This is a genomic window from Pseudomonas sp. LBUM1663, from assembly GCF_059695905.1.
The window spans coordinates 3,832,890-4,060,712 of record NZ_CP166792.1; the positions used below are offsets into that span (position 1 = coordinate 3,832,890).

Below are 227,823 nucleotides of genomic sequence, written 5' to 3' on the forward strand. Positions count from 1 at the left end.
CGTAATTTTATAGACATGGGGTAGCCCTCTCGGTACGTCGCTTTTATGAACACGTTATCGGCTGCGCCAGCCAGTCTTTGAAGCCTGACGCCGGACTTTCGGTGTTTTACGACATGCGGTAGGTGCCACTGGAACTCAGTGTGATTGCGTGCCGCCGCTTTCTGATCGCTGCAGCCATCGCCAAACCTTGCGCCGGGCCGCTAAGGTAGCGCGACGTCAATCAGGGAACCGATGAACATGGATGAGCTTCACCAAGGCAGCTGCCTCTGCGGCGCCGTTGAATATCACGTATCCACCGAACTGAAAGCCGTCACCCACTGCCATTGCAAAAAATGCCAGAAGAGCCATGGAGCGGCATTCGCGACGTATGCGAGCGCGCCCAGGTCGGCGGTTTCTGTCTTTGCCGGAGCAACGGCGCTCAAGGTCTACGAATCGTCCAAAGGTGTTACGCGCCAGTTCTGCTTCCACTGCGGCTCTTCGCTGTTCTGGTCTGATTCGAAGGGGAAATTTTCGGAGTGGGTTTCGATAGCGATCGGTACGCTGGATACGCCTTTTACGGCGATGAAGCAGAAACACTCCTGTATTGAGTCCAAAGCGTGCTGGTACGAAGCCGATTCGCAGCAGGATTAGCGCTTGCGCGCCAGGCGTTGCTGCCAATTGCCGCCAGTGGCGCGCCGGCATTGTTCTTCAGAATCGAACTGCACATGGGACGAGACCGATCTGACGTGTACATCCGCTTCGCTTAATGCTGTAGCCGTCAGTTCGACCATGCGCTCGCCCTGCCCGCTCGCCAGCGCCTGATCCTTGTTGGCCTGGGTGTCGAAAACCCAGACAACCCTCAAGCTGGATGGAAACACGTCGTAATCGACTTCGTGGGTCAGCCATTCAAAGCCGACGATGTGCGCTTTGGCCGTTTCACACGCCTCAGTCAGGGTGGCAATCAGGCGACGCTCGATGTGTGCCTGATCGCGTTTGCTTAAACCCATGGGGAATCCTTTGATGGTAGCGATGTTTTAACCGGTCTTAATTGTGCACGTCTTCGGGCACTTGATGCTCCCTGCAATTCAACCGATTCAGACGGACTCCAGGGGTTCCTGATTCAGCCGTCCGTCACGCCGCTGGACGCCAATGCACAGTTTCGGCGAGTAGTGCTCCAGGGGTCGGCGTGCACGTTTTGCTCATGCGGGTAGGCCCGATTAAATCAGGCACTCCCGCTTATCAAGTGTTCCGTGATAATCCTCACCCGCGATGGCGCGCAGGTACGCTTGATCGGCCTCAACCCTGAGGTCGCGCCATTCCTGCCAGCTCACGATTCCCAGGCGATCCATCTCGTCAGACTGACGAATCAGTTCCTCGTGATACGCATCGGGACACTCCATGCGCAGCTTCAAGTCCTCAAGGACAAGATGCCAGGTGTTGAGCGAACGCAGCTTTTGCTCTTGCGTTGGAGTCAGCAGATTGGCAAACGAGTGCATGGCAGTGCCCCCCGAGAGTTCTTTCAGAATGGATCAATCCATCGTGAATCCGGTTCAGGCACACCGACCAAAGGCAGGTTTTTCAAGGCTGCGCCGCCAATGACGAGGCGCCGTCCGATGCTGACTTACTTCGCGTCAAGCAACTCAAGCGTTTGCGCGGTACTCCACAGAGCATTGGCGATGTAGCGACAGTTGATCAGCGCGGCCTCGTAGCTATCCCCTTCGGGCGTCGTCGGGCTGGCCGTGGCGTCCCGAATCACGAAAACCGCGTGAACTTTTATTGCGTCCTCTTGCGCCTTAAGTTTTATATTCCATCCCTGATGCTGATGCATCGGGGTGCGGTTTCGGCACCTCCCATGGAAGATGTTCTCGCACGACCCATCAATCGAATGGAATCCATCACAATGAGTTTCACCGCTATACAGAAAGTATCCGCTAAAGCCTGGATCGCGCTTGTGGCCTTGATTACGGCGTCAAGCGGCATTGCAACGATCTACGCCACGCTTCACGAAACCAACCCCAACAATCCCCGCTTCATCGGTCGCTGGACGACCGATTACACCTACCCGACCACCAACGGCACGTTCGAATTCAAGGGGATGACAGAGTACTTCCGCAACGGGCGGTACAACGTCAATGGCGTTGTCTTTGTGGACGGAACCGTTGAAACCAAACCTTACCGGCTTGAGTACAGCGTAAATGGAGCCGGCAGCTGGACGGCCGATTCCAGCCTGCTTTCGTTCACATTGGCTGACATGAAATCGATCCCCAAGTCTTACGTAATCAACGGCACAGCCATTTCCCCCTCGCTGGTTGCCAAGTTTGCCGGGCCTTCCATGCCTACCTTTAGCGACGGCTTAGCGTCCGGCGCTTCCGACGAACTCAAAATCCTGATGATCAAGGACAATGAGATAACGCTTGAGGGTAAAGACCCTGCAGGGAATGCCTTCACCCTACAGACGTACAGACAAAACTAGGTTCCAGGTGGGTTCTGGTCTGAAAGATTCTGTGTCTGTGCTGCCGTATTCGCGGGCAAGCCACGCTCCCACAGGGGGATTTTGTCGATCACTCCTCATGTGAACGACGCAAATCCTGTGGGAGCGTGGCTTGCCCGCGAAGAGGCCCGAACAAACAACCCACACCCCAATGACTCGACAGTGACAGCCCCGGGCAAAATGTCTTACAGCCCGCCTCAATCCCTCTAGTTCAGCAGTCTCAGACACGCAGTCAAACTCCGCACATCGACATGACCGCACACTACAAATACCCGTTTACAATTTAGCCAATCATAAAACCCGATCGTGTACTACCGAGTGTTAGGTTGTGCGCCTTATCGGTCCATGAGATGCCAACGTAGTCATGCGCATCAAACCTCCCAGTTTTCCTGCCCTCTGTGCTTACCTTCTACTGTCCTGCCTGTTTGCGACCGCGTGGATCATCAATCCTGCCAATACGCACTCTTCCTTTGCCCTGATCAGTCCTGTGATGGCAGTGGCCGGCAAAGTGGCCAAGCCCATCTATACCAGCCGTTTCGCCTCCTCCGGGCTGGTGGATTTCGTGCATTCCTCGGCGGTCACCGCACTGCCCGACGGCAGTCTGATGACGGTCTGGTTTGCTGGCTCCCGCGAAGGCGCAGCCGATGTGCAGGTGCGCTCCGCCCGGTTCGACTCGAAAACCGGCGAATGGGGTGCTGAACAGGTATTGGCCACTCGGGACTCGACCCAGCAGGGCACTCGTAAATACATCCGCAAGCTGGGCAACCCGGTGGTGGCCCTCGCGCCGGATAATCGCGTGTGGCTGTTTTATGTCTCCGTGTCCATGGGTGGCTGGGCCGGAAGCGCGGTCAATGTGATGGTTTCCGACGACTTCGGTGAACATTGGTCCGCTCCGCGCCAACTGATCACTTCGCCCTTTCTCAACATCAGCACCCTGGTCCGGTCGGCACCGGTGTTTCATGCCGACGGTTCCATCGGCCTGCCGGTCTATCACGAGTTCCTGGGCAAGTTTGCCGAGTACCTCTACCTGAGCGCAGACGGCGATGTGATCGACAAATTCCGCATCAGCCACGGCATGAATTCATTGCAACCCACGGTGGTGCCGCTGGACGGCCAGCGCGGCATCGCCTTGCTGCGTTATGCCGGCAACACCCACCACCGTGTTCTGGCGACACGCACTGACGACGCCGGGCAAACCTGGAGCGAGCCTTATCCGCTCGACCCCTCGAATCCGAATTCCTCGCTCGCCGCCGTCGCGACACCCGAACATGGGTTGCTGGTGGCGCTCAACGACCTGAGTGAGGGGCGCTTCAAGCTGAGCCTTTATGGGACCGACGCCAAAATGGACGATTGGCGCTCGTTGCGCGACCTGGACAAATCACCCGATCCACTGGGCGCGCCGTTTTCTCCCGAAGCCTACAAGGAGATCATCGGCAGAGAGTTTCGCGGCTCCAGCGGCGCGCATCGCCAAGCACTGGAAGCGGAGTTCCTGGATAACCTCGATAACCGTGTCTGTAAAAACCAGGGGTGTGAATTCGAGTACGAATACCCGTATTTCATCCGCAGTCCCGACGGCATGTATCACTTGGTTTATTCCTGGAACAACACCTTCATCAAGCACGTTACCTTTAACGATGCATGGCTTAGCGAGCGTCTCAAATGATCAGCCTGTGGCAAGCCCATGTCAGCTTCGCAATGATCATCTTTCTGGTGCTGCCTTCGTTCGGTTTGCCCAGGACCCGGCGGATCGCACTGCTGGCCGCGTTGCTGGCCGTCAGCTTCATCTCGCTGGAAGGGTTGTCGTTGGCCGCGTATTTGCGCAGCTACATTGATGACCTTGCGATCACCACCCTGGTGTTCATGGCGTGGGGCTGCTTGCGTCGGCTGGACATGTTGCCACCGGCACGGGGCAAAACCGGCGTATTGATCCTCTTCGCCGCGATGGCCGTGGTGCTGTACCCGGCCACTCTGGGCATGAGTGATGTGGACCCCTATCGGATCGGCTACAGCCCGCGCCCCATGTTGATTTTCTTCGCAGTGCTCACGCTGGGCCTGTTTTACCTGCGCAATGGCCTGGCCGTCTTGATGCTGGCCAGCGCAACCCTGGCCTTCATTGCAGGGATCAAACCTTCGCAAAACTATTGGGATTACCTGGTTGATCCACTGCTGGGTCTGTACTGCTGCGGGGCACTGCTGATGCTTGCCCTGCGCTGGACGTATCGCTGCTCAAGCAAGCGGCGTGGTGCGGTGGCCGACGAATGCAAATCCGTTTGAGATTTAACGACTTTTCAACAGGGGAACAGGGATGGGTTGGCTGCACTCGAGACGTTTACATTACTGGCTAGGCGCTACAGCGATTGCGTTTGTGCTGTTCGCACTGCTGAGGGTGGTGTTCTTCTTCGGCTTTTCCGGGTTCGAACCCAACGCCCTGATCGACACAAAGGGCGTCTGGAAAACCCTGAGCATCGGCTTCAATTTCGATCTGCGCCTGGCCATTCTGACGATGTTGCCGTTGGCGTTGCTGGCCTGGATGCCTCGCTGGAACCTGCTCGGCAGCCGTCTGCTGCGCCGCATCGCACGCGTTTACCTGGTCGCAGCCCTGAGCGTGCTGCTGCTGATTTACATCATCGACTTTGGCCATTACGCCTACCTGGGCGTGAGGATCAACGCCACCGTGCTGCGCTTCATCGAGGATGCGCAGATCTCCCGCGACATGGTTTGGCAGACTTACCCGGTGATCTGGATTTCACTGGGTTGGCTGGCGACGGTCGCGCTGGTGACACTGGCCCTGGTGCGTCTGGAGCGCGTCACGCTGGACCGCCCTCGCAAGGTCATTCGCAAGCTCTCCGCGACGTGGGGCGGTGCGTTGATGGTCGTCTTGGTGCTGCTGGGCATCTTGGGTCGTGTCGAAAACATGAACCTTGAAAACCCCGTTCCGTTGCGCTGGAGCGATGCGTTCTTCTCGGGTAATAACCAGATCGCCGCGCTGGGCCTGAACCCGGTGCTGTTTCTCTACGATACGGGCAAAGTCGGACAGTCGCGTTATGACGAGGCGCAAGTGCGCGAACATTACGCGGTCATGGCCAACTACCTGGGCGTCGACAAGCCCGACCCGCAGACCCTTGATTTCGTGCGGCACCAGGCGCCCCAACCGTACAAGATACCGGGCTCGCGTCCCCCGAACGTGATGTTCATCATGCTTGAATCGCTAGGCACCAGTGCCGTCGGGGCCTACGGCAACCCGATCAATCCGACGCCCAATCTCGATAGGCTGGCCACTCAGAGCTGGTTCTTCGAGCACTTCTACGTGCCAGTGACGGGGACCGCGAAAACCGTCTGGGCCAGCATCAGCGGGGTGCCTGATGTCACGCGACAGGAAACCGCGACGCGTAATCCGCTGATCACCCAGCAAAACACGCTGATCAATGCCTTCACCGGTTACGAGAAGATCTACACCATTGGCGGCAACTCTGGCTGGGCCAACATGAATGCCCTGATCCGGCAGAGCATCGACGGTGTGCGTTTGTTCGAAGAGCGGGACTGGAAATCGCCGGTGGTGGATGTCTGGGGCATTTCCGATCTGGACCTTTTCAAGGAAACCGACCAGATCCTGCAAGCACTGCCCAAGGACAAACCGTTCTTTGCCTATGTGCAGACGGCCGGCAATCACCGCCCGTTCACGATCCCCAAGAGCAATGACGGCTTCGAGGTCAAGCACCCTACCCTGGCCGAAGTACAGGCTGCCGGATCGCGCAGTGTCGAGCAGTACAACGCCGTGCGCCTGCTGGACTTCAACCTCGGCCGCTTGATGGAAATCGCCAAGGCCGGCGGCTGGTACGAAAACACCATTTTCGTGATGTTTGGCGACCACAACACCCGTATCGCGCAGATCCCGTTCCTGGCACCGGCCTACGAGCAACTGGGCCTGGAAAGCAACGCGGTGCCGATGATCATCCACGCGCCAAGCTTGATCGGAACGCGCCAGGTCAAGGAAGCGGTTGGTCTGGTGGACCTGCTGCCCACCGTGGCGGGGATGGCCGGCCTTGAGTTTCGCAACAGCGGCATGGGCCGTGATATCCAGCAGCCCGCGCCCGAGGGTGAACGCGTGGTGCCGCTGGTATTGCGTGAGGGCACGTTCCCGCTGATTGCCGGCGTGACTCAACACTACATGGTGCAGATGGAGCACGACGGCAGCTCGCCGACCCTTCACGACCTGGCCTCGATGACGCCACGGGACAACGTTGCCGAGAAAAACCCTGAAGAGTTCAAACGCCTGTCGGCGCTGACCCGCGCCATGCATGAAACCTCAAGGCTGATGCTGTATCAGAACGTGCGCAAGTAACCGCTCAGGCCTGCAAACCCGCGTCTAAGCTCCAGATAGACGCGGGTCCTCCCCGCGACATCCGTAAAAGACTCTGCCTATTACCTCCCAATACTCCACCTATTAGCTGACTTCCCAAGTGGGGTCTAACCTGTATCCAGCGCTGGCGGAACAAGCTGGCCGGTTTAGTGCTGATAAGGAGACAGGAATGAGTCCGACGCTTGACTAGGCCACCCGTGGGCCACCGCCGCTGTCCAATTCCCGTGTGGTCCAGACAATCAGTTGATCCAACTGTTGGTCCTGCAGCCTATGTCATTGAGTTCGCTCGTTGCTATCTAACGCCCACCCCGGGCCGATAGCCGGATGAAACACGACCAAAGGTAGCTCACACATGGCAAATGAATCGAAATGCCCGTTCAATCACGCCGCTGGCGGTGGCACGACGAACCGCGATTGGTGGCCGAACCAACTGAATCTGAAGATCCTGCACCAGCACTCGTCCCTGTCCGACCCTACGGACGAGGGCTTCAACTACGCCGAAGAATTCAAGACCCTGGACTTTGAGGCGGTCAAGCGCGACCTGACGGCGCTGATGACCGATTCCCAAGACTGGTGGCCGGCGGACTTCGGTCACTATGGGCCGCTGTTCATTCGCATGGCCTGGCACGCCGCAGGCACGTACCGCACGGGCGACGGTCGTGGCGGCGCCGGCTCCGGCCAGCAACGCTTTGCACCCCTCAACAGCTGGCCGGATAACGTCAGCCTCGACAAGGCGCGCCGGCTGCTCTGGCCGATCAAGCAAAAGTACGGTCGTAAAATTTCCTGGGCAGACCTGATCGTCCTCACCGGCAACGTCGCGCTGGAGTCCATGGGCTTCAAGACCTTTGGTTTTTCCGGTGGCCGTGCGGACGTCTGGGAACCGGACGAGGACGTCTACTGGGGCTCGGAAAACAAATGGCTCGGCGGCGACACCCGCTACGGCAAAGAAAACGCTCCCGTGGAAGCTCCCGGTGACGGTCCACTCGTCGCCGAACCCGGTAAAAATGAGGAGAGCCGCACTGAAGACGGCCGCAATCTCGAAAACCCGCTGGCCGCCGTGCAAATGGGCCTGATCTACGTCAACCCCGAAGGCCCGGAAGGCGAGCCAGACCCGGTCAGATCCGCCTTAGACATCCGTGAGACCTTCGGTCGCATGGCAATGAACGACGAAGAGACCGTGGCGTTGATTGCCGGCGGCCACGCCTTTGGCAAAACCCACGGCGCAGGACCTGCCGACAACGTCGGCGCCGAACCCGAAGCGGCGGGCCTCGAAGCCCAGGGCTTTGGCTGGAAGAACAGCTTCGGCACCGGCAAAGGCCCGGATACCATCACCAGCGGCCTGGAAGTGACCTGGACCACCACGCCCACCCGGTGGAGCAACAACTACCTGGAAAACCTGTTCGGCTTCGACTGGGAACTGAGCAAAAGCCCGGCCGGTGCGCACCAGTGGGTTGCGAAAAACGGCGCGGGCGCCGGTACCATCCCGGATGCTTTCGACCCGTCCAAACGGCGTAATCCCACCATGCTGACTTCGGACCTGGCCCTGCGATTCGACCCAATCTACGAACCGATCTCGCGGCGTTTCCTGGCCAATCCGGATCAGTTGGCCGACGCCTTCGCCCGTGCCTGGTTCAAACTGATCCACCGTGACATGGGGCCCCTCTCCCGCTACCTCGGCCCGGAAATGCCCGGCGAAGAACTGCTGTGGCAAGACCCGATCCCGGAGGTCGACCATGCTTTGGTCAACGACAGCGACGTCGCAGCGCTCAAAAGCAAAGTGCTCGCCTCGGGCCTGAGCGTCTCGCAGCTGGTATCGACGGCGTGGGCAGCGGCTTCCACCTTCCGCGGCTCTGACAAACGGGGCGGCGCCAACGGTGGTCGCCTGCGTCTGGCGCCGCAGAAATCCTGGCAAGCCAACCAGCCTGAGCAACTGGCGAGTGTGCTGGCGAAACTCGAGAGCATACAGAGCGAGTTCAACAACAGCGGCAAGAAAATCTCGCTGGCCGACCTGATCGTGCTGGCCGGTGATGCAGGTGTCGAACAGGCGGCGAAAAATGCCGGCCACAGCGTCACGGTGCCGTTCACACCAGGGCGGATGGACGCCTCGCAAGAGCAGACGGATATCGAGTCTTTCGGCTTCCTCGAACCCATCGCCGATGGCTTCCGTAACTACCTCAAATCCCGCTACAGCGTGTCGGCCGAGCATCTGTTGATCGACAAGGCGCAACAGCTGACATTGACCGCGCCAGAAATGACCGCGCTCGTGGGTGGCCTTCGCGTATTGAACACCAACGTCGGGCAATCAAAACACGGCGTGTTCACCCAGCAGCCAGAGGCATTGACCAACGACTTCTTCAAGCACCTGCTGGACATGGGGGTGGAATGGAAACCGACCTCGCAGACCAATGAGGAGTTTGAAGCACGCGATCGCAAAACCGGTGAAGTGAAGTGGACCGGCACGCGAGTTGATCTGGTCTTTGGCTCTCATGCGCAATTGAGGGCGCTGGCTGAGGTTTACGCGAGCAGTGACGCGAAGGAGAAATTTGTGAAGGACTTCGTGGCGGCGTGGACCAAGGTGATGAACCTGGATCGGTTCGATGTGAAGTGATGAAAACGTTAGGTCTATGAGGCCTGGAATGGGCCACCTCGATCCGGTGATACGGATTGGGAGTGGCCCATAGGTTCAGGACGCCCTTTGCTTCAGGCGACACCCCACCGGATCAAAGTCCTCCTTCAATCGAACCCCTCCCACCCTGAAAGGTCTGCTGCTTAGTACTTCTCTGGAATCAGCCCCCATGTCTGCGCACCAAAGCCTTGTTGTACTCGCTCGGGGCGGATATGCCGCTCGGGGCGTTCTTTACCTGATCATTGGCATCTTCGCGCTGCTGGCGGCTCAAGATTCGACAAAACCGAAGGACAGTCACCGGAGTCTGGAGGCCGTGTTAAGCCAGCCTTTCGGTTATGTTTTAGTCGGATTAGTGGTGGCGGGCCTGCTCGCCTTCGCCTGCTGGCGAGTGTTGCAAGCCCTGCGCGACGTTGATCATCACGGTAACAATATGAAGGGTCTGGTCATTCGGGCAGGACTGTTGGCAGGAGGTTTGGTCAACGGCGCGCTGGCGTTTTTTGCATTGGGTTTGCTCATCAGCGGCATCAGAAGCTCGGGCGATTCCGGCGGTGGGCAGACCAAGGATCTACTGGCGCATCTGTTGTCCTGGGAGCACTCGAATGTCTTGGTGTACCTCATCGCACTCGTCCCTCTTGGTGTAGGTATTGCCCACATCATCAAGGGCTGGAAGTCGTCGTTCGAGAAATATTTTGAAGCGGACGAAGACGTCATGCGCTACGTCCGTCCGGTCTCTCGGTTCGGTCTGATTGCCCGTGGCGTCGTCTTTATCGAGATCGCCCTGTTGCTGATCATCAGTGGCTCCCGCTATAAAGCCATGGACCCACCCGGCATGAAGGAGGCCCTCGATGCGCTGCAGAATCTACCGGCCGGCGGCGTCATCTTGATGGTGATGGCCCTGGGGTTGATCGCCTTTTCGGTGTACAGCTTGTCCGAAGCCGCCTGGCGCAAGATCAACATGGATGTACCTGGCGTACCGGGCGCCTAGCGGTATGAATGGCCGACCGGTTTTTGCAACCCCCACACAGCTGACTTCAACCAAGGACTGATGATGACCTTTCTTATTTTTCTTTTAGCCTGCGGTGCTGCGGCCAGTACTGGCCTACTTTTCAAACCGGGCCAGTGGTACGAATCACTCGTCAAACCGAGCTTTACGCCACCCAACTGGCTGTTTCCGGTCGCTTGGTCGATTATCTATCTTCTGCTCGCCTGGGCCGGTTACCGGTTGTCCCTGATACCTGGAAGCCAGATGGTGCTGGCGTTATGGGCGGCGCAGATTGCCCTGAATACGCTGTGGACACCGGTGTTCTTCGGCGCGCACCGCATTTTCGCCAGCATGGTGATCCTGACGCTGCTCTGGCTGGTGGTCGCAGCCATGGTGGTGATGGCGATACGGCTAGATGTGATCACAGGCTTGATCCTGTTCCCCTACCTTGTGTGGCTTTGTGTGGCGGCGGCGTTGAATTTTTCCATCTTGCGCAATAACCGCGGATGACGAACTCCGAGTGGGCAACTCAACGGCTGTCGATTCACGACTCGCCGTCGACAAGTCTCACCCGGTGGCAGTCTGAGGGTCCCAGTTTTTGCCCGGTGGATGAACGAACATCCATCGGCATCAGGGTCTGGCCGGAGGCGTTGTCCAACAGCACAGAACGCGTCTCCTGCGGCTCGAACAGGAAACGTTCGCCCCACTGCCTCATGCTGACCACCACCGGAAAGACCTCCCGTCCTTTGTCCGTCAGGACGTACTCCTTGTAGGCGCTTCCATCTGATGCCGGTCGAACGTCGAAGACCCCGACTTCAACCAACGCTTTCAGTCGAGAGGCCAGAATATTTTTGGCCACGCCCAGGCTCTTCTGAAATTCGCTGAAACGGCGAATGTCGTCAAAGGCGTCGCGAAGGATCATGAGCGACCAGCGATCCCCAATCACCTCAAGTGTTCTTGCTACCGGGCATTCGCTGCGTTGCGGTGAAGTGCCTTCGACCATCGTATTTACCTTTTGGATAACGGTTGCAAAGTCTGTCGATCAAGCTGGTTGCAATTTGAAACTTGATTCAGCAATAATCAAATCAGGTTTTTAATTGCAACCAGCTTAACGCCATGGAGGCGTTCATGACAGCAGATGCCGACGCAATAGCCAAACGTAACACCGGGCAGCCTTCGGGATTGCCGCCTGCGCAAACCGGAGAAAGCAGTAGGACGGACCCTTCTTCGGGGCTTTCTCCGTCACTCACGTTATTGTTTTCTGTCACCTGCGCGCTGGCCGTCGCCAATGTTTACTTTGCCCAACCTTTGCTCGCCTCGATGGCCGACAGCCTGGGTGTCACTTCAGGATTGATTGGAGTCGTGGTGACGGCTACTCAGGCCGGATACGCGCTGGGGTTGTTGTTCATCGTACCGCTGGGCGACAGGGTCAACCGTAAACGGCTGATTTTGACTCAAGTAATGCTGTCTGCCATAGCGTTGGCGGCCGTCGGCGCCTCGCAGCAATGGCTGGTGCTGCTGGGCGCCATGATTGTGATGGGCTTACTCGCCGTGGTGGTTCAGGTGCTTGTCGCCTATGCCGCCGCGCTCGCAACGCCCTCACAACGCGGGCAGGCCGTGGGGACCCTAACGAGCGGAGTTGTCCTGGGCATTCTGCTGGCGCGGTTTATCTCTGGGCTGATCGCAGATCTGGCGGGCTGGCGCGCCGTCTATTTCGTGTCCTCAGGATTGATGCTGACCCTCGCGGCGGTCCTGTGGAAAGTGGTGCCCGCCACGGCGTTGCCACGTAATCAAGACACCTACCCCGCGCTGATCCGGTCGCTCTTCAAGCTGTTCATGACCGAACCGGTTTTGCGGATCAGGGGCCTGTTGGCCTTGTTGATCTTTGCCGCTTTTTCCGTGCTGTGGACCTCCATGGTGCTGCCGCTGAGCGCTCCGCCACTGTCGCTTTCACACACGGCCATCGGCCTGTTTGGCTTGGCAGGCGTCGCCGGTGCCCTGGCTGCCAGAAGAGCCGGCCAGTGGGCCGATCGAGGTTTGGGACAACGGGTGACCGGCCTTTCGCTGGGGCTCCTGACGCTTTCCTGGTTGCCCATCAGTTTTGCCGAGACGTCCCTGATCGCGCTGGTCTGCGGTGTGATCTTGCTCGACTTCGCGGTGCAAGCCGTACACGTCACCAACCAGAGCCTTGTTTTTGCCGCACGACCCGACGCCCAGAGTCGCATGGTCGGCGCCTACATGTGCTTCTACTCGGTCGGCAGTGCGCTGGGGGCGGTCGCCGCGACCCAGGTTTATGCGCGCTGGGGCTGGACGGCTGTGAGCCTGCTGGGCACATTAATCAGCGCTGCGGCTTTGGCGCTTTGGGTTTTTACGAGTCATCTATCACCGACCAATCAAGGACGATCAACATGAAAGCCATACACCTGCTACTCGCCATCTCGATTACGGCCATTTGGGGTGTGAATTTTTCAGTGATCAAACTGGGCCTCACCACCATTGACCCGCTGATTCTTGCCGGCATTCGCTTCACGCTTTGCGCACTTCCAGCGATCTTTTTCATTCCGAGACCTGATGTGCAGTGGCGCTACATCATTGGTTACGGCCTGGTCTTCGGCATAGGACTCTGGGGCGTTGTCAACCTTGGCATCAAGTCGGGCCTCTCCGCAGGCATCGCTTCGCTGGTGCTTCAGTTCAGCGCGTTTTTCACGATCCTGCTGGGCTCATGGATATTCAAGGAAACCATTTCCCGCTACCAACTGGCGGGCATGGGCATCGCCTTCTGTGGCTTGTTGAGCATCATCTCGATTGTTGACGGGACAGTGACGACGGCCGGGCTGATCCTGGTGCTGCTGGGCGCGGTGGCCTGGAGTGCGGCCAACGTCATCAACAAAAAAGCCAGGACCACTCAGGTCTTTGCTTTCCTGGTGTGGTCCAGTGCGTTTTCGCCCATCCCTCTTTTCGCGCTTGATTACGCGGTCAACGGCTCGACGGGTTACAGCGCATTGGCGAATCAACTCGACTACCGTGCCGTCCTGTCGATCCTGTTCCAGGTCTACCCCAACACCCTGTTCGGCTACTGGGTGTGGAATTCACTCCTGAAACGATACCCAGTGTCCACCGTCGCGCCGTTATCGTTATTGGTGCCGGTATTCGGACTGCTGGGTTCAGTCATGATTTTCAATGAGCCCCTGTCATTCAACAAAATCGTTGCAGTCGTTCTCATCGTATCGGGGCTTGCCGTCGGCTTATACGGAAAGCGTTTCCTCAGCGCCGTGCTCAGGCGAGCAGACCGATGCCCGTCGTGAGAGTTAGCCAAGCGCCCGTCGACGGAAATCGACCGTACTCGTCGCTGTACCTGGCATCAACCGGGTTGATTCACGACCGTAATCTGTGTCAGTCCCACCCGCCCAGCCTGTTCCAGAATCTGCGCCGGCGTCGCGTCCGCGGTGGGCATGATCAGGCTGTTTTCACCGTCGCCATAGTGCAGCTGGAGCAAGTGCATCGCTGCCTCATGGACGGGCAACCGAGGCTGCTCCAGTTCGAACAGGTATGTGCGGGACTCGCCGTTGAACAGGTAATTCAGGGTCCATTCATGCATGGTGGGATCCTCTTATGGAAAAAGAACAGCTGATTATCCTGATCCGTTGGTCTGCTCGTGGTTCAACTATTCGTCCACGAAACAGCCACACGAAAATTCTTCAAATGCTGAGGCAGCGGTCGTTACCATGGACACGGGTTCAACAGGAGGAATGCAATGGAGCTGAAGTTCAGTCACGTCGATGTACTGGTCAACAACCTCGAAGAAGCCTGTGCTTACTACGCACAGATACTGCAAGCCAGGATCTCTAAAACCCTTGTCTGGGAACGCGGTGGTCTGCACGTGCGCTACGCGATTGCGTTGATCGGTGCGGAGCGATTCATGCTGGTACAACCGCTGGCGGGGAACCTGAAGGCGCTCCTCGACTCCGCGGGCGAAGGCATGATTTACCGCCACTGCTACTCCACACCGGACATCGAGAAGGCCTATGACGAATTGATAGCCGTAGGTGTTCAGCCAGAAGACGAGAATGGAAAACCACTCGCCCGCGCGAACCTGCAATCTCCGTCCGGGACCCGCATCATCTGGCTGCCCAAGCGCTTCGGGCACTTCTCCATCGAGATATTGGAAGACAAGGCGTTGGAGGCCTTTATCGAAGATGCGTTTGCCTGAATGGGGACGTCATTGATGACGTTTGCCACCTGCCGACATATGCGTGGACGCAACGTCCCGGGTGGGGCCTCGATTGTCCCATCCGAGTTGACAGTCAAACCGTTTTCACCCTCTTTTTCCCTTACCTGTAGATCATTAATCTGAGCCCATGTTGAACGAAGCCACTTACCCCTCCCGAGAAAGGATTTCATCATGAGCAAAGCCACTTACAACCGCCTGAACAAAGACGACGCCGTAGTCCTGATGATCGACCACCAGACCGGTCTGATCTCGCTGGTGCAGGACTTCTCGCCGAACGAGTTCAAAAACAATGTGCTGGCCCTGGCTGACGTCGCCAAATTCTTCGAACTGCCGACCATCCTGACCACCAGTTTCGAACAAGGCCCCAATGGTCCGCTGGTCCCGGAGCTCAAGGAAATGTTTCCGGATGCGCCTTACATTGCTCGTCCTGGCCAGATCAACGCCTGGGACAACGAAGACTTCGTCAAGGCGATCAAGGCGACCGGTCGTAAACAGCTGATCATTGCCGGTGTCGTGACCGACGTGTGCGTGACCTTCCCGACGCTGTCGGCCCTGGCTGAAGGGTTTGAAGTGTTCGTGGTCACGGATTCTTCCGGCACCTTCAACACCACCGTGCAACAGGCGGCGTGGAACCGCATGACGCAAGCCGGTGCGCAAATGATGAACTGGTTCTCGGTCGCCTGCGAGTTGCAGGGCGACTGGCGCAACGACATCGAAGGCTTGGGCAACTTGCTGTCCCAGCGCATTCCGAACTATCGCAACCTGATGAACAGCTACTCGGCATTAGCAGCCCGTCAGGCGTAAACCTGACGCGCAAAACCCAAGGCCCGCTTTTGCGGGCTTTGGCAATCTTCTGATTTTCCATATCCGAAAATCGTGTAGGAAACCACCCCCTGTGGCGAGGGGGTTAACCCCGTTGGGCGGCGAAGCCGCCCCCAACCCCGCCAAAATTTTAAACATGCCCACATCCCGTAGCAGTTGGCGAAGCCTGCGTTCGGCTGCGCAGCAGCCGCAAATCCGGCACGCAAGGTTCAACTGACATTAAACACGTTCTGATTCCCCGACTGTTATTCAGTCGAATACAGGATCCGCCTTCAACCACAAAGCAACGATTTTGGTCCTACACACCCGTTTGCAGGCACCAAAATCGACGCCTATATTCGACCCGTCGCTGACCAAAGTTAGCGATTGGGTTTCGCAGCCCTACAGAATAGAATCAGCCGGCACCGTCATAAGACACCCAGGCGAGCTTCGCCTGCGTCGCAGTTTATGGCGGCTGTGCGTGGGAGACTCTCGAGTCTGCCGGGTTTGATTCTTCCTGGTCTGCGAACCCGCGCACAGTTGCCACCCACTTTGTTTCGCAGCAAAGAAGGTGGCAGTTCATTCCTTTTATAAAGAATCTTATCCAATGCCAACGAACAATCCGCCCCGCCGTTTCACCCCCATGTCCCAACTCGCCACCGACTACCCCGTCCTGCTCATCGACTACGACGCCCCGCTGCGCGAACTCCACAACTGCCTCAGCGAACGCCTCAACGCCGTCCTCAAATACCTCAACCTCATGGCCTGCACCAGCCTCCCCGACTACGCCGAACACGACATCAACACCGTCACCAACATCGCCCGGATCATGGTCCAGGATGTGAGCGATGTGTTTCGGGTGATTGAGCAGCGTGGGTTTGATGCACCCAAGAGTCAGTGATCAACGTTGAGTCGTAAAAAAACCCGCACTGAGTTGCGGGTTTTTTGTGTTGTTCAGGCCTGTCGAGTTGGCGAGAGGATTGTCTTCTCTATCAGCGCGGCGATGTCCTTCGCACCAAAACACCGGAATTTAACGCTGCCAGCGCCGGTATCCAGACGGATGATCTTCGTCATGAACCCGCCTTCAATAGTGACCTTTCGGATGAAGGCCAGTGGGAGTTCAATATCCAGCGTCCCGTCCTGAACGAGGCGGTTCATGGCATTGGCACTCAAACGAACCATCGATTGGGTCAGCTCCATCTTTCCGCCAACCCAAAGTCCTCCGTATGCTTCCTTGAAGGCCTCCAGCACATCGCCCAACGCGTCCACATTGCCAGCCTCAGCCATGGAATATAAATCGTCCACGTTGTCGTAATTCACCTCGGCATCGGCGACCAGAAAATTCACCGACTTCGATTTCAAAACCTGTCCAGTCACCTTGCCTCTCCATAATTTAAGTAGCAGCCCTGAAATCCAGAGGCCTGTTTTGCCCGGGGCGCGCTGCACGAACACCCTATCGTCGCTACAAGCGGCGTCCTGTTTGGCAATCTGCGCCAATGTTAATATGCCATCACTCTTTCAATGAAGTACACCTGCATGGATGCCACGTCCCGCCCTTCCAGCTTTTTTTCACTGCTGACCGTTGCCGTGATCCTCTCTGGATGCCAAGCAACAAAACCCGCTCAAATCACAACACCTGAGGCCCAGCCGGGTTTTGCGGTTTTCAACAGTGTGCTGTTCGCGACACCCGAACCGAACTCGATCGTTCGCGAGGGCGATCGGATCACCTATGTAGTGACTTCGTCCCCAAGTCCGGAGCTCCACTACCTGGCACGTTTCGACGCCAACTGCAGCCAGCCGGATGCGCAAATGATTTACCGCAGCAAAGAGGGAATGTCGCGATTCTCCGTCAACCCGCGGGGGCGTTCGATGGAATCCTGGCAATTACCTGCTGAACAAAAGAGCCAGTACCTGCAAAGTGCGCAGTTCAAGCAGGTGTGTGCCCAGACAACACCTCCTCTATGGCGCGTGTTCTCGGCACCCGAGCATCAGGATTGGCAGATGATCGACCGCAGCAGCCTGAAAGTAGAAGGTGATAAGGTGACTTTCTGGACGACGCGCGTACTTCCCGGCGAGATGTTGGTGCCCGGCGAAAACGTCTTGTATGGGCAGGTACGACAGCGGTGGATGGCCAACTGCGCCCTGCAAGAGCTGACCGCGTTAAGCCGTTTCTACCTTGATACTCACAGTCGTGTGCTCGTTGGAGACATGCAGACAGACCCTAAAGCCATCGGCTTGCAAAGCCTCGGAGTCGATGAGCGTCAGCTGGTTCAGATAGCCTGTGGCAAACCGCAATCGCTGGACCAATACAAACAATTTGAAGGGCGTGAGCAGTCGCCTTTCGAACTACCGGCCCCCCTCGTTGCCGCCCCGGTGTTGAAAGCCATCGAGGCATTGAATATGCCCAAACCGGAGAAAAGCATTCAGCACCTGCGCCGGGTGTTCAATGACAACTCCGAGCCAAGACAGTATTCAGATCAAGCTGTGCGGCTCAACGGGCGTGACTCGAAATACCTTTCAAGCGAGGCAGGCAATCAACTGACGGAGCGTTTTAAAGAGCGAGGAAGTCAGTGGGTCAAAGCCACTTTCCGAGGCCTGATTGACCTGGCTGAAAGTGAATTCAGCACGCCTGCGGGTGAGATAACGATCGAGAATAAGGCGCTGACGAACCTCCGCTTCGAGGGCGATTGGGTGAACATGCCGGTCGGCGCACTCCTTCGATACACGGCGCAGGATATGCAACTTCGATATACCAACGGCGGGAAAGGTCCCAGAGCCTTGGTGCCGGTCGACAACAGATACAGCTGTGAGGTGCAGTCGCAGAAACCCGCCAGCACGTATCACCCGAGTTTGACCGGGACTGCCAAGGTAATCAGCTGCATACAAGATGCCTACCAATACAGCACCGACATTTACGTCTACCTCGAAACGTATGGAATGTTTGTGCCGTTCCAATACGTCACGAAGAACGTGCTGGGCGAATGGACGATTGAGGTGGTGGAATCTTGAATGGCCCGGTCTTTTTGCATTTTTTGCAGCGCCACCCTTGCTCGTGCGAAATTGCGCTCCACTTGACCGCCCGCTTGCATTCGACTTGACCAATCATTTGCATTGGTTCTGACCACCGAGTGCATCGGATTTGACCAGCACGCTTTGTAATCATGACCGGCAGAGAACGGCCATTTTCTGACTGTCAAGAAGGGGCAGCTGTCGACCCAAAGCAGACCCTCAGGAAAAGTTGCAACAGGCGAATTCGATCCGATGGTTACAAAGCAGGCTGTCGCAGGTAAGTCGCGGATCATCTCGTGCGAGTTGACCCGCGTGCTTTTTCCTAGTCTTTGGTGCCGACCTTGTTCTGAACAGCTTCCTTGCCCGCGACATTCAACTGCGTTGGTTCGAGCTTGACGGTGAGTTTGTGCAGTGAGCCGGTGAATGCAAACGGTACCTGGTAATCCTTGTCATCGACGGGAGTGCCGGTGTCGGAGCCGACATCGAAACTTTCATCCACACCGAAGACGAATGGAACGCTGTGGGGGATCGTCTGACTAGCCAGTGGCTTGCCATCCACCGACAGCACGCCGGTGCCGCCTTTACCGAATCCCGGCCCGGCATACTTGAAATCAAAGCTGATGCTGTGCTTTCCGGGAGTGAGCGCCTCGGTCCCTTCCCAGCGGAATCGCGCAACACCTTCAAGGTTGTAGTTGAAGATCGGCTTGCCTTTCAGGAGGTAGAGCGCGTACCCCCCAAAGCGGCCACCGTCGGTCACTAAGACACCGTCGCCGCCGTTTTCAGGAACAGTGATGTCAGCCGTAATGACGTAGGACTTGTTCAACACGTTGGGCTCGTTGCCTGGAAGAATGCCGGTTACTGGCGAAAGGTAATTGAACTCGGTGCGTCCGGCCACGATGCTCGGCCTCTGTGCAATGACGCGCGTAAATGCGGAGGCGTCGAGCGGCAGCACCTGATATTTGTTTGCCTCTACCCAGAACAGGTCCTGTAGTTCCTTGAGTTTTGTAGGGTTGGCGGCGGCGATATCGTCATTCTGCGTCCAGTCCTTGGTGATGTCGTACAGCTCCCATTTGACGCCATTGACGATGTCCTTGGGTGGCTGAGAGGTAATGTCCCAAGGTGCGCGGTAGGGCGTCGTCGATGCCATCCAGCCTTCATGATAAAGCGCGCGCATTCCAAACATCTCGAAATACTGCGTGGTGCGTGTAGAAGGTTTTTCGGCATTCTGCTTGTCGAAAAGGTAAGCCAAGCTCGTGCCTTCGATAGGTTTTTGCGCAATGCCATCTACCTGGAGCGGTGCATCAATGCCGGTGGCTTCAAGAATCGTCGGCTCAACGTCAATGACATGGTGGAACTGGTTACGGATGCCGCCGGCATCCTTGATCCGGTTCGGCCAGGAGATGGCCATGCCTTGGCGGGTGCCGCCAAAATGCGATGCAATTTGCTTGGTCCACTTGAAGGGGGTGTCCATGGCCCAGGTCCAGCCCACGGCCATGTGCGGATAGGTCTGGTCCGATCCCCAAGCATCCAGATGCTTCATCTGTTCGGCGACCGGCACGTCGATTCCGTTGAACGTGGTCATCTCGTTTGGTGTGCCGTTAGGGGTGCCTTCTGCACTACCGCCGTTGTCACCACTGATGTAGAAAATCAGCGTGTTATCGAGCTTGCCCATGTCATCAATCGCCTGGATCACCCGACCGATTTCATGATCGGTGTACGCGAGATAGGCCGCATAGACTTCCATCTGATGGGCATAGAGTTTTTTCTCTTCCGCCGAAAGTTCGTCCCATTTTTTCAATGAATCCGGCCATGGTGTGAGCTTGGCAGTCGGCGGAATGACGCCCAGGCGTTTCTGATTGGCGAAGATCTGTTCGCGCGCAGCGTTCCAGCCCATGTCGAACTTGCCCTTGAACTTGTCGACCCATTCGGGCGTCGGGTGATGCGGCGCGTGGGTACCGCCGGGCGCGTAGTAAAGAAAGAACGGTTTCTTTGGATCGAGTGCATTCAATTCATTGACATAGCCAACGGCGTCATCCGCCATCGCGGTGATCAGGTTCCACCCCGGTTTTCCAACGTAAGGATGAATGGGCGTGGTGTTGCGCATCAGATTGCCCGGTTGCCACTGGCTGGTTTCGCCGCCCATGAAGCCGTAGAAATAATCAAAACCCATACCAATAGGCCACTGATCAAACGGACCGGCCTGACTGATCTGGAATGACGGCGTGTTGTGGTTTTTACCGAACCACGACGTTGCATAGCCGTTGTCCTTGAGGATTTTGCCAATGGTCACTTTGTCCTTGGTGATGACACTGTTGTAACCGGGATACCCCGTCGAAATTTCCGTGATAACGCCGAAACCTACAGAATGGTGGTTGCGTCCGGTAATCAAGGCGGCACGTGTGGGCGAGCAAAGTGCCGTCGAATTGAATTGCGTGAAGCGCAATCCGGCTGCCGCGACACGATCCATGCTCGGCGTCGGGATAAGACCGCCGAACGTACTGGGCGCACCGAAGCCGACGTCGTCAGTGATGATCAACAAGACATTCGGCGCGTCTTTGGGAGGTACGACGGTCGGGGACCAGTAGGGCGTCGAGGTCGGGGCGTCGAGGTTGATGACGCCGCCAAACGCCGGGGGAGGGTTGGGTAGGTATCTGCCGTCGATGGTCGTGGTCGCACTGGGTGAACCGGGCGTGCCGTTGACTTGCTGTGGCGCCGCATTGGCGGAGAGCGTAAGCATGGCAAAGACCAGCCCTGCACCAAGCCTGTTGTTCAGTCGTAATGATTGAGTCCAGTTCGCAGTGGCCATGGCCAGCTCCTTTAAACCCCCGAAACCCCAAGCTCGGAGTGTAGAACCGTTTTGTTCTCTCGCCAGTCCATCCCATGGGCAACGAGGCTGGCCGTTGACTTTGGAGGCGTGGTGTCTATACCTGATCTTGATATGCAGCAGGTTCAGCACGGGCCGCAGACTGATACGAGGAGGAGCGCACATGCTTATCAGGAAACGGCGTTTGGGTATTGCCATCGTCTGCGCCGGGATCGTGTTGGCTTGCCTGGCGTTTGCGGGTTATCAGCACATTCGCGGCCCCGTGCCGTTGACGCTGGGTGATGGAAAGAATGGCCCCCTGAATATGGTCTGGCTTCCTGCCGGCGAATTTTTGATGGGGAGCGACCATAAACAGGCTCGCCCAAACGAGGGGCCGGCGCACAAGGTTCGACTCGACGGGTATTGGATCGACCGCCATGACGTCACTAATGCCGATTTCGCCCGTTTCATTTCTGAAACACATTACGTCACCACCGCCGAACGCAAACCCAGATGGGAAGATCTGAAAGTCCAACTGCCGCCAGGGACTCCAGAGCCGGATGAAAGTGACTTGGTGCCTGGCGCATTGGTTTTTGTCGGCACAGACAGGCCGATCCCACTTAATGATTTCAGCCAGTGGTGGGCATTTATCCCGGGAGCCGACTGGCGTCACCCGTTGGGGCCAAACAGTACAATCGAGGGCAAGGAAACTCATCCTGTTGTTCAGGTTTCACGTGAAGATGTGCTGGCGTACGCCGCATGGGCACACAAGCGCCTGCTCACCGAGGCCGAATGGGAGTACGCCGCAAGAGGCGGGCTGGAACAAGCGAATTATGCATGGGGGAATGACTTCTCACCCGGTGGAGAAAAGATGGCTAACACCTGGGATGAAATACAGCCGTTTCCCGTGACCGGAACCAGTAACAAATTCAAAATTGGCACCAAGCCGGTTGGCAGTTACCGACCTAACGCCTATGGACTCTACGACATGTCCGGGAATGTTTGGCAATGGGTCGCCGATTGGTATCGTGCCGACGCGTTTAGAGTAGGGCTCAAACGTCAACCGGCGGGCGAAGCAGCGGTAAACCCGGTGGGGCCTTCCGACAGCTATGACCCCGAACTTGGGGTGACGGCCAATGCTCCGCAGCGTGTCATCCGAGGTGGATCTTTCCTTTGTAGCGACAGCTACTGCACGAGTTTTCGAACCAGTGCCAGGCAGGGCGCAGACCCTATGAATTCCATGTCGCATCTCGGCTTTCGCTTGGCGATGAGTAATGACCAATGGGAAAAGAACCGTTGAATACAAAATACAAACGGGCCGTTCGTGAAAACACGTATGACCGCTATTGGCCGTTCTCTGCCGGTCATGGCCACACAGCGGGAGGGTCAAATCCGGTGCAAATGATTGGTCAGGTCGAATGCAAATGGGTGGGCAAGTCAGTGCGAGTACCCAGCTCGAGGCGGGCTATAAAGAAAGCAATAAAAAGCCCGGCTCCAGGGCCGGGCTTGTCTAGCAGCGTGGGTTGAAGAGCAACTAACCCCCACCCGAGTTTCCTCCGCTACTGCTACCACTCGCCTGCCCCTGTTCACCTGTCTTCGATCCGGCAGGCGTCGGGCCGTTATCGGTTGTCCCGCCATCGGCCCCTTTAGGAAGTGAACCTGCGTCGGGGTCTGCGTTGGTGCTTTTGGGTGCGGGGTCGCGGCTTTGACTCGTGCCATCAGTAGAGGTGGTCCCGGGTGTTGAGTCAGCTGCGATCGCATACAGCGAACTGCCAGACATCATGACTGCGAGCGTCAGCACCGCCATTTTGTGATTAATCATGTTGGTTCCTCCTGAGCGTGGGTAACACGACATTGGAAGGATTTGCCGCGAGAACGTGCCGGGCAGTGGACGAGCGGTTGACGTCTGTGCAGAAGTCGCGGCGGCAACCCCTGCCCGCCCTCCCCGATCAAGGCTAAAGCCTCTTCACCATTGGCACACACGCTAACTGAAGCCCAGCAGGTGAATGGTAAATAGCAGGTTCGTCACCCACGAAACCGCAGCGCCGATAAAAATCAGCCGCGTTTAACGTGGCGTCCAGATTAACTTCATTCACGCCCAACTCCCGCGCCAGGCATTCCAGATGATCGAGCATCTTTAAGCCGATGCCCTCTCCCATGAAACCGGGTAACACAAAGATCGCGCCGATTTCGCTGTTCTCCAGATCAAGCATCCCTGTCGCCACCGGCTCACCCTGAATACAGCCCAGGTAAAAGTGCTTTTCCATCAGGTCGCCGTACCCGTCCTTGGCCGCGCCTGCCGTCCAGGCAAGCATCTGTTCTGTGGTATAGGCGCCGATGCATTGGTGCCGTATCGCTTGAAGGCGGATATCGAATGCGGTTTGGGCATCGCTTGGCTGGGCGCGTCTGATCTCGAGCATTTCATTCTCCTTGAGCCATCGGTGGACGGAGAACTAAAAAGCCCCGTCCATCTCTGGCGGGGCTTTGGGCAACTACGTCAAATTCTGTGAACGCGTGACCTCACAGCCCGCCAGCGGCGGTCATGGAAGTGCACATCATGTTCATGCGGGGGATGTAGGTCATGGGTCGATAGTGTTTTGGATGATCGGGCTTGTCAAATTTGAGGAAAATAAATGCGTCCCCTTTTACCTGACGATCTTAAAAAAGGTGACAGATCTAGTTATTCAAATAGATCTGTCACCTTTCTTATTGCTTGGGATTTGACGAAAGACCCGGACTTTATCGGTGCACATATCCTATTTTTCTGCCCTGGAACTTTTCTACAAGTTGATGTCGATATGATGGCACCCCCATGATATCAAATGGGTGGAGTAACCAGCGTCAGGCTGATCCCTGAAAAATCAAGGAAGTGTGCAATGAAAATAATCCTCGCCGTGCTGTTGATGTTCAGCAGTTACGTTTACGCCAGTTGCGAAAACATCAGCAACGATGACCAGCGTAACTATTGCAAAGCGCGTGAGGGCCGGGGCGGTTGTCAGAATATTAAGAACGACGACCAGCGCAACGCTTGCAAAGCGGAAACGGAAGGTACGGGTGATTGTGGAAACATTCACGATGATGACCAGCGCAACTATTGCAAAGCCAAGCAAGGCTCCGGCGGTTGCCAAAACATCAAGAACGACGACATGCGCAATGCCTGCAAAGCGCAAACAGAAGGTACGAGTGACTGTGGAAACATTCGCGATGATGACCAGCGCAATTACTGCAAGGCCCAGCAAGGCTCCGGAGGTTGCCAGAACATCAAGGATGACGGTCTGCGCAATCAGTGCAAATCCATGGCGCCTTAGCTGAACGGCACAGCGACAGCCTCGTGATAAAGGTGACAGGTCTTTTATTTAAATAGATCTGTCACCTTTTTCCATTTCTAAGTCGTGAGCCCGTGCTCATGAATCCTGAGCCAAGGCCAGCGAGCCTGATAACTCTTCGCCTTCTGTTCAAATAAATCGGGTTGAGGAGTATTCGGGTTGATACGAAGAATCCCCTGTTCCGTGTCAGCCAGACCGTTGGGTGCATAGACATCACCCGTCTCAATATCCAGCCCAATACACGTGCCGGCGATCAGGTAACGATCAATGCCGTCGCTGGTCGACTGAAGCCGAGGATAAGATCCGCCAAACCTCTGGCTGTACCAAAGATGGACGCGAGCCTGGTTCCTGATTTCGACGCTAACTCCGAGATCCTGAAAGAGGCGCTGAGCCGAGTTAATGGCCTCATCCTCAGCCTCCCACGACAAATCCTCATCGAAATAGAAAACGTCGTAGTCCTTGATCCCCCACGCTGGCGGCAGGTTCGACTGATGATTCCAGACGGCCTGAAAAAGGCAGCCCGCCGTGAGCATGCATTGGTTCAAACCCAGTGAAGGCAAGCGCTAGGTGATTTCCGCGTTTACTGGATTGGTCATCGCGATGCTGACCAATGCTTCGGCAGTCAATGTCATTTTCGCTCCTTGAAAGGTGATCGCATCCTTGGCGATCAATACGTTAAACAGCGCCATTTCTAATGACAGAGCATCAGTCCAGCAGCGCAACCTTCTTCAGCAGCTCGTATAGCCCAGCAGGCACCAACGGCGTTTCGCCAGTAATACTGTCGAGCGCCAGCCACTTCGCAACAAAGGCAGCGCCATCGCTTTCTTGAGCGTTCAAGTGGGGCAGCTCATAGACGTTGGCATCCACGAATTTCGCATCGTAGACCTGCACGATTTCGTGCCCAGGCGTGCCGGCATAGGTGAAGATGTTTTCGAGCGTGCCGAGCAGGCGAACATCGGTGATGGATAAACCGAGTTCTTCATCGACTTCACGTAGTACGGCTTGGGCGCTGGTTTCGCCGAACTCTATTCCGCCACCGATTGGGCGCAAGAAGGGCTTTCCAGTAACGGGATCGAGTGCTTCGTTGACCAGTATCTTGCCATCGTGATGGAAGATGCAGAGTGCGAGGGCGCGGATGTGGTGTGTCGTCATGAAGTGAAGTCCATTTACTTTGCTTAAACCCTGTAGCAGGTGCTTCCGTTCGGTGTGGCTGTTGGCCGCGGACGCAGCCTTCGGCAGCTGCTACAGGGTGTCCGTATTGATATCAGAAGTTAGCCGGGGTGTTGGCGCTGATGATTTCCGCTTCATCCTGGCCAATATTGCGAAACTTGTGAGGCAGCGTCGTCGGGAAGTAGTAGCCGTCGCCAGCGTTGAGCACACTAATCTGCCCATCCACGGTCAACTCAACCGTCCCCCGCGTAACCAGCCCGCACTCCTCGCCTTCCGAGTGCACAATCGGCTCTTCCCCCGAACTCGCGCCCGGCGCGTATTGCTCGCGCAAAAGGCGCATCTGCCGACTCGGCACCGACGCGCCAATCAACAGCAACCGCAGGCCATGACGGCCGAGATCCGGTTGTTCGTTGGCGCGGAATACGTATTGGTGCTCACGCGGCGGCTGGTCGAAGGTGAAGAAGTCCGCCAAAGACATGGGAATGCCTTCGAGCAGTTTTTTCAGGGAGCTGACGGAGGGACTGACGCGATTCTGTTCGATCAGGGAGATGGTGGCATTGGTGACGCCGCTACGCCGGGCCAGCTCGCGCTGGGACAGTTTGTAGCTTTCGCGTACTAGTTTGAGTCGTGAGCCCGTGTCCATGACAGCCTTATGCGAGAAATACTTAAGGGTTATGGGGGTGGATGGCGGGCGACTTTTGGCCGCGAAAGTACCGCTTCCCTGTCCCGGAAATGTGAAAGGCGGGTATTAAATCACGTTTGGTGGTGTTGCTCAGCAGGTTCGATGAATGGGTGGGTGAAAAGGTTGTTGGGGGCTGATGGCAGCCTGTTCACAGATGGAAACTGTGGGTGTGAGTGGTCTTGCGATGGGGGTATGGCAGTCAACATCGATGGTGGCTGGCAAGCCCGCTCCCACAGTTTGAACTGCGGTGTTGGCTGAGTTTGTTTGCACCGCTAGTCCCTGTGAGAGCCGCGATGGCGGTGTGTCAGGCGACATCAATGTTGGATGTGCCGCCGTCATCGCGAGCAGGCTCGCTCCCACAGGTTTCTGCGCGGGGCTTAGATCCCGAACCGATCGCGCAGCGCGTAATACGCGGCGCCCATGGCGGTGAGTGGCGCCTGGAAGGTGCGGCCGCCGAGCATGGGCATGTGCGGGAGCGAGGCGAACGCGTCGAAACGTTCGGCGTCGCCGCGGATCATTTCCGAGATCAGTTTGCCGGCCAGGTGCGAGCAGGTGACGCCGTGGCCGCTGTAGCCTTGCATGTAGTAAGCGTTTTTCTCGATGCGGCCGAATTGCGGCATGCGCGACATGGTCAGCAGGAAGTTGCCGGTCCAGCGGTAGTCGATCTTCACGTCCTTGAGTTGCGGGAAGGTCTTGAGGATTTTCGGCTTGATCAGTTGCTCGATGTCGTCCGGTTCGCGGGCGCCGTAGACCACGCCGCCACCGTACAGCAGGCGGTTGTCGGCGGTGAGGCGGTAGTAGTCGAGCAAGTAGTTGCAGTCTTCGACGCAGTAGTTGTTTTTGATCAGGCTGCGCGCAACCTTTTCCGACAACGGTTCAGTGACGACGATTTGCGAGCCGCACGGCATGCTTTTACGTGTGACCCGGTTGTCGAGGTCTTGCGGCAGATAGGCGTTGCCAGCGATCAGCAGGTACTTGGCGCGCACGACGCCTTTGGCGGTGCGCACGGTGATCGGTTCGCCGTAGGTGATTTCCACCGCTGCCGATTGCTCGTAGATTTTACCGCCGAGGCCGATGATGGCCGAGGCTTCGCCGAGGGCCAGGTTCAGCGGGTGGATGTGGCCGCCCTGCATGTCGAGCAGGCCGCCGACGTAGTTGTCGCAACCGACTTCGCGCTTGATGTCCGCCGCGTCGAGCATTTTAAGGTTTTTGTTGCCGTAGCGTTCCCAGCTGCTTTTCTGCTCGGCCAGGCCTTTGAGCTGCTTTTTGTTCAGCGCGGCGAAGATGCCGCCCGGCTTGTAGTCGCACTGGATGTCGTAGTGCTGTATGCGCTGGCGGATGATGTCGGCGCCTTCGAAGATCATGCTGCCGAGGACTTCAGCGGTCTTGTCGCCGTAACGTTCTTCGATGACATCGACATCGCGGCTGTAGGAGTTGACCAGTTGGCCGCCGTTGCGACCGCTGGCGCCGAAACCGACTTTGGCGGCTTCTAGCACAGTCACGCTGTAGCCCGCTTCGCAGAGGAAAAGGGCCGAGGACAAACCGGTGTAACCGGCGCCAATGATGCAGACGTCGCAGTCCACGGCTTGTTCCAGGATGGGGAAGTCACCGGTAAAGTTGCGGGTGGCGGCGTAGTAGCTGTTTACATGTGTTGTTTGTTTCATAGATTTCTCCGATGGCCACCGGCAGCGTGCCGGCGACCGTCGCTTTTTTATAGGTATTAGAGCTTGATCCAGGTCGCTTTGAGTTCGGTGTATTTGTCGAACGCGTGCAGCGATTTGTCCCGACCGTTACCCGACTGCTTGTACCCGCCGAACGGCGCGGTCATGTCGCCGCCATCGTACTGGTTGACCCAGACACTGCCGGCGCGCAAGCCACGGGCGAAGGTGTGGGCCTTGCTCAGGTTGCTGGTCCACACACCGGCGGCCAGGCCGAAGATGCTGTCGTTGGCGATGGCCAGGGCTTCTTCCGCGGTGTCGAAGGTAATCAGCGACAAAACCGGCCCGAAGATTTCTTCCCGGGCGATGGTCATGGCGTTGGTCACGCCGTCGAAAATTGCCGGCTCCACGTACAGGCCGCCGGTGGCTTCGAGGGTACGGCTGCCGCCCGCGATCAGTTGCGCGCCCTGGTCTTTGCCGACCTGGATGTAACGCAATACGTTGTCCAGTTGACGCTGATCGACGACCGCGCCGACGGTGGTTTCCGGGTCAAGCGCGTGGCCTGGTTTCCAGGCTTGCAGCGCTTCCACCAGCAGCGGAATGAACTGCTCGCGGATCGAACGTTCCACCAGCAAACGCGAACCGGCGGTGCAGACTTCGCCCTGGTTGAAGGCAATCGCGCCGGCCGCCGCTTGTGCTGCCGCGCGCAAATCCGGCGCGTCGGCGAACACCACGTTTGGACTTTTCCCGCCTGCTTCGAGCCAGACGCGTTTCATGTTGCTTTGCCCGGCGTAGATCAGCAATTGCTTGGCAATCGCGGTCGAGCCGGTGAAAGCCAGCACATCGACGTCCATGTGCAACGCCAACGCCTTGCCGACGGTGTGACCGTAACCTGGCAGGACGTTGAACACGCCTTTGGGGATGCCCGCGTCCAGCGCCAATTGCGCGATGCGGATGGCGGTCAGTGGCGACTTTTCCGAAGGCTTGAGGATGAACGAGTTGCCGGCCGCGAGTGCCGGGGCGAACTTCCAACTGGCCATGATCAACGGGAAGTTCCACGGCACGATGGCGGCGACCACGCCCGCAGGTTCGCGGGTGATGAGGCCGAGTTGGTCGTGCGGCGTGGCGGCGACTTCATCGTAAATCTTGTCGATAGCCTCGGCGCTCCAGCGGATCGCGTTGGCGGTCGCCGGGATGTCGATGTTCATCGAATCGTTGATTGGTTTGCCCATGTCGAGGGTTTCGAGCAGGGCGAGCTCTTCCTGGTTGGCCAGGATCAGGTCGGCGAAGCGGATCAGGATGCGCTTGCGCTCGGCCGGGGCAAGGTTGGCCCAGATACCGGACTCGAAGGTGCGGCGCGCGACGGCAACGGCGGCATTGGCGTCGGCTTCGTCGGTGCTGGCGACATTAGCCAGGAAGCGACCGTCGACCGGGCTCATGCATTCAAAGCTGTCGCCGCTGAGTGCCGGACAGTACTGGCCGTCGATGAATGCGCGGCCTTCGATAGTGAGGGACTGGAAGCGTTGTTCCCAGTCGCTGCGAGTGTTTGTCATGGTTGTGACTCGACGCAGAGGAATAGTTGATCGTGTTAACTGCTGGCATGAGCGATGAGCAACCTGTGGCGAGGGAGCTTGCTCCCGCTGGGTCGCGAAGCGACCCCTCTTTCTACCTAAAAAGAAGGGGACTGCTGCGCAGTCCAGCGGGAGCAAGCTCCCTCGCCACAGGTTTAGTGTCAGCCCGTTAAACGGTATGCAGATACCAGTTGTACTCAAGGTCCGAGATGGAATTCTCGAACTCGGCCAGCTCGCTTTCCTTGCACGCCACGAATACGTCGATGTACAGCGGGTCGATGTATTTGGCCATGACTTCGCTGTCGTCCAGTTCGCGTAATGCATCGCGCAGGTTGTTCGGCAGGCTCTGCTCGTTCTGCTCGTAGCTGTTGCCTTCCACCGGGGCGCCCGGTTCGATCTGGTTGGTCAGGCCGTGGTGAATACCGGCCAAAACCGACGCCATCAACAGATACGGGTTGGCATCGGCGCCCGCCACGCGGTGTTCGATGCGCACCGAGTCCGGGGAACCGGTCGGCACTCGCACGGCAACGGTACGGTTGTCGATGCCCCAGCTAGGCGAGTTCGGCACGTAGAACTGCGCGCCGAAACGGCGGTACGAGTTGACGTTCGGGCACAGGAAGGCCATCTGCGCCGGCAGGGTCTCGAGCACACCGCCGATCGCGTGTCGCAGCGCGGCGTTCTGCTCGGGATCCTCGCTGGCAAAGATGTTGTTGCCTTCTTTGTCGAGAATCGAAATGTGCACGTGCAAACCGTTGCCCGCCTGGCCCGGATACGGCTTGGCCATAAACGTGGTGTCCATCTCGTGGTCGTAGGCGATGTTTTTCACCAAACGCTTGAGCAACACGGCGTAGTCGCAGGCCTTTATAGGGTCGTTGACGTGATGCAGGTTCACTTCGAACTGCGCCGGGGCGCTTTCCTTGACGATGGCGTCAGCAGGAATGCCCTGCTCTTTCGCGCCTTCGAGGATGTCTTGCAGGCAGTCGACGTATTCGTCGAGGTCGTCGATCAGGTACACCTGGGTCGACACCGGACGCTTGCCCGAGACCGGCGAACGCGGCGACTGCGGACGACCGTTCACGTTGTCCTGGTCGATCAGGTAGAACTCGAGTTCGAACGCGGCGCAGATAGTCAGGCCAAGTTCGTCGAACTTGCGCACCACATTGGCCAGCACTTCACGCGGGTCAGCGAAGAACGCCTCGCCTTCCAGTTCGTGCATGGTCATCAGCAATTGCGCCGTTGGGCGCTTCTGCCACGGCTCGATGCTCAGGGTGCCTGGGATGGGGAAGCAGATTCGGTCAGAGTCGCCGATGTCCAGACCCAGGCCGGTGCTTTCCACCGTGGAGCCGTTGATGTCCAGGGCAAACAGAGACGCCGGGAGGTTGATGCCTTTTTCGTAAACCTTATGAAGACTGGTGCGCTCGATGCGCTTGCCGCGCACCACACCGTTCATATCCGCAATCAGAAGGTCGACGTACAAAACCTCAGGATATTTCTTAAGGAATGCGTTTGCTTCGTTGAGTTGAACGGTACGCAGAGGGACCGACATTTTGCACCTATTTAGCTGTTAAATATTATGTTCACTACCTTGTTGCGAGCCCAGTCAATCCGAAAGGCAAAGTGAAGTCAATAGCGAACACTTGGCCTTTCAACCTTTATTTTCGGGCCTTTTTGGGGGGCGAGAGTGCCAGATCAGTCTTGAGCACCGCGTAAATCCTGAGGATCGGACGATCGGCGTTTAGAATTTTTTACATGAGAGTTGTTAATTAAAATCAACAAGGCTAAGCTCCGGAAAAGCTCGTTCAAGTGTGAAACTTCGAGGTGATAAAAATGGCATTCAAGCCATTGATCGGCGTTACAGCGTGCGTCAAACAGATTGGCCTGCACCCCTACCACATCAGCGGCGACAAGTACTTGCGTGCTGTCAGCGTCGCGGCTTTGGGGCTGCCTGTGGTCATACCATCCCTAGGCGAATTGACTGAAATCGAGGATGTGCTCGCGCATCTCGACGGTCTGCTGCTGACCGGCTCTCCCTCGAATGTGGAACCCTTCCACTATCAAGGCCCGGCCAGTGCCCCCGGCACGGATCACGATCCGGCGCGGGACGCCACTACCCTTCCTTTATTGCGAGCAGCCATTGCGGCGGGCGTGCCGGTGCTCGGCATCTGCCGAGGCTTTCAGGAAATGAACGTGGCGTTCGGCGGCAGCCTGCACCAGAAGGTGCACGAACTGCCGGGCATGCTCGATCACCGCGAAGCGGACAGCCCCGAGCTGGCGGTGCAATACGCCCCGGCGCATGCGGTGACGGTGCAACCGGGTGGCGTGTTCGAAGCGCTGGAGTTGCCGACCGAGTTCAGGGTCAATTCGATTCACAGCCAGGGCATCGACCGCCTCGCACCAGGCCTGCGCGCCGAAGCGATTGCGCCGGACGGTTTGATCGAGGCGATTTCGGTGGAACACAGCCAGGCGTTTGCCGTCGGTGTGCAATGGCACCCGGAATGGCAGGTCCTGTCGAATCCGCCCTACTTGAGCATTTTCCAGGCGTTCGGTGATGCGTGCCGGCGACGGGCCGCGTTGCGTAAAACCCGCTGACTTAAAACAACCCTTTACTGCCCCCGCGAGTCAGGCGGGCGTGCCTTAGCGCGTCCGTGACTTGCGACAACACACTGCGATAACAACAAGTACGACCCAGGCAGCCAGGATGGCGGCGCCGAATAAGCCCGGGCCGGGCGATGCCAGTGAAGCAAACGCAATACCCCCTGTGGGAGCTAGCCTGCTAGCGATGAGGGCGGCCCAGTCACATTGATGTCGACTGACACACCGCCATCGCTAGCGGGCTAGCTCCCACAGGTGACCACTGCTGGATTCACTGGCATCGCCCGCTCCGGGCTAGCAATCCACTCTTAAGTCAGGCCGCGTTGGCCCGACGACTGAAACCTGTTGGGAGTTTCACATGGCAAACGCCTCCAGCATCTACAGGAAGGCTCTTGAAGGTCACCAGGCACCGAAAAAGGTGCTGGTGAAAGTCGACCGCGTCACCAAGAAATTCGACGAAACCACCGCGGTGGATGATGTCTCGCTTGAGATCCATCAAGGCGAAATCTTCGCCCTGCTCGGCGGTTCCGGCTCCGGAAAATCGACCCTGCTGCGCATGCTCGCAGGCTTCGAGCGCCCGACCGATGGCCGGATTTTCCTCGACGGTGTCGACATCACCGACATGCCGCCGTATGAACGGCCGATCAACATGATGTTCCAGTCATACGCCTTGTTCCCGCACATGACAGTGGCGCAGAACATTGCCTTCGGCTTGAAGCAGGACCGTTTGCCCGCCAGCGAAATCGACGCCCGCGTTGAAGAGATGCTGCGTCTGGTGCACATGACCCAGTACGCCAAACGCAAACCCCATCAATTGTCCGGTGGTCAGCGTCAGCGCGTGGCCCTCGCCCGCTCCCTGGCCAAACGTCCGAAGCTGTTGCTGCTCGACGAACCGATGGGCGCACTGGATAAAAAGCTGCGTTCGCAGATGCAACTGGAGCTGGTTGAAATCATCGAGCGGGTCGGCGTGACCTGCGTGATGGTGACCCACGACCAGGAAGAGGCCATGACCATGGCTGAGCGCATCGCGATCATGCACCTGGGCTGGATCGCGCAGATCGGCAGCCCGGTCGACATTTATGAAGCACCGGTCAGCCGCATGGTCTGCGAGTTCATCGGCAACGTGAACGCCTTCGAAGGCACGGTGGTGGAAGACCTTGAGGGTCACGCGATCATTCACAGCCCGGACCTGGAACAGAAGATTTACGTCGGTCACGGCGTCAGCACCTCGGTGCAGGACAAGTCGATCACCTACGCGATCCGCCCGGAAAAAATGCTGGTGAGCACCCTCAAGCCGGACACTCGCTACAACTGGTCCCAAGGCAAGGTGCATGACATCGCCTACCTCGGCGGTCACTCGGTGTTCTACGTGGAGTTGCCTGGCGGCAAAGTGGTGCAATCGTTCATGGCCAACGCCGAACGCCGTGGCGCGCGGCCGACCTGGGACGACAAAGTCTACGTGTGGTGGGAAGACGACAGTGGCGTGGTACTGCGCTCATGAAAACACTCAATCAGCAGTTCATGCGGCTGATGCCGAGTGGTCGAAAGCTCGTCATCGGGATTCCGTTCCTATGGCTGTTCCTGTTCTTCATGCTGCCATTCTTCCTGGTGATGAAGATCAGCTTCTCGGAAGCGGCGCTGGCCATTCCTCCTTACTCCGAGATCTACACCTTCGCCGAGCAGAAATTCCAGCTGCTGCTGAACATCGGCAACTACTCGCTGCTGACTCAGGATGAGCTGTACATCTCGGCCTACTTCGGTTCGTTGAAGGTCGCGTTTTTAAGTACGTTGATGTGCCTGGTGATCGGTTTTCCGATGGCCTACGCCATCACCAAGGCCAGCAAGGAAACGCAAAACGTTTTGCTGTTGCTGATCATGATGCCGACCTGGACCGCGATCCTGATCCGCGTCTACGCGTGGATGGGCATCCTCAGCAACAACGGTTTGCTCAACGGGTTTTTGATGTGGACCGGGCTGACGGATCACCCCATCGAGATCCTCAACACCAACACGGCTGTTTATATCGGTGTGGTTTACGCCTACTTGCCGTTCATGGTGCTGCCGCTGTACGCCAACCTGGTCAAGCACGATCAAAGCCTGTTGGAAGCGGCGTCGGATCTGGGTTCGAGCAACTTCAACAACTTCTGGAAAATCACCGTGCCGCTGGCCAAGAACGGGATCATCGCAGGCTGCATGCTGGTGTTCATTCCGGTGGTCGGTGAGTTCGTGATTCCGGAGCTGCTGGGCGGCCCTGAGACACTGATGATCGGTCGCGTGCTGTGGCAAGAGTTCTTCAATAACCGCGACTGGCCCGTGGCATCTGCCCTGGCGGTAGTGATGCTGTTGATCCTGATTGTGCCGATTCTGCTGTTCAACCGCAGTCAGGCCAAAGAGATGGAGGCACGGGGATGAAACGCTTCGGATTTTCAAAGTTCATGCTGATTTTCGGCCTGTCGTTTATCTACCTGCCGATGTTGATTCTGGTGATCTACTCGTTCAACGCTTCCAAACTGGTGACGGTCTGGGGCGGCTGGTCGTTCAAGTGGTACGCCGGTCTGCTCGACAACACGCAACTGATGGGCTCGGTGGTGCGCTCGCTGGAAATCGCCTGCTACACGGCGATTGCGGCGGTGGCGCTGGGGACGTTGGCGGCATTCGTGCTGACTCGCGTCACGCGCTTTAAGGGTCGCACCTTGTTTGGCGGTCTGGTGACTGCGCCGCTGGTGATGCCGGAAGTCATCACCGGTCTGTCGCTGTTGCTGCTGTTCGTGGCGATGGCGCAGTTGATCGGCTGGCCGATGGAACGCGGCATTGTCACGATCTGGATCGCCCACACCACGTTCTGTGCGGCGTATGTCGCGGTGGTGGTCTCGGCGCGTTTGCGTGAGCTGGATTTGTCCATCGAAGAAGCGGCGATGGACCTTGGGGCGAAGCCGTTCAAGGTGTTTTTCCTGATCACCATTCCGATGATCGCGCCGTCTCTGGCGGCCGGCGGCATGATGTCGTTTGCCCTGTCGCTGGATGACCTGGTGTTGGCGAGTTTTGTCTCGGGGCCGGGGTCGACGACGTTGCCGATGGAAGTGTTCTCGGCCGTGCGTCTGGGGGTGAAGCCTGAGATCAACGCCGTGGCGAGTCTGATTCTGTTGGCCGTGTCGATCGTGACCTTCATGGTCTGGTACTTCAGCCGCCGCGCCGAAGCCACCCGCAAACGTGCGATCCAGGAAGCGATGGACCAGACCGCGAGCGAATCGTGGCAGCAACCTGAAAAGCGAATGGTGGAAGCGACGGCGTAGTGCCGTTGCTGATGAGGTAAGTGAACCTCATCCTGTGGCGAGCGAGCTTGCTCGCGCTGGGTTGCGAAGCGACCCCGAGATTTCTGGCAACCCTGCCAATTTTGTGAGTGCTGCGCACTCAAGCGGGAGCAAGCTCCCTCGCCACAGGATTTTTGTTTACTCAACAGGTTTTGTGTTTGCTGCACAGGGTTTTGTCTTCACTGCATTTCTGCTGTGTGATTTTGAATGAAAAAGAATGGAGTTGTACCGATGAAAATGTTTGGCAGGACTCTGCTGACACTGTCCTTATTGGGCGCGATTGCCACCGTTGCCCAGGCCAATGACAAGGTTCTGCGCGTCTACAACTGGTCGGATTACATCGCCCCGGACACGGTCAAGAAGTTCGAAGACGAGACCGGCATCCGCGTGACCTACGATGTGTTCGACAGCAATGAAACCCTTGAGGCACGGCTGCTCGCCGGCAAGTCCGGCTACGACATCGTGGTGCCGTCCAACAGTTTCCTGGCCAAGCAGATCAAGGCCGGTGTCTATCAGGAACTGGACAAGTCGAAGCTGTCGAACTGGAAAAACCTCAACCCGGTGCTGCTGAAAAACGCCTCCGCGAGCGACCCGGATAATGGCCACGCCTTCCCGTACATGTGGGGCTCGATCGGCATCGGCTTCAACCCGGCCAAGGTCAAGGAAGTGCTCGGCGCCAATGCACCGACCAACTCCTGGGACTTACTGTTCAAACCGGAAAACGCGGAAAAACTGAAAGCCTGCGGCATCAGCTTCCTCGACTCGCCTACCGAGATGCTCCCGGCAGCCCTGCACTACCTGGGGTACCCGGTGAATTCCCAGGACAAGGCTCAGATCGCCGAAGCCGAAGCGCTGTTCATGAAAATTCGGCCGTCGGTGGCGTATTTCCATTCGTCGAAATACATCTCCGACCTGGCCAACGGCAACATCTGCGTCGCGGTCGGTTACTCCGGGGACGTGCTGCAAGCCAAGGCGCGCGCTCAGGAAGCGGGCGACAAAGTAAAGATCGATTACAGCATTCCCAAAGAAGGGGCCGGCAGCTTCTACGACATGGTCGCGATCCCCAAGGACGCGGCGAACGTGGAGAACGCCTACCTGTTCATGAACTTCCTCATGCGCCCGGACATCATCGCCGAGATCACCAACAACATCGGTTACAGCAACGCCAATGCGGCGGCCACGCCGCTGGTGGATGAGGCGATCCGGGATGATCCGGGGTCGTATCCGCCGCAAGCGGTGATGGCGACGCTTTATGCGATTCCGGATATGCCGATCGGCGTTCAGCGGGTAATGACCCGGGGCTGGACGCGGGTGAAGCTCGGGAAATAATTGCGCCCGCGCCCGTAGGAGCGAGGCTTGCCCGCGAAAGCGATGTTTCAGTCACCAACAATGTTGAATGTGACGGCCTCTTCGCGGGCAAGCCTCGCTCCTACAGGGACACAGCATTGACCCAAAATATGGGGTGATCTCTCGATTTCCGTTCACGCAGCGCCTTACCACCGCTGCACGCTCCCTGCAGCAGAACGGCCTCACCTGGCTTCCTCGGTTAAGGTGAATTTAGGCGCCCTCCTCGGGCGCCTTTTTTTATGCGGGGCCCAGCGGCCATTCGGCCAGCGCCCGATACCGTCCTTTGTGGGATTCAAACAAGACAAAGCGATCAGCACGCAGAAAGAATTCAGGCGGCGTCGCGGACTCAGGCACCGGCATTCGATAATCACGCATCAACGTCAAGTGCGGCCGAAACGCCTTCGACGCCTCCTCAAACCCGAACGGTAACATTGCCTGTTCCAGCGCATACACCAGACGCAACAACTCCGGCGGCGCCTGCTCCGGCGCCAGCACCAACACCCCTGACTTGCGCCAGACCTCCATTCGATCCAGCGCCAGCCTCAGCGGAGCACCTGGCACGTGAACCTTCGCGGCCGCCGTGCAGATCTCGCCAATCTGCGCCACGCCGACAGCCCCCAAAAACAACAACGTCAGGTGAAAGTTTTCCGCCGGCACAGAACGCCCACTGCGCAGCTCAAGGGCGCTGCGCCATTGGGCAATGGCCTTGCGTTGCTCCGGCGGGCAATTGAACGCGAAAAACAGCCGCTTGAACGGTTCACGGGATTCTTCAGTCATGCCTGGCAGCTCCTGACATGCACGTTATAGTTGAACCAACCGAATCAAAGGGAGGGGGCCATGCGACAGATCATCAGCAAAGAGCCATGGTGGGCAATGCCGCCGAAACCAGGGCAGGATGAGTCCGAGCTGGAATGGGGCTGGCTGGTTCACTATAGCGAAGGTGAGCCGCGCTTCGAGTTCGTCAGGGAGCGGCCGACGGACAGTGAGATCCGCAACCGCAAAAGTTGCAGGATCACCCCGTCGCCGGAGTGATCCTTTCGTCGGGATCAGGCCTTCACGATCACTTCAAAACCACCAAAGACCAGGCGCTGACCATCGAAGGGCATCGGATTGACGTCCGGCTGCATCCGGGGATCGTGCATGAGTGTGTCCATGCCCGCGGTACGGGTGGCCTTGTCTGGCCAGATGATCCAGCTGAACACCACGGTTTCGCCCTCCTTGAGTTTCACTGCCATGGGAAACGAGGTCACCTTGCCGTCCGGCACATCGTCGCCCCAGCATTCAGTGACGCTGAGCGCGCCGCATTCCTTGAAAATGACCGCGGCGGTTTCGGCGTGTTTCTTGAGTTTTTCGCGGTTGGCGGTGGGCACGGCAGCGAGGAAGCCATCAACGTAGGACATGGTGTTTCTCCTTCGGTTATGGAGCGGTCTGCTGGTTAGTCGATTCTGTCGGGCTCCAATCGACAGCGCCGCCGCCCGAACTGACCGACGGTACGTCAGCGCTCCCCGCCAGGTCGCCCTCGATCTGCGCCGCCATGTACAGCGTTCCCGCCATGACGCCGGTGGTCGGGTTCTGCACCAGTTTCATCCAGGCCTTGTCGAACGTATTGCCCAGGCTGCTGCGAATCAGCGCCTCGCTGTCCGGCCGGTCGGCGGCCTGAATCATCGCGCGGATCCCCGCGACCCCCACCGTTATCAAGCCCCCGGCGAGTTTGCCGGCCGCCGCCGCTACGGCACTGGCAGCGCCTCGAGGGGCCATTTCGGCTTCCATCCGTTGGCTAGCGCGCTTGGCCACGGGCGCCATCGCCGTGTCGGTCGACCCGACGCCCTTGTCGCCACCTGCCTTGTGGATCTTCTCGATCAACGCCGCGTAGGCCGGCAACGTATTCAGCGGTTGGGTGTGCACGACCTGATACAGCGACGCATCGCGCGCAGGCGGCGGCCCCAGTGCTATCGCGGGGATTTTCTGGATGCGGCCATTGAGCTGGGCCATCGGCACGCCGTGGCGTTGAGAGATTCGCTGCAGTTCTTCCTGAACAATGTCCACGTAGAAGGCGGTTGCCAGGCCGAGGATTGCGTCGGGATCGATCTCTACCGCGACCGGCGCCAGCACGCGCTCCTGGTATTGCTCCAGCAGGTAGGCCGCCAGGCGCTTGGCCGAGGCATCCTGCTCGCCCTTGGCGCTGAGGGTGTACCAGCTGACTTTCATGGACAGCCATTCCTGGGTCCAGTAACTGCTGAACCAGGGAATGAAGTTCTCTTCGGTCAGTTGGTAGACTCGCGTTCGCCAGTAATCCATGGCGCCGCGGGCGTAGATTTTGGTCTGCTCGGTGGCGGACTGCGACGCGGCGACAATCTCCTGGTCCACCTGGCGCCAGGTGCTCTCGGAGACCACCACGATCGGCGCCACCACCGGGGCACGCACAGGCGTGGCGCATCCCGCCAACACCACCATCACGGCGACGATCAGCGAACGCAGGTTCAAGATCGCGGTTCCTACAGTGCTCCCCGAACGGTATGTCCGGTGTTCAAAGGCCTGTTTATTTGAGTATAGGTGGCGGTAATTGTTCGCTTGGGGTTGGTAGCGACTTTAAGGGCCTCATCGCGGGCAAGCCCGCTCCCACAGGGATTAGCGTTGTTTCAACATCTGTGTTTCACCAAAGAACACTGTGGGAGCGGGCTTGCCCGCGATGAGGCCCTCCAGAACACCAAAAAATCCGCTATCAACGGCGTCGATAATCACCATCGCGACGATTGCCTTCCGCTAAAAAAACGCCAGGCGCAGGATCGACCCATCCCAAGGCAAAAGCCCACACCGGAGGGGAAAATCATGTTGATCCATCTGCTGACCTGCCTGGCCCTGACGGCCATTACGCTGACTGTCTTTTCTTACATTGTCCTCGCCGAGGAGCGCAGATCATGATCCACGCCATCAGCCTTTCAGTAAGCTTCCCGGTGTTCGGCAACAACTTCTATTCGCAGCCATTCGTCTCTCGCAAAGAGCTGTCACTGGTGTTCGACAAAAACTTCGAGGCATTGCTGATACCAGCCGCCGCGAACCACTTCAACAATGAAGTGGTCGGGCTCAACGATCAGTTCCGGTTCCTCAATGACGTGTTGGTTGAACACCTGCTGGAGATCGAATTGGCCCAGAGCGCACCCCGGTCTTCGCGTCAGTTCACGTTTTAGGATGAGGCGGGCCGACGAACGGCCCTCACCTTCCCGCTATTGCCCCCTCCACAGAAAAACCGGTCCGCGCCATCGGATTCAAGCCCTGACACACCGACACCGGCTGGCAGCGTGACACTTTGCAGCACCTCCCCGGTGTTCGGATCTACTCGCCGCAATTCACTTTCCTCTTCTTCCCAGGTGCCGTGCCACAGCGCGCCTTCAACCCAGGTCACCCCGGTGACGAAACGGTTGGACTCGATCGTGCGAAGAATCTTGCCGGTATCAGGGTCGATCTGATGGATCTTGCGTTCGCGATATTGGCCCACCCAAAGCGTGCCTTCAGCCCAGGCGAGCCCTGAGTCGCCACCGCCGCCGGGCGCCGGAATGGTCGCGAGCACACGGCCATTCGAAGGATCGATCTTCTGAATGCGATCCTCGGCGATCTGGAACAGGTGCCGGCCGTCAAAGGCTGTTCCCGCATGCGCGGCGACATCGATGGAACGAAGTGCCTTACCGCTTGCCGGGTCGAGGGCGTTGAGTTTTTCTCCGGAGGCGAACCAGACATGCTCACCGTCATAAGAAACACCATGCACGGTGTCGACGCCCGGAAAGGGTCCGTATTCGCGGATGATCTCGGCAGATGATTGCTTCATGGTTGCATCCTCTTCATTGGGTGGTGGGATGGATCCTAGTCACCCGGCACCCAAGCTGTGAGTAACAAAGTCGTCGCGAATCCCGGTAGCGGCGGCGTCATCCAGCACCGGGCGCGCCCGCGACCAAACGACTGCACTTTGCCGGCGGTTGCCAGCGAATCGAGAGCCCGTTGCACCGTGCGCTGACTGGCCTTCAGCGCCAGGGCGAGCGCCGAACTCGACCACGATTCGCCGTCGGCCAAGAAGGCGAGCAGCGCCGCCTGCGGCTCTTCGACAGGCCACGCCAGCACCACAACGTGGTCAGCGATCTGTGGTTGCAGCGCAAACCCACGCTTCGTCGCACTGACACCGGCCAGAGGCTTCAGCGCTGTGCGAAGCCGACCGATTTCGACGCGCAGCCTTGCGCGATGGGATTCATCGGTGAGCTTCAAGCGAAAGGCCTGGGTGATCAGAGTTTCCCTCGACACGTCTGCGGGCCAGGCTTCGGCCAACGCCCGCACGAGGGCGAACAACACCGGGCGTTTGGCCAGGGACACCGACATCCCCGCGCCGCGCACGCCGTATCGGCACGCGTCCACTACCAGGGACGGTGAACTCAGCAGCGCTTCCACCTCATCCAGCCGCAGGGGGTGCTCTTCACCCCGTGCAATCAGTCGCGCAGCGGGCGTGTCGAGGACTTGAACGGCGTGTTCAACCTCAGCAGTGAGCGCCGGGATACCGGCGTCTGACGCGGCGCGTTCGGCCCTTTCGAGCGCGGACCGCGCCTTTCTTGTCTCGAGTCGCCGCAGGGCGATCCCTGCCACCACCAGCTCATGAACGGCGCGCAATGCCGGCGGCAGCCGCGCAGGATCAAGCTCGGCGAGCAGCGCTTCGACCTCATCGAGAGACCCGATCAACAACAAACGTCGAACCTGCAAATACCGCGCGTGAGCTGCATTCGCGCCATCGCCATGCGTCTGCAAGGTCACTCGCGCCGCTTCGAGCGCCTTTACCGGCCAGCCGAGATCCCGTGAAGCCAGGGCGATTTCGGCCTCGGCCACCACGCACCGCGCACGGGCCACAGGCGCTTTCGCACCGAAGGCGCGTGCCGCGCTGCGCACCAATGCCTTGGCCCGGACCAGATCACCCAACTGCGCCATGGCGATGCCGCGAAGCGCCAGCGCAGGTGCATCGTCGCGCAAGGCAACCCGGTTCAGCGCACCGAGGGGATCACCCGCCGCGAGTGCGTGCGCGGCGGCGGTGATCAGTGAGTCCATTTGGATTGCGCCACAGGTGTCACTCCCACGGACGGTGCCCGTAGATGAGTCTATCTCACGCCCACAGGGATTGTGTTCAACCGGCCGGAGGGTCACCGCGGGCGTTTTGCCTCTTGCACCCACTCACGCGGGCTGCTGCCGGTTTTGCGCCGGAACGCCCGGGCCAGCGCCGAAGGGCTTTCGTAGCCGACTTCATCGGCGATCAGCGCGATGGACTTGCCTTCACGCAAGCGTTTTTGCGCCAGGCTGATCCGCCAGCTGACCAGATAGTCGACCGGCGTCTGCCCCACCACCGAGCGAAAGTAGTCGGCGAAACTGGCCCGGGACATGTTGGCCGCCGCCGACAGTTCGGCCACGGTCCAGGCCTTGCCGGGCGAGTCGTGCATCAGGCTCAAGGGTCTCGCCAGACGTGGGTCGGCGAGACCGGCCATCATCCCGGGCGTCTGGTCACGACTGGTCAGGATGTGCCGCAACAACTGAATCACCAGCAGTTCGAACAGCCGATCCATCATCGCTTCGCGACCACAAATGCCGCCGAACGCCTCGCTGAACAGCCAGTCCAGCGTGCCGGCCATGGTCGGGATGCTGTCGAGTTTGAGCACCAGGTATTCAGGCAGCGCGGCCGCCAGAGCGTTGCCCGCCCCACCGTCGAACTCCAGAGATGCGCACACCAACTGAGTGCCTGACGCTTCGCTGGCGAACAACCGATGACGATAAGGACGCGGGAAGAAAATCAACGTCGGTTCATTGAGTTGCAGGACTCGCTCATCAGCCAGTTTGAGCGTCAGTTCGCCGGCCTGAAGCAAATGCAGGTGCCCAGTGGCCTGTTCGCCATCAAAGGCCGTGACGCCGCAAAAATCGCCACTGTGGAAGGTGCCGGCACTGACACCGAAATGCGTGAGCAAGGTGGACAAGCGATCCATGGAACGACTCCCCGCGAACAAATCTGGACGATCTGTCGCATATCCTCGACGATTTGCACCCTCAAGGCCAGCATTCATCCCTAGCATGGACCCCGTACCCAGCGCATACCGCGCCTGAATCGACGGAGCATCACCATGAGCCGCATCGCCCCCCTGAGCCTTGAACACGCCACCGACACCACTCGCCCGCTGCTGGAAGGCGTGCAGAAAAAAATCGGCTTCTTGCCCAACGTCTTCAAGACGCTGGCCCATGCCCCCGCCGTGCTGTCGGCCTATCTGCAACAGTCGGTGGCCTTGGGCAAAACATCCCTGAGCGCCCCTGAAAAAGAAGCCATCTTCCTGGCCACCTCGCAGGTCAATGGTTGCGACTATTGCCTGGCGGCGCACACCCTGTTTGCCGGCAAGGCCGGGCTGTCCGCACAAGACATCGTCAGTGCTCGACACGGTCAACTCAATGCGTTTGCCACGCTGGCCCAGCAAATCACCGAAAGTCGCGGCCACCTGAGCAACGAACAGATTGCAGCCGCCCGTGCAGCCGGCATCAGCGACGCCAAGATCATCGAGGTGGTCGCCCACATTGCATCGCAGACGCTGACCAACTACCTCAACAACCTGGCCCTGACCGACATCGACTTCCCTGCCATCGATGCTTGAGGCGGATGTCTGACCCGAGGAGTACACCCCATGAACACTGTGACGCTTTACACCACCGACACCTGCCCTTATTGCCGCAATGCCAAGGCGCTGCTGGCCAGCAAAGGCATCGCCATCCAGGAGATCAATGTTCAATCGGCCCCCGGAAAATTCCAGGAAATGCTCACCCGCAGCGGTCGTCGCAGCGTGCCGCAGATATTCATCGGTGACACCCATGTCGGAGGTTTCGACGACCTGGCCAAACTGGACCGTCAAGGTGCCCTGTTGTCGATGCTGGCCTGAAGCTGTAATCCAAACCCCCTTCCCTTTACCCGGCAAGACTTCTATCAGCCCATAGAAGTCTTGCCTCGTCGTTTTGCCACTATTCAATTAAGGTCCAGGACAAGAAAGACTTCATCGCCGATCGAAACGGGCAAGAGCGCTTTCAAAACTCTGGAAATGCAGAACCAGACCATCACCGTCTCGGGTGATGTAGCGCTGGTTCGCCATCATTTTTCGGCACAGGCGATCAAGGGTACCGAGCTGGTCCCGACTGAAATCGAAAACTTCCAGATCTGGCAAAAGAAGTCCGGCAAGTGGTTGCTGGTAGGCCGGCAAGCCTTCCGCACCTGAATAAAAAAATCCCGCCCAAGGTGACTTGAGTGGGATTTTTTCACGCAGGCAGTCTTATTGAGACGCCCGCTTCTCAGGCAACAACCGGAATCATCGGATCCGCAGCCGCCAGCGCTGTAGCGCGGTCAGCGGCCGGCGGGTAAATCCACACCGTGTTGATCTGGGTCTTGAGCGACTTGCCTTCCTGCTTGACCAGTTTGACCTGGCGATCCCAGCCCTCGGTGTAAACCGCGCCCCACGCACCCAGATCCAGACAGGTGACGTACTTGGGCTGACTGTACGCCTTCGGGTCCACACCCAAAATTTGCGCAGCGACGTTGTTGCCGGCATGACGCCCCAGCGAGATCGCGTGTTGGCAGGTCATCAGGGCGTAGTTGCCGATGTCATCCGTGGCGGCGTAAGCCACATCGCCGGTGGCGAAAATGTCGTCCTGGCCAATGACTTTCAGATGCGCGTCGACGTGCAGGCGACCGAGGTGATCGCGTTCGGCCGGGATCTGCTCGGTCAGCGAGCTGGCCCGCACACCGGTGGTCCAGACCACGGTCTTGGCGTCGATGCGTTGGCCATCGGCCAGGGTCACACCGTTTTCATCGACGGCAACGACCGACGACTTCAAGCGCCATTTCACGCCCAGCTCAGTGCTGGCTTCGGCGATCGACTGGCTGATTTCGCTGCCCATGGACGCCCCAACTTTTTCACCGCGATCGACGATGATCACTTCAATGTCAGCGTCCTCGCCGAGGATGGCCCGCAGACGCGCCGGCATTTCAGTCGCCGTTTCAATCCCGGTAAAGCCGCCGCCGGCGACCACGACGGTGTTGCGCGCTTTGCTTTGCGGCAGGTTTGCCAGGGATTTCAGATGGTTTTCCAGGCGTACCGCTTGTTCGATCTGATCCACGTCAAAGGCGTGTTGGGCCACGCCCGGAGTGTTCGGCAGCGCGAGACCGCTGCCGGTAGCCAGAACGAGTTTGTCGTAGCTGCACACCTGTCTGGCACCCGACGCATCGGTGTAGCCGACGCTTTTTTGCTGCACGTCGATGGTTTCTGCGGCGCCTTTGATGAAGTTCACACCGACGGCATCGAACAGATCGCCGAGGGGTGCCGCCAGTTGATGAGCATTCGGCTCGTAGAAGCGCGGACGCACCCGCAGCTCGGCCTGAGGCGCCAGTACCGTGACTTCTACGTGGTTGTGATCATGGATGTCCAACAGGCGCGTGGCGCTCAATGCCGTCCACATGCCACCGAAACCTGCGCCGATGACCAGAATGTGCTGTTTCATTGTTTTAACTCCGAAGAAGACCAAAGACCGAACTCGTTGCCGAGCTGACAACGGCGACTATAGTGATCCGAGTTACAAGGCGCAATGACCTTCTATCGATGGTTATCATCACAAATACAGCTACCTCGATAATCCAGACGCAAGCTTCTACCTATAAGCGGCACGGTACAGTTAGACGATCAATACCATCCCGATGCTTCGTTGCGCCCCTGATCATCGGCTGGTAACATTGGCGACTCATTCAGTCGGAGATAACCATGTCTCTCTACAGCGCAGGCGTTGAGTACGGCATTCACTGCCTGCTTTTTCTGGTGGGCGATTACGGCGACAGCCGTGAGGCAAGCGTGCGCGACCTCGCTGAGCTGCAAGGCGTGCCGCTGGACTACCTGGCGAAAATCTTCACCAAGCTGGCCAAGGCAAAACTGGTGGTCGCGACCGAGGGCGTGCGCGGCGGGTTCAAGCTGGCGCGGCCGGCGGACGAAATCAGCGTGCTGGACATCGTCAACGCCATCGATGGCCAGAAGCTGATCTTCGATTGCCGTGATATCCGTGGGCGTTGCGCGCTGTTTGAGGGTTCCCCGCCGACGTGGGCAGTGGAAGGTCATTGCTCGGTTCACGCCGTCATGATGACCGCGCAGCAACGCATGGAAGACGCCCTCGCCCAGCAGACCATTCTCGACCTTGCCCGCAGGGTCGGACGTAAAGCCCCGGCCGAGTTCGGCGCCCAGGTGGACAACTGGATCAATGATCGTCGGGAAAAGAAAACCGTGACCGGCACTCAGCCCGATGGCGAACAGATCATCCCGGTGACCGATATTTCCGACTGACGATTCGCCTGGGGCGCTCTATGATTAAAGCCCATGACGACCTCTGCTCCGATTCGCTCACCCTGCCCGCCCGGCGCCTGCATCTGCGGGCGAGACCCGTTGCTGGAAACACCGGGCGCGGACGTGCGCATCCTGTTTCTGACCCGACAGGAAGAAAAGCGTCTGCTCGATCGTCTGGAAAATTTGCAAAGCCTGGCTGACCTCGAACGCTTGCAAAACCGCATGTACGCACAACTGGGCATCCGCGTGGACATCATCCCCAGCTTCAACGAAGTACGTACCATGCGCGGCATCGGCATCACCCTCGGCGAGTTGCCGGGCTTGTGCCGCAAGACCCGCCAGTCGATCCCGGCCGCGATTCGCCGCAGCCTGGAGAAACGCCCGGAGATCGCCTTCGAGATCCTCAACGCTAATGACCTGTTGCGCGACGCCTGAGGTCCGAACCGATGAACCCCCTTCTCGAATTCCCCGTTACCGACGAAATACTGACGTCCTACGCACTGGCGATCGGTAGCGATTTGTCGGGTTATCGCAATCACATTTACCGGGTGTTGAACTTCTACCGCGCGATCAGCGGCATTGAAGGCCTGCCATCCGAAGCCGTGCAGATCGCCGGGGCGTTTCACGACCTGGGTATCTGGACCGATCAAACCATTGATTACCTGGAGCCCTCGGTGCGCCTGGCCAGCGACTACCTCGCCAAGCGGCAACGCTCGCACTTGAACGGCGAAGTGACGGCGCTGATCCTGGAACACCACAAAGTGCGGCCCTACGGTGCCGACCATGCGCTCAGCGTCGAGCCCTTCCGGCGCGCCGATATCATTGATGTGTCGCTCGGCCTGCTGACGTTCGGCCTGCCACGGGCCTACATCAAAACGGTGAAGGCGGCGCTGCCCAATCATGGCTTTCACGGGATGCTGCTCCGGCAAACCGCACGGCAGTTCCTGCGTTCCCCGCTCAAGCCGCTGCCAATGTTTCGCTGGTGATGGAGTCGACGGGCAGGGATTGGTGCGAAAAGATCAGTTGAATCCGGCCATCGCCGACCACGCTGTAAAGCCCATGAGACAAGTGCATACGGCGGCAATTTTTTACTGGAAATTTACCAGTTCATACCTACGCTCTTGCGGGGAATACGCATTTTAGAAAGGTCGAGGGGGTCGGTCTTCGTTATTTACGTCAGTAGGCAGGAGCGTCACATGAACCAGACAAAATTTTCCCGTTTGTTAGCTGCTTCAATGGTGTTGTCTGCAATGGTTCTACCCGGCATCACCCAAGCGGCCGACAAACCCGCCCCGAACATCGTGGTCATCATGGGCGACGACATTGGCTGGTCCAATATCGGCGTCTACAACCAGGGCATGATGGCCGGCCGGACCCCCAACCTCGACCAGCTCGCCGCTGAAGGCATGCGGTTTACCGACTATTACGCCGAGGCCAGTTGCACCGCCGGGCGTGCCAATTTCATCACCGGTGAACTGCCGATCCGTACCGGCATGACCACGGTCGGCCAGGCCGGCTCACCTATCGGTATTCCCGCCGAAGCGGTCACCATTGCCACCGCGCTCAAGGCCATGGGCTATTCCACCGGCCAGTTTGGCAAAAACCATTTGGGCGACTTGAACGAATTTCTACCTACCGTGCACGGGTTCGACGAGTTCTTCGGTTACCTCTATCACCTCGACGCCATGGAAGACCCGGCACACCCCAATTATCCGCAAGAACTTCTGGCCACCGTCGGCCCGCGCAACATGGTCCACAGCTGGGCGACCGCCACCGACGATACGACGGTGATGCCGCGCTGGGGCAAGGTCGGCAAACAGAAAATCGAAGACGCCGGCACGCTCTATCCCGAGCGGATGAAAACCGTCGACGACGAAATCCGCGACAAGGCTTTCACCTTCATCGACAAGGCCAAGACCGATAACAAACCGTTCTTCCTGTGGCTGAACCCGACCCGCATGCACATCGTCACGCACCTGTCCGACAAGTACGAAGCGATGCGCAATTCGCAGAATGGCTGGTCGGAGCAGGAAGCCGGCATGGCGCAGCTCGATGACATCGTCGGCGACGTCATGGCCAAGCTGAAAAAAGACGGCATGGATGACAACACCATCGTGATTTTCACCACCGACAACGGCGCGGAAAACTTCACTTGGCCGGATGGCGGCACCACACCGTTTGCCATGGGCAAAGGCACCGTAATGGAAGGTGGTTTCCGGGTGCCGGCGATCGTTCGCTGGCCTGGCAATGTACCGGCCAACACCGTGGCCAACGGCATCATGTCCGGCATGGACTGGTTCCCGACCCTGGTCGCGGCGGCCGGTAACCCCAACATTACCCAGGAACTGCTCAAAGGCAAACAACTGGGCGACCGCACCTACAAGGTGCACCTGGACGGCTATGACCAGACGCCGATGATCACCGGCAAAGGTCCGTCGACTCGTAATGAAATCTTCTACTTTGGTGAGAGTGCGCTGGGCGCGGTGCGAATCGGCGACTACAAGTATCGCTTTATCGACCAGCCAGGCGGGTGGATGGGCGCCAAATTGGCGGTCGACGTACCGATCCTGACCAATCTTCGCCTTGATCCGTTCGAGCGTATGGGCTGGCCGGAAAACCAGGCGGCTCAAGGTTCCCAGCAGTACTTCGACTGGTTCAAGTTCCAGTTCTGGCGCTTCGTGTTCGTTCAGCAACAGGTCGCCAAACTGGCTGAAACAGCGATTGAATTCCCACCGATGCAAAAAGGCGCGAGCTTCAACCTCGACTCTGTCAAAGCCAAGATTGCAGCGGCTCGGGCGGAAATGGCCAAGTAGGCCGTGGATAGACGGGTGGCCGACAGCGGCCACCCGCGTTCGTGAAGGACATTTTCCGAGGTAGCGCCATGCAGCTAAAAACAGCCACCCTGCCCGCCCTCACCCTGTTTGCGCTGTGCTGCCAACAGGCCCAGGCCGGCGGCATCATGCTCTATGAAATCGGCACCGATAACGTGGGGCTTGCCAACGCCGGTGCCGCCGCCCGGGCCCAAGGCCCCTCAACAATTGCCAGCAACCCGGCGGGCATGAGCTATCTGCCAGGTACGCAAATTACCGGCGGATTGCAGGTGCTCTACGGCGACCTGAGCTTTGATCGCGACTCAAACACCAACGGAACGGGCAGCGGCAGTGGCAACGCCCTCGACCCGATTCCCGGCGGCAGCTTTTTCATCAGCCATCAACTCGATGACCACTGGAGCGTCGGATTCGGCAATTACGGCGACTTCGGCTTGGCCGCCAACTACGACAACGAATGGTCCGGGCGCTACTTCGCGCAAAACGCCAGCCTCGCCGGTTTGTCTTTTGTGCCCAGCGTGGCGTATCGCTTCGATGAGCAATGGTCGGTCGGCGTCGGCGTGAAAGCCATGTACGGCATGCTGCAAGCGCAAACCGCGATCGACCGTTCACCCTTTGGCTTCACCGACCGCAGCGACGGCCAGTTCAAGTACAAAGACAACGATTGGGGTTTTGGTGCGAATGTGGGGGTGATCTACGCCCCGCAACCCGGCACCCGCATTGGCCTGGCCTACACCAGCAAGGTTGATCTGGACTTCGAAGACCGGCTGGATGTGAAAGGCGACGGCCGTCTGCTGGAGCGTGTCAACAACACCAATACCCAACTCGACATGACCGTGCCGCAAACCGCGACCCTGAGCCTGTTCCAGCAACTTGACCCGCGATGGGCCTTGCTCGCCTCCGTCAACTGGCAGGACTGGTCCGAGTTCGGCGATATTGCGGTGCAAGTCGACACCAACGCAGTCGGGGCCCAATCGACCACGGTCAACGCTCATTTCAAAGACACCTGGCAACTGGCCCTGGGCGCGCAGTACCAGGCCACCCCGCAGCTGTTGTGGAATTTCGGCGTGGCTTACGACAGCAGCGCTGTTTCCGACGGCAACCGCACATTTACCGTGCCCATGGGCGAATCCTGGCGCATTGCGACCGGAGCCACCTATGCTCTGAACAAGGGCACCGACATTAACGTCAGCTGGGCCATGGTCTGGCTTGGCGACATGCCGGTTGACCAGACCAAGTCCACGTCGGGCACTCGAACTTCCGGTCAGTTCGACAATGCCTGGATTCAAGCGTTGACCGGAAATATGACCTGGCGTTTTTGATGCCCTGCAATCGAAAAAAAACGACTAAATCCATGGAGTGAACACCACAATGAATCTGTCCCGGAAATTATTCATCGGCGTTGCATTGACCAGCCTGCTACTCGGCGGCTGCACCTCGAAAGTCACCGAAAAGGACCAGTACTCAGGCTTCCTGTCCAACTACAACAACTTGCAGCAAGTCACCACCACCAGCGGCGAAACCGCGATGCGCTGGGTGAGCCCGTCGTGGAATCCGAATGCGTATGACACGGTGGCGTTCAAAACGCTGGAGCTCTACCCGGCGCCCAAGCCGACCGAGCGGGTCAATCAGCAAACCCTGGATGAACTGCAGAGCTACATGACCAGCAAGGTCAAAGGCGTTCTGGGCCAGAAATACCAAGTGATATCGAACGAAAAATCAGCGCCTAAGGGTTCAAAAACACTGGTCATGCGCGCGGCGATCACCGGGGTGAATGCCGAAAACGAAGGCATGAAGTGGTACGAAGTGGTTCCGGTCGCCGCCGTGGTGGGTGGTGTTTCCGCTGCCACTGGCCACCGTGATCAGGACACCACACTGTTCATCGAGGCCGAGTTTATTGACGCCAGCAACAACCAGACCGTGGCCAAGGTTGTGCGCAAAGTCTTCGGCAGCACACTGTCGAATGCCAGCCAGAAAATCACCACCAAAGACTTCAAAGTGGCGATCGACAAACTGACCAGCGATTTGCAGGCGTTTGTCCGGTAGCGGCACCCTGTAGCAGCTGCCGAGCAGCGCGAGGCTGCGTTCGGCGACGAAGTCGTCGTAATACCTGCGCATGCGGCCATCCTGATGCACCGCGCGGGCTGATTTCACGACGACTGCGTCGCCGAACGCAGCCTCGCGCTGCTCGGCAGCTGCTACAAGGCTGTGTCGGGGCCTATTTTTTCATCCCGACCCGCCGACGCATGTCGGCGGTGATGGATTGCCGGGTTTTCTTCAAGTCCGCCCAGGGTTCATCACCGACTTCCGCCAGCCGTTCCTTCACGTTGTGGATGTTCCACTGATTGCCGCCCTTGAGCTCCGCCACCTCGTCCCGAAAAATCGGCACTGACACCGGCAGCCCTTCGCGGGTGCGGGCGGCGTAGGCGCAGATGGTGGTGGCGCCCAGTCCATTGCGCAGGTAATCGATGAAGATCCGCCCGACGCGATTTTTCGGTCCCGACACCGCCGAAAAGCGCTCCGGCAGCAACTTCGCCATGTGGCTGACAATCGCGTGGCTGAAGTCTTTCACCTCCTCCCAACCGAGCTTGCGAGTCAGCGGCACCACCAAGTGAATTCCCTTGCCACCACTGGTCTTGAGGAAGGCCTTGAGCCCCAGTTCATCGAGCACCGACAGCGTCAGCTGGGTCGCCTCGACCATGCTTTTCCACGGCAGCGCCGGGTCCGGGTCGAGGTCAAGGACGAAGCGGTCAGGCTTGTCGAGATTCTCCGTGGTGGCGTTCCAGGTGTGCAGTTCCACGGTGCTCATCTGCACGGCGCCAATCAGCGCTTCGGCGTTGTTGATGATCATCACCGGTTGGCCGGTGACGTCCTTGTCCAGTGTGGTAATGCCCGGAATGGCCAGGCGCTCGGCGTTTTTCTGGAAGAACAACTCGCCGGCGATACCGTCCGGGGCGCGCACCAGCGCCACGGGCCGATCCTTGAGCTCGGGCAGAATCCATTCGGCGACGCTGGCGTAATATTCCGCCAGCTGCACTTTGGTGGTGCCGCTGCTCGCATCGATCACCCGGTCCGGATGGGTGATGCGCACCTTGCCGTCGCCGAGGCCGATTTGCGAGGGCGCGGGCGCTGCCTTGGCGGGTTTCTTTTTCGTCGTGGTGGCCGGTTTGTCAGCCGCGGCTTTCTTGCTGGTCTGGGCTTTCACGGCTTTCGGACGCTCCTCGGTGATGTCTTCGGCGGGCTTGTCATCTCGCAAGCCATGGAACACCGCGTGGCGCACCGACCCGTCCTTGGTCATCTCGGCGAACGCGACTTCGGCGAGCAAAACGGCTTTGAGCCAATGCACACCCTTGGCGTCAAAACCGGTGGGCGGATTGACCACCGCCGGTTTTTTCACCTGCAAGGGTTTGAGCTGTTCGTAAATGTGCTTGAGCGTGGTCTCGTTGAAACCGGTGCCGACCTTGCCGGCGTAGCGCAATTCGCCGCTGTCGCGGTCATGCAGGCCCAACAGCAACGCGCCGAAGGCATTGCGCGCGCCTTTGGGATCGGTGAAACCGACCACGACGAATTCCTGCCGATGCTTGCACTTGAGCTTGATCCAGTCACTGCTGCGCCGTGACACATAAGGCGACCCCAGGCGCTTGCCGATCAACCCTTCCATCTGCATTTGGCAGGCACTGTTGAGCAATGCTTCCGGTTCTTCGCCGAACGCATCGGAGAAGCGCAGCAGCGGGTCTTGATTGGGTTTGAGCACCGTCGCCAGCGCGACCCGCCGCTCCTCGACCGGCACCTCGCGCAGGTCCACGCCATTGAGATAAGGCATGTCGAACAGGTAGTAAAGGATGTTGCCGCTGCGATTGGATTCGAAGGCATTTTGCAGCGCCTGAAAGTCCGGCACGCCCTGCTCGTTGGCCACCACCATCTCACCGTCGAGCCAGGCAGATTCGAGGCCCAGCGCCGCCAATGCCTCGGCCTGCTTGGGCAGTTTGTGGGTCCAGTCGTGGCCGTTGCGGGTGAAGAGTTTCACCTCGTCGTGGTCGATACGCGCCATGATCCGGTAGCCGTCGAACTTGATCTCATAGCTCCACTCGCCCTGCGGGGCTTTTTCCACCAGCGTCGCCAATTCCGGTTTGAGCTGGTCGGGCAGCTTGGCCTTGTGGGCACCGGTGAGTTGCGCCGACTGCTCTTTCGGCGCGACCTTGCGCGCCGGCTTCTTCACCGGTTTGGGCTTAGCGGCGGATTTCGCCTTTTTGGGGAGTAAGGTGCGGTCACTGAGCACGCTGTCGGGCTCGGCGGCGACCACGTCGTAATCACTTTCGGGTTTCGCCGCGCTGTCCTGATGCTTGATCAGAAACCACTGCTCCTGCTTGCCCGGCATGTGCGTGCGCACCAGGTTCCACAAGCCGCCGAGTTTCTCGCCTTGCAGCTCGAATTTGAGCTTGCCCTTGGCATAGGCCTTGGCCGGATCTTCCTGGGGTATCCACACGCCCCGGTCCCAGACAATCACGTCACCGGCGCCGTAATGCCCTTCGGGAATGCTGCCCTCAAACGTCGCGTAATCGATCGGATGGTCTTCAACGTGGACGGCCAGGCGCTTGACCTTGGGGTCCAGCGAAGGGCCTTTCGGCACTGCCCAGCTTTTCAGTGCGCCATCGAGTTCCAGACGAAAGTCATAGTGCAACCGCGAGGCATCGTGCTTCTGGATACAGAACTGCAAGGCATGGTCTTTCGCGGTTTTTTTGGCCGATCGTTTCGCAGCGGGTTCAGAGGTCGCCGAGAAATCGCGCATGCGGTTGTAATCGTCCAGATTCTTGTTCATGGCGCACCTGCTGGCTCAACGCGTCCCCCAATTCCGGGGCCGATGCGCGTGACGATCAAGGCCACGACCGCAATCCGCTCCACCCGTTGATAGCCCGGTGTCAGCAACTCTTCACCGAACACATCCGGGTCGAGTTCGCGATAGGTCCAGCCGAACATCGGCGACTCGAGGCGCGGGGTCAGTGCCTCGAGAAACGGATCCTGGCCATCGATCATTGCCACCCCGGTGTAGAGCACCAAAGAGCCACCGGGCGCCAGTCGAAGCAACGCCTGCTCGACAATGCGCAACGATAACTGCGCACCCAGCGCGCCGCCGCCATGCCGGTAAGCCCGCTCGGTGGGGTCGGCCATGTAGGGCGGATTGGCGACGATCAGGTCGAACTGGCCGTCGACGTCCTGCAGCACATCGCTGGCCTCGACCGTGACGTTAGCGACTTCGGCCAGTGCCGCGTTGACCGCCGTCAAACGCAGCGCCGCAGGATTGATATCGATGGCCAGCACTTCGGCTTCACGGCGTGCGCGGGCAATCACAATCGCCCCGACACCCGCGCCGCAACCAATGTCGACGGCACGCCGGATAGGCGCGAAGGTTTGTTGAAGATGGGCATGGATCAGCTGCGCGAACCGGTAGCTGTCCGGTCCGAAAAACACCGCGTCAGCCGCGTCGGTGGGGAACCCAGAGTGCACGAACAGCAAATTATCGAGGCTGGACCAGCGCACACGGCTTTTGAGTCGGCCGTTGCCTTCTTGCAGCACGCCCGCCTCCTGCAACTGCCGTTGCTCCTCCATTGATAGCAGGCCCGGTTCGAACGAGCGCGACCAGCCGAACACATCGCGCAAGGTCCGGGCGTTTTGTCCGAAGGCGCGGTCATTGACCCGCTGGTGCGTGAGCGGCGTCGGGGTGATGAACCGGTAACCATCGGCCTGCAAACGGCGCCCCAGCTGCACCAGCGCAAGATCGGCAGCGCCTAGTTGCTCTTCCTGATTCATGCCGTGCTCCTATCGCAAACTGGATTTGAGTTCGATGAACCGTCGCGTGGCCATCAGGCCGGCCGGATGGGAATGCCGATGGGCCGACAGCCACGGGATCAGCACCGGCATCTGCTCGTATGCGCCAAGCCCGTCCAACGCGGTTTGCAGGCTCTGGATATCCGGGTCGTTGTCGGACACGGACGCTGGGGTCGCGACACTCGTGCCCCGGCGAACCGCCGTGGCTGAGCGCTCAGGCGTCCAGTCGCCGGCAATCCAGTCATGCAGCAACTGTTTTTCATAAGGGCTGAACACGCCGAACATGGCGGCGCCGTCACCCTCGATCAACTGCCAGAAACGGCTGGCTTGCGGGTCCTGATGACGCTTGATCCAGCCCTTGTTTTCCATAGCGGCGAGAAACCCTGGCAACTGCTCCGGCGCCGACAGCCATTGGTTGACAGTCTTGCCTTCAAAACGGCAGTAGTCGGAATGCATGTGCTGGCCGAACGAGCGCTTGCGCTCAAGCATGTTGAGCAACTCGGTGTCGAGGTCGAACGATTCGATGATCGCGCGACTGCCCTGCCCCAGGTCGTTGAGCCGGTAACCCAGCGCGACCCGGCGCAGAAAGTCTTCGCGATCGCCTTCCACCGGCAGCAGTTGCAACACCGACTGCACGGCTTTTTGCGCGTGGCCGGTGCTGGCGTTGTCGATGGTCACGTGCAGGGTGAAGTAATACGGATCGATGCCCAACTCGCTGAGTTCATAGGCGCTGATCAGCAGGTGCAAGGGCAGCTGTTCGTAGCCGAGGTTGTAGCCGATGACCTCCGGCAAAAACTCGTCGGCGGATTCGCCCAGTGCCAGTTGTATCGCGCCTTGCAGGTAATGCTCGTCGGCGATCACCCCGGTGTCTTGCAGGCCATGTTCGGCAAGCAGTTTGCGGTAAATCACCACATGATTCTGCGCCGGGTTGCCATCGCCAAGCTCTTCCAGATAGGTGCAGATCAGCCCTTCGAAACGCGGGTCGCGCCATTGACGCAACAGGCCGTACAACCAGGCGCCGTCGACCAGTTTGGTCGGAGCCACGGCTTGCAGGAAAAACAGCGCGTGGGCCTTGTTGCTAAAGAATTGTCGCGGCCCGCCTTGCTTGCGTTGTTGCAGGTAATCGGCGTATTGGCGGGCGACGTCGACGCTGTGTTGTTCGACGAACGATTGCAGTGCCGACAGTTCCGTCGGCATCTCTTGAGGCAAATGGGTGGCGTGTTCCAGCTGCGCCTCGAGAAAGGTACGGGCGAGTGCGCGCCGTTGCTCGGGGTCGTCGCCCAGCAGCAGGTGTTCATAGGTTTGTTTCAGGCTACCGGCGGCCGGGATCGGGTGTTCGTGGGCGGGCCGCGATTCAAGTCGTGTCAGGGCAGTCATGGGCGCATCTCTCGGTCTGAGGCCAGTGGCAGGACGCTGAATCAACACGTCTCTATATCAGCAGAGCGATTTGCGTGGAAAAAAATTCAATCGGCGTTGAAATCGCCCTGACGGACGGGCCTGTGGAGCGCGGCCCGGCGGATACACGAGGCCTATAATCAGCGGGTGCGGGGTCATCTTCGGAGAGCAATCATGCGAACGGTGCACGTCATCGAGCACTCGCCGGTGCCGGTAAATGTCGTGGGCGAGGCGATCACCATCCTCGCGGGCGGCGACCTCAGTAAGCCCTTTGAAATGCATATTCAGGATGGTGTGCAAGGTGGTGGGCCGCCGCTGCACTTTCATCCGTGGGACGAGGCGTTTTATGTGGTCGACGGCCAGGTCGAAGTGACTGTGGAGGGTAAGTCCACCACCGTCTCGGCCGGGGGTTACGTGCATATCCCCGGGGGTTCTATCCATGCCTACAAGAACATCAGCCCTACCGCGAAGATGATTGGTGTGGTGTCGGATCCGCGGGGTGGCCAGTTCTTTGCGGCGGTGGATCAGCTTCGGGTGCCCGAGGATTTGCCGCGGATACTGGAAATTGCTGAAGCGCACGGGGTTATCTTCCTGGTGCCCAAACCCCCGCCTACCTTGTAGCAGTTGTCGAGCTTGCGAGGCTGCGTTCGAGCCGGGGTCGCGCTCGACCGTAGTCCTCGCAAATCCGGTGTACGGGTACTTCTGAAAGAACCGGCTGCCTGATTTTACGACTGCTTCGCAGCCGGACGCAGCCTCGCGCAGCTCGGCAGCTGCTACAAAGACGGTGTTCGGCGTTACGTCGCTAAGCCACGCCCCCCTTGGCCTGCTGCTCCAGATGTACTTGCAGCTCAGGATCAATCTTCAGAGCCGCCGCCAGCTCATCCAGATAGGTGCGCTCGGCATCCTGCTGATCGTCCACCAGCATCACGCTGGCCAGGTACATTTCCGCCGCCATGCCGGGATCCGTCGCCGATTGCGCCACATCGGCGGCATCCAGCGGCCGGGCAACTTCGTCATCCAACCATTGTTGCAGTTGCGGGTCATCGGTATGGCGGCCAATTTCGGTGCTGATCATCTGCTTCTCCGACTCATCGATCCGGCCATCGGCCTTGGCCGCCGCAATCAACGCGCGCAAGATCGCATGACTGTGGTCCTCCACTTCCGGGCCCGATAACAGGTCGACCGTGCGCGGCGCCTGTTGCGGCGCAGCGGCCTGACTGCGTTGCCACGCCTGATACGCCTGGAATGCCATCATCCCGAGCGACGCCAGGGCCGCATAGTTGGTGCCGCCACCCGAGCGGGTCCGGGTTGAGCCGCCCAAGGGTGAGCCGCCGCCGAGCAGGCCACCGAGCAGACCACCCAATCCGCCACCACCCGCGCTTGAGCCGGCGCCACCGCCCAACAGGCCGCCCAGCAATCCGCCAAGGCCGCCGCCGATGCCTCCCTGAGCGGATCCGCCACCCTGATGCGCCCCGGAGCCCTGGCCGGCCCGCAGCAGTTGTTCGAGCAAATCGCTGGTGTTCATGACGACGTCCTCATCGATTGGAGTGACCCGGTCAGGCAACAATAGTCCTCGCCGGCAAATGCGCCATTACCGTTTAGCCTGTGGCGAGGGAGCTTGCTCCCGCTTGAGTGCGTAGCACTCACGAAAACCGGTATTGCTGTCACATTTTTTGGGGCCGCTACGCAGCCCAGCTGGAGCAAGCTCCCTCGCCACAAAAACGGGTGTGCCTGACGTGCCGGTTTTAAGTGAACAGCCTTGCGGATTAATCCGAAGTATTTTTTGCCGGCCCAGCTAAGATTTACAGACGGTGAACCTTATTCCCGGATTTCCGGTCGATACCTGCAACCGAACCGGTTTGCCGCCGCCCTTGATAACGAGGGTGATGACTGGCTTGCTTCACTTTCTGGAGAACGCCCCCGTGATATCCACCCTACACATCGCCAGGCTCAAAGCATGGGGCGCCCATGGTTTTACCGCCACCGGCGTGGTCACTGCCTTCCTCGCCACCCTCGCCTTGCTGGAAAACCAGGCCACCAATTGCTTGCTGTGGCTGGGCGTGGCCCTGATCGTTGATGGCCTGGACGGTGCCCTGGCGCGCAAGGTCAATGTGCAGTCGGTGCTGCCGAGTTTCGATGGATCGATACTCGATCTGGTGATCGACTACCTGACGTATGTGTTCATCCCCGCGCTGTTCATCTATCGCTACATCCCGTTGCCGGACTACACGCTGCTGCTGACCGTGTCGCTGATTCTGGTCTCGTCGCTGTTTTGTTTCTGCAACGTCAACATGAAAAGCAAAGACAACTACTTCCAGGGCTTCCCCGCCGCCTGGAACGTCGTGGCCCTGTGCCTGTACATCATCGCCCCATCGCCGTGGATTACCTTCCTGACCGTCATCGGCCTGGCCTTGCTGACAGTGACGCGGATGAAGTTCCTGCACCCGTTCCGAGTGCGCAAGTTCATGCCGATCAACATTGCCGTGACCGCCATCTGGCTGCTGTGCAGCTTGTCGCTGGTGGTCAACCATCCGGTCATCAACCCGATGGTCATGGGGCTTTGGTTGCTGATGTCGGCTTACTTCCTGGGGATCTGCATCTGGCGCACCGCCATGGAGTGGTTCGACGGATCGCGCCAAAAGTAACGTGACGTGGCCATTCATATCGTTCGACTCGGCTCGCCCCGCCCGCCTGATGAAGGGCTGCGGATCGGCACGGTACGCCGCCCCCCTCGCGGGGTACCAAAGGCCGAGTTCGCCCATCGGGACTTTTACGATGTGTGGCAGCCACTGCTGTCGCCGAGTGCGGAACTGGTGGCCGAAGCCAAAGCGGCCTCCGATGACAAAGCCTGGGAGGCCTTTCGGCGCAAGTTCAAGGCCGAAATGAACCATCCCGCGCCCAGTCAATTGCTGGATCTGCTGGCTGCCCTCTCCCATCAAACCTCGCTGGCGGTCGGGTGTTATTGCGAAGAAGAAGCGCATTGCCATCGTTCGGTATTGCGGGAACTGCTGGCAGCACGCGGCGCACAGATTGCCTAGATCCCTGTGGGAGCTACCCTGCTAGCGATGACTGCTTTCCAGCCGATGTAGATGTCGACTGACACTCAGCCATCGCGAGCAGGCTCGCTCCCACAGGTGAATTGGATGTTCAAAGGACTGAGGTAGCACTATGAAACCGCAAGTACGGCCCGCCACCGCAGCTGACGCGTCCGCCATCAGCCAGGTCATCATCCAGTCGCTGCGCCAGTCCAACGCCCTGGATTACTCCCCCGACATCATCGGGCAGGTGGAAAAAAGCTTTTCCACCGAGTCCATTCGCATGTTGCTGACTCAACGCCAGGTCTTCGTCGCAACGATCGACAGTCGTGTGGTGGCCACGGCCAGCCTTGATCGCGATGTTGTACGCAGTGTCTTTGTCGACCACGCCCAACAAGGGCGCGGCCTCGGGAGGCAATTGATGGCAACGATTGAGTCCATCGCCACCGAAGCGAAAATCGAAATATTGCGCGTCCCCTCCTCCATCACCGCTGAAGCCTTCTACTTCAAGCTGGGCTTTCGAAAAGTCCGCGACGAATTCCACGGTGCCGAGCGCACAATCATCATGGAACGACGACTGACCTCCCTCTGACTGCCACGCCCACCCAACCTGCGCCGCACTGACGGACGGGAGGTCGATCATGGTCAATACTTAGGGGATTGAACGACGCGGGAGGTTCGTCATGTCTGGTCAATCACGCTTCATGCTGGTCGCCTCGCCACTGATGGAACACAGCCCCGCCTTCGACAGGGCCGCGGCGCTGGCCAAGGCCGAAGACGCGGCGTTGCACATCGTGGCTTTCGATTACCTGGAAGGCCTGGCCACCGCCAGCCTGGTCAACGAAAAGGCCCTGGAACAGATGCGTCTGGGCTATGTCGACCGACACCGCCAATGGCTCGAGGAGCAGGCCCGCCCTTTGCGCAAGATCGGCGTCCACGTCACCACCGAGGTGGCGTGGGTCGAACGCCCGCAGGAAGAAATCCTGATTCACCTCAAAGAGCAGCCGATGGACGTGCTGATCAAGGCACTGGAGCACGAATCGCTGCTGTCGCGACTGATGTTTACCCCGCTCGACGTGCATTTGCTGCGTGAATGCCCGGTGCCGCTGCATTTTGTCAGCCATGCGGTTCACGCCCTGCCACGCAAGGTCGTCGCGGCGGTCGATCCTTTCCATCGCGATGATCACTACAAAACCTTCAATGACCGGATCCTGCACGAAGCGTCGAAACTGGCGAGTGCCTGTAATGCTGAGCTGGACGTGGTGTACGCCTACGACCTTTCCTCCATCAGCGCAGACGAATTCGGCTTCGACAACGGCTCGGCGTTTTTCAGTTCCGGCAAGGCCAAGACCCTGTTCGACTGCCAGGAAGACGCCTTCAACGAATTGGCCGAGCGCAACGGCATCGCGCCCGAGCAGCGGCACATGATCATGGGCAACCCGGCCAAGGTCCTGAGCCGCTATGCCGATGCCTATGACGTCGACGTGATTGTCATGGGTCGGGTCGGCCATCGCGGTCTGGGCCGGTTGATCGGCAGCACGGTGGAGCACCTGCTGTACAAAATGCCCTGCAGCGTGTGGGTGGTGTACACCGAGCGGGTGGATGAGTAACCGTCTCAAAAACACCACAACTCCTGTGGGAGCGGGCTTGCCCGCGATAGCGGACTATCAGTCGACATTTGGATCGGCAGCTAGCCAGCCATCGCGGGCAAGCCCGCTCCCACAGGATTTTGTGTTGTCTGGTTAACGTCGGGTGATGACGACCTCCAGGTATTCACTCGGCACCACCACCGATTTCTCTCCCGCCCTGTTCATCCGGTTGATCAGCTCAGTCAGGTCGCTTTCAAAGGCCTTCGCGCCGTCGGGAGGCAGCGCTGCGAAGGCCTTGTGAAGCGGGCCGTACCAGTTGCGGAAAATATCGATGAAATGGGCCGCCGAGCGATAGCGGAAGTTGAAGGTCCGCCGCGTCACCTGCACCTGGAAATCGCGCTCATCGAAGTGCGTGTGCAACCAGGCTTCGGTTCCCCAGTTTGAAGGCGGTTGCGCGCCTGCCGGTGGCGGCAGGTGCTTGGCCAGGGTCTTGAACATCTGGCCGACAAAACCTTCAGGCGTCCAGTTGGCCAGGCCGATGCGACCGCCGGGGCGGCAGACCCGCGCCAGTTCTGAAGCCGCTTTGGCCTGGTCCGGCGTGAACATCACACCGAAGGTCGAGAGCACGGCATCGAAGCTGGCGTCCTCGAACGGCAGCGCCTCGGCGTCGGCGACCTGGAAGGTCACCTCCAGACGCTCGGCCCGGGCACGATCTTCGCCACGTTCAAGCAGTGCGGCCACGTAGTCGGTCGATGTGACATTACAGCCACGGCGTGCGGCGGCGAGCGTCGCATTGCCGTTGCCGGCGGCCACGTCCAGCACAAGCTCGTCGCAGAGCAAGTCACAGGCTTCGGCCAGTTGCTCGCCGACGATCTGCAGGGTGGTGCCGATCACGGCGTAGTCGCCGCTGGCCCAAGAAGCCATCTGACGGTTTTTCAGGGCAGTGAGATCAAGGGGGGTACTCATTAAATCTGCTCCGTAAGGATTGGAACGCAGGCCCGGCTTACTCCGCCGTGGTCGGATCAATGATGTTCGTGACCTGGGAAATGCGGTTGGCCGGGAAACCGCTCTGCCTGGCGTGCTCCTGAATCAGCGCTTCGCTCGGCGAGATGTACACGCAGTACAGCTTGTCGCCCGTGACATAACTCTGCAGCCACTGCACCTCCGGCAAATCGCGCAACGCCCGGCAGGACTTTTGCGAAGCCGCTTTCAAATCCCTTTCTGACAGTGTTCCAGCACCCGGGATCTCGCGTTCTATGACGAACTTTGGCATGGCAACCTCTCATTGTTGTTATTGATGACAGGGTCGGCAGTGGCCCTGTAGGCAAACTATCGCTCCGGCGCGGGCCGGCGTCCTGCCCGATCGTCGGGCAACACTGCCCGATCGTCCGGAGAATTCACGTTACGCGGCAACGCGCTCACAATCAGAAAGCCCTCAGCCGCACGGGAAGCCACCATGGACGCCCTGTCCCAAACCCTGCGCGTCGTCCGCCTGGTCGGTGCGATCTTCATCAATGCCAGGTTCACGGCGCCTTGGTGCTATCAGTCGCCCAGCGCCGACACGGCGGCCCCCTTTCTGGAGCCCGGTGCCGAGAGGGTGGTGATCTTTCACTTGATTACCGAAGGCGAGTGCTATGTCGAGATGGGAAACGATTCGCCGCTGCGGCTGACCGCCGGCGATGTGGTGGTATTCCCTCAGGGCGACGCCCATCGCATGAGCTCGCAACCGGGGCTGACGCCGGTCACGGGCAAGCGACTGGACGTAGTGCTGGCGCGCCGTCCCCGGCAACTGAGTTACGGCGGTGGCGGCGCGGTCACACGTCTGGTGTGCGGTTATCTGGCCTGCGATACGCGGTTGGCGGGCATGTTGCTGACGGGGTTGCCGGCGGTGGTCCGGGTCAATGTGCGCGGCTCGAATGCCGGAATCTGGCTGGAATCTTCAGTCCGTTACGCGCTGGCCGAAGCACGCTCGCCCAGGCCCGGCGGCGAAGGTGTGTTGGCGAAACTGGCCGAGGTGTTGTTCATCGAAGTGCTGCGCCTGTACATGAACGAGCACGCTGAAGGCCGGACCGGTTGGCTGGCCGGCGTGGGCGACCGGATTGTCGGTGCTGCCCTGAATGCGCTGCACAAAAAACCCTGTCACGCCTGGACCCTGGATGAACTGGCGCGGACGGCCGGCACCTCAAGGTCGGTGTTGGCAGAACGCTTTGCGCAGTTGGTGGGGAGTTCGCCGATGCAGTACCTGACGCAGTGGCGGATGCTGCTGGCGGCGAACCTGTTACGCAGCAGTAACCGTTCGTTGATGTGGATTGCCGAAGAGGTGGGTTACCAGACCGACACGGCCTTCAGCCGTGCCTTTCGTCGAGAGTACGGCGCGCCACCGGCGGCGTGGCGGCGCAATCAGGAGAAAAAGCCAATGGCCCACGGCGCGCAGCCTGTGAGCCATTGATGTCGAGGGTTACGCGGAAGGTGCCTTGGCCTCTTCCAGCAGTTGCTGAATCATCTTTTCCTGAGTTTCGTAAGCGCCTTCACCGAAGTGGGTGTAACGCACCTGGCCCTTGGCGTCGATCAGGTAGTGAGCGGGCCAGTACTGGTTGTCGAAGGCGCGCCAGATCGCGTAGTTGTTGTCGATGGCCACCGGGTAGGTAATGCCGAGCTTTTTCACCTGGTCCTTAACGTTGTCGATGATGCGCTCGTAACCGTATTCAGGGGTGTGGACGCCGACGACCACCAGGCCATCCTTCTCGTATTTCTTCGCCCAGTCCTTCACATACGGCAGGGTGTGCTGGCAGTTGATGCAGTCGTAGGTCCAGAAGTCCACCAGCACCACTTTGCCTTTGAGCGAATCATTGCTCAGCGCCGGCGAGTTCAGCCATTGCACGGCACCGGACAGCGACGGCATGGCGCCTTGGGCGTTGTCCATGGAGTCGGCCTTGACCTTGCTGACGAAGTAGTCGACGACTTTCGGCACGCTTTCCAGCACACCTTTCTCGAGGCTGCTGACGCCTTCGGACGAGGTGCCGGCCAGCAGTGTCCGGTCGGCACCGGTGGAAATCACCGCCACGGTGGCCAGCACGGCAACACCGGCACCACGACGCAGCCAACCGGTGACCGGGATCGACGCTTTCAAGCGATTGACCAGGCCGCGACCGGCGAAGATCAAGGTGCCCAGGGACAGCGCGCTGCCCAAGCCGTAGGCCAGTAGCAACAGGCTGGTCTGTGCGTTCGCGCCCTGGAGCATGGCGCCGGTGAGAATCACCCCGAGGATCGGTCCGGCACACGGTGCCCAGAGCAGCCCGGTGGCGACGCCGATCATGACCGAACCCAGCGGGCCGGACATCTTCCGGGTGTCGGGATCGAGGCGATTGCCGAGCGCCACGAATGGACGGGCCAGCCAGTCACCGACACGGGCGGAAATCAGCGACAGGGCAAACAGCGCCATCACGATCAGGGCGACGTGGCGACCGGTGTTGTTGGCTTGCACCACCCATTCGCTGCTGACCACGGCCAGGCTGGAAATCAGGGCAAAGGTCAGGACCATGCCGCCAAGGGTGAGCAGGATGGATGAACGCGTGCGTTTGACACCGGCGAACAGGAACGGCACGACCGGGAGGATGCAGGGGCTGAGGACGGTCAATATGCCGCCCAGGAAAGCGATGAGAAACATGGGATCACCTTGAAAATAGAGAGGGACGACACACCACCCATCCCCCTGTGGGAGCGAGCCTGCTCGCGATAGCGGAGTGTCAGTCGACATCAGTGTTATCTGACACACCGCCATCGCGAGCAGGCTCGCTCCCACACTGGAATTGTGGTGTTCACAAAACAGTGTTCGGGCTTCAGGCCGTCTGGCTTTCCAGCTGCTGACCCTGCGGCGTGCGGCCGGAACCATCCTCAGCCAGGAAGGCATGACCGCCCTGCTCCGCCACAGGCGTCAGCTGGAAGCAGGTCGCGCTGCCACAGCTTTTCTGTTCAACAGCGGCGTTGGCATGGGCAGCCGCGCCGGCTACGGAGAAAGCAACAGCGGTCAAAAAGCGGGTCACGTTGTTCATGGTGTTCTTCCTGTTTCAAAGAGGGTTGGCAATCGATCAGCGAAGGACTCAGTTGTCCGCGTTGCAGCTGTCGGCAAATTTGCGGTAATCCAGCACCTGGGTTTTGTGCTGGGAGTCCAGGTAGGTCAGCTGGGCATTCACAACCCCGCAGGAAGGCGTGGCGTCTTCTTTCAACGACACCACTTTCTTGATGTCCAGGTGGGTGCCGTAGGTGTAGGTTTTAGCGCTGACATCGGCGGCTTCGGCACGGGCCGACAAGGTGCAGATGTTCAGGGCGGCAAACAGGCAAGCGGCGTAGATTGTTTTGGTGTTCATGGCGGTTTCCTCAAGGCTTCAATGGGTAGGTCGTTCAATTGAGCCGAGGCGGTGTGGGTTGCCTCGATGGAACCCATTAGAAGCTCGCGAGGTATCTCGTCTGTGTCGAAAACAGCCGCGTGTAAATCGGTACGTATCAAAGCCGGCCCCTGATACAGAGCGATACAAAACCCTTGGAAAATCGTATTTTTGCCTTCGCGTGTATCCGCCGCTACGCCAGATACACTGCAATACAAAGGGCTGCGGGCGAGCGGGCCAAGGCTCGATAGACTGCGCAACATCCCCCATTGATAGAGGCTTGGCCCCATGGAACACGTCGATCACATTCTCATCGTGGACGATGACCGCGAGATCCGGGAACTGGTAGGCAACTACCTCAAGAAGAACGGCCTGCGCACCACGGTCGTCGCGGATGGACGCCAGATGCGCAGCTTCCTTGAGTCCACGCCGGTGGACCTGATCGTGCTCGACATCATGATGCCGGGCGACGACGGCCTGATGCTTTGCCGCGAATTGCGCGCCGGCAAACACAAGGCCACGCCGGTGCTGATGCTCACTGCCCGCAACGACGAAACCGACCGCATCATCGGCCTGGAAATGGGCGCCGACGATTACCTGGTCAAGCCGTTCGCCGCCCGTGAACTGCTCGCGCGAATCAACGCCGTGCTGCGCCGCACGCGGATGCTGCCGCCAAACCTGGTGGTCACCGAAAGCGGTCGCCTGCTGGCGTTCGGGCGCTGGCGCCTGGACACCTCCGCCCGGCACTTGCTGGATGAAGACGGCACCATGGTCGCGCTCAGCGGCGCGGAATACCGATTGCTGCGGGTGTTCCTCGATCACCCTCAGCGGGTGCTCAATCGCGACCAACTGCTCAACCTCACCCAGGGTCGCGACGCCGACCTGTTTGACCGCTCCATCGATTTGCTGGTCAGCCGCTTGCGCCAGCGTTTGCTGGACGATGCCCGGGAACCGGCCTACATCAAAACAGTGCGCAGTGAGGGCTATGTGTTTTCCCTGGCGGTTGAAGTACTCGGTACGCCGTCATGAACCTCACCCTTCGTTGGCCCCGTACCCTGGCCTCGCGACTCTCGCTGATCTTTCTGATTGGCCTGATCCTCGCCCAGGCACTGTCCTTCGGCGCGCAGTATTACGAGCGTTACGAAAGCGCAAAAAACACCATGCTCGGTAACCTGGAAACCGACGTCTCGACCTCCATCGCCATCCTCGACCGCTTACCGGCCGAAGAACGCATGAGTTGGCTGCAACAACTGAACCGCCGCAACTACCGTTATTTGCTCGACGAAGGTTCACCGGGCGTGGCCATGAGCGATACACCCATCGCGGTGACTTCGATCAAGGACGCCATCGGCAAGGATTACCCGATGACCGTGACGGACATTCCCGGCGAGCAGAAACATTTTCAGGTGCACCTGAAACTGGCGGACGGCAGCCCGGTGACCATCGACGTCAGGCCATCGATGGTGCCGTTGTCACCGTGGTTGCCCATCGTTCTGCTGGGCCAGTTGGCACTGATGATTCTCTGCACCTGGCTGGCCGTGAGAATCGCCATCCGCCCCCTCACCCGCCTTGCCGAGGCGGTGGACAACCTTGATCCCAACACCCACGCGGTGCTCCTGGACGAAAAAGGCCCGACAGAAGTCGCCCATGCCGCCATCGCCTTCAATTCGATGCAGGCACGCATCGCCGCGTACTTGAAGGAGCGCATGCAACTGCTGGCGGCGATTTCCCATGACCTGCAAACCCCGATCACCCGCATGAAACTGCGCGCCGAATTCATGGACGACTGCAGCGAGAAAGACAAACTGTGGAGCGACCTCAGTGAGATGGAACATCTGGTGCGCGAAGGCGTGGCCTATGCCCGCAGCGTTCACGGCGCCACGGAAGAGAGCCGCCGCACCGACCTTGATTCATTCCTCGACAGCCTGGTGTTTGACTATCAGGACGTGGGCAAGGACGTGCAACTGGGTGGCAAAAGTGCCGCGGTGATTGACACCCGACCGCATGCCCTGCGGCGGGTGCTGGTGAACCTGACGGATAACGCACTGAAGTTCGCCGGGGCCGCTGAATTGTGTGTGGAAGCGAAAAACGGCCTGCTCTCGGTGAAGGTCATGGATCGCGGACCGGGCATTGCCGAAGAGGAACTGGCCCACGTGATGGAACCGTTTTATCGGGTAGAGAACTCGCGCAACCGCAGCACCGGCGGAACCGGTCTGGGCTTGGCGATAGCACAGCAATTGGCGCTGGCGATCGGCGGATCGTTGACGTTGAGCAATCGCGAAGGCGGCGGGTTGTGTGCGGAGTTGAAATTGCCGGTTCGACCTGCCAGTCAGTAAACAGACACAAAGGCGCAGGAAAGCCTTTATATTGTCGGGCACCGTCGCGCAACGCGCCGCGGTGGCGCACCCGATAGCAACCGACACTTATATGGATATTGGCAAATGGATGACAACCGAAGGCCCATCAAGACGCGCTCTGCGGGCTGGGCGAAACACATCACCGACCTTCTGGTGAAACGACACATCTCCCCCAATCAGATCTCCGTCGCCAGCATCGCCTTCGCGCTCGCCGGGGCGGTGGCACTGAATCTCGATAACGGGCTCATCGGCTCGATCCTCTGCGCCGTCGGCATTCAATTGCGCCTGCTGTGCAACCTCTTCGACGGCATGGTGGCGATCGAGGGCGGCAAGAAATCCGACATCGGCAGCCTCTACAACGAATTCCCCGACCGCATTGCCGACAGCCTGCTGATCGTCGCGCTGGGGTATGCCATCGGGTATGCCGATCTTGGCTGGTTTGCGGCGCTGGCCGCGGCACTGACGGCGTATGTCAGGGTGTTTGGTGGCTCGATTGGCCTGAAGCAGAGTTTCATGGGCCCCATGGCCAAGCAGCACCGAATGGCCGTAATGACCGCCGCACTGGTGTTGAATGCGGTCGAAGCCACCGTTTATGGCACTCACTACGTGCTGTTGATCGCGTTGGTCATCATCGCGGCCGGATCCGCCGCGACCTGCGTCACGCGAACCCTGGCCATCTCGCGCCAGCTCAAGGGGAATCACCATGTGGATCAGTAACGCGCTGATTTCTGTCCTTCGATTCCTCATCGGTGTTACGGCCCGGTGGGAAAGCCCGCCGGACCTGACGCGCCAGCGCATCTATTTCGCCAATCACTCCAGCCACATGGACACCCTGGCAATCATCGCGGCGCTGCCAGCGGAAGCCCGAGTGAACGTGAAACCGGTCGCGGCCGCTGACTACTGGGGCAAAAACCGGTTTCTGTCGTACATCTCGCAGAAAGGCCTGAATGCGGTGCTGATCGAGCGTAACCCGGCGCCCGGCGTCAACGTGCTGGAGCCGATTTTCGACGTGGTGCGCGCTGGCCATTCGATCATCATCTTTCCCGAAGGCACCCGCGGCAGCCAGGCGTTGCCCGGTCCGTTCAAATCGGGGCTGTACCGCTTGGCCGAGGCGTTCCCCGAGGTTGACCTGGTGCCGATCTACCTGGAAAACCTGCATCGCTCGATGCCAAAAGGCAAACACGTTCCGCTGCCCATCATCTGCACGATCCGTATCGGCGACCCGCTGCAACGGATCAGTGGCGAGGAAAAACAGGTGTTTCTGGATCGGGCGCGTGAAGCGATTGTGAGGTTGTCGGAATGAATCTTGATGAAAAGTTTTTGTGGTTCTTCGGCGCCATCGCCGGCCTGTTGGCCGTTGCTTCGATCATCGGCCGGATACTGGCCAGGCGTGCGACAACGGAAGGCTCGATCTCGACCATCGAAAACCTTAACCAGCGCGTGAATGCCTGGTGGGGCATGGTCATCATCTTCTTCGTGTCCTACCTGCTGGGTGGCAATGCGACGGTCATTTTGTTCGGCTTCATTTCGCTGTTCGCGCTCCGGGAGTTCATTACCCTGACGCCGACCCGGCTGGGCGACCATAACGCGCTGTTTTCGGCGTTTTTCATTCTGATTCCGTTGCAATACGTACTGATCGGCACGCACTGGTATTCGTTGTTCACGCTGTTGATCCCGGTGTACGCCTTCCTGCTGTTGCCGGCGATTGCGGTGCTGAGCCAGGACACGGACGCGTTTCTGGAGCGTGCGGCCAAGATCCAGTGGGGCGTAATGATTTGCGTCTACTGCATCAGCCACGCGCCGGCCCTGTTGCTGCTGGACCTGGAAGGGTTCAAGGGCCAGAACGCGCTGTTGCTGTTCTACCTGGTGTTTGTCGTGCAGTTGAGTGACGTGTTGCAGTACGTGTTCGGCAAACTCTTCGGCAAGCACAAGGTTGCGCCGCTGGTGAGCCCGTCGAAAACCGTGGAAGGACTGGTCGGTGGCGGCCTGTCGGCAACGCTGATTGGCGGGTGCATGTTCTGGATGACCCCGTTCAGTTTCTGGCAGTCGCTGCTGATGTCGCTGGTGATCGTGGTGATGGGTTTTCTGGGTGGGCTGGTCATGTCCGCCATTAAACGCAGCCTGAGCGCCAAGGATTGGGGGACGATGATCAAAGGTCATGGCGGCATGCTGGATCGGATGGATTCGATCTGTTTCGCGGCGCCGATCTTCTTTCACCTGACGCGATACTTCTTTTCCGCCCCATAAACAGTGCGTAACCCTGTGGGAGCGAGCCTGCTCGCGATAGCGGAGTGTCAGTCGACATCACTGTCATCTGACACTCCGCTATCGCGAGCAGGCTCACTCCCACAGGGTCAAGTGGTGGTTGGGATATTGGGGTGGGTCAGGCTTTTATGCCAAGCACCCCTTCCCCGTGCATCTGCCGCAACAATGCCGCCCCGCTCTCCATGAACGCTGGCGAGCCGGCAGCCCCCGCCTCCACCGCCAGCCCTTGCAGTTGGGCCTGCCCGTCCAGCTCGGGAAATTCCTCGATCCGCTGCAACAACCACCACGCCAGCGGGCTCAACTCGGAGAACTTCACGCTCCAGTCTTCGGCCCGACGCACCAACAATAACGTGGGTTGAGGTGCTTCACTGTCCGGCTGATGATCCGGCCCCACCAGTTGCACCGGCCAGGCATAAGCCAACGGCCACGCCAGCGGCGACACCTGCAACGGTCGCTCCAGAATCAACGCCACATCACTCGGCGCCAACGGCTCGGCTTCGGACTGTTGCAACGCCATTTCAACCCACTCGTAATGCGCCAACTCCACCATGAACGGCGGCCACACACCCTCGCTCAATGCCTGCGGGCCGGAGGCCAGGAACTCGACAAACTCGTTGGCGATTTCGCCAAATTTGGGCGTATGCGCGCGGTAGTCCCGCAGGAAAATCCGTACCAGCGAACGCCAGCGCTCATCACCGAGAATCTTGATCAGCACCGGAAAGGTCCCGCTGAGCAACAACGACAGGTTGGAAAAAATCAGGTCGCGGTAAACCTGTGCCCGCGCCACATCCATCCCGGCCGGAGGCGCGCAATGATCGGGATCTCGCAGGTACAGGCCCAGTGTGGATTGCTGTTGATGCAGCGAGTGCTTATCCACGGTTCACCCCCTCAGCCTGCAAGTGGCGAATGGTCTGCAATTCGGCCACCAGTTCAGAGAACGCCGGGAAGTTGAAATCCCGCTCCAGCAATGTCGGTTGCGCGCCAAACCGCGCGTAGGCCTGGGCCAGCAACGACCAGACCACCGGTTTCACCGACGCGCCATGGGTGTCGATTTTCAACGTATCGGACTCATCGAAGTGCCCGGCCACGTGCATCGCCACCACCCGCCCCGAATCGATGCCCGCCAGAAAGGTCTGCGGATCGAAGCCGTGATTGATCGAGTTGACGTAGACATTGTTGACGTCCAGCAGCAGGTCGCAATCGGCTTCACGCAGTACCGCGTTGGTGAACGTCACTTCGTCCATGTCCTGCTGCGGCGCGGCATAGTAAGACACGTTCTCCACCGCCAGACGCCGGCCGAGAATGTCCTGGGCCTGGCGAATTCGCGCGGACACGTGGTGCACCGCTTCTTCGGTAAACGGCAACGGCAACAGGTCGTAAAGATGACCGTCATCGCTGCAATAACTCAGGTGCTCGCTGTACAGCGGCACGTTGTAGTGATCGAGGAACACCCGGACTTCCTGCAAAAAACCGACGTCCAGCGGTGCCGGCCCACCCAGCGACAGGGACAGGCCGTGACAGGACAATGGAAAACGCTCGGCCAGGGCCCGCAACGCATGACCATGGGCGCCCCCGATGCCGATCCAGTTTTCCGGCGCGACTTCCAGGAAATCGAAATCGCCGGTTCGGGCGGCCTGGAGGTCCTTCATTAAACCGCGACGCAAGCCAAGCCCGACGGTCGCTTTAACTGAGGTGATGGGGGTCTGCATGGTGTCGGTCTCAAGGTTGCCAGTACGGAATCACAGTTAACCGAAGCGATGTATCGGCCCTGTGTTCCGGTCCGGCAGAAAATCGCAGCGCTTGTATCGCCGGCGGGTCTGTACACACTTGGGTACAGACCCTTGTCAGGCGTTACGCCAGGTCGTATTTCTCGCGCACCAGGTGGCCGATGCCGATGCGATCGAGCACGTTCATCGGGCACAGGAAGGTCACGCGAACGGTGCCCGGCAAACGGCTGATGTCGATCGAGCCGGTGATGGTCGCGCGGTTGAGCACTTCGTCATACGGCAAACCGGTGACCGAAGCGGCGCGTTTCAAGCCGTTCTCGACGGCGACGTTGAGGTTCTCGCCGCTGCCGATAAAGGTGATCGGCCCGCTCTGCTCTATTTCGTGCTGGCCCCAGCGCTCGCCCAGTTCGCGGACTTTTTGCCGTTGTTCGGCATTCATGGGCCGGGCCATCGGCGGCAGATCGTCGAGGTTTTGCAGGAGGATCGGCCCTTCCAACGTCAGGTTTTTCACCACTTGCACCACCACTTCGGTTTCCCCGGAGCAATCGGTGGCGTGCCCGGCGATTTCGCCGTTGCCCTGCTGGGCGTGCATGTCGCCCATGTACACACCGGCCCCCGGCACTTTCACCGGGCAGATCAACACGCAGCCTTCACGGATCGAGTTAGTGTCCATGTGACCGTCGGTCTTGGCCGCGTGCAGTTCTTCGCGGGTCATGCCGAAACGGTGCGGTGCGTTGATCAGGTATTGGCCGAAGTCGGCGCAGTTGTGCGAGTCGGGCAAGTCACGGGACGGTGTGGTGCCGATGTTGCCGAGAAACGGGCGCATATGCGCGGCCACGCCGGGGATGTCGGCACGGGCCAGGGACAGGATCGAATGCTGGGCGGCGAATTCCGGCAGCGCCGACATTTCAGAGGCATTGCCGGCCAGTCGGTTGGCGACGTCCTGATTGACGGTCAGGCTGACTTGGTTCTGCGCATCAAACACGATCACGTAGCCATGGCTGAAGCGAAACGCGCTGACCTCGGCGCCGCAGTTGTTACAGCGAATCGACTCCTCGCCAATGCCTTCGACATGGCTGGCCGGGTGGTCGGTGCCGCACTTGGAGCAGAATTTGGCGACGAACGGGTCGCCGTTGTAGCGCCCCTCAACGAAGCTCATGACCCCGGACGATGTCGCCAACGAGGTGACGTGCATGCTCTTGATCTTGATTGCCACCGCATCGCCGACTTCCGCCCCGGCAATGGACACCGGTTGCGTCACTTCGTGGCCGCCCTCGAAGGCGGGCGTGATCATCGGGCCCCAGCAACCCGGCGGTGTGCCGGTGATCAGGGTGCCGCCGTCGGCCAGAGGGCCGAGCATCGGCTGGCTGGGGCCAATGAGGCCGTTGGTGTACTGATCGACGCGCAGGTGGTTGACGGGAGCGGATTTCAGGTCGGTTTCAGGCAGGAGCGTGGTCATTATTGTTCCCTTCACGGAGTCACGAGCAAAGACGGCCGCCTGTTGTGACGACCCTGAAAAGTGCCTCGACAGCCCCGGGTTTCGGGCGCTGGGTAGCCTTTACAGTTCATCGCAGGTTTGTATCTGGTCTGTGTTCGGTGGGCGCCGCGAATGAAGTGGAATGTATCGGGACGGCGGTTGGATACAGTGCGATACACACCGCCAATCCCCCTGTGGGAGCGGGCTATGTGGGCTTTCGTCGCTTCAGGCCGCCGCGCACGGGGCTCGGGCTAAACTTACTGCACGCAGGACGGGCTTATCGTCCTGTTCATTCCCACGACCACCGCCCAGAGGTGTACGCCTCGATAAACAAGGCCTCTGGACCGTGATCCTGCTGAAGGAGCACACGTGATGGACGAGGCCCGACTCAATGATTTCATGGGCAAACTGGTGAGCGACATGGGCGGCGCGGCGATGCTCGCCAACGTCATCCTCGGCGAAGAGCTCGGCCTGTACCGGGCCATGGCCGACAGTCAGCCGATCACCCCTGAAGCACTCGCCGACAAGACCGGCTGCAATCCCCGCCTGCTGCGCGAATGGCTCAGCGCCCACGCCGCCTCCGGTTACATGGAACACGAGGGCGGCCAGTTCCGACTGCCCGAAGAGCAAGCCCTGGCGCTGGCGATCGAAGACTCGCCGGTCTATATCGCCGGCGGTGTCGGGGTGGTCGCGTCGTTTTTCCATGACAAGGACAAACTGGTCAACGCCATGCGCGGCAACGGCGCCCTGGCTTGGGGCGACCACCATCCGTGCATGTTCAGCGGCACGGAGCGATTCTTCCGGCCCGGATACAAGGCGCACCTGATCGCCGAGTGGCTGCCGGCCCTCGACGGCGTGGTCGACAAACTGCAGGCGGGTGCCAAAGTCGCGGACATCGGCTGCGGACACGGTGCCTCCACGGTGATCATGGCCCAGGCGTTCCCGGACTCGCGGTTCGTCGGCTTCGACTACCACGCACCGTCCGTCACCGTTGCCACCCAACGCGCTGAAGAAGGCGGCGTTTCCGGGCGCGCACGGTTCTTTCAAGGCACCGCGAAAAGCTTCCCCGGCGACGACTATGACCTGGTCTGCTATTTCGACTGCCTGCACGACATGGGTGACCCGGTGGGCGCGGCAAAACACGCGTATGACGCATTGAAACCGGACGGCACGGTGCTGCTGGTGGAACCGTTCGCCAACGACTCGCTCGACGACAACGTCACCCCGGTTGGGCGGTTGTTCTACGCTGCGTCGACTTTTATTTGCACACCGAACTCGCTCTCCCAGGAAGTCGGTCTGGGGCTCGGCGCCCAGGCGGGTGAGGCGCGGCTGCGCAAGGTGTTTACCGAGGCGGGATTCAAGACTTTCCGGCGGGCCACGGAAACGCCGTTCAACCTGATTCTGGAGGCGCGCAAATAAGTGTCGGATCAGCACCCGGACAGACCGTCTGCCCGGGTGATTGGCAAGTGCTACCCTGCAAACACTCAAGGCCCTCTGGAGTGTTGAAGATGCTTGACCGTCCCACCCACGAACAACTCGACCGACTCCAGCGACTAATGGCCGAGCAGCCGTTCATAGTCCTGACCGGCGCCGGCATCAGCACCCCGTCGGGCATTCCGGACTACCGCGACAACCAGGGCGTGCGGCGTGGTCGGCAACCGATGATGTACCAGGAGTTCCTGTCGGCCCCGGAATCACGGCGCCGCTATTGGGCACGGGCGATGCTAGGCTGGCCGCGCGTGCGCCAGGCTCAGCCAAACGTGGCCCACGAAGCCCTGGCCAGTTTGCAAAGCAGCCGGCAGATCAGCGGGCTGATCACCCAGAACGTCGATACCTTGCACGATCAGGCCGGCAGCCATGATGTGATCGAACTCCACGGCAGCCTGCACAGGGTGCTGTGCCTGGACTGCGGACAGCGCAGCGAGCGGGATTCGATCCAGCAACTGATGGAAGCGCAGAATCCCTACCTGGCCGGGGTCGATGCGGTGCAGGCACCGGATGGCGACACGCTGCTGGATCCAGCGTTCGAGGCGCGGTTCCAGGTGCCGCACTGCCCGCATTGCGCGGGTGAGCGGATGAAACCGGACGTGGTTTTTTTTGGCGAGAACGTCGCGCAGGTGACGGCGGCCAAGGCCATGGCGGCGGTGGAACAGGCGGCGGGTTTGTTGGTGGTGGGCTCTTCGTTGATGGCGTACTCGGCGTTTCGCTTGTGCCGGGTGGTGGCGGATCAGGGCAAACCGCTGATTGCGATCAATTTGGGCAAGACCCGGGCGGATGACCTCCTCGACCTGAAGATTGAAGCCTCATGCGAAAAGCTGTTGCCCTTATTGGTTCAGCGCCTATCTTCCTGAATCACCGCAACTCCCTGTGGGAGCCAGCCTGCTGGCGATTTGGTCGGCACATCCAGCATTCATGGTGACTGACACACCGCAATCGCCAGCAGGCTGGCTCCCACATGAGGTGGACGGTGATCAGGGCATGGACACTTGTTGGCCCAGGTTCTCGGCTTTGAGGATATCGAACAACGCCTGCGCTGCGGCCGACAGTTCAACCCCCGGCTTGGTCAGCACTCCAATCGCCCGCTCCACCACCGGGTCGCGCAAGGTAATGCACCGTGCGCCCAACTCGCGCATCTGCCCGGCGCACAATGCCGGCACGGCGCTGACACCCAATCCGCTGGCGACCATTCGTCCGACTGTCGCCAACTGATGGCTTTCAAACTCCACCGGCAACTTCATCCCCCGGGCCTGCAAGTGTTCCTCCAGCATCACCCGCACCGTCGACGGACGCTGCAAGGTAATGAACGGTTCCTTGAGCAAGGTCTGCCAATCAATGTCGTGCCGTTGCGCCAAGGGCGAATCATCCGGCACCACGGCAACGAAACGGTCCATATACAACGGCGTGAATTCCAGCGATGAACTCTGTGTGGGCTCAAACGCCACGCCCAGCTCCACCTGCCGGTCGCGCACCATTTCCAGCACTTGCTCGTTGATCACGTCGTTAACCGTGACGTTGACCTTGGGATACCGGGCGCGAAAGGTCTTGAGGATCGGCGGCAGCAGATTGCCAGCAAACGACGGCATCGCCGCCAGGGTCACGCGTCCGCGCTGGAGGGTGAAGCGCTGGCGCAATTCATCCTCGGCGTTGTCCCAATCCGCAATCAGTCGGCGAGCCAGGGGCACCAGCGATTCGCCTTCCGCCGTCAACGCCACATTGCGCGTGTTGCGGGTGAACAGCCGCCCGCCCAGCCCCTCCTCCAAGGCCTTGATGGTCAGGCTCAAGGCCGATTGCGACAGGTGCAACCGCTCGCACGCCACGGCAAAGCTCAGGCTCTGGGCCACGGCCAGGAATGCGCGGATCTGCTTGACTGTCACGGGCGACGGCTCCAACGTAATACGGACGAGTGATTGGTGAGTTTTATCTATCAATCAACCTTAAAAATCAACTTAACAAATAAATCCTTCAGCGAGACACTCCTTCCCCATACGGCTAGCCAGCCGCCCACAAAGAATAAAAGAGGTGCATATGGCAGGTTTCGACAAGCGCGTGAGTTCCTATGAGGAAGCTCTGGCAGGTCTTGAAGACGGCATGACCGTGATCGCCGGCGGCTTCGGCCTGTGCGGGATCCCGGAAAACCTGATCGCCGAGATCAAGCGCAAAGGCACCCGCGACCTCACCGTCGTTTCCAACAACTGCGGCGTCGACGGTTTCGGCCTCGGTGTGCTGCTGGAAGACCGGCAGATTCGCAAAGTGGTGGCCTCCTACGTTGGTGAGAACAAACTGTTCGAAGACCAACTGCTCAAAGGCGAAATCGAAGTCGTCCTGACCCCCCAAGGCACCCTCGCCGAAAAAATGCGTGCAGGCGGTGCAGGCATCCCGGCGTTCTTCACCGCCACCGGCGTCGGCACGCCGGTTGCCGACGGCAAGGAAGTGCGCGAATTCCATGGCCGCAAGTACCTGATGGAAGAATCCATCACCGGTGACTTCGCCATCGTCAAAGGCTGGAAAGCCGACCACTTCGGCAACGTGATCTATCGCCACACCGCCCAGAACTTCAACCCGCTGGCCGCCACTGCCGGCAAGATCACCGTGGTCGAAGTCGAAGAAATCGTCGAACCCGGCGAGCTGGACCCGTCGCAGATCCACACCCCTGGCATCTACGTCGACCGGGTCATTTGTGGCACGTTCGAGAAACGCATCGAACAGCGCACCGTGCGTAAGTGATCCCCAGCCCCCGGACCTGAAGGAAAAATAACAATGGCACTTTCCCGCGAACAAATGGCTCAACGCGTCGCCCGCGAAATGCAGGACGGCTTTTACGTGAACCTGGGCATCGGCATTCCGACCCTGGTCGCCAACTACATTCCTGAAGGCATGGAAGTCATGCTGCAGTCGGAAAACGGCCTGCTCGGCATGGGTCCCTTTCCTACTGAAGAAACCATCGATGCCGACATGATCAACGCCGGCAAACAAACGGTGACCGCGCGTATCGGCGCGTCGATCTTTTCCTCGGCCGAGTCCTTCGCGATGATTCGCGGTGGTCATGTCGACCTGACCGTGCTGGGCGCCTTTGAAGTCGACGTGCAAGGCAACATCGCCTCGTGGATGATCCCCGGCAAACTGGTCAAGGGCATGGGCGGCGCCATGGACCTGGTGGCCGGTGCCGACAACATCATCGTCATCATGACCCACGCGTCCAAGGACGGTGAGTCCAAGCTCCTGTCCCAATGCAGCCTGCCGCTGACCGGCGCCGGGTGCATCAAGCGTGTGCTGACCGACCTGGCTTACCTTGAAATCGAAAACGGCGCGTTCATTCTCAAAGAACGTGCGCCGGGCGTCAGCGTCGAAGAGATTGTCGCCAAGACCGCCGGTAAACTGATCGTGCCGGATCACGTTCCGGAAATGCAGTTCGCTGCCCAGTGAGGAATCATTCCATGCAAGAAGTCGTCATTGTCGCCGCCACCCGCACTGCCATCGGCAGTTTCCAGGGTGCCTTGGCGAATGTTTCCGCCGTTGACCTCGGCGCTGCGGTAATTCGCCAGTTGCTGGCGCAAACCGGCCTCGACGTTGCTGAAGTCGATGAAGTGATCATGGGCCAGGTATTGACCGCCGGCGCCGGGCAGAACCCTGCGCGCCAGTCCGCGATCAAGGCCGGCCTGCCGTTTACCGTGCCGGCGCTGACCCTGAACAAGGTCTGCGGCTCGGGCCTGAAAGCGCTGCACCTGGCCACTCAGGCGATTCGCTGCGGCGACGCCGACGTGATCATTGCCGGCGGCCAGGAAAACATGAGCCTGTCCAACTACGTCATGCCCGGTGCCCGCACCGGTCTGCGCATGGGGCACGCGCAAATCGTCGACACCATGATCAGCGACGGTCTGTGGGATGCGTTCAACGATTACCACATGGGCATCACCGCCGAGAACCTGGCGGACAAGTACAGCCTGACCCGCGAACAACAGGACGCCTTCGCCGCGGCTTCGCAGCAGAAAGCCACGGCCGCCATCGAAGCCGGGCGTTTTGTCGATGAGATCACGCCGATCCTGATCCCGCAGCGCAAGGGCGATCCGCTGTCCTTCGCCACCGATGAACAGCCACGGGCCGGCACCACCGCTGAAGCGCTGGGCAAACTGAAACCGGCCTTCAAGAAGGACGGTTCGGTGACGGCCGGCAACGCCTCGTCCCTGAACGACGGTGCCGCCGCCGTGATCCTGATGAGCGCCGACAAAGCCAAAGCCCTGGGTCTTCCAGTGCTGGCGAAAATCGCCGCTTACGCCAACGCGGGCGTTGACCCGGCAATCATGGGCATCGGCCCGGTCTCGGCCACTCGTCGCTGCCTGGACAAGGCCGGCTGGTCCATCGACCAACTGGACCTGATCGAAGCCAACGAAGCCTTCGCCGCGCAATCCCTGGCGGTGGCCAAGGATCTGGAATGGGACTTGAACAAGGTCAACGTCAACGGCGGCGCCATCGCCCTCGGTCACCCAATCGGTGCGTCGGGCTGCCGGGTGCTGGTGACCTTGCTGCACGAAATGATCAAGCGTGACGCCAAGAAAGGCCTCGCCACCTTGTGCATCGGTGGTGGTCAGGGTGTAGCGCTGGCGATCGAGCGGGCGTAAAGCGTTCAACAGACTGCGCGGGGACCCACGAAGAACCGCGCGGTCTGGTAACACCCCGGTGTTCCTGCGTTGCAGGCTTTTGTGGCGAGGGAGCTTGCTCCCGCTGGGTTGCGAAGCAGCCCCAAAATCCCGGCAATGGTCGAAGATTTTGCGAGCGCTTCGCACTCGAGCGGGAGCAAGCTCCCTCACCACAGTCAGTGTCTGTATGGGCTGACAGTCATCAGAAGCACCGGGTTCTTTTTTGCCCCAGCCGTCAGGCAAATTTCACCAGGTTCAGGGTGGGCAACGGGCCGCCCGGAAACTGCGCCAACTTCGCTCCCACACTCAATTCCCCAAGATCAATCCCGAAGAAACCTAACTTCTCGATCAGCGCGGACACTTGAGCTTTCGCCTCGGCGTCATCACCCGAAACAAACAGCACCCGCTGCCCGCCCTCCGCTGCCGGATCGCTTTCCAGCAACCGCGCCGCCAAATGGTTAAACGCCTTCACCACCCGGGCCCCGGGTACCCACTCGGCAAACACTTCGCTGGACGTAAGCCCATGCAAATCCACGGCTTTGAAGGACGGTGCCTCAATCGAGTTGTTGGCGTCGATGACGATCCGCCCATCAAAATCTGGCAGGCCCGCCAGCGCCGTCGGTAATTTCGACCAGTTGACGGCTACCAGCACCACCGGCTGGGTGGCCGCTTCTTCACGGGTTCCGGCGCGAGCCGTTGGCCCGAGTTCTTCCACCAATGAAGCCAGGGTTTCTGGCCCACGGCTGTTGGCGATAACGATCTCAATGCCTTTGCGTGAAAGCGCCTGGGCAAAGGCTGAGCCAATGGCGCCGGCGCCGATGATTCCAATTTTGATCATGAGGGTTCACTCCGAGGGGGTTGTCGTTGGCGTGAATACTGCGCTTGCCATTAGGACTTGATTAGACGGTAATGCCTTGAATCATCTTCAAGCATTGCTATCAGGTGTCAGCCATGGAAACCCTTGCCAACCTTGAGTCGTTTGTCCGCAGCGCCGAGACCGGCAGCTTTTCTGCGGCGGCACGTTTACTCGCGCTGACACCCGCAGCGGTCAGTCGCAATGTGGCGATCCTCGAACGAAACATCGGTGTGCGGCTGTTCCAGCGCTCGACCCGCAAACTGTCGCTGACCGAGGCTGGCGAGCGTTTTGTGGCGAGCATCGGCGGCAACCTGGAGGCGTTGCAATCGGCGATCAACGCGGTGAGCAGTGATCAGGGCGAACCGGCCGGTGTGCTCAAGGTCAGCCTGGCACCGACGTTTGGCATCGATCATGTGCTGCCGCTGCTGCCGGCATTCCTCAAGCGATACCCGCTGATCAAACCGGAATGGCATTTCGAAAACCGTCAGGTGGACCTGATTGCTGAGGGGTACGACGCGGCCATCGGCGGTGCTTTCGAACTGACGCCCGGGGTCATCTCCCGAACATTGGCGGCGGCGCACATCGTGGCGGTGGCCTCACCCGGTTACCTCGCGCAACACAGCCTGCCCGCCAACCCGACCGACCTGCCCCGATTGAACGGCATCGTGATGCGCGGCAGCCGCACAGGACGAATCCGGCAGTGGGTCATGCAGGATGGTGCGGGCAATGAGGCGCAGGCGATTTTGACCGAGAACATCGTGCTCAATGACCCGTCGGCCATGCGTGAAGCGGCGATCCTTGGGCTGGGCGTGTCGCTGCTGGTATTGCCGGACGTGGCCGCGAATATCCAGCGCGGCGAACTGGTGCGCCTGTTGCCCGATTGGCATGCCGATGCGGGGCCGATTTCGTTGTACTACCCGAGCCGGACGTTGATGCCGGTCAAGACCCGGGTGTTTATTGATTTTGTGGTGGATGCGTTTCAACGGTAAACCGCGTCATCGTTCTTCGCGAGCAAGTCGAATCGTCGCACCGCCGCTCCCACAGGGTTTTGTGTTCACCGCAGATCCACTGTGGGAGCGAGCCTGCTCGCGATGAGGCCAGCCCAGTCACCCGAGAAACTGAAAGATCAACCAGCTATTCGCCCCACTGATCACCGCAAACAACCCCCACGCCAACACCCGCGTCGGCCATCGATTCACAAACGGCCCCATGAGTTTGTGATCGTTGGTCATGCGAATCAGCGGGTACAACGCAAACGGCAACTGCAGACTCAATACCACCTGACTCAACACCAGCAACTTGCCGATCGCGTTATCGCCCATCAGCCAGACGCCGATGAACGCTGGGATCAACGCCAGCCCCCGGGTAATCAGCCGCCGTTGCCAGCAGGGAATCCGCAGGTTCAGATAACCCTCCATGATCACCTGCCCCGCGATGGTCCCGGTAAACGTCGAACTCTGCCCCGACGCCAGCAAGGCCACCCCGAACAACACACTGGCCAAGGCGCCGCCCACCAGCGGGTCGAGCAAGTGATAGGCGTCCTGGATGTCCACCACATCGGTATGCCCGCTCTTGTGAAACGCCGCCGCGGCGAGGATCAAGATCGCCGCATTGACCATCAGCGCCAACGCCAGGGAGCCAATGGTATCGATCCGCGCCAGTTTGACCGCGTCCTGCTTGCTGGCCAGGTCCTTGCCGATCATTCGGGTTTGTACGATCGAGGTGTGCAGGTACAAGTTATGCGGCATCACCGTGGCCCCGAGAATGCCGATGGCCAGGTACAGCGGCGCGGCATCGCCAATGGCTGACAGGGACGGCGTGAAACCACGGGCCACGTCCGGCCAGTACGGCTTGATCAGCAGCAATTCGACGAAGAAGCACACGCCGATGGTGCTCACTAGCACCAGCATGATCGCTTCCAGCCGGCGGAAACCACGGTTTTGCAGGGCCAGCACCAGCAGCGTGTCAAAAGCGGTCAGTGCGATGCCGACAGTCAGCGAACAGCCCAGCAGCAAGTGGAAGGCCAGCGCACAGCCGAGCACTTCAGCCAGATCGGTGGCGATGATCGAGATTTCCGCCAGCACCCATTGGGTCCGCGCGGTCCGCGTGCTGTAGCGCTCCCGGGACAGCTGCGCCAGATCGCGGCCAGTGGCGATGCCCAGGCGCGAGCACAAACACTGCACCACCATCCCCGCCAGACTGGCCAGCAGCACCACGAACAACAGGCTGTAACCAAAACGCGAACCGGCCTCGATGGCGGTCGCCCAGTTGCCCGGGTCCATGTAGCCGATGGACACCAGCAAGCCAGGACCGGCAAAACGCAGCATGCGTTTGAAGAATGAGGCGCGAGGATCAACGGCAACGCTGCCCGCCACTTCCGGCGGGCAAAACGGCGCCGTGGCGACTTTTGGCAAACTGAATTTCACGCAAACATCCGTCGACAGGTGGAAAAGCGCAGCTTAGACGTTTCAGCCCATGCGCCCAAGGGGCAGATGCTCGGGTATCAGGCGCCGTGGCGGCGGAAGAACAACGTCACCTGGCCCAACTCAACACCGAACTTGGTCATGGCTGAGCGATTGGCCATGGTGTTTTCGTCCAGCAAGTACATCCAGTCGTCGAAATGCACCTGGTAGACCTTGTCGTCCACCGGCAGGCTGAGTTCATAGCGCCAGTGCAGCGCGTTGCCGGCCACCTCGCCGTGGGATTCGCCGACCACATCGCCGGCCGTACCGCGCCAACGGCCAGGGCCGTCCGGGTACAACGTCCAGACGCGGGTCTGCTTCGTGCCATCGCTGTAGGTAAAGGCTTCATGCATGATCAGGTTCTGGCCGTCCATTCGGCTGTTGATCAGTACATGAAAGCGCTTGATCACCTCGCCCGAGCGCTTCTGGAACATCCCCCAGCCATCCACTCGCCCGACGAAGAATCCGGGTAGATCGAGCTTGGGGTTTTGCTCGCTGTAGCGCTGCACATCGACGCTGCAACCAGCCAGGCAGACGCACAACACCAGCAGCAGATTTTTCAACATGTCCTGCACCTCAAGGCTTGGCGCTGCCCAGCAACTGCTGGCGCAACTCGGGATTACGTGTACGTGGGTCGAGCCAGATATCGAAAAAGGCCCGGGCGAATTGCGGGTCTTTCACTTCGTGTTGCGGCTGCTGGCCGACAAAGAACCGCGCGCCCTGCCCCGGCAAATAAACGCCGGTAATGCGGGTGCCGGCTTTTACATCGACGAACGACTGTTGCATCTGCACCTTCCAGCGCTCGAGTTGCTCCGCGCTGACCGAGGCACCGGACAAACGCTTGATTTCATCGACACTGGCCTGCACCAGATCATCGCGGGAAATGCTGCGCTGATAGATCAGCTCCAAGGCAAACGGCTGGTCCGGCGCCAAGGGCCGGGCCGCACTCCAGAGCCGAGCGTTGTAGACATCGAACCCGAACACCCGAAACTCGCCGGTGCCGATGATCTGCGCACCCGGCAATACCTCCTGCCAATTGGCGAAGGCCTGGGTGCCTAACAATCCCAGCAACAACACACCGTGGCGCAGGCGTAATCGAGGTCTGTTCATCGTGTTCTTATCACCGTGGGCATCTGCTAAAAACTTATACGCAAAGATCAGCTTTGTACAATTATTTGAGCGGCGCGCTTTGTATACAAAATATCCTCATTCCTAGAGCAATCCACCGTCCGCAGTGCTAACGTTGGCGCCTCACTCAGGTCGGAGACGTATGCGTGTTGATGCTCAAACTGCTGGTGATTCCAAGTTTTCTCTTGTTGATTTCACTGGCTGGCAAACGCTGGGGTCCCAGCGTGGCCGGTTGGCTGTCGGGATTGCCAGTGGTGGTCGGGCCGATTCTGTTCTTCCTTGCCATCGAACAAGGCCAGGTGTTCGCCGCTCAATCAGCGACGGCGGCGTTGTCGGCGATGTTCGCGATGATTGCCTTCTGCGTGACCTACGCCCAGGTCGCTCAACGGGCGGGATGGCCATGGGCGTTGATGATTTCACTGCTGGTCTGGGCCGCCGTGGCCGTGGTGCTCTCGCTGATTCCACCCTCGCTGGTGATCTCGGTGATCGCGGCCGCCACCGCGCTGCTGGCGGCGCCGTACCTGTTTCCCAGCGTGCAACCCATCATTACAGGCCCGGCGCCGAAGTCCGACAGACTGCTGCTGCGCATGATCGCCGGCGCCCTGCTCACCCTCGCCGTGACATTACTCGCCAGCACCGTCGGCGAAGGCTGGAGCGGTTTGCTCGCGGTGTTCCCGGTGCTCGGCAGCGTGATGGCGGTGTTTTCCCAGCAAACCCGTGGCCCGGCGTTTACGGCTGCATTGCTGCGGGCGACGGCAACCGGCATGTATTCGTTCGCGGCGTTTTGCCTGGTGTTGGCGCTGGCGTTGCCCGACATGGGCATGAACGCCTTTGCCCTCGGTGTTGCGGTGTCCGTGGGAATGTTGGGCATCACCAGGCGCTTGCTGGCGCGACCGGTCAACCCGACGACCGAGACTGGACGATCAGCGATCAAACGCTAAGCTCCTTCACATCCCGAGGGCCAGGATGTCGCCCGCTACGTGCTGAAGGAACAGACATGAGTCTCGCATCGTCGCTCGTCCGTACGCCCCATTCAGCCACCGCCATTGGCGTGATCGCGATATTTCTCTGGTCCTGCCTCGCGCTGTTGACCACCCTTACCGAAGGCATTCCGCCGTTTGAACTGCTGACGCTGAGCTTCGGTATAGCGTTTGCGGCGAGCCTGGTCATTCTCGGTCGTCGCGGGCTCGCCGGTTTCAGTAGCTGGCGACAGCCCTGGGCGGTCTGGGTGACCGGGTTCGTGGGCATTTTCGTTTATCACGCGCTGTATTTTTTCGCGCTCAAAGTCGCCCCGGCGGCTGAAGCCAGCTTGATCAACTACCTGTGGCCGCTGTTGCTGGTGCTGCTCTCGGCGTTCTCGGCCGGGGAAAAGCTGCACAAACGGCAGATGCTCGGCGCGCTCCTGGGGCTGGCCGGAACCGCGTTCATCATGCAACAACATGGCCCTGAGACTGGCGCATCGATGCCCATTGCCGGTTATCTCGCGGCCTTCGGCTGTGCGGTGATCTGGGCCGGGTACTCGGTGGTCAACCGACGGTTCAACGACGTACCCAGCAGCATCATCGGCGGGATCTGCGGCATGTCGGCCGTGTCCGGCCTGATCTGTCACCTGGCGTTTGAAACCACGGTACAGCCTGATGTTGGCCAATGGGGCGCGATTGTGGTGCTTGGCCTCGGGCCGGTGGGAATGGCGTTTTTGGCCTGGGACCACGCCACCAAACACGGCAGTCTGGCGACGCTGGGGGCGCTTTCCTACCTGGCGCCGTTGATTTCGACGTTATTACTGATCGCCGTGGGACGTAGCCATGCCGGTCCGATCCTGATCGTCCCCGCCGTGTTGATTATCGCCGGGGCGGTGATTGCCACGTCGCGTGCAAGCGATAAAGTCCCCGCAACACGTTCGATCATTCCGAACGAGTAGAGCAACAACCTCGTACGTCAATCGAACAGGTTTGCCTCACCATCAGCCTCAGTTCCCAACCACTGACTGAGGCCTACACCATGAAGTTCTTTTTCCACCCTTCGCCGAACCCGATGAAAGTTGCCCTGCTGCTTGAAGAACTGCAAACGCCCTATGAATTGATTGGCGTTGACACCTTCAAGGGCGAGCAACACTTGCCAGCCTTTCTGGCGATCAACCCGAACGCCAAGGTGCCGGCCCTGATCGACGGTGACGCCACCGTGTTCGACTCCCAGGCCATCCTGCTGCATGTGGCGCAACAGCATCAGCGCTTCCTGCCGACCTCCGTCGCCGGCCAAGCCGAGTTGCTGTCCTGGCTGATGTTCATCGCCACCGGCCTGTCGCCGTTCTCGGGTCAAGCCGTGCATTTCCTGCACCACGCGCCGGACGACCTGCCCTACGCGAAAAACCGCTACCTCAAGGAAGTCGAACGTCACTACCGCGTGCTCGACCAGCGTCTGGCCGATCATCAATACCTGGCCGGCGACACTTACAGCATCGCCGACATGGCACTGTGGGGCTGGGCCAGTTACGCGCATTACATCCTCGGTGAGAACGGTCTGGCGGCTTACCCGAACGTCAAGCGTCTGTTCGATGAAATCAGCGCCCGCCCTGCCGCCCAGCGTGCGCAAGGGTTGAAAGAGAAGCTGGTGCTCAAGGCCGAGTTCGACGAAGAAACCCGTCGTAACCTGTTTCCGCAGAATCAGGCGTAAGAATGTTTGGAGGTGAATATTTGTGGCGAGGGAGCTTGCTCCCGTCCAGCTGCGAAGCAGTCGCCATTCCTGCCAGTGCGGTTTATCTGAATAAGCGCAGGGGCCGCTTCGCAGCCCAGCGGGAGCAAGCGCCCTCGCCACAGGGGAGCTTCCAACCGTTATTGCGCGCTGGAATGCAGTGCAGCCTCCATGGGATGATTGCGACGAATGCGCGATCATCCCTGGAGTTTCCGAATGTCATTGTTGAGTAAAAAAGCCGTTGTCCTGTTACTGACGGCGGCCGCCAGCCTGGGGGCGTTGAATGCCTATGCCGCCAAGGCCACTGCCAGCGATAAAGCGCCTGCACAAGAAGTCTCGATGCTCGGCGGCAAGTTCAAGTTCACCCTGCCCAAGGGCTTCATCGCCAACCCGCTTCCGGCCGGCGACGCAGCTACCGGGACTGCCGGGGCAACGGGCACCATGTACACCAACCAGACCACCAAAACCGTCGTAATCGCCGCTGAAAACACCATTCCCGGTGGCGCCAACGTCAAGGATAACGACGGTCCGTTCCTCGACTCCGCGGCGGCCGACTTCGCCACCGAACAAGCCAAGGCGCTGCCGGACTTCACCAAACTCAGCGAAAAAAGCCTGACCCAGAAAGGCACCGGCCTCGGGTTGCGGCAGATCGACAGCACCGCCACCCAGGGCGGCGGCAAAACCCTCGACACCACCGTGATGGCCGCGTCCAACACGCGCATGGCGATCGTTCAGGTGATTTCGCGCCTCAGCGACAATGGCGGCCACGAAACGCTGGTCAAACAGATCGTCAGCGGCAAATAAGACTCAAGGGTTGAGGCGCTGCAACCAGGCGCTCAAGTCCTGCATTTCGGTGGCACTGATGCTGTGACCGACGCCGGGGTAGGCATGAAACTCAGGCTTGAGTGACAAGCTCTGCAACAGGCTGTCGGCCTCAGTGCCGTCGATGTACGGCAAGCGTTTGTCTACCGTGCCATGACCGATGAAGATCGCCAGCTTCTGGCGTGTTTCATCCGGTTTGAGTTCGGATTTCAGCACCGGCAGAATCCGCCCGCTCAGTGCCGCAATCCCGCCCACCGCCTCGGGATGACGCAACGCCACCTCGTAGGACATGATCGCGCCCTGGCTGAAACCCACCAGGAACACCTTGTCGGGTTCGGTGTGATATTTCTTCGCCGCCTGCGCAATGAAATCCAGCAACACCTGGCCGCTGGCCTTCAGATCATCGGTCTCACCGTTGTAGGCAGCGTTGCCCTTCTCGCGAAACCACTTGTAACTGCCTTCCTCCATCACCATCGGTGCCCGCACTGACAGGAAGGTGTATTGCGCCGGCAATTCATCCTTGATGCCGAACAGGTCCTGCTCGTTACTGCCATAACCGTGGAGGAAAATCACCAGGGGCTGGTGGCGGGATTCGGGATTGGCCTGCTCCAGGTACTTGAGCGGCAGATCGGTGTGCAGCGGGGTTTGAGCGTGGACAGTGGCGCTGGCCAGCAGCGTCAGCAGAGCGAGAAACTTCAACATAAGCCTTCCTTCACAAGTGCAGGATTCGGGGGAGAGCCTAACACTGTGAAGCTTGCCGGGGACATTCGGTGCTGCTGATGCAGTCATCGCGGGCAAGCCCGCTCCCACAGGTTTTGTGAATACCGCAAATACTGTGGGAGCGGGCTTGCCCGCGATGAGGCCCGAAAGAACAGCGACAATCCTCAGTCGTTAACCAGTTTCCCGACCCGAATCGGTTGACGCCCCGCCACCTTCGCCTGCCACGTCCCCGGCTGCGTATACCGCCCGCGATCAATCGCAAACAAAACGCCGCTGGTCCCGGCGCGCACGGTGGTCATGCGGTCGCTCAGTGGATCAACCACCTCAAACAACGCATCGCCCTTCTCCACCCACTCACCCGAATCACGCAGAAAACTCACCACTCCGTGATGCGGCGCGAACAGGTACTCGGTGCCCTCGAACGGCATGCCTTCACAGCACTCGCTCGGTGCCGCAGGCCAGGTACCGGTGATGAAACCCTGCTCGGCGAGGAACCCGAGAATCGCCTCGCAATTGGCCTGGGCCTGATCGACTCGCGTATCGCCCATGCTGCCCAATTCCAGTGTCGTCGCCAGGTTGGCCGGCGGAATCGCCGCCTCGGGGAAGGCCCGCGCCAGCCGCAACCACGGCGACGAACAGGACTCATCAAATGAACTGCCGCCGGAGTCTTCACAGAGCAACGCCACCCCGGCCTTCAAACGCGCGGCCAAGGATTGCCACTGCGGCCAGTGTTGCGGCAAGGCGTACAAATGAATGGCCGCGTCGAAATCACAATGCAGATCCAACGTGATGTCGGCGTCGCAAGCGTGGCGAAGCAACAGGCGGTGCATGGCTTCCAGTTGCGAGGCCGGTGCCGGCAAGTCGTCGAGGACTTGACCCATGGTTTGGCGAATCAACGCAATATTGGCTGCCGCGTCGCTGCCCAAACGATCACCAATCAACGCGGCCACCGGGGCGCTGAGTTCGACGAAGGCCCGGTTGAAGTTCTTGCCGCTGCCCAGCTCGAAGCGGCCCATGTGGCTGCCTTGCAGGTGCTGGTCAAGGCCGATCGGATTGGCCACCGGCACCAGCTCGATCACGCCCTGCAACTGGCCCTGGGTTTCGAGTTCGGCCAAGCGTTTCTTCAGCTCCCAGGCCGTGCGCATGCCGGGTAACTCGTCAGCGTGCAGACTGGCCTGGATGTAGACCTTGCGGGTGCCGGCGCCATAACGAAACACGCTGAGGGTGCGCTCGGTGCCCAGGTGGCTCCAGGGCAGAGGATGGTCGATGCGTTGCATGGAAACTCCTGAATGTCTGAGCGGCGAAAATCACCTGTGGGAGCGAGCCTGCTCGCGATGGCGGTGTGTCAGACAGCAAATTTCCACTGAAAAATCGCTATCGCGAGCAGGCTCACTCCTACAAGGGATCTCATTTCAACAGAGAGCGCGCATAAAAAAAGTGGCAACCGCGTCAACGGTTGCCACTTTTTTGCACGGCGTGATTACTGGCCGTAAACGTCAAAGTCGAAGTACTTGTCTTGCACTTGCTTGTACTTGCCGTTGGCGCGGATTTCGGTGATGGCGGTGTTGAATTTGTCTGCCAGCTCTTTATCACCCTTGCGCACAGCAATACCTGCGCCGCCGCCGAAGTACTTGGCGTCTTCGTAGGTCGGGCCGACGAAAGCGAAACCTTTACCGGCGTCGGTTTTCAGGAAACCGTCGTCCAGGTTGACCGAGTCGGCCAGCAGCGCGTCAACGCGGCCAGAGACCATGTCCAGGTTGGCTTCCTGCTGGGAGCCGTAGCGAACCAGCTCGATACCGGCCGGCACCAGCACTTCAGTGGCGAAGCGGTCGTGGGTACTGGCGCGCAGCACACCGACTTTCTTGCCCTTGAGTTCGGTCAGCGGGTCCTTGATGTCGGTACCTGCCTTCATCACGAAACGGGCCGGGGTGTGATAGTACTTGATGGTGAAATCGACGTTCTTCTTGCGATCGTCAGTGATGGTCATGGACGACAGGATCGCGTCGATTTTCTTCACTTTCAGTGCCGGGATCAGGCCATCGAATTCTTGCTCGACCCAGGTGCACTTCACTTTCATCTGCTCGCACAGCGCGTCGCCGATATCGACGTCGAAACCGGTGAGTTTGCCGTCAGGGGTTTTCATCGAGAATGGCGGGTAACCGGCTTCGATACCGATGCGGATCGGCTTGGCGTCATCGGCCACAGCCGTCAGGGACAACATCGACAGTGCCAGGGCACCAAACATCACTAGCTTCTTCATTTATAACTCCTGTGTGCGGAGGCTTTTATTGGCAGCTTTCGAATGACTTTCGGTCGGTGACGATCGAAGTGGCCGGCAGTCTAGAGCGGCTTCAAACGGGCAAATTGTGTTTAAGCGACAAATACTTATAGAAAAGTGGCCACCCCATTCAAAGCCCTTGAAGCGTGCGCCAAGTCGGTGCAAGGACTGTAGGACAAGCGCTTTTTTCAGACAAAACCTACACGCGAAAACTACAGAGAATACCAATGCCAACGTTGAATCTGATCCAGCACCACCCCGCCGAAGGTCCTGGCGCCATTGCCGATTGGGCCAGGTCCCGAGGCTTGACGCTGGACGTCTTTCGCGCCGACCTCGGCCAGTTACCGCCGGTGAGCGCGACGCCCGTGATCGTGTTGGGCGGGCCTTATGAATCCAACGCCGGGCCGGCGTGGCTGGAAACAGAACGGCAGTGGTTGGCGGCAAGCCTGGATCAGGGCGCGGCGGTGTTTGCGATTTGTCTGGGGGCGCAGTTGCTGGCGCTGAGTCTGGGTGGGAACGTGCGGCGGATGGATCGAACCGAAACCGGCTGGACCACCGTGACGTTTGTCGATGGCCGGACGCTGATAGTGCTGGAGTGGCACGAAGACGCAATCGACTTGCCGCCTGATGCGCAAGTGCTGGCCAGCAGTGATCAATGTGAACAGCAGATGTATCGCGTGGGGCCGACGCGGGTGGGCTTGCAGTTTCATCCGGAGTGGAATGCGGAGTCGGTGGCGATGCTCAATGCGCACTTTGGAGAGGAGTCGCCATTGCCCCGGGGGGAACAGGACAGCGCCGCCCATGCAGCCGTGTTCGAGTGGTTGCAGGCGACGCTGGATGAGTGGTGGGCAGCGTCCTAAAGCAGTCGCTGAACTTAAGGATTGATGGGCTTCTGTGGCGAGGGGGGCTCTGTGGTAAAGGAGCTTTTGTGGCGAGGGAGCTTGCTCCCGCTGGAGTGCGAAGCGCTCCCAAAATCTTCGACAGTTGCCGAGATTTTGGGGCTGCTGCGCAACCCAACGGGAGCAAGCTCCCTCGCTACAGAAGCCCCCTCGCCACAATGGTTCAGCGGTGTCTGTATTTCAGCATTCGCAACCGATGGCGGTGGTGGCAGGCTGTCGCACTGCAACACTCAACTCAAGCCCCTCATCCAGCCACCCGGTCACGCCGCCGATCATCTCCTTGACCGGGTAACCCAGCGCTGCCAGTTTCACCGCCGCCTTGTGCACACCGTTACAGTGCGGCCCGGCGCAATAGACCACAAACAGCGTGGAGGTCGGGTAACCCGCCAGGCCCTCGGCGGTGAGCAGGCGTCCCGGAATGTTGATCGCGCCGGGAACATGGCCGCGCTCGAACGCCAACGGTCCGCGCACGTCCACCAAGACAAAGTCCACATCGCCGGCCTGTTGGCTGCTGTACACATCGGAACAATCGGTTTCATAGGTCAGACGGTTGCTGAAGTGCATCAGGGCAATGGCCGAAGGGGCTGCGGGAATGGCGCGGACCAGGCTGGTCATGGGCTGTACTCCAAGTCTTGGTGGGTGTGAGAAGACTTTATCCGCCCGACGCTTGCCGCTACAGTGGCGCACAAGACACTCACCGGGAACTTTCCGCCAAATGCAACCGAACCCTGGATTGGTCGCGATTCTGGCCTACGACGGCCTCTGTACTTTCGAATTCGGCATCGCCGTGGAGATCTTCGGTCTGGCGCGGCCGGAGTTCGATTTCCCTTGGTATGAGCATCGTATCGTCGCCGTGGATCAAGGCCCGATGCGCGCCATGGGCGGCATTCAGGTGCTGGCCGATGGCGGCATGGAATTGCTCGAAGAGGCCCGCACGATCATCATCCCCGGTTGGCGCGACCGCAGCGCGCCGGTGCCGGAACCCTTGCTCGCCGCCCTGCGCCAGGCGCATGCGCGGGGTGCGCGGTTGCTGTCGATCTGCTCTGGCGTGTTTGTGCTGGCGGCGACCGGTCTGCTGGACGGTCACGGCGCCACCACGCATTGGCGCTACGCCGCTGAGCTGGCCGAATGTTTTCCGAACATTCTGGTGGACCCGGATGTGCTCTATGTCGATTCCGGTCAACTGATCACCTCGGCCGGCAGTGCGGCGGGGATCGATGCATGCCTGCACTTGGTGGCGCGGGATTTCGGCACGCAGGTGGCCAACTCGGTGGCGCGGCGCCTGGTGATGTCGCCGCAACGCACTGGCGGGCAGGCGCAGTTTATTCCTACGCCCGTCAGCCCGACGCCGCGCAGCGATTTGTCCCGTGTCATGCAGTGGGCGCGGGAACGCTTGCACGAACCGCTGGAGGTTCGCGAACTGGCGAGCGAGGCGGCCATGAGTGAACGGACGTTCCTGCGTCGGTTTACTGAAGCCACGGGCATGCCGCCCAAGGCGTGGTTGCAGCATGAGCGGCTGGCGCGGGCACGGGAGTTGCTGGAGAGCACCGGGCAAAACACCGAGCAGATTGCCGAGCAGTGTGGGTATCGCTCGGTGGAGAGCTTTCGGGTGGCGTTTCGGGGGGTGGTCGGGGTGCCGCCGTCGGTGTATCGGGAGCGGTTTGGGCGTGGGGTCAAAGCAATAATCTGAGGTGAGTTTTAGGGCCCCATCGCGAGCAGGCTCGCTCCCACAGGGATTGTGTAAACACTGAAGATCCAATGTGGGAGCGAGCCTGCTCGCGATGGGTCCGCTCGAACACCGGTACCTTTATGGCTTACGCAACAAATAGGTATCCATAATCCACCCATTCGCCACCCGCGCCGCCTTGCGCACGCGTTCAATCTCCGGCGCCACGTCCTTGAGCTTGCCGCTGATCAAAATCTCATCCGGCGTCCCCAGATAAGCCCCCCAATAAATCTCCGTCTCCTGATCCGCCACCTGATGGTAGGAATATTCGGCATCGAGCATCACCACCAGGCTGTCGGCATCGCTCACCTGCCCCGCCGCCAGCCGTCGGCCAGTGGTGATTTCAATCGAGCGGCCAATGCGATTCAGCGGCACCTTGTGCTGCGCCGCCAACGCCTGAACGCTGGTGATACCGGGGATCACCTCATACTCGAACGCACAGCGGCCCGAGGCCAGGATCGCCTGCAAAATCCGCAGGGTGCTGTCGTACAACGCCGGATCGCCCCACACCAGAAAACCGCCGCACTGGTCGTCGGGCAGTTCCTCTTTGATCAGCCGCTCGAAGGTCTGCTGCTTGGCGAGGTTCAGCGCTTCGACACTGGTCTTGTAGTCCACCTCCCCACGCTCGCGCTCCGGGCTGTGGGCTTCGACGAAGCGGTAGTCGTGACCAGTGATGTAGCGCTCGCAAATCTCACGGCGCAGGTCGATCAATTTGTCTTTGCTCTGGCCCTTGTCCATCAGGAAAAACACGTCGACGAGGTTCAGTGCCTTCACGGCCTGCATCGTGATGTAGTCGGGGTTGCCGGCGCCGATGCCGATGACCAGCAGCTTTTTCATCAGATTTCTCCTTCAAGCAAACGCAGGCGCCAGCGGCCGGTGAACCGCAACTCGACGGCCGACAACGGTTCGACGTCGATCAGGTTGAATGCCTTGGCCTGCAACACCTGCGTCAGTGCCGCACGAATGACAAAGGGATGGGTGATGGCAAGGAAATGCCCCGGTGTTGCCTCAAGGGACTGGAGCCACTGCGCCACGCGCTCAGCGAGTTGCGCGACCGACTCACCACCATGGGGCGCCGAGTTCGGGTCATCGAGCCAGGTTTGCAGTGCCTCGGGGTCGGACTTTTGCAAGTCATTGATCCGCACCCCGCTCCACCGTCCGAAGTCGCAATCCCTCAGAGCCGAGACGATTTCAACGTCATTGCCAAACAACTCGGCCGTCTGCTGCGTGCGCAGCTCCGGCCCACAGAGCACCCGTGGTGCCCCATCGAACTGGCCGCTGCGCGAACCTTTCGCCAATTGGCCATAAAATTCCAACGGCTCGTTTGTAGGAAAACGCGACATTTTTTGTGCGACGGTTCGAGCGTGGCACATCAGGGTCAAACGGGTTGCCTGCACGGTTTATCACCCTGTCGATGAAATGGAAAAAGGCTCGATGCCGCCGATAATGACGCAATTGTGCCGCAAGACGCTTGATCCAGGGCGTTTCGTTTGCATCAGCACCGACAGGACGCGGGCTCATTCGAGCCTTGAGTTTCGGCAATTGCTGACACCCGTCTGGGCGATGGACTACAACGCCAGTCGACTTCCGTGTAGCCCTCAGCGCACGGGCTTTTCGCCCCATTTTGGGGCCTTGAAAAACCACGGAAAGTTTCGCTAGACATGTAGCATGCGCTACATAAATACTGTTTTAGCGATTTATGAAACAAAACCGACATACCCATCCAGCAGGAGCCCGGATGCCCTCTCTCAGAGACCTGATCACCGATCCCGGCCTGGACCTTACGCCGGCGGAACGCAAAGTCATCCGTGCCTTACTGGACCAGTACCCGCGTAACGGGCTGGGGCCGATGTCACGTTTGGCCGAACATGCCGGTGTCAGCGACCCCACCATTGTGCGGCTGGTGAAAAAACTGGGTTTCAGCGGTTACGCTGATTTCCAGGATGCCTTGCTCAGCGACATGGACCACCGCCTCCGGTCCCCCAGCGCCCTGTTGCAGCTTCGTTCTCATGTTCAGAAAGGCGACGCCTGGAGTCATTACCTGGCAAACACCCATCGGGCGCTGGTGGAAACCCATGCGCTGACCCAGCCCGAAGATGTGCGAATTCTGGTGGAATGGCTGCTCGACACCCGCCATCAGGTTCACTGCTTTGGCGGGCGCTTCAGCAGTTTCCTCGCCAGTTATCTGCTCAACCATTTGCGCCTGCTGCGCCCGGGCTGTTTCGCCCTGGAAGACAACGCGCAACTGCCGGACCGGCTGTTCGACGTGCAGCGTCAGGACGTGGTGCTGGTGTTCGACTATCGCCGCTACCAGTCACAAGCCCTGCGCGTGGCCAATGCGGCGAAAAGTCGATACGCCCGGGTGGTGTTGTTCACGGACATCTATGCTTCACCGCTGCGGGAAATGGCCGACCTGATTATCAGTGCGCCAGTGGAATCGGTGTCGGCCTTCGACACCCTGGTTCCGGCGCTGGCCCAAGTCGAGGCGCTGATTGCCTGCCTGACCCTGCGCAGCCCAGAGCTGGCCGATCGCCTGGAAGGCATCGATGCACTGCGAGCCGACTTCGACACCCATTTGCTGGAGGATAAATAAGGATGTTCACGCTCCCCCATCACTCGCCCCGGGACTTGCCGTTCATTGCCGACCACACCGCGCTGTTGCTGGTGGACATGCAACGGGCCTGGCTCGAACCGCAGTTCGACCCGCACCTCAACGGACCGGACGGCGAATACTTCCTGACCCGCACCCACATGCAGGTGGTGCCCAATCAACGCCGATTGCTCAGTGCCTTTCGCAGCGCGCGGCAAAACGTGCTGCACACGATCATCGAAAGCCTGACTGCCGATGGCCGCGACCGCTCGCTGGACCACAAGCTGTCGGACATGCATTTACCCAAGGGCAGCCCCCCGGCGAGGATCATCGACGACCTGACGCCGACAGAAAACGAAATCGTCTTGCCCAAGACCTCTTCCGGAGTCTTCAACTCCACCAACATTGATTACGTGCTGCGCAACCTTGAAACGCGGCACCTGATCATCGCCGGCATCGTCACTGACCAGTGCGTGGACATGGCGGTACGTGATGCCGCCGACCGTGGCTACCTGGTGACGCTGGTGGAGGATGCCTGTGCGACCTACACGCCCCAGCGTCATCAAGCCTGCCTGAACGCGATCAAGGGTTACTGCTGGATCACCGACACCCAGACTGTGCTCGGCCGGTTGCAGGAGATGCAACCATGAGCGAACGCCTGTCGCCGCTGCCCATGACGACCATCGTCACCACCGACCTGATCGGCGTGACGCGTGGTCGCTCGTTTCCGACGGACGAACTTGAACACTACCTGGCGACAGGCTGCGGCTGGGTGCCGGCCAACAGCGCCCTGACCCCGCAAGACATCATCGCCTCCACCAACCCGTGGGGCGCGTATGGCGATTTGCGGCTTATTCCCGACCCGAGCAGCCGGGTGACGGTCAGCAATGGCCCGGATGCCACGGCCCCGGCGCTGGATTTCATCCACAGCGACATTCACGAAACCGATGGCCGCCCGTGGGGCGCCTGCCCACGCACGTTATTGCGCAATGAAGTGGAGCGGTATCGCGCCGAGTTGGGCTTGCAGGTCAACGCCGCGTTCGAACATGAATTCAACCTGAACAGCGGCGCGGCCGATCAACTGGCGTTTTCCCTTGAAGCCCAGCGTCAGGGCGCCGAGTTCGGTGGCTGGCTGCTGAGCGCCCTGCGCGCCGGTGGCGTCGAACCGGAAATGTTCCTGCCCGAATACGGCAAGCATCAATACGAAATCACCTGCCGCCCCGCCCTCGGTGTGGCCGCAGCGGACCGTGCGGTGAACGTGCGTGAAATCACCCGCGAAATCGCCCGGCAGATGGACCTGGACGTGAGCTTTGCGCCGAAGACGTCCGAGCATGCCGTGTGCAACGGCGTCCATCTGCATGTCAGCCTGCTGGACCTGGACGGCCAACCGCTGATGTACGACGCCGGCACGATCAATGGCCTGTCGACCCTCGGCCAGCACTGGGCCGCCGGCATCCTGCATTACTTGCCGGCGCTGTGCGCGTTTACCGCACCGACACCGGTGTCCTACGAGCGCTTGCAGCCGCATCACTGGAGCGCGTCCTACGCGTGCCTCGGCCAACGCAACCGCGAAGCAGCGCTGCGGATCTGCCCGACGGTGAGCCTGGGCGGCAAATCGGTGGCGGCGCAATACAACCTGGAATTTCGCGCCATGGACGCCACGGCGTCGCCGCACCTGGCCATGGCCGCACTGCTGATCGCCGGTCGCCTGGGCATCGAGCAACGCCTGGCCTTGAACGCGATCACTAATGAAATCCCCGACTCCCTGAACGAAGAACAACGCCAGGCCCGTGGCATCGTCGCCCTGCCCGCGTCCCTTGCCCAGGCGCTCGAGTGCCTGCGCAACAGCGAGGCGCTGATCGAAGCCCTGCCGAGCGCGTTGATGGACACCTGGTTCGCCCTTAAAACCGAGGAGTTGACGCTGACGGAACAGCTGTCGCCCGCCGAACGCTGTGAGCACTATGCACGCCTGTACTGAATCCGCTGAACTCGGTCTTTTTACCGAGCCCGCGTACACCCTGAGTCGCGAAGACTCAGCGCACCCGTTGATTCTGGTGTGCGAACACGCCAGCCGTTTTATTCCACCCGGTTTGAATGACCTGGGTTTGAGTCACGACGCGGCTCGCGAGCATATCGCCTGGGACATTGGCGCGCTGGCGCTGGCTGAAGATTTGTCCCAGGCACTGGGGGCGACGTTGCTGGCGGCCAATTACTCACGGCTATTGATTGACCTCAACCGCCCGCGCCATGCCCCGGACAGCATTCCGTCGCAGAGCGAGATTTATCCGATACCGGGCAATCGGGATCTGGACGAGGCCACGCGCGAATACCGCCGCGAATGCCTGTTCAAACCGTTTCATGCCCGGCTGCAAACCTTGATCGACCAACGTATTGCCCAAGGGCGGCTGGTCCGGGTGGTCGGCATTCACAGCTTCACCCCGGTTTACCACGGCCAACCGCGCGCGTTGGAAATCGGCGTGCTGTTTGGCGAAGCCAAGGGCTACGCCCAACGATTGATTGACGGGTTGAGCCAGCACCCCTTGAAGGTCGCCGGTAATGAGCCGTACAAAATCAACCCGCTGGGCGACATGACTGTGCCGGTCCACGGCGATGCACGAGGACTGGAATCGGTGTTGATCGAGGTGCGCAACGATTTGCTGCGCACCTCTGAAAACGTCAGTCGTTGGGCAGGTTATCTGGCTCCGCTGTTGTAAAAAATCGCGTCAAACCCGCAGCGTGCAGCTGCTTTCATCCCAAGGAGTAGGGCTTCATGGAAATAGAAGAATTCGGCTACAAGCAAGAGTTAAAACGTAGCCTGTCGCTGACAGACCTGGTGGTGTACGGGATGATCTTCATGATCCCCATTGCCCCGTTTGGTGTGTACGGCTACGTCAACGCCGAAGCGCCCGGGATGGTGCCGCTGGCCTACATCATCGGCATGGTGGCGATGCTGTTCACCGCCCTGAGTTACGGCAGCATGGCGCGGGCCTTTCCGATTGCGGGCTCGGTGTATTCCTACGCGCAACGCGGCCTCAACCCGCACGTCGGGTTTATCGCCGGCTGGCTGATGCTGCTCGATTACCTGCTGATTCCGCCGCTGCTCTACGTGTACGCGGCCATGGCGCTGAATCACCTTTACCCGGATATTCCCAAGGTCGGTTTCATCCTGGCGTTTCTGGTCAGCGCAACCTTCGTCAATCTGCGGGGCATCACCTTCACCGCCCGCATGAACATTGTCTTTCTGCTGGCGCAACTGGTGGTGCTGGGAATCTTCCTGTTCTACGCCTGGAATGCACTGCACAGCGGCGGTGGCAACGGTCAACTGACCCTGGCGCCGTTGTACAACCCGCAAACCTTCAATTTCGCCCTGCTGATGCAAGCCGTGTCGATTGCGGTGCTGTCCTTCCTCGGTTTCGATGCGATCTCCACCCTCGCTGAAGAAATCAAGGGGGACCCGGGCCGCAGCGTCGGCAAAGCAGCGCTGATTACGCTGCTGGTGATGGGCGTGATCTTCGTCGCGCAAACCTGGATTGCCACTGACTTGGCGGCCGGCATGGGCTTCACCTCCGCCGACACCGCGTTCTATGAAATCGCCGAAATCGCTGCCGGCAGCTGGCTGGCAACCCTGACCGGCGTGGCTACCGCCCTGGCCTGGGGCGTAGCGGTCGCCATCACCTCGCAAGCGGCGGTGTCGCGCCTGCTGTTCGGCATGGCCCGGGACGGCAAATTGCCGAAAGTGCTGGCGAAGGTTCACCCGAAACACAACACCCCTTACCTGAGCATCTACCTGGTGGCCGTGCTATCGCTGGTGATCTGCTACGTGTTTATCAACTCGGTAGACACCCTCACCTCACTGGTGAACTTCGGCGCGTTGAGCGGTTTCATGTTGCTGCACCTGACGGTCATCAATTACTACTGGCGTCGGCAGAAGTCCGGCCAAGTGATCCGTCACCTGGTCTGCCCGGCGATTGGCTTCATCATCGTCGCGGCCATCATGTACAACATGGGTGTCGATGCACAAAAACTCGGTCTGATCTGGATTGCCCTGGGCCTGGTGTATCTGTTTTTCCTCAACAAGCTGGGCGCCAGCACGGCGTTGCCCGACCCGAGCAACGGCTGACAAGAAAAAGAGCGGCGTCTGACAAGAAATCAGGCGACCGCCGATTTAATGCGTGGAAACCGACAGTGATAGTCAGGTTCGGCACACATCGCCGAACCCTTTGATACAGGAGTACATCCATGCTGGTCTTACGCCCAGTCGAGTTAACCGACCTGCCCCAGTTACAGCAACTGGCGCGCGACAGCCTGGTCGGTGTCACGTCCTTGCCGGACGACACTGAACGCCTGCACCTGAGGATTCTCGACTCCTGCGCCTCGTTCGACAAAGACGTGGAGGCTCATGGCCCGGAGAACTATTTCTTCGTGCTGGAGGATCTCGCGGCCCGGCGTCTGGTGGGGTGCTCGGAAATCCTTGCCACCGCCGGCTTCAACGAACCGTTCTACAGTTTGCGCAACCGCCACTTCACCAGCGCCTCCCGGGAGCTGAACATCGAGCACGGCGTACCGGCGTTGTCGTTGTGTCAGGACCTCAGCGGCCACACGTTGCTACGGGGCTTTCACATCGACACGACGCTGGTGCGCACTCCGTTTTCGGAGTTGCTGTCCCGGGCGCGCCTGTTGTTCATTGCCGCCCATTCGCAGCGTTTTGCGCAAGCGGTGATCACCGAGATCGTCGGTTTCAGCAGCGATGAAGCGCAATCACCGTTCTGGGATGCGCTGGGCAAGCATTTCTTCGACCTGCCCTACGCCGAGGCCGAGCGGCTCTGCGGCCTGGAGAGCCGGACCTTCCTCGCCGAACTGATGCCGCACTACCCGATCTACGTGCCGATGCTGCCCCAGGCTGCACAGGATTGCATCGGCCGGATCCACCCCGACGGCCAGGAGGCCTTCGATATTCTTGAGCGCGAGGGATTTGAGACCAACAGCTACATCGACCTGTTCGACGGTGGGCCGACGCTGTACGCGCGCACCTCGAACATTCTCTCCATCGCCCAAAGCCAGACCGGTACGGCGCAACGGGCTTCGCTGATCGATGCGTGCGGCCGTTACCTTGTGAGCAATGATGCGCTGAAGGACTATCGCGCGATCGTCGCCGAGCTGAATGTCCAGGCCGGCCAACCGGTGGGGTTGAGCGCCGAGATGTGCGCCGCCCTGAACGTCACCGATGGCAGCCCGATCCGGCTGATTGCCCTGTGAGCATCACCCGGCCCCGTGCCCAACGACAGCGCCCGAACTGGCGCGAAGAAGGAGCTGCATCATGATTGTCCGCCCGGTTCGCGTCACCGACCTGCCCGCCTTGATGGACCTGGTGCAACAGGCCGGCCCCGGCTTCACCACCCTGCCGGCCAACGAAGAGCGTCTGGTGCACCGGGTGCGCTGGGCCCAACGGACCTTTGCCGAACAGGTCGAGCGTGCGGATGCCGATTACCTGTTCGTGCTGGAAGATGACGATCAGCAGGTGGTCGGCATCAGTGCCTTGGCCGGCGCCGTTGGCCTGCGTGAGCCCTGGTACAACTATCGGGTCGGGCTGACGGTCAGTTCGTCGCCCGACCTGGGGATTCAGCGGCAGATTCCGACGCTGTTCCTGAACAACGAAATGACCGGCCAATCGGAAATCTGCTCGCTGTTTCTGCACCCCGATCAACGCCATGGCAGTAACGGTCGGTTGCTGTCCCTGGGACGCCTGCTGTTCGTGGCCGAGTTCCCGCACCTGTTCGGCGACAAGCTCATTGCCGAACTGCGCGGCAGCGCCGACGAACACGGCTGCTCACCGTTCTGGGACAGCCTGGGGCGGCACTTTTTCAAGATGGATTTCAGCCACGCCGATCACCTGTCGGGGTTGGGCAGCAAACCGTTCATCGCCGAACTGATGCCGCGCCAGCCGCTCTACACCTGCCTGCTCACCGAACAGGCCCAAGCGGTCATCGGCAAGGCACACCCGAACACCGAACCGGCGCTGAAGATCCTCAGCGCCGAAGGATTTGTGCATCAGGGTTACATCGACATCTTCGACGCTGGCCCGGTGATCGAGGCACCGGTCTCGAAAATCCGCACCGTGCGCGACAGCCAACCACTGGTATTGGCCATCGGCACGCCTGACGAACAGGCCCCGGTGTGGCTGATCCACAACCGCCGCCTGGAAAACTGCCGCATCACCACCGCCCAGGCCCGGTTGGTGGGCAACAGCCTGATCGTCGACCGACTCACGGCCAAACGCCTGCAACTGCAACCGGGTAACTCCGTGCGAGCAGTGCCGCTGCCCAATCGGCAACAGCAGGCGGTGGCAGCGTGATCAGATCCTGAATCCTCCCCCACCCTTGTGGTGAGTGGGGTTTACCTGTGGCGAGGGGGCTTGCCCCCGTTGGGCTGCGAAGCGGCCCCAAAACCTGCCACCCTATTTTTCCAGACACACCGCGCCCATCGTTTTACGACTGCTGCGCAGCCGAACGGGGGCAAGCCCCCTCGCCACAGGAACAGCGTCATCCTCTCAGTGCTAAATTCGTCATCATCTTCCCCTCCTCCACGTGATAGCCTTTTGTTCCTTCGGCGTTGACACCTTTGCTCAAGCCTTTCCATTCCTTTGTATTGGTGGAACTCATATGTCCAGGCTTTCTCATCAAGATTTGCGCCGTAACTTCCGCGAGCTGTTTGCTTCCAACACCTGCTATCACACGGCGTCGGTCTTCGACCCGATGTCGGCCCGCATTGCTGCTGACCTGGGGTTTGAAGTGGGTATCCTCGGTGGTTCTGTTGCCTCGTTGCAGGTGCTGGGCGCCCCCGACTTTGCCTTAATCACCCTCAGCGAGTTCGCCGAACAGGCCACGCGCATCGGCCGAGTGGCCCAATTGCCGGTCATCGCCGACGCCGACCACGGCTATGGCAACGCGCTCAACGTGATGCGCACCATCGTCGAACTGGAACGCGCCGGCATCGCCGCCCTGACCATCGAAGACACCCTGCTGCCGGCGCAATTCGGCCGCAAATCCACCGACCTGATCGGCGTGGCGGAAGGCGTCGGCAAGATCCGCGCGGCCCTGGAAGCCCGGGTCGACTCGGAAATGGCGATCATTGCGCGTACCAACGCCGGGATCCTGCCGGTTCAGGAAGTCATCAGCCGCACCTGTCATTACCAGCAGGCCGGTGCAGACGGGATCTGCATGGTCGGCGTGCGGGACTTCGATCACCTCGAACAGATTGCCGAACACCTGAGCGTGCCACTGATGTTGGTCACCTACGGCAACCCGGCGCTGCGCGACGACAAACGCCTGGCCGAACTGGGCGTGCGGGTGACCATTGATGGTCATGGCGCATACTTCGCGGCGATCAAGGCGACATATGACAGCTTGCGTGAGCAACGACAGATCTTTACCCAGGCGTCGGATTTGAGCGCTACCGAGCTGACTCATACGTATACGCAGCCTGAGGAATATATCCGTTGGGCGGAAGAGTTCATGAGTGTGAAGGAATAGCGCAGCAGCATGTTGCGCTGTAGGACATCGGTTTTACTAACACCAAAAATCCCTGTGGCGATCCGACAAGCTCCCTCGCCACAGGGAACAATTTTCAGCGCTTCGCCAACTCCATAATCATCCGCGACAACAGGTAAATCCGCGGTGCCACGCTTTCTACTTCTGCGTACTCTTCAGGTGTATGAATATTGCCGCCAACAATCCCGAACCCATCCAGCGTCGGCGTACCCACACCGGCCGAGAGACTGGCATCCGCCGCCCCGCCGCTGCCTTCTTCCGTCAACTTGCGCCCGATTTCACCGTAAATCCCCTGGGCCATGGCCATCAGCCGATCCGATTCCGCCGTCTGCGGCATCGGTGGCAAACCGCGCTGTAGCGTGGTGGTGACTTCGGTATCAGGAATCAGCTTGTCCCTGGAGACCCGCGCCAGGTCTTTTTCGATCCGGTCAAACTCTTCCGGCACCGCCGCCCGCACGTCAGCCTTGGCCGTAGCCTGGTCCGGAATCACGTTGGTGCGGTCGCCCGACTTGATCACGGTGAAGTTGATGGTGGTTTTCTTCTCGGCATCACCCAGTTTGCCGAGTTGCAGAATCTGGTGCGCCGCCTCCATCGCCGCGTTGCGTCCCAACTCCGGCGCGACACCGGCGTGGGCGGCTTTGCCTTTGACTTCCACCACCGCCGTCGCACTGCCTTTGCGCCACACCACCAGGCCATCCGCCGGGCGGCCCGGTTCGAGGTTGAGGGTCACGTCGTGGGCCTTGGCGGTTTTCTTGATCAGGTCGGTGGCGATGTCCGAGCCGGTTTCTTCGCTGGCGTCGAGCAGGAAGGTGATTTGCGCGTAGTCCTTGAAGTCGAGGTTTTTCAGGACTTTCAGTGCGTAGATCCCGGCGACGATGCCGCCCTTGTCGTCCATCACGCCCGGCCCGTAGGCGCGGCCATCCTTGATATGGAACGGGCGCTCGGCGGCCGAACCTTCCTTGAACACGGTGTCCATGTGCGCCATCAGCAGGATTTTCGCCTTGCCGGTGCCTTTGAGGGTCGCGATCACGTGGCTGCTTTTGTCTGGTGTGTTGGGCAGCAGTTCGATGGTGGCGCCGAGTTTTTTCAGCTCGTCGATGGCGATGTCGCGCACTTGCGTCAGGCCGGGCTCATAGCCGGAACCGGAGTCGATGTTTACCAGCCGCTCCAACAGTTTCAGGGCTTCACCCTTGTACTGCTCGGAATCGGCGAGGACTTGTTTGTGGGGTTCGGCGAAGGCTGCAGGGGCGAATGCGCCGAGGGCGAGGGTCAGGCCAAGGCTGGTGGCCAGCAGGGAACGAGGGAGATTGAGCGTCATGAATCGATCCTTGTTTCGTGTCGGGGGTCAAAAACACCCTACCTGACTACGGCGCAAGGCTCTATGCCCAATGCGACACCAAACGACCTGACACACCACCCCTTGTGGGAACGGGCCCTTGTGGCGAGGGGATTTATCCCCGTTGGGCTGCGAAGCGGCCCCAGATCTACCATCGCGTTTTTTCAGGCACACCGCATTCAACGTTTTACGACTGCTTCGCAGCCGAACGGGGGCAAGCCCCCTCGCCACAAGGGCCCGCTCCCACAGGGGGATGTGTGTTGGCTTTCAGACCGGGTCGAGCAGTTCATGATGGGGTTTGCCGTCTATGCGGTAGATCACGCGGTTGCGGCCGGTGGTCTTGGCTTCGTAGAGTGCCTGGTCGGCATCGTTGAGCCACAGGGTGGCGTCGGTGTGTGACGGGTCGAATGCCGCCAAGCCAATGCTCAAGCTGACTTTCAGCGCCGGGTTCTGCTCATAGCCCAGGGTTGCGAAGCGATCACGCAAGGCGTCCATGGCAGCCGCTGCGCTGTGGAGGGGCAAGTCCGGGAGGAGCACGCAGAACTCGTCACCGCCATAACGCCCCGCCACATCGGTCGCGCGCAGGTTCTGCTTGAGCATTTTGCTCAGTTGCCGCAGCACGATGTCCCCGGCGACGTGGCCGTAGGTGTCATTGATTGTCTTGAAATGATCGATGTCGATCAGTGCAATCGCCCCGCCCCGCTGCTGGCGTTGGCAACGCTGGAATTCAACTTCGAGTTGGTCCTTCCAGGCGCCATGGTTCAGCAGGCCGGTGAGGCTGTCGGTACGGCTCAGGGCCAGCAATTCGCGTTTTTGGCGGCCCAGGGTGGTGGCCTGTTGAAAACAGATCCAGCCCAGCGCCAGTGGATACAGGATCAGCAGGGGCAGACAGGCGTACAGCTGCAACGGGCTGGTTGGCGCAACGAAGGCCGGCGTGAACACCAGCAGGCCGACACCCACCCCGAGAATCTGCGCAACCGTGCCCACCAGCAGGAACCGCAAACCACCGATCGCCACGTTGTTCATGGCCAACATGGACAGCGTCGCCGCGCTCGGCAGCGGATTGAACTGCATGGCGGCGACCCAGAATCCACCGAGAAAGGCATCGACCAAGATGTTTCGATGCTCGGCGTGAAAGGGCACCTTCGCCCGCCGCGCCCATTGATAGGCAACATGCGGCCAGAGCACGCCATTGAACAGCATCAGCCCCCAGACCCACGGCGCCGGGTTGAGTGGATACATCGCCGCGCCTACGCACAACAGGCCCAGGGCCAAACCCAGGGTTCGCGATGTATAGAGCCTTCTGGCCAGTGACAGCCCTTTTCCTCCCGTTTTTCCCATAAGGGCCTCTGCGTCACACAACGGAACCCGACAAAACACGGGGCGCGGGTGTGGTGGGAGTCTATCAGGGCAACGTTAAATAGCCATCACCGGCGGGCAGCCTGAAGCCTATGCAGTCTGTGGGAGCGTGGCTTGCCCGCGAAGAACGATGACGCGGTGTGCCTGATGTACTGCGGCGCTCCATTCGCGAGCAAGCCCGCTCCCACAAGTGGTGTATGCAGTGTTTGGGCTATACATGAAGGGAGCATCAGATAATCGATAAAAAAGGAGGCCCATGCAGACCTTTCAAGTGTTGATCATCGGCAGCGGTTTTGGCGGTCAGTGCGCGGCGATCAATTTGCTCAAGGCTGGCATCGACGATTTTCGCCTGCTGGAACGACGGGACTTTTTTGGCGGCACCTGGTGCCAGAACACCTACCCCGGCGCCGCCGTCGATGTGCCCTCGCCGCTTTATTCACTGTCCTTCGCGCCTTACCGCTGGACGCAAATGTTCGCCGATCAAGCTGAACTGCACCACTACACCCAGTATGTGGTGGAGCACTTCGGCCTGCGGGACAAAGTCGAACTGCAAGCCAATGTCGAGCGTATCGAATGGGACGCCGACGGCCAGCGCTGGGCGGTGCACACCGTTACCAAGGGCACGTTTTACGCGCAGTTCCTGATCAACGCGACGGGACCGCTGAGTCAACCGGTGGTGCCTCATTTCGAAGGCCAGGAACGCTTCCATGGCAAGACGTTCCACACCAACAACTGGGATCACACCTTCGACTACCGGCACAAACGCGTCGCCATCGTCGGCAGCGGCGCCAGTGCGGCGCAGGTCATTCCGACCATTGCCCCCGATGTCGAGCACTTGCACGTGCTCCAACGCACGCCGCACTGGGTATTGCCCCGCGCCGACCGCACCTTCGGACCTTTCCAGCGTTGGCTGCTGGGCCTCAAACCGGCGTACAAACTGCTGCGCTGGATGCTCTACTGGCAGTTCGAAACTCGGGTGATTGCCTTCAAATACTCGAAACCGGCGATCCGCATGGTCCAGCAACATGCCCTGCGCTTCCTCAAACGCCAAGTGCCCGACCCCGAATTGCGCCGCAAACTGACACCGGACTTCACCATCGGCTGCAAGCGAGTGATTGTCTCAAGCACCCTCTATCCGGCGCTCGGCCGCTGCAACGTGACGCTGCACAGCCGCGAACAAGGCATCGCGTCCATCGACGAGACCGGCATCGTCACCCTGGACGGTCAGCACATCGACCTGGACCTGATCGTCTGGTCCACGGGGTACGACGCCACCGACGGGGTGATTTCCTACCCGGTCACCGGAAAAAACGGTACCCGGCTCAAAGACGTCTGGGCCCAGTACCCACGGGCCTATCTGGGCACCAGCCTGCCGGACTTTCCCAACCTGTTTATCGTCACCGGGCCCAACACCGGCATCGGCCACACCTCGGCGCTGTTCATCATCGAGTCACAGATGAATTACATCCTCGACTGCATCCGCACGCTCAAAGAACGCGGCTTGCGCAGCATCGAAGTACGCCCCGAGGCAGAACGTACCTACACTGAGATGATCCACCGTGAAATGGAGCGCACCGTCTGGAAGTCCGGGGGCTGCCACAGCTGGTATCAAAGCAAGAGCGGTCATGTGATCGCCATGTTCCCGGGGTTCAGTTTCAGCTACTACCGGTTGACCCGGGCACTGAAACCCGCCGACCACATTTTGTCCTGATCACGTAAAAGGAAGATGCCTGATGCTTGTGTTGGTTGTCCTTATCGCGGTTTTTGTGGCCTGGAGCTGGCTGAGTTACCCGGCCATCGGCTATTGGCTCTATGACCTGAATATGGCCCTGGAAGCCAAGCTGTATCGGCTGCACAAAATCGTCGTACCGATCACGGAAATGACCGTCTCGACCTGGCAAGGCGGGCCCTATGAAGCGTCCAGCAGTGTGTTGATGCTGCACGGCTACAGTGCCGACAAGAACATCTGGCTGCGCTTCGCCCGACACTTTGTCGGCAACTATCGGGTGATCATCCCCGACATCGCCGGCCATGGCGAAACCGGGTTCAAGGCCGGTGGCGGCTACGACATCCCGCTGCAGGCCAAGCGGATGATCCAGCTGCTGGACGTTTGCGGAGTCGAAAAAGTCCATGTGATCGGCAATTCGATGGGAGGCTATATGGCGGCGTGGCTGGCGGCGACTTACCCGGACCGGATTGCCTCCGTCGCCCTGATCGACCCGGCCGGCGTCACCGCCCCCGAGGCCAGTGACCTGGAGCGACACCTGGCCAAGGGGCACAACCCATTTTTGATTCACTCACGGGAAGAATTCCGGCACTTCTACGCCATGACCATGGCGGAGCCGCCGTGGGTGCCGGGCGTGGTGCTGGACGCCATCGCCCAGCGTTATGAACAGAGTCGCGATGAGCTGGAAGAAATCTTCAACGACTTTCGCGCCAGCCCGCCGATGGAGCCCAAACTCCCCGACATCAAGTGCCCGGCGCTGCTGCTGTGGGGGCACAAGGATCGCTTGATCGATGTCAGCAGCGTGGCCGTCTGGAGTAAAGGCATTGCTGATTTGCGCGTGGACATCTGGGACCACATCGGCCATATGCCGATGGTCGAACAGCCGGCCAATACGGCGCGGTTGTATCGGGAGTTCCTCGGATCGCTGCGCTCGGAAAGCCGTTCGCACCTGTAATCCCCCGCTTCAGGCAGCTGCCCTGTGGCGAGGGGGCTTGCCCCCGTTCGGCTGCGAAGCAGTCGCAAAACCTGAACGCACGGTCTATCTGATGCACCGCGTTGTTTGAATTCACGACTGCTTCGCAGCCGAACGAGGCAAGCCCCCTCGCCACAAGGTGGCATCTACAGGCCGGGTGTGCGTCAGTCCTTGGCAGAATGAAGTCCGTAAGATTCTTCGTTTGTCGGCGTTGCAGAAGGCTGCGATCTTTTCCCACATCCTTCACGTCCCCGCGCCAGGAATTTTTTTCATGAGCCACCCAAGCTTCGTCAGCCCTGACCTGATCCGCCAACGCTTTTCCAAAGCGATGTCCGACATGTACCGCGAAGAAGTGCCGCTGTACGGCGCGCTGATGGAGCTGGTGGAGCAGACCAACCGTCACGTGCTGGACAGCGATCCGCAGGTGGCCCGCCAGCTGAACAGCACCGGCGAAATCGAGCGGCTGGACCTGGAGCGTCACGGCGCAATCCGCGTCGGCACCGCTGACGAACTGGCCACCCTCGCCCGATTGTTCGCAGTGATGGGCATGCAACCCGTGGGCTATTACGACCTGACCCCGGCCGGCGTGCCGGTGCACTCCACCGCGTTCCGCGCCGTGCATGAAACCGCCTTGCAAGTCAGCCCGTTCCGGGTGTTCACCTCCCTGCTGCGCCTGGAACTGATCGAAGACCTGGAACTGCGAGCCTTCGCTCAATCGGTGCTGGATAAACGCCAGATCTTCACCCCGGCCGCCCTCGTACTGATCAAGCGCGCCGAAACCGCGGGCGGTCTGACCGAACAAGAGGCCCAGGACTTCGTCGAACAGGCGCTGGAAACCTTTCGCTGGCACCACAGCGCCACGGTCACCGCCCAGCAGTACCAGAAACTCAGCGCACAGCATCGCCTGATCGCCGACGTGGTCGCGTTCAAAGGCCCGCACATCAATCACCTGACGCCGCGCACCCTGGACATCGACATCGTTCAGGCGCAAATGCCCGCCCACGGCATCACGCCCAAAGCCGTCATCGAAGGCCCGCCCCGCCGCCAGTGCCCGATCCTGCTGCGTCAGACCAGTTTCAAGGCGCTCGACGAGCCGATTGCCTTCACCGACCAAGCCGGGACGCGCGGTAGCCACAGCGCACGCTTTGGCGAAATCGAACAACGCGGCGCTGCGCTCACCCCGAAAGGCCGGGCACTTTACGACCGCCTGCTTAACGCAGCCCGTGATGAGCTGAAGGACTTCCCCAACGAAGCCAATGCCGCACGTTACAACGCGCTGATGGCACAGCACTTTGCAGAATTCCCTGACACGTATGAAGGCATGCGCCAACAGGAACTGGCGTACTTCCGCTATTTCGTCACGGAAAAAGGTCTGGCAGCGGACGAGCTGAAATCCTCGACCCTGGACGACTTGCTCAGCGGCGGGTACTTGCGGGTCGAACCGTTGGTTTATGAGGATTTTCTGCCGGTCAGCGCGGCGGGGATTTTCCAGTCGAACTTGGGGGATGCGGCACAGGTGAATTATGGCGTGCATTCGAACCAGCAGGCGTTTGAACAGGCGCTGGGGCGGCCGACCATTGATGAATTGAGGTTGTACGCCGAGACTCAGCGGCGCTCGATCGAACAATGTTTTGAGACTTCGAGATTGTCGCGTCTGATTTGACTCAACGAACTGCCAGCCGATTGCAATGTGTGGCGAGGGAGCTTGCTTCCGCTTGAGTGCGCAGCACTCACAAAATCTCCGTCATACGTAGAATTTTTGGGGCCGCTTCGCAGCCCAGCGCGAGCAAGCTCGCTCGCCACATAGAATCTTCAATCCGCTGAGATTCCGTGTTTAGCGGAGTTTTGCCAACAACGCCTCAGCGGCAGCCTCGGACGACGCCGGGTTTTGCCCAGTGATCAGCAATCCGTCCGTCAGCACATAACTCTCCCAATCCGCGCCCTTGGAGTACTCACCGCCCTTCTCCTTCAGCATGTCCTCCACCAGAAACGGCACGACCTTCGTCAGTTGCACCGCCTCTTCCTCAGTGTTGGTGAATCCCGTCACCCGCTTGCCTTTGACCAATGGCTGGCCATCCGCACCCTTGACGTGACGCAGCACACCCGGTGCGTGGCAAACGGCCGCGACCGGTTTATCCGCCTCGATGAACGCTTCGATCAGCGCGATCGAGTTCTTGTCTTCGGCCAGGTCCCACAACGGACCATGACCGCCCGGGTAGAAAACCGCATCGTAATCTTGAGCCCTCGCGCTGCTCAGCAGCGCGGTAGACGCCAATGCGGACTGGGCTGCGGAATCTTTGCGAAAGCGATCAGTGGCCGCAGTTTGCGCGTCTGGCTCGTCGCTTTTCGGGTCCAACGGCGGCTGGCCACCCTTGGGCGAAACCAGGGTCAGTTGAGCGCCGGCATCCTTAAAGGCGAAGTACGGTGCGGCGAATTCTTCCAGCCAGAAGCCGGTTTTCTTACCCGTGTTACCCAATTGATCGTGGGACGTTAAAACCATCAGGATTTTCATGTCGTTCTCACTCCACTTCCAGGTTGTTCGGACGCTCGACGGCGCTGTTTTTATGGACCACTCAGCCCATCGATTCGTTGCAACGGCTTCCTGGTACTTTCACGTGATGGCGCAAAGCCTTGCTGTGCAAGAAGTTGCGCACTGCTCGCGCCAAACGCGCTTGAAGGATCGCTGATCGCCCGGCCTGCCAGGCTCTCCAGCCAAGTGCGCAAGTTCTTGCGCAGTGCTGCGCAAGAACTTGCGCACATTCACACGGCACCTCTTACAAAAATCTTCACAGCTCTTTAAAAAAAGCCTCAACACCTTGATTTGTATGGCCTTAACCGTTTCTGGCACGGACCTTGATAACAGTCAGGCACCCACCGGGCGATACCGCCTCCCGGGCACCTCACTTTATTCAGCAAGGAGCACATCCATGGCTACTCCAGCGTACATGTCCGTCACTGGCGAAAAACAAGGTCTGATCACTGCCGGCGCGTTCACCGCCGACTCGGTTGGCAACACTTATCAAGAAGGTCACGAAGACCAGGTCATGGTTCAGGCTTTCAGCCACGACGTGATCATCCCGCGTGACCCACAGTCCGGCCAGCCAACCGGTCAGCGCGTTCACAAGCCAGTCGTGATCACCAAGGTCTACGACAAGGCTTCGCCACTGCTGCAAGCTGCTCTGACCTCCGGCGAGCGCATGAGCGAAATCGTTATCCAGTGGTACCGCACTTCGGCTCAAGGTACCCAAGAGCACTACTACACCACCAAACTGGAAGACGCGATCATCGTCGCCATCAACAACAAAATGCACAACTGCCAGGATCCGTCGAACTCGCACTTCACCCACCTGGAAGAAGTACAGTTCACTTACCGCAAAATCACCTGGACCCACGAAGTATCCGGTACTTCGGGTTCCGATGACTGGCGTCAGCCGGTCGCCTAAGTCAGGCCGACCGTCACAAGCATCGGCCAGCTCTGCTGGTCGATGTTGTTTCCGCCCTTCCAGAATTTCGCGTCCGTTGACCCGGTTTCCGGGTGTCAGCGCATGCCGCAGCACTGCACGAGGAACAAGGGATGTTCGCGCCGGCCAATCAAACTCACTTTGCCCTGACCATCGAAGGTCTTTCCAGCGACTTTCAGGTCTTTTCCCTGCAAGGTCGGGAAGCCATCAGCCAGCCTTTTGTGTTTGAGGTGGAGCTGGTCAGTGAACAGCCGTCCCTGGACCTCGAGACCCTGCTGCACAAACCGGCCTTTTTGCAGCTCTCGCCTGACGGCAGCGGCATCCATGGCCAGATCTATCGCGCCGCCCAAGGTGATTCCGGCAAACGCCTGACCCGCTATGCGGTGACCCTGCGCCCGCAACTGTCCTACCTCGCGCACCGCATCAACCAACGCATCTTCCAGAACCTCAGCGTGCCGAAAATCATCGGCATGGTCCTCGAAGAGCACGGCATCCAAAGCAATGCCTATGAATTCAAAGTCGGGGCGATCTATCCCGAGCGCATTTACTGCGTTCAGTACGATGAATCGGACCTGCAGTTCATCCAGCGCCTGTGCGAGGAAGAAGGTATCCACTACCACTTCCAGCACAGCGCCACGGCCCACAAGCTGGTGTTCGGCGATGACCAGACGGTGTTCCCGAAACTCGCCCCCGTGGCCTACCAGCAAGACTCCGGCATGGTCGCCAACAACCCGGTGATCAAGCGCTTCGACCTGCGCCTGGAAACCCGTACCAGCCGCACCACCCGCCGCGACTACGACTTCGAAAAACCGCGCATTACCCTCGAAAGCGAAAATCGCGGCGACGCCCTGCCTGACCTCGAAGACTACGACTACCCCGGTCGTTTCATCGACCGCGAGCGCGGCAAACACCTGGCCAAGCGCAACCTGGAACGTCACCGCAGCGACTTTCAACTGGCCGAAGGCAAAAGCGATCAGCCGTTGCTGGTCAGCGGCCATTTCCTGGCCCTGACCCAACACCCGAAAGCCAAATGGAACGACCTGTGGCTGCTGTCCGAAGTCCTGCACGAAGGCAAACAGCCGCAGGTGCTGGAAGAGTCGGTAACCAGCGACACCACTAGCCTCAAGGGCGATTTCCACCAGGGTTACCGCAACCGCTTCCAGGCCACCCCGTGGGACGTGCCAAACCGCCCGCCGCTGACGCAAAAGAAGCCGCGCATCCTCGGCAGCCAAAGCGCCGTGGTCACAGGACCCAAGGGTGAAGAGATCCACTGCGACCAGTACGGCCGCGTCAAAGTGCAATTCCACTGGGACCGCGAAGGCCAGGCCGACGACAAGACCAGCTGCTGGCTGCGCGTCTCCTCCGCCTGGGCCGGCGCCCACTACGGCGGCATCGCCATCCCGCGGATCGGCATGGAAGTGCTCGTCACCTTCCTCGAAGGCGACCCCGACCAACCGCTGATCAGCGGCTGCCTGTACCACAAGGAAAACGTCGTCCCGTACCCGCTGCCGGCGAACAAAACCCGCAGCACCTTCAAAACCCTGAGCTCCAAGGGCGGTGGCGGCTTCAACGAACTGCGCATCGAAGACAAGAAAGGCCAGGAACAAATCTTCCTGCACGCCCAGCGCGACTGGGACGAAAACGTCGAACACGACCAGAAAATCCGCGTCGGCAACGAACGCCACGACACCGTCGAGCAAAACAGCTACAGCGAATTCAAGGCCGAAGAACACCACACCGTCTACGCCGACCGCAAAGTCGAGGCCCGCGCCAACGACCACCTGACCGTGGGCGTGAACCAGCACATCAAGATTGGCACCGGGCAGTTCATTGATGCCGGCCAGGAGATTCACCTGAGCAGCGGCATGAAAGTCGTGTTGGAAGCGGGCAGTGAACTGACCCTGATCGGGGGTGGCAGCTTCATCAAGATCGATGCCAGCGGTGTGACCCTGAGCGGGCCGGTGATCAACATGAACTCCGGCGGCGGGCCGGGAAGCGGGACGGGTGCTTCGCCGTTGTTGCCAGGGGTGTTGAAGCAGGCGGATGCGGATAAGGCTGGGCAACTATTGATCCCTGCGCAACGGCAAGCATTGATGCAGAAGAAGCCAATCTGCGCGATCTGCGAGAAGGCCAAACTGGAGGCGCAAAATGCTTAAGTCCGATTGGCCCCTGGAAAATGGGCTGCCTCAAGGATTGCCGTGGAATAGCACGGTCGGTTTGCTGCTGGATGGCGTCAGCGTCGAAAAACTGCCCCAGCACCTTTATCAATGGTCGGACGATCCGGTGTTCGAGCCTCTCTATCTCGGTACCCAATGGACTGCATTGGGCGACGTTTCGCCGTGTCTGGTTCAGATAAAAGCGCAGAACAATCCCATCCTCGCAAAATTTCTGGCTGAGCCTCGCCAGGAATGGGGCTACCTGGTGTTCAGCGATCAACCCTGGGCACAAATGGTCGAGCACTTCCGCTGGCTGACCAGCGTCATGCTCCCTCAGGGTGAAGAAGTCCTGCTGCGCGTCGCCGACCCTGCCGTAACCCACGCATTGCTCAGCCACGCCGAGAGCATCAAGGACCCTACCCTGTTCGGCCCTTGCTCGCAGATCGTCGCCGCCGACGCGGCGCTGGGCTGCTGGCACATCAACCAGCGACCGGGCAAAGCCTCCCAGCCCAACCACAGCAAACGCTACCGCTTGAGCGACGAGCAACTCAGCCAACTGGACGAAGTGAATTTCCGAAGCATCGTCCTGCGCCTCGACCAACACATGCACGAATACTTTCCGACCTATCAGGCACAATCGACGCCGTTGCAGCGCTGGGAACATCTGCACGCAATGGCATCGACCTCGTATGATCGCGGCTTCAACACCGAACTCGACATCACACTTTATGCCAACATTCACGGATTTCTCGGTGAGCGAGCGCTGGAGGAACATCCCGACCTGGATGCAATACTCAAGACCCCATCGGAACAAACGCCCGCTCAGCGACTCGAACGGGTTGCTGATATTGCCCAGGAACGGGCTGAAACCCCGCTGAGGAGCCAAGGATGACAACGCCAACATTGACCGGCAAAAGCCCGAACAACGTTGCAAAAAGCCGGGACGACGGCAAGTGTGCCATGGGCGGCTGCTCGCTGATGAAGGCTAAAATCCAGCTCATCCCACTGCGTTACGGTCTAGTCGAACGACTAGACCCATCCAGCGCACTGGCGATGCCGTACAAAACCACTTCTCGCCCACTAGGCATTCGCTTGATGCGCGACGGTTGGCTCTACGTCATCGTCGACAAGAAGCCTGAAGCCGTCATGCACGAATACCGAATCCAGAACGGCATCGTGACCCAACTGCTGTGGGAAAAAGGCGAAATCACCGCCAACAAACGCGAAAGCAACGTGGGCGAAGCCGTGCTGGTCTTCCCGCGTTTGAGCAAGCTCTATGTCAACTACTCCGAGGTGCAATGGACCGCCGCCAAATGCGCGCAGGTCATCAAGCACAAGTCTGAACGTGAGTACTTCATGCAAAAGGTCGATCTCACCAATGCAGACCCTGAGAAAGGCGCAGCTAATCTACTGACTCCAAGTCAGGCGGAAAGGTGGATTGCGGAGATTGCAGAACAGCCGAGTAAAGGTCCAGCGCCGACGGGCGCCAAACCCGAAGAAAGCAAAGACTATCTCTGGGAGCAAGCATCGCACTTCAAAAAGACTCAGCTGGGTGCGCTGAAAAAACAGGTCAAGGCAGAAAACGAGCGTGACCATCTGTATATGGTCATACAGGATGACATCGGTGTGCTGCGCGACCTCGCCGAACATCAGGATTTGGTAACTGGATGGATCAGTGACTGGAGTGATGCGGAGGCAAACCAAAAGAAGTATGTATTTGGTTGCTACATCGAATCCTTGTACACAGTCACCGGCGATACCATCCTGAATGCTGCGCAAGGCGATCCACGCTTTGCCAAACTCAAGGACGAAACAAGCGAAGAGCAACGGCAAGCCATCGTCGATTACGTCAACGTTAAAAATCAAACTCAGTATTCAGGCGCTGGTACGCATCGTGGGGCTATTGCAGCTTCAAAGTCGCGGATGCGTACGAGTCTTGGACCTTTGCATTCCAAGTACGAAGACCTGATCGAGACTATCGAAGAAAATGCGGATGACGCGCTCGAGGGCGCGAAAATGGGACAACAGGGCATCAACGATCTGATTGATCGGCCCGCTATGGAAGCCTTTCTGAAACAGCAACGCGCCCAACTCAGTCGTTGGAACAAACGGCTGGACCTGATCAGTGACGATCGCGCAAATCTGATCAGTGAAGAACGCTTCCAACGCTCAGCCTGGTATTTCGATCCCAAATTTGGCGATCAACTCGACACAACTCTCGCTACTGAATATGCCTGTATGAGAGACATTTGCCGGACAGACAAAGCGACTGAAAAGCTTGCCGATCTGATCGAGAAACAGCCGGGTTTTACCGTACCAACCTTCTTCACATTGAGCTTGACTGATCAGAAGGACATGCACGCAAAGGTCACATCGTTCATCAAGTCCCTGCGCGATACCTATATGGCCAAGGACGACTATCAGGGTGCGCAGGCACTCAGCGGAAAATTTGGCAATTTGCTCACGCAGAATCTCGCAGCAGCAATGCAATTGAGTGAAAACGGCATTGTGCTCGGTCAGTTGCGCGACACGGCGTATGAGCCGGCAAAGCAATTGCGCCTGGCAGGAGCGCTGGATGAGGCAATGCAAGCGCTACGCAGTGGCCAGCCGCTAGATCCAGCAAAAGTATTGCGCCGAATTCCTGGCTCGGCCTGGATAGATGTTCTGCGAGCCTTCGGTAAGGGAGGTATTACGTTGGAGTTTGCCTCTGCGAATCAAATTGCCACGTTCAAAGCTGATATAGCCAAACTGACAGATCTGCGCCAGCAAATGACCTCGCTGAAAAATCAGATTCGGCAAACCCTGGCTGATGAACGTAAAGGAAGGTCACCAAAAGGCGGTTACAAAACCTTGGTATCTCGCCGCAAAGCCATTCAACAGACTGTCGCTCCCCTTGAAGGGCGGATAGCTCAGGCCATGAGTCCCGTTGGTGACGGACCGGGCAAGGCGGCCTTCAAGATCAAAGGGCTTAACAATGCTCAGGTGCTTGAGTTTGAGCGGATGGCCGATGACTATCGGCTCAAGCGTCCGTATAAAGGTTTGACTGGAGAAGTTTTCAAATCAGTGGGTGGCGATGTGTTTGCTTCGGCTGCATTTGTCATGCAAACGATAAACTTCTACCAAGTTTTTATCGAAGCACGTTCTAAAGCCGTGTGGGATACCGCAGATACTCTATCTTTCTTTAACGCCCTATTTTCTACGGTAGGAGGCGGTTTGGCTGCTGCACAGGGTATTGCCATTACAAGTCTTTCTGTCGCTATCAAAAATTACACAAGCGCCGCCGGCAAAATCAAATTGGCCGCCAAATTAGGGAAAATCACCGGAGCATTGAGCCCATTTGCCTACATATTCAGCGCAGTTGCCGCAGGAACAGGTATGTATGGTGAAAAAGGATCGGCTGCCAAATGGACAGAGGCGTTACGTTCAGGGAATGGTGCCAAGTTGACAGGCGCCAGCATGACATTAGCTGGTGACTCTGGACAACTTGCGCTCAATGGTTGGGCCTTCGCCAGGAGTGGCCAATCAATTTATGAGGCGTTTACCACTGTAAATCAAGCACGTGCGCTGGTTTGGGTCAAAGCGGGTGGTCAACTGTTGAGCATTGCTGTCAAAGCCAACTTGATTGGCCTGGTGCTTACTGGTCTGCAATTGGGCGGAGAGTGGCTGTACAACCGAAACAACAAAACAGCTTTGGATACTTGGTTGCAAAAAGGCCCTTGGGGTAAGCAGAGCGCCAACCGCAGTCTGATTGAGGAGCGCCTACTGCTTGCCGACATAACGGCAGCACCGCAGGTAGCGTTGCAGACGATAAACAACAAGCCTATGGCGGTACTGCGCATACCGGGAATTACGGCTCGTGAACTAAATGATGTAGAGTTTGGCGTGAGCGCTTACTGGCTGACAAACCACCAACGTAATGATTGGGAGGCATGGAGCGAGCCGCTGCTTTATCAATTCAACTTGCTCAGTGCTCCGGATGAACCGCTTAGATTAGGCATGGACATTTTCCAACACGAAGCCAATGCCCAACATGGTTTGGCTATCGCCCTACGCTATCACCCCGTTGCTGGCGATAAATCCTTCCGAGAGAAACGCTTCGAAACTACGACGTTGAACGCTCAAAATGGCAAACTATTTTCGGCTGTCTCTGTTTTGAAGTCGCGCACAACCGATGCCCCATGGCTATTGGTCAACAGCGACTTCCTGTAGCTGCCCGACTCACCACTTTCCGGTTGAATAACATGCCATCCAAATCAATGAATAACGATGAATTTAATCTCAAGCACCAGCGCCCCGTCGCTGGTGAATCTCGACGTTTTATTACTGGCGAAGCAGTGTTTTTCTCGCCACTCCCCGTCCCTACCGGCCAAATCCCAATGGATTTGGGGGGAAGTTTCCTTGATGTCAACGACACTTACCTGGACGTAGGTAGCAGTAACGTCAATAAGGCATTCCAAACCAGGGTTATGATCGCAAGCAGCATGCTCATACTGATTGTGGGTTTAATAATCGGCCCCTTCATCGCCGGGCTAATGAGTTTCGGTGATCCCTATGGCAGATCATTTACACATATTTTCATAGAGTTTTTCCCTACCGGCGCTGCAATCGGCGCTTGGGGAGCAGCAGGAGCCACAGTTCTGGGGCTCTACGTTGTCATCAGCACTACCCTAGCCAAAGTCCATACCCGTCCGATACGCTTCAATAGACAACGCCGCGAAGTCTGTTTTTTTGCTAATGGTTCTGACGAGCCGGTCATCCAACCTTGGGAAGAAATGGTGTCCTGGCTTTCTGTCAGTACTGGTGTGACTGGGGTCGGCGTCATGAGTACTTATACTTTTGGCATGGCATTTGACGACCCTAAAACAGATACCGTCCATTTTGTGAACCAGGGAGTAATGACTCCAGTTCATGGTTTGGGTAAATGGGAGGCGATACGTGTTTACATGGAAAGAGGGCCACAACACTGTCCCGGTAAAGCACCGTACGAAGGCCGGCATACGTTTGATAAAGAGCGCGGAGATATGATTGAGGAGTACCAACATAACGAGCGCTCCGCGTTAGGTGTTGGCTGGTGGTATTTCACTCATGTAATCACCTTATGGCGCTTTCCGTATTGGGTTGCTGAATGGGATCATCGTTTCAGTATGAAATCTCTGCCGGACTCCATTGCTGAGTGGTCAAAGTCTATACCGACTGAGCAATGGGCCAAGCCGAGCCATGCATTGAAAGAGCAAAGTGCCATGATCGAAAAGGCTTTTGCTCAGGGACAAGATTTCATGACGTACTTCAAAGCGAATCTAAATGAAATCAAGACAGAAGAATCGATAAATAATTGAATGGTATCGATGAGTCGCGTCCTTGATGCTTAAATATAATCGACTACCTCATGCCGGACATGCATTTTATGGTTATCCGGCATGACACCTACTTCTCCACAGTACGACAAGTTCGATATTCGACAGCAGCGCCCCATCGCTGGTGAATCTCGACGCTTTACTAATGGCGATGCGGTGTTTTTCTCGCCACTACCCGTTCCGACCGGACAAATCCCAATGGATCTCGGCGGAAGTTTTGTTGAAGTCAACGACACCTATCTGGACTTGGGTAGCAGCAATCTCACCAAGTCTTTCCAAGCACGATTGGCGGTGTCACTCCCTACAGTCGTAGTTATTGTTTGTCTATTTGTTCTCCCAACTTTGATGGGCTTCGCTGCATTCATAAATCCCTTCGGCAGAAGCTTTTTGTTTTACTTCAATGATTTTTTTGAGTTCGGAATATCACTAGCGCTCTGGTGTGGAGGGGGAGCAGCGCTGATCGGCCTGTACGCGATTATCAGCACCACAAGAAACAAAGCCCGCGCCCGCCCCATCCGATTTAACCGTCAACGCCGAGAAGTCTGTTTCTTCCCGAATGGCTCCGACGACCCCGTGATCCAGCCTTGGGAAGACACCGTTGCATGGATCTCTGTCAGCACCGGATTCACTGGAGCAGGCGTAATCAATAGCTACACCTTTGGAATGGCCATAGATGATCCCAAGGCCGATACGGCGCACTTTCTCACACAGGAGGTCATGACTCCTGTTCATGGACTAGGCAAATGGGAAGCCATACGTGCTTACATGGAAAAAGGACCGGAGTTCTGTCCTGGTAAAGCACCCTACGAGGGTCGCCACACCTTCGATAAAGAACGACAAGACATGCACGAGGAATACCAGCACAACGAACGTTGCGCATTAGGAGTTGGTTGGTGGTACCTGACACACCTGATCACCTGGTGGCGTTTTCCGTACTGGGTAGCAGAATGGGACCGTCGTTTCAGCATGAAATCTCTACCTGAATCCATTGCTCAGTGGTCCAAACCGTTACCCTCTGAACAATGGGCCAAACCAAGCGCCGCTCTGAAAGAGCAAAGTATGAAGATCGAAAAAGCCTTCGCGCAAGGGCAAGACTTCATGACGTACTTTAAGGCCAACCTAAACGAAGCCAAGGCAGAAGAATCAAAAAATTATTGAATGGAGTTGATTGGCCGTGTCCACGCATGAATACAGTCGACTACTCCGCGCCGGGGAATTTGGATTCAGGTCCGGCGTAAAGTAAGCGTCGACGACGGCCACTGCCCTCTGCCCTAAAAATATGACCTGCAAGACCGCCTGATCACCGAACACCAGGGCTGGGGCACTACGCGTTACGAGTACGACAAACTCGGCCAACTGAGCCACTGCCGCCTCCCCGACGGCAGCAAACTCGACTACCGCCACCAATCCGGCGGTCGCCTGAGCAGCATCGACCTCAACGGCTCGCGCCTGACCACTCACCAGTTCAGCGCCGGCCGCGAGCAGCAACGTCAACAAGGCCTGCTGCTCAGCCAATACCAGTACGACGAACAAGGCCGACTGCAAGCCCACACGGTGGGTCAGCAAGATCGCAACCTGTTCCAGCGGCGCTACGCCTACGATGCCAATGGCAACCTTGCGGGCATCAACGACAGCCGCAAAGGCAATCGCAGCTACCACTACGACCCGCTCGACCGACTGATCAACGTCCGCGGCACCACCCCGGAAAGTTTTGCCCACGACCCGGCGGGTAACCTCCTGGGCCAGGGCGACCAGCCAACCGCAAACCTGGCCAACGTCAAAGTCAACCGCCTGCTCATGCAGGGCGACCGCCACTACTATTACGACGCCTACGGCAACCTGGCGCGCGAACGTCGAGGAACCGGACAGAGACTTGTCACCGAGTACCGTTACGACTGCCAGCACCGCCTGATCGGCGTCAGCCTCCCCGGCGGTAGCCATGCAACCTACAAATACGACGCCTTTGGCCGCCGTATCGCCAAGATCGTCGATGGCCACACCACCGAATTTCTGTGGCAAGGCGAACGTCTCATCGCCGAAAGCGCCAACAACCGCTATCGCAGCTACATCTATGAACCGGGCACCTTTCGCCCATTGGCCATGCTCGATGGCGAAGGCCCGCTCAAAGCCGAACCGTTCTATTACCAACTCGACCACCTCGGCACCCCGCAGGAACTCACCGACTACAGCGGCCAGATCATGTGGTCAGCCAAGTACCGAGCCTATGGCAACCTCGCCGCGCTGGACGTTGCCGAAATCGACAATCCGTTGCGCTTCCAGGGCCAGCATTTCGATGCGGAAACGGGTTTACATTACAACAGGCATCGCTACTACAATCCGGGGACTGGACGGTTTCTGACGCAGGATCCGATCAAGCTTGCAGGTGGGTTGAACAACTACCAGTACGTGCCTAACCCTACGGGGTGGGTGGATCCGTTGGGATTGGATACGTGTCCAGGAGGAGATGGGTGCAAACCTCCAAATCCGATGGAAGATCCTGTAGCCAAAGCTAGTGTGGAAGAGCTAACAAAAGCACCTGATGTTGCGCAGTCTAAACCAGACTTCTATGTAGGTCCTTCAGGACCGGACTCCACGATGCCTTCTACAGGATATCGATACATCAGGTACAAAAACGATGATGGAAGCATCAATAAGTGGGGGCAGGATGCAATCGAAACGAAGACACAAGGCGTAACGTATTTCGGATTCGAAAAGCACGAAACGGGTAAAGGCGCGCGCGATGCATTTCAAGTCAAGGGCCCGGAGCACGGACCGGATGAAAACGGGCCTGGCTCTTGAAGTGATGCCAGGATAAGAGCAGAATTTGACACGTTACAGCTTTATGTTGATGGAAAACCCAAAGCCAGAGTTCCATATTGGAAAGGCGACACTGACAAAAGTAAGTTAGAGCCATTGGCCGAAGCTTATAAAAAATATGGTGACGGATGAGCTCAGCAGCTCCATTTAGACGGTCAGAAGGTAAACTTCGACCAAGTCGACATACTTCCGGAGAAGTAATGAGAATTTTTTATGTAATCGCCAAAAAAGACATGGAGCCAACTCTACCCCATAGTTCTGAATGGCCAAAAATAATAGGCTACTCATATAAAGATAACTACTTTTACCTGGCCGAAGGCAAAGGCCATGGATTCGCCGCAAACGATATGCCTGAAACCAAAGCTAAAAGACCGGAGTGGCTTGAATTATTTATAGCCCTAGACATGCTATGGTTCATAGACCTAATTGACAATACGAACTTCATTGATGAGCACGACTTCATCGACAGGATAACAAAACTAATCGGCCAACCGGAAACTATAGAGTTTTAAACCATAAAGTAGATAGATTTTTTTACGCGCCGGCACCGAGACCGCGTGAGCCCAGGTGGTGGCAGTGTTCGGTGCAGCGAAGACGCGCTGCGCTTATCTGTTCGCCAACCGCCGCGCCGACCGGAGGAAAGTACTGGTGCATGACGGTGTAGGGATTTGGCTGACTGCATAACGCTTACATCAAGGGAAGTTTCAACGGCCAAGCATTCGGCATGGCCCAGAAATCGAAAGGCCCATTTATCCGCGTCGACTGTATTAAGTTCATGATTGCCGCAGCGAGTGGGTCAAGGTTGGACGCACTTAGCGCGCGATCAAGGCCGCTTCATCGAGCACGTTCTGCAAGAAGAGCGTCTTCGCAGCGCTGCCGGATACCGTACGCTCAGTGGCGGCCAACAGCACGTCGACTCCCAGTCGAAGGGTCTCCGAGGCAACGCGAAGCTGTCGGCGCGAGGCTTCATTATCCAGGGCAGGGGGCAGCCTCACGGCCTCGAAGTCTGTCAGAACCACCATCTGTCGAACTGCTTTCGGCCAAAAGCAATGGGATGGACTCCTCCTCACTTCGGCATCTTAAGTGCCAGACTGAAAGTGCGAATCACAGTCAACGGTGAGAAGGAGTCCACACATGAAGCTTATGCGAATTGGGGTCGACCTGGCCAAGAACGTGTTTCAGATCCATGGCGTGGATTGTCATGAGCTACCCGTCTGGCGGCAGCGTTTATCGCGCGATCGCTGGCTGCAAACGGTGCTGGAAAAGATCGAACCCGGATGTGAGATCGGCATGGAAAGTTGCGGTGGTGCGCACCATTGGGCGCGGCAACTACAAGCACGCGGATTTCGGGTGAAGCTGATCGCGCCGCAGTTCGTTAAACCGTACGTCAAGAGCAACAAGAACGACGCCAACGATGCCGAGGCGATCTGCGAAGCCATGAGCCGCCCCAGCATGCGCTTCGTCGCCGTCAAGACCATCGAACAACAGGATATCCAGGCGACGCATCGCATTCGGGCCGGCTTAATCGAACAGCGGACGGCCAAAGCCAATCAGATTCGTGGGTTGATCGCCGAGTACGGCCTCGTTGCGCCGAAGGAATTACTGATGCTGCGTCGCGCAATACCTTGCTGGCTAGAAGATGCAGATAACGGTTTGACGGCACGCTTTCGTCGTCTGCTGAATGGCTTGTGGGATGACCTGTACGCACTTGATGAGCGCGTAAGCGAACTCGATGGCGAGATATCTGCGATCGCGGCAAGTGAGCCAACGGCGGTCCGTTTGCAACAGCTGCGTGGCGTCGGCCCGATGATTGCCACCGCGCTGGTTGCTGCCATCGGTGATGCCAGTCAGTTTGCCAACGGCCGACAATTGGCGGCCTCACTAGGGCTGACGCCAAAGCAACACAGCTCTGGCGGCAAGGATCGACTGCTTGGCATTAGCAAACGTGGGGATGCTTATCTGCGAACGCTGATGATCCATGGTGCGCGGTCGGCACTGCGCACCGCCAAATCCAAAGACGATCGACTCAGCCAGTGGGTCGTCCGTTTAGCCGAGCGCTCACATCCCAATGTGGCCGCTATTGCTTTGGCGAACAAAACTGCACGCATGGCTTGGGCAATGCTGCGCAACGGTACTGATTACCAACCGGATCGGGCAGCGGCCTGACCCATTCATCCCAGGAGAAGCACCCACACCACGATTGCGAAGCAACCTGAACGATGGCAAACCGGTCGAACCGGCGTCGGCAAAACCCTTGAATGTCCAAGTGCGAAAAGCACGAAAAAGCGATCGGGAGCCGGCGCGCGAATAGCCCATCATGGCCCTGCATCGAAACGATGCCGTATTTAGAGGCCGAATATACGTGTGCAGTCGGCACGGGCGCCAAAGCAACGGGGCTTGCAATGAGGGGGAGTCCATATACGGTCAGTCGGCGGATGAAATTTGGCTTGTACCAACCCACGATGTTGTATGTAATTCCACGCCAATTCAGTGCATAAAGTGGTTCGCAGGAATGGACACCAGCTCCCTCACATTTCAACAGTTGTTTCGTCCGGGAAGCGCCTCAAATGGCTGCACCGTGGCCGAACGACTCTCCATCGATTTTCAGATAAACGAACGTTCGTTGCTCAATGCTCTCGTTATGGCAGCTGGTAATCATTCCGATTTCATAGGCTGTTTCGTCAAGGGCTTCCCGGAGCAAAACAAACAATCTAATTCTCGTCTGCTATTACGCGAGCCAGCTGAAACAGAAAGCGGTCGGATACTCCTTTACATCTGCCCCGAGTGCGGCGACATCGGGTGTGGCGCCTACGCAGTATCTGTTCGCCAAAACGATGACTGTTTCACGTGGGATTCCTTTGCTTACGAGAACGGCTATGAAGAGCCTCAAATTATAGATGGCGTTGGCCCCTTCACATTTGAAAAGCATGCCTATGAGGCAGCTATCAACGATGCGGCTGCGTTCTAGAAGGTAATTCAACCTGCGCTGCTAAAGCGGGCCGATTGTGTCCGTCGACCGCCGCTTTTGGTCGATTTCGGTCAGTCGTGATAGGCAGAAATCGGCCAGGAGCAGTCATTCAACCTCTAAGAAACCATAGGGCGATACATAGCGACCGTCAGCTTACGACTGTGTCCGACACACAGGCAGCCTAATCGAGGACTAAGCTAATGCCTGGTGACGCGCGGTCCATCCAAATCAGCGGCGGCACACGAACATGGTTTTCTCTTTATTGATGGCGTTGGTATTAGCGTTCCTGATTGGCTGGGTTTCGCAGCGCATGGGCATGTGCCTTGTCAAAGCGAGCGAACAATTGCTGGCGGGGCGCCCGACGTTGTTTGTGGCACTGACATCGTGTGGATTGTTCGGGTTGCTGCTGGCCCCGCTCTATCGTTTCTCCGAGGTCAGCCTGCCGCTGTACTCGCCGGGTATTTCCTATCGTTTACTGGTTTCGGGAGGCTTGTTGTTCGGGGTGGCATCGGTGCTGAACAACGGTTGCAGCGTAGGTACGCTGACCAGGTTTGCCTGTGGCAATTTCAATAAACTGTTCACAATGATCGGCTGGGTCCTGGGGATCGTGCTCTGGTATTACATACGCATGATGCCCGAACAGAAGACCATTCTGATGCCGGAAATTTCCAGCCGCCATTACTGGCTGTTGATCGGTGTAGTGGCGCTGGTACTGATTTTTTTAGTCTGCATACACGGTAATAAACACCTGGTTTTCTCCAGCATGCTGCTGGGTGCGTTGACGAGTGCGCTCTATACGTTCGAGCCGTTATGGACACCGAGTGTGTTCTTTTACAATGTTTCGCAGTTGTTCTGGCAAGCCGATATGTCAATCAGCGCCCGGCGTATTGCTGTGTTTGTCATGTTGCTGGCAGGCATGCTGAGTTTTACCGTGTACAGGAAAATGTTCCGTTTCGAGGCCTTTACCCCATCAAAGGCTGGCGTTCATTTGTTGGCGGGTATTTTGATGGGGATTGGGGCTCGATGATGCTCGGCGGTAACGACTCGCAAATACTGTTGGTGTTTCCAACACTGAGCGTTGCTTCAAGCATTCCAATGGTGTCGATTGCCACAGGTATTCTGGTGTCATTGTGGTGCAAAAAACGCTTTACGAATTGAACACCCTCAAGATGGTTCCGCTTTCGACACAATAAAATAGACAGTGATGACAGACAGAAATCGGCTAAAAACGGACGTTCCACCTACGCCTGTTTCCAGTCAAAAGCCGCGTACCGGCTGTGTCTAAGAAGTAAGTTGCGATTCAATGGGATGGACTCCTACTCACCTCAACATTTTGAATATCAGGCAGAAGGGGCGAACCACAGTCACAGTGAGAAGGAGTCCACACATGAAACTAATTTGCGTTGTGGGCGACTTGGCTAAAAACGCGTTTCAGAACCAATCCACTGCACGGATTACCCTATCGCAGTCGTTGGCTAGATAGTCCCGGTTAAATCCACTGCTTGTAGATGTGATTTCCAGACTGGCAGTTAACTGGATGCCTCTGCAACCAACCAGACCTCCCGGAGCTGCTTGGAGTTTGAGGTCGCGTCGGGCTTCCTCGCAGGTATCGTACTGGTCTGACGTTAGGACCTTGTCAAGAGTCGGCGTGTGCTTACCTTCCCAGTTAAGTGACACGAGGCGAACCTTGGCGGCGGCTGCCTCCAGCGCTTCCCATGCAGCAATCTCGGCATCTACCCAAGCTTTCCAGGGCATGACCTGCGTACGTCCCTCTGCGAAATTGCATCCTACTTGACCACCCATGCCCCAGCTACTTACCACCTATTTGCATTCGACCTGACCAGTCATTTTCATTGGATTTGGCCAGGGTAGCTGTACTGATCTCAAACTTGCGACGATAGTCAGTGGTGGAGTCGATGGATAACTAGCGATTTTCAACCCCACTACCATTGAAGCCAGCGCGGTCCGAGCAGCGCACCGATAACGGTTGGTATCAACATGCCAAGCAAGTACCAGACGCCCCAGAACGGGACTTCCATTTCAGGGCAATGCAGGCAATAGGCAATGGTAGCCATCGCCCCTGAAAGCAGCCCGCCGCAGGCGCCGGCCAGTCCCAGGCGAGTGGGTGCCAACCCGCGCAGAGCCCAAAAGACAGCAATGAACCCCGGAATCGAAAGCAAGGTGATGTTCAGCGTACACACGCGCCAGGTTTTACCGAAGATCATCGAAGCACGCACGTCCGGGGCTGCTGTCATCAGGACATAGAGGGCGCCGGCCCACACCGCTGCAACCGCAGCAATGACCAGCAGTTGTCCGGCGCCTGGCGTAAGTCCGGGCCTCGCCAAGCGCACAACCTGGCTCAACGCGCCGACCATCAGGCACAGGGGCAAGGCAATCTTTGCCCAGAAAATCGGAGTTGCCGCCACTTCGGCCAGATCCGGACGTACGCCAAACATGACCATCACCAGCAAGAAGGCCGTTATCAGACCGACCAGCACCGCGACACCGAAACGCTTTGCGAGCGCATGCTGGTCCACCGGTGTAATACCGGTCGCCAGCATGGAAATAAGATCGTCAGTTTTCATCGTGTACCTCTAATCCTGTCGGCCAACGCCTTAAGCCCGCGATGGATGCCAATCTTTACCGCTGACTCCGAAAGCCCGGTCATTTGCGCGGACTCGGCGACCGACAAGCCTTCAAGCTTCACCTGCTGAATCGGCAAACGCTGCCGGTCAGGCAGTTGCTCAAGTAACTTGCCGAGGTCGCGATGGGCCTGCTCCGGCTCCAGATGAGGCTCGGCAAACAGCTCCGCCACATCGTCGAGCGAGTCATTGAGCACTTCATTGCGCGACCTACCACGAAAAAAATCCGTGAGTTTGTAGCGGGTGATGGCAAACACCCAGGCCGTCAGCGGTTGGTCCGCACGGTACGTTTGTCGACCGTTATGGACGGCCAGCAAAACCTCTTGCAGCAAATCCTCGACTTCACCCGGTTGCCGCTGAAGTCGGGTTCGAACGAAGCCGCGTATATGACCACTCAGCTCCTTGAGGAAAGTGCCATAAGCCCGCTCGTCTCCACCCAGGCCCGCGAGGAACAAGGTCTGAAGATGAATTTCCCGGCCGCGCAATGCGTCGTTATGTGTAGTTCGTTCCATCGTCCACTCTGGTTACACGAGGATGAAATATTCTGTACTTGCATAACGCCAGCGCCGATAACTGGCGATGGATCATGCTTGCCGCCAAAGGCATATGGCAACAAGTAGATTCATTTTGCGGTTCTAAAAAAATATTTTTTGCGATGGCTGTAACCGGATATGAAAACTCAGCGAACTACCTTTCGGATCTGAAGCACAGCGTACTCCTGCACTGATGCGACGACCCACCCTCATTCTCCCGGAGAATAACCATGAACAATCTGAAGCTTGCTGCCATCGCCGTTGCCTTTTCCTCCTTTGCTGCCGGCGCCATTGCCGCCGAGACCCCAGCTGCCGCAGGCGCCATGGAAAAATGCTACGGCGTCGCCATGGCCGGTCACAACGATTGCAAGGCCGGTGCAGGTACCACGTGCGCAGGTACGGCAAAAATGGATTACCAGCCTAATGCCTGGAAAAACGTTCCCGCTGGCACTTGCACCACCATCAAGACACCAAAAGGCACCGGCACCCTCACACCAATGTAACGTCAACGCCACGGGGCACGTACTTATCATGAACAAGGCATTCCAGATCGGGGCCGGACTTGGCCTCAAACCGAACCATTACCTAGAGGCCCACGACTGCACGGTCGAAGGTCTCTGGTTCGAAGTTCATCCGGAAAACTACATGGTTGGTGGCGGCCCCCGTCTGGCATGGCTGGAGGCCATTGGCGAGCGGCACCCATTGTCGTTGCACGGGGTGTCACTTTCGCTGGCGGCTGATTGCCCGCCGGACCCGGAGCACTTGAAACGCCTGAAACAGCTCGCTGATCGCGTTCAACCGGCACTGATTTCCGAGCACCTGGCCTGGTCAGCCTGGCGCCACCAATACCACCCCGACCTGTTGCCTTTTCCCCGAACAAATGAAGCGTTACAGCGTATAGCAAGCAATATCCAGCGCACACAAGACGCCCTCGGACGTCGCATTGCCATCGAAAACCCGACCCATTATTTGCACCTGGACGGGCATGACTACAGCGAACTGGAATTTCTCACCGAATTGAGCACGGTGACTGGCTGCGGCTTGTTGCTGGACGTCAACAACGTGCACATCAGTGCGCACAACCTGGGTTTTAACGCCGCCGATTATCTGGACGCCTTTGCGGCCGACGCCATCATGGAGATTCATCTGGCGGGGTTCACCAAGGATCCGGGTGAATCCTCGTTACTGATCGACAGCCATGATGCCCCTGTCGCCGAAGATGTCTGGTCACTGTACCAGCGGCTAATCGAGCGGATCGGCCAGCGTCCGACACTGATCGAACGCGACGACCATATCCCCGCTTTCGACGTTTTAATGGCCGAGCGCAACCGAGCGCAGACGTTATTGAACCTTGGGCAAAACTTGCAATTGAAGGTGGCGATATGAAGCCCTCACTCGCAAGCTTTCAGGATGCCTTCGTGAGTGCGTTGTTTGGCACTGAATCATCCACGATGGATTCGCTGACCCAACAACCAGGCTTTGCGGTCTATCGCAATACCGTCCTCAAGGGCACGACGGACGCGTTGCTCGCTAATTTTCCTACAATAGAACAGCTGGTCGGCACCGACTGGCTCAAAAGCGCTGCCACCATACACGCCCGGCTTTCACCGCCAACGGATGCCCGATTGCTGAACTACGGAGCGGACTTCCCCGACTTTCTCGACCGCTTCGAACACGCGCAAGACATGCCGTATCTGGGCGACGTCGCCCGTCTGGACCTGCTCTGGACACAGGTTCATTGCGCCGCTGATGAGCCTGGCCTTGGGCTGAACGACTTGGCGCAGATTCCCGCTACGGAATTGGGCAACTTGCGGCTTAAACCACGGGACACCGCCCGTTGGGTCTGGTTGCCGGATTGTCCCGCCTACACGATCTGGTGCGTCAATCGTGAACAACGGGAAATGCCTGAAAAACTCGAATGGCAAGGTGAAGGTGCACTACTGACACGCAAGTCCGGCCGCGTGCATTGGCAGGCTGCGAGTGCCGCAGACTGCGCCTTTCTCGACGCCTGCGCGGCCCACCTGCCCCTAGATGTCGCCGCCGACTGGGCCATTGATGTCGAGTCTGACCTGAACCTGGAAAACCTCATTATTCGCCTGGTGAGTGCTGACGCGTTTGTAACGGCGGAACTCCTGACAACCAGTTACTGAAGCCATCAACGGAGCACAGCATGGATACCATTAACACCCGCTCACCTGCCGCCGACAATTCCCTGCGTGGCCTCTGGAACCGCGTTGCAACCCGATTGGGCAATCTGATCAGCGATTCGTTTCTGGTGTTGGTGGCACGCATTGCCATCGCTGCCATTTTCTTCATGTCAGGGCGCACCAAAGTCAGCGACGTTCTGACGATTACGCCGAGTACCTACGAACTGTTCCGTACGGAATACGCCTTGCCTCTGATCTCTCCAGAACTGGCGGCACACCTTTCGACCTACAGCGAGCACCTATTTCCACTGCTGCTGGTGCTCGGGCTGTTCACCCGTCTATCCGCCTTGGCATTGTTGGTTATGACCTTTGTCATTGAGGTTTTCGTTTACCCCGATGCCTGGCCGACGCACCTATCCTGGGCGGGATTGCTGCTAATCATCATCGCACGCGGCGCAGGAGCACTTTCGCTGGATCGCAGACTGGGTATCCGGTGATCCATTCACATATGAAGAAACTCTTGGGCAGGAGTATGCGGTTAGTTGACGGCACCCCGACGGCACACATCCAGCGTGAATCGTTGGCTGCAACGTTCAGACAGCGGTCGATACGCCGCACCATTTGATCGTTGTGCATGAGGTGACCAACGTCGGTTCCGACCGCGATCAACTCAGCTCGATGGCCAAGCAGGCCCGCGAGGCGACACAAGTAGCCTGATAGAGAGCTACGCTAATGCCTAGTAAGGCCCGGTCCATCCAAATCAGCGGTGGCGCACGAACATGGTTTTCTCTTTACTGATGGCGTTGGTATTAGCGTTCCTGATTGGCTGGGTTTCGCAGCGCATGGGTATGTGTCTTGTCAAAGCGAGCGAACAATTGCTGGCGGGGCGCCCGACGTTGTTTGTGGCACTGACATCGTGTGGATTGTTCGGGTTGATGCTGGCCCCGCTCTATCGTTTCTCCGAGGTCAGCCTGCCGTTGTACTCGCCTGGTATTTCCTATCCTTTACTGGTTTCGGGAGGCTTGTTGTTCGGGGTGGCATCGGTGCTAAACAACGGTTGCAGCGTAGGCACGCTGACCAAGTTTGCCTGTGGCAATTTCAATAAACTGTTCACAATGATCGGCTGGGTCCTGGGCATCGTGCTCTGGTATTACATGCGCATGATGCCCGAACAGAAGACCATTCTGATGCCGGAAATTTCCAGCCGCCATTACTGGCTGTTGATCGGTGTAGTGGCGCTGGTGCTGATTTTTTTAGTCTGCATACACGGTAATAAACACCTGGTACTCTCCAGTATGCTGCTGGGTGCGTTGACGAGTACGCTCTATACGTTCGAGCCGTTATGGACACCCAGTGTGTTCTTTTACAATGTTTCGCAGATGTTCTGGCAAGCCGATATGGCAATCAGCACCCGGCGTATTGCGGTGTTTGTTATGTTGCTGGCAGGCATGCTGAGTTTTACCCTGTACAGGAAAACGTTCCGTTTCGAGGCCTTTACCCCATCAAAGGCTGGCGTTCATTTGTTGGCGGGTATTTTGATGGGGATCGGGGCTTCGATGATGCTCGGCGGTAACGACTCGCAAATACTGTTGGTGTTTCCAACACTGGGCGTTACTTCAAGCATTCCACTGGTGTCGATTGCCACAGGCATTCTGGTGTCATTGTGGTGCAAAAAACGCGGTACGAGTTGAACTCGTCAAAACCAGCCAGTTGAAGCTGCCTTCTGGAATTTTGGCATTTCATTAATCCACAAGCCGCAGAATTTAACTTACTGTAAGACGCCGCGTAGATCACCCAATTTCATACCAATAGCACATGCTGGACTGACGGCCAACGCCTACCAGCGCCGTTGGCTGGCAATTGCCTGGATTTGTTTCACTGGTTCGATCCGGGCTGTGTGAAAACATAGCGAGCAGAGGCAGAACAAGGTAAAAACAGGCAAGAAAAGGCCGGGGTCGCGCCCTACTTTACAAGTTGTAAATGAGCATTCCAAGCCTGTTTTTAACGCAATAATGCCGAGCGCAGTAGTTTTCACACAGTCGACACCCGGACAGGACGCGTAAGAATTTTTTGCCGCAGATCGGCTAGTCCAGTCGATTGAAAGTGCCTAGGCACTTGTCGACACTTCATCCCACGCAAAAGTCAGAAGCCATTTCAAAGATACTGGCTCGTGATTAGGATGAAGAAAAAAAGTCCCCTAGTGCAGGCATTGGGGCTATGGCTGATTTCTTCCATTAGCTGTCCTTCACGAAGGGCAGCTTTGGGCCCAGGCTGTGTGAAAACGCCAGTGATTGTCTAACCTTCTGATCGTCGAGATCGTAGCGGGGGCGATCATGAAGCGATTTATTGAAGGTGAGGCTCGGACGCAAGTCACCTTGCTGCCGGAGTGCCTGGACGATTACGTGACCCAAGAAAATCCAGTCCGTGTGGTCGACGTTTTCGTCGATGAACTCGACCTGGGCGCACTTGGTTTTGAGGGCGTCGATCCTGCCGCAACGGGTCGTCCAGCCTATCACCCAGCGGTGTTGCTGAAGATCTATATCTACGGCTATCTCAATCGGATTCAGTCCAGCCGCCGACTTGAACGTGAGGCCGAGCGCAACGTCGAGTTGATGTGGCTAACGGGGCGTTTGGCTCCGGACTTCAAAACCATTGCCGACTTTCGCAAAGACAACGGCAAAGCCATTCGCAGCGTATGCCGCCAGTTCGTAGTTCTTTGTCGCAACCTCAATCTCTTCTCCCAATCGATCATCGCCATCGACGGCAGCAAATTCAAAGCCGTCAATAATCGCGACCGCAACTTCACTCAGGGGAAGGTGAAGGCACGCATGCAGCAGATCGAGCAGAGCATTGATCGATATCTGGCGGCGATGGATTCGGCGGATCGGGCAACGCCCGAAGTGGCCGAGGCCAAAGCAGAGCGGCTTAAAGAAAAGATAGAAACACTGAAAAAGCAGATGCAGAAACTCAAGGACATCGAGGCGCAGCTCCACGAAAGTCCAGACCAGCAGATCTCCCTCACCGATCCAGATGCACGCTCAATGGCTACGAGCGGCCGAGGCACCGGAACGGTTGGCTACAACGTACAAACAGCGGTCGACGACAAACACCATCTGATCGTTGCCCATGAGGTGACCAACGTTGGTAATGATCGTGGGCAACTGAGCAATATGGCGAACCAGGCGCGTGAAGAAATCAAGGCTGAATCGCTAACGGTGGTGGCCGACCGAGGCTATTACAAAGGTCTGGAAATCCTTGCTTGCGAGCAAGCCGGCATCACTACCTTCGTACCGAAACCCCTCACATCGGGCAGCAAAGCCGAAGGCCGATTTGGTAAGCAGGACTTCATCTACCTTGCTGCATCGGACGAGTATCGATGCCCTGCGGGACAGTTACTGACCCGACGGCATTCTTCGGTGGAAGACGGCATGCTACTGCACTGTTATTGGTTCTCGGGCTGCCAGTCCTGCGCAATGCACAAGCAATGTACGACGGGTAAGGAGCGCCGGGTAAAGCGCTGGGAACATGAAGCCGTAATCGATGCGATGCAGGTACGGCTGGAAAATGATCCAACGATGATGAGGCGTCGCCGACAGACCGTTGAACATCCTTTTGGAACGCTCAAATATTGGATGGGAGCCACCCACTTCCTGACCAAAACCCTACCAAGGGTAAGCACCGAAATGAGCCTTCATGTGCTCGCCTACAACCTCAAACGAATGATGAGCATTTTCGGTATCGCAGGACTACTTGAGGCGATCAGGGCGTGAATCCAGCCGTTTGATCGTCCGTGAGTGGCTGTTTGGGCCGCTGACGCGGCCCAAACAGCATTTACGAACGCCTATGTAGCTGACGAGGGCAATCGCGCTTCAGTCTGCTGGTTTCGCAGGCAACGCCCGTAGCTCTCAACTTTCGACGTATTCAGTGCGTTTTCACACGGCCTGGGTCGGCTGCTGCCCTTCATAACTGGTCGTTATCGACTGAACGTATGAGGTAGCAACCTTTAAGCCCCACCCTCCCCCAACTCAGCAGCCACCTGCGAGTATTGCTACGTCCAGTAATCGACCTGATGCCAGCCGCTCGACAGAAGTCGCACTTCAATCCCGAGCAATCTTGTCATTTGCCAAGGCTTAGGGCAGGGTCGATACCACTGACATCTCTGCCAAAGGAGTCACCCCATGTCCAAGCTATATCCCAGTGTCGATCCCGAGGGGCTGGTCGAGTACTCAGTGGTCTACACCGACCGCTCGCTCAACCACATGTCGCAGTCGTTTCAAGGTGTGATGAAGAACATTTCAACGACCCTGAAACAGGTCTACAACGCCCAGGCTGTCGGGGTCGTCCCGGGCAGCGGCACATTCGGCATGGAAGCGGTGGCGCGACAGTTTGCCACCGACCAGCAATGCCTGGTGATCCGCAACGGCTGGTTCAGTTATCGCTGGAGCCAGATCCTTGAGATGGGCAACATCCCGGCGGCCACCACGGTGCTGAAAGCCCGACCGGTCGACACGGGCCGCCAGGCTGCCTACACCCCACCCCCTCTGGACGAAGTGCTGGCAGCCATTGAGGCGCAGAAACCGCAGATTGTCTTCGCCCCCCACGTTGAAACCTCATCAGGGATTATCCTGCCCGACGAGTACCTGCGGGCCGTCGGCGACGCCGTGCACGCGGTGGGTGGCCTGTTCGTGCTGGACTGCATCGCCTCAGGCACGCTTTGGGTTGATATGCAGAAATGCGCAGTCGACCTGCTGATCAGCGCACCGCAGAAAGGCTGGAGCGCCTCCCCTTGCTGCGCCCTGGTGATGTTCAGTTCTTTGGCCCTCGAGCGCATCGAGCAGACGCAAAGCAGCAGCTTCGCCTGCGACCTGAAAAAGTGGCTTCAGATCATGCAGGCCTACGAACAGGGCGGACATGCCTACCATGCGACCATGCCCAGCGATTCCCTCGCGCGATTTAACGAAGTGATGAAAGAGACGCAAGCCTACGGTTTCGACAAGGTCCGCAGCGAACAACAGGCGCTGGGCGATCGGGTACGCGCAATGTTGACCGGCAAAGGCATCAAAAGCGTGGCCGCAGCTGGCTTTCAGGCCCCTGGTGTAGTGGTGAGCTACACCGATGATGCCGACATCAAGAGCGGTAAGAAATTTGCCAGCCACGGCCTACAGATCGCCGCCGGAGTGCCATTGCAATGCGACGAGCCGGCCGACTTCCAGACCTTCCGCATCGGACTGTTCGGACTCGAAAAGCTGCACAATATCGAGCGCACGGTCAGCACCCTCGAGCAGGCACTGGACGAGGTGATGGTTAACTAAGCCCTCATCGTGCCCGCAGCACATGCCGGACTTGTGAATTCCAGGAAGGCATCCTGCCCTGGACACTGCCGGCCCATGGCGCTGATCTTCGACGAATATGACGCTGGTCGCCCGGGCGTCACGCTAGAACCATAAGGGAAATCCGCCGCATACCACCAATGTGAGTGACGGGTTCTGGCCGGAGGGGGTGGTTAGTCGTTTGATAGCCATCGAAGGTAAACCGGCCTGAGGATGCTAGGGCGTAAAGCCCTAGCGGACAGCAGATTTCACTTTTTCTTTTTCGCCGGCTTTTCTGCCTTGTCTGATTTCTTAGCCTTGTCTGGCTTGCTATCAGCTTTTTTTGCAGATTTCTTTGGTTCGGCATCTTTTTTCTTGTCTTTCTTTTCGGAAGATTTCGAAAGAGCCGAGGCCGCAGCTGATTGCTTTGCCTTCGATGACTTTTTGTCTTTCAAATCCTTGCTGGCGTTCGAAGCATCACCTTTGCTTTTCTTCTCGTCTTTAGCCACGTTGACCACCTCTCGGAAAATGCCGGTATTGGCACATTGCCTGTGCGATTCATCCACAAGCTAATCATTAGGCGAGCGCGTCCAAAGGCGGTTCAAATTTTTTGATGCGTTGAGACAGGCGTTGGATGAAGCACCGAGATATGAGCCCAGATGCATCCACCCCTCGAAAACCACTCCCCACAAAAAAGCCCACTGACCGTCTCCGATCAGTGGGCTTCCCAAGCAAGCTTCTACTTACAAAGCCATATCCGTCGAAGCATTAGCCTTCGAAGCCTTTGCCTTATCAGCATCAGCCGGAGCAGCAGCCGGAGCTACCACCTGACCAATTGCCGGCGGCGGAGTCAGTTGCAGCACCTTGGCGGTGTACGCCCACTCCTGCGCAACCTTCTCAGGACTGCCATTCAACTGAGTGCCATAGCTCGGCACGATCTGATGCAGCTTCTCCTGCCAGGCTGGCGAAGCCACCTTGTCCTTGAACACTTTCTGCAGCACGGTCAGCATGATCGGCGCAGCCGTCGATGCGCCCGGCGATGCGCCCAGCAGGCCGGCGATCGAGCCGTCAGCGGAGGCAACGATTTCAGTACCCAGCTTCAACACGCCACCGGCTGCTTCATCACGCTTGATGATTTGCACGCGTTGGCCGGCTTGCCAAAGGCGCCAGTCTTCAGCTTTGGCGTTCGGGAAGTATTCTTTCAGGGCGTCGAGGCGGTCTTCGTCAGACAGCATCAGCTGGCCGGCGAGGTACTCGACCAGCGGGTATTCCTTGATGCCGACTTTGGTCATTGGCCACACGTTGTGCGTGGTGGTGGTGGTCAGCAGGTCCAGGTACGAGCCTTCCTTCAGGAACTTGGTGCTGAAGGTCGCGAATGGGCCAAACAGGATGACGCGCTTGCCGTCCAGGACACGGGTGTCCAGGTGCGGAACCGACATTGGCGGTGCGCCAACGGAGGCTTTGCCGTAGGCCTTGGCCAGGTGTTGCTCGGCGATGGTCGGGTTCTCGGTGACGAGGAACGAGCCGCCTACCGGGAAGCCTGCGTATTCCTTGGCTTCAGGAATGCCGGACTTCTGCAGCAGGTGCAGTGCACCGCCGCCCGCGCCGATGAACACGAACTTGGCGTCGGTTTCGGATTGGGTGCCGTCTTTCAGGTTTTTGTAGCTGACGCGCCAGGTGCCGTCGTCGTTCTTGGTGATGTCTTGCACTTCGCTAGACAGTTTCAAGTCGAACTTCGGTGTGGTTTGCAGGTGCGCAACGAACTGGCGGGTGATTTCGCCGAAGTTGACGTCGGTGCCGATCGGGCTCCAGGTGGCCGCGATTTTCTGGTTCGGGTCACGCCCTTCCATCATCAGCGGAACCCACTTCTTGATCACAGCCGGGTCTTCGGAGTACTGCATGCCGGCGAACAGCGGGCTCGCTTGCAGGGCTTCGTAGCGCTTCTTCAGGAACTTGATGTTGTCATCGCCCCACACAAAGCTCATGTGCGGCGTGGAGTTGATGAACGAACGCGGGTTTTTCAGCACGCCTTGCTGAACCTGCCAGGCCCAGAACTGACGGGAGATCTGGAACGCTTCGTTGATTTCAACGGCTTTCGGGATCGAGACATTGCCCTTGTCGTCTTCCGGGGTGTAGTTCAACTCGGCCAGGGCGGAGTGACCGGTACCAGCGTTGTTCCAGCCGTTGGAGCTTTCCAGGGCGACGCCGTCGAGGCGCTCGATCATTTCCATCGAAGTGCCAGGTTCCAGCTCGTTGAGCCAGACACCCAGGGTCGCGCTCATGATGCCGCCGCCGATCAGCAGTACATCGACTTTCTTTGCCTCTTCCGCGTGAACGGACGTGATCCCCATCGACAAAGCCAGCCCCAGCAGGGCCGTGTTCATTTTCTTAAACATCTGTAGCACCTATGATAAAACGCCATCCGCCCTTCTATCCTCATTCACGGAGCCCCGGGTTCACGACATTCAGGCAGGACGTCGTGGGTGCTCGTGCACAAGAATCGAAGGGTGGGCACACAAGGCCGACGTGTCTCCATCGACCTCAGTTATATGTCCCTACTGAACTGACTTTTTATCATTATTGGCTTCAGCTACTTGAGCGACATTGATCCTGTCGGCACGTCTCAAGGACATGCAAACTGAAAAGGTCAAACCAAGTTGGCGCGCAGAATATCATGGCTCGACGACCGCGCGCTCTCAAAAGGACTTATGAGTCTAGTCCAGACGAGGCTCGTTCGCCGCGTCCCGGCCCAAACGATTCAGCACAAACACCTTGGCGTTGTGGGTCATTTGGTCCAGATGCCGGTCGCGCTGCTTTTCGGCATCGACCATCGCGCGCTTTCCGTGTTTTTGCAGCAAGTAGGTATGTATCTGCCGGACCTCTAGAGAACTGTAGATAAATGTGACGTCCAACAATCCCATCAAGCCTTCGCTGCTGTGGTCGCGGGTGTTCATCAGCACCTGCGTGCCGCGCACGCCCAGCACCTGGAACCCCATCGATTCGAACAACGGCACCTTGGCCACGGTGCAGGTCAGTTCGGCGTGGGGGTAGCGACTGATCATGTCTTGCAACATGGACCGCGCGACGCCGCGGCGACGATGACCCGCGTCGACGGCCATGTAGGCGACGCCGCACGCTTCGGGATCGTCCTTGACCGGCAGGTACAGCAGAAAACCGATGACCTTTTCAGGGTCTTTTTCGTCGGTGGCGACGATCAACTCGACCGCAATGCCCTTGGACCCACCGAGGGCTTCCAGATACAGATGCACTTCGTAGCCGACCGCGTACTGATACACGTTGTACAGCGGGTTGCTCGGCGCGATGCCGACCATGCTGATGTCGGTCAGGTTGTCGACGACCATCTGCAGGATCTGGCTGTTGATGTGCTCCGGGCACGGGGTTTCAAAGTGGCTGAGTTGGGGCATTGCGTGATTGACTCCGAGGTTTAAGGCGCGCCCGTGACGTGAAGCGTTGGCACAGGGCGCGCCTATGATAACTGCTGTTGCAGCCTTTCCCTCGACTGACTCACCGAACCTCTTCAACTTCACCGGGGCGCCAGGCTTTGGTGAAGAACGGTTCGAGCGGCCCGTACAACCGCAAAAGCATGAACCAGCCTTTGCCCGGCAGCGTCTGAATCCAGTTGCCACGTTTCACGCCTTCCGGTTGTTGAGGACCGAAGTAAACGGTGGTTGAGCCATCCGTGTCGGCCTCGGCGGCGGGCGACGGATAGCTCTGGCTGCCGGCGCGTGGGTAACGTTGTGGCGTATCCAGCATCGATCGGGTCTGGTTGTCGTACACGGTGAACGACCAAAAATTGGCTTCGGGAATACCTTTGGGCAGCGTCACTTTGTAGGTCTTGGCCCCGTCGAAATACGCCTTCTTCGAATCCAGCATGGCGAACAGGTATTGCGAGCCGATACCGGGCAGACGCATCGCCATGGCTGGCGTGATGCCGGTAACGCCATAGAAAAACGCCGAGCGCGCATCCAGGGTGCGATAACCCGTCGCCGGGAAAGGCTTGGCGCCTTCGGAGGTGATGATCGGGATGGGCGTTTCAAACTCACTGCCACTGATGAACAGGAAGTTGGACCAGGATGAACCGGGGTAGTAATACCAGTCAGGATCACGCGGATTCATCAGCAAGCTGCGCGCGGTGGCATTCGCCGCCGCCAGCGCTTCGGTCATGATTTTCTTCATGCGTGCATCCGGCGCGAACGGCTTGCCCTTGACGATGCCGACGGCGGCCAGCGAGCCCATCAGTTCGGCGTCGAGCGTGGTCGCAGGCTCTTGCTGCACGAGTTCATTAAGGAGCTCATAGGCACTGAAGTCGTTTGGTGGAATGGTGTTCATCACCTTGCCGCTACCTTCGTGGAACACCGTGGGCGGCGGTTCGGCCACCTTGGCCAGCGCGACCTGGCCACTGAGGAATTGCGCCACGCTGGTGCCGTAGCCCCCTGCCTCGTAGGGATAGATTTTGGTGGTTTTCTTGATCAACTCGACGACCGGTTTCGGGTCGCTCTTATCCATGAAAGCACGGCCCAGGATCAGCACTTTGGTGGTCGGCGCACGCGTCACGAAATAGCCGCCTTCGGGGACCGGCCCGTCGTAGCCAGGCGGCAGCACCAGGTATTTTCCACCCTGCCCCCGGTCCGGCCCCGGCGCGCCGAAGTCGATCATCCAGCGCCACCAATAGTCGTCCAGCGTGCCCAGCGAATTGGGCGGTGTTTCCAGCACCATCGGCCCTTTGCTCACGTCGATGAAACCGAGGAAATAAATGGTATCGGCATTGGCCGTCAGGAACAGCGACTTGGCATCCATCAACTCTGAAAAGATCAGGATCTCGTTGTCCTTGACGCCGGCCTCCAGGAAGCCTTTACGGATCGCCACCACGTTGACCCCCTGGAAGGTGTTGGTGATGGCATTGAAAGCATGGATGTAATCGAGGTTGTCGTAGACCTTGTTCAGGGTGTCCGTGCTCGGCATGCCGTCCTTGAATTCCAGCGTGCCGAAACGGGTGTCGACGTTTGCGGGCGTGCTGATCGAGGCGGGAACAGGCGAGTTGTCGAGCGCAGTTGCTGCGCTTGGGAGCGCCAGCGCAATACAGACGGCGGGGGCGGTTAGTAGCCGAATGAATGGTTTCACAGTGTCATCTCCATCAGGAATGGATTGAACGCTTGCCCTCTCGACATTGGAAAACGGCCCGATTGACTCCCACTGTTCGCGGCAGCAGATCAAGCATAGCCATGCTTGGCTGGAACAATTGCCGTTCGGCGGAGAACGGCCTTGTTGAACAGAGATTTTATTCGTCAGAAATGGCTGCATCGCCACCGATTGATCGCCACGCCGCTTGCGCCAGCAGTTCTCTGTAAGTCTTCGGACTGCCCGCCACCCTCCCCGACAACCATGCCCGGCAGTAACTGTCCGCCTGGCCGATGATCAGCGACGGCAGCAATTCGGCAGGAAACGCTCGCAATTCATCGCGTCGGCCGGGCTCTGCCAGCCATTGGCCGAGTTTCTGGTTACGGGTTTTGTTTCGAGTGGCCAGTTCGTCCTTGAACGGCCCTTTGGTGACGGCAAATCGCGCGTGGTACTGGAACCGTGCCCACTCGGGCTGGCTGTCGACCCAATCGACGTAGCTGTGGACCAGCGCGCGCACGCCCTCTTCGGTCGTCTGGGCCTCAGCGAGGTAGCTGTCGCGAAGCAGTGCCTGGTCGTCCAGCGCCGTAAAGAACAGCGCGGCCACCAGGCCTTCCTTGTTGCCGAAGTGATGGTAGATCGCGCCGACGCTGGTATCGCATTCGGCGCGGATCATTTCGATGGTCGTGGCTTCGAGCCCTTGTTCGTTGAATAGGGCCAAGGCTTTTCTGAAGATGTCGCGCTTGAGTTCGGCTCTTCTGCCGGGGTAGCTGCGCTCGAGTAGATCTGACGTTTCCATGCGGGACACAGGCCAAAAAAATCCATGACAAGGCAGACGGCTGCCGGTGAGAAAGCTGAGCTATGTTGACAGATTTCCTCGCGACAGAATACTGTTCCGTCACAGAACATTATTCTGTTAAAGAACATCATTCTGTAAACCACCCCCCTCAGCGAGGCTTCAAAATGAGTCAGTTTCTCAGCATGCTCAACAGCGCCGGTCCGGAAGCGTTCAGCAAAATGGCCTGCCAGGTGGCACCCTACTTCAGCACCATAAAGCCGCTGATTTCCGAGTTGCGCCCCGGTCACGCCACGGTGCAGGTGCCATTCAGCACGGAGATCACCAACCACTTGGGCTCGGTTCATGCGATTGCGATGTGCAACGCAGCCGAACTGGCGGCCGGGACGATGACCGACGTGTCCATTCCGGCCGGTGCGCGCTGGATTCCGAAAGGGATGACGGTTGAGTATCTGGCCAAGGCCAAGAGCGATGTGACGGCGGTGGCCGATGGCGAGGCGGTGGATTGGCAGACGGAAGGCGACAAGATCGTACCGGTGGATGTTCATGATGCTGAAGGCAAGAAGGTGTTCACGGCGCGGATCACCATGAACGTAAAACTCGCCTAAACACCGCCCCCCTGCAGCAGCTGGCGAAGCCTGCTGCTACAGGGATTGGCGTTACCAGTCGTAGCTCATTTCAACCGACGCCACCCGCTCCTGGCCGTAGTAGCAACCGAACGAATAATTGCAGTCCGACACATACTCGCGATCAAACACGTTTTGCACGTTCAAGCGGGTTTGCAAGCCGCGCAAGCTTGCGTCGAGTTTGCCCATGTCATAACTGATCGTGGTGTCGTAGACGACGTAGGACGGCACGTCGAAGGAGTTGGACGAATCACCCGGTTTACGCCCGATGTACCGCGCACCCGCGCCGAAGGTCAGTCCATTGAGCGCCGCTTGCGTGAAGTGATAATCCACCCACAACGAGGCGGATACCGGCGACTGCGCTTCGTTACGGTTGCCCTGATCGCCATAGGTGCTCTTGGTGTAGAACGAGTCGATGTAGGTCGCCGCCGCCAGTACGTCGACGTTGTCGATGCTGGACTTCAGCTCCAGTTCAACGCCGCGCGAACGCACTTCGCCGGCCTGGGCCTGATACTGCGGATACTCGTCGTCGCCGGTCAGCACGTTTTTCTGCTTGATCTGATACACCGACGCGGTGATCAGCGTCTTCTCGAACGGCTGGTACTTCACGCCCACTTCATATTGCTCGCCCTCGGTCGGCTCGAAGGCATTGCCGCCACGTTCAGGCGCGGCGGTGCCGATGGTCGGCAGGAAGGACTCGGAGTAGCTGATATACGGCGCCAGGCCGAATTCGGTGACGTAGGTCAGGCCCACGCGGCCGGTGAATTTGTTGTCGCGTTGCGAACTGACGGTGCGGGCGAGAATGTCCTTGTTATCGATTTCCGCCCAGTCCTGGCGCCCACCGATGGTCAGGATCCACTGGTCCAGTTTGATCTGGTCCTGCACGTACACACCCGTCTGGCGCAGGGTGTTGTCCCATTGGGTGTCAAGCACCGGCGTCACGCTGCTGGTGTCGTAGTTGTTCTTGCCGTAGAGGTCGACCGGCAACACGTTGTTCGCGTTCAAGCCATCGTACTTGCGGTTGAAGTGGCGATAGTCAACGCCCACCAACGTGGTGTGCTCAAGGGCTCCGGTGTTGAATGTGTACTCCAGGTTGTTATCGATGGTGTAAGCGATGTTGTGCTGGCGCCAATCGAGTTTGGTGCGGTTGGCGCGGGTGTAATCGGTCACGCCGGCAGCATCGGTAACGAAGCTGCGCAAGTAGAAGCCCTTGTAACGGTCGCGCACATCGGTGTAGCGCGCAGTCGAGCGGTACTTCAGATCGTCAGTGAAGTCGTGGGTGAAGTCGTAGCCGAAGACGTACTGGTTACGTTTGTAGTCGTTGTAGTGCGAGTCGCCGGAGAAAAAGTCGCGGTTGATTTTCTCACCGTTGGGGCCGCGATTCAGCGAGCCGATCCGCGGCAGCGACTGATAGTCGACCTGGCCGTCATCACGCTGGATCTGCGCCAACAGCGTCAGCGACGTGTCGTCGGTCGGTGTCCAGGTCAGGCTTGGCGCCAGCAGCATGCGTTCACTGTGGGTGTGCGCGACCTGATCGTTGCCTTTGTTCGTGACACCGACGAGGCGATAGGTGAAGGCGTTCTGATCGTCAATCGGGCCACTGGTGTCGAATGCGCCGTTGACCCGGTTGTAGCTGCCCGCACCCAGTTTGACCTGGCTGCGCTGTTCCGTGGTCGGACGTTTGGAGACCATGTTGATCAGGCCTCCCGGCTGGTTCTGGCCATAGAGGACCGACGACGGGCCTTTGAGCACTTCGATGCGTTCCAGGGTGTACGGATCGATTTGCGGTGCGCCGCCCAGGCTTCCGGCATACGGAATGTAGGCACCGTCCAGGTACAACGGCGTCGGCGCGAAACCACGGCTGGTGATTTCGTCGGCAATCGAGTTGCGGTCGGTGAAACCGCCGGTATTCAGGCCGGGCGTGTAGCGCAGCGCCTGGGTCAGGTTGCGTGCGCCCTGCACTTCTACTTGATGCGCGGTCACCACGTTGATGGCCTGCGGAATTTCCAGGATCGGTGTGTCGGTTTTGGTGCCCGTGGCGCTGCGGGTGGCGACAAAACCGTCCACGGGCCCGTAGGCCGACTCGATGACTTCACCCGAAATGCTGGTCGCCCCCAGTTGCAAGGCCGAGCCGGAATCCACCACCGGCAACAGAGAATAGCTGCCATTGTCCAGGCGCACAGCCTGCAATTTTCTGCCGGCCAGCAGTTGCCGCAATCCCGCATCAACCGTGTAGCGGCCGTGCAATCCTGCCGATGTCTGGCCACCTGCATGGGCCGGATCAAACGAAACCGTCACCCCCGCGGTGGAAGCAAACTGGGTCAATGCCGACCCCAGCGAACCCGCAGGAATATCGAACTCGGTTTCGATGTGGGTCTGCGCCCAAGCGGGCTGCGCAACGACCGTCATCCCCAACGGGACGACGAGCGCCATGCCAAGCAACGCCGCGTGGACAGCGCGGTTCAAGGGTTTGATGGAAGATTTTCGGTTAAGGGGATTGCGAGGGGTCATGCAGTTTCCTTTCGCCCGGCGGCAGTGAATGGCGGCGACTCTTTGCGCCTCTACCTACAAGGTCGAATGAGAAACAGAATCAACAACCCCTCTCGGCAAATTCTTTTCGCAGGCCCCATCACACCGGCTCGACACTGGCCCAATACCGACTGAAACGGCGTATGCGCACCGGCAATGTCGAGGTCAGGTTGTCCAGAATCGTGTCGGTGCTGCCAAGATGGAAAGCGCCGGAGATGCGCAGCGCAGCGACCGCCGGATCGCACCCCAGGTGGCCGGGACGGTAGCGCTGCAGTTCCATGACGAAATCGGCCAGGCGCCAGTCATTGACCACCAGCATGTCGCGGGTCCAGGCATCCGCTTGAGGGTTGGCCCACTGCAAAGGGTCAACGCTGTCGCTGCGAAAACTCAGCTGTTGCCCGGCCTCTACCCGCACGGCAGCGCCGGCCAAATGCGCGGAGCGCACTTCAACCGCATGCTCTTGCACGCTGACCTGCGTTTGCCCCGCTTCGCTGCGCACGATAAAACGCGTGCCCAAGGCGCGAATGCTGCCTTCGGCCGTGTGCACAATGAAGGGCCGCGCCAGTGGGTCACGCGCCGTTTCAATCTGGATTTCACCGCTGAGCAAGCGAATTTCCCGCAGCTGGTCGCTGTAGCGGATGTCCACGGCGGTGGCCGTGTTGAGTTGCAGCTGACTGCCGTCGTTCAGGCGCACGCGGCGGCGCTCGCCGGTGCCGGTACGCTGGTCCGCTATCAACGTCGGCAGCGGCGTGGTGTTCCAGGCCAATGCGCCCGCCCCGCCCGCCGCCAGCAGAATCGACAACACCTTGAGCACGTCGCGCCGTTTGGCGCGGGCGCTGGTCAATGTCGGCCGCGCAATGTCGGGACTGACCTGACCCAGTTTGTCCTGCAAACGCGCGAGACGGTCCCAGGCTTGCTGATGGCGAGGATCGCGTTCCAGCCAATGCCGATGCGCCTCACGAACGGCCTCGTCCGGCACCTCACTGCGCAAGTCGACATACCAGCGTGCCGCTGCCTCAAGGGTGGCATGGTCCAGTGATTGGGCACGTGCCACCGCTTCAGTCCTCAACCAGCAACAGGCAGTGAGTCAGGGCGCGTACCGCATGCTTCTTCACCGTGTTCACCGAAACGTTCAGGCGCCGGCCGATCTCCACATAGCTCAGGCCGTCGAGCTGCGCCATCAGGAAAATCTCACGGGTTCGGCTACCCAGGCCATCGAGCAAGCGGTCGATTTCCATCAGGGTTTCGATAATCAGCGTGCGGGCTTCAGGCGAGAACGCCACCGGCTCGGGGATCAGGGCCAGGGTTTCCAGATAGGCTTGCTCCAGCGCCCGACGGCGGAACATGTCGATCATCAAGCTGCGCGCGACCGTACTCAGATAAGCGCGAGGCTCGCGCAATTCAGGTGTCTTGCGCTGGGTCAGGATCCGGATGAACGTGTCCTGGGCCAGGTCTGCAGCATTGTCGATGCAGCCGAGTCGTTTGCGCAGCCAGCCGCAGAGCCAACTGTGATGGTCCTCGTAAAGCGTATGCACGGCGTGTTGCAGCGAGAGATCAACAGACGACATGGAGAAGGCCCAATGCGGAGAGTTATTTGATAATGACTCTCATTTTCTTCGATGACAGTTGGTTTTGGCAAGGCCGCGCGGGTGTCAGGGTGGTTGGCAAGTGGGGGCAGCACCCTCCTCGACAGTGAGGAAAATCCCCCAACCCCCACCAATCCGATCACCTACTACCACTTCAACCCTATGTTTTTTAAGCACTTCAAATCGGTATCCGGCTGTAGCACGACTTTTGCATCAACCCCTTGGCAAATGCCGCCACGCCCGGCATGCCCCAAGAGAACCACCATGAAAAACTCAACACCTGAATACAAGTCGCTCGGCTTCTTCAGGGGGGCGGGCATCACTTCCGTGATGCTGATGACGTTCAGCCTGACCCCGGTCCGCGCCGCACCCATCGATGATGTCAGCCCACCGCCACCAACGGATCCCTCGGCGTATACCAATCCTCCCGCCGATCCGGCCGCCGCGCTGGAGGCACTGAAGACCTTGCCGGAAGCCAATCAGGGCGCACTGGCCCTGCCCAATGGCGCGTTCGGCGACCGGGACACGCCGCGGGCCGACAACGTGCTGCCACCCAGCGTGCAGACGTCGTTCAACTTCCCCACCAACGGCAAACCCAGCCCCTTGTTCGGGGCCGAACCGTTTACCCAGCAATTGCTGCTGTTCGAAGAGTTCGGCCCGGAAAAACTCGACCCGACCACCCCCCCACAACTCCTGACGTTCCCGGTGCCCACCACTGGCCCGGCGCCGCAGCAGGATCCGAACAACGTAGCCCGCAGCGGCCCGTCGAGTGCCGCGATTGAAGCCTTCATGCGCCAGCCGGGGTTGTTTCCTTACCCGTCGCAGTTTTCCAATGTGCTGGACCGCAACCCGTGGAAGGCGCAGATCGAAGCCTTCCTCAATCGCCACCCGGTCGGCTCACCCGCCGAGGGCCGGCCGCCGGGAAAAGGCTGGTCGCATCAGCGCTGGAACGAGTTTTATCCTCAGGTTCAATACAAGACCGTGCAGATGGGCGTGCGGACCAACCAGGGCCTGCGTGACAGAAAACAACTGCACAACTACGCCAATGGTGAATTCGCGCCCGGCGGGCTCTATTACCAGACCTCCGACATCCCTGAAACGGCGGGCACGACCAAAGGCATCGACGCGCGTTTTCATTCCAAAATGCCGATACAGAATCACAACTCGCTGTGGACCTTTGACGGCTCCGTGCCGCCGAAACTGCTGATGGTGCGCTACGGTCAACCGTTGCTGATGCGTCACTACAACGCCCTGCCAATCGACCCGTCGGCCAACGCCGGTTTTGGCCTGCACACCATCAGCACCCACGAACACAACGGTCACTCCCCCGCCGAAAGCGACGGCTATGCCAACGCGTTCTTCTTTCCGGGGCAGTACTATGATTATCGCTGGCCGATGCAGCTGGCCGGCTACGACACCATCAACACCACCGCGCAGGATCCGCGCGCTGCGTTCCCCTGCTCAGCGGGCGAAACGCTGTACGTCAACGATGCCAACCCGGGCCTGAAGACCTGTGAAAACGGCAGCATCAAGATCCGTGGCGACTGGCGCGAAACCATGAGTACCCACTGGTTCCACGACCACATGCTCGATTTCACCGCGCAGAACGTCTACAAGGGCAACGCGGTGATGATGAATTACTACAGCGCGCTGGATCGCGGCAACGAAGCCATCGAGGATGGCGTCAACCTGCGCCTGCCCAGTGGATCGGCGCTGCCGTGGGGCAACCGCGACTATGACGTCAACCTGGTGGTCGCCGACAAAGCCTGGGACGCAAACGGCCAGTTGTGGTTCAACCCGTTCAACACCGACGGCTTTCTCGGGGACCAGATCCTGGTCAACTGGCAGTACCAGCCGCGCTTGAAAGTCCGGGCGCGCAGCTACCGTTTCCGCATCCTCAACGGCTCGGTATCTCGCTACTTCAAACTGGCGCTGGTCCGTGAAATCAGCGGCAATGGCGGCGAGTTTCCGGGGCCGGCGGGATCGGGGGTTTCCTACAATCGGGTGCCGTTCCACATGATCGGCAACGACGGCAACATCATGGAGCACGCCGTGCCCTTCGACGGCAGCATGGACCTGGATGCCGACGGTGACCGGCAGGACCACAATGCAATCCTGCCCACCCAGGGCATCGCCGAACGCTACGACATCATTGTCAACTTTGCGAAAAACGGCATCAAAACCGGTGACAAGCTGTACTTCGTCAACTTGCTGGAACACAAGACCGGCAAGGGGCCAGAGAAAAACGAGCTGTCCCTGGCCGACGTGCTGTCCGAGAAGTACAAAGCCGTCATCAAACAAACCAGCAAGGGCCCGCAATGGGATAAGGGCGATCCGACCGTTGGCAAGTTCCTGCAACTGCTCGTGCAACCCTACTCCGGCCAGGACCAGAGCATGGACCCGGTGGCCTATGAGCCTGCCAAGCCGGGCAAACCCGCCGGGAAAATCATGATCCCGCTGACCATCAATCGCGACAGCCCGACTGACCAGGCCAAACTCAAACTGGCGCGGCATCGCGAGTTCATTTTCGGTCGATCCGACGGCACTGATGAAGCGCCCTGGACGGTCAAGACTGATGGCGGTTTTGGCTACAACATGGACCCTCGCCGACTCAGTGCCGCGCCACAACTGGCCAATGGTCCGACCGACGCGGGATTCTCCGGGGACGGTACGCTTGAAGTGTGGAAAATCAAGAATGGCGGCAACGGCTGGAATCACCCGGTGCATGTGCACTTCGAAGAAGGAGTCATCCTCAGTCGCGACGGCAAGGCGCCACCGGAATGGGAAAAAGGTGCACGCAAGGATGTCTATCGCATTGGCGAAGGCATCGACAGTTCGGTGGAAGTCGAAATGGCGATCCACTTCCGCGAGTTCGCCGGCACGTACATGGAGCACTGCCACAACACTCAGCATGAGGACTCTTCGATGCTGTTGCGCTGGGATATCGAGCATCCGGGCCAGTTCCAGCTGATGCCAACGCCCCTGCCGGGCTGGGACGGCGTCACCTACGTCAACTCCGCCGCACTGCCCACCTTCCGCACCGGCGATCAAAACGATGATGATCACGAAGGCCCGAACAAAAAACCGGTGGCCAACCCTGACGTCGCCACCAGCAACAACGGCCTGCCGCTGACCATCAACGTGTTGGCCAACGACACCGACCCCGACGGCAACCTGCCGCTCAAAGTGGTGGGTCTGAGCCAGCCGGATTCCGGCCAGGGCTCCGTCAGCACCGACGGCGTGCGAGTGATCTACGCGCCACCGACCACCGTCGCCGAGCCGTTCACCGCGACCTTCACGTATAACGCCAGTGACGCCAAGGATGCCGTCTCGGAGAACCCGGCAACGGTGTCCGTGTCGGTCGCCGCAACCGCTACGGTCAACGAAGACTTGCTGGTGACCAGCGCCTCCGTCACCGCCCGCAGCAACAACCGCTACACCTGGGACATAGCCGGCACGACCTCGCGGGGAACGGGTAACACCCTGACCGTCACCGCGACCACCACCGGCGGTCCACTTAACCTGGGGGCCGCGATCCTCACCCCGACCGGCACGGGTGCTCGCTGGAGGGTGTCCGTCACCACCACCGGTAATGGACCGACGCCGAGCCCGACCGTCATCGTAAATTCGACGTTCGGGAAGACGGTGACGGCGCCGATAGCGGCGCATTGAAGTGACATCGGTTGGCGCTCGGTCCATGCAAGGTGGACCGGGCGTCAGACGGTTACAGCAGTTCGGTGCATCGGTTGGTGGATGGGGCCATGGACGGGCAGCGGGTAATCGCCATTTGAGCCGACTCGACTAAAGTTGTCCCTCCGCTCGCCGACTCCTTCCTGTGAACCCACAGACGAAGGACCGTGAGATGTATTACCCCCGCGAGGCTGAAAAAGATCACCTGTTCAACCGCGTGATCCTGCTCACCGTGGCCTGCTGCGTGGTGCTGATCCTCGCCGGCATGGCCCGGCACGAGGGCATTGCCTACGCCGCCATCCGCTTGAGCCCCGTCGAGACAACCGGCACGGTGACGCAGCTGGACGACATCCTGATGAACAGCGACGGTAAAGTGATCCATTACCGCTACACCGATCACAACGGCCAGGCGCACGACGATCAATACGTTGACGAGCGCTATGCACAGAAAACCGCGTATGAAACCGGCGGCAGCATTGACCTGCTTTACTCGCGCTGGCTACCGGGGCAAAACAGCATTGCCCGAGAGCTGAACGGCAATCGTCCGGGGTTTTACATCATGCTGGGTGGGATGTTGCTGGCGTTGTTGTTCCTGGGGATATCGGCCAAGACGCTGGGGCGGATTTATGCGATGAAGGAAGAAGACCGGTTTTATTGAGTCATGCTGTTCACTTAAGACAATCTTCAGTCGAGCAAGAACCTGTGGCGAGGGGGTTTAGCGAAACGTCGCACCGCCCCGCTCGGCTATGAAGCAGTCGTAAATTCGGACAACCCGGTCTGTCTGAATGGACGCTGGGGGCCGCTTCGCAGCCCAGCGGGAGCAAGCTCCCTCGCCACAGGTTGTTCAGCGCTCGTTGTATCGCGTGAATGCTTTCAAGCAGGGCCGAAAAACCTTTCCACATCCCTACTCCGAAACAGCCACCTGATTACGCCCACGCGCCTTGGCGCGATACAGCGCCTTATCCGCGTTATTCAGCAAACTTTGAAAATCGTTGTCGCCGATATCCATCGCTGCCACACCGAGACTGGCCGATATGCGGTGAACCGGCCCGGTCATCAATCCACCAATAGACTGGATAAGCTGCTCGGCGATGTTAAGGGCAACTTCAATGGAGGTGTCCGGGAGCAGGATCGCGAACTCTTCACCGCCGAGCCTGCCGAAGACATCGGTGTCGCGGAAGGACCGATTGATGATCACGCCCATCTGCCGCAACACCTGATCCCCGACCTGATGACCGTAAGTGTCATTGATGTGCTTGAAGTGATCCATATCCAGCATCACCGCGCACAACGGTAACCGGTTGTGTTTGCAGTCATGGAACAATTGCTGGGCATGCTCGAAAAAAGCACGGCGATTTTTCAGGCCGGTGAGTTCATCGGTCTGTGCGGCGTAAGTGGCAATGCGATGGGCGCGTTCCATTTCGCGGGTTAGCAGGAAGGCGGTTTCCAGGGCTTCGGACAGTTTGCGTGTCGCGCTGGCCACGAATGAGGCGAACACAATCACGGCCAGCGCAATGCCGACCTGGATCGCTGACGGTTGAAACAGCAACCAGAGCGTACACGGCAACAACACAAGGCCAATGGACGCCAGCGTCATGTATCGATAAGCCGAATAACACGACACCGCACTGACCGACATGCCGACGGCAAAGAGCATGACCAACACCTGGGCCAAAAGGTCGTTTGCCGGCATGACCGCCAATGCGCCCGCCCCCCAGATACCGGCGGACAACATCAGCGTGAACCCGTATTTCTTCTCCCAGCGTTGCGGGGTGCGCTCGCTGTCCGGGCAGCGAAACCAGGTCACGAACATCAGGATGCGCAGCAACGACGATGCTGTCAGCAGCCCAATCCAGGTAAAAATGACGGCGTGATCAAAACGCTCCCAGCACAGCCCGCACAGCATGATCGCGGCCAGAAAACTGCCGAAAATCGCAGGGAATGACTGGTGGAATAGCTGATGCAATCGATCACTGCGCACCTGCGCTGCGATGAAAGAATCCTGGTCGTGCCGAAATCCTGGGCCACCCATTTGATCCGCCTGATCATGATGCTGCGACAAAAAAAGCGATTGTGGCACCCTGCCACCCAGGCAAACAAACAATTACAACTCGTGGGTACCCGCACATTCACGGTAATGCGCCCTTAAAGCCTCAGTGACAATCGTCAGAAAAGTAATAGCACAAAGTGAGCCACCCCCACGCCCTGTAGTCATCAAGCCAAATGACATTGCGCTGTCATCGTGCAACGCGTTCGTCCTGCTACGCTTTTTAAGCCTCCAATGAAATCGGGCGATTATCACCCACACGGATCCACTTGACTGTTGAGGTTGCGCAATGTGAGAGCCCAATTTATCAGCGCCGTCATTACCCTGACCATGATCGGAGTGACGACGTATGGGTTTATGGAATGGAACGCTGGCGAGAGCGCGCGCCGGGATGCGGTGTGCAAGACAGCTCAACAACACCAGGAAACGGTGGAAATTCGAGCGCGAGCGATGGCTGCCGGGCTGTCTGTCGATGCTTACGCCGAGGCCGAGAAGGCGGAAGTCGGCAAATTGGTAAACTCCCTGGATACCGCGAAAAATGATGCCGAGGTTGAAGCCGTCATAGACGCACACGCTGCCGAGTTGCAGGCGCAGGGCGCCGCCACCGACGCGGAGTTGAAAAACCAGGGGAGCCAACAATTCCTCGAACAGAAGTTCAAGGAACAGCGGATAACCACGGACATCAAGCAGGAAATTGAGCGCGCCGAGAAGGCGGTGGCGGATGCCTGTAGTTAAAGCGGGTCGCTTGCAACAGGTTCGATGATCGGCTCTATCCCCTTGGACTCGCGGGGTTACCGCTGCGGCGCAACCATCCGAAACCGGATATTGATGTCGTCGGAAACGACGGTATCGCCCCATTCACCCTCGCCGACCTTGAAGTCGCTACGCTTGAGCGTTAACTGGCCATCGAAGATCCCGATGGCGTTCTCCTCTTTCAGGAGGACCGGAACGGCCACCTCGCGGGTAATGCCCCTGAGCGTGAGTTTGCCGGTGATCGAATAGCGGTTGTCACCCAGTGCTTTCACGCCGGTCGATTCAAACCTCGCCTCGGGATACTTCTGCGTGTCGAACCAGGCGGGCTTTTGCAGTTCGGTGTTGGCGTCATCGCTGCCCGCATTAATGCTGTCGAGCTGGATGATCAGCGCGGCACGGCCTGCGGTTGGGTTCGTCGTGTCGAAGTGGAGCGTGGCTGTGTACTGGCCAAACGTGCCATACACCCGCGAGCTGAACTGGTTATAGGTAAAAGAGAGCGTACTGGCGGCTTGATTCACTTGCGTGTATTTGGCCGCTTCGGCACAGGGAAAAAAGCCGAAAGCAAACGCTGCAGCCAGTATGCAAAGCGACGGGAATCTAGAATTCATGGGACGCTCCGGTCGTGGCACTCGCTGGCCAGACAGGTGGACTAAAGCAAAAAACCACCGTTTATTCCACTTGGCATCGAGACTTCCGACCACCTGTCGGCAACGTGCACCCGCGCCCGATACGGCCACCCGGGCAGGTGTTTAATGACTTAAGCACTTACCGCATCGGGAGACAGGACATGAAAATCGTCGTCATCGGTGGCACCGGGCTGATCGGCAGCAAGCTCTGCCAGAACCTGCAGGATCTGGGGCATGAAGCCCTGGCGGCGTCGCCGAGCACCGGCGTCAATGTCATTAGCGGCGAGGGGCTGACGGAGGCGTTGAAAGGTGCGGACGTGGTGGTCGACGTCTCGAACTCACCCTCGTTTGAGGACCACGCAGCGTTGCATTTCTTCGAAACCGCCGGGCACAACCTGATCGCGGCGGAGAAGATCGACGGCGTCAAACACCATGTTGCGCTGTCGGTGGTCGGCACCGAACGGATGCTCGACAGCGGTTACTTCCGGGCGAAAATGGCCCAGGAAAAACTCGTCAAGAAATCCGGTATTCCTTACACCATTGTGCGGGCCACGCAGTTCTTCGAGTTTATCCATGCCATTGCCCACTCCGGGCGCGAGGAAGGCGACACCCTCCACTTGACGTCCGCCGCACTGCAGCCGGTGGCCTCGGCCGATGTAGCGGCGGCCCTGACAGACATCGCGCTGAAAGCGCCAATCAATCGGACCGTCGAGGTGGCCGGCCCAGAAAAACTCCCCCTGATCGAGTTCGCGAGCGACTACTTGAAGCACACCCAAGACCCGCGCCAGGCCGTCGCGGACGACACGGTTCCTTACTTCGGTGCGCCGATCAATGACCAGTCGCTGACACCGGGCGCCAATCCCATCGTCGGCGCAACCCGGTTTCAAGACTGGCTCGAGACCCACTAGACGACCAAGCCTGGTCGTAGGGTGAGGCGGTGCTCATTGCGCTAGACCAGCGCCTCGACCAGCTGCATCGGCGTCATCTTCGTCACCATCATCATCACGATCACAAACATCCCCGCAAAACCCGCCACGCCCATCCAGAACCATTTGGTGTAGACCGAGCGAAATTCCCCGCCCAGCCCCTCACCCGTCTCCTGCGCGCGCAACGCCATCCCGTGCAGCCGCTTCTGCAGCACCAACACCGGCAGCCACAACGACCCCACGCACAGGAAAATGATCAACGAGGTCAGAATCCATTCCGTGCTCATGGGCAGCCCGGACACTTTCATCAGCAGATAACCGGTGACGATCTGAATGAAGCCTGCCGGGGTGGTAATCCAGGTGTCGAAACGCACCACCATTCTGGCCACGTGTGCGATCACTTGCGGGTTGCCCGTGCGACTGGCCGCGATCAGATAGAGGTAGGAGCCCATGCCAAACCCGAACAGGAAAATCGCGGCAATGACGTGCAGGTACTTCAGGCACAGATAGAGCATGTTCAGCCCTGCTCGTCAGAAAAGCGCACGGACAGGTGCAGATTGGCCGGATCGTTGATCGCGGCCATGTACTCGTCGACGCTGATCTCGCCCACGCAAGGACGGGCGCCGGGGGCCGGCGCGTAACCCGCGATCCGTTTTGCCACCAACGCCACGGCCGCGCAGCTCGGGATTTCAGGGCCCTTGTCGTTGTGCGCCGTCAATTGCACGGTCATGGACAGCGGTTGCCCATCAACGCCCTGCCCTTCGACATCGATGTACATCGCACTCAAGCCATCACCAAATCGCTCAAACCACGTCCCCCAGCGGTGCAGCCTTGCCGCCCACGCCGCAGAGTCTCGCACCAACCCGATTCTCAGCGCCTCGGCGAGCACGTAGTTGGCCACGCCACCGAGCTTCAGGCCCGAGCCTGCCTTGAAACTCAAGGTATGGGCGCCGTAGCGGGCCGCGAAAATATCCATGTCCGGCACATCGACATTGGACAGGACACGGGTCCCCATCTGAGGCATCTTGCGCAGAGTCAGGTCCTGCCAGCCCAACACCTCGTGCACCTGGCCATTCTTGAGCTGCTTGATGGGTTTGCCCGCGTAGGCCAGCACGCCTTCGACGGTCGAGAGGCCGGGCATCTTCGCCGAGGAAGAAATGCCATGCTCGATCGAGTCGATGCGTTTGAAGCGATAACGATAGTGGTCGATGAGCGCCGACGACAGCGTCGGCACCGAACTGCACCCACTGAGAATGGCCACGCCGGCCTGCTTTGCGCTCGCGTCGAGCACATCAATGCTATTGACGAAGGTGCGGCAGTCAGCCAGATCGCAATAGTTCACGCCCGCGTCGATGCAACTTTGCGCGACGGCATAGGATTGCCCCTGAAACGGGCCGCCGGTGTGCACGACCCACTGGATGCCCATTGCGCTCAGCGTGGAACCGAACGCGCTGCCCATGGCATCACCGCACCAACTTTCACAGACACGGCCGGACAGGGTTTTCAGCTCATCGACCTTGCGCTGCAACTTGTGTGAATCGCGGCCCGAGATCACCAGCTCCACGCCAGGCATCGCGACCAAATGCCTGCAAACGATGCTACCGAAATTTCCGTAGCCACCGACCACCATCACCCTGAGTACCATTCAACGCTTTCCTTAACCATTGGATCATGTCGCCAACCCGCCCGGGACCGGGCGCGGCAAAGCTTTACTGATATCTAACGGACAGGCAAGCAGCGAAGCACTGCAGGTCATTAGCGAACATCAATACACCGTGCCCGCTTAAGTTACGCACTAAGGTGACGACAAAAAAAAGCGACCTTCCGAGTACAGGCCTGTATGGCCTCTGCACTCAGTAGGTCGCTTCTGTCAGTCTTAAAAACTTAGGCGCTGAACGGGCCTAGCATTGGCTCGCAACGGTCCGCGCAGAGATAACGGTGTAGTCCTGTTGTCTGACTCGCTGAGTCAACACCAGCATGGTCAGGAAACCCAGTGCAATCAGCACCGGATACGCCATCAACAGTTCGGAAAGCGAGTACTTCCAGGCCAACGGGCGACCGACGCCCAGCATCGCCGCGTACATCCACGACACCGCCGACAGCGAGCCGCAAAACAGCGCCAGCATCCGTGCGCTGAATCCGAGATCGAGCAAGGAGCCGGCCTTTTGCAAAGCGGGCAATACCAGGCGATGCAACAACATGCCGTTGTAGGTCAGCAACATGACAATAATAACTTTGGCTTGAAGTTTTGGGTTCATGAAGTAGTTCATACCTTTATCCAGGTAATCAATACCCATGACGGCAATACCGGTTACCCACAACGCGATCAGCGCAACCACCACCGACTTCTGCAGACTTTCCATGTGAGCATGATCATGCCCAGTGGAAGTTTTCCGTTTCAATAAATCTTTAACCATCGCAATATCACTGGTCAACACCAGACCAATCGCCACACAACACGACACTAAATGAACGTAAATAACGCCCAGCCGCAAAAATTCCATACACTCTTTGTTTTCCAACAGGCTCATAATTGTATTTATCGCCACGGTAAGTTCTCCACCTTATTCGACAGTACAGATCATTTCTTCAACAGGGCACTTCGCTATTCAAACCCTGTGCGATCTTACTTTTTATAAGATATGCCAAATCATAGACCTGACACTGCTTAGCCCATTGAATTGCCTGGCAAATCAATGATCGGCTTAATGATTACCTCCTGAATTTCAGGTAAAAAAATCCCCATTTGCATTCATTGCACATGAGGTTGTTTTTCCACTTCTTTTCTGCGACTGCGGCAGCAGGTCATGGTGACATGCTGAAGTATCAGAGGGCGCCGAGGCAGGAATGTTCATTTTTTGAGCAGACCACCGACAAACGGTTACTTCAGTGAAAGCAACTCATCACGATTGTTAATCGGCAACTTCCCGGCAAGCCGCATGATAACTGGCCCGCTTAAATTAGAGGAGCGTCAGATTATTCTATTGGATCCATTAGTTGTTGCGCTACTTACGAAAAGTGCAAGAGAGAGCCGCTCTCATTTACTACCCTCACCGTTGAAACAGTCGGACTTTTTCACGTAAGCGAATTTACGACAACGACCAGGCCGACGTCAGTCTTCAATCGCCGACGCGAGCGGTAACCCGATGCATACTTCGAAACCCTCTTGTCGACCGGTTGCAGGAGAGACCAATTTCATACTCGCATTGACCCCCTGCGCAATGGTTTTGGCAATCGCCAGGCCCAGTCCTGAACCGCTCATTTCACTGTGACCTCGCACAAAACGCTCGGTCAGGTGCTGCAACACCGAGTCCGGCACCGCCGGGCCGCCATTGACTACCCGCAGTTGTGCCTGTTCGGTGAGGCTGACTTCGATCGATTGATCGATTGCGCCGTACTTCCGCGCATTCTCGATCAGGTTGCGCAACAAGATGCCAAAGGCGTCCGGGTCGATGCTCGAGTACACGCTGGCCTGGGCTGGCAGATGCAACTCAATGCGCTGGCCGCTACGTTGGTTCCACTCGTCGACCCCATGAGCCAGCAACGGAATCAGGTCCTGAGGCGTTTCGGACAACAGCCCACCGCCCTCGGCCTTGGCCAGTTGCATGAGCTTTTCCGAAAGCCGCGCCAGTTCGCGCAAGGCGTTTTCGATTTTCGCCGCCCGCACCCGCAACGGGCCTTCGGGCGCTTCGTGACGCAAACGCTGGATCTGCGCCAGGGTCGCGGCCAGTGGCGTGCGCAGTTCATGGGCGCTGTTGGCGGTAAAGCTGCGCTCGGCCTCCAGGGCCTTGCGCAAGCGTTCCAGCAGGTGGTTGACCGCCTCGGCCAACGGATCGATTTCTGCCGGCAGGCGGGCCACCTTGATCGGCGACAAGTCACCCACGCCACGCGCCTCGACCGCCCGACGATACGCCAACACACTGCGCAGGCTGATCCGCACGAACAACCAGGTGCCCAACAGGCTGACGGGAATCAGCGCCAACAGCGGCAACAACAAGGCAAACAAAGCCTCCCGCGCGGCTTCACGGCGATGACCCAGCGGCTCGGCGATCTCAATGAACAGCGTCTCGCGCAATGCACTGGCGCCATACAAGCGGTACTTTTCAGAAGTGGAAAATCCCTCAGTCGGCCGCTTACTGAAGATCTTCGGGTTGGCGTCGTGGGACTGCATCAGGATCTTGCCGCTGGCATCGCGCACCAGGTATGTCAGGTATTCGTTGTGCATTTTCAACGTCGCGACGTGCTGCGCTTCACGGGGTTCCTCCCGGTTGCTGATTTCCAGCACGGCCAGCGGCAAGATCCGTTGCGCGGTCTCTTCCAGCGCACTGTCGAACGCTTCGTTCAACTCATGTTGCACCACCAGCCAGGCGCCGACAGTCGCGCCCAGCCACAGTAAGGTCATGCCCAGGGTCAGCCCCAGGCCGAGGCGTTTTTGCAGGCTCGAAGAAGACTTCATGCGGCCGCCAACCGGTAGCCCATGCCGCGCACGGTTTCAATCAGATCGCGCCCCAGTTTTTTACGCAGACGGCTGATGTACACCTCGATGGTATTGCTCTCGATTTCGGCACCGAATGCATACAGCCGTTCTTCCAGCTGCGACTTGGACAACAATGCGCTGGGGCGCTGCACGAACGCTTCGAACAGCGCCCATTCGCGGGCCGTCAGGTCCACGGTGGTGCCGGCCCGCTGCACCGTGCGGGCGCTCATGTCGACCTGCAAATCACCGAGCTTGATCTGCGGGTTGGGATTGCCGCTATAACGCCGGGCCACCGCCGCCACACGGGCCGAAAGCTCGAACAGGTCGAACGGTTTGACCAGGTAATCGTCGGCCCCGGCATTGAGGCCGGCAATGCGATCGGAAATCTGATCCTGGGCCGTCAAGATAATCACCGGGGTCACATCCCCCGCCGAGCGTTGCTGACGCAAAAAATCCAGGCCGCGACCGTCCGGCAGCATCAAGTCCAGCAGGATCAGGTCGTAAGGCGTGGTGCGCACGCTGTTGCGCGCGTGGTCCAGGCGCTGCACCCAATCGACGGCGTGGCCGTCATCGGCGATCTGTTCGCGCACCGCTTCCCCCAAGCCTGGGGCGTCCTCGACCAATAAAACCCGCATCGGGCACCTCCTGTGGTGGTTGTCGTGCCGCACCTTAATCGCCTTACCTGACGTAAATCTGAAGATTCAGCTGGTTGTCAGGAATGCACCTTAGGGTATGCCACAGACGCCGACCTCGGCAGGAGACAGATCATGAAAACAGGTTTTATTGCCCATGCCGCCCTGTTGAGCCTTCTGCTCAGCGGTTACGCCCTGGCGGACGACGACTGCAGCGACCCGGTGAGCGACTGGCAGCCGCGCGACACCTTGCGTCAGCAAGTCGAGCGGCAATACGGCTGGAGCGTGAAACGCATCAAGGTCGACGACGGTTGTTACGAGCTCAAGGGGTTGGACCGCAAAGGCAATGCCATCGAAGCCAGCTACTCACCGGCCTCGCTGCGCCTGCGCACCCTCGAGATCCATTTCCGCGACGACGGCGATGCCAGGGATTACCTCGGTAGCCCGCTCACCGAATGATGCCTCCCTGTCGATGAGTTTTCCCTGCGTTTCAGGTTGCTGTCAGCAAGCTGGTCCAGGCTCTCGACCTAACGATCAAAAGGACACCCTCATGAAAAAGATCATCGCAGCTACCTGCCTCGCCGGCGCCATTGCCCTGCCGGGGTTGGCCCAGGCCCGTGAAGTGACCCTGACCACTCAGCTCAAGGACTACAGCGGCAATGATGCCTACCTGGCGATCTACGTGACCGACGCCAACGGCCAGTACCAGAAAACCCTGTGGGTGGCCGGCAAGAAGGCCAAGTACTACAAGCACCTGGGCGACTGGGCCCGTGGCAGCGGGATGAACCGGAGCGAGTTTGACGGCGTTAGCGGCGCCAGTGTCGGCAGCGGGCGCACGCTCAAGGTCAGCGTTGAGCTGGCAGACACCCTGATCGATGCCGGGTATCAGATCCGCATCGACAGCGCCGTCGAGGACAAACGCGATGCTCGCGCCGATGTCAGCGTGCCGTTGACGTCCAAGGGCGCCGGCAAGCCGGCAACCGGCAGCACCTATGTCGAGTCCTTTACTTACGATTTGTAGCACCTGCCCTTTCTGGAGGCTGAACATGCTTCGCCAGTCCCATTCCCTGCCCGGCCTGATCGCGGCCCTGTTGGTCATGCTGTTGGCCATCAGTGGTGCGATCCTGTCGGTCGACCCGGCGCTGGAACGCTTGCACAACACCGCCACCGCGGCCGGGCAACTCAACGTCGGCCAACTGGCCGGACGTGTGGCCAATCACTTCCCGGGCGTGGAGCAGATCCAGCGCACGGCGTCCGGGACGGTCATCGTCTACTACAACCAGAACGGGCAGACCGGGGCTGAAACGGTCGATCCACTGACCGGCGAAGGCCTGGCGCCTTATGCACCCTCCGCGTTTACGCGTTGGGTGAAAGAGCTGCACCGCTCGATGTTCCTTGGCACCCCAGGCCATGGAGTGTCGGGTGTCGGCGCGCTGTTCATGCTGATGTTGTCGGTGTCCGGTGCGCTATTGCTGGCCCGGCGCCTGGGTGGCTGGCGCAACCTGCTGCGGCCACTGCGGGGCACCTTCAGCCAGCGCTGGCATGCTGAAATCGGGCGGCTGGCGTTGCTCGGGCTGCTGCTGTCGGCATTGAGCGGGCTCTACCTGTCCGCCACAACGTTCGGTTTTATCGCCGACGGCAGTCAGAGTGAACCCGCCTTCCCCACCCACGTCAGTACCGGTCCTGCCTTGCCGGTGGCGAACCTGCAAGCCTTGCAGGCCACCGACCTGAATGACCTGCGCGAGCTGGTCTACCCCAGCCGCAATAATGCGCAAGACGTGTTTTCCCTGCGCACGGCCCAGGGCGACAGCTACGTGGATCAGGCCAGCGGCGCCTTGTTGTCCTACCAGGCCCACGACTCGATGCACAACCTCTACGAATTGATCTATCAGCTGCACACCGGTGAAGGCCTCTGGTGGCTGGGCCTGCCGCTGGGGCTCTGCGCCCTCTGCGTTCCGTTGATGAGCGTCACCGGCATCCTGTTGTGGTGGCGCCGGCGCAAGGCGGGACCGAACATCCACCACAACAGCCCTGCCCACTCTGCCGACAGCGTGATTCTGGTGGGCAGTGAAAACAACAGCACCTGGGGCTTTGCCAAGACTTTGCATGACGCCTTGCACCTGGCCGGACACCGGGTGCATAGCGCGGCGATGAATCAATACGCCAACGACTACAGCCGCGCCCAACGCGTGATCATCCTCACCGCGACCCACGGTGACGGCGACGCGCCAGCCTCGGCTTCGCAGTTCCTGGCGCGGCTGGCCAAAACCGGCCTCAAGCCCGGCCAGCCCTTTGCCGTGCTGGGCTTTGGTGACCGCCAGTTTGCGCAGTTCTGTCAGTTCGCCCATAAGGTGCAGGACGCGATGTTGCAGGCCGGTGGCTCGCCGTTACTGGGGCTGGAAACCGTCAACCGCCAATCCTCTCAGGAATTTTCACGTTGGGGCCACGCGCTGGGCGACGTGCTCAAGCATGACCTGACACTGGTCCATGCCCCGCAGCGGCCACAGACCCATCCATTGGAGTTGACAGAGCGCATTGTCTACGGCGAACAGGTGAACGCACCGACCCACGTGTTGCGCTTCAAGGCACCCGGCGCGCTGCCGGACTTCTTGGCCGGTGACTTGGTCGGGATTGTGCCTCCGGGCAGTCCGATCCCCCGTTTCTACTCGCTGGCCAGCGGTTCGCAGGACGGCGTGCTGGAAATCTGCGTGCGCAAACACAACGGTGGCGTGTGCTCGGAATTCCTTCATGGCCTGGACATTGGTGCGCAGATCGAAGCGTTTATCCAGCCCAACCCGCAATTTCGCCCGGCGTCGGGCACGCACCCGGTGATCCTGATCGGCGCCGGTACCGGCATCGGTCCATTGGCCGGTTTTATCCGCAACAACACGGCGCGACACCCGATGCACTTGTATTGGGGCGGGCGCAACCCGGCCTCGGATTTTCTCTATGAACCGCAGCTCAATCAGTACCTGGCCGACCGACGCCTGACGGCATTGCGCGCCGCCTTTTCTCAGGTTCAGGATCGCTGCTACGTGCAAGACCGGCTGATCGGCGATGCCCTGGCCCTGCGCCGACTGATTGAAAAAGGCGCCCAGGTGCTGGTGTGTGGCAGTCGTGAGATGGCCAAAGGCGTGATGCAAGCCCTCGATGAAGTATTGGCCCCACTCAACCTGACGGTGCTAACCCTCAAGGCACAAGGACGCTACCGTGAAGACGTCTACTGAGTTGCAGCGCTATAGCCTGAACGGCGAAACCATGGGCTCGCGCTACACCGCTCTGTTTTATGCCGGGGCCGGCATCGATACCGACGAAATTGGCCATTGCCTGGCGCGCGCCGTAGCCCGGGTGGACCAGCAAATGTCCACCTGGAAACCCGACTCGGACCTCAACCGCCTCAACGCCGCCCCTGAGCAGGAATGGGTGTCAGTGCCCCAGGAACTGGCAACGGTGTTGTCTGCGGCACTGCGTGTCAGTCAACAATCCGGCGGCGCCTTCGACATCGCGGTCGGTGATCTGGTTGATGCCTGGGGGTTCGGCCCCGGAGAGCAGACCGTCACAGAGCAGGCGCTCGCGACGATGCCGCCGCGCACCCGGCTGTCAGCCATCGCAGCATTGGTGGTTGACCCGTTACGTCATCAGGTGCGCAAACGCGCGCCGCTGCACCTTGATTTGAATGGCATCGCCAAAGGGTTTGGCGTTGATGAACTGGCCCGCTGCCTGGAAGGTTTGGGCATAACCCACTACCTGGTTGGCATCGACGGCGAAATGCGCGCCCGGGGCGTCAAACCCGATGGCCAGTGCTGGACCGTGGCCGTGGAAAAGCCTAATCGGGGCGTGCGTGAAGTCATGGGCGTGATGGAGCTTGGCGATGCCGCGATCGCGACCTCCGGGGACTACCGACAGTGGGTCGATGTGGCCGGTCAAGCCTATGCCCATACCATGAACCCGGCCACTGGCGCGCCGCTGTGCAACCCGCTCGCCGCCGTCACCGTGGTGGCTGCTTCGTGCATGCTCGCCGATGCCTGGGCCACGGCGCTGATGGTGCTGGGTGAAACCGAAGGCCCACGCTTGGCTCAGGAACGCGGGATGGACGCGTTGTTCGTGCTGCGCGACGGCCAACACTTCAAGGAAATATCCATTGTCGGCGGCCAGTTGCAGGCGCAGATTGAAACCCGTCCGATGTGAACCGCCTAATGACAGTGAGTCGCGCTCAACCATGAAATTCATGCACAGACACACCGAGTCCCACCGCAGTGATCGTATCGGCTGGCTGCGCGCCGCCGTCCTTGGGGCCAACGACGGAATTGTCTCCACCGCCAGCCTGCTGATTGGCGTCGCCGCCGCCAACGCCAGCCACGCCACATTGCTGGTCACGGGCATGGCGGGGCTGATGGCCGGCGCCATGTCCATGGCGGCAGGCGAGTACATCTCCGTGCACTCCCAGGCCGATACCGAGCGCGCCGACTTGTCCCGCGAACGGGCCGAGCTGGCCAGTGACCCGAAAGCCGAACACATCGAGCTCGCCAACATCTACATGCACCGTGGCGTATCACCCGAACTGGCGCATCAGGTGGCCGATCAATTGATGGCCCATGATGCGTTGGGTTCGCACGCCCGGGACGAACTGGGTATCAGCGCCACCCTTACTGCCAAACCCTTGCAGGCGGCCCTGGCCTCCGCCGCCAGTTTCGTGGTGGGTGCCGCCTTGCCCCTGGCGGTGACGTTTGTCGCGCCGGAGCACAGCGTGGTGCCCTGGATATCGGGCATGTCATTGGTGTTTCTCGGGACACTGGGTGCCATCGCCGCCAGGGCCGGCGGAGCCAAAGTCATCACCGGCGCCTGGCGGGTGACCTTCTGGGGGGCGCTGGCCATGGGGATTACGGCGCTGGTGGGGCACTTGTTTGGCGCCGTGGTCTAGCTCACGCCCTCTGCCAAAAACAAAGGGCGCCCGTTGAAGGGGCGCCCTTTGTACGCTGCCAACCTAGACCACGCCGACGAAATCGCTCGCAGTGAGGGCCACGTGCCCGACCAGATCAATTTGGAAATCGGCGCCATTACCGTTGTTTACATTGCCCTCCACATACGTGTGATCGACCCCGCCGACATTGACGAAGTGGTACTTCAATTGCGCCTGGTTGTTGAACTCGTTGCCAGCGCCGTTCCACTCGCCGAGGAAGGTGAAGTCCTGATTACCGGCGGAACCTGCGCCGGAGGTCCGGGCATCGATCAGGGTGAGATCGATATGGTCGGTTCCGTGCGAGAAGTCCGTGATCACGTCACGGCTTGCGGCCGACGTTCCCGAGTCATTGATCGAGCTGAACACAAACATGTCCGCCCCTGCACCGCCGGTCAACGTATCGCGGTTGCCATTACCCGCCAGCGTGTCGGCACCACCGCCGCCACTCAAGGTGTCGATACCGCCCTGCCCGGTCAGGGCGTTATTGGCGTTGTCACCGGTCAGGGTGTTAGTGCCGCTGCTGCCGATGACATTTTCGACGCTGATCAAGGTGTCACTACCGGTTTGCGAGCTGCTGGCCGAGTTGGTGGACAGGTTGACCGTGGCGTTGGCCGATGTGCCTGACAAGTCATAGGTATCGGTGTCGCCACCGCCGTCGTAGCTGTCATTGCCATCATTGACCGATGCCCGGAAGGTGTCATTGCCCAGGCCACCGAACAGGCTGTCCAGGCCTTGTCCACCCACCAGGGTGTCGTCACCGCTGCCACCGTCCATCCAGTCATTGCCGCCCTGGCCTTGCAACAGGTTGCTGACGCCATCGCCCTGGATGTGATCGTCGCCCGAACTGCCGGTGATGTTCTCGATGCCGGTCAGCGAGTCGCTGCCGGTCTGGGTGCTGGTTGACGTTCCGGCGATCAAATCGACCGTGGCTGGCGCCGATGTGGCCGACAAATCGTAGGTGTCGGTGCCCGTGCCACCGTCATAGTGGTCGTTGCCGTCGTTCAGCGAGGCCAGCAGCGTGTCGTTGCCTGCCTCACCAAAGACCGAGTCGTTGCCGGCCAGCCCACTGAGTTGGTTGTTACCGCTGTTGCCATGGATCACGTTGTCCAGCGTGTTGCCGGTGCCGTTGATGTTGTTCGAGCCTAGCAAGGTCAGGTTTTCGACGTTGGCGCCCAGGGTATAGCTGACCGAGGACATGACCGTGTCGGTGCCTTCGTTCAGATTCTCCTGAACCACATCGCCATTGGCATCGACCATGTAGACGTCATTGCCAGCGTTGCCGCGCATCGTATCGTTACCGGCGCCACCGTCCAGCAAGTCGGAACCCAGCCCGCCGTTGAGGACGTCATTGCCCGAATAGCCCATCAGGATGTCCTGATAGTTGGTGCCATTGAGCGTATCACCGAAGAAGAATGAGTTAGTGCCTTCGATGAAGCGTCCTACCGCTTCCGAAGGGTCTGACGTCAGTTGTTCCACCGTGCCGTTGTTGTCGGTGTACGTGGTGACAACCCGCAGCTGCTGGCCGAACTGCGCCGAAGTCGGTGCAAAGGTCGACGCATTCGCCCCGGCGATACTCAACCAGGTCGCCCCCACCAGTGCCTGCCACTGATAGGAGAACCCGCTCGGTCCAGGCAAGCCATCGGCATCCTGGATGGCTGAGGTGTTGGCGGTCAGCCGGTATTGGGCCGGCACCGGACGACTTGGGGTGGTCGGTGCGGTGGCATAACCCGACAGCACCACATTGCCGGTCGGCAGGTGATTGGTGATGCTCAGGTTGATCGTGCGGTCGGCGAAGCGCAGTTTTTCAACGCCGATGACAATATCGGTGCCATCGACGTTCGCAGCGCCCACCCGCAGGTCCACCACTTTGAACGCCGTGATCAGCTCGCCGCCCGGCCGGGTGTCGGTGAACTTGGTAATGCTGTAATTGGCATAGTTACCCGAGTAGATGGCCGTGTCCGCCGCGCCATCGGCGGTGCCGGCGGCCTGATGGTTATCGCCCAGGACGAAGTCGGGGCGGGTCGATTGCAGACCGGTGAAGTGCTCGGCAAACCCTTGACTGGCGAGCAAGTGATTGAGATCGGCCAGTTTGATCGAATCCCCGACGATCACGTCATTGCCGCCGTTGCCTTGGGAGACATCGTCACCGCTGCCGCCAATCAACCAGTTCTCCGTGGCATTACCGATCAGGCCCGCCAGCGGATTGGCCGGCGTGACCGTGTTCGCACGGGCATCGCTGAAGCGTGAACCGATCAAGCCTTCAATGTCCGCCAGCAAGGCGTTGAACGGCTGGTACAGCACTGCAGTGCCCGGTGCCGCGACGATATTCTGATTGTTGAGGTCTGCTGCCGCGTCCAGCGCAATGTTCACATCGCTGAAGGCTGCAATATCGAAGCCCACGTCGCCAAGGGCTTCATCACCGTCGCCCTGACCCGGAGCGCCCCCCAGGCCCGGCAACAGAATGTCGTCGCCGACACCGCCAAACTCCTGGTCGCCGGTGGAGCCGCCGGAAATGATGTCATCGCCGTCCTCACCGAACAGGATGTCCGGGCCATCGCCGCCATAAATCTCATCATTACCGTCACCGCCATGCACCAGGTCGGTGTCGCCACCGGCATCGATGTAGTCATTGCCGGCGCCACCGTACAACTCATCGATCCCGGCTTCACCGTAGAGGTGATCGTTGCCGTTACCGCCAATCACCACATCGAGGGCGCCTGCGCTGGTCCCGGCATAGATGGTGTCGTCCCCTTCCCCGCCATCGAGGAAGTCTTCGATATCCCCGCCATAGATCACGTCGTTGCCGTCGCCACCGTAGATATGGTCGGCACCGGCTTTGCCGTCCAGGATGTCGTCGCCGCCTTCGCCGTAAATCGTATCGTCACCGTCACCGGCGTCGAGCCAGTCGTTGTAGTCGGTGCCGACCAGCACTTCGTGGGAGTTGTAACCCACCGCCGCCGTGCCATCCGGGTTCGTGCCCTGGTCCGGACGGTAGTCCCGAATATAGGTTTGCGCGGTATGCGTTTCCGGGCTGGTCAGGCTGACCAGCAGGCCGTTACCACCGATCCCGCCCGAGCCACCGGTTGAGTAGACGCCCACATGGTTGGCCGCGATCAGCGTCCCATACTTGTGCTCGCTCTTGTAGGCCGTGGCACTCGCGCCGGAATCGGTGTAGCTCAGTTCCACGTAGCTGTCGGCATAGCCGAAGACATCACCGGCCAGGTGCCGGGCGTCGGTGGTGCGTTCGATGATGTCTTTGAATTGCTCGGTGACCACCTGTTCGTTGAGGTTGGTCATCGCCGGCAGGCCAAGATCGAGGCGGTACAGGTAATAGAAACGGTCACCGTCCATCAGCCGCTCCATCTGATCCTCGAAGATGGCGTTGAAGGTGGTACCCAGTTGCCCGGTGTAGACATGCTTTTCGGCCAAGCCACCGATCCACAGGTCAATCGCGTTATAGCCGTCATAGCCAGCCACATGATTGCCGTTGGCGTCTGCCGCGCCGGAAAGGAAATACGCCGCCTGCTCGGCCGTGACACTGCCACCGGCATAGTTGACGGTAAGACCCGAGACATCTGCATCGATAATCGCCTGAGCATGGGCCACGTCACCGTCGAAAGAATAAGCGGCGATGAAGTTCACCAGGGACTCGGGGTGAATCATGTTGTTGGCGAAATCACTCCAGCTGGTATAGGGCGTCAGGCCATCGACGATCAGGTTGGTGTGGTGCTGCGCGCCGGCCGGTGAGGCCCGTTCGGCAATCAGCGCATCGTGGATCTGCTGGCGCGCCTGGTTCAGGGTCGGCAGGCCGAGGTCGCGACCACGGGCCAGGTTGATCGTCGCCAGGTCCAGTGGCTGACCGAGCAAGCCTTGTTGTAACGCCGGGGTGACGAACTCGTCGATTTCGTTGCTGATCTGCCGGGTCATGCCCAACGCGATGGCCGTCGGACCCACTTCGGCGAAACCACCGGGGTTGAGGAACGCCTGCTCCAACGCATAGTGCGTAATCGCGCCCGTCAGGTCGTAACCGCCGCTGGCATTTTTCTCCAGGGCGTCGATGGTTTCGCGCAATTGCGAGTGGCCGAAACGGAACGCCGCCTGGCCGTACTCCAGCGAGATGTTGGTGTTGATGCTCGAGTCGTAGGTCACGAACTCAGGCAAGTCCGGGGTGATCAGCCGCGCGTATTGGTCGATTGCGACGTGCTGGTATTCCATCTCCACGGTCAGCTTGGCGGCATAGAACAACTTGTCCTGATCCCAGGACACGGTGACGCCATCGGCCAGGGTGAAGTTGCCATTGGCATCGGTGTAAAAACCGCCGCTGCCGTTACTGATATGTACCTGCCAGTTATGCCGCACATTGACGTCGGTCTGCCCCAGCACCTCGTTCTGCAGGTTGATCAGCTGCACGTTGTGGTCTTCGTGGAAGACGTGGTGAATGGCGGTCAGGCCGAAGTTTTCGTTCACCCGACCATCACCGGCAATGTAGTGGTCGCCCACCGATTGCAGCAGCAACTCGTTGGCCACCGCAAAATCGGCACTGCCGGGTGCGGCGCTGATGGTGAAGTCGGCAAAGTTGACGAAGCTGAACAGGTTCTTCGGCCCCGAGTTGTCGTAGTTGATGACCATTCCATACGGGTTGTTCGCATCGAAGGTAATGCTGGTGATGTGCGCATCCAGCGACATCAGCTTCGCCTGATCGATATGCACATCGTCGAAGTGCGGGTTCATGTCCAGCAGGATCGCTTCGCGGGTATATACCGCCTGCACACCGGCGGTGGTCGGGTCGGCATCCAGCACATGACCGTGGGCATCCCGGACGCGGAAGTTGGCAATGTCGTCCCAGGTCAGGTCGTCACGACCGGTGGCCAGCACGTGGGCGCGCAGTTCGCTCAGGGTTGGCAGGGTCTGATGGGTCAGCACCCCGTTGAGGGTCCAGGCCGCTTCATCACTCAAGGTCGTGCCGTCGAACAGCGCCGCCCCGGCGATGAATTGGCCAGGGTGATTGGGGTCCGCCACCCACTGGCGCAGCAACTGGGTCACGGTCTCGTTGGAGCCGTAAGTCTGGTTCTGATCGATGTACGGCGAGTCGAGGTTGACATATTGCGCCTGGCCTTGCCCGTCCACTTCGCTGACCGAGGCGCGGTGCACCTTGATCGAGTAAACCGGCTGCCCGTCCGGGCCGATCGAGCCGTAAAGCGGATCGTCAGGCGCCAGGGGAATGGTGATCGTTGCGTTTTGATTAGGCTTGTTGATGAAGTCCAGGCCGTGGTCGAAGAACTGTCCGAACAAGGTGAACCAGCCGGTGGTCGACGGGTCGCCGCTGACGGTGTTCTGGTTGCGGATGTAGTACTGGCCCGAGTCCGGCGAGGTGGTATCGACTTCACCGATGGTGCCGAGGATGCCCGGATCCGTCACGATGGCCACGCCGTTTGCCGTGTGTTGGATATGCCCATTGACATCGGTGGCAAAGGTCACCCCGCCGCTGACGATGGTCTGGCTGATCATCCGTGGCGTGTAGTCCACCAGCGAAGCTGTCGGATCGCTATACAGTGAACTACTGTCAGTCATGGGCGTGGCACCGACGGGAACGCCCGGCCCTGCCAATGCGGCGTTATCCAGGTTCTGATGAACGTAGTGCGTGTAGTCGGAGTGGGTCAGGCGAATGAAGTTCTGCCCGAAACTGCCCCAGGCCTGACCGTCCTGGGTCAGGTTGTTGAAGTGCCCGGACACATCGCGCAAGCCGATCGGGTCCCGTGCGCCGTTGTACCAGCGGGTTTCGCCGGCCGGGATATCCAGAGGGTTGAAGCTGCCGAGAATCCCGAGCACATGGACGTTGCCATCCGACCCGCTGTAGCCGTACAGCGGTTCACCGGCGGCGTTGTAACCCACGACATGAATGGTTGGAAATGTAACCTGCTGCTCAAGAAACGAAATATCGTTTTGATTGAGGGTGAAGCGCTTTAGCTCATACATGGCAATCTCCAGATATCCGTTGAGTTGCAGGGTTTTCCAACCGACTTATCACGATGATCAGGGAACCGGACCGATGGCAAAAGATGCAAAAGTCGAATCAAAAAACGAGACTTTTGTCGGTGACCAGACTGAGACTTTGGTCGAGTCTCCCCCGCCTCGAGAGCGTGGTCAGCGGGCAATCTGGCGCACCCGCTTCAAGGCCCGGGCCCGCAACCTGAGCCGCTCCACACAGTTCGTGATTGCCGCGGCATTGATCCTGGGACTGACGATGTTTTTCGTCGGCAACCTGGTGAGTGCACGAATCGAACGGGCCGCCGTGCAAAGCGCCGCCGAAGCCGGCGCCCATTACATGGAAGCGTTTCTGGAGCCCTACGTACAGGAGATGAGTCGCGATAACGGCTTGTCGCCCACCAGCGTCGAATCCCTGGACCGCCTGATGGATAGCCGTTCACTGAAACGGCACATCGTCTCGATCAAGATCTGGCGCGCGGACGGCACGGTGGTTTACAGCACCGACAAATCCATCACCAATCGCAAATTCCCGATGGATGAAATCGCCGAGGCGCTCAAGGGCAATGTGGTCACCGACCTTGAGGACCTGGATCAGGAAGAGAACGAGTTCGAGCGAAAGCTCAACGTACCGCTCTATGAAATCTATGCGCCGCTGCGGGAGTTCAACACCGGAAAAATCATCGCGGTGGGCGAGTTCTATGAAATGGCGACCAGCCTGGAGCAGGAAATCAATCGTATTCGTCAGCAAGTGTGGATGGTGGTCGGTGCCGCGACGCTGGCGATGCTGACGTTGCTGTTCTTCCTGGTGCGACGCGGTGACCAGATCATCCAGCGCCAGCAAGTCGCATTGCGGTTGCGGCTCCTGGAGCAAACACGCTTGCACATCAGCAATGCGGCACTACAGCGCAAGATGACCACCGCGACTCAGGAGTTCTCACGCATCAACGAACTGACCCTGCGCCGCATCGGCGCGGACTTGCACGACGGCCCGGCACAGCTGATGACGCTGATCCTCATCCGGCTCGATGACCTGGCTGAAAACTGCACCGACATCGATCAGGAATCCCTGGAAACCATCCGCGGCGCTGCCACCGATGCATTGCGTGAGGTGCGTGATCTGTCGCGGGGGCTGGCACTTCCCGAAATCAACGACCTTAGCCTGCCGGAGGAGTTGCAACTGGTGGCGCAGCGCCACGAGCAACGCTCCGGCACCAAGGTCAAATTGTCGCTGGGGCCGCTGCCTGAGGTGACGTCATTGCCACTCAAGCTCTGTCTTTACCGGTTTGTCCAGGAAGCCCTCAACAATGCGTACCGCCATGCCCAGGGCAGAGGCCAGGCCATCAATGCCGATTACATTGACGGGCTGTTGTACATCAGTGTCAGGGACAGTGGACCGGGCATGGCAGCTGAGGCCATGGTGGTCGAGACCGCCGGCAGGACCCGGCTCGGGCTGGCGGGTTTGCGCTATCGCGTGGAATCGTTGGGCGGGTTGTTCAGCATCGAGTCGTCCAGCGCCGGCACATCAGTGAACGCACAATTCAACCTCTAGTCACGAACCACCCCGGGCATCTACATGAATACCCACCCCGATGTGCAGGCGACCGACGGCCTCACGCTCCCAATAACGCCGAAGGGCCGTCACCGCCTCGACCCGGTTGCGTGCGTGCAACTTCTGCATCACGCAGGTCATGTAGTACTTGACGGTTTTTTCGCTGATCAACAGTTTTGAGGCCACTTCTTTATTGGTCAGGCCCTTTGAGACCTCACGAATAATCTGCTCCTCCCGATGGGTGAGGTCGATCTTGCGGACTTCAGCCTCATGCTTTTTGAAATTGCTCAGCAGCTTATTGGCAAATTCGGGGGTGATATACGTTTCGCCCCTGGCGATCGACCGGATCGCCAGCACCAGGTCCGGCCCGCTGACGCCTTTCAACACATAACCGCGCGCGCCCGCTTCAAGCGCCGAATAGGCGTCATCTTCAGACTCCGACACCGTCAGCATCAGCACCTTTACGTCCGGCAACTGGGTGGAGATAAATCGCACCACGGCGAATACGTCGCCCGGCATATTGACGTCCATCAGCATCACATCCGGTCGCATTCGTACCGCAATGGCCTGGGCTTCATCCGCGCTGCCACCCTGCTCCACGATTTGCAAATCCGCTCTCTTCCTCAGCGTATTGGCCACGCCTTCACGCAATAAAGGATGATCATCGGCGATGCCAATCCGGATGAATGGGTTCATGACGCGCTCCTGAAAGGGCCAAGTATTCGAACACCATTGATTAATAGCAGCTAACCCGGGCGGATGCTGGTTACTGGTCGCAAGTGCCGCAGGCTTTGAGGACGATAATTAGACTTAGGTCGCACGAAATTCGACCGCCAACAAGCCATCTTCACCACAAACGCCTGAAAAGACAGCGTCCAACCCGTTGTTTTTAAACACTGTCAAAAGCGTCAATAAAATATTGACGCGTAAAAACCGGATCGGGGTGTCATCCGACCAACAGTCGTTCCCCTACGCTGAGGTACATAAAACCACGGCACGGGAACCTCCCGATGGACAAGAAAAACCCGCAGCGTTCCGAATTTGCCGAGGTGATTTTTCGGCTGCGCCATACGTTCTATTCACTGGCCGGTTTCAGTGGCGTGATCAACGTGCTGATGCTGGCGCCGGCCATCTACATGCTGCAGGTGTATGACCGGGCGCTGGTCAGCAGCAACCTCACCACGCTGCTGATGCTGACCCTGCTAATGATCGGTCTGTACACCTTGCTGGCCATGCTGGAAGTGGTGCGCACTCGCGTAATGATCCGGGTCGGCAACCGACTGGACATGGCCCTGAACCGGCGTGTCTTTACCGCCGCTTTCGAGCGCAACCTGCAGCGTGCTGGCGGCAACCCGGCGCAAGCCCTGCAAGACCTCGCGCAAGTACGCCAGTTTCTTACCGGCAACGGCCTGTTTGCGTTCTTCGATGCGCCGTGGACGCCCATTTACCTATTCGTCGCCTACCTGATCCACCCCTTGCTCGGGATCGTCACCCTGTGCGGCTCGCTGATTCTGGTATCCCTGACCTGGCTCACTGAAATCGCCACCAAAAAGCCGTTGAACGAAGCGAATCTGGCGTCACAAATCTCGGGCACTTTCGCCAACAACAATCTGCGCAACGCCGAAGTCATCGAGGCAATGGGCATGCTGCCGGCTATCACGCAACGCTGGTTCGGCAGCCACCTGCGGATACTCGAAATGCAGACCCTGGCGTCCGACCGCGCGGCCTATATCAGCGGACTGGGGCGTTTTGTGCGGATCGCCCTGCAATCGCTGATCCTCGGCACCGGCGCCCTGCTGGCCATCGAAGGCTCGATCACCCCCGGCATGATGATCGCTTGCTCAATCCTCAGCGGCCGCGCCCTGGCCCCCGTCGAACAACTGATCGGCGCCTGGAAACAACTGCTGACCAGCCGTCGTGCCTGGGCGCGGCTCAAGCAACTGCTGCAAGATTTTCCGCCCCGGGCCGATGCGATGAAGCTGCAGCGGCCATTGGGCATGCTTTCGGTGGAACACCTGCACGCCGGGGCGCCGGGCATGAGCCAATCGATCCTTCGCGGGCCGCACTTCAACCTGTCGCCGGGTGAATCACTGGGCATCATCGGCCCGTCCGCGTCGGGCAAATCAACCCTGGCACGGCTGCTGGTGGGCATCTGGCCGGCGCAAAGCGGCAAAGTGCGGCTCGACGGTGTGGACGTCTACCTGTGGAACAAGGAAGAGCTCGGCCCCTGGGTCGGTTACTTGCCCCAGGACGTGGAATTGTTCGAAGGCACCATCGCCGACAACATTGCCCGCTTCGGTGAGGTCGACAGTGACGCGGTGATCGTGGCGGCCAAACGGGCCGGTGTGCACGACATGATTTTGCGCTTTGCCCACGGTTATGACACGACCCTAGATGTGGACGGTAACCCGCTGTCCGGTGGCCAACGCCAGCGCATCGGCCTGGCCCGTGCGTTGTACGGCGAGCCGTCAATCATCGTGCTGGATGAGCCGAACGCCAACCTCGACGACGCCGGGGAAAAAGCCCTGATCGAAGTGCTCGAAGACCTCAAATCCCGGGGCTGCACCACGGTGCTGATCAGCCACCGCCCGAGCATCCTCGGCACCGTCGATAAAGTCCTGATGCTGCGTGAAGGTAGCACGCAATTGTTCGGCCCCCGGGACGAAGTGTTCGCGGCGTTGCGCCAGACCAGCGTGCTGCCGACGGTGGGCGCTCCAACCCTGTCAGCCGTTCGCGGGAGAGAATAAATGGGCACCTTGAGTCTTGATCCGCGAGGCCAGGAATTGGTGCGCGCGGCAGCCAGTATCGATGTCGACGACCTTCGCCCCGCACGTTGGGGCGTGCTGCTGGTGATCCTCGGCTTTGGCGGATTTCTGCTCTGGTCCTGGCTGGCCCCGCTGGACGCCGGCATCGTCGCCACCGCCACAGTCAAGGTCACCAGCAACCGCAAAGCCATCCAGCACATCACCGGCGGCAGTGTCGACGCGATTCTAGTGCGTGAAGGCGACAGCGTCAGCAAGGATCAGGAATTGGTGCGGCTCGACGCCACCCAGGCACTCTCGGAACAAGGGGTGGTGAACGCGCAGTACATCGCCACCAAAGCCATGGAAAACCGCCTGGAAGCCGAACGCGATGGCGCCGCCGACGTGGTTTTCGACCCCGCCATGGTGCAGCGCTATGCCGGCAACGATCACCTGAAAGACGCCATCAACCTGCAACGTCATCTGTTTGCCACGCGCCGCACCAGCCTTGAGGGCGAGATCGGCATCTTGCGCGAGTCGCTCAACTCCGCCGAGGCGCAGATCAAGGGTTTGCAGCACATCTTCAGTGCCCGTTCGGCTCAGATAGGGTTTCTCAATCAGGAGCTGGTCGGGGTCCGCCAACTCGCCGCCGAAGGCTACGTGCCCCGCAACCGCATGCTGGAGCTCGAACGCACCGGTTCGGACTTGAACGCCTCGCAGGCCGACAACCTCAACAACATTGCCAGGGCGCGGGGCCAAGTCGCCGACATCAAGCTGCGCATCCTGCAACGCGAGTACGACTACCGCAAAGAAGTGCAGTCGCTACTGGCTGATGTGCAGAAGGAAAACAGTGCCCTCACCGACCGTTTGCAGGCCCTGGATTATCAGGTCCGGCACACGGTAATTCGCTCGCCCATCGACGGCATGGTCCAGGGCCTGAACGTGTCGACCATCGGCGGCGTGATCGCGCCCGGTTTCAAGATCATGGAAATCGTGCCGGCCCACGAACCGTTGCAGATCGACGCGATGGTGCCGGTGCAAGCCATCGACCGGATGACGCCAGGCCTGCCGGTGACCATCTCGTTCCCCGCGTTCAATCACGTGCAGACACCGAACATTCCGGGCCAGGTGCTGACCATTTCCGCCGACCGCCTGGTCAGCGACGACAACAAACAACCCTACTACCTGGCGCAGATCGAAGTGACGCCCGCCGGCATGGCCCTGCTTGGCAGCAACCACATCCGCGCAGGCATGCCCGCGTCAGTCACCATCAAGACCGGTGAGCGCAACATGCTCAGCTACCTGTTGAAGCCGCTGCTGGACCGCGTCAACAGTGCGTTCAAGGAGCAATGACGTGAGCAGCCGGGGTCGGTTCATCGGTTTCGTCGCCCTGTTGGGCCTGGCTCAGTCGGTGGCGGCGCTGGACCTTCGCGAGTCCTGGAACCTGATGCAGTTCCAGGGCCCGACCTATCTTTCTGCCGGTCACGAACGCGATGCCGCGCTGGAAAACCGCACTATCGGTCAATCCGGGCTGCTGCCGAAAATCGGCATCACCGCCTTCGACAACCACATCAACGGCACGCAAAAGCAGCCGGATTTTTTCGGCAATAGCCAGACCAATGACCTGAACTACAACTCCCGGGGCGCGACACTGCAACTGCGCCAACCGCTCTTCAACAAGCAGAAAATGGCCGAGTATCGCCAAGGCGAATATCAGGCCGAGTACGGTGTGGCGGTGTTCGACGGCAAGGCGCAGGATGCGGCCGTTAAGCTGGCCGGGCGCTACTTTGACGTGTTGCTGGCCCACGAGACCGTGGAACTGGCGACGGCCAAACTCAAATCATTCAATGAACAAGTGGCTTCGACCCAACGGCGCAAGGACCTCGGCGACGGCACCATCACAGACGTCGACGAAGCAGTGGCCCGTCGTGACCTGGCCCAGGCCGAGCTGATCGAAGCCGAAGACAGCGTGACCGTGGCACGGCGCCTGTTGCAGGAATACCTCGGGCAGACACCCGATGAAATCGCCACCCTGCAAGACTCCTTCCCCACGCCGCCGCTGCAACCGGACAATCTGCAGGAATGGATTATTCGCGCGGGGACCGACAGCCCCTCGATCCGGGCCCGCCGCTTGAACGTCAACACCGCCGACGAAGAAGTGGCCAAGGCCAAGGCCGGTCACTGGCCGACCCTTGATCTGGTGCTGGGCTACACCGCCGCCGACAGTGAAACCCTGTCCACGCAAAACCAGCGCAACCGCTACAGCTCGGCTGGCGTGGAGCTGAATATTCCGTTGTACAGCGGCGGCTACGTCAGCGCCCGCGCCCGGCAGAGCGTCGCCACCCGGGATCAGGCCGAAGAAGACCTGAATGCTACTCGCGAAGAAATTATTTCCGGCACCACCCGGGAGTTTCGCGGCGTGCAAAGCGGCGAAGCGCGCATACGCGCCTTGGAAAAAGCGGTCAAATCCAGTGAGCGCTCACTGGAATCCTCGAAAAAGGGTTTCCTGGCCGGCTCCAGCACCAACGTCGACATCCTCAACGCCCAGGAACAGATCTACACCGCCCGGCGTGATCTGTTCGAAGCGAAGTTGCGTTACCTGCTGGCCAAGCTGCGGCTGGCGGCCGATGTTGGCGCATTGGGGGATGACGACATCGCCAGTGCCAATGCCTACCTGGGGCCGAGGTTGGCGTTTTGAACCGCTGCACCGAACGCTTGAGCAACATCAACAAATAGCCGATCCGCTTCGGGTATCTTGGCGAGACTCTGCGCCCTGAGGATTCGCATGCCTTCTACCCCCATCGAAGTGGACGTCGCAATTATCGGCGGTGGCCAGTCCGCACTCGCCGTGGCTTACTTTCTGCGCCGAACAGGGCGTTCGTTCGTGATCATTGACTCGGTGGACGCCGCCAGCAATGCGCCGATGCGCGACCTGGCCAAAGCGCTGGGTTTCGAGACGCACAATGATCCCGATGACACCCGTCAGGTCATTCACCGTCTCTACCTGTAAAAAATCGCCCCGCGATGTTCCGGCCAACGGTTCCATCGCGGAGCGATCCAGCCTTCAGGATTGCAAAACCCGGCCCGGTTTGATCGCCAATACGCTGCAAGGCGCCCGATGCAACAGTTGCTCGGCCGTGGTCCCCAGCAGTTTGTTCAACCCCTTGTGTTGCACCGTCCCCATCACGATGACATCGGTGTGGTGATCGGCGGCAAAGTCACAAATGCTCGTCAGCGGCGCGCCTTCGATGAAGTGGCGATGTTCCGGCGCTACGCCGTGGCGTTCGCCAATGGCCGCAAACGCTTCGTGCTGGGCCGAGCCCAGGGTTTCATAAATCCCGATGGCCAATGGCAGCGCGCCGAAGCCAATGTCCTGGGCATACACGGCCGTCCAGTCATACACATGCACCAGCTCAAGCGCCGCACCACACACGCTGGCCAGCTTCGCCGCGGCGTCGATAATCTGGTCGTTGAACACGTGGTCCTGATCCTCGCTGCGTAACACATCGATGATGGCCAGCACGTTGCGCGGCTTGGGGTTCAGGGCGTTGGTCACCAGGTGCACCGGCACCGGGCAATCGCGCAACAACTGCCAGTCCAGCGGCGTGAAAAATACGCGCTTCAAGGCTGACTCTTCCTGCGCATCCTTGATGATCAGCGCCAAGGGCATCTCGTTGACGAAATGCAGGATTTCTTCATACGGATGCTGCACCCAGACCACCTCGCTGGTGACCTCGACGCCGTGCTTGCTCATCAGCGCGGCTTGCTCGGCGAGCCATTGCCGATGGGTTTGCAAATACCCGTCCCGGGCCAGGCTGATCTGTTCCGGGGCAAACAACCCCGCCACCGCCAGGGCCTGCAAATAATCGAAGGCGACGATGTGCAACGGCATCTGCATGGCCAGCGACAACGCTGCGGCTCGGTCGAAGGCCGGCGTGTGGGTCATGGCTGGGGGAGCGATTAACAGTAAACGCTGAATCTGCGACATGGGCACCTCGGCACGTGGCTGTCAGGATGGGAGTGAACAGACGTCCAGAGTGAGCGTTCCGGGTTAACGCGACTTGATCTTTGTCAGCTACCGGGCAAGACGTGCGGTCAGAGCAACAGAAGGCCCGCCCACATCGCCAGCGTCAGCAACACCTGGCCGGGCACCACATACGCGGCGAACCGGCGCCCGCCGCTGACCCAGGCCACCACGCATTTGCTCAGGGAATTGCTGCTGACCGCGAGCAGCACAGGCGCGGAAATGGCATCAAACGGCAACAACCCGGACTTGGCCAGGGCCGCAATCGAGGCCGTCGAGGCATGGGCATCGGCGAACCCGGTGAAGGCCGCCGTCAGCATCACCCCCACCTCGCCGAAGTAACTGAGCATCATCGACGACAGGAACGTAATGCCGGTCATGGTCAGCGTGACCACCACGGCCAGCTTGAGGTTGAAGGCCCCACCGACCTTGATCGGCTGGCTGGCGCCGGTCGCCGGCTTGTGAAACATCAGGCACAGGCCATAAAGCGCGGTGGCGGCGGTCCCGCACAACAGCGGTCCCCACAAGTGACGCAGCAAATCGGGGTCAACCGCCCCCAGGATCAGGCCGACCTGCGTGAAGGTGGCCAGGTTGGACACTATCGCCGCCGCGCTGAGGGTCTTGATGTTGCCGGGCTCCTTGCTGACCAGATGCCCCATCGCGGCAATGGTCACGGTGCTGGAAGCAAAACCGGAGGCGATGGCACTGAGCGCATAGCCGTAACGGCTGCCCAAGGTACGCACGGCAATATGCCCCACCGCGCCTATTGCCATCAGCAGCACGGTCAAGGTGCAAATGGTCCGCAGATTGATCGCCGAATAGGGGCCGATGAAGCGGTCCGGCGCCAACGGCAGCACCACCAACGCAGCCACCAGCAGAACCAAACCGTCGCGCAATTCCGCTTCGGTCAATTGACTGCGCGCAAAGTGGTGCAACTTCTGCCGATACGCCAGCAACCCCGCCATCACCACGCCGATGGCAACGGCCAACTCCGGCGCGGTGACGCACAACGCACCCAGTACCAACACCGTGAGCAAGGCCACTTCGCTGGTCACACCCGGGTCATCGCTCAGGCTGCGCCAGTACGCCACGGTGACCAGCAGCGCTACACAGGTGGCCATGATCCCCAGCAGCAGGCCGCCGCCCACTTGCATCGCGCCATAGCCCAGCAACGCGGTAATCGCGAACGTGCGCAAACCGGCACAGGCACGGCTGTCCCCTCGCCCCTTGTGCCGTTCGCGCTCAAGACCGATGAGCATGCCGATCCCCAGCGCAGCCGCCGCGCCGGCCATGCCGCCGAGGGTTTCATTCATTGGACTCTCAATCCGGATAGGCCCGGGGACACCTGCATTCAATTGACGCCAGCGTGCGCCAAACCGTTCATGCCCAGGTTGATCATGATCAACCTCTTCGAGTATGGCCCAGGCGACCACATGGCGTCCGCTCCCGCGCTGGCACGCGCATGTTTGACAAAGATCAAGCGGCCCCTCCCGGCGGTCCGCCAATATGGGCCTCAGGTAAACGCTCCAGCCAACCCTCGCGGCCATTTCAGGCCTGCGTCTGTGTGAAGACCCAAGGGAGAATTGTCATGACCGAACAATCACGCTTCATGCTTATCGCTTCGCCCCTGATGGAAAACAGCCCCGCCTTCGACCGGGCCGCCGCGCTGGCCAAGGCAGAAGACGCGGCGCTGCACATCGTCGCGTTCGACTTCCTGGAGGGCCTGGCCACCGCCAGCCTGGTCAACCGGGACGCCCTGGAGCAGATGCGCCTCGGGTACGTGGAGCGCCATCGCCAGTGGCTGGAAGAACAGGCCCGCCCCTTGCGCAAAATCGGCGTGACCGTTACCACGGAAGTGGTCTGGGTCGAACGTCCGTTGCAGGAAATCCTGATCCACCTCAACGAGCAGCCGATGGCCCTGGTGATCAAGGCGCTGGAACACGAATCGCTGCTGTCGCGGATGTTGTTCACGCCGCTGGACATCCACCTGCTGCGCGAATGCCCGGTGCCGCTGCATTTTGTCAGCAACGTGCAACACGCCTTGCCGCGCCGGATCGTCGCGGCGGTCGACCCGTTCCATCGCGATGGCCAATATGAAGGCTTCAATGACCGCATCCTGCATGAAGCGGTGAAGCTGGGCACGGCCTGCAACGCTCAGGTCGACGTGGTGTACGCCTATGACCTGTCGTCCATCGGCGCCGATGAATTCGGCTTCGGCGACGCCACCAAATTCTTCTCCTCGACCACCGCCAAAACCCTGTTCGACGCGCAGGGCGAAACCTTCAATGCGCTGGCCGAACGCAACGGCATTCCGCCGGAACAGCGGCACATGGTGATGGGCAACCCGGCCAAAGTCCTGGCCAGTTACGCCGATGCCTACAACGTCGACGTGATCGTCATGGGCCGGGTTGGCCACCACGGCATCGGCCGGCTGATCGGCAGCACCGTGGAACACTTGCTGTACAAAATGCCCTGCAGCGTGTGGGTGGTGTCGCCGGAAATCATCGAGGAATAAGCAACGACCGCGCACCATCCAAAAAAATGGGCCGCCGTTTGCACGGCAGCCCATTTTTTATGGCGCAGTTCTACACCAACCGCTCAATCGCCTGATGCTTCCAGACCTTTTTGTAATACGCCGTCTGCAACACCAGCATGCCCAGGTACGCCACGGGAAAGGCCATCCATACGCCCTGCAACCCGAACCGCGCATCCAGCACATACGCCACCGGCAACTGCACCCCGACCACGCAAAAAATCGAAATCGCCATCGGCACCAGTACCGAACCACTGGCGCGCATGATGCCGCCGACAATCGCCTGGAAGCCGAACACCAACAGACTCCACAGCATGATGTGCAACAGATGCTCCGCCATCGCCCGGGTCGAATCCTCGGTGAGAAACAACCCCAACAACCAGTGCGACAACAGATAACCCAACACCACCAGGCCGCCGGTCAGGCACACATTGATCAACAGCCCCGTGCGCAGAATCGGCCCCATCCTCTCAAGCCGCCCTGCCCCGATCGCCTGAGCACCAAGGATCGATGCGGTGATCGCAATCGACAGCGCCGGAAACTGCACGTAATTGACGATCTGCGTCACCGCCCCATACGCCGCCGTCGCCTGCGAACCGTGCTGATTCACCAGCGCCAGAATCACCAACTCCGACACCGACAACACCACCATCTGCAACCCGGTCGGCAAACCGATGCGCAACACCTTGCCGAGAATCACCAGGTCCAGACGCATCGCCGCAAACATCTCCCGATCCGGCGCCAACGGATGCCCCTTGCGAATCAACCGCCACGCCAACCACCCCATCGCCGACAAATTCCCCGCCAACCCCGCATACGCGGCACTCTGAATCCCCATCATCGGCAACCCGAACCAACCCCGAATCAACGCCGGCGTCAGCGCCAACCCGATACACGTCGACACCACCAACGCAATTAACGGCGACACCGTATCGCTCACGCCGCGCAGCAACTGGGTGAACAGCACATAGACAAGGAGCGACGGCATGATCCACATCATCACGTGGGCGTAGGACACGGCGTCGTCGAGCACATCGGCCGGGGTTCCCAACCCCTGCAACGCTGGCCTTGCGAAGACGCTGCCCAATATCGCCGCTACCAGACCGATCATTGCGCCCAAGAGCAGCGTGGTGCCGGCGATGGTTTTCACCAAGTGCGGCTCGCGTGCGCCCCAGGCTTGGCCGATGAGCACGCCCGCACCTGCGCCGAGGCCGATGACCAGGGCGATGAAGAAGAAGACGATGGGGAACATGCCCGAGACGGCCGCCAGGGCTTGGGTGCCGAGCATTTGGCCGATGTAGATGCTGTTGATGGTGCCCGACATGGATTGGAGGAAATTGGAGAGGACCATGGGGGCCAGGAAAAGGAGGTAGGTTTTCCAGAGGGGGTTTTGGGTGGTTGGGGTTTGCATTGAGGGTCCGTCTCGGGTGTGGGCTGGGGCTTGGCCGAATTCTACGCTAGGGAGCTGACACCAACGCGCCCCCATTTCGAAGAGAGAGTATGGACGATGTCAGCTGTCGGCCAAAAGCAGCCATCGAGTGCCTAGGAAAGCCGAGACAACTGACTATGGGCGTTTGATTGCTGTTACAGGTGCTCTGCCAGCCACTGCTCTCGGTGTCGCTGCTTACGCTGCGCCTTCTGTTCTGGTAGGTCGAATGCCCTGAGGTGGGCAACTCGAGTTTCAATCTGTTTATTCAGTTCAATGCGTAACGCTGGCACCCCATACGAGTCTTCGGCATCTCGGATGAAATATGACCGTTCTTCTTCAAGCGAGATCATTGAGTTGTGAAGCCTGGCAAGCTCACCTCCCAAGTCGTCCGATTCCGTTTTCAGGACCTTCAAAGTCTTACCTGACTTCTTCAAGTCGAAAAACTCGGCCCGATCCTTCTGAGTATCCATGATGCGCTGCTTAATCAACCCCAAATTAGCAATGATTTGCTTCAGCGCCTGATTCAAGGCATGGATAGCACTGTTGGCTTCGTCGATCCCCTCTTTTGCCTCGTTAACCTTCTCAAATACCACCTCCCGGTCACTTTTGGCACTATCCAAAGAATTTTGGCTAATCCCGAAAAACGAATATTTTGGAATCTCTCGATTCTTTTTGCCCAACAAAACAGGGTGCCGGTTGGCTTCCGCGTACCAGCTATCAATTTCGTTCTGAAGTTTGTGAAGTTTTTTATACAGCTCTCTTTTCTCCTCGTGGATAGAATTGAGGCACTCGTACTCGGATGATTTTTCTGCTCTTTTCAGCTGAATTTCACTGTGGAGCCGACTTTTTTCTGCGTACAGGGCTTCGAGTTCAGCGCGATAGTCGCGCTGAAAGAGGCTTACTAGACGCTTGGAATAAGTCACTTTGGGCTGCAGCGCTCCGAACGCCCTTTCTAGCAGATCACGGTCAGCATTGAACTTTGCAGCCGTCTCGTTTTGAACGCGCTTCAAGCGCTCGACTAGATCGGCTTCCATCCCTTGTGTAGGGAGTTGATCGTAGGCCTCCGTAACATAGCGGTAGCGCTCTGCTTCCTCGAAACGAGGCCAGTCAAGCTGAATGCGAAAATCGCGACGAATTGAGGAAAGCCATTTCAGCATTGAGGGGAAACCATCTTCATCCAGTGCACCGAAGAGATTATCGTCCTCAACATCTGCCGCCTACCATGCGCAACGAAAAAAAGGTATTTGGCGGGATGCCTTCAGTAAAGTGCCACCAATGCGCGCTCCGCACTGAGGTGTACCGGCTTCGGTTCCTATCACCCTTGAACGACCGATTTGGTTCGATTATTGCCGATGGCGAGGTCGGCAATCGGCTGATCGGTCATTAAGCGTATTTACAAAACGTGGTGCGATTCAGTTCATGGCGGTTGCCAGCTCAAGTTCGGACAGCAACGACTCGGGCAAAGCTTGCAATGCTTGCAATGGCTGCGAATGCAACTGCCCCCCATAACGCAAACGTTGCTCCATGCTCGCTCGATAACATGAAGCAATAAGCAACCAGCGCTGCACCAATTGCCTGTCCAACTAACCTTGACGTAGCAACCATGCCGCTTGCACTGCCGGCACGTGTCGGTGGCACGCTACCCATAAAACCTTTGAGGTTAGGTGCTTGAAAAAAACCAAACCCAATGCCTGACATACCCATGCGCCAGCTTATATTCAAAGTCGACGGATCATCAGGCATAAGTACTAGAGCTACCAACCCAAGGGCCAGTATCGAAAGACCGACTCCACCTAATGCGCCGGGAGAATAGTGATCACTCAAACGGCCGGCAATTGGGGCCATTATTGCTACCATGACAGCCCATGGCGTCAGTAAGAAACCAGCCTCTACCGGCGATTTTCCAAGCGTCGTATAGAAATAAAACGGCAGGGCTACGAACGCCAGTCCTTGTGCTGCGAAGGTGCAAACAGACGTCACGACAGAAAGCGCAAACATGGGTCGACGGAGCAGATCAATCGGCAGCATTGGCGCCTTATGACCTGCCTGCCGATGCATGAGCAGTGCGAAGAACAAGGCTGTGCCCGCCAATTCCATGGCAAGGGTAGTGAATTTTTCTTGGTGGGCTGCATCGCCGAATAACAAAATCAAAAAGCTGAACGCGACTATGTTGTAGAGGGCAGTCAGACCATCAAACTTGTGGGTCGCCCGGCGGGTATCAGGCAATACTTTGCGCCCCAGGAAAAGTGCGACTAAGCCGAGTGGAACGTTGATTGCGAATAACCACGACCAACTGGCGACTGACAAAATAAGGGATGACAAGGTCGGCCCTATTGCAAAAGCGACTGCAACCACCAAGGCGTTGGTCCCGTAACCACGTCCTAGCAAGCGCGTCGGGTAGATGGCTTTAAGCATGGCTGTATTCACACCCATAACGGCGCTAGCCCCAATTCCTTGTAACAGCCGAGCTATGACCAGTGATGGCAACGACCACGCCAGAGCACAGGCAAGTGATGCCAATGTGAATAAGAACAGTCCGAAAAGTAGAACCCGCCGGTAAGAGATGATTTCACCCAATGCAGCGAACGGGAGGAGCGTTGCGACCATCGCTAACTGATAGACGTTGATGATCCAAACCGATGATGCGGGTGTTGTCTGCAATTGAGCAGCTATTGCAGGTAAAGCGACATTGGCTATTGCGGTGTCGAGTGATGCCATGGCGACACCGATCGCCAACGAAAATATCGCGAGGCGACGGGCGTTTTCAGGCAACCCATCTGGCTGAGAAGTGACGGTCTCTGCATCCATTGTTGTTTGTCTGGACATGCTGGCTCCAAGATGTAGAGGAAGTGGTTTCTTCTATCAAGTTTGCTTCGTTGGCATTGCTCATTGGGTGGTGCTTAGGTGAGAAGCAATCTTCCGTCGTTTGCTTGATAGCGTCCAAGACCGATATACAATCCTTTATATAGGCCCAGCCTATAGTTAAAAATGTCGTGTGTTCTCGATCGCAGCGAGACATCCATTGACCAATCGCCGCCTTACGCGAAAGTCAGCTTTGTGGCGGTTTCTGCCTGTCGTGACCGGCAGAAATCGGCCAAAAACTACCAAGCGGTCGCTCGAAAAAGAGGTGAACAGTTAAGCCTTTAGTACTGATGCCCTAATGCAGATCATTTCTGACGCAATCAGTCAACCAGGGCCATTTCTGCGGAGCTTTTGACTGAAATCAATCGCAACGGCTCTCAAAAGCATAAAAAAAAACACTATGTATTTTTCCAACGACTACACTTATACATTAAGCAAGTTAATTAACTGCGCTATCTAGTTACTACACCCGATTTAAACAGCACCCCCATTCAATCCTACTAACGGAATTTGCATGAAGATTGAAATCCTTAAACAGGCAGTTATGGATTCGCGAGATGGCATCACCATCTCCGACAATTGTATTGATGACAATCCGCTGATTTTTGTAAACCCTGCTTTTGAACGCATGACCGGTTACTCGCTTGAAGAAATCACTAACATTAATTGCCGATACCTACAAAAAAACGATCGGGAACAGCCTGAACTTGAAATTATTCACAATGCCGTTAAAAAAGGTGAGCACTGCCTCGTAACCTTGCGAAACTACCGCAAGGATGGAACGATGTTTTGGAATGAGCTAAGCATATCTCCAATTCATGATAAAAATGGGGTTGTAACCAATTTTTTAGGTATACAAAAAGATGTAACACCTCGCATGCTAATACAGCAGCAACTTCGAGACGAGCATCAGTCCCTCGAGGAAATGAAAGCACACTTCGAACAACTATCCATAAAAGATGGACTGACAGGTATTTACAATCGTCGCTTTTTTGATACACAGTTCGAAATTCAATGTAAAATTGCATGCCGCAACAGCGACTCATTGACGCTTGCCTTGATTGACGTTGATAACTTCAAGTCATTCAATGATATCTATGGGCATCAAGCTGGCGACGAAGCATTAATACGTGTCGCTGATAGTTTGAATAAGTCTTTTCAGCGAGGCTCTGATTTTGCAGCCAGGTATGGCGGTGAAGAATTTGTGATTCTTTCCAACGGCATGACGGAAGACCAATCAGCTCGGCACGTCGAAACCCTATGCCAACTAGTGCGAGACTTGAGAATACCGCACTCTGCTTCCAGCACAGGATACTTAACTATAAGCGTTGGTTTTTCAGTACATACTTTTGGTCCACTGCACCCGTCCAACGCACTACTGGCCCGAGCCGATAAAGCTCTCTACATAGCTAAAGAACGGGGTAGAAACCAATTTTTTAATCTTTAGGTTCTGTACGAAGCTCTGGAGAAAATGGTTTTTTGTTCAACATAATGTCGCGCCCTAAAGGGCCTGTTTGAGGGTCACCCAAGTCCGTTTGCGGCCGGCAGTAATCGGCTAAAAGCAGACACTCTTGGCAGTACTTGGCGATGGTGTTTTTGACGAATGGCTTTATGAAGCAAAGCAGTATGACGCTCTGATACATTCGCCCTTTTTCAGGAGGGAAAAATTATGCGAAGGGTTCTCGCAACGGGGGCACTCTTGCTGGCCTTGGGCGGATGCGCAACATCACCTATGCGGGTTTCTGAAGCGCGGCCAGTGCCGGCCAATGAGATGTATGCGATCAAAAGCCAGAGTACGAGAGAGTCGGGACGCCTGACCATCTTCCGTGATGACGGGTTTGTCGGTTCGGGATGTGACGCCATGTTCTACATTGATGGGCAGCGCGCAGCCAAGATAGGTCCCGGTCAAAAGGCATCTTTCGTTTTGCCTACCGGTGAAGTGAATCTCAGTGCCGGGCTCGCCGAGTCTGGATTATGTGCGGGTGCCGCGATCAAAACGGTCGCGGCCAAGATCAAGCCAGGGAAAGAAGTGATTTATCGAATCAACTGGGATACGCAAGGTTTCTACTTGGGCCCTTACGTTGAATATGGACGTTGAGCCCAGACCGTTCTGGCTTGTTTCGCACGCTGCACCACCCCTTACCCAAAGTAAATCCATCACCTTTGCCGATCTTGTTTTATTTCAGTTCCGTTCTTATTTCGGTTCCGGGCACGAAAAATTTACCGGGATCATCGACCTTCTTCAGGTCAACCAAGGCTCGGCAAATGCAATGTGAGAATTGCTTCTGCAACGTTTCGGGGTCTGTCCATGCGATTTGCGATGCTGGCAAATGTTGTGCCTCGGTCGATTTATAGCAGACACAATTGTCTAGTCGGGTGACGCCATTATCATTTGTGCTCTGACAAGCAGTGGTCAGCAAAGAAATCGCGATGAGCATGACGAAACGTTTCATTGGCTCCCCTCCGAGGCTGTTGTGAAGGGCTAACGCTCAAGATCGGACAGGATGTTATAACGGCGTGGTGCCCTGAAGGCGGTTACACGCCATGGCCACAAAGCCCACTCTGCTCAATAAGCCCGACAGTAGAAGGAAGCTTAGCTGTCATTTTGCGTTGCTCCATTCACTGGCTGTTTTTAGCCGCTCACCGTCATTAAAAGGCTCGTATTGAACACCATTCTTCTGCCCTCCCCACTCGGCTGTTTTGCAGAGCGAGGCAGCTTTGCCATAGACAACTGCCCGGTTTGATCTAGCCTTGAATGAGATCACGCGGGAGAAAAACACCATGCCCCTTGCTCTCAGAAATCTATCCACCCTTGCTTTGGGTGCCTTCTTTTGCATAGCCGCGTGGGGTCAAGGGGTAGCAGACACCAATTCCCCACCGGCCATACTCCCATTGGAATCTGAGATAGGGCCAACGCTCATTGCCTATCCGCCGCTCGCCGCGCCGCTCGCCCGCGGAGTGGTCATCATCCAGTATCGAACTGAGCACGCCCGGATCATGCCGGTATTTGGCAAAACGGCTGTTGAAGTATCACCTCGCCTCGGTCACCTTCACGTGACCGTCGACGACTGGAAAGGTACATGGGCGCACACCAGTGAAGACCCGATTATTTTGGTTGGGCTGACGCCAGGCACTCACAAGGTTCTACTTGAAGTGGCTGATCCGAGTCATAAGATCCTGACCAGTACGGTGGTGAGTTTTGTGGTTCCGGAGAAGAACCCAGCGGACGCCCCTCGCGTTGACGATAGCCACGCAGTGAAACCATAACGGCTGTGGGAATCAGGGGACTGACCATTTGGCGCACGCCCTTATCTAAAATGAATCTGTCATCTTTGCCATGAGCGGTTCGTTTCCCGAGCCGTGCAGCAAGGCCAACCATCAGGACTTTCTTATCTCTTAAAGCGAGGCTTCATGACCACCGGTAACCTTGGCTGAGGACCGGCACACGCTCCGCTATGTTTGATAAAGCGAGCTGCGATGACTGTTGCATCGATGGCCGGCGGCACGGGCGTCAGGCACTTCCATTGCCCCCATCGATAGTCACCATCAACTCAATGAAGTTCTCTTAAAAACTCCGGGGCGTAACATCGCCTCCATACCAAACAACTACACCCCGGAGCACACCATCATGAAACGCCAAATCCTTCTCAGCATCGCTTTCTCGGTTTTTGCAGTTAACGCTTTCGCCGCTACTTCTGCTCACCCGGTTGTCGCTGAAGGCGGCTCGGATCGTCTGATTGAAAGTCGTGTGGCTGAGGGTGGTTCAGATCGTCTGATCGAAAACCGCGTTGCTGAAGGTGGCTCCGATCGCCTGATCGAAAACCGCGTCGCTGAAGGTGGTTCCGACCGTCTGATCGAAAGCCGCGCTGCCTGAATGAATGGCTTTACTGCGGCATCCAACAAGAAGCCCGGCCTGACAAGCCGGGCTTTTTTACGCTCTGATTTTACTCAGTCAAACTCTGGACAGACAGAATGGCCGCACAGCGCTGCCACAAACGTCCTTCGATGAGCACCTGATTTTGCAATGGATCGACAGGGGCCAGTATCAGAGTCAATCAACGATAAACAACTTCGCACCCGTGGTGCTGAAAGATCGATGCCCCTCAGCGTTGTTGCCCACCTGATAGCTCATCCCCGCCGTAAGCGTGAACTGGCGACCATCCTCCAGTTCCGTGTGCAACTCGCCTTCCAGGCACAACAGGATATGCCCTCTCCAGCACCAGTGATCGGCCAGATAGCCAGGACTGTATTCAACCATCCGCACACGCGTCGAACCAAACTGGCAGGTACGCCAATAGGCAGTGCCCGTCTGTCCGGCATATTGGACAGGTTCGACAGTCGACCAATCGGTCGTACCAAAGGGAACATCCGTTAGATCCATGGGTGGTTCATCAATGACGGAGGATCTGTGGACCGTATCGCTCCAGTAGGATTCTCGATAGACACAGATGCCCCGCATTTATGAGATACAGGCGCCTATTCAAGCAAGATTGCCAGCTCGCAATCACTGACTCGAATGGATGCCGCTCCGCCAATGCCAATCAAGCCCTGCGCGTAGAGCAATACTCCACAATGAGCTGAGTGACCGCTGCCACCATCGCCTGATCCGCTTCAGGCGAGGCGAACAGCCGACATTGCGCATCCGGCAATTTCGGCAACCCTTGTTCTGCCCCAAGAGCCGCTAGTCCCAGCCCCAACTGACTGAGTGGCATGGGCGCTATCGCGAAGCCTGCCAGGGCCGCCGCTCGCAGCCCGGCCGTGCTGCTGCACAACATTGCCGTGCGGTGGGCGATTCCCGCTTGCGCCAACCTCGTCAGCGCGGCCTCGCGATAAGGGCACGGCGCGGGGAACAGGGCCAGCGGCAACGGCGTCGGTAACCGGGTGACGGGTTGCGCCGACCACGCCCACACCAGCGGCTCTTGCCACAGCAGCAACCCCGCTTCGCTGGTCTCGCACAGCGAACCGATGACCACCTCCAGTTGCCCTTGCTTCATCAGCGCCAGCAACGAACCGGGGATGTTCACCTGCACCTCGATTTCCATCCCGGGATACTGCGCCGCGAAATCCTGAACAGTGCGCAGCAATCGAGACTCGACAAAATCTTCGGACACCCCGATCCGCAGCCGCCCGTGAAACGGCGTGCGTGTCAGGTCGGTCCAGGCATCACGGTTCAGCGCGAGGATCGTGCGCGCATAAGCGACCAGGCGCTCGCCATCGGCCGTCAGTTGCTGGGAACGGGTGGTACGCGTCAACAGCGGTTTACCAATCTGTTCTTCCAACCGCCGCACATGGCCACTGACCGCCGACTGAGTCAGGTGCAGCTTCTGGGCGGCACGGCTGAAGCCGTCTTCATCGACAACCGTGACAAATGTCTTGAGCAGCAACGTATCGAACATAGTTTTATTCGTGATTAATCGCGTTTGAATTTACGATTTATATTTCAAATACAACTATGTTGCAATGCTCCTCACCTGCCCTGCCCTCATCATTCAAGGTGTGCCATGACGACGCTTCTCCATATTCAATGCTCTCCACGCAAACAGCGTTCGGCTTCCCTCGAAGTCGCCCGCAGCTTCATTGCGCGTTATCAAGCAAACTCCCCGGACACTGAAATCGTCACCCTCGACCTCTGGAGCATGGCGCTCCCGGAATTTGATGATCTGGCGATGGAGGCCAAATACGCCGGGCTCAATGGCTCGCCGTTGACCACGGCGCAACAGGAGGCCTGGAACACGTTGAAAGAGCTGGCTGCGCACCTGCACCGCGCAGATGTACTGGTGATGTCCGTACCGCTGTGGAATTTCAGCATCCCGTACAAACTCAAGCACTTCATCGACCTGGTATCGCAGAAGGACATCCTGTTCAGCGTTGACCCGGAACGCGGTCTGGAAGGCATGCTGCACAACAAGCTCGCCGTGGTGATGTACGCCCGCGGCCTGGATTTTTCGGCGCAGTCGACCACGCCAGCGGAGCGCTTCGACTTCCAGAAGCCCTACGTGGAAGCCTGGCTGACATTTATCGGCGTCACGGATGTGCATTCGGTGATTGTGGAGAAAACCATCCTGGGAGAAGAGGTTGATCTGCGCGCGCGTGAGGCCGCGACTCAGCAGGCCAGGAGCCTGGCAGACAGTTTGTCGCTGAGCGAGCCAACGAGACTACCGGGTTAGTGCCGCACGCCGTGTTGTGGTGGTTACCGACGAACCCGGCTCATCTACGGAGGTCAAAGCAGTTGATGGCATCGCCAATGATCAAAGGCCTCTGGCCTGATTCATTCAAGGGCGAAGCCAGTCGTTCACACACTTTAGGGTGCGCCGGATAAATTTCAGTAGGCTCGGATTCTGCCCAGGGCAGGCGCTGGCTGCTGCTCACATCCAATGCTCCCTTATCGGAGTACGAAAATGACTCAGTCAATGCGGTTCTTCCTATCCATGGTCCTCGCGATTGTCTCACTGGCATCAGCGAGCCTCCTTAACTCTGCCGGTGCGGCAACCGCCGAGGATCTGAATACCGACTCTCGGCAAGCGTTGCAAACGCTCTACAAGACTCATCCATTTGCCGAGACCATGTCACACAACGCCAAAGCGATACTGGTCTTCCCGAAAATCATCAAGGCCGGCCTTGTGTTTGGTGGCAGCTATGGCGAAGGCGTTTTGTTCAAAGGCAAGACAGCTGAGGGTTATTACAACTCCGTCACCGGTTCATGGGGGTTGCAGGCCGGTGCCCAGTCGTATGGCTATGTGGTTTTCCTCATGACCGACAAAGCCGTGAACTATGTTCGCGAAACCAAGGGGTGGGAAATCGGCGTAGGGCCCACCGTCGTTGTAGTGGATGAAGGGATCTCGAAGAACCTGTCCAGTTCGACGCTGAAGGACGATGCCTACGCGTTCATATTTGACCAGCAAGGGTTAATGGCCGGGGTCAGCATCGAGGGCACGAAGATTTCCCTGATCAAGCGGTGAAACCCGTCCATCAAGGCGCCTTGCGTCGTCTGCAAGACGCCCGGACAGTGCGTTATCACCGTCCTCGCCTAGAGGTGGCTTGATGAATCTTCTAACCAGATGCAGGGGTGTCTGTATTCCTTTGGTGCTGGGCGTGGCCGTGTTCCTGACACTGGTGATTTCCTGCAGTACATTGCCGAGAATAGTGCCCGACATGGCTCACGCGCCCTCTGCGCCTGTGCAACTCGACGGGGTACACGGACCTCTGTCAGCCGAGCGAAGCAAAGCCATTCTCGACCGACTCAAGTCCACCGGCGCAGAAACCAACATCTTCGATGTGCACCTCGCCATCGAAGAATCTGTTGTCGGTAGCCCGCTAACGGAAGGAAACAAGGTCGACCTGCTGCAGGACGGCCCCACCACCTACCAGTCGATGATCAAAGCCGTGGAAGGTGCGCGCGACCACATCAACATGGAGACCTACATCCTCGACGATGATGAAGTCGGCCAGCGCTTCGCCGCCGCACTGATCGCTCAGCAACACAAAGGAGTACAGGTCAATCTGATCCATGACAGCGTCGGAACCCTTGGAACACCCTCAGCGTTTTTCTCTCGTTTGACCGAAGCGGGCATCAAGGTGCTGGAGTACAACCCGGTCAATCCGGCGACGGCCAAAGCGGGCTGGGACGTGAACCAGCGCGACCACCGAAAGCTGCTGATAGTGGACGGCCGTATTGCCTTTCTTGGCGGGATCAACATCAGCAGCGTCTATTCGGGGGGCTCGTTCAGCTCTCACTCGAAGACTCGCCCCAATGGTGATTTGCCCTGGCGCGATACCGACTTGCGCGTCGAGGGGCCGGTGGTTTCGGAACTGCAGAAGCTTTTCATCGGAACATGGACGGCCCAGAAAGGTGAACCGCTCGCCGCTCGCGACTACTTTCCAGCACCAGAGCGCAAAGGCACCGAGGTGGTGCGCGCCATCGGCAGCTCGCCAAATGAGCCGTTCAGCCTGATCTACGCCACGCTGATTTCGGCGCTGCAGAGCGCGCAGACCGAGATATGGCTGACAAACGCCTACTTTGTGCCCGATCCGCAGTTGCTGACGGCACTCAAGGAGGCGGCGGCCCGTGGCGTAGACGTCAAGCTGGTGTTGCCCAGCAGCACCGATTCGTCGCTGGTGTTTCATGCCGGACGCGCCTACTACAGCGAACTGCTGAAGGCTAACGTTAAGCTTTACGAACGCCGTGACGCGCTGCTCCATGTCAAGACAGCAGTCATCGATGGCGTCTGGTCGAGTGTCGGCTCCACCAACTTCGACTGGCGAAGCTTTCTGCACAACGATGAGGTCAACGTGGTTGTGCTGGGCACCGAGTTCGGAAAAAAGATGCAGGCAGCATTCATGGCGGATCTGGCGAAGTCGAACGAAATCAAGCTGGAAAAGTGGCAGCGTCGCTCGCTCGCGGTGCGAGCCAAGGAGCAAATGGCGCGACTCTGGGAATACTGGCTATGAGTCGAGTGCCGTCGCTGGGAGATGACATTTGCCTTATGCCAAGCGACGATAATCCTACGAATGGCCGACGTCGGCTGCCCACTCTCCAACCTCAGATCCCACTGGTCGAGACAGCCTTGCTCCGTAGATTCAATCAAGATAGTTTTGAGTCTATGGATTCACGCGAGGCATAGAACATGGCAGTCCCCCTTCAGGAACAAACCTTTACCAAGGCCCAATGCGTCACCGGTCTGCGCACCGCTGTCGGCATCCTCGAAAAGTGGAGCGCCTCCAGCGATCAGGCCTGTCGCATCCTGCGCATATCCCGCAGCACCTACACCCGCGCCCGGCAGCGCGATCCTTCGTGGTCCGTAGCGCTGGATTCAGACCAGATGCAGCGCATCAGTTTTGTCCTCAACATTCACGCGGCACTGCGCCTGGTCTTCGATAACCCTGATAACGTCTACGGCTTTCCGTCGATGGCCAACCACAACGAGTTTTTCAACGGGCGCAGTCCGCTGGAGATCATGGCTCAGGGCGACATGATTTCCTTGTATGAAACCTTCAAGCGCATCGACGTGCTGCGTGGTGCGCAATGGTGACGGTGAGCGAACTGGCAGAACTGGCCGGCGAACAGCTGCAGGCTTATCGATTGGTCAATTCGAAGTTTCCACCGATTGCGATGTTTGATGACGTGGCGGATGCGGACGAGTTTGAGGTGCTGTATCAGATTCAGGCGCTGACCAATCCCCGGCTGAAGAATGAAGTGGGTCATCTTGAGTTGATTGCGCGGGATCAGATCCCGTTCGGCATCCCTGGCTGCTCCTATGCGACGGCGCCATTTACTCACGTCAACCCGGCGGGTTCGCGGTTCAGCGATGGCCGTTTTGGGGTGTTGTACCTGGCGGACTCCATGGACACGGCGTTGGCCGAGGTGCGGCATCACCAGAGTCTTTATTGGTCAAATGTGCCGAGCCTCAATTATGAGCGGTTTGTGTTTCGGGGGTTGTCCTGCGCTTTCGTGGATGTGGCAATGAAAGACGCGGCCGCCATTGGGCTGACTGATCCGGTTTATGACCCTGACGATTACACCCACTCGCGGCGCTTGGGCAGGTCCGTTAAAGAGGCGCGCTGTCCTGGCATTCGTTACCACTCGGTGCGGATGCAGGGCAGTTATTGCTGGGCGCTGATGACGCCCAAGCCGGTTCTATCAATCATTCAAACAGCGCATTACGAGATGGTCTGGAATGGTCAGGTCACCAGTGCCAGCAAGATCAGCGAGGCTTGAAGCGTCTAAACCGGGCCTTCCGCATTCATTGCCCGCGTCGATAGTCACCATCAATTCAATGAAGTTCTCATAAAAAATCCGCGGCGTACCATCGGCTCCATACCCAACAACTACACCCCGGAGCACACCATCATGAAACGCCAAATCCTTCTCAGCATCGCTTTCTCGGTTTTTGCAGTTAACGCTTTCGCCGCTTCTTCTGCCCACCCGGTTGTCGCTGAAGGCGGCTCGGATCGTCTGATTGAAAGTCGTGTGGCTGAGGGTGGTTCGGATCGTCTGATCGAGAAACGCGTTGCTGAAGGTGGTTCGGATCGTCTGATCGAAAACCGCGTCGCTGAAGGTGGTTCGGATCGTCTGATCGAAAACCGCGTCGCGGAAGGTGGTTCCGACCGTCTGATCGAAAGCCGCGCTGCATAAATGAATGGCTTTACCGATGCACTCAACGAAAAGCCCGGCCTGATCAGCCGGGCTTTTTTACGCGTTCCATTTACTCAATGATCACGCCTCGGCAGCTGATCCGGCCCATGCTCCATTTTTTCGTCTAACGTGAGTTGACGCGTTTGCGAGATCACTTCTTCGAACATCCTGGAGTTTGACTATGAAAACTATCGCTTACTGGTTGACGACTGCACTGTTGGGTCTGGCGCTGTGCTCCTGTGTCGCGGTCGACGCCGGGAGCGGAGGCGCGGGCGAGATGGAAATTCGCTCGGGGAAAATCGAACAGATTACGCAGACGCAGATGCAGACCAACCACGACAGCGGCGTGGGCGCCATATTAGGCGGCATCGGCGGTGTCGCTCTCGGCAGCCTGGTCGGTCGGGGCACCGGTCGGGACGTTGCGATGGTCGCAGGCGCGCTGGCCGGTGCGGCAGGCGGTAACTACGCGGAAAAGAAAAAATACGATCAACCGAAGGACGCACAGCAGATCATCGTGCGGACCAACAGCGGCGTATTGGTTTCAGTGACCCAACCCATCAACCCAGCGCTGACCAAAGGCATGAACGTTTATGTCGAGGGTTCCGGTAGCGAAGCGCGGGTGGTGCCACAAAGTTAGTCCTGTGTCGCAGACCCCAGCCGCAAGGTTCCCTTGCGGCAGACTTCCCGCTACACCGTTTTGCCCAACGCAGCATCGATCATCAGACGCACGCCCCGCAGCACCTGGGCCGACACCTCTGGCCTGGCCTTTGCCGTAGCCCGCGCAACCGAGAGCGCGCCGACCATTGCCGCAACGATGCCCATGGCGGTGGCCAGCGCGTCGACGTCTGGATTGTTGGCGGCAACCCTGCGCTCAAACGCCCGCACCAGCACCATGTAACCCTCGGAGAACTTCGCGCTGATCGCAAGATCCTGGCGGCCGATTTCGCTGGCGGACGCAGCCATTGCGCAACTCTCGGCGTAGTCGTCGAGGCTGTCGACCGCCAGATAGTCGGACAGGAAGCGATCCAGGTCCGGCTCGCCATCAATCGTGCCCGTATAGAGCTTGGCATTGCCCTGCTCCAGGCTCCACGCCAGTGCCTCGGCGGCAAGCGCTTCCTTTGACGGGAAGTGCGCGTACAGCGCGCCGTGGGTCAAACCGGCCGACTTGCTGATTTCGGCAACCCCTACCCCGTCGATTCCTTTCTGGCGAAACAGGCGACTGGCGGTCTCCACCAGGGCGGCGCGATTGGCTTCTGATTTTTCTTTCGAGATTTTCATGATGAGGCTCCTCTGCGTTCACTCTTGCACACTATGGTTGCATTCGCAATTAATGGAAAAGCAATGTCTACAATGCTTTATTACGAACGAAATATTTATGTTGACTTTAATAAATGCGACCGCCATTATTAATTCAATGATTGCGAGCGCAATCTTACAGGGCGATAACCGCTCATCCAACCGGAGTACACCTCATGAAAATAAAAAATTCCGTTGCCTTCGTTACCGGCGCCAATCGTGGTCTGGGCCTCGCGTTCGCAAAAGAACTCGTGGCCCGCGGCGCAAGCAAGGTCTACGCCGGGGTGCGCAACCCCGAAGGCGTCAACATTCCGGGCGTGATCGCCATTCGTCTTGATGTCAGCGACCCGGCATCGGTAGCCGCTGCGGTGGCCCAAGCGGGCGACGTGACGCTGCTGGTCAACAATGCCGGCATCGCCCGCCTGCTGCCATCCATGCTCGATCCTGGCCTGGTGGAAGCCGCTCGCGAAATCTTCGAAACCAACTACTACGGCGTGATGCACGTCAGCCTGGCCTTCGCCCCTGTGCTTAAAGCCAATGGCGGCGGCGCGATCGTCAACGTGCTGTCGGACGCGACCTGGGTCGCCGCACCTTTCCTGTCCGCTTACGCGGCATCGAAAGCGGCTGCGTGGAGCTTCACCAACTCGCTGCGGATCGAACTCCACGACCAGGGCACCAGCGTGCAAGGCCTGCACGTGGGCTTCATCGACACCGACCTGACCCATGGTTTTGACGTGCCGAAAGTCCAGCCATCCGACGTCGTGATCCAGTCGCTGGACGGCGTTGAAGCCGGCCTGAAAGAAGTGCTCGCAGACGAAGGCACACGCGCCATCAAGGCCAGCCTGTCGACTGGGCAAGCGGCTTATCTGAACCCCGAAACCGTCGCGTAAGGAGCACATCATGTACCTCTTCCAACGACTGTCCCTCGGGGCTGCTTTCTTCGCCGTCGCAGTCAGCAGCGCCATCGCGGCGCCGGCAACCACGCACAACAGCGCACCCAATCAATTCGTCCAAGCTGACGGCGTGCGTTATGCCTATCGCCAGTTCGGGGCCGACACGGGCGTCCCTGTCATCTTGCTCCAGCACTTTCGCGGCAACATGGATTACTGGGACCCGGCAGTGACCGATGGCCTGGCACAGCATCGACCGGTCTACCTGTTCGACAATGCCGGCGTAGGCCTCAGCAGCGGCGAAACACCCGACTCGTTCGAAGCCATGGCCGACCACGTCGCCGCTTTTGCCCAGGCCCGCGGGTTGAAGCAGGTCGATGTGCTCGGCTTCTCAATCGGCGGCATGGTGGCGCAAGAAGTTGCGTTGCGTCATCCGCAACTAGTGCGCCGGCTGATCCTGGCGGGGACGTCGCCACGCGGCGGAGTGTCGGGACATGATCCGCGGGTACCCGGGATCGCGCTGCGCGAATCGATTGCCACGCAGGAAGAGACCGCTTACCTGTTTTTCGATCCGGCGCCGGCAAGCCAGCAGGCGGCCCGGGAATTCTGGGAACGACGTCACCAACGCACGGAAGGCCTCGACAAGCTCAGTTCGATGAAAGTCATCGCGGCCCAAGGGGCGGCGCTGGGCAAATGGAGCGTTCCCGGTGACGGCACTTTTTCGCAATTGAGCCAGATTACCCAGCCCACCCTGGTGGTCAACGGCAGCAAGGACGTAATGGTGCCCACCGAGAACTCCTACACGCTGCAACAGCATATTCCGAACGCCAAGTTGCTCATCTATCCAAGCTCGGGGCACGGCGCGTTATTCCAATATGCCAACGATTTTGTGCAGCAAGCCAATGCCTTCCTGAACTAGGTCGGAACCCACCGCCTTCGAAAAATATCGTCCCAATCCCCCTGGAGAACGACCATGTCAGCACTATCGTTTGCCGCATTCCGACGCTGCCTGTTAGCTGTTTCAGCAACCGCTGGTGCCCTCGCACTGGTCGCCCTCGTCTCACCCTCTTACGCCCGGGCCAATACGCCACCGGAGGTCGCCGCCGCCGTCGAGAAGGACAGCTCGATCCGTCCTTTCAAGGTCAACATTCCTGAAGACGCGGTGGCCGATCTGCGCAGACGCGTTCTGGCAACCCGTTGGCCCGACCGCGAAACGGTCAACGATCAATCCCAGGGCGTGCAGCTTGCGAAACTGCAGGCGCTCGTAGGCTACTGGGGTACGAATTACGATTGGCGCAAGGTTGAATCCCAACTCAATGCCTTGCCGATGTTCGTGACCAACATCGACGGCCTCGACATCCAGTTCATCCACGTCAAATCCAGACACCCCAACGCCCTGCCGTTGCTGCTCACCCACGGCTGGCCAGGTTCGATTCTGGAACTGACCAAAGCCATCGGCCCGTTGACCGATCCGACAGCCTACGGCGGTCGCGCCGAAGATGCCTTCGACGTGATCATTCCCTCGATGCCCGGCTACGGTTTCTCGCAGAGACCCACCGACGGCGGCTGGGGCCCCGACCGTATCGGCGTGGCGTGGGATGTGTTGGTCAAGCGCCTGGGCTGCAAGCGCTACGTGTCGCAAGGTGGCGACTGGGGCTCGGTAATCGCCGACGCCATGGGACGCCAGGCACCGCCCGGCTTGCTGGGGATCCACGTGAACATGCCGGCCACCGTGCCTGCCGATGTCGCCAAGGCGATCAACGACGGCACCCCGCCTCCGGCCGGTCTGTCGGCCAAGGAGACTGCGGCCTATGAGTCGCTGAAAACCTTCTTCGGCAAAAACGCGGCTTACGGCGCCATGATGAGCACCCGGCCACAAACCGTCGGCTACGGTTTGTCGGATTCACCCGCAGGGCTGGCCGCGTGGATGTTCGACAAATTCAACCAGTGGACCTACAGCGGCGGCGACGCGGAAAAGTCCCTGACCAAGGACGAGATCCTCGACGGTATTTCACTGTATTGGCTGACCAACAGCGCGATCTCGTCCGCTCGCCTGTACTGGGAAAACAACACCAACAACTTCAACGCCGTGGAACAGAAGACCCGGGATATCAAGATTCCTGTCGCCGTGACCGTGTTCCCCGGCGAAATCTACCAGGCGCCGAAAACCTGGACCGAGCGCGCCTATCCCAACCTGATCTACTTCAACGAAGTCGATAAGGGCGGCCATTTCGCAGCGTGGGAACAACCTGAGTTGTTCGCCAAAGAACTGCGTGCAGCCTTCCGCACCTTGCGCTGAAAGCTGCGTTGCACGGGCCTGCCCATTGTCGTGATGGGCGGGCCTTACCACCGATTTGAACCCAGGTTTACATCACTCCACGCACCGTTTTGGCGTGATCCGGATTTCCCGATGCAGGTTGTCTCCGGTGAGCTCGTCGGCGCGCCACGCGGGTTCTTTGCCTGCGCTTAACTCGACAGGGTATGGCCCGGTCGGTGCCAAGGCAGCCTGTACCCGAGCGATGAAAGCATCAGCGTTTCGGGTGTAGAAGGTCCACACGCGCCGTTTCTCACCAGTGACCGTGCACACCAACTTCGCTAACCCCTTCTCCTCCACGGCCGGCAGTATCAGGGCTTGCATTTCATCCATCCGTACCAGGTCCCGGGATCTTGGCCGGACAGTCTTGGAGACGTATTTCCAGGTGACCCTGATTTTGAACGGCAGCGCCTGCTTTTCCATCGCGGATATCGAAGGCGTCACACGAAAGGTCATGGGGCCTTCGCTGTCTGGAAAATCGGATAACTGAACGTCACCTTCAGCCGGTTCGGCGAGTGTCTGCTGCTGGAAAGAGGGCCCGATATCTTCGAAAAGTGCTTTGTACGCCAAGGCTTTGTCGAATTCCCGATCCTGCACACACGTATCGTAGGCCGCGCTGTGGACTGGGCCGTCATCCAGGCAAGGGTCGCGGTCGATCGGACTGACCAGTGGGGGCGAACTGGAACACCCGGCGATGAATACGCTTGCCAGTACCGACAACCAAACCAATGGCGACACGGTGGTGAATGTTTGAGACGTGTGGGTGTTGATGTGATTCAAAGTACCGTCCTTGGAGGGTGTGGCGAAAAATGGTGGGGGCTTCGATTGGCCAGCGAGAAGTGGCCGCTCTTTTCGTTTGATAGGTATCGGACCGGGTCACAGGCAGTTTAGGGGTATTCGGTGTAGCAAGGGTTTCGAGCTGGAAGTTTCCGGCGAGCTCGCAACGGACTGGAATGCATCGGTGGGTTAAACCCAGTTCACGGCCGAAGATGCCAACGTCGCCCTGACATACGGTGCACCGCGCAGCATTTCGGCTTCGGCGAAGTACCGCTTCTAAGGCACACGGTCGGGTAGCGCTGCTCTCTGCTACCCGAGGTGTGCTTTCTAATGAATAGGCCAATGCTCTCGTTTCGCCTGCTCCTGACTTCCGCACTCATTGACCGCTGTGTATCATCAGCCCCGGGCCGATGCTGCCCGCCGCTCGCTCCCGAAGGGAAAGGTGAAAGCATTGCTTCTCCCCCCAAATCCTGTCGCATCTCTTGAGAGCCGAGGTTTGGCAACGCGAGCACCAGAGTGCCTTGGCTACAGGAGGAACGATGTTTTCAATCGAACAAGCCAAGCAGATGGCCAAGAGGCTGCGTGCCTCGCTTGAGGCGCGCCATCAAGAGGCGTCTCACTCAACCGCGCTTGAACTGGTCGCGCATCAACTGGGCTACAAGGACTGGAACACCGCGTCTGCGATGCTTACCCAGGAACCTGACCAACCCGCCATCACCTTCGACAAAGCCATCCCGATATTGCGGATGTTTGACGAAACCAAGGCGCGCGAGTTCTACCTTGATTTTCTAGGCTTCAGCGTCGAATTCGAGCACCGGTTCGAAGCAGATCTGCCGCTGTACCTGGGCATCAGCCGAAACGGTCTGCAGCTCCATCTATCCGAACATCATGGCGATGCGAGCCCGGGATCGACGATATTTGTCCCGATGCACAATATCGAACTGTTGCGCGACGAACTACAGGGCAAACGCTACGGCTACGGACGGCCAGATATCGTTCAGCAAGGCTGGGGGCAAGTGCTGGAAGTCCATGACCCATTCGGCAATCGCATTCGGTTCTGCCAAAGCTGATCCTGCTTGGCGGGCTGGGGTGACCCGGCCCGTTTGCCTACCCGAGAAATCAGTCAACCTTGATACTTGTCCTATCCTTCAATCCAACCCACAACGCCAGACACCGACATGGCCGCCTCAGAATCCACCCTCCTCGACAGCTGGCACCATAACGCCCACGCCTGGATCGAAGCCATCCGCAGCGGCGCCATCGAAAGCCGCCTCACGGTGACCGACCAGGCGATCCTGTTGGCAGTGCTGGGCAGACAGCCCGAGCGCGTGCTCGATCTGGGCTGCGGCGAAGGCTGGTTGTTGCGCGCGCTGGCTCAACGGGGCATCACGGCTGTCGGGGTGGATGGCGATGCGACGCTGGTCGAGGCGGCGCGGGCGTCGGGGTCCTCGCAGGTGCATGTGGCGAGCTATGACGAGTTGGTGGAGGCGAAGGTGGACATCGGCCGCAACTACGACTTGATCTGCGCCAACTTCGCCCTGTTGCACCAAGACATCATTCCGCTGCTCGCCGCCATGAACGCCCTGCTCGGCCCTGGTGGTGCGCTGGTGATTCAGACACTGCATCCGTGGGCTATCGCGGCGGGCGACTATCAGGATGGCTGGCGGGAAGAGACCTTCGCCGGATTCAAGGGCCAGTGGCAGCCCATGCCATGGTACTTCCGCACCTTGTCCAGCTGGCTGAATGCGCTGGACATGGCCGGTTTTCGGCTGGCTGTCCTGCAAGAGCCGCAGCACCCGCAAAGTCCGGTGCCGCAGTCGTTGCTGTTGATCGCCGAATCCGGGCAAGGCGCTGTTCAGACGGTCGATTGAACAACTGCGGCCTGCCGCCCCTTGAACGCCAGCGCAAAGCAGAAAAAGATCGCCAGGGCGAACCCCGCCGGAAACAACCAGATGTGCTTCCAGTCATGGCTGCCCGTCAGCGCATAGTGGTCGGTCACCTGCCCTGCGACCCAGAACCCGATCAGCATGCCCAGGCCGTAGGTCGCCAAAGTAATGAGCCCTTGGGCCGAGCTTCTGAAACGCTCCGGTGCTTTGGCGTCGGTGTAAATCTGGCCGGACACGAAGAAGAAGTCGTAGCAGATACCGTGCAAGGCAATGCCGGTAAACAGCATGAACGCCAGGTCGCCATTGTTACCGTAGGCGAACAACAAGTAGCGCAAGGCCCACGCCAACATCCCCACCAAGAGCGCAATCTTGATCCCGAAACGGTGAATGAACAGCGGCAGAAGCAGCATGAACAGCACTTCGGAAACCTGCCCGATGGCCATTTTCGCCGTCGGGTTGGTCACGCCGATCTCCGCCAGAAAGGGATTGGTATTCTGGTAATAAAACGCCAGCGGAATGCAGATCAGAATGGAGGCGATGAAGAACACCAGGTAACTGCGGTCCTTCAGCAAACTCAATGCGTCCAGCCCGAGCATTTGCTTGAGGCCGCTGCGGCCCACCTCAGGCTTCAGTGGCGCAGTGCGCGGCAAGGTGAAGCTGTAGAGGCCGAGCACCAGAGAGGCAATCGCCGACATCAGAAAGGTGTTGCGCAGCCCGCCTGACGAAATCAGGGTCTGGGAATCCCAGGCAAACACAAAGCTGATCACCACACCGGCCACGATCCAGCCGAGGGTGCCCCACACGCGGATGCGGGAGAACTCAAGTGCCGGGTCGCTCATCTGCCGGAACGCCACTGAATTCACCAATGCCAGGGTCGGCATGTAGACCATCATATACGCCAGCACATACGGGTAAAACGTACTGAAGTCCGGCGCTCGATACAGCTGATAGAGCAACACGGCCCCCACCAGGTGCAGCACCGCGAGGATGCGTTCGGCATTGAAGAAGCGGTCGGCGATCAAGCCGATCACAAAGGGCGCGATGATCGCGCCCCAGGACTGGGTCGAGAACGCCATGCCGATCTGCCCGCCGCTGGCGCCCAGGTTACTGGCGAGGAACGTACCGAGGGTGACGAACCATCCTCCCCAAATAAAGAATTGCAGGAACATCATGGCGCTCAGTCGCGCGGTCATCGTGGACATAACAGTCACCGTCTTATTGTTTTTGTTGTTGGAGAGAGGAACGAAAAACGTCGTGATCAGGCCTCGGGCAACCCCAGCAATCGTCGATTGAAACCTTCATCCGACTGCACGCTGGCGAAATCGTCGAAGGCCTTCTGCGTCTTGGTGATCATGTGCTGCGCGATGAACGCCGCCCCTTCTGCGGCACCCTGGGCGGAGTCCTTGAGGCAACACTCCCACTCAAGCACGGCCCAACCGCTGAAGTCGTATTGGGTCAGTTTGCTGAAGATGGATTTGAAGTCGATCTGGCCATCGCCCAGGGAACGGAAACGTCCCGGCCGCTCGACCCAGCCCTGGTAACCGCCGTAGACGCCCGAGCGCGCATCGGGCCGGAACTCGGCGTCTTTGACGTGGAACATGCGGATACGCGCGTGGTAGCGATCAATGAAACCCAGGTAGTCCATTTGCTGGAGCAGCAGATGGCTGGGGTCATACAAAATCGCGGCGCGTGGATGGTGATCCACCGCCTCCAGAAAACGCTCGAACGAGGCGCCGTCGTGCAGGTCCTCACCGGGGTGGATTTCGTAGCACAGGTCGACACCGGCCTCCTCGAAGCAATCAAGAATCGGCAACCAGCGTTTCGCCAGTTCGGCAAAGCCCTGTTCGACCAACCCGCTTGGGCGTTGCGGCCAGGGGTAGACATACGGCCACAGCAGCGCACCGGAAAAGGTGGCGTGAGCCTTCAACCCCAGACGCTGGCTGGCCCGGGCTGAGAGCTTCAACTGCTCGATGGCCCATTCGGTACGCGCCTGCGGCTGGCCGCGCAGGTCCGTAGGGGCAAAGTCATCGAACAGGGCGTCGAACGCCGGATGCACCGCCACCAGTTGACCTTGCAGGTGCGTTGACAACTCGCTGATCTCGACGCCCGCTTTAGCGCAGACAGCCTTCAATTCGTCGCAGTATTCCTGGCTTTCGGCGGCGCGGGCCAGGTCGATGTATTGCGTGCCCAAGGTCGGCAACTGAATAGCCTTGTAGCCCTGGGACGCCGCCCACTCGGCAATATTGGCCAGGGTGTCGAAGGGCGCTTCGGCGGACATGAACTGCGCGAGGAAAATCCCCGGGCCGCGCAGGCCTGCTTGAGAAGTAGGGTTCACGGGGGAATGCTCCGGGTTCATTGAGGGCAGACCAGCTCGGTCCATTTCGTGTCGCCACGGTGACTGGCAATCACGGTTTCGATGAAGGCCATGCCGCGCAGCCCGACGTCGATGCCGGGTACGCCAGGGGCCGCGTTGCCGCCGACGTTGCTGCGGATCGCGTTGGCGAAATCGCCGTAGAGGTTGGCCATGGCTTCCAGATAGCCTTCGGGATGTCCGGCCGGCAGACGCATGCGCCGAGTCGCGGCGTCGCACAACCAGGGTTGGCCGACACCGGAACGCAGCACGCGCATCGGTTGATCCAGGGAACGATGGATCAGACTCGACGGCTCTTCCTGGCGCCATTCCAAGCCGCCCTTGTCGCCGTAGACACGGATCTTCAACGGGTTCTCTTCACCCGCGCAGACCTGGCTGGCAATCAACACACCACTCGCGCCGTCGGCCATCTTGAACAGCATCGCGGCGTCGTCGTCCAGTTGCCGGCTGGCAACATGGGTATTCAACATCGCGCACAGGTGGTGGATGGGTTGGTCCGCCACGAACTCGGCCAATGAAAAGGCATGGGTGCCGATATCGCCGATGCAGCCGCCCAACCCGGACTGCTCAGGCAGGTCGCGCCAGCCGGCCTGCTTGTTGCCCTGTCCCGCCACATCCTCGCTCAGCCAACCCTGGGGGTACTCGACAATCACCTTGCGCACAGTGCCGATCACGCCGTCGCGAACCATCTGCCGCGCCTGCCAGACCATCGGATAACCCAGGTACGTGTGGGCCAGGCCATAGAGGCGATCGCTGCGTTCAAGCACAGCCTTGAGCGGCAGCAACTCGGCCAGATTCCACGCCGCCGGTTTTTCACTGAACACATGAAACCCCGCACTCAGCGCCTGGCTGGCAATCGGCGCGTGCAGGTGATTGGGGGTGACAATGATCAGCAGTTCCATGCGCTGATCGGCCGGCAGTGCGCGCTCGGCCTCCAGCATCTGCCGCCAATCGCTGTAGCAACGCGAAGCGCACAATCCCAACGCGGCGCCGGTGCCCTGATTGTTGTGGGCGTCGCGACTGAACGCGCCACACACCAATTCAAAACGGCCATCGAGCCCGGCGGCCTGACGGTGGGCCTGACCGATGAAGGCGCCCTCCCCGCCACCGACAAAGCCCATTCTTATTTTTTTCACTGCAACACTCATCGCAACGCTTCTCTGTTTGAGGCGGTTTCCGGCGGCTTTTCAGGAATGCATCCGAAAGCGGATGTAACCGGTTACATCGTGACGGAAATTTAGGCCCTGTTTTATGAGGTGTCAAACCCGAAATGAATCGCCAGGAAAATTTCGGGGTGGCGCTGACCTGCGCTAAGCTCGCCGCTGCACAGTTCGATAACGAGGTGGTCTTGTCCAATATCCGCGAAGTAGCCAGGCTGGCCGGCGTCTCCGTCGCCACGGTGTCCCGAACGCTGAAGTCGCCTGAACGCGTGCTCCCCGACACGCGCGACAAGGTCAATGCCGCCGTGGAAAAAGCCGGTTATCGACCGAACCAGATGGCGGTGCAATTCCGCTCGCGCAGAACCGGCAACCTGGTGATTCTGGTGCCGACCATCGCCAACACTTTTTTCGCCAAGGTCATCAGCGGCGCGCAACAGGCCGCCCAGCTCGCCGGGTATCGGCTGTTGCTGTGCGACACCCAGGGCCGCGAGGAAGTGGAACGGGAATTTGCCGAATTGGTCTACGCCCATCAGGCCGATGGAGTGATCCAGTTGCGCGCCTATGACCCTTTTGAAGCGCCCTTCCCCAGCGCCGACTTACCGCCGATCGTCAATGCCTGCGAAGTGATTCAGGGCGGTCGTCATGCCACCATCAGCCTCGACAACCGCGCGGCCGCCAAGGCCATGACCGAACATTTGATCGAGTTGGGACACCGCCGGATCGGCCTGATCAAAGGCCCGAAAAGCAGTCCGTTGACCCGCGATCGCGTGGCCGGTTATCAGGACGCCTTGCAACAGGCCGGTATCACGTCGGATGAGGCGTTGATCTGCCATGGCGATTTCAGTCTGAAGGCCGGTCATGACGGCGCCGCCGCGATGCTGGAATTGCACGACCGTCCCACGGCGTTGTTTTGCGAAAACGATGAAATGGCCATCGGTGCGTTGAAACGCATCAAGCAACAGGGCTTGCGCGTCCCGGAGGACATTTCATTGGTGGGCTTCGATGACATCCCGTTCGCGGCGTACTGCGATCCACCGCTGACAACCATCTCGCAACCCGCCGAAACGTTCGGCCAGAAAGCCGTCGAGATGTTGATCGCGCTGATCGAGAAGAAACCGATCACACAACGGCATGTGGTGTTGCCGTTCAAGTTGACCTTGCGTAACAGCACGGCGGTTGTCAGGGAACGCTGACGGATTACCCAAGTGACCGCGCTCCGATTGCAGCGTTAAAATCCGGCAGTTTTGGTCCACAGTTTGAGGAACCCCCGTTGTGTCCAGTCTCGACACCTCCCTGCAAGACACCGCCGCACCTGAAGGCGTTTGTTATGGCTGCGGCAGCAGCAATCCGCACGGGCTTCACATCAAGAGTTTCTGGGACGAGGACGGCGTGCATGTGATCGCCGAGCACTTGCCTGATCCCATGTATTGCGGCTGGCCGGAGCTGGTGTACGGCGGGTTGATCGCGATGCTGGTGGACTGCCATTCAAACTGGGCGGCGATGGCTTATCACTACCGTGCGGAAAACCGCGAAGTTGCCAGCCTGCCCCGAATCAATTGCGTCACCGGCAACCTGGGCATCAAGTTCATCAAGCCGACCCCGATGGGTGTACCACTGACCTTGCGTGCAAAAGTGGAAGGCGATGTCGGGCGCAAAACCCGTGTGATCTGCGAGGTCTATGCCGGGGACGTGCTCACGGCGGTTGGCGACTCCGTTTTTGTTCGCGTGGACACCGAACAATTGGCGGCGGTTGCGCACAGTCGGTAGTTGCCTTCTCCCTGAGGACTGTCTGTCGGAACCGTAAGCTACCAGGAGGTTTCATGAGCAACTTCCCAATCGTTGCCACGGTACTCTCGATGATATTGGGGCTCTCCGTCACTCGCCTTCTCCTGGGTGTGTTGACGGTATTCCGCATCCGCCGTGCCGCTTCGCCTGATTGGGTCGCGCTGGTCTGGGCCATCATGCTTTTTACGACACAGCTGGAATTCTGGTGGGCCGTCAACGCACTGCCTTCGATAAAAGTGACCTTTTCGTTTGCGGAATTTCTACTGCTCGTTCTGTTAGCGCTATCGCTTTTCGTCTCTTCCGCGTTATTGCTTCCCAGTCGAAGTGAGGACGAGCAAAACGGGCTTCGCATTTACTTCGAACAGGACGGCCGCTACGCACTTCTATCCCTGTCGACTTTTCTTGTTCTCGGGCTCTGCGTGAATGTCCTTTTCTTTCAGGTATCGCCGGTAGCGCTTTGGGGCGCCCTGGATGTCCTGATGATTATTCTTCCTGTCTGCGCGTTCAGTGCCAAATCGCGAAAAGCGTATTCGATAATAACGTTGATCTACGTGCCCATTAACGCGCTTGATATAGCCGTTTCACTGACCAACTAGGCGTTTCGGATGATTATTCCGAGTAATCGATGATGTCGGGCGCAAGGCGCTGGATCTCGGTGTCCGGTTCGTGCGTGATGCCGGATTTGTACCGGTGCTTTTCCCGCGGGCGCGCGCCAATGAGGGTTTGCCGGGCGGCCCGCTCAGCGGGGTCTGGAGTGAGGCCGAACTCAAGCAAAAGCTGCGGCGTTAACGAGCGATCCCGGGTTATTCCCTGAAACTCGCTGCTAGTACAAGGTCAGGCCCAACACGGTCTAATCTGAATGGAGCACGACCGCAAAAACACGCCTCCAGCCTCTTGATACAGGGGAAACGGGATGACCGTTGAAACAGCGCGCCCATGCTCGTCATGGGTCATACCCTCCTTGCTCGCCATCAGCCTGGCACTGATCGCAGGATGCGCAGGTAAAGCCGCTACAGCTCGTTATTCGGCCGCAAGCGTCGGCTCGGCCTGCTATGCCAAAGCGCTCCCCTCCGCCGGCGAGGGCGGCCTGGCCTGGGGCTCCACCTTAAGCATGGCGCGCAAAAAATCCTTGGATAATTGCATCCGCTATGCCGGTCGATCCGGTGGCACACCGAATACCTGCCAAGTGGTGTTGGCAGAGTGCAGGCATTGAAACCTATGCAAAGCCGAGGAACGACAGGATAACCACGACGACTACCACTAACCCGACGATGTAGATGATGTTGTTCATGAAACCCACCTCTCAACCAGAATAGGACTGCGGCACGAGGGCTTACAACTACACGGTAGTGCAGCTTTGCTTGCAATGCCATTCAGCAAGAGGCGATTGATCCAGCCGGATTCGCGTGCTCACCGACTAGAGCCGAAAGTGCTGCTGCATGGCTTGGGAGAGCAAATCCACCGCTTCATCCGCATCTGACGATGGCGATCGGATAAATACGACCTCATGCTCTGGTATGACGGGCAAATCGTCGAGAATCTGCATGTTTTCCGTCACCCGGGCGCGGTCTATCAGACTGATCGCCAACCCGGCCTCTACGCAGGCGCTGACGGCCTGGTTGGACGGGCTGTCCAGCACCACGCGCAACCGGCGGCCGCTTTGTTTGAGTGACGCCACCATGGCTTGCCGATAAGGGCATTGCGCCGCATGCACGGCCAGCGGCAGCGGATCCATCGAGGCCAGCGACTTGTTTGCCGGTCCCACCCAGACCGGTGTGGTGGCGACGAGAAACTGCGCCTGCGCAGTCAGTTGCCCCTTGGCTTGGGCAATTACCGCGGCCTGAAGCTTTCCACGCTGGACCTGGTCACGCAGCGAATCACTAGGGGCTGTCTTCAACTCCAGCACCACGTTGGGCCAGGCAGCAGCGAAGGTCGGCAGGATGTCGCGGATGACATGGGCGGCGTATTCGTCGGGTACACCCAGGGTAATGCGTCCTGCCAGATGGCTTCCATGCAGGTCGGCCAGCACCCGGTCATGGGTGCTCAGCAGTTCTGTCGTCGACAAAAGCAAACGCTTGCCCAGTGCGGTCAGGGACACAGACTGATTATCGCGATTCAGCAAGCGCCCCCCGGCGACTGCCTCAAGCCGCTGGATATGCACGCTCACCGCCGCCGGGCTTTTATGGAGCTGCTCGGCCGCCGCACTGAACTTGCCAATCCGCGCCACCGCATGAAATGTACGTACCAGCTCGATATCGAGTATCGCCGTCATGATTTAATCATCGTGAATGACTTCTGCACATTATTTTGATTTATTAGATTATGCCGATTTCGTAGCCTGTGGCAATGAACCAGCCCACACCGATCTCCTGTCAGCAGCAAGTCACCTCCCACTGGCGCCAGAAGATGCCGCTGCCGCTGCCGCTGCCGCTGCTCGAGGCGGCATTGATTCTGACCTGGAGTTCCGGATTCGTCGGCGCGCGATTCTCGATGGATTATGCGCCCGCCTTGTTGGTGGTGTTTTGGCGCTGCGTCGTGGTCACGCTGATCCTGTTTCCTTTCGTCGCCAGGCAATTGCGGCAAACCTCCCCTGCCGTATTGCTGAAAAACGCCGGCATCGGTCTTCTGGCCATGGCCGGCTTTCTGGCCGGCGTCATTCAAGGCATCGCCTTGGGCGTACCGGCGGGCCTTGCCGCGGTGTTCGCCAACCTGCTGCCGATGGCCGTCGCCTTGCTGGCCGCTGGCGTGCTCGGGCAAAAACTGGCCTGGCAGGTCTGGACAGGGCTGGGCATCGGCCTGGTTGGCGTTGTGGTGGTGACGCTTGGCGCGCTGGCTTGGGGTAACGCGCCCCTCTGGGCGTATGGCCTGCCGGTGCTCGGCACCCTTTCACTCGCCGTCGCGACACTCTGGCAGAAGCATCTTCATACCTCTGAATCACTGGACCTACTGCCCAACCTGTGGCTGCAATGCTGCGTGTCGAGTTTTGCATTCGCCCTGATCGAGGGCACGCAAGGCAGCCTGGCGCCGATACCCAGCACGGGGTTTGCGCTGAGCGTACTGTGGACCGTGGGATTGTCTACATTAGGCGGCTATGGGCTTTATTGGGTCTGCCTGCGCCGGGCTACAGCCACACGTGTGGCCAGCGTCTTGTACCTGAGCCCACCCGTCACGATGCTTTGGGCCTGGGCCATGTTCAACGAACCGTTGTCTTGGCTGATGGTGTCAGGCATGGCGATGTCCGGGGTCGGCATATGGATGGTGGTTCGGTCGGAGACTCGGCAGGTCCGGTGGCAAAGCTGATGGATGTTTCGGGGCAGAAGTTGCTCTTGCCGACAGACTGCGATCGGCCGGTAACTGCCCTTCACGACAGGCCGCTATCAACTGTGGATTCAACCGGTCTGTCCACCTGAGTGAAGTGCTGAGGCGACATACCGCGTCACTGCCATATCACTTGATCCAAAGGGTTAGGAAACGTTGATAACCACTTTATCGAAGGCGCCGCGGGCCAAGTGCTCGATTGCCTTGTGGGCGTCTTAGAATGAATAGGTCTTATCGATCACTGAGCGGAGGCTTTCCAACTTAGAGTTTCATGTGTGCCAGGAGCGTTCATAGTTCGATAGAAGTATTAGTCGGCTGGTTTTTTTAGATCCAATCGTCGCTAATTTAGTTAGCAAGCTTTGAAAGCATTTAAGACTATTGGATCCATTATTTCAAAAGAAATTATAATTGATTGTGGCTTTTTTTAATAAAGTCTTTCGCGTCTAAAAACTATAAAAATCATAGAGTTATATGTTATTTCGCTTTTATTTTTGATCTCCTACAAATATAAAGAAATTTTCTTATCATGTACTTCTTACATTTTCTTGGCTGTCGCGATATCAAAGTACCACTAAATATCTCTGCCGAGATAAATGAGTCAAGACAGGAGAAACAAGAATCATTGCTACAAAAAATAGTCCAGTTCTTTTAAAGAGATTCAGAAATAGCAAGAGACTTCGGCCAAGTGCCGGGTAGTTACGCACAAATCATCGCGGCTGTCCTGGGATGATTAGCTAGGTTGTAGACAAGATTATAAAATTTTATTTGCTTAACTATAAGTTCATCATGATAATAAAGGCAGGGGCTCTGATCTATATTTTAAACCAGCTATAGTTGGTGTTGATCGTACTAAATATATTGTAGTGTTGCCCCAAGCCCCTCACGTCTGAAGGAATTTTTCGCCGCGCAGCCTCGCAATTAGCGGCGGGCAACCCTCGCTACAAAATAAAATCCAGCTGTGTGAAACAAGGTTAAGTATATAACTAATAAACGTTTATTGACCTGGTGGTGTTATTTTTAAGGCTGACAAATCGTGAATTTATCAGTCGGTGAGAAGCAATATAAGAATAGACTGCTATAGTAAAAGTGCCCAGTCGAGGCTTTATAAATGCTTCCGCGATTTATCGTTTGTTCCGATGCCTAGACCTTAATTAGAATAGCTATCAAAAGGTAACTAATTTTTGGAGCGCGACATGACCGTTTTTCCAAGCGCATTGACTTCGTCAAAGGGTTGCCAAGGTTGCAAAAGCAATATTGACGAACATTCCGAGGAGCGGGATTTTCTAACCGAATGCGGAGTTTATCTGATGCAGGGGTATTGGTTCGCCAAGCCTGCATTTCAAGCAATGGCTCTGGTCGCTCCTAATACATGGCAAAAAAAAGCGTAGATTACACAGACGTGATGAAGCCGATGCTCTTTGAGGATCTTTGTCAAGTCCGCTTTGTGCTCTGGTTTGACCAGAGTATTTACTGTACCAGCGGGTAAACTTGCAAAGACCTAATGGGTAGGGCCGAATACCGTGAATGACTCCTTGCTGTTGAGAGTACGTACCAGCCGGATCCATCCGTACTTCATAATTGAATGCTAAAAGGGGAGAATAGTTATTACGATATGGCAAGGTGAATACTGCCCGACCGGGCCTTTACAAATTAATATTGTACTTTGCGAGTGAGTAGGAAAATGAATCTTACGTTCGAAGAAACATCGATACAAGCATTGTTGGCCGCGCCTGATCAGCTAGATACTCTGGACTTCGGCATAATTGGCTTTGACGACGCTTCAGAAGTGGTAATCTACAATACTTTTGAAGCTACAAGTGCGGCCTTGCGACAGGCGCGTGTTTTAGGTAAGAATTTATTTTTGGAAATTGCGCCCTGCTTGAATAACGCAATGGTCGCTCAAAGATTTGAGAACGAACCTGAGTTGGACGTAATCATTTCTTACGTTCTAGCACTTAGAATGCGGCCCATCCCAGTAAGATTAAGACTGCTTAAAAAAATTGATAATAATACCCGTTTCCTACTGGTTGAATGGGCATAAAAAATGAGTAGCATAGAGCTGGCCAATGACTCAATCGAGTCAGATTACGAAGCATTAATTTCATTCATGTATCTATCGCCAGTAGGACTGGTCAGAACCGACCCCAGCGGAAAAATTGATATGCTTAATCCCAAGGCAACACAATTGTTGATGCCATTGGTTAAGTATATTGGCCTTGAAAATCTGTTTGAAACACTTGCTTCCGTGGCGCCTGAGTTACGTAACCTTGTAACGAGTTTTAGAGAGTCATGCGGATCAATATGCGAAAATCATAGAGTCCACGTGTCGTCCGCAGCCGACGGAGGTATGGTTCTCGCATGTACAATTGTGAAGGTCAACGACGAGGTTCTGATAACAGTTCTGACTGATATTTCTTGCCAGGTTGCAACTGAAAGGAGACTAAAGCAGACAGACTCATGGCTGGACGCCATCTATACGATTGTTAACGATTTCGCAGTCCTAGGCTTGACTAAACAGGGAGTAATTAATAGCTGGAGTCCTTCGGCAGAGCGTTTAACAGGATACACGGAATCCGAGGCTATTGGTGAGACGTTGGGCCGCTTCTATAGTTTGTCCGCTTTGGAAGTTGATGTTTTGAAGGAGCAACTCACATTCGCACGTGAAGAAGGTTGGCATTCACGAGACTATCTTTGCCAGCACAAATCAGGACGCAATTTTTTTGCTCAAACAATGATCGCCGTTTTGCGCGACGAAAGTGATGAGTTTTCTGGTTATACCGTTGTGTTTCGAGATATCACTGAGCGAAAGGTGTCGAGTGATAATCTGGCCAATTTGCTCACTAAAGACCACCTCACAGGCGCAGTTAATCGCGCTCACTTTTTCAACTTGGCAGAGAAAGAGTTGGCTCGAGCAAGCCGATACGAGCACTCAATATCGATAATCATGGTAGACGCCGATCACTTCAAGCAGGTTAATGATAGCTGGGGGCATCCCATTGGCGACGAAGTTCTTAAGTCTATAGTTAAAATTGCCGAGGGAGTTGTTCGTCCCGGAGATACTATAGCTAGGTTTGGAGGCGAAGAATTTGTCGTTATGTTGCCTAAGAGCAATAGCATCGAGGCTTCAGTGATTGCTGAACGAATAAGGAGCAGCATTGAAGCATCTAGTGTCGATGCGGGTGATGAGAAAATCAAAATCACAGTCAGTATTGGGTGCGCCTCAATGAGTCAATCGCGATCCACTCTAAAACAGTTGTTAGTCTCAGCAGATAGCGCGCTCTATCAAGCAAAATCCAGGGGTAGAAACTGTATAGTTGATATTGATGACTGCTAATTGATGGCATCTCGTGGGTTAACAAGATATAGGTCGTAAAGCCATTGCTGAAGATATCGAGGATATTTGCCAGCTGTTCCGATACTGAAGGAAAGACGCAAGCAGCAGGCTGGCGCCATGTCTGGCGGCGAGCAACAAAATGCTGTCCATTACCAGGGCGATGATGTCCTGTCCGAAGTTTTTGATTTGGGATGAGCCGACAATGGGGCTTTAACCGAAAATGAACGAGACTGTACCTAGATACCCTTCGATAGATCCGATCGCGTAATACGCCAATCCCGCTATTCGAATAGAACACAGTGACAGCCATCCAGATGGCGACCCGGGTGTTTATGCTTCGCGTCGGGGAGATCGTTTCCGTGTTGGCGGGGAAAAGCGTGACCGAAGAATATTTGAAACGGCCTCGGCAGTCTCCGCCCCCCGCGTCCCGGGGTAATTTGAATGCTGCTTTTTGCCGAGAGCCGTAACGCCCGAGGGACATCAATACCGCGAGCGTCAGCTTGATGAACTTTTCGTTTCTGTCGATGGCGTCCAGCGCGCTCTGCACATTGTCGGCGACATCGACTGATCCGCGTCGCTTTCAAACGCGGAGACAAAGGTCGGGCCGCTCCCATATTTCATGCACGACTTTTCCGTCCCGCTATAGCGGCTGACTTTGACGGAGAAGGTTCGGGGCTAAACGAACCAGCGATCAGATGGTATGAATTATTTGGCGTGTTCGTACTCCACCGCTTGAGGAGCAGTTGTTTCTCAATGGCGGTGACCTCCGCGCCGAGGCAAAGCTAATGGCATCAATCGAAGATTTTAGGATGAAATCCCAAGAGCTCCTGATAGAGCTCGACGCCGCTACGATGGAAATGATGACGCTGGTGACATCCAAATGCGTCTCAGGCCCCGACTGGGATTTTGCCATTAACAGGCAGCACGCAGCACGCAGCCTATGAAAGCTGGGATGCCTTTATGAATACACCTAACACAAAGATTTAAATTGCAGGTTCTGAAAAGGACGGGCTCACTAGCTCAGATTGACAATCTCGATCAACGCTTTTTGTCTGATGCAGGAGAGTCCTATGAGTCGGCAAGGAATGTTTTTAGCAAAAACGTTAGAAATACATCATGAGTACGAAGTGGCGACAGTTGTCATCTGCGACATGCTGAGCAAGCCTCGCGGGTAAAAGTCTACAAAAATCCACTTGCCGGCGGCGATGTTATCGAAACCAAAGGCGGTAACAAAAATAGATTGAAAGAGTGGAAAGCGACATATGGCTCCAACACCGTAGAGTTCTGGCTTTCCAAGTGAGATTAGTTTGAGTACAAAACGGCCGAGAGGCCATTTTTGTTGGCGTTACGGAGGAATGCGGATAAACGTCCGGCTAACACAGATGTTAGTGAGTACCAATGCTAACGTGGGAGATGGCCAGTTCAATTCGCAGGTTGGGATGGGTGGTAAGCCGGCTTCACATGTTTGATAAGGATGAACCCACCGTGCCGAGAATTCTGACTTCCCAGATAAGTGATACCGCACTAAACGAGCGCAATGCCAGGATGTTCGGGTCGCCAAAGGAGCGCTTGGATTTTTACCGAAGAGAGATTCAGTACGAAACCAGCATCTTGGCTCATCGAACTGACGCCTTCTTGGCATCCCAGTCTTTTTTGGTCATCGCATTTGCCTCTTCTATGGGCAATCTCAACCCCGAATGGGGCAAGTTGTTCACGCTGGTAGTACCACCGTTTCTTACGCTGCTGGGAGTACTAAGTTCGTTGAATGCTTGGCCCGGTATTCGTGCGGCATACGACATTATCGGCCACTGGCATTTCAAGCAGAGTGAGCTATTGCATAGCGAGCCTATAATGGGATTGGCTTATGACGAATCGCCTTTATTTTGTGAACGAGAGTCCACGAAAAAGGGATATCGAAAGGCGTTGCTGTTTTCGGTGCGCACACCTTGGATCTTTGCAACGTTCTGGATATTGCTTGGCATTTGGTCGGTTGGTATCCAAATCACCAAACTAGGTGCTTAAGAGGGATACTCGGACATCATCAGCTCTTCGTCCAAATGAAAACTCGATCACAGGCTATAGGGTGTACCATCGATAGGTGCCCATCAAAAATTAGTGAGCCATGTCTAGGGAAAGCGAAGAGGGCCGCCAGATAGTAGCTTTTCTGGTGCACCGGGTTGGTCCCAACGCTAACACTGCAAGAATCGCCCAGGCGATCGTTTCCACCTTGCAGGATATGGACGCAGCCCTCTCACCCATCATCGGCCAGCAAGGGGTTGTCGCGCTCTATCGTCGCAGCCTCTACCTCTGCACCTCCACTCATCCGCGTCTGGCCGGCAGCTATGACAGTGTGCAGGCCGCGCTGGATCTGATTGGCCTCAAATCCGCACTCGTCGAGCAAAGCGAAGTCGATGCACTGTTTTTCGGTGAAGTGCTGCTGACCACGTTTTATGAATTACTGACCAAGCTGATCGGGCCTTCGCTCACCGCACGTTTGCTTCTGGGCGTGTGGGAACCTTCTTTGAGCGACACCCCTTCGCAGGAAAATTTGCCATGAGCACCAAAGTGACTATCAACCGCCTAGCCACCGGAGTGCCTGGACTGGACGAGGTGCTGGGCGGAGGATTGCCGGAGTTTTCGTTCAACCTGATTGCCGGCCCACCTGGCAGCGGCAAAACCACCCTGGCGCATCAGATTATGTTTGCTCTGGCGACGCCTGAACGCCCGGCGCTGTTCTTTACCGTGCTCGGCGAACCGCCGCTGAAGATGCTGCGTTACCAGCAACAATTCGACTTTTTCGACAGCGAAGCGATCAATCAGTCGATCCGCTACATCAATCTGACTGACGACACCCTAGTCGGCGATCTGGACGAAGTGCTGCGGCGGATCGTCAGCGAGGTGGAGGCTCATTCACCGGCGCTGGTGTTTGTCGATTCGTTCCGCTCCGTAGTGATGGCCAGCCAGGCCCAGGACAATCCCAACAACAACCTGCCGCAGTTCGTTCAGCAATTGGGCATGTTGATGACCACTTGGCAGGCGACGACCTTCCTGATTGGCGAATATTTCACCGAAACCGACACCAACCCGATTTTCACCGTGGCCGATGGCCTGATCTGGCTACGCCAAAGCGTCGAGCGCAACTCCATGGTGCGCAAGATGGAGATCATGAAGATGCGCGGCCAGCCGACACTGCCGGGGCTGCACACCTTCCGGATCGCCACCTCGGGGATCAAGGTGTTTGCGCCGGCCGTGCTCAAGGCGGCTGAAGCGCCGCTAGAGCTCCCGATCAAACGCCTGAAAATGGGCGTGCCGCAGCTCGACGACATGCTCGGCGGCGGTCTGCCTCGGGGTTATTCGCTGCTGGTAGCCGGGCCGTCTGGCTCGGGCAAAAGCATTCTGGCGGCGACCTTCCTGGCCGAAGGCGCACGCAATGGCGAGACCGGCGTCATCGCCGTGTTCGAACAACGGCCCAATCATTTTCAAAATGCCACCCTCACTCAACTGATCCAAAGAGGTCAGGTCGGCTTGGTGGACAGCCGCGCGCCGGATCTGTCCATCGACGAAATCGTCCAGTTGCTGCTCAGCGAGATCAGCCGATTGAAAGCCACTCGCGTGGTGATCGACTCGCTGTCAGGCTTCGAACTGGCGCTGGCACCGACCTTCCGCGAGGACTTCCGCGAGTCGCTGTCGCGCATGGTGACGGCGCTGACCGGTGCCGGGGTCAGTGTGCTGATGACCTCCGAGCTGGAAGACCGCTACACCGACCTGCGTTTCAGCCCTTATGGCACAGCGTTCCTAACCGACGCCATCATCGTTCAACGCTACATTGAAGTGCAGAGCCGTTTACTGCGCATCATGGCCGTCGTCAAGGTGCGGGCCAGTGCCCACTCCGATGAGTTGCGCTTGTACCGCGTCGATGGAAACGGCTTGCAGATTGGCGAAATGCTGCCGGACCAGGAAGGTCTGCTAGGAGGCCGACCCACGAAGCGGATTTCAGGTGTATCACACCCAGGAGATAAAAATGCTTGAGCCCGACTCATGAGTAATGTCGATGGCAAGAATGAGCGTGAGATCGCCAGTGCCGCTCACGAACTCTTCCTGCTTGGCCAGAAAACCGTTGAAGCACGCGCCGTGCTGGCAGCACTGCAAAAAGAGTTGAGTGACGCCAGCAGCCGGCTGGTGAATTGCCAGCAGGTCGAGCAAGTGATTGAGAGCAATCAACATCAAGTGCCGGCGAAACTCATGGTGCAGTCAGACGCTATAGTCGCCCCTCGCTTGGAAGAGCAACGTTTGTACCAGGAACTGCGTGAGGCTAATGCACAGCTGGTCATAGCCGCGCTCAGCGCTCAAGACCTTCAGGCTGTAGCCGAGCGCGCACTGAGTCAGCAAAAAAGCATACTGGCGACGGTGGCCCATGAGCTGCGTAACCCATTAACTCCGATCAGTATGATTGCAGAACGTATGGTACGGATGCCAAGCGATGAGCTGCCTCGGATGCGGGAGTTGATCGAAGGCCAAGTGCAACATATGTCACAGCTGGTCGACGATTTGCTCGACGTCTCCCGTGCCAGCACTGGGAAGTTGCGACTCAATCGCCGCGATGTCGACATGATTCAAGTTCTACGTGAGGCCATTGATACGTGTCGCCCTTTAATGAGCGCACAGGAGCAGTGTTTCGACGCCCATCTTCCCGATGGCAACTTGATGGTCAATGGTGACCCGGTGCGCCTCGCACAGATTCTCCACAACCTTCTGGCGAATGCGGCTAAATACACACCGACCCGCGGTAGAATCGAACTGTCTGTAACTGCAGCGTCCGACGTTTTGAAGATAAAGATTTCCGACAATGGAATCGGTATTTCCGCTAAAGCACTCCCGTTTATTTTCGACCCTTATGTGCAAGACGTGCATGCCGTTGGCTTCAATGGCTCTGGCTTGGGCATCGGACTGACAGTAGTCCGTGAGCTGGTTGAGGCGCACGGTGGCGAGGTTACCGGCCTGAGCGAGGGTGATGGCAAGGGTAGCGAGTTCGTGGTCACGTTTCCGTTAATGATCCATTCAAGCAGATAAAAAAGGCGTGGTCGCTGATCTATCTGAGTCCAGGGGCACGCACCAGGTCCCGCCAGACAATACGACGGCCCTCCATCGCTATGGCTTATCCATTAAAAACCGCAGTCAAGATTCTTGGTGGGCACTGCAACTCAACTTCGAGTCAGACCCACTGAGTACAGGATCCGACATGAACACAGCGGACGACTTTAGATTTAAATCTCATGAGCTGCTTTTAGACCTGGATGCAGCTGTTAACAAAATGATGATGTTGGTCTCAGCTCGTGAGCTTTACGGTGAAAGGTGGAGTGCGGCTGTAACGCTACATTCGGACGCGTATGCAGCTTGGAGTTCACATCTCAATGAGTCATCGCTACAAAACCCTCATAGCCTTTAATTCGGAGAGTTCACATCTGTGTCATTGAACGAAATGAATGCGGTCGTGCGATCAGTCAGGCCAGGCCTTGGATGCTATCTGCCGTCTCTAGGTGCGGCATTGTGATCAACCGCTTACTGCCGGCCAATAGCAGCCGTTCAATTCAAACATTCGATGGCAGATAGGCCAGGATTCAATGCATCAAGCTACAAATTGCTCGGCGCCAGATTCATGCAAATCGTTGACTTCGAAGGCAGCCCATGGATTCTATTTGGGTAGCGGTAGCCATCTTCAGCTGTTTGCTATCAGCATCGCTGCTGATGATGCATCTGTACCCCAAACTGGCAGCTCGCCATAAAGACGAAGACACGAATACCGTGGTTCGTCTGGTGGCGAACATATTCGTGGTCATGACGTCGCTGGTGTTCGGCCTGATGATCAATTCGGCTAAAAATACATTCGAAGCCATCGACGCCAATGTGCATGCTTATGCAACCAGTTTGATTATTCTCGACCGATCATTCAGGGCCTATGGCACGGCCGCAGAAAATGCCCGAGGACATTTGATCGTTTATGCCGAAGAGGCCATCGCCAGCCCCTATCGCGGCGACCAGGCGTTACAGCACCAAAAAAGCCTCGCCGCTCACTATTTGGACGCAGTCGGTGGAGCATTGACCGCCATCAAACCAGCTGACCGTTTTCACGAGACCATGATGGTGGACATACGCCAGCAGTATCACTCTCTGATCGAGCAGCGCTGAAAGATCGTTGAACAATCAGAAGGCGCCATTCCAGGCCCGCTGATCGGCATGCTGGTGGCCTGGATGACACTCATCTATGCAAGTTTTGGATACCGGGCTCCGAGAAATCCCATGGTAGTGGGAATGCTCACCATATCGGCTCTACTCATAGCAGCCTCGGTTTATCTTGTACTAGACATGAATGTTCCGTTTCACGGCCCAATACAAGTTTCAGATGCACCATTGCGCAGGGGCGCTTGCAGAGATGCAGTTGTAAGCGCATTGCGTTTAGAAAAGCACGCTCTTCATGACTGGATGCAATCGGCCAGAAGCGGGCATTCTATTTCGCTATTCATCAATCTCCCGAGCGTGCGAAATTACCAGCCCTTCAATTTCTCTCAAAGGCAGGCTCATGACCTCCACCCTGGCAGTCTCGGATATTTTAGGTCCATGGAGTGGGGATGCCCCTACAGGACTAATTCAGCGTTGCAGGGAGGCATGGGACACACCTCTAGAGAGTTTGAATGATCTTATGGTCGCTACTTTTTTGAATCAGAACATCGCGACCAAACACCTGCTCATCGAGGCGAAGCGCCGCATGAAAGACCAGGAACGAGATGAAACCGAGTACTTCGACGGCCAGCTTCTCGAAGCTATCGAGCGCTTGCAATCCGGGGAGTAATTCATCCCGACGGTTTGCTGCGTTCGACACGGACTATCTAGATTGGGTCGCTTTCTGTCTCACGCGACTGGCAGAGAACGGCCAAAAGCAATGGGATGGACTCCTCCTCACTTCGGCATCTTGAGTGCCAGACTGAAGGTGCGAACCACAGTCAACGGTGAGAAGGAGTCCACACATGAAGCTTATGCGAATTGGGGTCGACTTGGCCAAGAACGTGTTTCAGATCCATGGCGTGGATTGTCATGAGCTACCCGTCTGGCGGCAGCGCCTACCGCGCGATCGCTGGCTTCAAACGTTGCTGGATAAGATCGAGCCCGGCTGTGAGATCGGCATGGAAAGTTGTGGCGGTGCGCACCATTGGGCGCGACAGCTACAGGCACGTGGATTTCGGGTGAGACTGATCGCGCCGCAGTTCGTCAAACCATACGTCAAAAGCAACAAGAACGACGCCAACGATGCCGAGGCAATCTGTGAGGCGATGAGCCGCCCCAGCATGCGCTTCGTCGCCGTCAAGACCATCGAACAACAGGATATCCAGGCGACGCATCGCATCCGGGCCGGCTTAATCGAACAGCGGACGGCCAAAGCCAATCAGATTCGTGGGCTGGTCGCCGAGTACGGCCTCATTGCGCCGAAGGAATTACTGATGCTGCGTCGCGCAATACTTTGCTGGCTAGAAGATGCAAATAACGGTTTGACGGCACGCTTTCGTCGTCTGCTGAATGGCTTGTGGAATGACCTGTACGCACTTGATGAGCGCGTAAGCGAACTCGATGGCGAGATATCTGCGATCGCGGCAAGTGAGCCAACGGCGGTCCGTTTGCAACAGCTGCGTGGCGTCGGCCCGATGATTGCCACCGCGCTGGTTGCTGCCATCGGTGATGCCAGTCAGTTTGCCAACGGCCGACAACTGGCCGCCTCACTAGGGCTGACGCCAAAGCAACACAGCTCTGGCGGCAAGGATCGACTGCTTGGCATTAGCAAACGTGGGGATGCTTATCTGCGAACGCTGATGATCCATGGTGCGCGGTCGGCACTGCGCACCGCCAAATCCAAAGACGATCGACTCAGCCAGTGGGTCGTCCGTTTAGCCGAGCGCTCACATCCCAATGTGGCCGCTATTGCTTTGGCGAACAAAACTGCACGCATGGCTTGGGCAATGCTGCGCAACGGTACTGATTACCAACCGGATCGGGCAGCGGCCTGACCCATTCATCCCAGGAGAAGCACCCACACCACGATTGCGAAGCAACCCGAGCAATGGCAAACCGGTCGAACCGGCGTCGGCAAAACCCTTTAATGTCCAGGTGCGTAAAGCACGTAAAAGCGATTGGGAGCTGACGCGCGAATAGCCCATCATGGCCCTGCATCAAAACGATGCCGCAGTAAGAGGCCGAATATACTTGTGCAGTCGGCACGGGAGCCAAAGCAAAGGGGCTTGCAATGAGGAGGAGTCCATATACGGACGTTTAGAGTGTCTAGTCCTGAAATGGCTTTGCACCTGTTTCACCCAACCACTGGCGCATGCTCGGCCATCAATTCCATTACCCAGTCGATAAATACCCGCACCTTGGCGCTGACATGGCGATTCGGCGGGAATGCCAGATACATCGGCATTGGCGCCATGTGCCAGTCCTCAAACAGCGGCAGCAGCTCGCCGCTGACCAGGTGCGGTTTGGCCATGTACTGCGGTAGCCAGAGCATGCCCAGCCCAGCCAGGCCGGCGGCGAGGTACGCATTGCCGTCGTCGACCGTCAACTGCGGGCGGCCTCGGGCCTCAATGCGCTCCTCACCCCGCTGCATCGCGTAGGGCAAGGTTTTGCCTGTACGAAACCAGAGGAAGCCGACGGTACTGTGCCTGCCCTCCTCCAGCTCACGGGGATGCTCCGGCGTACCGAAGCGCTGCAGATAGTCGGGCGCGGCGTAGATGCCCAGTTTCAAATCGCCCACATGCCTTGCCACGAGGAACTGATCGGTGATCTCACCGCCACGTAACACGCAATCGACGTTTTCGCCAATGATGTCGACGATGCGATCGCTCACGCCCAGGGTCAGCTGGATTTCCGGGTAGCGTGCAAAGAACCCCGGCAAGGCAGGTATCAGCAGCATTCGCGCCAGTGGACTGGGTACATCCACCCGCAGCCGCCCGCGCGGTGTCATCGATGCGCTGGACAGGCTGGTCTCGGCGTCGTCCATATCGACCAGTAGCCGGACGACGCGCTCGTAGTAGGCCGCGCCGTCGGCGGTGACATTGACCTTGCGTGTAGTGCGGTTGAGCAGGCGCACGCGTAGCCTCGCTTCCAGTTGCTGAACGAGCTGCGTCACGGTGGTCTTGCTCATGTGCAGGGTGGCTGCCGCCTTGGTGAAACTGCCGGTTTCCACTACTCGGGCAAAGGCCTGCATTGCATCGAAACGGTCCATTTCACGCCTCACTCAGGTCTGGATAGTTTGGATTCTACAAACAGTCATGACCAGAGTTGCCCGTTTATCTATGTCGGCCTTCTTTTTAGAGTGGCTCCATCGTAAACAGCGGGCCGCGATGGCCCCGAAGGAGCTATGCAATGACCAGCAAACGTGATGTCGTTTTCCCGCCTGACCGCCATGCACTGTACGAACTCCACCGCTACTCGCCGGCGATTCGCTCCAACGGCTTTCTGTTCGTATCCGGTCAGGTCGGCAGCCGCAAGGATGGCTCGGCCGAGCCGGACCTCGCGGCGCAGGTTCGCCTGGCCTTCACCAATCTCAACGCGATCCTGGCCGAGGCCGGCAGTAGTTTCGATGATGTGGTCGACACGACCATCTTCATGGTAGACCCCGACTCGAAATTCGAAACTATCTGGGAAGTTGCGGCCGAGTACTGGGGCGACGCTCCCTACCCGACGGCGACCGCTATCGGCGTGACCTGGTTGTCCGGCTTCGACTTCGAGATCAAGGTGATCGCCAAGCTACCGCAATAGAGCCGGCCAAAACCCTCCTCCGACCGCCAAAGGGACGAAACTTGTTTTTCCTGGAGCGCCCCTCCACTCCCGGTCGGTTTCTGCCTGATGTCACGGTCCGCTTCTGGCCCGACGAGTAGGCGACCTCCAGCTGGGTGTTTTTGCAGCGCCCAGCTACCTGGCACGCGTCGGTATGCCCGCGCATCCGCGGGAGCTGGAAGATTCGCATCATCGTATCGTCGGTTTCTTTTGGGCGCGCACTGGCAAAGCCGTGCCCTATGCCCTGCACTACCACGTTTAGAGTGTCCAGATCAAAGGTCGCTACGCGCTGGCAGTCGACGATGGCAATGCCTACCTCGCGGCCGGCCTTGCCGGACTGGGTGTGCTTTGGCTGCCAAAGTACATGTCCAAGACCTTCGAAGCGCGCGGAGAGTTAGTGCCGCTGTTCGAGAACTGGAACCTCGATCCGATGCCCATCTACGTGGCATTTCCCCCGAACCGACATATCAGTCTCAAACTGCGCGTGTTCATCGATTGGGTCGCAAAGCTGATGGCACACCATGCGCCTGTCAGCGACCGACAGGATTCGTGAATACAGCGTTGGGGAGTTCGCTATTGAGGTCGTTGTCGAAATAATAGCTCTGATCACTCCCACCACAATCAGGGCGATGCCCAACGCCTCCGGCCATTTCGGTGGGCCGGGTCAGCAGCAAGTCCTTGCGATCTAACGCCTGCAACGTGACGGCACCGACCTGAAGCAGGCAAATATGACCTCGCTGGTCAGTACCCTCATATGACGCCATTCCGCAGAGCTCCAGGCATTTTCGTGTGAAATCTCAACTCAACTATCCACACACATGGATAGTCATGACAACTTTATCCTCTATTGATCCTCTATTCAGTCAATTAGCATCCGCAAAAGGTAGGAGCCTCTACCGACCATCGAACTGAAAGAGGTACACCATGAACAAGCCCGAGTTTTTTGTTACCCCCGGCTATGGGGAAACTCTCCTCAATGCGTTGCACTACTCGCAAGCAGTAAAAATTGGCGATCGCGTGGAGACGTCCGGTCAGGGCGGTTGGAATGACGAACTGCAGATTCCCGAATCCATCGAAGACGAGATTGCCCAGGCGTTTGAAAACCTGGAACGAACACTCGCGACGGCGGGTGCCAATTGGGAGCATGTGGTCCACGTCAACTCTTACCATGTCGGAGGTTTCCCCCCGATAGTCAACGAGACGATGGCCAGGTTGTATCGCCAGTACATGCCCAACCACGCCCCCATCTGGACACAACTCGGAGTCGCGGCGCTTGGGCTTCCAACAATGCGCATTGAAATACGCGTTACCGCCATTGTTCATTGAGTTTCAATGAGCGGACGACTCTTCTCTGAATGTCTGAATCACCCAATCGATAAAAACCTTTAGCCGGGCATTTTGATGTCGATTGGGTGGATAGAGGACATGGAACTGCATGGCAGGACGAGACCAGTCTTCCAAAACGGCAACTAACTCGCCAGTGTCCAGATAGGGCTGAACAATGCGCCTGAAGTGCTGCCCGATACCGAGGCCCGCCAGCATCATTTCTTTAAGGCCATTGCCGTCATTTGTCGAAAATTCGCAGTCACCGACTTCATGTCGATGAGTACCGTTCTCGAAAACCAAGGGTTCCGGTTTACCCGTCGCGGCAAAGAAGTAGCCTGCATGAACATGGTTAGTCTGGAGATCATTGGGGGAAGCAGGCATCCCTCTGCGCTCGAGGTAAGCGGGGGCTGCGCAGGTGACGTAGTGAAGGTCGACAAGCGTGCGACCGATCATCGTCATGTCATCCAGTTCACCGGCACGAATCACGCAATCCACGCCTTCGCCAACGATATTCACGGGCCTGTCGCTGATGCCTAAGGCAATGGTGATATCCGGATACTCGCGATGAAAATCAGGCAACGCGGGTATCAGCAGGCAATTGGCGAATGAGGCCGGCGCATCGACCTTCAGGTGTCCACCAGGCTTGAGCTTTTTACCTCGCGCAGCGGTGTCCACTGAGTCCAGTTCGGTAATCAGCCGCGTCGCATGACTGTAGTACTCCAGCCCGTCCGATGTGGCGGCGACCACACGGGTGGTTCGGTGCATCAGCTGGATGCCAAGATGCCTTTCGAGGTCGGTGATCAACTTGCTGACCGTCGAACGTGGCAGTGCCAGTTGGTCTGCTGCCCGGCTGAAAGAGCCTGTTTCCACAACACGCACAAAAGCACGCATTGCTAAAAGTTGATTCACTGTGGTCTACCTGCTTCAGGATGAACATCCAGCCTTACTGTCCATGAATCTGCACAGTACTCACTGAAATCAGTATGTTTGTTCTGAGTTTCAGTCTAACTCAGCAGGCGCTCCTGGCGTTGTATGCTTGGCGGCCCTATGTGATACACAACACCTGATTGTGTGAGTCCTGAGTTCTGACGAGGTTTTGCTTATGCCCCACTCCCCACGCATCCCGCACCTGCTGGCCTGCGCCCTGATCGGTTTATTCGCTGGCGGCGCACAGGCGAGCACGCCCTCCCCGGTGCCCGAGAGTTTGCAACCGCTGCTGGTGACGATGAACGAGCGCCTGAACATTGGTGACTTGGTGGCGCTGACCAAGTGGGACAGCGGCAAACCCATCCAGGACAGTGCCCGTGAAGCGCAAGTTATCGCTAACGCCAGGAAGGTGGCCGTTAAACGCAAACTGGACCCGGAACAGGTCGCCGAGTTGATCGCCGCACAGATTGAAGCCAACAAGCTCGTGCAGTACGGGCTGCTCGCTAACTGGCGGGCGGCCGGCAAGGCGCCTGACACACCCCGGCCGGACCTCACCAAACAGATCAGGCCCCAACTGGATGAGCTGCAAAACCGTCTGTTGCAGCAATACGCTGAGTTCGCGCCCTATCGCAAAGACCCGAACTGCCCGGTCTGGATGGGCAAGGCGCGCGCCGGTCTGATCAAGGACCAACTGCATGGTCAGGCATTGATACGCGCGACCGGGGAGCTGTGTGTCGCCGATCA

General features: G+C 58.5%; 214 protein-coding genes and 11 pseudogenes (2 of these 225 running past the window's edge). 141 read left to right on the forward strand and 84 right to left on the reverse strand.

Annotation, left to right across the window (positions count from 1 at the left end):
• A pseudogene (locus ACA075_RS17470) lies at positions 1-17 on the reverse strand (MCP four helix bundle domain-containing protein) (its annotated part extends 739 nt beyond the left edge of the window); the annotation flags it as partial.
• 220 nt (positions 18-237) lie between these two features.
• Here ACA075_RS17470 and ACA075_RS17475 point away from each other — a divergent pair.
• Positions 238-630 carry a GFA family protein gene (locus ACA075_RS17475; protein ID WP_497294156.1) on the forward strand — a complete coding sequence of 131 codons (393 nt, stop codon included), beginning with the start codon at positions 238-240 and terminating at the stop codon, positions 628-630.
• Here the strand turns inward: ACA075_RS17475 and ACA075_RS17480 are convergent.
• Positions 627-986: a hypothetical protein gene (locus ACA075_RS17480; RefSeq protein ID WP_497294157.1), complete on the reverse strand. Its 360-nt coding sequence runs from the start codon at positions 984-986 to the stop codon at positions 627-629. The genes ACA075_RS17475 and ACA075_RS17480 overlap by 4 nt on opposite strands.
• 210 nt (positions 987-1,196) lie before the next feature.
• Entirely contained in the window at positions 1,197-1,475 is a 279-nt protein-coding gene (locus ACA075_RS17485; RefSeq protein ID WP_497294159.1) for a hypothetical protein, read from the reverse strand.
• A 356-nt stretch (positions 1,476-1,831) separates the two neighbouring features.
• On the opposite strand from ACA075_RS17485, the gene ACA075_RS17490 reads away from it, so the two are divergent.
• From ACA075_RS17490 to tspO, 7 genes are all read left to right on the forward strand, one after another.
• The gene (locus ACA075_RS17490; RefSeq protein ID WP_497294160.1) at positions 1,832-2,452 is read left to right on the forward strand and encodes a hypothetical protein; all 621 of its coding nucleotides are present in this window, start codon (positions 1,832-1,834) and stop codon (positions 2,450-2,452) included.
• A gap of 382 nt (positions 2,453-2,834) precedes the next feature.
• Positions 2,835-4,133 (forward strand): sialidase family protein, encoded by a 1,299-nt coding sequence (locus ACA075_RS17495; protein ID WP_497294162.1) that lies wholly within the window; start codon positions 2,835-2,837, stop codon positions 4,131-4,133.
• Positions 4,130-4,744: a hypothetical protein gene (locus ACA075_RS17500; protein WP_497294164.1), complete on the forward strand. Its 615-nt coding sequence runs from the start codon at positions 4,130-4,132 to the stop codon at positions 4,742-4,744. Before ACA075_RS17495 ends, ACA075_RS17500 begins: the two co-directional genes overlap by 4 nt.
• A gap of 31 nt (positions 4,745-4,775) precedes the next feature.
• Positions 4,776-6,812 carry an LTA synthase family protein gene (locus tag ACA075_RS17505; RefSeq protein ID WP_497294166.1) on the forward strand — a complete coding sequence of 679 codons (2,037 nt, stop codon included), beginning with the start codon at positions 4,776-4,778 and terminating at the stop codon, positions 6,810-6,812.
• 370 nt (positions 6,813-7,182) lie between these two features.
• The gene (gene katG / locus ACA075_RS17510; RefSeq protein WP_497294168.1) at positions 7,183-9,438 is read left to right on the forward strand and encodes a catalase/peroxidase HPI; all 2,256 of its coding nucleotides are present in this window, start codon (positions 7,183-7,185) and stop codon (positions 9,436-9,438) included.
• 187 nt (positions 9,439-9,625) lie between these two features.
• Positions 9,626-10,441 (forward strand): DUF1206 domain-containing protein, encoded by an 816-nt coding sequence (locus ACA075_RS17515; protein ID WP_497294170.1) that lies wholly within the window; start codon positions 9,626-9,628, stop codon positions 10,439-10,441.
• Between the two features lie 63 nt (positions 10,442-10,504).
• Positions 10,505-10,948 carry a tryptophan-rich sensory protein TspO gene (gene tspO, locus ACA075_RS17520; protein ID WP_497299285.1) on the forward strand — a complete coding sequence of 148 codons (444 nt, stop codon included), beginning with the start codon at positions 10,505-10,507 and terminating at the stop codon, positions 10,946-10,948.
• Between the two features lie 34 nt (positions 10,949-10,982).
• Here the strand turns inward: tspO and ACA075_RS17525 are convergent, their stop codons facing one another.
• Positions 10,983-11,441: a winged helix-turn-helix transcriptional regulator gene (locus ACA075_RS17525; RefSeq protein WP_497294171.1), complete on the reverse strand. Its 459-nt coding sequence runs from the start codon at positions 11,439-11,441 to the stop codon at positions 10,983-10,985.
• Between the two features lie 125 nt (positions 11,442-11,566).
• Between ACA075_RS17525 and ACA075_RS17530 the strand changes: the two genes are divergently transcribed.
• Positions 11,567-12,850, forward strand: coding sequence for an MFS transporter (locus tag ACA075_RS17530; RefSeq protein ID WP_497294173.1), 1,284 nt, complete (start codon positions 11,567-11,569; stop codon positions 12,848-12,850).
• A complete protein-coding gene (locus ACA075_RS17535; protein WP_497294175.1) occupies positions 12,847-13,743 on the forward strand; it encodes an EamA family transporter in 897 nt (298 codons plus the stop codon). Before ACA075_RS17530 ends, ACA075_RS17535 begins: the two co-directional genes overlap by 4 nt.
• 56 nt (positions 13,744-13,799) lie before the next feature.
• On the opposite strand, the gene ACA075_RS17540 is transcribed toward ACA075_RS17535, so the two are convergent.
• Positions 13,800-14,036, reverse strand: a complete 237-nt coding sequence (locus tag ACA075_RS17540) for a hypothetical protein (RefSeq protein WP_497294177.1) — start codon at positions 14,034-14,036, stop codon at positions 13,800-13,802.
• A 156-nt stretch (positions 14,037-14,192) separates the two neighbouring features.
• On the opposite strand from ACA075_RS17540, the gene ACA075_RS17545 reads away from it, so the two are divergent.
• The 3 genes from ACA075_RS17545 to ACA075_RS17555 all read left to right on the forward strand — a co-directional run bounded on the left by ACA075_RS17545 (position 14,193) and on the right by ACA075_RS17555 (position 16,371).
• The gene (locus ACA075_RS17545; protein ID WP_497294179.1) at positions 14,193-14,648 is read left to right on the forward strand and encodes a VOC family protein; all 456 of its coding nucleotides are present in this window, start codon (positions 14,193-14,195) and stop codon (positions 14,646-14,648) included.
• Between the two features lie 192 nt (positions 14,649-14,840).
• Entirely contained in the window at positions 14,841-15,473 is a 633-nt protein-coding gene (gene ycaC, locus ACA075_RS17550) for an isochorismate family cysteine hydrolase YcaC (RefSeq protein ID WP_219094879.1), read from the forward strand.
• A gap of 604 nt (positions 15,474-16,077) precedes the next feature.
• Positions 16,078-16,371 (forward strand): fructose-bisphosphate aldolase, encoded by a 294-nt coding sequence (locus ACA075_RS17555; protein ID WP_083376442.1) that lies wholly within the window; start codon positions 16,078-16,080, stop codon positions 16,369-16,371.
• Positions 16,372-16,424: 53 nt separating this feature from the next.
• On the opposite strand, the gene ACA075_RS17560 is transcribed toward ACA075_RS17555, so the two are convergent.
• Positions 16,425-16,967, reverse strand: a complete 543-nt coding sequence (locus ACA075_RS17560) for a hypothetical protein (RefSeq protein WP_497294182.1) — start codon at positions 16,965-16,967, stop codon at positions 16,425-16,427.
• 39 nt (positions 16,968-17,006) lie between these two features.
• Here ACA075_RS17560 and ACA075_RS17565 point away from each other — a divergent pair, with 39 nt between their 5' ends.
• Entirely contained in the window at positions 17,007-18,479 is a 1,473-nt protein-coding gene (locus ACA075_RS17565) for a hypothetical protein (protein ID WP_497294184.1), read from the forward strand.
• 322 nt (positions 18,480-18,801) lie between these two features.
• Here ACA075_RS17565 and ACA075_RS17570 read toward each other — a convergent pair whose 3' ends face one another.
• The gene (locus tag ACA075_RS17570; protein ID WP_497294186.1) at positions 18,802-21,285 is read right to left on the reverse strand and encodes an arylsulfatase; all 2,484 of its coding nucleotides are present in this window, start codon (positions 21,283-21,285) and stop codon (positions 18,802-18,804) included.
• 181 nt (positions 21,286-21,466) lie between these two features.
• Here ACA075_RS17570 and ACA075_RS17575 point away from each other — a divergent pair, with 181 nt between their 5' ends.
• Complete coding sequence (locus ACA075_RS17575) at positions 21,467-22,582, forward strand: formylglycine-generating enzyme family protein (protein ID WP_497294188.1); 1,116 nt, start codon at positions 21,467-21,469, stop codon at positions 22,580-22,582.
• Between the two features lie 655 nt (positions 22,583-23,237).
• On the opposite strand, the gene ACA075_RS17580 is transcribed toward ACA075_RS17575, so the two are convergent.
• Positions 23,238-23,702 (reverse strand): GNAT family N-acetyltransferase, encoded by a 465-nt coding sequence (locus tag ACA075_RS17580; RefSeq protein WP_497294190.1) that lies wholly within the window; start codon positions 23,700-23,702, stop codon positions 23,238-23,240.
• Positions 23,703-24,158: 456 nt separating this feature from the next.
• Between ACA075_RS17580 and ACA075_RS17585 the strand changes: the two genes are divergently transcribed.
• Entirely contained in the window at positions 24,159-24,590 is a 432-nt protein-coding gene (locus ACA075_RS17585; RefSeq protein WP_497294192.1) for a hypothetical protein, read from the forward strand.
• Between the two features lie 77 nt (positions 24,591-24,667).
• On the opposite strand, the gene ACA075_RS17590 is transcribed toward ACA075_RS17585, so the two are convergent.
• The 7 genes from ACA075_RS17590 to ACA075_RS17620 all read right to left on the reverse strand — a co-directional run bounded on the left by ACA075_RS17590 (position 24,668) and on the right by ACA075_RS17620 (position 31,235).
• Positions 24,668-25,168 (reverse strand): nucleotidyltransferase family protein, encoded by a 501-nt coding sequence (locus ACA075_RS17590; RefSeq protein WP_497294194.1) that lies wholly within the window; start codon positions 25,166-25,168, stop codon positions 24,668-24,670.
• A 3-nt stretch (positions 25,169-25,171) separates the two neighbouring features.
• Entirely contained in the window at positions 25,172-25,297 is a 126-nt protein-coding gene (locus ACA075_RS17595; RefSeq protein ID WP_497294196.1) for a hypothetical protein, read from the reverse strand.
• A gap of 16 nt (positions 25,298-25,313) precedes the next feature.
• A complete protein-coding gene (locus tag ACA075_RS17600; RefSeq protein ID WP_497294198.1) occupies positions 25,314-25,760 on the reverse strand; it encodes an NUDIX hydrolase in 447 nt (148 codons plus the stop codon).
• Between the two features lie 112 nt (positions 25,761-25,872).
• Positions 25,873-26,421 (reverse strand): cupin domain-containing protein, encoded by a 549-nt coding sequence (locus tag ACA075_RS17605; RefSeq protein WP_007946335.1) that lies wholly within the window; start codon positions 26,419-26,421, stop codon positions 25,873-25,875.
• Between the two features lie 416 nt (positions 26,422-26,837).
• On the reverse strand, positions 26,838-28,124 hold the full coding sequence (locus tag ACA075_RS17610; protein WP_497294199.1) for an NAD(P)/FAD-dependent oxidoreductase: 1,287 nt from the start codon (positions 28,122-28,124) through the stop codon (positions 26,838-26,840).
• 56 nt (positions 28,125-28,180) lie between these two features.
• Positions 28,181-29,671: an aldehyde dehydrogenase gene (locus tag ACA075_RS17615; RefSeq protein ID WP_497294201.1), complete on the reverse strand. Its 1,491-nt coding sequence runs from the start codon at positions 29,669-29,671 to the stop codon at positions 28,181-28,183.
• A 187-nt stretch (positions 29,672-29,858) separates the two neighbouring features.
• The gene (locus ACA075_RS17620; RefSeq protein ID WP_497294203.1) at positions 29,859-31,235 is read right to left on the reverse strand and encodes a glutamine synthetase family protein; all 1,377 of its coding nucleotides are present in this window, start codon (positions 31,233-31,235) and stop codon (positions 29,859-29,861) included.
• Positions 31,236-31,516: 281 nt separating this feature from the next.
• Here ACA075_RS17620 and ACA075_RS17625 point away from each other — a divergent pair, with 281 nt between their 5' ends.
• The 5 genes from ACA075_RS17625 to ACA075_RS17645 all read left to right on the forward strand — a co-directional run bounded on the left by ACA075_RS17625 (position 31,517) and on the right by ACA075_RS17645 (position 36,921).
• Positions 31,517-32,278, forward strand: a complete 762-nt coding sequence (locus ACA075_RS17625) for a gamma-glutamyl-gamma-aminobutyrate hydrolase family protein (RefSeq protein WP_497294205.1) — start codon at positions 31,517-31,519, stop codon at positions 32,276-32,278.
• Positions 32,279-32,639: 361 nt separating this feature from the next.
• On the forward strand, positions 32,640-33,782 hold the full coding sequence (locus ACA075_RS17630) for an ABC transporter ATP-binding protein (RefSeq protein WP_497294207.1): 1,143 nt from the start codon (positions 32,640-32,642) through the stop codon (positions 33,780-33,782).
• 29 nt (positions 33,783-33,811) lie between these two features.
• Entirely contained in the window at positions 33,812-34,693 is an 882-nt protein-coding gene (locus tag ACA075_RS17635) for an ABC transporter permease subunit (protein ID WP_497299286.1), read from the forward strand.
• The gene (locus tag ACA075_RS17640) at positions 34,690-35,574 is read left to right on the forward strand and encodes an ABC transporter permease subunit (RefSeq protein WP_497294209.1); all 885 of its coding nucleotides are present in this window, start codon (positions 34,690-34,692) and stop codon (positions 35,572-35,574) included. The genes ACA075_RS17635 and ACA075_RS17640 overlap by 4 nt, the downstream gene beginning before the upstream one ends.
• A gap of 249 nt (positions 35,575-35,823) precedes the next feature.
• A complete protein-coding gene (locus ACA075_RS17645) occupies positions 35,824-36,921 on the forward strand; it encodes a polyamine ABC transporter substrate-binding protein (protein ID WP_497294211.1) in 1,098 nt (365 codons plus the stop codon).
• A gap of 255 nt (positions 36,922-37,176) precedes the next feature.
• Here ACA075_RS17645 and thpR read toward each other — a convergent pair whose 3' ends face one another.
• Positions 37,177-37,716, reverse strand: coding sequence for an RNA 2',3'-cyclic phosphodiesterase (gene thpR / locus ACA075_RS17650; RefSeq protein ID WP_497294213.1), 540 nt, complete (start codon positions 37,714-37,716; stop codon positions 37,177-37,179).
• Between the two features lie 60 nt (positions 37,717-37,776).
• Between thpR and ACA075_RS17655 the strand changes: the two genes are divergently transcribed.
• Complete coding sequence (locus tag ACA075_RS17655; RefSeq protein WP_010455448.1) at positions 37,777-37,971, forward strand: hypothetical protein; 195 nt, start codon at positions 37,777-37,779, stop codon at positions 37,969-37,971.
• A 14-nt stretch (positions 37,972-37,985) separates the two neighbouring features.
• On the opposite strand, the gene ACA075_RS17660 is transcribed toward ACA075_RS17655, so the two are convergent.
• Both ACA075_RS17660 and ACA075_RS17665 read right to left on the reverse strand, forming a co-directional pair.
• A complete protein-coding gene (locus ACA075_RS17660) occupies positions 37,986-38,339 on the reverse strand; it encodes a DUF1428 domain-containing protein (RefSeq protein ID WP_497294214.1) in 354 nt (117 codons plus the stop codon).
• A 16-nt stretch (positions 38,340-38,355) separates the two neighbouring features.
• On the reverse strand, positions 38,356-39,423 hold the full coding sequence (locus tag ACA075_RS17665; protein ID WP_497294215.1) for a hypothetical protein: 1,068 nt from the start codon (positions 39,421-39,423) through the stop codon (positions 38,356-38,358).
• 150 nt (positions 39,424-39,573) lie between these two features.
• On the opposite strand from ACA075_RS17665, the gene ACA075_RS17670 reads away from it, so the two are divergent.
• Together ACA075_RS17670 and ACA075_RS17675 are read left to right on the forward strand one after the other, a co-directional pair.
• Positions 39,574-39,861 (forward strand): hypothetical protein, encoded by a 288-nt coding sequence (locus ACA075_RS17670; protein WP_497294216.1) that lies wholly within the window; start codon positions 39,574-39,576, stop codon positions 39,859-39,861.
• On the forward strand, positions 39,858-40,127 hold the full coding sequence (locus ACA075_RS17675; RefSeq protein WP_094471833.1) for a hypothetical protein: 270 nt from the start codon (positions 39,858-39,860) through the stop codon (positions 40,125-40,127). The genes ACA075_RS17670 and ACA075_RS17675 overlap by 4 nt, the downstream gene beginning before the upstream one ends.
• Here ACA075_RS17675 and ACA075_RS17680 read toward each other — a convergent pair.
• The 3 genes from ACA075_RS17680 to ACA075_RS17690 all read right to left on the reverse strand — a co-directional run bounded on the left by ACA075_RS17680 (position 40,124) and on the right by ACA075_RS17690 (position 42,941).
• The gene (locus ACA075_RS17680; RefSeq protein WP_497294218.1) at positions 40,124-40,762 is read right to left on the reverse strand and encodes a Vgb family protein; all 639 of its coding nucleotides are present in this window, start codon (positions 40,760-40,762) and stop codon (positions 40,124-40,126) included. The genes ACA075_RS17675 and ACA075_RS17680 overlap by 4 nt on opposite strands.
• A gap of 35 nt (positions 40,763-40,797) precedes the next feature.
• Positions 40,798-42,018 (reverse strand): helix-turn-helix domain-containing protein, encoded by a 1,221-nt coding sequence (locus ACA075_RS17685; protein ID WP_497294219.1) that lies wholly within the window; start codon positions 42,016-42,018, stop codon positions 40,798-40,800.
• 92 nt (positions 42,019-42,110) lie between these two features.
• Positions 42,111-42,941, reverse strand: coding sequence for an AraC family transcriptional regulator (locus tag ACA075_RS17690; RefSeq protein WP_497294221.1), 831 nt, complete (start codon positions 42,939-42,941; stop codon positions 42,111-42,113).
• A gap of 135 nt (positions 42,942-43,076) precedes the next feature.
• On the opposite strand from ACA075_RS17690, the gene ACA075_RS17695 reads away from it, so the two are divergent.
• The 3 genes and pseudogenes from ACA075_RS17695 to ACA075_RS17705 form a co-directional block, all read left to right on the forward strand.
• Positions 43,077-43,595 (forward strand): carboxymuconolactone decarboxylase family protein, encoded by a 519-nt coding sequence (locus ACA075_RS17695; protein WP_497294223.1) that lies wholly within the window; start codon positions 43,077-43,079, stop codon positions 43,593-43,595.
• 30 nt (positions 43,596-43,625) lie between these two features.
• Positions 43,626-43,877, forward strand: coding sequence for a glutaredoxin 3 (gene grxC, locus ACA075_RS17700; RefSeq protein WP_497294225.1), 252 nt, complete (start codon positions 43,626-43,628; stop codon positions 43,875-43,877).
• A 77-nt stretch (positions 43,878-43,954) separates the two neighbouring features.
• Positions 43,955-44,207 (forward strand): annotated as a pseudogene (locus ACA075_RS17705) (nuclear transport factor 2 family protein); the annotation flags it as partial.
• Positions 44,208-44,280: 73 nt separating this feature from the next.
• Here ACA075_RS17705 and ACA075_RS17710 read toward each other — a convergent pair.
• Entirely contained in the window at positions 44,281-45,486 is a 1,206-nt protein-coding gene (locus tag ACA075_RS17710; protein ID WP_497294226.1) for an NAD(P)/FAD-dependent oxidoreductase, read from the reverse strand.
• A gap of 257 nt (positions 45,487-45,743) precedes the next feature.
• Here ACA075_RS17710 and ACA075_RS17715 point away from each other — a divergent pair, with 257 nt between their 5' ends.
• The 6 genes from ACA075_RS17715 (at position 45,744) to ACA075_RS17740 (ending at position 51,187) form a co-directional block, all read left to right on the forward strand.
• Positions 45,744-46,313 carry an RrF2 family transcriptional regulator gene (locus ACA075_RS17715; RefSeq protein ID WP_497294228.1) on the forward strand — a complete coding sequence of 190 codons (570 nt, stop codon included), beginning with the start codon at positions 45,744-45,746 and terminating at the stop codon, positions 46,311-46,313.
• Positions 46,314-46,346: 33 nt separating this feature from the next.
• Positions 46,347-46,748 carry a hypothetical protein gene (locus ACA075_RS17720; RefSeq protein ID WP_497294229.1) on the forward strand — a complete coding sequence of 134 codons (402 nt, stop codon included), beginning with the start codon at positions 46,347-46,349 and terminating at the stop codon, positions 46,746-46,748.
• An 11-nt stretch (positions 46,749-46,759) separates the two neighbouring features.
• The gene (locus tag ACA075_RS17725) at positions 46,760-47,299 is read left to right on the forward strand and encodes an HD domain-containing protein (protein WP_497294230.1); all 540 of its coding nucleotides are present in this window, start codon (positions 46,760-46,762) and stop codon (positions 47,297-47,299) included.
• Positions 47,300-47,509: 210 nt separating this feature from the next.
• A complete protein-coding gene (locus ACA075_RS17730; RefSeq protein ID WP_497294232.1) occupies positions 47,510-49,126 on the forward strand; it encodes an arylsulfatase in 1,617 nt (538 codons plus the stop codon).
• Between the two features lie 68 nt (positions 49,127-49,194).
• Positions 49,195-50,463, forward strand: coding sequence for an OmpP1/FadL family transporter (locus ACA075_RS17735; RefSeq protein WP_497294233.1), 1,269 nt, complete (start codon positions 49,195-49,197; stop codon positions 50,461-50,463).
• 49 nt (positions 50,464-50,512) lie between these two features.
• The gene (locus tag ACA075_RS17740) at positions 50,513-51,187 is read left to right on the forward strand and encodes a DUF3313 domain-containing protein (RefSeq protein ID WP_497294234.1); all 675 of its coding nucleotides are present in this window, start codon (positions 50,513-50,515) and stop codon (positions 51,185-51,187) included.
• 172 nt (positions 51,188-51,359) lie between these two features.
• On the opposite strand, the gene ligD is transcribed toward ACA075_RS17740, so the two are convergent.
• The 3 genes from ligD to ACA075_RS17755 are packed head-to-tail and all read right to left on the reverse strand — an operon-like array spanning position 51,360 to position 56,344.
• Positions 51,360-53,960 carry a DNA ligase D gene (gene ligD / locus ACA075_RS17745; RefSeq protein WP_497294235.1) on the reverse strand — a complete coding sequence of 867 codons (2,601 nt, stop codon included), beginning with the start codon at positions 53,958-53,960 and terminating at the stop codon, positions 51,360-51,362.
• Positions 53,957-54,949 carry a methyltransferase gene (locus ACA075_RS17750; protein ID WP_497294236.1) on the reverse strand — a complete coding sequence of 331 codons (993 nt, stop codon included), beginning with the start codon at positions 54,947-54,949 and terminating at the stop codon, positions 53,957-53,959. The genes ligD and ACA075_RS17750 overlap by 4 nt, the downstream gene beginning before the upstream one ends.
• A 9-nt stretch (positions 54,950-54,958) precedes the next feature.
• Complete coding sequence (locus ACA075_RS17755; protein ID WP_497294238.1) at positions 54,959-56,344, reverse strand: iron-containing redox enzyme family protein; 1,386 nt, start codon at positions 56,342-56,344, stop codon at positions 54,959-54,961.
• Between the two features lie 192 nt (positions 56,345-56,536).
• On the opposite strand from ACA075_RS17755, the gene ACA075_RS17760 reads away from it, so the two are divergent.
• Positions 56,537-56,983, forward strand: coding sequence for a cupin domain-containing protein (locus ACA075_RS17760; RefSeq protein WP_497294239.1), 447 nt, complete (start codon positions 56,537-56,539; stop codon positions 56,981-56,983).
• A 181-nt stretch (positions 56,984-57,164) separates the two neighbouring features.
• On the opposite strand, the gene ACA075_RS17765 is transcribed toward ACA075_RS17760, so the two are convergent.
• Positions 57,165-57,887: a tellurite resistance TerB family protein gene (locus tag ACA075_RS17765; protein ID WP_497294240.1), complete on the reverse strand. Its 723-nt coding sequence runs from the start codon at positions 57,885-57,887 to the stop codon at positions 57,165-57,167.
• A gap of 397 nt (positions 57,888-58,284) precedes the next feature.
• On the opposite strand from ACA075_RS17765, the gene pcsA reads away from it, so the two are divergent.
• From pcsA to ACA075_RS17785, 4 genes are all read left to right on the forward strand, one after another.
• Positions 58,285-59,007, forward strand: coding sequence for a phosphatidylcholine synthase (gene pcsA / locus ACA075_RS17770; RefSeq protein WP_131062312.1), 723 nt, complete (start codon positions 58,285-58,287; stop codon positions 59,005-59,007).
• Positions 59,008-59,013: 6 nt separating this feature from the next.
• Positions 59,014-59,400 (forward strand): DUF488 domain-containing protein, encoded by a 387-nt coding sequence (locus ACA075_RS17775; RefSeq protein WP_497294241.1) that lies wholly within the window; start codon positions 59,014-59,016, stop codon positions 59,398-59,400.
• A gap of 130 nt (positions 59,401-59,530) precedes the next feature.
• The gene (locus ACA075_RS17780) at positions 59,531-59,989 is read left to right on the forward strand and encodes a GNAT family N-acetyltransferase (RefSeq protein ID WP_497294242.1); all 459 of its coding nucleotides are present in this window, start codon (positions 59,531-59,533) and stop codon (positions 59,987-59,989) included.
• A gap of 91 nt (positions 59,990-60,080) precedes the next feature.
• Positions 60,081-61,007: a universal stress protein gene (locus ACA075_RS17785; RefSeq protein ID WP_497294244.1), complete on the forward strand. Its 927-nt coding sequence runs from the start codon at positions 60,081-60,083 to the stop codon at positions 61,005-61,007.
• A gap of 132 nt (positions 61,008-61,139) precedes the next feature.
• Here the strand turns inward: ACA075_RS17785 and ACA075_RS17790 are convergent, their stop codons facing one another.
• Both ACA075_RS17790 and ACA075_RS17795 read right to left on the reverse strand, forming a co-directional pair.
• Entirely contained in the window at positions 61,140-61,952 is an 813-nt protein-coding gene (locus ACA075_RS17790) for a class I SAM-dependent methyltransferase (protein WP_497294246.1), read from the reverse strand.
• A 37-nt stretch (positions 61,953-61,989) separates the two neighbouring features.
• Positions 61,990-62,259, reverse strand: coding sequence for a DUF4242 domain-containing protein (locus ACA075_RS17795; RefSeq protein ID WP_094471809.1), 270 nt, complete (start codon positions 62,257-62,259; stop codon positions 61,990-61,992).
• A gap of 183 nt (positions 62,260-62,442) precedes the next feature.
• On the opposite strand from ACA075_RS17795, the gene ACA075_RS17800 reads away from it, so the two are divergent.
• Positions 62,443-63,435 carry an AraC family transcriptional regulator gene (locus tag ACA075_RS17800; RefSeq protein ID WP_094471808.1) on the forward strand — a complete coding sequence of 331 codons (993 nt, stop codon included), beginning with the start codon at positions 62,443-62,445 and terminating at the stop codon, positions 63,433-63,435.
• A gap of 9 nt (positions 63,436-63,444) precedes the next feature.
• Here ACA075_RS17800 and ACA075_RS17805 read toward each other — a convergent pair whose 3' ends face one another.
• The 3 genes from ACA075_RS17805 to ACA075_RS17815 form a co-directional block, all read right to left on the reverse strand.
• Positions 63,445-64,653 carry a cytochrome c biogenesis protein DipZ gene (locus tag ACA075_RS17805; RefSeq protein WP_497294249.1) on the reverse strand — a complete coding sequence of 403 codons (1,209 nt, stop codon included), beginning with the start codon at positions 64,651-64,653 and terminating at the stop codon, positions 63,445-63,447.
• Between the two features lie 172 nt (positions 64,654-64,825).
• Positions 64,826-65,038, reverse strand: a complete 213-nt coding sequence (locus ACA075_RS17810) for a hypothetical protein (protein ID WP_497294251.1) — start codon at positions 65,036-65,038, stop codon at positions 64,826-64,828.
• 48 nt (positions 65,039-65,086) lie between these two features.
• Positions 65,087-65,353, reverse strand: coding sequence for a DUF2790 domain-containing protein (locus tag ACA075_RS17815; protein WP_497294253.1), 267 nt, complete (start codon positions 65,351-65,353; stop codon positions 65,087-65,089).
• Between the two features lie 306 nt (positions 65,354-65,659).
• On the opposite strand from ACA075_RS17815, the gene ACA075_RS17820 reads away from it, so the two are divergent.
• From ACA075_RS17820 to ACA075_RS17840, 5 genes are all read left to right on the forward strand, one after another.
• On the forward strand, positions 65,660-66,400 hold the full coding sequence (locus ACA075_RS17820) for a response regulator (protein ID WP_497294254.1): 741 nt from the start codon (positions 65,660-65,662) through the stop codon (positions 66,398-66,400).
• Entirely contained in the window at positions 66,397-67,707 is a 1,311-nt protein-coding gene (locus ACA075_RS17825) for a sensor histidine kinase (protein ID WP_497294255.1), read from the forward strand. The genes ACA075_RS17820 and ACA075_RS17825 overlap by 4 nt, the downstream gene beginning before the upstream one ends.
• A 105-nt stretch (positions 67,708-67,812) precedes the next feature.
• On the forward strand, positions 67,813-68,445 hold the full coding sequence (locus ACA075_RS17830; protein ID WP_497294257.1) for a CDP-alcohol phosphatidyltransferase family protein: 633 nt from the start codon (positions 67,813-67,815) through the stop codon (positions 68,443-68,445).
• Entirely contained in the window at positions 68,432-69,031 is a 600-nt protein-coding gene (locus ACA075_RS17835; RefSeq protein WP_497294258.1) for a lysophospholipid acyltransferase family protein, read from the forward strand. The genes ACA075_RS17830 and ACA075_RS17835 overlap by 14 nt, the downstream gene beginning before the upstream one ends.
• The gene (locus tag ACA075_RS17840; protein WP_403101604.1) at positions 69,028-69,975 is read left to right on the forward strand and encodes a phosphatidate cytidylyltransferase; all 948 of its coding nucleotides are present in this window, start codon (positions 69,028-69,030) and stop codon (positions 69,973-69,975) included. Before ACA075_RS17835 ends, ACA075_RS17840 begins: the two co-directional genes overlap by 4 nt.
• Before the next feature lie 136 nt (positions 69,976-70,111).
• Here ACA075_RS17840 and ACA075_RS17845 read toward each other — a convergent pair whose 3' ends face one another.
• From ACA075_RS17845 to ACA075_RS17855, 3 genes are all read right to left on the reverse strand, one after another.
• A complete protein-coding gene (locus ACA075_RS17845) occupies positions 70,112-70,870 on the reverse strand; it encodes an HvfC family RiPP maturation protein (RefSeq protein ID WP_497294260.1) in 759 nt (252 codons plus the stop codon).
• Positions 70,863-71,702, reverse strand: a complete 840-nt coding sequence (locus ACA075_RS17850) for an HvfB family MNIO-type RiPP peptide maturase (RefSeq protein WP_497294261.1) — start codon at positions 71,700-71,702, stop codon at positions 70,863-70,865. Before ACA075_RS17850 ends, ACA075_RS17845 begins: the two co-directional genes overlap by 8 nt.
• 142 nt (positions 71,703-71,844) lie before the next feature.
• Positions 71,845-73,179, reverse strand: a complete 1,335-nt coding sequence (locus ACA075_RS17855; protein WP_497294262.1) for an acetamidase/formamidase family protein — start codon at positions 73,177-73,179, stop codon at positions 71,845-71,847.
• A gap of 390 nt (positions 73,180-73,569) precedes the next feature.
• Here ACA075_RS17855 and ACA075_RS17860 point away from each other — a divergent pair, with 390 nt between their 5' ends.
• Together ACA075_RS17860 and ACA075_RS17865 are read left to right on the forward strand one after the other, a co-directional pair.
• Positions 73,570-74,616, forward strand: coding sequence for a class I SAM-dependent methyltransferase (locus ACA075_RS17860; RefSeq protein WP_497294264.1), 1,047 nt, complete (start codon positions 73,570-73,572; stop codon positions 74,614-74,616).
• Between the two features lie 89 nt (positions 74,617-74,705).
• Positions 74,706-75,548 (forward strand): NAD-dependent protein deacetylase, encoded by an 843-nt coding sequence (locus ACA075_RS17865; protein WP_497294266.1) that lies wholly within the window; start codon positions 74,706-74,708, stop codon positions 75,546-75,548.
• Positions 75,549-75,668: 120 nt separating this feature from the next.
• Here ACA075_RS17865 and ACA075_RS17870 read toward each other — a convergent pair whose 3' ends face one another.
• Entirely contained in the window at positions 75,669-76,571 is a 903-nt protein-coding gene (locus ACA075_RS17870) for a LysR family transcriptional regulator (protein ID WP_497294268.1), read from the reverse strand.
• A 151-nt stretch (positions 76,572-76,722) separates the two neighbouring features.
• On the opposite strand from ACA075_RS17870, the gene ACA075_RS17875 reads away from it, so the two are divergent.
• Genes ACA075_RS17875 through ACA075_RS17885 form a run of 3 tightly spaced genes read left to right on the forward strand, consistent with a single transcriptional unit; the run spans position 76,723 to position 79,313 of the window.
• Positions 76,723-77,421, forward strand: a complete 699-nt coding sequence (locus tag ACA075_RS17875) for a CoA transferase subunit A (RefSeq protein WP_219094907.1) — start codon at positions 76,723-76,725, stop codon at positions 77,419-77,421.
• 33 nt (positions 77,422-77,454) lie between these two features.
• On the forward strand, positions 77,455-78,120 hold the full coding sequence (locus ACA075_RS17880; protein ID WP_057399619.1) for a CoA transferase subunit B: 666 nt from the start codon (positions 77,455-77,457) through the stop codon (positions 78,118-78,120).
• Between the two features lie 11 nt (positions 78,121-78,131).
• Positions 78,132-79,313, forward strand: a complete 1,182-nt coding sequence (locus ACA075_RS17885) for an acetyl-CoA C-acetyltransferase (RefSeq protein ID WP_497294271.1) — start codon at positions 78,132-78,134, stop codon at positions 79,311-79,313.
• Between the two features lie 253 nt (positions 79,314-79,566).
• On the opposite strand, the gene ACA075_RS17890 is transcribed toward ACA075_RS17885, so the two are convergent.
• A complete protein-coding gene (locus ACA075_RS17890) occupies positions 79,567-80,169 on the reverse strand; it encodes an NADPH-dependent F420 reductase (RefSeq protein ID WP_497294273.1) in 603 nt (200 codons plus the stop codon).
• Positions 80,170-80,282: 113 nt separating this feature from the next.
• On the opposite strand from ACA075_RS17890, the gene ACA075_RS17895 reads away from it, so the two are divergent.
• Positions 80,283-81,176 (forward strand): LysR family transcriptional regulator, encoded by an 894-nt coding sequence (locus tag ACA075_RS17895; protein WP_497294275.1) that lies wholly within the window; start codon positions 80,283-80,285, stop codon positions 81,174-81,176.
• 117 nt (positions 81,177-81,293) lie between these two features.
• Here ACA075_RS17895 and ACA075_RS17900 read toward each other — a convergent pair whose 3' ends face one another.
• The 3 genes from ACA075_RS17900 to ACA075_RS17910 all read right to left on the reverse strand — a co-directional run bounded on the left by ACA075_RS17900 (position 81,294) and on the right by ACA075_RS17910 (position 83,759).
• Positions 81,294-82,613, reverse strand: a complete 1,320-nt coding sequence (locus ACA075_RS17900; RefSeq protein ID WP_497294277.1) for an Nramp family divalent metal transporter — start codon at positions 82,611-82,613, stop codon at positions 81,294-81,296.
• A gap of 77 nt (positions 82,614-82,690) precedes the next feature.
• A complete protein-coding gene (locus ACA075_RS17905; RefSeq protein WP_497294279.1) occupies positions 82,691-83,215 on the reverse strand; it encodes a DUF3833 domain-containing protein in 525 nt (174 codons plus the stop codon).
• Positions 83,216-83,225: 10 nt separating this feature from the next.
• Entirely contained in the window at positions 83,226-83,759 is a 534-nt protein-coding gene (locus ACA075_RS17910; protein ID WP_497294281.1) for a chalcone isomerase family protein, read from the reverse strand.
• A gap of 164 nt (positions 83,760-83,923) precedes the next feature.
• Between ACA075_RS17910 and ACA075_RS17915 the strand changes: the two genes are divergently transcribed.
• The 4 genes from ACA075_RS17915 to ACA075_RS17930 all read left to right on the forward strand — a co-directional run bounded on the left by ACA075_RS17915 (position 83,924) and on the right by ACA075_RS17930 (position 87,272).
• Positions 83,924-84,718 carry a hypothetical protein gene (locus ACA075_RS17915; RefSeq protein ID WP_497294283.1) on the forward strand — a complete coding sequence of 265 codons (795 nt, stop codon included), beginning with the start codon at positions 83,924-83,926 and terminating at the stop codon, positions 84,716-84,718.
• A 56-nt stretch (positions 84,719-84,774) separates the two neighbouring features.
• Positions 84,775-85,698: an aromatic amino acid exporter YddG gene (gene yddG, locus ACA075_RS17920; protein WP_497294285.1), complete on the forward strand. Its 924-nt coding sequence runs from the start codon at positions 84,775-84,777 to the stop codon at positions 85,696-85,698.
• Between the two features lie 80 nt (positions 85,699-85,778).
• The gene (locus tag ACA075_RS17925) at positions 85,779-86,450 is read left to right on the forward strand and encodes a glutathione S-transferase family protein (RefSeq protein ID WP_497294286.1); all 672 of its coding nucleotides are present in this window, start codon (positions 85,779-85,781) and stop codon (positions 86,448-86,450) included.
• A gap of 234 nt (positions 86,451-86,684) precedes the next feature.
• Entirely contained in the window at positions 86,685-87,272 is a 588-nt protein-coding gene (locus ACA075_RS17930; RefSeq protein ID WP_094471785.1) for a DcrB/PsbP domain-containing protein, read from the forward strand.
• 3 nt (positions 87,273-87,275) lie between these two features.
• On the opposite strand, the gene ACA075_RS17935 is transcribed toward ACA075_RS17930, so the two are convergent.
• The 3 genes from ACA075_RS17935 to ACA075_RS17945 form a co-directional block, all read right to left on the reverse strand.
• Positions 87,276-87,992 carry an alpha/beta hydrolase gene (locus ACA075_RS17935; protein WP_497294288.1) on the reverse strand — a complete coding sequence of 239 codons (717 nt, stop codon included), beginning with the start codon at positions 87,990-87,992 and terminating at the stop codon, positions 87,276-87,278.
• Between the two features lie 182 nt (positions 87,993-88,174).
• On the reverse strand, positions 88,175-89,287 hold the full coding sequence (locus tag ACA075_RS17940) for a succinylglutamate desuccinylase/aspartoacylase family protein (RefSeq protein ID WP_497294289.1): 1,113 nt from the start codon (positions 89,285-89,287) through the stop codon (positions 88,175-88,177).
• Between the two features lie 203 nt (positions 89,288-89,490).
• Positions 89,491-90,270 carry an ABC transporter substrate-binding protein gene (locus ACA075_RS17945; RefSeq protein WP_497294291.1) on the reverse strand — a complete coding sequence of 260 codons (780 nt, stop codon included), beginning with the start codon at positions 90,268-90,270 and terminating at the stop codon, positions 89,491-89,493.
• Between the two features lie 245 nt (positions 90,271-90,515).
• Here ACA075_RS17945 and ACA075_RS17950 point away from each other — a divergent pair, with 245 nt between their 5' ends.
• Positions 90,516-91,148: a type 1 glutamine amidotransferase gene (locus tag ACA075_RS17950; protein WP_497294293.1), complete on the forward strand. Its 633-nt coding sequence runs from the start codon at positions 90,516-90,518 to the stop codon at positions 91,146-91,148.
• Between the two features lie 219 nt (positions 91,149-91,367).
• Here ACA075_RS17950 and ACA075_RS17955 read toward each other — a convergent pair whose 3' ends face one another.
• On the reverse strand, positions 91,368-91,802 hold the full coding sequence (locus tag ACA075_RS17955) for a rhodanese-like domain-containing protein (RefSeq protein WP_497294294.1): 435 nt from the start codon (positions 91,800-91,802) through the stop codon (positions 91,368-91,370).
• Positions 91,803-91,902: 100 nt separating this feature from the next.
• Here ACA075_RS17955 and ftrA point away from each other — a divergent pair, with 100 nt between their 5' ends.
• The gene (ftrA, locus tag ACA075_RS17960) at positions 91,903-92,877 is read left to right on the forward strand and encodes a transcriptional regulator FtrA (protein WP_497294296.1); all 975 of its coding nucleotides are present in this window, start codon (positions 91,903-91,905) and stop codon (positions 92,875-92,877) included.
• Between the two features lie 117 nt (positions 92,878-92,994).
• Here the strand turns inward: ftrA and cobF are convergent, their stop codons facing one another.
• Together cobF and ACA075_RS17970 are read right to left on the reverse strand one after the other, a co-directional pair.
• Positions 92,995-93,750 (reverse strand): precorrin-6A synthase (deacetylating), encoded by a 756-nt coding sequence (gene cobF, locus ACA075_RS17965; protein ID WP_497294298.1) that lies wholly within the window; start codon positions 93,748-93,750, stop codon positions 92,995-92,997.
• Complete coding sequence (locus ACA075_RS17970) at positions 93,750-94,310, reverse strand: histidine phosphatase family protein (protein WP_497294300.1); 561 nt, start codon at positions 94,308-94,310, stop codon at positions 93,750-93,752. The genes cobF and ACA075_RS17970 overlap by 1 nt, the downstream gene beginning before the upstream one ends.
• Positions 94,311-94,651: 341 nt before the next feature.
• Here ACA075_RS17970 and ACA075_RS17975 point away from each other — a divergent pair, with 341 nt between their 5' ends.
• The 8 genes from ACA075_RS17975 to ACA075_RS18010 all read left to right on the forward strand — a co-directional run bounded on the left by ACA075_RS17975 (position 94,652) and on the right by ACA075_RS18010 (position 103,032).
• Positions 94,652-95,506, forward strand: coding sequence for a MurR/RpiR family transcriptional regulator (locus ACA075_RS17975; RefSeq protein WP_497294302.1), 855 nt, complete (start codon positions 94,652-94,654; stop codon positions 95,504-95,506).
• 2 nt (positions 95,507-95,508) lie between these two features.
• Positions 95,509-96,153, forward strand: a complete 645-nt coding sequence (locus ACA075_RS17980; protein WP_497294303.1) for a cysteine hydrolase family protein — start codon at positions 95,509-95,511, stop codon at positions 96,151-96,153.
• Positions 96,150-97,481: a glutamine synthetase family protein gene (locus ACA075_RS17985; RefSeq protein WP_497294305.1), complete on the forward strand. Its 1,332-nt coding sequence runs from the start codon at positions 96,150-96,152 to the stop codon at positions 97,479-97,481. Before ACA075_RS17980 ends, ACA075_RS17985 begins: the two co-directional genes overlap by 4 nt.
• Complete coding sequence (locus ACA075_RS17990) at positions 97,465-98,217, forward strand: N-formylglutamate amidohydrolase (protein WP_497294307.1); 753 nt, start codon at positions 97,465-97,467, stop codon at positions 98,215-98,217. The genes ACA075_RS17985 and ACA075_RS17990 overlap by 17 nt, the downstream gene beginning before the upstream one ends.
• A gap of 56 nt (positions 98,218-98,273) precedes the next feature.
• Positions 98,274-99,623, forward strand: coding sequence for an APC family permease (locus tag ACA075_RS17995; RefSeq protein WP_497294309.1), 1,350 nt, complete (start codon positions 98,274-98,276; stop codon positions 99,621-99,623).
• 119 nt (positions 99,624-99,742) lie between these two features.
• Positions 99,743-100,759 carry an arginine N-succinyltransferase gene (locus ACA075_RS18000; RefSeq protein ID WP_497294310.1) on the forward strand — a complete coding sequence of 339 codons (1,017 nt, stop codon included), beginning with the start codon at positions 99,743-99,745 and terminating at the stop codon, positions 100,757-100,759.
• Between the two features lie 61 nt (positions 100,760-100,820).
• Positions 100,821-101,855, forward strand: coding sequence for an arginine N-succinyltransferase (gene astA / locus ACA075_RS18005; RefSeq protein ID WP_497294311.1), 1,035 nt, complete (start codon positions 100,821-100,823; stop codon positions 101,853-101,855).
• 307 nt (positions 101,856-102,162) lie between these two features.
• Entirely contained in the window at positions 102,163-103,032 is an 870-nt protein-coding gene (locus ACA075_RS18010) for an isocitrate lyase/PEP mutase family protein (protein ID WP_497294312.1), read from the forward strand.
• A gap of 94 nt (positions 103,033-103,126) precedes the next feature.
• On the opposite strand, the gene ACA075_RS18015 is transcribed toward ACA075_RS18010, so the two are convergent.
• A complete protein-coding gene (locus tag ACA075_RS18015; protein WP_497294314.1) occupies positions 103,127-104,368 on the reverse strand; it encodes a M20/M25/M40 family metallo-hydrolase in 1,242 nt (413 codons plus the stop codon).
• Positions 104,369-104,653: 285 nt separating this feature from the next.
• Positions 104,654-105,727, reverse strand: a complete 1,074-nt coding sequence (locus ACA075_RS18020) for a diguanylate cyclase (protein WP_497294316.1) — start codon at positions 105,725-105,727, stop codon at positions 104,654-104,656.
• Positions 105,728-106,001: 274 nt separating this feature from the next.
• On the opposite strand from ACA075_RS18020, the gene ACA075_RS18025 reads away from it, so the two are divergent.
• The 3 genes from ACA075_RS18025 (at position 106,002) to hglS (ending at position 110,107) form a co-directional block, all read left to right on the forward strand.
• Positions 106,002-107,456: a flavin-containing monooxygenase gene (locus ACA075_RS18025; protein WP_497294317.1), complete on the forward strand. Its 1,455-nt coding sequence runs from the start codon at positions 106,002-106,004 to the stop codon at positions 107,454-107,456.
• A gap of 22 nt (positions 107,457-107,478) precedes the next feature.
• The gene (locus tag ACA075_RS18030; RefSeq protein WP_497294319.1) at positions 107,479-108,426 is read left to right on the forward strand and encodes an alpha/beta fold hydrolase; all 948 of its coding nucleotides are present in this window, start codon (positions 107,479-107,481) and stop codon (positions 108,424-108,426) included.
• Between the two features lie 289 nt (positions 108,427-108,715).
• Entirely contained in the window at positions 108,716-110,107 is a 1,392-nt protein-coding gene (gene hglS / locus ACA075_RS18035) for a 2-oxoadipate dioxygenase/decarboxylase HglS (RefSeq protein WP_497294320.1), read from the forward strand.
• 171 nt (positions 110,108-110,278) lie between these two features.
• Here the strand turns inward: hglS and ACA075_RS18040 are convergent, their stop codons facing one another.
• Entirely contained in the window at positions 110,279-110,956 is a 678-nt protein-coding gene (locus tag ACA075_RS18040; RefSeq protein ID WP_497294322.1) for a type 1 glutamine amidotransferase domain-containing protein, read from the reverse strand.
• 415 nt (positions 110,957-111,371) lie between these two features.
• Between ACA075_RS18040 and ACA075_RS18045 the strand changes: the two genes are divergently transcribed.
• The 12 genes and pseudogenes from ACA075_RS18045 to ACA075_RS18100 all read left to right on the forward strand — a co-directional run bounded on the left by ACA075_RS18045 (position 111,372) and on the right by ACA075_RS18100 (position 126,227).
• On the forward strand, positions 111,372-111,887 hold the full coding sequence (locus tag ACA075_RS18045) for an Hcp family type VI secretion system effector (protein WP_054051032.1): 516 nt from the start codon (positions 111,372-111,374) through the stop codon (positions 111,885-111,887).
• 131 nt (positions 111,888-112,018) lie between these two features.
• Entirely contained in the window at positions 112,019-114,061 is a 2,043-nt protein-coding gene (locus ACA075_RS18050) for a type VI secretion system Vgr family protein (RefSeq protein ID WP_497294323.1), read from the forward strand.
• A complete protein-coding gene (locus ACA075_RS18055) occupies positions 114,054-114,953 on the forward strand; it encodes a DUF4123 domain-containing protein (protein ID WP_497294324.1) in 900 nt (299 codons plus the stop codon). The genes ACA075_RS18050 and ACA075_RS18055 overlap by 8 nt, the downstream gene beginning before the upstream one ends.
• The gene (locus ACA075_RS18060; protein WP_497294326.1) at positions 114,950-118,270 is read left to right on the forward strand and encodes a toxin VasX; all 3,321 of its coding nucleotides are present in this window, start codon (positions 114,950-114,952) and stop codon (positions 118,268-118,270) included. The genes ACA075_RS18055 and ACA075_RS18060 overlap by 4 nt, the downstream gene beginning before the upstream one ends.
• Positions 118,240-119,397, forward strand: a complete 1,158-nt coding sequence (locus tag ACA075_RS18065; RefSeq protein ID WP_497294328.1) for a DUF6708 domain-containing protein — start codon at positions 118,240-118,242, stop codon at positions 119,395-119,397. The genes ACA075_RS18060 and ACA075_RS18065 overlap by 31 nt, the downstream gene beginning before the upstream one ends.
• Positions 119,398-119,478: 81 nt before the next feature.
• A complete protein-coding gene (locus ACA075_RS18070; RefSeq protein ID WP_497294330.1) occupies positions 119,479-120,573 on the forward strand; it encodes a DUF6708 domain-containing protein in 1,095 nt (364 codons plus the stop codon).
• Positions 120,574-120,648: 75 nt separating this feature from the next.
• Positions 120,649-121,879, forward strand: a pseudogene (locus tag ACA075_RS18075) (RHS repeat domain-containing protein); the annotation flags it as partial.
• 553 nt (positions 121,880-122,432) lie between these two features.
• Positions 122,433-122,744: a hypothetical protein gene (locus ACA075_RS18080; protein WP_497294331.1), complete on the forward strand. Its 312-nt coding sequence runs from the start codon at positions 122,433-122,435 to the stop codon at positions 122,742-122,744.
• Positions 122,745-122,808: 64 nt separating this feature from the next.
• Complete coding sequence (tnpB, locus tag ACA075_RS18085) at positions 122,809-122,916, forward strand: IS66 family insertion sequence element accessory protein TnpB (protein WP_497294333.1); 108 nt, start codon at positions 122,809-122,811, stop codon at positions 122,914-122,916.
• A gap of 450 nt (positions 122,917-123,366) precedes the next feature.
• Complete coding sequence (locus tag ACA075_RS18090) at positions 123,367-124,398, forward strand: IS110 family RNA-guided transposase (protein WP_497294335.1); 1,032 nt, start codon at positions 123,367-123,369, stop codon at positions 124,396-124,398.
• Positions 124,399-124,744: 346 nt separating this feature from the next.
• Positions 124,745-125,200 (forward strand): hypothetical protein, encoded by a 456-nt coding sequence (locus ACA075_RS18095; protein ID WP_497294337.1) that lies wholly within the window; start codon positions 124,745-124,747, stop codon positions 125,198-125,200.
• Positions 125,201-125,447: 247 nt separating this feature from the next.
• Positions 125,448-126,227: a YeeE/YedE thiosulfate transporter family protein gene (locus ACA075_RS18100; protein ID WP_497294339.1), complete on the forward strand. Its 780-nt coding sequence runs from the start codon at positions 125,448-125,450 to the stop codon at positions 126,225-126,227.
• Positions 126,228-127,143: 916 nt separating this feature from the next.
• On the opposite strand, the gene ACA075_RS18105 is transcribed toward ACA075_RS18100, so the two are convergent.
• Positions 127,144-127,785, reverse strand: coding sequence for a DUF1109 domain-containing protein (locus tag ACA075_RS18105; protein ID WP_497294341.1), 642 nt, complete (start codon positions 127,783-127,785; stop codon positions 127,144-127,146).
• The gene (locus ACA075_RS18110; protein ID WP_497294343.1) at positions 127,782-128,354 is read right to left on the reverse strand and encodes a sigma-70 family RNA polymerase sigma factor; all 573 of its coding nucleotides are present in this window, start codon (positions 128,352-128,354) and stop codon (positions 127,782-127,784) included. The genes ACA075_RS18105 and ACA075_RS18110 overlap by 4 nt, the downstream gene beginning before the upstream one ends.
• A gap of 74 nt (positions 128,355-128,428) precedes the next feature.
• Between ACA075_RS18110 and ACA075_RS18115 the strand changes: the two genes are divergently transcribed.
• From ACA075_RS18115 to ACA075_RS18155, 9 genes and pseudogenes are all read left to right on the forward strand, one after another.
• A complete protein-coding gene (locus tag ACA075_RS18115) occupies positions 128,429-128,569 on the forward strand; it encodes a hypothetical protein (protein ID WP_497294345.1) in 141 nt (46 codons plus the stop codon).
• 36 nt (positions 128,570-128,605) lie between these two features.
• On the forward strand, positions 128,606-128,878 hold the full coding sequence (locus tag ACA075_RS18120; RefSeq protein ID WP_010461569.1) for a BufA1 family periplasmic bufferin-type metallophore: 273 nt from the start codon (positions 128,606-128,608) through the stop codon (positions 128,876-128,878).
• A 28-nt stretch (positions 128,879-128,906) separates the two neighbouring features.
• Entirely contained in the window at positions 128,907-129,761 is an 855-nt protein-coding gene (bufB, locus tag ACA075_RS18125) for an MNIO family bufferin maturase (protein WP_497294347.1), read from the forward strand.
• Entirely contained in the window at positions 129,758-130,525 is a 768-nt protein-coding gene (locus ACA075_RS18130) for an HvfC/BufC family peptide modification chaperone (protein ID WP_497294349.1), read from the forward strand. The genes bufB and ACA075_RS18130 overlap by 4 nt, the downstream gene beginning before the upstream one ends.
• Positions 130,526-130,545: 20 nt before the next feature.
• Complete coding sequence (locus tag ACA075_RS18135; RefSeq protein ID WP_497294351.1) at positions 130,546-131,019, forward strand: DoxX family protein; 474 nt, start codon at positions 130,546-130,548, stop codon at positions 131,017-131,019.
• Positions 131,020-131,098: 79 nt separating this feature from the next.
• A pseudogene (locus ACA075_RS18140) lies at positions 131,099-131,224 on the forward strand (hypothetical protein); the annotation flags it as partial.
• A 77-nt stretch (positions 131,225-131,301) separates the two neighbouring features.
• Positions 131,302-132,213 (forward strand): YeeE/YedE thiosulfate transporter family protein, encoded by a 912-nt coding sequence (locus tag ACA075_RS18145; protein WP_497294353.1) that lies wholly within the window; start codon positions 131,302-131,304, stop codon positions 132,211-132,213.
• Between the two features lie 642 nt (positions 132,214-132,855).
• Positions 132,856-134,292 (forward strand): IS1182 family transposase, encoded by a 1,437-nt coding sequence (locus tag ACA075_RS18150; protein WP_497294355.1) that lies wholly within the window; start codon positions 132,856-132,858, stop codon positions 134,290-134,292.
• A 408-nt stretch (positions 134,293-134,700) separates the two neighbouring features.
• Positions 134,701-135,834 (forward strand): aminotransferase class V-fold PLP-dependent enzyme, encoded by a 1,134-nt coding sequence (locus ACA075_RS18155; protein WP_497294357.1) that lies wholly within the window; start codon positions 134,701-134,703, stop codon positions 135,832-135,834.
• A gap of 266 nt (positions 135,835-136,100) precedes the next feature.
• Here the strand turns inward: ACA075_RS18155 and ACA075_RS18160 are convergent, their stop codons facing one another.
• From ACA075_RS18160 to ACA075_RS18180, 5 genes are all read right to left on the reverse strand, one after another.
• Positions 136,101-136,349, reverse strand: a complete 249-nt coding sequence (locus ACA075_RS18160; protein WP_497299287.1) for a hypothetical protein — start codon at positions 136,347-136,349, stop codon at positions 136,101-136,103.
• 225 nt (positions 136,350-136,574) lie between these two features.
• On the reverse strand, positions 136,575-138,227 hold the full coding sequence (mqo, locus tag ACA075_RS18165; RefSeq protein ID WP_497294359.1) for a malate dehydrogenase (quinone): 1,653 nt from the start codon (positions 138,225-138,227) through the stop codon (positions 136,575-136,577).
• 318 nt (positions 138,228-138,545) lie between these two features.
• The gene (locus tag ACA075_RS18170; RefSeq protein WP_497294361.1) at positions 138,546-139,256 is read right to left on the reverse strand and encodes a GNAT family N-acetyltransferase; all 711 of its coding nucleotides are present in this window, start codon (positions 139,254-139,256) and stop codon (positions 138,546-138,548) included.
• Positions 139,257-139,356: 100 nt separating this feature from the next.
• Positions 139,357-140,973, reverse strand: a complete 1,617-nt coding sequence (locus ACA075_RS18175; RefSeq protein ID WP_497294363.1) for a DUF1254 domain-containing protein — start codon at positions 140,971-140,973, stop codon at positions 139,357-139,359.
• 157 nt (positions 140,974-141,130) lie between these two features.
• The gene (locus tag ACA075_RS18180; protein ID WP_497294365.1) at positions 141,131-141,766 is read right to left on the reverse strand and encodes a TetR/AcrR family transcriptional regulator; all 636 of its coding nucleotides are present in this window, start codon (positions 141,764-141,766) and stop codon (positions 141,131-141,133) included.
• 164 nt (positions 141,767-141,930) lie between these two features.
• On the opposite strand from ACA075_RS18180, the gene ACA075_RS18185 reads away from it, so the two are divergent.
• The gene (locus ACA075_RS18185) at positions 141,931-142,371 is read left to right on the forward strand and encodes a hotdog fold domain-containing protein (protein WP_497294367.1); all 441 of its coding nucleotides are present in this window, start codon (positions 141,931-141,933) and stop codon (positions 142,369-142,371) included.
• Positions 142,372-142,422: 51 nt separating this feature from the next.
• Here the strand turns inward: ACA075_RS18185 and ACA075_RS18190 are convergent, their stop codons facing one another.
• From ACA075_RS18190 to ACA075_RS18200, 3 genes are all read right to left on the reverse strand, one after another.
• Positions 142,423-144,900, reverse strand: coding sequence for a TonB-dependent siderophore receptor (locus ACA075_RS18190; protein ID WP_497294369.1), 2,478 nt, complete (start codon positions 144,898-144,900; stop codon positions 142,423-142,425).
• Positions 144,901-145,018: 118 nt separating this feature from the next.
• Complete coding sequence (locus ACA075_RS18195) at positions 145,019-145,972, reverse strand: FecR domain-containing protein (RefSeq protein ID WP_497294370.1); 954 nt, start codon at positions 145,970-145,972, stop codon at positions 145,019-145,021.
• 4 nt (positions 145,973-145,976) lie between these two features.
• On the reverse strand, positions 145,977-146,486 hold the full coding sequence (locus ACA075_RS18200; protein ID WP_497294372.1) for a sigma-70 family RNA polymerase sigma factor: 510 nt from the start codon (positions 146,484-146,486) through the stop codon (positions 145,977-145,979).
• A gap of 282 nt (positions 146,487-146,768) precedes the next feature.
• Between ACA075_RS18200 and ACA075_RS18205 the strand changes: the two genes are divergently transcribed.
• Both ACA075_RS18205 and ACA075_RS18210 read left to right on the forward strand, forming a co-directional pair.
• Complete coding sequence (locus ACA075_RS18205) at positions 146,769-150,176, forward strand: Ig-like domain-containing protein (protein WP_497294374.1); 3,408 nt, start codon at positions 146,769-146,771, stop codon at positions 150,174-150,176.
• A 190-nt stretch (positions 150,177-150,366) separates the two neighbouring features.
• On the forward strand, positions 150,367-150,852 hold the full coding sequence (locus tag ACA075_RS18210; RefSeq protein WP_497294376.1) for a hypothetical protein: 486 nt from the start codon (positions 150,367-150,369) through the stop codon (positions 150,850-150,852).
• Positions 150,853-151,098: 246 nt separating this feature from the next.
• Here the strand turns inward: ACA075_RS18210 and ACA075_RS18215 are convergent, their stop codons facing one another.
• On the reverse strand, positions 151,099-152,226 hold the full coding sequence (locus tag ACA075_RS18215) for a GGDEF domain-containing protein (RefSeq protein ID WP_497294378.1): 1,128 nt from the start codon (positions 152,224-152,226) through the stop codon (positions 151,099-151,101).
• On the opposite strand from ACA075_RS18215, the gene ACA075_RS18220 reads away from it, so the two are divergent.
• Both ACA075_RS18220 and ACA075_RS18225 read left to right on the forward strand, forming a co-directional pair.
• Complete coding sequence (locus tag ACA075_RS18220; protein ID WP_497299359.1) at positions 152,155-152,343, forward strand: hypothetical protein; 189 nt, start codon at positions 152,155-152,157, stop codon at positions 152,341-152,343. The genes ACA075_RS18215 and ACA075_RS18220 overlap by 72 nt on opposite strands.
• A gap of 189 nt (positions 152,344-152,532) precedes the next feature.
• Positions 152,533-152,976, forward strand: coding sequence for a hypothetical protein (locus tag ACA075_RS18225; protein ID WP_497294380.1), 444 nt, complete (start codon positions 152,533-152,535; stop codon positions 152,974-152,976).
• A gap of 56 nt (positions 152,977-153,032) precedes the next feature.
• Here ACA075_RS18225 and ACA075_RS18230 read toward each other — a convergent pair whose 3' ends face one another.
• Complete coding sequence (locus ACA075_RS18230) at positions 153,033-153,602, reverse strand: YceI family protein (protein ID WP_497294382.1); 570 nt, start codon at positions 153,600-153,602, stop codon at positions 153,033-153,035.
• A 179-nt stretch (positions 153,603-153,781) separates the two neighbouring features.
• Between ACA075_RS18230 and ACA075_RS18235 the strand changes: the two genes are divergently transcribed.
• Positions 153,782-154,528 (forward strand): SDR family oxidoreductase, encoded by a 747-nt coding sequence (locus ACA075_RS18235; RefSeq protein ID WP_497294384.1) that lies wholly within the window; start codon positions 153,782-153,784, stop codon positions 154,526-154,528.
• A 41-nt stretch (positions 154,529-154,569) separates the two neighbouring features.
• Here the strand turns inward: ACA075_RS18235 and ACA075_RS18240 are convergent, their stop codons facing one another.
• From ACA075_RS18240 to ACA075_RS18260, 5 genes are all read right to left on the reverse strand, one after another.
• Complete coding sequence (locus tag ACA075_RS18240) at positions 154,570-155,061, reverse strand: DUF2269 family protein (protein WP_497294386.1); 492 nt, start codon at positions 155,059-155,061, stop codon at positions 154,570-154,572.
• 2 nt (positions 155,062-155,063) lie between these two features.
• Positions 155,064-156,191, reverse strand: a complete 1,128-nt coding sequence (locus ACA075_RS18245) for a saccharopine dehydrogenase family protein (protein WP_497294388.1) — start codon at positions 156,189-156,191, stop codon at positions 155,064-155,066.
• Between the two features lie 256 nt (positions 156,192-156,447).
• Complete coding sequence (locus tag ACA075_RS18250) at positions 156,448-157,095, reverse strand: hypothetical protein (RefSeq protein ID WP_497294390.1); 648 nt, start codon at positions 157,093-157,095, stop codon at positions 156,448-156,450.
• 563 nt (positions 157,096-157,658) lie between these two features.
• Positions 157,659-159,002 (reverse strand): sensor histidine kinase, encoded by a 1,344-nt coding sequence (locus ACA075_RS18255; protein ID WP_497294392.1) that lies wholly within the window; start codon positions 159,000-159,002, stop codon positions 157,659-157,661.
• Positions 158,999-159,658, reverse strand: a complete 660-nt coding sequence (locus ACA075_RS18260) for a response regulator transcription factor (protein WP_497294394.1) — start codon at positions 159,656-159,658, stop codon at positions 158,999-159,001. The genes ACA075_RS18255 and ACA075_RS18260 overlap by 4 nt, the downstream gene beginning before the upstream one ends.
• A 132-nt stretch (positions 159,659-159,790) precedes the next feature.
• Here ACA075_RS18260 and ACA075_RS18265 point away from each other — a divergent pair, with 132 nt between their 5' ends.
• From ACA075_RS18265 to ACA075_RS18285, 5 genes are all read left to right on the forward strand, one after another.
• On the forward strand, positions 159,791-160,114 hold the full coding sequence (locus ACA075_RS18265) for a PepSY domain-containing protein (protein ID WP_497294396.1): 324 nt from the start codon (positions 159,791-159,793) through the stop codon (positions 160,112-160,114).
• A 91-nt stretch (positions 160,115-160,205) separates the two neighbouring features.
• Entirely contained in the window at positions 160,206-160,676 is a 471-nt protein-coding gene (locus ACA075_RS18270; RefSeq protein WP_497294398.1) for a DUF2271 domain-containing protein, read from the forward strand.
• Positions 160,677-160,701: 25 nt separating this feature from the next.
• Positions 160,702-162,882 (forward strand): PepSY domain-containing protein, encoded by a 2,181-nt coding sequence (locus tag ACA075_RS18275; RefSeq protein WP_497294400.1) that lies wholly within the window; start codon positions 160,702-160,704, stop codon positions 162,880-162,882.
• Positions 162,866-163,843: an FAD:protein FMN transferase gene (locus tag ACA075_RS18280; RefSeq protein WP_497294402.1), complete on the forward strand. Its 978-nt coding sequence runs from the start codon at positions 162,866-162,868 to the stop codon at positions 163,841-163,843. Before ACA075_RS18275 ends, ACA075_RS18280 begins: the two co-directional genes overlap by 17 nt.
• A 31-nt stretch (positions 163,844-163,874) precedes the next feature.
• Entirely contained in the window at positions 163,875-164,576 is a 702-nt protein-coding gene (locus tag ACA075_RS18285) for a VIT1/CCC1 transporter family protein (protein ID WP_350601003.1), read from the forward strand.
• A gap of 63 nt (positions 164,577-164,639) precedes the next feature.
• Here the strand turns inward: ACA075_RS18285 and ACA075_RS18290 are convergent, their stop codons facing one another.
• Positions 164,640-170,591: a peroxidase family protein gene (locus ACA075_RS18290; RefSeq protein WP_497294404.1), complete on the reverse strand. Its 5,952-nt coding sequence runs from the start codon at positions 170,589-170,591 to the stop codon at positions 164,640-164,642.
• Between the two features lie 73 nt (positions 170,592-170,664).
• On the opposite strand from ACA075_RS18290, the gene ACA075_RS18295 reads away from it, so the two are divergent.
• Entirely contained in the window at positions 170,665-172,152 is a 1,488-nt protein-coding gene (locus ACA075_RS18295; RefSeq protein ID WP_497294406.1) for a sensor histidine kinase, read from the forward strand.
• Here the strand turns inward: ACA075_RS18295 and ACA075_RS18300 are convergent, their stop codons facing one another.
• Entirely contained in the window at positions 172,153-172,848 is a 696-nt protein-coding gene (locus ACA075_RS18300) for a response regulator (RefSeq protein WP_497294408.1), read from the reverse strand.
• Positions 172,849-173,162: 314 nt separating this feature from the next.
• On the opposite strand from ACA075_RS18300, the gene ACA075_RS18305 reads away from it, so the two are divergent.
• The 4 genes from ACA075_RS18305 to ACA075_RS18320 all read left to right on the forward strand — a co-directional run bounded on the left by ACA075_RS18305 (position 173,163) and on the right by ACA075_RS18320 (position 177,903).
• Complete coding sequence (locus ACA075_RS18305; RefSeq protein ID WP_497294410.1) at positions 173,163-174,899, forward strand: type I secretion system permease/ATPase; 1,737 nt, start codon at positions 173,163-173,165, stop codon at positions 174,897-174,899.
• Positions 174,900-176,246 (forward strand): HlyD family type I secretion periplasmic adaptor subunit, encoded by a 1,347-nt coding sequence (locus ACA075_RS18310; RefSeq protein WP_497294412.1) that lies wholly within the window; start codon positions 174,900-174,902, stop codon positions 176,244-176,246.
• A gap of 1 nt (position 176,247) precedes the next feature.
• A complete protein-coding gene (locus ACA075_RS18315) occupies positions 176,248-177,591 on the forward strand; it encodes a TolC family outer membrane protein (protein ID WP_497294414.1) in 1,344 nt (447 codons plus the stop codon).
• Positions 177,592-177,678: 87 nt separating this feature from the next.
• Positions 177,679-177,903, forward strand: a complete 225-nt coding sequence (locus ACA075_RS18320; protein WP_497294416.1) for an NAD(P)-binding protein — start codon at positions 177,679-177,681, stop codon at positions 177,901-177,903.
• Positions 177,904-177,957: 54 nt separating this feature from the next.
• Here ACA075_RS18320 and ACA075_RS18325 read toward each other — a convergent pair whose 3' ends face one another.
• Both ACA075_RS18325 and ACA075_RS18330 read right to left on the reverse strand, forming a co-directional pair.
• A complete protein-coding gene (locus ACA075_RS18325) occupies positions 177,958-178,881 on the reverse strand; it encodes a universal stress protein (protein ID WP_497294417.1) in 924 nt (307 codons plus the stop codon).
• A 107-nt stretch (positions 178,882-178,988) separates the two neighbouring features.
• Positions 178,989-180,230, reverse strand: a complete 1,242-nt coding sequence (locus ACA075_RS18330; protein WP_497294419.1) for an MgtC/SapB family protein — start codon at positions 180,228-180,230, stop codon at positions 178,989-178,991.
• Positions 180,231-180,505: 275 nt separating this feature from the next.
• Here ACA075_RS18330 and ACA075_RS18335 point away from each other — a divergent pair, with 275 nt between their 5' ends.
• Complete coding sequence (locus tag ACA075_RS18335; RefSeq protein WP_497294420.1) at positions 180,506-181,432, forward strand: universal stress protein; 927 nt, start codon at positions 180,506-180,508, stop codon at positions 181,430-181,432.
• A 70-nt stretch (positions 181,433-181,502) separates the two neighbouring features.
• Here the strand turns inward: ACA075_RS18335 and ACA075_RS18340 are convergent, their stop codons facing one another.
• The 3 genes from ACA075_RS18340 to ACA075_RS18350 form a co-directional block, all read right to left on the reverse strand.
• Positions 181,503-182,861, reverse strand: a complete 1,359-nt coding sequence (locus ACA075_RS18340) for an MATE family efflux transporter (protein ID WP_497294421.1) — start codon at positions 182,859-182,861, stop codon at positions 181,503-181,505.
• A 173-nt stretch (positions 182,862-183,034) separates the two neighbouring features.
• Positions 183,035-184,036 carry a hypothetical protein gene (locus ACA075_RS18345; RefSeq protein WP_497294422.1) on the reverse strand — a complete coding sequence of 334 codons (1,002 nt, stop codon included), beginning with the start codon at positions 184,034-184,036 and terminating at the stop codon, positions 183,035-183,037.
• Between the two features lie 277 nt (positions 184,037-184,313).
• Positions 184,314-185,705, reverse strand: a complete 1,392-nt coding sequence (locus ACA075_RS18350; protein WP_497294424.1) for an MFS transporter — start codon at positions 185,703-185,705, stop codon at positions 184,314-184,316.
• A gap of 550 nt (positions 185,706-186,255) precedes the next feature.
• Here ACA075_RS18350 and ACA075_RS18355 point away from each other — a divergent pair.
• A complete protein-coding gene (locus tag ACA075_RS18355; RefSeq protein ID WP_497294426.1) occupies positions 186,256-187,188 on the forward strand; it encodes a GGDEF domain-containing protein in 933 nt (310 codons plus the stop codon).
• A 414-nt stretch (positions 187,189-187,602) separates the two neighbouring features.
• Positions 187,603-187,839 (forward strand): hypothetical protein, encoded by a 237-nt coding sequence (locus ACA075_RS18360; protein WP_497294428.1) that lies wholly within the window; start codon positions 187,603-187,605, stop codon positions 187,837-187,839.
• Positions 187,840-187,918: 79 nt separating this feature from the next.
• On the opposite strand, the gene ACA075_RS18365 is transcribed toward ACA075_RS18360, so the two are convergent.
• Positions 187,919-188,194 carry a hypothetical protein gene (locus tag ACA075_RS18365; RefSeq protein WP_497294430.1) on the reverse strand — a complete coding sequence of 92 codons (276 nt, stop codon included), beginning with the start codon at positions 188,192-188,194 and terminating at the stop codon, positions 187,919-187,921.
• 328 nt (positions 188,195-188,522) lie between these two features.
• On the opposite strand from ACA075_RS18365, the gene ACA075_RS18370 reads away from it, so the two are divergent.
• Both ACA075_RS18370 and ACA075_RS18375 read left to right on the forward strand, forming a co-directional pair.
• The gene (locus tag ACA075_RS18370) at positions 188,523-189,008 is read left to right on the forward strand and encodes a DUF6130 family protein (protein WP_497299288.1); all 486 of its coding nucleotides are present in this window, start codon (positions 188,523-188,525) and stop codon (positions 189,006-189,008) included.
• A 361-nt stretch (positions 189,009-189,369) separates the two neighbouring features.
• A pseudogene (locus tag ACA075_RS18375) lies at positions 189,370-189,612 on the forward strand (phage infection protein); the annotation flags it as partial.
• Between the two features lie 180 nt (positions 189,613-189,792).
• Here ACA075_RS18375 and ACA075_RS18380 read toward each other — a convergent pair.
• The gene (locus ACA075_RS18380; protein ID WP_010459253.1) at positions 189,793-190,122 is read right to left on the reverse strand and encodes a DHCW motif cupin fold protein; all 330 of its coding nucleotides are present in this window, start codon (positions 190,120-190,122) and stop codon (positions 189,793-189,795) included.
• Between the two features lie 160 nt (positions 190,123-190,282).
• On the reverse strand, positions 190,283-191,137 hold the full coding sequence (locus ACA075_RS18385; protein ID WP_497294432.1) for a LysR family transcriptional regulator: 855 nt from the start codon (positions 191,135-191,137) through the stop codon (positions 190,283-190,285).
• A 105-nt stretch (positions 191,138-191,242) separates the two neighbouring features.
• On the opposite strand from ACA075_RS18385, the gene ACA075_RS18390 reads away from it, so the two are divergent.
• From ACA075_RS18390 to ACA075_RS18420, 7 genes and pseudogenes are all read left to right on the forward strand, one after another.
• On the forward strand, positions 191,243-191,908 hold the full coding sequence (locus ACA075_RS18390) for an FMN-dependent NADH-azoreductase (protein ID WP_497294433.1): 666 nt from the start codon (positions 191,243-191,245) through the stop codon (positions 191,906-191,908).
• 231 nt (positions 191,909-192,139) lie between these two features.
• Complete coding sequence (locus ACA075_RS18395; RefSeq protein WP_497294435.1) at positions 192,140-192,700, forward strand: lipid-binding SYLF domain-containing protein; 561 nt, start codon at positions 192,140-192,142, stop codon at positions 192,698-192,700.
• Between the two features lie 82 nt (positions 192,701-192,782).
• Positions 192,783-194,189 carry a cardiolipin synthase gene (gene cls / locus ACA075_RS18400; protein ID WP_497294437.1) on the forward strand — a complete coding sequence of 469 codons (1,407 nt, stop codon included), beginning with the start codon at positions 192,783-192,785 and terminating at the stop codon, positions 194,187-194,189.
• 176 nt (positions 194,190-194,365) lie between these two features.
• Positions 194,366-194,770 (forward strand): hypothetical protein, encoded by a 405-nt coding sequence (locus tag ACA075_RS18405; RefSeq protein WP_497294439.1) that lies wholly within the window; start codon positions 194,366-194,368, stop codon positions 194,768-194,770.
• The gene (locus tag ACA075_RS18410; RefSeq protein WP_497294440.1) at positions 194,764-195,456 is read left to right on the forward strand and encodes an RES family NAD+ phosphorylase; all 693 of its coding nucleotides are present in this window, start codon (positions 194,764-194,766) and stop codon (positions 195,454-195,456) included. The genes ACA075_RS18405 and ACA075_RS18410 overlap by 7 nt, the downstream gene beginning before the upstream one ends.
• Positions 195,457-195,588: 132 nt before the next feature.
• Positions 195,589-195,870: pseudogene (locus ACA075_RS18415) on the forward strand (phage infection protein); the annotation flags it as partial.
• A gap of 184 nt (positions 195,871-196,054) precedes the next feature.
• Positions 196,055-196,510, forward strand: coding sequence for a glycine zipper 2TM domain-containing protein (locus ACA075_RS18420; protein WP_497294442.1), 456 nt, complete (start codon positions 196,055-196,057; stop codon positions 196,508-196,510).
• Between the two features lie 50 nt (positions 196,511-196,560).
• On the opposite strand, the gene ACA075_RS18425 is transcribed toward ACA075_RS18420, so the two are convergent.
• Complete coding sequence (locus ACA075_RS18425; protein ID WP_497294444.1) at positions 196,561-197,151, reverse strand: TetR/AcrR family transcriptional regulator; 591 nt, start codon at positions 197,149-197,151, stop codon at positions 196,561-196,563.
• Positions 197,152-197,345: 194 nt separating this feature from the next.
• Here ACA075_RS18425 and ACA075_RS18430 point away from each other — a divergent pair, with 194 nt between their 5' ends.
• The 3 genes from ACA075_RS18430 to ACA075_RS18440 are packed head-to-tail and all read left to right on the forward strand — an operon-like array spanning position 197,346 to position 200,358.
• A complete protein-coding gene (locus ACA075_RS18430; protein WP_497294445.1) occupies positions 197,346-198,059 on the forward strand; it encodes an SDR family oxidoreductase in 714 nt (237 codons plus the stop codon).
• A 10-nt stretch (positions 198,060-198,069) separates the two neighbouring features.
• Positions 198,070-198,978 (forward strand): alpha/beta fold hydrolase, encoded by a 909-nt coding sequence (locus ACA075_RS18435; protein WP_497294447.1) that lies wholly within the window; start codon positions 198,070-198,072, stop codon positions 198,976-198,978.
• 54 nt (positions 198,979-199,032) lie between these two features.
• Positions 199,033-200,358, forward strand: coding sequence for an epoxide hydrolase family protein (locus ACA075_RS18440; protein WP_497294448.1), 1,326 nt, complete (start codon positions 199,033-199,035; stop codon positions 200,356-200,358).
• Between the two features lie 72 nt (positions 200,359-200,430).
• Here the strand turns inward: ACA075_RS18440 and ACA075_RS18445 are convergent, their stop codons facing one another.
• Complete coding sequence (locus ACA075_RS18445) at positions 200,431-201,153, reverse strand: DUF695 domain-containing protein (protein ID WP_497294450.1); 723 nt, start codon at positions 201,151-201,153, stop codon at positions 200,431-200,433.
• A 536-nt stretch (positions 201,154-201,689) separates the two neighbouring features.
• On the opposite strand from ACA075_RS18445, the gene ACA075_RS18450 reads away from it, so the two are divergent.
• The gene (locus tag ACA075_RS18450) at positions 201,690-202,220 is read left to right on the forward strand and encodes a glyoxalase superfamily protein (protein ID WP_497294452.1); all 531 of its coding nucleotides are present in this window, start codon (positions 201,690-201,692) and stop codon (positions 202,218-202,220) included.
• 108 nt (positions 202,221-202,328) lie between these two features.
• Complete coding sequence (locus tag ACA075_RS18455; protein ID WP_497294454.1) at positions 202,329-203,021, forward strand: class I SAM-dependent methyltransferase; 693 nt, start codon at positions 202,329-202,331, stop codon at positions 203,019-203,021.
• Here the strand turns inward: ACA075_RS18455 and ACA075_RS18460 are convergent.
• Genes ACA075_RS18460 through ACA075_RS18470 form a run of 3 tightly spaced genes read right to left on the reverse strand, consistent with a single transcriptional unit; the run spans position 203,006 to position 206,528 of the window.
• The gene (locus ACA075_RS18460; RefSeq protein WP_497294456.1) at positions 203,006-204,238 is read right to left on the reverse strand and encodes a nucleoside permease; all 1,233 of its coding nucleotides are present in this window, start codon (positions 204,236-204,238) and stop codon (positions 203,006-203,008) included. The two genes, ACA075_RS18455 and ACA075_RS18460, sit on opposite strands and share 16 nt — an antisense overlap.
• Positions 204,239-204,294: 56 nt before the next feature.
• Positions 204,295-205,392, reverse strand: coding sequence for a sugar phosphate isomerase/epimerase family protein (locus tag ACA075_RS18465; protein WP_497299289.1), 1,098 nt, complete (start codon positions 205,390-205,392; stop codon positions 204,295-204,297).
• Entirely contained in the window at positions 205,389-206,528 is a 1,140-nt protein-coding gene (locus ACA075_RS18470) for a Gfo/Idh/MocA family protein (RefSeq protein WP_497299290.1), read from the reverse strand. The genes ACA075_RS18465 and ACA075_RS18470 overlap by 4 nt, the downstream gene beginning before the upstream one ends.
• Before the next feature lie 227 nt (positions 206,529-206,755).
• On the opposite strand from ACA075_RS18470, the gene ACA075_RS18475 reads away from it, so the two are divergent.
• From ACA075_RS18475 to ACA075_RS18490, 4 genes are all read left to right on the forward strand, one after another.
• Positions 206,756-207,760: a LacI family DNA-binding transcriptional regulator gene (locus ACA075_RS18475; protein WP_497299291.1), complete on the forward strand. Its 1,005-nt coding sequence runs from the start codon at positions 206,756-206,758 to the stop codon at positions 207,758-207,760.
• A 79-nt stretch (positions 207,761-207,839) separates the two neighbouring features.
• The gene (locus ACA075_RS18480) at positions 207,840-208,334 is read left to right on the forward strand and encodes a PaaI family thioesterase (RefSeq protein ID WP_497294458.1); all 495 of its coding nucleotides are present in this window, start codon (positions 207,840-207,842) and stop codon (positions 208,332-208,334) included.
• A gap of 53 nt (positions 208,335-208,387) precedes the next feature.
• Positions 208,388-208,948, forward strand: a complete 561-nt coding sequence (locus ACA075_RS18485; RefSeq protein ID WP_497294460.1) for a hypothetical protein — start codon at positions 208,388-208,390, stop codon at positions 208,946-208,948.
• Between the two features lie 317 nt (positions 208,949-209,265).
• Positions 209,266-209,565, forward strand: coding sequence for a hypothetical protein (locus tag ACA075_RS18490; RefSeq protein ID WP_497294462.1), 300 nt, complete (start codon positions 209,266-209,268; stop codon positions 209,563-209,565).
• Between the two features lie 204 nt (positions 209,566-209,769).
• On the opposite strand, the gene ACA075_RS18495 is transcribed toward ACA075_RS18490, so the two are convergent.
• Positions 209,770-210,624 carry a LysR family transcriptional regulator gene (locus tag ACA075_RS18495; RefSeq protein WP_497294464.1) on the reverse strand — a complete coding sequence of 285 codons (855 nt, stop codon included), beginning with the start codon at positions 210,622-210,624 and terminating at the stop codon, positions 209,770-209,772.
• A gap of 134 nt (positions 210,625-210,758) precedes the next feature.
• On the opposite strand from ACA075_RS18495, the gene ACA075_RS18500 reads away from it, so the two are divergent.
• On the forward strand, positions 210,759-211,652 hold the full coding sequence (locus ACA075_RS18500) for a DMT family transporter (protein WP_497299292.1): 894 nt from the start codon (positions 210,759-210,761) through the stop codon (positions 211,650-211,652).
• Positions 211,653-212,929: 1,277 nt separating this feature from the next.
• Positions 212,930-213,058, forward strand: a pseudogene (locus ACA075_RS18505) (EAL domain-containing protein); the annotation flags it as partial.
• Between the two features lie 23 nt (positions 213,059-213,081).
• On the opposite strand, the pseudogene ACA075_RS18510 reads toward ACA075_RS18505, so the two are convergent.
• Positions 213,082-213,225, reverse strand: a pseudogene (locus tag ACA075_RS18510) (fasciclin domain-containing protein); the annotation flags it as partial.
• A 126-nt stretch (positions 213,226-213,351) separates the two neighbouring features.
• Here ACA075_RS18510 and ACA075_RS18515 point away from each other — a divergent pair.
• From ACA075_RS18515 to ACA075_RS18560, 10 genes and pseudogenes are all read left to right on the forward strand, one after another.
• Positions 213,352-213,711: a hypothetical protein gene (locus ACA075_RS18515; RefSeq protein WP_497294466.1), complete on the forward strand. Its 360-nt coding sequence runs from the start codon at positions 213,352-213,354 to the stop codon at positions 213,709-213,711.
• Positions 213,712-213,714: 3 nt separating this feature from the next.
• Positions 213,715-215,004 carry a sensor domain-containing diguanylate cyclase gene (locus tag ACA075_RS18520; protein WP_497294468.1) on the forward strand — a complete coding sequence of 430 codons (1,290 nt, stop codon included), beginning with the start codon at positions 213,715-213,717 and terminating at the stop codon, positions 215,002-215,004.
• Positions 215,005-216,166: 1,162 nt separating this feature from the next.
• A pseudogene (locus ACA075_RS18525) lies at positions 216,167-216,304 on the forward strand (transcriptional regulator); the annotation flags it as partial.
• Between the two features lie 185 nt (positions 216,305-216,489).
• Positions 216,490-217,026, forward strand: coding sequence for a hypothetical protein (locus tag ACA075_RS18530; protein ID WP_497299293.1), 537 nt, complete (start codon positions 216,490-216,492; stop codon positions 217,024-217,026).
• 100 nt (positions 217,027-217,126) lie between these two features.
• The gene (locus ACA075_RS18535; RefSeq protein ID WP_497294469.1) at positions 217,127-217,561 is read left to right on the forward strand and encodes a hypothetical protein; all 435 of its coding nucleotides are present in this window, start codon (positions 217,127-217,129) and stop codon (positions 217,559-217,561) included.
• Positions 217,558-219,033, forward strand: coding sequence for an ATPase domain-containing protein (locus ACA075_RS18540; RefSeq protein ID WP_497294471.1), 1,476 nt, complete (start codon positions 217,558-217,560; stop codon positions 219,031-219,033). The genes ACA075_RS18535 and ACA075_RS18540 overlap by 4 nt, the downstream gene beginning before the upstream one ends.
• Positions 219,034-219,042: 9 nt before the next feature.
• A complete protein-coding gene (locus ACA075_RS18545) occupies positions 219,043-220,074 on the forward strand; it encodes a sensor histidine kinase (protein ID WP_497294473.1) in 1,032 nt (343 codons plus the stop codon).
• A 678-nt stretch (positions 220,075-220,752) separates the two neighbouring features.
• Positions 220,753-221,697: pseudogene (locus ACA075_RS18550) on the forward strand (bestrophin-like domain).
• Positions 221,582-221,851, forward strand: coding sequence for a hypothetical protein (locus ACA075_RS18555; protein ID WP_007985568.1), 270 nt, complete (start codon positions 221,582-221,584; stop codon positions 221,849-221,851). Before ACA075_RS18550 ends, ACA075_RS18555 begins: the two are co-directional and overlap by 116 nt.
• Positions 221,852-222,026: 175 nt before the next feature.
• Positions 222,027-223,058, forward strand: a complete 1,032-nt coding sequence (locus tag ACA075_RS18560) for an IS110 family RNA-guided transposase (protein ID WP_497294475.1) — start codon at positions 222,027-222,029, stop codon at positions 223,056-223,058.
• Positions 223,059-223,357: 299 nt separating this feature from the next.
• Here ACA075_RS18560 and ACA075_RS18565 read toward each other — a convergent pair whose 3' ends face one another.
• Complete coding sequence (locus ACA075_RS18565) at positions 223,358-224,272, reverse strand: LysR family transcriptional regulator (protein WP_497294477.1); 915 nt, start codon at positions 224,270-224,272, stop codon at positions 223,358-223,360.
• 140 nt (positions 224,273-224,412) lie between these two features.
• On the opposite strand from ACA075_RS18565, the gene ACA075_RS18570 reads away from it, so the two are divergent.
• From ACA075_RS18570 to ACA075_RS18580, 3 genes and pseudogenes are all read left to right on the forward strand, one after another.
• The gene (locus ACA075_RS18570) at positions 224,413-224,808 is read left to right on the forward strand and encodes a RidA family protein (RefSeq protein ID WP_497294479.1); all 396 of its coding nucleotides are present in this window, start codon (positions 224,413-224,415) and stop codon (positions 224,806-224,808) included.
• Between the two features lie 100 nt (positions 224,809-224,908).
• Positions 224,909-225,379 (forward strand): annotated as a pseudogene (locus ACA075_RS18575) (LysR substrate-binding domain-containing protein); the annotation flags it as partial.
• A gap of 371 nt (positions 225,380-225,750) precedes the next feature.
• On the forward strand, positions 225,751-226,152 hold the full coding sequence (locus tag ACA075_RS18580) for a RidA family protein (RefSeq protein WP_497294480.1): 402 nt from the start codon (positions 225,751-225,753) through the stop codon (positions 226,150-226,152).
• Positions 226,153-226,155: 3 nt separating this feature from the next.
• Here ACA075_RS18580 and ACA075_RS18585 read toward each other — a convergent pair whose 3' ends face one another.
• Positions 226,156-227,061, reverse strand: a complete 906-nt coding sequence (locus tag ACA075_RS18585) for a LysR family transcriptional regulator (RefSeq protein ID WP_497294482.1) — start codon at positions 227,059-227,061, stop codon at positions 226,156-226,158.
• A 193-nt stretch (positions 227,062-227,254) separates the two neighbouring features.
• Between ACA075_RS18585 and ACA075_RS18590 the strand changes: the two genes are divergently transcribed.
• Positions 227,255-227,823, forward strand: partial view of a chorismate mutase gene (locus tag ACA075_RS18590; protein WP_497294484.1) — the 5' portion only. 4 nt of this gene lie beyond the right edge of the window; 569 of the gene's 573 nt are visible here — the first part of the coding sequence; its start codon is at positions 227,255-227,257; the stop codon falls past the right edge of the window.

Excerpts from the sequence above, each read along its gene's own strand:
- ACA075_RS17475 (WP_497294156.1), top strand. The coding sequence starts at position 238 with ATGGATGAGCTTCACCAAGGCAGCTGCCTCTGCGGCGCCGTTGAATAT.
- ACA075_RS17480 (WP_497294157.1), bottom strand. The coding sequence starts at position 986 with ATGGGTTTAAGCAAACGCGATCAGGCACACATCGAGCGTCGCCTGATT.
- ACA075_RS17485 (WP_497294159.1), bottom strand. The coding sequence starts at position 1,475 with ATGCACTCGTTTGCCAATCTGCTGACTCCAACGCAAGAGCAAAAGCTG.
- ACA075_RS17490 (WP_497294160.1), top strand. The coding sequence starts at position 1,832 with ATGGAAGATGTTCTCGCACGACCCATCAATCGAATGGAATCCATCACA.
- ACA075_RS17495 (WP_497294162.1), top strand. The coding sequence starts at position 2,835 with ATGCGCATCAAACCTCCCAGTTTTCCTGCCCTCTGTGCTTACCTTCTA.
- ACA075_RS17500 (WP_497294164.1), top strand. The coding sequence starts at position 4,130 with ATGATCAGCCTGTGGCAAGCCCATGTCAGCTTCGCAATGATCATCTTT.
- ACA075_RS17505 (WP_497294166.1), top strand. The coding sequence starts at position 4,776 with ATGGGTTGGCTGCACTCGAGACGTTTACATTACTGGCTAGGCGCTACA.
- katG (WP_497294168.1), top strand. The coding sequence starts at position 7,183 with ATGGCAAATGAATCGAAATGCCCGTTCAATCACGCCGCTGGCGGTGGC.
- ACA075_RS17515 (WP_497294170.1), top strand. The coding sequence starts at position 9,626 with ATGTCTGCGCACCAAAGCCTTGTTGTACTCGCTCGGGGCGGATATGCC.
- tspO (WP_497299285.1), top strand. The coding sequence starts at position 10,505 with ATGACCTTTCTTATTTTTCTTTTAGCCTGCGGTGCTGCGGCCAGTACT.
- ACA075_RS17525 (WP_497294171.1), bottom strand. The coding sequence starts at position 11,441 with ATGGTCGAAGGCACTTCACCGCAACGCAGCGAATGCCCGGTAGCAAGA.
- ACA075_RS17530 (WP_497294173.1), top strand. The coding sequence starts at position 11,567 with ATGACAGCAGATGCCGACGCAATAGCCAAACGTAACACCGGGCAGCCT.
- ACA075_RS17535 (WP_497294175.1), top strand. The coding sequence starts at position 12,847 with ATGAAAGCCATACACCTGCTACTCGCCATCTCGATTACGGCCATTTGG.
- ACA075_RS17540 (WP_497294177.1), bottom strand. The coding sequence starts at position 14,036 with ATGCATGAATGGACCCTGAATTACCTGTTCAACGGCGAGTCCCGCACA.
- ACA075_RS17545 (WP_497294179.1), top strand. The coding sequence starts at position 14,193 with ATGGAGCTGAAGTTCAGTCACGTCGATGTACTGGTCAACAACCTCGAA.
- ycaC (WP_219094879.1), top strand. The coding sequence starts at position 14,841 with ATGAGCAAAGCCACTTACAACCGCCTGAACAAAGACGACGCCGTAGTC.
- ACA075_RS17555 (WP_083376442.1), top strand. The coding sequence starts at position 16,078 with ATGCCAACGAACAATCCGCCCCGCCGTTTCACCCCCATGTCCCAACTC.
- ACA075_RS17565 (WP_497294184.1), top strand. The coding sequence starts at position 17,007 with ATGGATGCCACGTCCCGCCCTTCCAGCTTTTTTTCACTGCTGACCGTT.
- ACA075_RS17570 (WP_497294186.1), bottom strand. The coding sequence starts at position 21,285 with ATGGCCACTGCGAACTGGACTCAATCATTACGACTGAACAACAGGCTT.
- ACA075_RS17575 (WP_497294188.1), top strand. The coding sequence starts at position 21,467 with ATGCTTATCAGGAAACGGCGTTTGGGTATTGCCATCGTCTGCGCCGGG.
- ACA075_RS17580 (WP_497294190.1), bottom strand. The coding sequence starts at position 23,702 with ATGCTCGAGATCAGACGCGCCCAGCCAAGCGATGCCCAAACCGCATTC.
- ACA075_RS17585 (WP_497294192.1), top strand. The coding sequence starts at position 24,159 with ATGAAAATAATCCTCGCCGTGCTGTTGATGTTCAGCAGTTACGTTTAC.
- ACA075_RS17595 (WP_497294196.1), bottom strand. The coding sequence starts at position 25,297 with ATGGCGCTGTTTAACGTATTGATCGCCAAGGATGCGATCACCTTTCAA.
- ACA075_RS17600 (WP_497294198.1), bottom strand. The coding sequence starts at position 25,760 with ATGACGACACACCACATCCGCGCCCTCGCACTCTGCATCTTCCATCAC.
- ACA075_RS17605 (WP_007946335.1), bottom strand. The coding sequence starts at position 26,421 with ATGGACACGGGCTCACGACTCAAACTAGTACGCGAAAGCTACAAACTG.
- ACA075_RS17610 (WP_497294199.1), bottom strand. The coding sequence starts at position 28,124 with ATGAAACAAACAACACATGTAAACAGCTACTACGCCGCCACCCGCAAC.
- ACA075_RS17615 (WP_497294201.1), bottom strand. The coding sequence starts at position 29,671 with ATGACAAACACTCGCAGCGACTGGGAACAACGCTTCCAGTCCCTCACT.
- ACA075_RS17620 (WP_497294203.1), bottom strand. The coding sequence starts at position 31,235 with ATGTCGGTCCCTCTGCGTACCGTTCAACTCAACGAAGCAAACGCATTC.
- ACA075_RS17625 (WP_497294205.1), top strand. The coding sequence starts at position 31,517 with ATGGCATTCAAGCCATTGATCGGCGTTACAGCGTGCGTCAAACAGATT.
- ACA075_RS17630 (WP_497294207.1), top strand. The coding sequence starts at position 32,640 with ATGGCAAACGCCTCCAGCATCTACAGGAAGGCTCTTGAAGGTCACCAG.
- ACA075_RS17635 (WP_497299286.1), top strand. The coding sequence starts at position 33,812 with ATGCCGAGTGGTCGAAAGCTCGTCATCGGGATTCCGTTCCTATGGCTG.
- ACA075_RS17640 (WP_497294209.1), top strand. The coding sequence starts at position 34,690 with ATGAAACGCTTCGGATTTTCAAAGTTCATGCTGATTTTCGGCCTGTCG.
- ACA075_RS17645 (WP_497294211.1), top strand. The coding sequence starts at position 35,824 with ATGAAAATGTTTGGCAGGACTCTGCTGACACTGTCCTTATTGGGCGCG.
- thpR (WP_497294213.1), bottom strand. The coding sequence starts at position 37,716 with ATGACTGAAGAATCCCGTGAACCGTTCAAGCGGCTGTTTTTCGCGTTC.
- ACA075_RS17655 (WP_010455448.1), top strand. The coding sequence starts at position 37,777 with ATGCGACAGATCATCAGCAAAGAGCCATGGTGGGCAATGCCGCCGAAA.
- ACA075_RS17660 (WP_497294214.1), bottom strand. The coding sequence starts at position 38,339 with ATGTCCTACGTTGATGGCTTCCTCGCTGCCGTGCCCACCGCCAACCGC.
- ACA075_RS17675 (WP_094471833.1), top strand. The coding sequence starts at position 39,858 with ATGATCCACGCCATCAGCCTTTCAGTAAGCTTCCCGGTGTTCGGCAAC.
- ACA075_RS17680 (WP_497294218.1), bottom strand. The coding sequence starts at position 40,762 with ATGAAGCAATCATCTGCCGAGATCATCCGCGAATACGGACCCTTTCCG.
- ACA075_RS17685 (WP_497294219.1), bottom strand. The coding sequence starts at position 42,018 with ATGGACTCACTGATCACCGCCGCCGCGCACGCACTCGCGGCGGGTGAT.
- ACA075_RS17690 (WP_497294221.1), bottom strand. The coding sequence starts at position 42,941 with ATGGATCGCTTGTCCACCTTGCTCACGCATTTCGGTGTCAGTGCCGGC.
- ACA075_RS17695 (WP_497294223.1), top strand. The coding sequence starts at position 43,077 with ATGAGCCGCATCGCCCCCCTGAGCCTTGAACACGCCACCGACACCACT.
- grxC (WP_497294225.1), top strand. The coding sequence starts at position 43,626 with ATGAACACTGTGACGCTTTACACCACCGACACCTGCCCTTATTGCCGC.
- ACA075_RS17710 (WP_497294226.1), bottom strand. The coding sequence starts at position 45,486 with ATGAAACAGCACATTCTGGTCATCGGCGCAGGTTTCGGTGGCATGTGG.
- ACA075_RS17715 (WP_497294228.1), top strand. The coding sequence starts at position 45,744 with ATGTCTCTCTACAGCGCAGGCGTTGAGTACGGCATTCACTGCCTGCTT.
- ACA075_RS17720 (WP_497294229.1), top strand. The coding sequence starts at position 46,347 with ATGACGACCTCTGCTCCGATTCGCTCACCCTGCCCGCCCGGCGCCTGC.
- ACA075_RS17725 (WP_497294230.1), top strand. The coding sequence starts at position 46,760 with ATGAACCCCCTTCTCGAATTCCCCGTTACCGACGAAATACTGACGTCC.
- ACA075_RS17730 (WP_497294232.1), top strand. The coding sequence starts at position 47,510 with ATGAACCAGACAAAATTTTCCCGTTTGTTAGCTGCTTCAATGGTGTTG.
- ACA075_RS17735 (WP_497294233.1), top strand. The coding sequence starts at position 49,195 with ATGCAGCTAAAAACAGCCACCCTGCCCGCCCTCACCCTGTTTGCGCTG.
- ACA075_RS17740 (WP_497294234.1), top strand. The coding sequence starts at position 50,513 with ATGAATCTGTCCCGGAAATTATTCATCGGCGTTGCATTGACCAGCCTG.
- ligD (WP_497294235.1), bottom strand. The coding sequence starts at position 53,960 with ATGAACAAGAATCTGGACGATTACAACCGCATGCGCGATTTCTCGGCG.
- ACA075_RS17750 (WP_497294236.1), bottom strand. The coding sequence starts at position 54,949 with ATGAATCAGGAAGAGCAACTAGGCGCTGCCGATCTTGCGCTGGTGCAG.
- ACA075_RS17755 (WP_497294238.1), bottom strand. The coding sequence starts at position 56,344 with ATGACTGCCCTGACACGACTTGAATCGCGGCCCGCCCACGAACACCCG.
- ACA075_RS17760 (WP_497294239.1), top strand. The coding sequence starts at position 56,537 with ATGCGAACGGTGCACGTCATCGAGCACTCGCCGGTGCCGGTAAATGTC.
- ACA075_RS17765 (WP_497294240.1), bottom strand. The coding sequence starts at position 57,887 with ATGAACACCAGCGATTTGCTCGAACAACTGCTGCGGGCCGGCCAGGGC.
- ACA075_RS17780 (WP_497294242.1), top strand. The coding sequence starts at position 59,531 with ATGAAACCGCAAGTACGGCCCGCCACCGCAGCTGACGCGTCCGCCATC.
- ACA075_RS17785 (WP_497294244.1), top strand. The coding sequence starts at position 60,081 with ATGTCTGGTCAATCACGCTTCATGCTGGTCGCCTCGCCACTGATGGAA.
- ACA075_RS17790 (WP_497294246.1), bottom strand. The coding sequence starts at position 61,952 with ATGAGTACCCCCCTTGATCTCACTGCCCTGAAAAACCGTCAGATGGCT.
- ACA075_RS17795 (WP_094471809.1), bottom strand. The coding sequence starts at position 62,259 with ATGCCAAAGTTCGTCATAGAACGCGAGATCCCGGGTGCTGGAACACTG.
- ACA075_RS17800 (WP_094471808.1), top strand. The coding sequence starts at position 62,443 with ATGGACGCCCTGTCCCAAACCCTGCGCGTCGTCCGCCTGGTCGGTGCG.
- ACA075_RS17805 (WP_497294249.1), bottom strand. The coding sequence starts at position 64,653 with ATGTTTCTCATCGCTTTCCTGGGCGGCATATTGACCGTCCTCAGCCCC.
- ACA075_RS17810 (WP_497294251.1), bottom strand. The coding sequence starts at position 65,038 with ATGAACAACGTGACCCGCTTTTTGACCGCTGTTGCTTTCTCCGTAGCC.
- ACA075_RS17815 (WP_497294253.1), bottom strand. The coding sequence starts at position 65,353 with ATGAACACCAAAACAATCTACGCCGCTTGCCTGTTTGCCGCCCTGAAC.
- ACA075_RS17820 (WP_497294254.1), top strand. The coding sequence starts at position 65,660 with ATGGAACACGTCGATCACATTCTCATCGTGGACGATGACCGCGAGATC.
- ACA075_RS17825 (WP_497294255.1), top strand. The coding sequence starts at position 66,397 with ATGAACCTCACCCTTCGTTGGCCCCGTACCCTGGCCTCGCGACTCTCG.
- ACA075_RS17830 (WP_497294257.1), top strand. The coding sequence starts at position 67,813 with ATGGATGACAACCGAAGGCCCATCAAGACGCGCTCTGCGGGCTGGGCG.
- ACA075_RS17835 (WP_497294258.1), top strand. The coding sequence starts at position 68,432 with ATGTGGATCAGTAACGCGCTGATTTCTGTCCTTCGATTCCTCATCGGT.
- ACA075_RS17840 (WP_403101604.1), top strand. The coding sequence starts at position 69,028 with ATGAATCTTGATGAAAAGTTTTTGTGGTTCTTCGGCGCCATCGCCGGC.
- ACA075_RS17850 (WP_497294261.1), bottom strand. The coding sequence starts at position 71,702 with ATGCAGACCCCCATCACCTCAGTTAAAGCGACCGTCGGGCTTGGCTTG.
- ACA075_RS17855 (WP_497294262.1), bottom strand. The coding sequence starts at position 73,179 with ATGACCACGCTCCTGCCTGAAACCGACCTGAAATCCGCTCCCGTCAAC.
- ACA075_RS17860 (WP_497294264.1), top strand. The coding sequence starts at position 73,570 with ATGGACGAGGCCCGACTCAATGATTTCATGGGCAAACTGGTGAGCGAC.
- ACA075_RS17865 (WP_497294266.1), top strand. The coding sequence starts at position 74,706 with ATGCTTGACCGTCCCACCCACGAACAACTCGACCGACTCCAGCGACTA.
- ACA075_RS17875 (WP_219094907.1), top strand. The coding sequence starts at position 76,723 with ATGGCAGGTTTCGACAAGCGCGTGAGTTCCTATGAGGAAGCTCTGGCA.
- ACA075_RS17880 (WP_057399619.1), top strand. The coding sequence starts at position 77,455 with ATGGCACTTTCCCGCGAACAAATGGCTCAACGCGTCGCCCGCGAAATG.
- ACA075_RS17885 (WP_497294271.1), top strand. The coding sequence starts at position 78,132 with ATGCAAGAAGTCGTCATTGTCGCCGCCACCCGCACTGCCATCGGCAGT.
- ACA075_RS17890 (WP_497294273.1), bottom strand. The coding sequence starts at position 80,169 with ATGATCAAAATTGGAATCATCGGCGCCGGCGCCATTGGCTCAGCCTTT.
- ACA075_RS17895 (WP_497294275.1), top strand. The coding sequence starts at position 80,283 with ATGGAAACCCTTGCCAACCTTGAGTCGTTTGTCCGCAGCGCCGAGACC.
- ACA075_RS17905 (WP_497294279.1), bottom strand. The coding sequence starts at position 83,215 with ATGTTGAAAAATCTGCTGCTGGTGTTGTGCGTCTGCCTGGCTGGTTGC.
- ACA075_RS17910 (WP_497294281.1), bottom strand. The coding sequence starts at position 83,759 with ATGAACAGACCTCGATTACGCCTGCGCCACGGTGTGTTGTTGCTGGGA.
- yddG (WP_497294285.1), top strand. The coding sequence starts at position 84,775 with ATGAGTCTCGCATCGTCGCTCGTCCGTACGCCCCATTCAGCCACCGCC.
- ACA075_RS17925 (WP_497294286.1), top strand. The coding sequence starts at position 85,779 with ATGAAGTTCTTTTTCCACCCTTCGCCGAACCCGATGAAAGTTGCCCTG.
- ACA075_RS17930 (WP_094471785.1), top strand. The coding sequence starts at position 86,685 with ATGTCATTGTTGAGTAAAAAAGCCGTTGTCCTGTTACTGACGGCGGCC.
- ACA075_RS17935 (WP_497294288.1), bottom strand. The coding sequence starts at position 87,992 with ATGTTGAAGTTTCTCGCTCTGCTGACGCTGCTGGCCAGCGCCACTGTC.
- ACA075_RS17940 (WP_497294289.1), bottom strand. The coding sequence starts at position 89,287 with ATGCAACGCATCGACCATCCTCTGCCCTGGAGCCACCTGGGCACCGAG.
- ACA075_RS17945 (WP_497294291.1), bottom strand. The coding sequence starts at position 90,270 with ATGAAGAAGCTAGTGATGTTTGGTGCCCTGGCACTGTCGATGTTGTCC.
- ACA075_RS17950 (WP_497294293.1), top strand. The coding sequence starts at position 90,516 with ATGCCAACGTTGAATCTGATCCAGCACCACCCCGCCGAAGGTCCTGGC.
- ACA075_RS17955 (WP_497294294.1), bottom strand. The coding sequence starts at position 91,802 with ATGACCAGCCTGGTCCGCGCCATTCCCGCAGCCCCTTCGGCCATTGCC.
- ftrA (WP_497294296.1), top strand. The coding sequence starts at position 91,903 with ATGCAACCGAACCCTGGATTGGTCGCGATTCTGGCCTACGACGGCCTC.
- cobF (WP_497294298.1), bottom strand. The coding sequence starts at position 93,750 with ATGAAAAAGCTGCTGGTCATCGGCATCGGCGCCGGCAACCCCGACTAC.
- ACA075_RS17975 (WP_497294302.1), top strand. The coding sequence starts at position 94,652 with ATGCCCTCTCTCAGAGACCTGATCACCGATCCCGGCCTGGACCTTACG.
- ACA075_RS17980 (WP_497294303.1), top strand. The coding sequence starts at position 95,509 with ATGTTCACGCTCCCCCATCACTCGCCCCGGGACTTGCCGTTCATTGCC.
- ACA075_RS17985 (WP_497294305.1), top strand. The coding sequence starts at position 96,150 with ATGAGCGAACGCCTGTCGCCGCTGCCCATGACGACCATCGTCACCACC.
- ACA075_RS17990 (WP_497294307.1), top strand. The coding sequence starts at position 97,465 with ATGCACGCCTGTACTGAATCCGCTGAACTCGGTCTTTTTACCGAGCCC.
- ACA075_RS17995 (WP_497294309.1), top strand. The coding sequence starts at position 98,274 with ATGGAAATAGAAGAATTCGGCTACAAGCAAGAGTTAAAACGTAGCCTG.
- ACA075_RS18000 (WP_497294310.1), top strand. The coding sequence starts at position 99,743 with ATGCTGGTCTTACGCCCAGTCGAGTTAACCGACCTGCCCCAGTTACAG.
- astA (WP_497294311.1), top strand. The coding sequence starts at position 100,821 with ATGATTGTCCGCCCGGTTCGCGTCACCGACCTGCCCGCCTTGATGGAC.
- ACA075_RS18010 (WP_497294312.1), top strand. The coding sequence starts at position 102,163 with ATGTCCAGGCTTTCTCATCAAGATTTGCGCCGTAACTTCCGCGAGCTG.
- ACA075_RS18015 (WP_497294314.1), bottom strand. The coding sequence starts at position 104,368 with ATGACGCTCAATCTCCCTCGTTCCCTGCTGGCCACCAGCCTTGGCCTG.
- ACA075_RS18020 (WP_497294316.1), bottom strand. The coding sequence starts at position 105,727 with ATGGGAAAAACGGGAGGAAAAGGGCTGTCACTGGCCAGAAGGCTCTAT.
- ACA075_RS18025 (WP_497294317.1), top strand. The coding sequence starts at position 106,002 with ATGCAGACCTTTCAAGTGTTGATCATCGGCAGCGGTTTTGGCGGTCAG.
- ACA075_RS18030 (WP_497294319.1), top strand. The coding sequence starts at position 107,479 with ATGCTTGTGTTGGTTGTCCTTATCGCGGTTTTTGTGGCCTGGAGCTGG.
- hglS (WP_497294320.1), top strand. The coding sequence starts at position 108,716 with ATGAGCCACCCAAGCTTCGTCAGCCCTGACCTGATCCGCCAACGCTTT.
- ACA075_RS18040 (WP_497294322.1), bottom strand. The coding sequence starts at position 110,956 with ATGAAAATCCTGATGGTTTTAACGTCCCACGATCAATTGGGTAACACG.
- ACA075_RS18045 (WP_054051032.1), top strand. The coding sequence starts at position 111,372 with ATGGCTACTCCAGCGTACATGTCCGTCACTGGCGAAAAACAAGGTCTG.
- ACA075_RS18050 (WP_497294323.1), top strand. The coding sequence starts at position 112,019 with ATGTTCGCGCCGGCCAATCAAACTCACTTTGCCCTGACCATCGAAGGT.
- ACA075_RS18055 (WP_497294324.1), top strand. The coding sequence starts at position 114,054 with ATGCTTAAGTCCGATTGGCCCCTGGAAAATGGGCTGCCTCAAGGATTG.
- ACA075_RS18060 (WP_497294326.1), top strand. The coding sequence starts at position 114,950 with ATGACAACGCCAACATTGACCGGCAAAAGCCCGAACAACGTTGCAAAA.
- ACA075_RS18065 (WP_497294328.1), top strand. The coding sequence starts at position 118,240 with ATGGCTATTGGTCAACAGCGACTTCCTGTAGCTGCCCGACTCACCACT.
- ACA075_RS18070 (WP_497294330.1), top strand. The coding sequence starts at position 119,479 with ATGACACCTACTTCTCCACAGTACGACAAGTTCGATATTCGACAGCAG.
- ACA075_RS18080 (WP_497294331.1), top strand. The coding sequence starts at position 122,433 with ATGAGAATTTTTTATGTAATCGCCAAAAAAGACATGGAGCCAACTCTA.
- ACA075_RS18090 (WP_497294335.1), top strand. The coding sequence starts at position 123,367 with ATGAAGCTTATGCGAATTGGGGTCGACCTGGCCAAGAACGTGTTTCAG.
- ACA075_RS18095 (WP_497294337.1), top strand. The coding sequence starts at position 124,745 with ATGGACACCAGCTCCCTCACATTTCAACAGTTGTTTCGTCCGGGAAGC.
- ACA075_RS18100 (WP_497294339.1), top strand. The coding sequence starts at position 125,448 with ATGGTTTTCTCTTTATTGATGGCGTTGGTATTAGCGTTCCTGATTGGC.
- ACA075_RS18105 (WP_497294341.1), bottom strand. The coding sequence starts at position 127,785 with ATGAAAACTGACGATCTTATTTCCATGCTGGCGACCGGTATTACACCG.
- ACA075_RS18110 (WP_497294343.1), bottom strand. The coding sequence starts at position 128,354 with ATGGAACGAACTACACATAACGACGCATTGCGCGGCCGGGAAATTCAT.
- ACA075_RS18115 (WP_497294345.1), top strand. The coding sequence starts at position 128,429 with ATGCTTGCCGCCAAAGGCATATGGCAACAAGTAGATTCATTTTGCGGT.
- ACA075_RS18120 (WP_010461569.1), top strand. The coding sequence starts at position 128,606 with ATGAACAATCTGAAGCTTGCTGCCATCGCCGTTGCCTTTTCCTCCTTT.
- bufB (WP_497294347.1), top strand. The coding sequence starts at position 128,907 with ATGAACAAGGCATTCCAGATCGGGGCCGGACTTGGCCTCAAACCGAAC.
- ACA075_RS18130 (WP_497294349.1), top strand. The coding sequence starts at position 129,758 with ATGAAGCCCTCACTCGCAAGCTTTCAGGATGCCTTCGTGAGTGCGTTG.
- ACA075_RS18135 (WP_497294351.1), top strand. The coding sequence starts at position 130,546 with ATGGATACCATTAACACCCGCTCACCTGCCGCCGACAATTCCCTGCGT.
- ACA075_RS18145 (WP_497294353.1), top strand. The coding sequence starts at position 131,302 with ATGGTTTTCTCTTTACTGATGGCGTTGGTATTAGCGTTCCTGATTGGC.
- ACA075_RS18150 (WP_497294355.1), top strand. The coding sequence starts at position 132,856 with ATGAAGCGATTTATTGAAGGTGAGGCTCGGACGCAAGTCACCTTGCTG.
- ACA075_RS18155 (WP_497294357.1), top strand. The coding sequence starts at position 134,701 with ATGTCCAAGCTATATCCCAGTGTCGATCCCGAGGGGCTGGTCGAGTAC.
- mqo (WP_497294359.1), bottom strand. The coding sequence starts at position 138,227 with ATGTTTAAGAAAATGAACACGGCCCTGCTGGGGCTGGCTTTGTCGATG.
- ACA075_RS18170 (WP_497294361.1), bottom strand. The coding sequence starts at position 139,256 with ATGCCCCAACTCAGCCACTTTGAAACCCCGTGCCCGGAGCACATCAAC.
- ACA075_RS18180 (WP_497294365.1), bottom strand. The coding sequence starts at position 141,766 with ATGGAAACGTCAGATCTACTCGAGCGCAGCTACCCCGGCAGAAGAGCC.
- ACA075_RS18185 (WP_497294367.1), top strand. The coding sequence starts at position 141,931 with ATGAGTCAGTTTCTCAGCATGCTCAACAGCGCCGGTCCGGAAGCGTTC.
- ACA075_RS18190 (WP_497294369.1), bottom strand. The coding sequence starts at position 144,900 with ATGACCCCTCGCAATCCCCTTAACCGAAAATCTTCCATCAAACCCTTG.
- ACA075_RS18200 (WP_497294372.1), bottom strand. The coding sequence starts at position 146,486 with ATGTCGTCTGTTGATCTCTCGCTGCAACACGCCGTGCATACGCTTTAC.
- ACA075_RS18205 (WP_497294374.1), top strand. The coding sequence starts at position 146,769 with ATGAAAAACTCAACACCTGAATACAAGTCGCTCGGCTTCTTCAGGGGG.
- ACA075_RS18210 (WP_497294376.1), top strand. The coding sequence starts at position 150,367 with ATGTATTACCCCCGCGAGGCTGAAAAAGATCACCTGTTCAACCGCGTG.
- ACA075_RS18220 (WP_497299359.1), top strand. The coding sequence starts at position 152,155 with ATGCAATCGATCACTGCGCACCTGCGCTGCGATGAAAGAATCCTGGTC.
- ACA075_RS18215 (WP_497294378.1), bottom strand. The coding sequence starts at position 152,226 with ATGGGTGGCCCAGGATTTCGGCACGACCAGGATTCTTTCATCGCAGCG.
- ACA075_RS18230 (WP_497294382.1), bottom strand. The coding sequence starts at position 153,602 with ATGAATTCTAGATTCCCGTCGCTTTGCATACTGGCTGCAGCGTTTGCT.
- ACA075_RS18235 (WP_497294384.1), top strand. The coding sequence starts at position 153,782 with ATGAAAATCGTCGTCATCGGTGGCACCGGGCTGATCGGCAGCAAGCTC.
- ACA075_RS18240 (WP_497294386.1), bottom strand. The coding sequence starts at position 155,061 with ATGCTCTATCTGTGCCTGAAGTACCTGCACGTCATTGCCGCGATTTTC.
- ACA075_RS18245 (WP_497294388.1), bottom strand. The coding sequence starts at position 156,191 with ATGGTACTCAGGGTGATGGTGGTCGGTGGCTACGGAAATTTCGGTAGC.
- ACA075_RS18255 (WP_497294392.1), bottom strand. The coding sequence starts at position 159,002 with ATGAAGTCTTCTTCGAGCCTGCAAAAACGCCTCGGCCTGGGGCTGACC.
- ACA075_RS18260 (WP_497294394.1), bottom strand. The coding sequence starts at position 159,658 with ATGCGGGTTTTATTGGTCGAGGACGCCCCAGGCTTGGGGGAAGCGGTG.
- ACA075_RS18265 (WP_497294396.1), top strand. The coding sequence starts at position 159,791 with ATGAAAACAGGTTTTATTGCCCATGCCGCCCTGTTGAGCCTTCTGCTC.
- ACA075_RS18270 (WP_497294398.1), top strand. The coding sequence starts at position 160,206 with ATGAAAAAGATCATCGCAGCTACCTGCCTCGCCGGCGCCATTGCCCTG.
- ACA075_RS18275 (WP_497294400.1), top strand. The coding sequence starts at position 160,702 with ATGCTTCGCCAGTCCCATTCCCTGCCCGGCCTGATCGCGGCCCTGTTG.
- ACA075_RS18285 (WP_350601003.1), top strand. The coding sequence starts at position 163,875 with ATGAAATTCATGCACAGACACACCGAGTCCCACCGCAGTGATCGTATC.
- ACA075_RS18290 (WP_497294404.1), bottom strand. The coding sequence starts at position 170,591 with ATGTATGAGCTAAAGCGCTTCACCCTCAATCAAAACGATATTTCGTTT.
- ACA075_RS18295 (WP_497294406.1), top strand. The coding sequence starts at position 170,665 with ATGGCAAAAGATGCAAAAGTCGAATCAAAAAACGAGACTTTTGTCGGT.
- ACA075_RS18300 (WP_497294408.1), bottom strand. The coding sequence starts at position 172,848 with ATGAACCCATTCATCCGGATTGGCATCGCCGATGATCATCCTTTATTG.
- ACA075_RS18305 (WP_497294410.1), top strand. The coding sequence starts at position 173,163 with ATGGACAAGAAAAACCCGCAGCGTTCCGAATTTGCCGAGGTGATTTTT.
- ACA075_RS18310 (WP_497294412.1), top strand. The coding sequence starts at position 174,900 with ATGGGCACCTTGAGTCTTGATCCGCGAGGCCAGGAATTGGTGCGCGCG.
- ACA075_RS18320 (WP_497294416.1), top strand. The coding sequence starts at position 177,679 with ATGCCTTCTACCCCCATCGAAGTGGACGTCGCAATTATCGGCGGTGGC.
- ACA075_RS18325 (WP_497294417.1), bottom strand. The coding sequence starts at position 178,881 with ATGTCGCAGATTCAGCGTTTACTGTTAATCGCTCCCCCAGCCATGACC.
- ACA075_RS18330 (WP_497294419.1), bottom strand. The coding sequence starts at position 180,230 with ATGAATGAAACCCTCGGCGGCATGGCCGGCGCGGCGGCTGCGCTGGGG.
- ACA075_RS18335 (WP_497294420.1), top strand. The coding sequence starts at position 180,506 with ATGACCGAACAATCACGCTTCATGCTTATCGCTTCGCCCCTGATGGAA.
- ACA075_RS18340 (WP_497294421.1), bottom strand. The coding sequence starts at position 182,861 with ATGCAAACCCCAACCACCCAAAACCCCCTCTGGAAAACCTACCTCCTT.
- ACA075_RS18345 (WP_497294422.1), bottom strand. The coding sequence starts at position 184,036 with ATGCTGAAATGGCTTTCCTCAATTCGTCGCGATTTTCGCATTCAGCTT.
- ACA075_RS18350 (WP_497294424.1), bottom strand. The coding sequence starts at position 185,705 with ATGTCCAGACAAACAACAATGGATGCAGAGACCGTCACTTCTCAGCCA.
- ACA075_RS18355 (WP_497294426.1), top strand. The coding sequence starts at position 186,256 with ATGAAGATTGAAATCCTTAAACAGGCAGTTATGGATTCGCGAGATGGC.
- ACA075_RS18360 (WP_497294428.1), top strand. The coding sequence starts at position 187,603 with ATGTTCTACATTGATGGGCAGCGCGCAGCCAAGATAGGTCCCGGTCAA.
- ACA075_RS18365 (WP_497294430.1), bottom strand. The coding sequence starts at position 188,194 with ATGAAACGTTTCGTCATGCTCATCGCGATTTCTTTGCTGACCACTGCT.
- ACA075_RS18370 (WP_497299288.1), top strand. The coding sequence starts at position 188,523 with ATGCCCCTTGCTCTCAGAAATCTATCCACCCTTGCTTTGGGTGCCTTC.
- ACA075_RS18380 (WP_010459253.1), bottom strand. The coding sequence starts at position 190,122 with ATGGATCTAACGGATGTTCCCTTTGGTACGACCGATTGGTCGACTGTC.
- ACA075_RS18385 (WP_497294432.1), bottom strand. The coding sequence starts at position 191,137 with ATGTTCGATACGTTGCTGCTCAAGACATTTGTCACGGTTGTCGATGAA.
- ACA075_RS18390 (WP_497294433.1), top strand. The coding sequence starts at position 191,243 with ATGACGACGCTTCTCCATATTCAATGCTCTCCACGCAAACAGCGTTCG.
- ACA075_RS18395 (WP_497294435.1), top strand. The coding sequence starts at position 192,140 with ATGACTCAGTCAATGCGGTTCTTCCTATCCATGGTCCTCGCGATTGTC.
- cls (WP_497294437.1), top strand. The coding sequence starts at position 192,783 with ATGAATCTTCTAACCAGATGCAGGGGTGTCTGTATTCCTTTGGTGCTG.
- ACA075_RS18405 (WP_497294439.1), top strand. The coding sequence starts at position 194,366 with ATGGCAGTCCCCCTTCAGGAACAAACCTTTACCAAGGCCCAATGCGTC.
- ACA075_RS18410 (WP_497294440.1), top strand. The coding sequence starts at position 194,764 with ATGGTGACGGTGAGCGAACTGGCAGAACTGGCCGGCGAACAGCTGCAG.
- ACA075_RS18420 (WP_497294442.1), top strand. The coding sequence starts at position 196,055 with ATGAAAACTATCGCTTACTGGTTGACGACTGCACTGTTGGGTCTGGCG.
- ACA075_RS18425 (WP_497294444.1), bottom strand. The coding sequence starts at position 197,151 with ATGAAAATCTCGAAAGAAAAATCAGAAGCCAATCGCGCCGCCCTGGTG.
- ACA075_RS18430 (WP_497294445.1), top strand. The coding sequence starts at position 197,346 with ATGAAAATAAAAAATTCCGTTGCCTTCGTTACCGGCGCCAATCGTGGT.
- ACA075_RS18435 (WP_497294447.1), top strand. The coding sequence starts at position 198,070 with ATGTACCTCTTCCAACGACTGTCCCTCGGGGCTGCTTTCTTCGCCGTC.
- ACA075_RS18440 (WP_497294448.1), top strand. The coding sequence starts at position 199,033 with ATGTCAGCACTATCGTTTGCCGCATTCCGACGCTGCCTGTTAGCTGTT.
- ACA075_RS18450 (WP_497294452.1), top strand. The coding sequence starts at position 201,690 with ATGTTTTCAATCGAACAAGCCAAGCAGATGGCCAAGAGGCTGCGTGCC.
- ACA075_RS18455 (WP_497294454.1), top strand. The coding sequence starts at position 202,329 with ATGGCCGCCTCAGAATCCACCCTCCTCGACAGCTGGCACCATAACGCC.
- ACA075_RS18460 (WP_497294456.1), bottom strand. The coding sequence starts at position 204,238 with ATGTCCACGATGACCGCGCGACTGAGCGCCATGATGTTCCTGCAATTC.
- ACA075_RS18465 (WP_497299289.1), bottom strand. The coding sequence starts at position 205,392 with ATGAACCCGGAGCATTCCCCCGTGAACCCTACTTCTCAAGCAGGCCTG.
- ACA075_RS18470 (WP_497299290.1), bottom strand. The coding sequence starts at position 206,528 with ATGGGCTTTGTCGGTGGCGGGGAGGGCGCCTTCATCGGTCAGGCCCAC.
- ACA075_RS18485 (WP_497294460.1), top strand. The coding sequence starts at position 208,388 with ATGAGCAACTTCCCAATCGTTGCCACGGTACTCTCGATGATATTGGGG.
- ACA075_RS18490 (WP_497294462.1), top strand. The coding sequence starts at position 209,266 with ATGACCGTTGAAACAGCGCGCCCATGCTCGTCATGGGTCATACCCTCC.
- ACA075_RS18495 (WP_497294464.1), bottom strand. The coding sequence starts at position 210,624 with ATGACGGCGATACTCGATATCGAGCTGGTACGTACATTTCATGCGGTG.
- ACA075_RS18500 (WP_497299292.1), top strand. The coding sequence starts at position 210,759 with ATGCCGCTGCCGCTGCCGCTGCCGCTGCTCGAGGCGGCATTGATTCTG.
- ACA075_RS18515 (WP_497294466.1), top strand. The coding sequence starts at position 213,352 with ATGAATCTTACGTTCGAAGAAACATCGATACAAGCATTGTTGGCCGCG.
- ACA075_RS18520 (WP_497294468.1), top strand. The coding sequence starts at position 213,715 with ATGAGTAGCATAGAGCTGGCCAATGACTCAATCGAGTCAGATTACGAA.
- ACA075_RS18535 (WP_497294469.1), top strand. The coding sequence starts at position 217,127 with ATGTCTAGGGAAAGCGAAGAGGGCCGCCAGATAGTAGCTTTTCTGGTG.
- ACA075_RS18540 (WP_497294471.1), top strand. The coding sequence starts at position 217,558 with ATGAGCACCAAAGTGACTATCAACCGCCTAGCCACCGGAGTGCCTGGA.
- ACA075_RS18545 (WP_497294473.1), top strand. The coding sequence starts at position 219,043 with ATGAGTAATGTCGATGGCAAGAATGAGCGTGAGATCGCCAGTGCCGCT.
- ACA075_RS18555 (WP_007985568.1), top strand. The coding sequence starts at position 221,582 with ATGACCTCCACCCTGGCAGTCTCGGATATTTTAGGTCCATGGAGTGGG.
- ACA075_RS18560 (WP_497294475.1), top strand. The coding sequence starts at position 222,027 with ATGAAGCTTATGCGAATTGGGGTCGACTTGGCCAAGAACGTGTTTCAG.
- ACA075_RS18565 (WP_497294477.1), bottom strand. The coding sequence starts at position 224,272 with ATGGACCGTTTCGATGCAATGCAGGCCTTTGCCCGAGTAGTGGAAACC.
- ACA075_RS18570 (WP_497294479.1), top strand. The coding sequence starts at position 224,413 with ATGACCAGCAAACGTGATGTCGTTTTCCCGCCTGACCGCCATGCACTG.
- ACA075_RS18580 (WP_497294480.1), top strand. The coding sequence starts at position 225,751 with ATGAACAAGCCCGAGTTTTTTGTTACCCCCGGCTATGGGGAAACTCTC.